Genomic DNA, 215,235 nt, shown 5'->3' with positions numbered 1-215,235 from the left:
CCTGCCGCTAGCAGCGTCGCCGCCCTCGTTGTGGCGCTATATAGGCCCCGCACACCAAAACTGTCAACACAGCTTTCGATAAAAATGCGATTTTCTTTTCCACAGGGATAACGAACGAAATTTACTCCTTATTCACCAATTTGAACAGGCGATTCTGATGCGGAAGCCCACCCCATTCGCTCCGCGACATCATCCGCGAGCGCCCGCATCCGTTTGCCAATCTGCTCGATCACTTCAGGACGGGCCTCTGCAGCCATCATGGAAAGAGCAATCCCCGCGCTCGGTCGGTTTGGCTGTTCGTAGATTGCCGCGCCGATGCAGAACATGCCTTCGCGCAACTGGCCGTCATCAAGGGAATAGCCCTTCTCTCTTATGCCGGACATCTCGCCTTCGAGCGCCTTCAGCGAAGCGACGCTCGCTGGTGTAGCGAGTTCCGGCCAATGTTCGGGAAGATGACGTGCGCGCTCGTCATTCGGCATTGCCGCGAGCATGGCCTTGCCCGTTGCCGTAAAGACTGCGGGGACGCGCATGCCGATGCGGAACGTTATCCCAAGCGGCGCGGACGAATTGCGGCAGGACAGATAAATGACATCCGGTCCCTCCAGATGGGAAAGCGTCAGCGTGTAGGCGCCAAGCCCCTCTGCCTGCGCCACCGCCTCATGAAACACTTCGACAATATCGCTGCCCGCCAGAAAGATATTGGCCCAGCGCACCGATTGTGGCCCCATGGAAAAGCTGCCGTCGCTATTGAACTTCAGAAGCTTCAGATAAACCAGCGTCTGGCAAAGCCCGTGCACGCTGCTTTTGGGCAGCCCGGCCTGACGCGCAATATCGGATAGTTTCAGTGCCCCGCCCATGCCGGCACCGGCCTTGGCGATAAGATCCAGTATCTGTGCGGCGCGCATGACCGCCGGAACCAGTTTGAGGGAACCTGCCTCTTCGGTCATCGTTTCATTCCTATGCTGACACGCCACCTGCCCGACAGATCATCGGCTTCCCGATTGACTTTGGCTGCCATGATCTGTTTAATTCAATATATCGAAGCGTGTTCAATATACTGAACAAACAATCAAATGCAAGACTGGGACGGAACATCAGACATGATCACCTTGAAAGACCCTTCGCTGCTTCAATCGAAATGCCTGGTCGACGGTCGCTGGATCGACGCCGCTGATGGCAAGACCATTAATGTCACCAACCCGGCTGATGGCTCGGTGGTCGGCACGGTTCCGTCGCTGTCGGTAGACACGATCAAGGAAGTCATCGACGCTTCCGCCAAGGCGCTTCCCGCCTGGGCCGCGAAAACCGCCAAGGAACGCGCGGGCATCATGCGCAAGTGGTTCGACCTCATTGTCGCCAATGCCGATGACATTGCGCTGATCATGACATCGGAACAGGGCAAGCCTTTGGCCGAAGCGCGCGGTGAAGTGCTTTATGCCGCGTCTTTCATTGAATGGTTTGCAGAAGAAGCAAAGCGCGTCTATGGCGACACCATCCCTGCCCCGCAGGCCGGTCAGCGCCTGACGGTGATCCGCCAGCCGGTTGGCGTCACCGCCGCGATCACGCCGTGGAATTTCCCTGCCGCCATGATCACCCGCAAGGCTGCACCGGCACTCGCCGCTGGCTGCACGATGATCGTGCGTCCTGCCGATCTGACCCCGCTGACGGCTCTGGCGCTTGGCGTGCTGGCTGAAAAGGCTGGCGTCCCTGCCGGTGTCTTGCAGATCGTGACCGGCAAGGCGCGCGAAATAGGCGCTGAACTCACCAGCAATGACACTGTACGCAAGCTCTCCTTCACCGGCTCCACGGAAGTGGGCCGCCTGCTGATGGCCCAGTGCGCACCAACGATCAAAAGAGTGTCGCTGGAACTCGGCGGCAATGCGCCATTCATCGTCTTTGACGACGCCGATCTCGACGCCGCTGTCGAAGGCGCGATGATTTCCAAATATCGCAATGCTGGTCAGACCTGCGTTTGCGCCAACCGCATTTATGTTCAGCGCGGCGTTTACGACAAATTTGCTGAAAAACTCGCGGAGAAGGTCAAGGCGCTGAAGGTCGGCAACGGCACCGAACCGGGTGTGGTCATCGGCCCGATGATCGAGGAAAAGGCGATCACCAAGGTCAAGGCGCATATTGAAGACGCGGTTTCGAAGGGTGCAAAGCTCATCACCGGCGGCAAGGAACTGGGCGGCTTGTTCTTCGAACCGGCCGTTCTCACCGGCGTGACCTCGGACATGGCCGTTGCGCGGGAAGAAACTTTTGGCCCGCTGGCGCCGCTCTTTGCCTTCGACACGGAAGAAGAAGTGCTGGCCATGGCCAACGATACGATCTTCGGTCTCGCGGCTTACTTCTATACGGAGAACTTCAGCCGTGCGATCCGCGTCAGCGAAGGGCTCGAATACGGCATGGTCGGCCACAATACCGGTCTGATCTCCAATGAAGTCGCGCCGTTCGGCGGTGTCAAGCAGTCCGGCCTCGGTCGCGAAGGCTCCAAATACGGCATCGAGGAATATCTCGAAACCAAATATATCTGCAGCGCCTATAAGCGCTGATTGATATAAGCCAATGAAGAGACGGTGCGGATTGTTCGCGCCGTCTTTTTTATTTATAGACGGTGCAACCGCAACGACGGCTATCCGCCGCACATTATCCGGACAATCCATGCTGCGCCGCCTTTACGACTGGACTATTTCGCTTGCCGCAAGAAAATCAGCCGAATGGTGGCTGGCGATCATCGCTTTCGTGGAGAGTTCGGTTTTCCTTGTCCCGGCAGACGTTCTGTTCCTGCCGATGGCGCTGGCTCGTCCGGAACGCGCCTGGCGCTATGCCTTCATCGCAACCGTTGCATCGGTGCTGGGCGGCATCGCAGGCTGGTATCTCGGCTATCATGCCTATGAACAGATCGCCAAGCCGGTGCTGGAAATGTATGGCAAGCTGGACACGTTCGAGCAACTGCGCGGCACGACCAGCGCCGACACCATTTTGCTGATGCTGATCACATCGGGCCTCGCCCATCTCCCGCCGATCAAGGTTGTGACAATCCTGTCGGGGGCGGCTGGCGTCAATATCTGGCTGTTCATCGCATCGGCCATTGTTGCGCGCGGCGCGCGCTTCTATTTCCTGGCCTGGCTGCTGCGCCGTTATGGCGAGCCGATCCGCCATTTTATCGAAAAGCGCCTTGGCCTGATCGCCAGCGCCGTGGCGGTCTTGCTGATCGCCCTGTTTTTTGCTGTGAAATATCTTCACGCATGAGCCGGCTGCCTCACGCCGGTCAAAATAAATTGCTTGGAAACAAGTCTCTATCTTAGTTTAGCTGCACATAAAGAGCCGCGTCAGGAATTTTCATATGGCATTTGCACTCAATAACCCGGTTGGCAAAACACAGGCATGGACCGCAGGCATCATGACCTTCGGACTGGCCGCAACTGTCGGCACCGCGCTCGGTTTCGAGCATATTGCCGGTTTCATGCCGTGCAAACTCTGCCTTGAACAGCGCACGCCTTATTATATCGGCGTTCCGGTTCTGGCTGCGGCCTGGCTTTCCTACGGCTTGAAATGGCCGCCGATCCTGACGCGCGGCCTCATCCTGATCGGCGCGCTTTTGATGACCTATGGTCTGGCGCTGGCGGTCTATCATACGGGTGTTGAGCTGAAGTACTGGCCGGGCCCGGCCGATTGCAGCGCGGCGACGATGAAAGTCACGCTGGACGCGGGCAATCTTCTGGGCGATCTCAATACGCGCCCGCCCGCATGCGACAGCGCACCCGGCTTTTTCCTTGGTCTGTCCTTTGCCGGATGGAATATCGTCGCAAGCCTGTTCTTTGCAGCCATCGGCTACTACGGCGCTTTTGCGAAGAGTGGCAAGTAAGGGAAGATTCTGAGGGGCTTAGGTCTTCTTTTTTCGCATGATGTTGTCGCAGGATTGCTACGCAGTTTTGCGCAACATGCGTCAAGGCTCCAGTTCGACATCCCAATAGAGAAAATCGAGCCAGCTATCATGCAGATGGTTGGGCGGGAAAAGACGACCGTTGTTGTGCAGATCCTGCACGGTCGGCATGACCGGCTTCTGGCGCGGCCACATATGCGCAGCCGCAGGCATGAGACCGCCCTTGCGCAGATTGCATGGTGAACAGGCGGCGACCACATTTTCCCACGTCGTCTCGCCGCCATGGCAACGCGGGGTGACGTGATCGAAGGTCAGATCATGCGGCGAGCCGCAATACTGGCACTCGAAACGATCACGCAGGAAAAGATTGAAGCGCGTAAACGCCGGATAGCGCGGCGGCTTCACATAATCCTTCAGGCAGATCACGCTCGGAACACGCATGGAGAAAGACGGCGAGGAAACGATCTGGTCGTATTCCGCGACGATATTCACGCGTTCGAGAAAGACCGCCTTGATCGCATCCTGCCATGACCAGAGCGACAAGGGGTAATAGCTGAGCGGACGATAATCCGCGTTGAGGACCAGAGCGGGCAAGCCACTCGTCGAGACGGTCCGGGGTGAGACTGCAATGGTCAAGGACGCACCTCCTTCAGAGCAACTCCGAGAAAGGGCGAAACGACGACTTTCCAAGCGGAATTGCGCTCTTCATCGGAGCGCCGCGCGTCCATTGTGGGCGCAACAACGACGCTCCAACCTCGCGAGGACGGGACTGCAATCAGCAGAAAATCAAGCTTCTGCGAATCGAAATACCGTCATCAGCTGATGGCGATAATGTAAGCCCGACGTGACAGGATTGTGAAGCGGAAACGCATTTGTGCCACCGGAAACACGCAACATTTACAGATGCATCTACAAAAGTGGGGCCGCCTCGCGGCCCTTGATTGCCGCGTAATAGGCCCAGAATAATCGCGCCGCCACGCCGCGCCACGGCGCCCAGTCTTCCGCAAGCTTGCGCAGCGCCACAGCATCCGGGCGCGTTTCATGGGCAAAGGCATGACCGACGGCAGCTTGCAGCGCCACGTCACCCGCCGGAAACACGTCCGGGTGACCGGCTGCAAACAGCAGATAGACTTCCGCCGTCCACGGCCCGATGCCCTTGATAGCGGTGAGCGCAGCTATCGCCTCCTCCGCAGGCAGATCGCAAAGCCCGTGCAGATCGATCCCGTCATCCACCAGCGCCTGCGAGACAGCCAGAAGCGTCCTCTGCTTGGGCCGAGACAGCCCGGCAAAGCGCCACGCCTCTTCGCCGCCAGCAATATAGGCCTGCGGCGTCAGCGGATCGATCACCTGTTTCAACCGCCCCCAGATGGCCGCAGCGCTTGCAGTTGAAACCTGCTGCGCCACGATGATGGAAGCCAGACTTTCGAACCCTGGTGGTGAGCGACGCAGCGGAACCGCATGAGCGCGGCTGCGAATATCGGCCAGGCGCATATCGGCCAAAACCAGCGCTTCAAGGCCAGCCTCTATATCCTCCAATGTATCGATGCGCTGCATGCTGTGGCCTTTCATTTCAATCGCCGACAAAGTACCAATGTGCTCAGATGACAATCAACTGACAGGATCATGACCAGACCCGTCTTTCGCTTTGCCCCCAGCCCCAATGGCCAATTGCACCTCGGCCATGCCTATTCAGCTCTTCTCAATGCACGCATGGCGAACGAAAGCGACGGTCGTTTTCTATTACGCATGGAAGACATCGACACGGCGCGCTGCACGCCTGCGCTGGAACAGGGCATTTACGACGACCTGCACTGGCTCGGCCTGTCATGGGAAAGGCCTGTACGCCGCCAGTCGGAACATTTTGGCGAATATCGCAATGCGCTGACAAAGCTTGCCGACAAGGGCCTTGTCTATCCGGCCTTTCTCAGTCGTGGCGAAGTGCGCGAGCGGATTGGCGAAGCCCACGCCAGGGGCAAGGTCTGGCCGTCGGACCCGGACGGCACGCCGCTTTATCCAAAGGGCGAACGCAACCTCAATGAAGCGCACCGGCTGGAACGGATCGTATCCGGCATCCCTTATGCCTGGCGTCTCGACATGGAAAAGGCGCTGGCCACCGTGGGTGAAACGTTGTTCTGGGAAGAAAACGGCGCCGGACCGGATGGCGAGACCGGGCGCATTGCCGCCGATCCCGCCCGATGGGGTGATGTGATCATCGCACGCAAGGACACGCCGACCAGCTATCATCTTTCTGTGGTGGTGGACGACGCCCTGCAAGGCGTCACCCATGTCGTGCGTGGCCGCGATCTCTTCCACGCGACCGCTGTGCACCGCCTCCTGCAAAAGCTTCTCGGTCTGCCGGAGCCGCATTATCACCATCATGACCTCGTGCTGGGCGACGATGGGCTGAAACTGTCGAAAAGCCGCAAGGATACCGCTCTTGCATCGCTGCGTGAACAGGGATGGACGCCGGACCAAATAAGACACACCTTAAAGTTGTGATTTATTTTCTCCCCAGCGTCACAGATGATGTGCCGCCGCGTCGATTGACGAAAGCGCGCCAAAGCGGTTCAAAGGCAGCATGGTAGCTGACGCCTGAAAAGCGCTGGCGGTAGTTGTATTTATTCTGAAGGAGGCCAAGCCATGAGCAATTACGTCGAAATTGAAGGTTTGCGTGTTGCCCCTGAACTCGTGGAGTTTCTGGCCAAGGAGGCCGCGCCCAGCACCGGCGTAGACCCGGACAAGTTCTGGAAAGGTTTTGCCGCAATCGTTCGCGATCTTGCCCCGAAGAACCGCGCGCTTTTGAAAAAGCGTGACGACATGCAGGCGAAGATCGACAGCTGGTACAAGGAAAACCGCGACAAAGGCTATAGCCAGGCGGAATACCAGCAGTTCCTGAAGGACATCGGCTATCTCCTGCCGGAAGGCGGGGAGTTCACCGTTTCGACCGCCAATGTCGATCCGGAAATCACCCATATTGCCGGTCCGCAGCTTGTCGTCCCGGTCATGAACGCCCGCTACGCCCTCAACGCTGCCAATGCGCGTTGGGGTTCGCTTTATGATGCGCTTTACGGCACCGACGCGATTTCCGATGCCGATGGCGCGGAAAAGGGCAAGGGCTACAATCCGAAGCGCGGCGAGAAAGTCATCGCCTGGGCGAAGAATTTCCTCGATGAAAGCGCGCCGCTCGCCTCCGGCAAATGGGCCGACGTCGCTGGCCTTGCCGTCAAGGATGGCAAGCTCGACATCAAGCTGACGAACGGTTCCGCAACGGTTCTGAAAGATGCCAGCCAGTTCAAGGGCTATAATGGCGACGCCGCCAACCCGACCAATGTGCTGCTGGCCAAGAACAACATGCATGTCGATATCGTCGTCAATGCCGACCATCCGATCGGCAAGACCGATCCGGCGCATATTGCAGACATGGTTCTGGAATCGGCCATCAGCACGATTCAGGATTGCGAGGATTCGATTGCCGCCGTCGATGCCGAGGACAAGGTTGCAGTCTATCGCAACTGGCTCGGCCTGATGAACGGCAAGCTGGAAGACACGTTCGAAAAGAACGGCAAGCAGATGACGCGCCGTCTCAATGGCGACCGCAGCTATCGCGCCGCCGATGGCTCCGACCTGACGCTCAAGGGCCGCTCGCTGATGCTGGTTCGCAATGTCGGGCACCTGATGACCAATCCGGCCATTCTCGACACTGACGGCAATGAAGTGCCGGAAGGCATCATGGATGCCGCCTTTACCAGCCTGATCGCCTTGCACGATATCGGCCCGAATGGCCGTCACATGAACTCACGCGAAGGCTCGGTCTATATCGTCAAGCCGAAGATGCATGGCCCGGAAGAAGTGGCTTTCGCCAATGAAATCTTCACCCGGACGGAAGAACTGCTCGGCATGCAGCCCAACACGCTCAAAATGGGCGTAATGGACGAGGAACGCCGCACGACGATCAACCTCAAGGAAGCCATTCGCGCCGCCAAGGATCGCGTCGTGTTCATCAATACCGGCTTCCTCGACCGCACCGGCGACGAGATTCATACCTCGATGGAAGCTGGCCCGATGATCCGCAAGGGCGACATGAAGCAGGCCGCGTGGATCGGTGCTTATGAGCAGTGGAATGTCGATATCGGTCTCGAATGCGGCCTTTCCGGCCACGCGCAGATCGGCAAGGGCATGTGGGCCATGCCCGACCTGATGGCGGCAATGCTGGAGCAGAAGATCGCTCATCCGAAGGCAGGCGCGAACACCGCATGGGTACCGTCACCGACCGCTGCCACGCTGCACGCCACCCACTATCACCAAGTGGACGTTGCGGCCGTTCAGGCAAAGCTCAAGAGCCGTCCGCGCGCCAAGCTCGACGACATTCTGTCGGTGCCGGTCGCCAGCCGTCCAAACTGGACGCCGGAAGACATCCAGAAAGAGATCGACAACAACGCGCAAGGGATTCTCGGCTATGTTGTGCGCTGGGTCGATCAGGGCGTCGGCTGCTCGAAGGTGCCGGACATCAACAATGTCGGCCTGATGGAAGACCGTGCGACACTGCGCATTTCCGCCCAGCACATTGCGAACTGGCTCTACCATGGCGTTGTCACGGAAGCGCAGGTCATGGAAACCATGAAGCGCATGGCCGCTGTCGTCGACAAGCAGAATGAAGGCGATGCGCTGTATCGCCCGATGGCTGCCAATTTCGACAAGTCCATCGCCTTCCAGGCCGCCTGCGATCTCGTCTTCAAAGGCCGCGAACAGCCGAACGGCTATACCGAGCCGGTCCTGCATCGCCGCCGCTTGGAACTGAAGGCGCAAGGCTGATCGGTTTAATGCACCGACGTCCCCTTCCCTCATCCTGAGGAGCCGTTGAAAACGGCGTCTCGAAGGACGAGGGAAAGCGAACCCAGCGCCTGCCCTCGCCCTTCGACACGGTGCTTCGCACCGGCTCAGGATGAGGGAGCGAGGTCACTGCCTGAGCCTCGGGCTTTGATCGTAGAAACAGATTGAATGCGGCGGGAGAAATCCCGCCGTTTTCATATGCGAAATCGCTTGACTCCATTATAATAGATATTATTTCTAACATAATGGAAAACGCAATCGAACAACTCGACAGTGCCATCGGTGAGAACCTGCGCCGCCTGCGTCTGGCGCAAGGCATGACGCTGGATGCGTTGGGCGATGCTTCCGGTGTCAGCCGCGCCATGATCTCGCGGATCGAGCGCGGCGAGACAAGCCCCACCGCACAACTGCTGGCGCGCATTTGCGCCGCCCTTGGCACGTCGCTATCAGCATTTTTTGGCGATGCGGAAGCCCCGCCCTCGCCCTACCTCCCCCACGATCGTCAACCCGTCTGGCGCGATCCCGACACCGGCTATGTGCGCCGGTCCGTATCCCCGCCCGGCACCGGTTCGAATGTCGATCTGATCGAGGTCGAGTTTCCGGCGGGCGGCAAGGTCACTTTCGCACCCCAGACCGCCAATGCCGGTATCACCCAGCATATGTGGCTCTTTGCCGGTGCAATGGAAATGACCGTCGGCGACACGCATTATAGCCTCAAGCCCGGCGACTGCCTTTATATGCCGATCATGGCGGGCATCACTTTTCACAATCCCGGTTCGACCCCTGCACGCTATGCCATTGTGCTCGAACGCCGCAGCAACCTCTGAAAGACCGTCCGATGATCCACGTTCTCAATGCGGAAGAAGCGAAACGAGCCATTCCGGCGCTCGCCGAAATTCTTGCCGACTGCGTCATGGGTGGCGCATCGGTCGGGTTCATGGCACCCTGTGAGCCGCAGGATTTTACGCCTTACTGGACCCGCATCGCCCGCGAGACGGAGAACGGCGAGACGCTGCTCATCGTCGCTGAGCATGACGGCGCGATCGTCGGCACGGTGCAGCTTGGTCTCTCCCAAATGCCCAATCAGCCGCATCGCGCCGATCTGAAAAAGCTGCTGATCCACCGCAAGGCGCGCGGCCTCGGCCTTGCCCGCAAGCTGATGGACGCGGCGGAAGCCCAAGCACGTCTGCATGGCAGAACGCTGATCTGTCTCGACACCGCCACCGGCAGTCCCGCCGAAGCGATCTATACGCATCTGAACTGGCAGCCTGTCGGCGTGATCCCGAATTACGCGCTCTTTCCCGATGGCAGCCCCTGCGCCACCACGCTCTTTTACAAAGGCATCTGAAATGACCCTCTCCATCCGCCATGCGACGGAAGCAGATCTTCCCGCGCTGCTCGCCATCTATAATGATGCGGTCGACAACACGCTTGCCATCTGGAACGAAACGCTCGTCGATCTGGAAAACCGGCGCCAATGGCTGGAAGGCCGCAATCGCGACGGCTTCCCGGTGCTGGCAGCCGAGCGCGAAGGCCAGGTTGTCGGCTATGCGAGCTATGGTCCTTTCCGGCCCTTCGAAGGCTTCCGACATTCCTCCGAACTGTCGGTCTATGTGGCAAGCGATGCGCGCGGCGGCGGCATCGGTCGCGCCTTGCTGGCCGAACTGGTGGAAGAAGCGCGCCGCCGCAAGGTGCATGTGCTGGTGGCTGGTATCGAGGCGGGCAATGCCGCGTCCATCGCGCTGCATAAATCGCAGGGCTTTGAAGATTGTGGCACCTTGAAACAAGTCGGCCAGAAATTCGGACGCTGGCTCGATCTGACGTTCATGCAGAAGATTCTCTGATCTATTCAATAGTGCCCAATAGAAAACGCAGCGGGTTATTGCCCTGCTGCGTTCTTTTTGTTTATACACGTGTATTCGCAAGGACCCGGTGAAAGCCCGGGTGGCTCTTCTGGCCGCCTATCCGCCAGACAACGCAACAACATCTCCCATTTTTACAATCGGCCATGTTGAATCGGACGGCTCTCAACGCCCGTCTTCTATTTGCGGAAAATTCAATGACACGTCTTGCTGCCTACCGCCGCGAGTGGTTCTCCAACATTCGCGGCGATATTCTCTCCGGCATCGTCGTAGCACTTGCCCTTATTCCCGAAGCCATCGGCTTTTCGGTCATCGCCGGGGTCGATCCCAAAGTGGGCCTTTTTGCTTCCTTCGCCATTGCCTGCGTCTCCGCCTTTACCGGCGGTCGCCCCGGCATGATTTCTGCCGCCACGGCTGCAACCGCCGTGGTGATGGTCTCGCTCGTCAAGGAACACGGGCTGCAATATCTGTTTGCCGCCACAATCCTGATGGGCATAATACAAATCCTTGCCGGTTTCCTGAAGCTCGGACGCCTGATGCGTTTCGTATCGCGCTCGGTCATCACCGGCTTCGTCAATGCGCTGGCGATCCTCATTTTCATGGCACAACTACCAGAGCTGATCCATGTGCCAGTCCAGACCTATTGGATGATCGCGGGCGGCCTTGCCATCATCTATCTATTCCCGCGACTGACCAAGGCGATCCCCTCGCCACTGGTCGCCATCGCGGTTCTCACCGCACTGGCCTGGTGGAGCGGGATGGATCTTCGCACCGTGGGCGATCTCGGCGAATTGCCATCCGCATTGCCGGTCTTCGCATTGCCGCAAGTGCCGGTAACGCTCGAAACCTTGCAGATCATCCTGCCCTATTCGATCACGCTCGCGGCGGTCGGGCTCCTCGAATCGCTGATGACCGCCCAGATTGTTGACGACATGACCGACACGCCCAGCAACAAAAGCCAGGAATGTATCGGTCAGGGCACGAGCAATATCGCCTCGGCGCTGATCGGCGGCATGGGCGGCTGCGCCATGATCGGGCAGTCGGTGATCAATGTTTCGTCCGGCGGACGCGGCAGGCTTTCGACCTTCGTGGCGGGCGCCTTCCTGCTGTTCCTGATTCTGGTGCTCGACGATCTTGTGCGCATCATTCCGATGGCGGCACTAGTGGCGGTGATGATCATGGTATCCATCGGCACATTCTCGTGGCGATCTATCCTCGATCTGCGTCGTAACCCGCCATCCTCGTCCTTCGTCATGCTGGCAACGGTGGTCACCGTCGTCTCAACGCATGATCTGGCCAAAGGCGTTCTGGTCGGCGTTCTGCTTTCCGGCGTGTACTTTGCGGGCAAGGTCGCCAAGATGTTCCGCGTCTCCGAGGCCGAAAACAGCGACGGCAGCGAACGCATCTATACTGTTCAGGGCCAGATTTTCTTCGCTTCGGCGCAGAATTTTATCGCCGCGTTTGATTTCTCCAAGCCTGCGAAGAAGGTCACCATCGACGTCAGCCATGCACATCTGTGGGACATTACCGCAGTCGGCGCGCTCGACAAGGTGGTGATGAAATATCGTACCGGCGGCACCAACGTGTCGGTGACAGGCTTCAACGAAGCCAGCGCCGACATGATCGATCGCTTCGCCGTTCACGACAAGAACTTGAGCACTGCCAAACTGGCGGCGCATTAAACACGAAAAGAAAAGGGCCGCTGATGCGGCCCTTTTTGTTAGCTCCTGTGTGGAACAGCGTTTGCAACCGACAGATCATCAAGGCCGATAGCACCTTCCACCCGGTCGCTGCGCGCCATGAGGTAGAAACCGAGCCCGGAGGTCAGCACCGCGATAAACACCAGATACCAGGCGTGGGCCATCGGGTTGACCGCCAGCATCGTCGTCACGATCACCGGCGTCAAGCCACCGAACACCGCATAGGAAATGTTATAGGAGAAAGACAGGCCGGAGAACCGCACCGGGGCCGGGAATGCGCGCACCATGACATAGGGCACCGCGCCAACCATACCGACGGAAAGTCCCATCACCGCATAAAGCGCAAACAGCACCGGCAGCGACGTACCGGCAAAGCTGTAGAAAACGAAGGTGGCAATGCCGAAGAAAACACCGGCCACCGCGAAGAAACGTCCGCTGCCGATACGGTCAACGATAGAACCGGCAGTCACAGTTCCGAACATCAGGAAAAGCGTGCCGAAGCTGGTCGCGGCAAGCGACTGCAAAGGCGTATAACCATAGAGCTTTTGCAGGAAGGTCGCCGTCATCAACGTGGTCACAACGATACCGGCTGACAAGATCCAGGTCAGAAGCACGGAGATGATGACACCGTGCATATGCTCGCGCAGAACGGTCTTCAGCGGCAGCTTGTCTTTCAGCAAATGGCTGTTCTTCATCGCGGTGAAGATCGGGGTTTCTGCCAGCCAGCGCCGCAGATAAACCGCAAGCAGACCAAAAATACCGCCGATGAAGAACGGAATGCGCCATGCGTAGGCGGAGAGTTCTTCCGGGGTGAAAATCCAGTTGATGGCTGTAGCGATCAGCGAACCAATCATGATGCCGAGTGTCAGGCCGGAACAGAGAAAGCCGCAGGCCATGCCGACCCGATTGGCAGGCACATGTTCCGCCACAAAGGTCCACGCGCCGGGAACCTCGCCGCCAATGGCCGCGCCCTGCAACATGCGAAACACGATGAGCAGGATCGGCGCGCCGACACCCAGCGTCGCATAAGTGGGCAGGCAGGCCATGGCCAATGTCGAGATCGACATCAGGAACACCGAGAAAGCGAAAACCCGCTTGCGCCCAAACTTGTCGCCGAAATGCGCCAGCACGATGCCGCCGACCGGGCGCACCAGATAACCGGCTGCGAAAATGCCGAAAGTCTGGATCATGACCAGCCAGTCCGGCATATCCGGCGGAAAGAACAGATGCCCGATGACGCTGGCAAAGAACACGAAGATGATGAAATCATAAAACTCCAGCGCGCCGCCAAGGGCCGAAAGGCCAAGGGTGCGGAAATCCTGTCCATTCAGCGGACGGGGGCTAGTGCCTTGCGCTTGCGTGTTCATCGATGCCATCGATCCTGTTCTTTTCTGGCTTTTTCGTCAGGTCATTGCTTTACAAAACCCCGTTTTACCGGGGCCGAAATGTAATGCGCCAAACAGGCCCGCACCGCAAGACTTGACTTTCAGCTGACTCATTATAACTTTAGAATAATTCTAAAATGATGGATTTGATTATGCTGAGTCGCTTTTTCCGCAACGGTCGTCGCCCGTTCGATTCGCTTTCCGAACAGGAAATCCTGGCGCTTGCCATCTCGTCTGAAGAGGACGATGCGCGCATCTATCTCGCTTATGCCGATGGCTTGCGCGAAGAATTCCCACAATCGGCGAAGATTTTCGAGCAGATGGCGGCGGAGGAACACGGGCACCGCGATGCGCTGATCGAGCGGCACCGCGCGCGTTTCGGCGACCATATTCCGCTGATCCGCCGCGAGCATGTCAGCGGCTATTACGACCGCAAGCCCGACTGGCTGGTGCGTCCGCTGGGCATCGACAAGGTGCGCGACGCGGCTTCCGAGATGGAAGATCAGGCCTATCGCTTCTATATCGAGGCCGCAAAGCGCGTCACAGATGCGGCCACGCGCAAGCTTTTGGGCGATCTGGCGCTTCAGGAAAAGCAGCACGAGGTTAAAGCCGAATCGCTGGAACATGAGCTGACGCCCGAAACCGTACAGAACGAGGAGCGTGCGCTGGAGCGCAAGCAGTTCATCCTCACCTATGTGCAGCCCGGCCTTGCGGGTCTGATGGACGGCTCGGTCTCCACCCTTGCGCCGATCTTTGCTGCCGCCTTTGCTACGCAGGACACCTGGCAGACTTTTCTGGTCGGCCTGTCTGCCTCGGTCGGCGCGGGTATCTCAATGGGTTTCACGGAAGCCATTCATGATGACGGCAAACTGTCTGGCCGTGGTTCGCCGATCAAACGCGGCCTGTCCTGCGGTATCATGACGGCGCTGGGCGGCCTCGGCCACGCTTTGCCCTATCTGATTACGGATTTCTGGACGGCTACATCTCTCGCGGTAGTCATCGTGTTCTTTGAACTCTGGGCGATTGCCTTTATCCAGAACCGCTTCATGGAAACGCCTTTCTTCCGCTCGGTCCTGCAAGTGGTGCTGGGCGGCGCATTGGTTCTGGCGGCGGGTATTCTGATCGGCAACGCCTAAACTGTTGCCACACCCTGAGGAGACGCCATCGTCCCCTCAAAACCGTCGATGGCGATGCGCCCCTGCCGGGAGACGGTGACAAAGCTGTTTGCCGGCACGGCCATCCAGTTGGCGGCTTCGCCATCCAGCGGCTCCGACACCACACAGATGCCGGACGATGCGCCAAGCGTTGCCGTATAAAGCGTCGGCGCAAAGGCGTCGGTGGCATAGCGGATGGCATAGAGCTGATTGCCGTCCGAAAAGGCGGCGGTCAGCCGCAGAAACGGCGGCACATTGGCCTTTCCGGCTTCATCCACGATCGTCGCCACCACGCGCTTCATGGCCTGAACCGGATCGCTGTCGAGGCCGAATTCCAGCATCAGCAGAAAGATCAGCTCGGAATCGGTTGCGCCGTGCTTCTGCGCGTAGACATGATCGCTCAAATGCGCTTCTAGCCTGCGGCGCAGCCGGTCGAAACTGCCGATCTGCCCGTTATGCATGAAGCTCCAGCGCCCGGAAACAAAGGGGTGGCAGTTGGAACGGCTGGTCAGCCCGCCCGTCGAGGCGCGCACATGCGCAAGAAAAAGGCGCGACCTGATTTGTCGCGCCAGACTACCAAGATTCTGATCGGACCAGGCTGGCAGAATATCCCGATAAAGGCCCGGTTCGGTGCGATGCCCATACCAGGCGACGCCGAAACCATCGCCATTGGTGCGTGTTTTGGCTTCATGCGCATCGTGGCTTTGCGCCACGAGCGAATGACAGGGAGACGAAATAATGTCTTCCAGATAGGTCTCAGGTCCGAGATAGGCGGCCCAACGGCACATGTGCGATCCGATATAAACGTGTCGCCCGAAAGCGGAAACCGCGTAACTTAGCGACCTCTGTTATGCGTCCGCTCATAAAGCTGACGGACGATGGTGCTTGCAGTCTTTTCGAACAAAAATGGCAAAAATGCATGAATCAAAGCAGCAAAGGCTGCCCCGAACAGTTTGAATGAAAACCGCGATGCAAATGCCATATGCTCGAAATAGGTCTCATCAACCGATGCGGGATGCTCGGTGAAAATGCGGGTAATACGCGTCGTCATTGCAAATGCTCCCGTTTGATTGAGAAATTCATTCTCTTATGCCCTGCGCTGAAGCGCCTTTCTGGAAAATCATTTTAGCAAGAAAGAGGAAGATGAAATCTCAAAATATCCTTGAAATCTGTAAAAAATTGGGACAATCATCCCACCATGATAGCATCTATGGACGAGATAGACCGCAAAATATTGGGAGAACTGCAAATTGACGGCACATTGTCCGTTGATTCTCTGTCGGAGCGCGTGAACCTGTCGCGCAATGCGTGCTGGCGGCGGGTCAAGCGCATGGAAGAGGAAGGCATCATCAAGGCGCGCGTCGCGCTGGTGGACGCCGAGCTGGCGGGTTGCGGCCTGTCCGTGTTCATTCTGGTGCGCACATCCAGCCATGATCCGGAATGGCTGGCCAAATTCCGCAACGCCACGGCGCGTTTCCCGGAAATCGTCGGTGTCTACCGCATGACCGGCGATCTCGATTACGTGCTGAAAGCGCGGGTCACCGACGTTAAGGCGTATGACCGGCTCTATCAGCAGCTGATCGCCAGCGTTCCGCTGTCGGATGTTTCGGCTTCCTTTGTGATGGAAGAAATCAAGGAAACCACCGTCGTCCCGCTCGACCTGCGCTGACGGCAGCGTCAGATCGGCTATACACGAAAAAAAGCATGATCCTGTGCCGTACTATCATTGCAAAACGCCAAATAGGCGGTACACCTTTGATCTGTTTTCACGTATGAGCGTCGCCAATTTGAATTCCCGCAGGAAAGGCTCCCTCATGACCGCAGCATCCGCTCAAGCACCAACGCTCGGCATTATTCGCCTCGAACATGCGAAAGGCCTTGAACTTCCCGCCTATGAGACCTCCGGTTCTGCAGGTATGGACCTGCGCGCAGCCGTTGCCGAAGACCGCCAGATCGTGCTGTTGCCCGGACGCCGGACGCTGGTGCCGACGGGTCTGATCTTCGAAATCCCGGAAGGGTTTGAAGTGCAGATTCGTCCGCGCTCCGGCCTCGCCTTCAAAAACGACATTACCTGCCTCAACACACCGGGAACCATCGATTCCGATTATCGCGGCGAGGTGAAGGTGCTGCTGGTCAATCTGGGTGACGATGATTTCCGCATTGAACGCGGCATGCGCATCGCACAGGCAGTCTTTGCACCCGTGGTACAGCCGAAGATCGAGGAACGCACTGAGGTGACCGAAACCACGCGCGGCGCTGGCGGCTTCGGCTCGACCGGCACGGCCTGACCAAGCGAAATAGATTGAATGAGAAGCCGGGCGAAATGCCCGGTTTTTTCCATCAGTTCCCGCGTGGTCCTATTCAGACGACAGCGCGACGGCTGGAAGTAGGCGCGACGCCTTGCGGGCGGGCAGGAAGCCGAAGACCAGCCCTGTTGCGAAGGCGCAGGCGAAAGCCAGCAGAACCGGCCCGATGCTGTAACCGACCGAAAGTCCGGCCCAACCGGCGATGGCGGCGGCCCCAAGGCCGATGACCACGCCGAAGGCGCCGCCAATGGCCGAGACAGTGAGCGCTTCCGTGATGAATTGCAGGAGGATATCCCGCCGCCTTGCGCCGGTGGCCATGCGCACGCCGATTTCGCGTGTGCGCTCCGTCACGCTGACCAGCATGATATTCATGACTCCGATACCGCCGACCAGAAGCGAGATGGCGGCAACAGAACCGAGAAACAGCGTCATGGTGCTGCCCATGGCCGCCGCATCGTCGCGAATCGACGACATATTGGTGATCATCGTGTCACGCTGCTTGTGGCGCTCGTCGAGCAGGCCCTGAATCTGCTCCTGTGTCGTGTTGATGAGATCCGCATCCTTCACCTGCACTGTGATGGTGCGCACATATTTCTGGCCGAACAGGCGCAGATTGCCGGTCGAAAGCGGAACGACCACCACATCATCCTGATCCGTACCCCCGAAGCCAGCCCCTTTCAGCGCAAGCGTTCCGATGACCTGAAACGGGATTTTCTGGATCAGAATATATTGGCCGATCGGATTGCTGCCATCCGGAAACAGCGTCTTGACCACGGTGGCTCCGAGCACGGCAACCGGCGCATAGGAGGTTATATCGTTCTGCGTGATGAAATCGCCCGTCGCGAGCTTCCAGGATTTGGCCTCCGAAAAAGCCGGAACGGTGCCGTTGGCCTGTGACTGGTAATCGACATTGCCGCGCCTGAGCGTGACTGTGCCTGTGACTTCCGGCACGGCGGATTTGATGTTCGGCAGTTCGAGGATCGCGTCCGCATCGGCTGGCACAAGCGTTGCGATACTGCCCGAGCCGCGAAAACCCGTCATGGACGGGCGCACCAGCACCAGGTCGGTGCCCATGGCGTTGATGCGGTCGAGGATCGAATTTTGCGCGCCGGTGCCGATGGCGAGCATCGTCACCACCGAACTGACGCCGATGATGATGCCGAGAAGCGTCAGCACTGTGCGGAAAATATTGGCCCGCAAGGCGCGCATGGCCATTTTTACGGCTTCCGAAATATCGGCAATGCGCGCGGCATGTCCATCGCCCGTCCGCTGCAAGCGCTGCGGCGCCTGCCGGTCTGGAATGCCCCGCTTGGTCGTATCGGACAGGATTTCGCCATCCTTGATCTCGATCAGCCGGTCTGCGCGCTCCGCCACTTCGCGGGCGTGGGTGATGACGATGATGGTGTGGCCCTGCTGGTGCATGTTGCGCAGCAGTTCCATCACATCCTCGCCGCTCTGGCTGTCGAGCGCGCCCGTTGGCTCGTCCGCGAGAATGATGCGTCCGCCATTCATCAAAGCGCGCGCGATGGAAACGCGCTGCTGCTGACCGCCCGACAGCTGGTTGGGGCGGTGGTCGATACGGTCGCCGAGCTTCAGCGAGTTCAACAGTTCGGCTGCGCGTTCATGACGCTCGGCAGCGGGCATGCCTGCATAGATCGCCGGAACCTCGACATTTTCCTGCGCGGTCGATGTCGAGATCAGATTGTAGCTCTGAAAGACGAAGCCGAATGTGCGGCGGCGCAGGGCGGCCAGCGCATCGGCATCGAGGGTGGAAACATCTTCACCGTCGATCCGATATTGCCCGCTAGTCGGGCTGTCGAGGCAGCCCAGAATATTCATGAGGGTGGATTTGCCTGAACCCGAAGCACCCATGATGGCGACGAACTCGCCCGCACGGATGTCGAGGCTGATGCCATGCAGAACCTCAACGGCGAGGTCGCCATTGTGATACGTCTTGCTGATCTCTTCAAGCCGGATGAGGGGCGCGTCTTGCATGGGGGACGTCCTCAGAAGAAGGACATGCCGCCGGGGCGACGACCGCCACGGGCATTGGCATTTCCAGCGGACGAAGTTCCCGAAGCGCTGGTGACGACGACCTTGTCGCCTTCCTCCAGTCCGCTTTTGATTTCGGCCTGCACGCGGTTGCGCACGCCGACTTCGACTGTGCGCTCGGCGATAGCGCCATTTGTGTCAACGACCTTGACGATAATCTGCGGTTTTCCGCGATGCTGGCCATCACGCGGGCTGCCGCCATTGCGGGTGCCGTTGCGCTGCCCTTGCGGGCGTTCGGCTTGCTGACCTCCCGCCTCACCGGAAGGGTCGCGGCGTTTGAAGCTCAGCGCAGAGGTTGGAACGAGCAGCACATCCTTGGCCGAATCGATCACGAAATAGACCTGCGCGCTCATATTGATCATGAGTTCGCCGGTCGGGTTCGGCACATCGAACAGCGCATAATAAAGCACGACGTTATTTTCGGTGGCAGGTGTCGGCTTGATCTGGCGCAGCGTGCCCGTGAAACGTTTTTCCGGTTGGCCGAGCAGGGTGAAATAAACCTCCATTCCGGGCTTTAATTTGGCGATATCCGCTTCGGAAACCTGCGCTTCGACGGTCATGACCTTGAGGTCGGCGACCGTCACGACGGTCGGCGCGGTTTGCGATGCGTTCAGCGTCTCGCCTTCCTTGGCGGATTGATCGACGACGGTGCCCGCCATGGGGCTGTTGATCTTGGTATAGCCGAGATCGACCGTGTCGCTCGCCAATTGCGACTGCTGCTGGCGGATTTGCGCGCCAAGCGCCTTCACATCCGCATCGGCCATGGCGAGATCGGCTTCGGCCTGATCGACCGTCGATTGAGAAACGCCGCGCGTGGCAAGCAGGGACTTCTGCCGCGTTGCGTTGAGCTTCTTGAGCGTCAGTTGCGCTTCCTTGCTGAGAAGCTGGGCTTTCAGATTGTCGAGCTGCGCGCTAGCGATCTCAACCCTCTTCTCGAAGGGAGAGGGATCGATCTCGGCGATAAACTGGCCTTCCGTGACCTGGTCGCCAACTTCCACCTGCACGCTTTTGAGCTGTCCCGAGACCTGCGCACCGACATTGATGCTGCGCAGGGCGCTGAGTGTACCCACCGCGGTGATCGCGTTTTCAATATCGCCACGCACAACCGTTTCAGCGAGATAGCTGCTCTTTTCGTTTCCGGCTGCGCGCGCATCGAAGAAATACCAGCCAGCGCAGACAGCAATGACCGCAGCGGGCAGCCACAGCCACCAGCGACGGCGTTTGCCGAAGGCGCGCTTTTGCGACAATGTCGCCTTCTGGCCCGAACCGGATGAAGCGGAAGATGTGCCCAACGTTAAATCCCCTGAATTCTTGAATCCCCGCTCTCGCGGGAAAACCATGCCTTGTCCGTGAAAAGCACCCGTTCTGGCCGCAAGCCTGCACGCCCGATAACCGAAGCGTGCCCGTACTTCTCCCAATAAAGTGGTGCTTCGGGTTATCTAAACTTTCGCACTCAAGATTTCATCTTAATTATTTGTCATGCAACCAGCCATTGTCGACGCTTCGGGGACTGGTTGGCGGGTGGTCGCTTTCGCCGTAGACTTGCGCGGGTAAACAAGAGAACCTGCGTAACTGCCGTTATTTTGTGCAACTTGTAGTTATAATTTACTGCGAGTTCAATAAGGTTTTGCTGTTTCTATCTATTTAGCTTTTATTAAATTATTTTATGTTGATATGGCATCGACGGCGTTAATATGAAAAGTAATAAAAATAAAAATCGAACGCATTTCTTCTGTCAAACAGTTGAATGCGCGTGCATGAAGCATGTTCATTCGTGATGTATATACATAAAAGTTTATCTGCTCTTGGACGGGAGGGCATATGGACTGCGGGAACACAGTTAAAACGATTAATTCCCCATCGTTGAAGAGAAAAGCATGGTTTCAGGAGAGTTTAAGATCTGCTGTTCTTTTTCCACGTAATAAAGTGGGAACTGCGGCAGTAGAATTTGCGATACTGGCGCCTGTTTTTCTGCTGCTGCTAATGGGCGTGATCGCTTTTGGCATTTATCTTGGGGCGGCCAATGCCGTGCAGCAGCTTGCTGCGGATGCGACGCGCACGGCGCTTGCGGGCATCGATGCGGCGGAGCGGCAGACCCTTGCCACGACCTATATCCAGAAAAATGCGGCCAAATACACGCTGATCAACCCGGCGCAGATCGAGACCGCAATCGACAATGCTGCGTCGGATCCAAGCCAGTTCACAGTCACGATCAGCTATAACGCGGCCAATCTGCCGATCTGGAATCTGTTCACGGGATTGCCTTTGCCGGGCAAGACGATCACGCGCGCTTCGACAATCCGGCTCGGAGGGACATGACATGCGGGCGGGGGGCTTACGGTTTCTCAAGGCGCGCGAAGGCAATCTGGCCACGATGGCGGCCCTTGTCGCGCCGCTCTTTCTGGCAATCGCCGCACTCACCATCGATTCAAGCTCGCTCTATCTGGAGCGACGGCAATTGCAGAACATGGCCGATCTGGCGGCTATCAGTGGCGCAAGCACAATAGGCACTGCTAGCGACGCGGTGAAAAAGCAATTGCAGGCCAACGGGCTTGATCCGGTCATGATGACGGGCGCTTACGATCCGTCCATCGTGAAAGGCAAGACGGATAATCTCACGCGTGTCTGGGTGGAGACCGGCAAATATACCGCCGATAAATCGGTGGCTGTCGGGTCACGCTTCGTGGCAGGTGGAACAAGTCCCGATGCCGTGCGGGTGACGCTCGCAAAACCTGGCAATCTCTATTTCGGTCAGGCGCTGATGGATCGCCCTGCGGTCAGCGCGAGCGGCATGGCCGCCTCCCATGCGGAAGCGGCCTTTTCCATCGGCTCCCGATTGGCCAGTCTGAACACGAATGAAAGCGCGTTGAACGGACTTCTCGGCGGTTTGTTGGGTACAACCCTCAATCTCAAGCTGTTGGATTATAACGCGCTTGCCGCCACCGATATCAATCTGCTTGGCTTTCTCGACAAACTGGCGCCGCAGGTTGGGCTGACCGCCGGGACTTACGACCAGCTGTTGAACACGGATGTGTCAGTCGGCGTTCTGGCAAAGGTGATGGCGGATGTCGTGACCAACAACGCAACAGCCAAGGCGGCGCTCAATGTTCTTGGAAAAAATGCTGCAGCACTTTCCACCAAACTGCCAGTCGGAAAACTGCTTGGGCTTGGTTCTCTGGCGAATGCCAGTATAGGGTCTGCTGGCAATTACAACATCACCGCCAATGTCTTGCAGCTTGTGACCGCATCCGCAATCTTGGGTGGCAAGCACCAGATCGACGTTGGAACAGGGCTCGACCTTGGCGGGCTTGCAACCGTTACGGTCAGTGTCGCTATCGGCGAACCAGCCCAATCGACTCCATATTTCAGGGTTGGCGCTGTCGGTTCGCTCGTTCGCACCGCTCAAATCAGAATATCGCTCTATGTGGGGCTGTTAAACAGCTCGGTTCTAGGGCTCATTACGCTCGGAGATTTGAAATTACCCATCTATGTCGATGTTGCTTCGGCGGAAGGGGAACTGAAAAGCGTAAGCTGCCCGGCGGGGCCGCAAAGTGCGAAAGTCGGCATTGGTGTGACGACCGGAATTGCTGGGGTTTACCTTGGAAATCTAAGCGATCCCGACTTTAAAAATCTCAACAAGAAGCCGGTGGTCACCAGCAAGAAGATTGCGCAAATAAAGGTTTTGGGTATTGGACCCGATGTATATGCGAAGGCAGAAATTCCGTTGGGAGATGATGTCCAAAGAATTCTCAACTTCAGTTATAGCGACATACAGAATAAAAAAATCCAAACTGCCTCGTCGACCAAGCTCCTGGGGGGACTCACATCCGCCCTGCTTTCGAAGATGGAAGTGAACGTAGATCTGGGTTTGATTTCTCTGGATTTAAGCGGCGTTTTCAGTCTTCTCGGTGCTCTTCTCACGCCTATCTCAGCACTGCTTGACAATCTGCTCTTTGCTCTTCTGGATTTGCTCGGTGTCAAACTAGGCCAAGCCGATGTGCAAGTTACCGGGGTGATCTGCCAACAGGCGGCGCTGACACAGTAAAGCCCAAACGAAAAAACCGGGCATTTCGCCCGGCTTTTTTTCGATTACAAGCTCGAGAACTTACTTGAACAGCAGAGGCAACGTGATCGGCATCCGTGCTCTGGCCATAGCTGCCGGAGGTGCCGGCACAGGAGAGGCGCGACGTGCGGCTTCCAGCGCTAGCTGGTCAACCGCCGGATCGCCGGACGAACCGGCCAGACGCGCCGAGATAACATTCCCGGATGGATCAATCACAAATGTTACCTGTACCAGACCCTTGGCATTGCGCGCCTTGCGTTGCAAGAAGCGTACGTTGCGGGCCATGTGAGCCTGCAGTTTCGATGTCCACTTGGCCGAGCTTACACCAGCCGAGGCTGAGTTTTCGCCGCGACGGTTAGCGGCGGCCCGCTCACCATTATCAGCGTCCATGCGGGGCGCACTGGCCTGACGGGTCTCAGGTGCCTTTTCCGCCTTCTTGGGCTTCGGCTTCTCAACCTTTTGCGGCTTGGGCTTTTCAGGCTTCGGCTTTTCAACCTTCTTGGGTTCTGGCTTCGGCTCGGGCTTTGGTTCCGGCTTTTCAACCGGCATGGGTACGGCCACTTCCGGCTTTTCAGCCTCGACCACATCTGGAATAATCTCTTCCGGCTTCTCCTGAACTTCCGGCTCAGGTTGCGGCTCGGGTTCCGGTGGTGTTACCTGCTCGGGCTCTGGCGGCGTTGGCTCTTCAGGTTGCGGTTCCGGCTGAACGACCGGCTCAGGCTCGACTTCCTGCGGCGCTTCCGCCGTTTCCGGCTGTGCCTCATCAGCAACCTGCTCTTCCATCGGAGCCATCGGCTCCGGCGCAAGCTCAACCACCATGGCTGCGACCTGTCCGCCATCCGGCTGGTCTTCTTCCCGCATCTGGTGGATTGCATAAGCACCAGCCGCATGCACAGTCAGCACAAGAATTCCCGCGCCGATCCAGCGTCCCGCATCATGCCAGAAGGAATGGTGATGGGCGTCGGCAGAAGCCACCTTCACGGGAGGATGATCGGGCGGAAGTGCGTTCATTGTGCCGCTCCGGGCGCAGCAGACGCCGGTGCGGGGGACGCAGGAGCAGCAGGAGCAGCCGCGCCGACAGTTTCGAGGCCGACCAGTGCGATCTTGAGATAGCCCGCTTCACGCAGCGAATTCATGATGCGCATCAGCTCTTCATAAGGGACGGTTTTGTCGGCGCGCAGGAAAACGCGCGTTTCCTTGTTCTTCTCCGAAAGACCATCCAGTGCCGCCCCCAGACGATCGCGCGCCACGACATCATTGCCGACGCTGACGCTCAGGTCTTCCTTCAGCGTCACATAAAGCGGCTTGTCGGGACGCGGCGCGGCGGCAGCGGTCGATGCAGGCAGATCAACCTTCACGTCCACGGTCGCAAGCGGTGCTGCCACCATGAAGATAATGAGCAGAACCAGCATCACGTCGATGAAGGGCGTTACGTTGATCTCGTGATTGAGCTCGAGATCGTCACCACCGCCTTCGCGGACTTTACTCGCCATGATGCCTACTCCGCTGCGTGCAGCGTGCCTTCACGCACGCCTGCTGCCCTGAAATCCAGATCTCGGCTGACCAGACGTTCAACGCCTGCCGATGCATCGGCCAGAAGCGAACGGTAGCCGGTGATCGCACGGGCAAAGACGTTGTAGATCACAACCGCCGGAATAGCGGCGACAAGCCCGATGGCCGTGGCGAGCAGCGCTTCGGCGATACCCGGAGCCACCACGGCCAGATTGGTCGTCTGCGCTTCACTGATGTTGATGAAGGAATTCATGATGCCCCAGACGGTGCCGAACAGACCGACAAATGGTCCAATCGAGCCGATGGTGGCGAGAATGCCGGTGCCCTTGGACAGGCGACGGCCAGCCTTGGCTTCAATGCGGGACAGGCGCGACGAAACGCGTTCCTTCAGGCCCTCGCCGCCAGCCCGCGCCAGTGCGGGGCTGGAGAGACGAACCTCGTCTTCCGCGGCGCGCACCATGATGGCGCCCGGACCCTTGACGCCGTCAAGCGCGCGGACAGCTTCGGAAAGCGTGGCGGAATGACCGATGGTCTTCAGCGCCTTGTTGGCGCGGCGACGTGCGCCAGCCAGTTCGAGCGACTTGGCGACCCAGATGGTCCATGTTGCGAGCGAGGCAAGACCGAGACCGATCATCACCGCCTTCACGATCCAGTCGGCAGCCATGAACATGCCCCAGGGCGACAGATCATGCGGAAGGCTGGCATCGCGCTCTTCGGCGGCAGGCTGGCCAGCGATTACGGGCTGTGGCTCGGCTTGCGGGGCCGAAGGCGCAGTCGAGGTGGGCGCTGCCGGAGCAGGCTGTGCTGCTGGAGCCGACGGCGCAGGTGCGGCAGGCGCGGCAGGCGCAGGATGGGTGGCTGGTTGAGTGGCTGCGGGCGCAGTTGAAGGATTGGGCTGTGTCACCTCTTGAGCCAATGCCGGACCAACGCCCAGCAAGACAATGCCCATCGCCGCAGCCATGAAGCCTTTCCGACAGAAACCAGTCATCTTGATCGCCTTTTGATTGTTCAACTCGGGCGCCAAGGACGACCCATCACGCACGCCGCAGCGCTGCTTGTCGAACTCTTTTTAAACCCCAATAATATGATGATGCAAGTCATGTTTTGTTTTAACTGCCTTTTTCTGCCAGCTTTTTGGGAGGTGAGGGCTATCAAACCCCTGAGAAATAGCTGTTGCATAATGCGGACAAATCAGACCTGATAACCATGTCGGAAGTGTCCGTCTCCCTGATCAACAATATTGGGGCGTGCGGTCCGGCAGGAGGAGCATGCACATGATGCACAAAGACATTCAGGCACTCGAACATGCGGCAAGAACCGCCATGGCGGGCAATGATGATCCGCTGCCAGCTCCACAGCGCGCGCTGAAACCGGCCCATGTCGGCCTTGCCTTCCTGATGATTGCAGGCGCAGCCTATCTGTTCCTCGTCTGACATGGTCTGACCACGCCTTGTTCTGACGAGCACCTGCGACGGCTGTGCCCGTTTACCATGACGCACGAGAAGTGACGCGCAGCGTTGCTGCAATTGGCTAATGCGTGCAACCATTGGTGACGAAAAGCGTTGTTACAACGATAATCCGTTATGACAGGAGGCCAGATATGGCGCGTGCATCCGCGAAGACGAGCAAGATCGAAGAAAAGATCGAGGAAGCGTTGACCGATTCGACAACGGAAGACTTGCAGGCGCAGGTCGAGCAGTTGAAGGAAGACATCGCAGCCATCGCCGCGACGCTCGCCAATCTCGGCAACCAGACCGTCCGCGACGCCAAGCGCACCGCGAAGGAAACCTATCAGAGCGCCTATCTGCAAGGCGGCGATGTTGTTGATGAATTGTGCGGAAAGGCGCAGGACCTCGAAGCGCAATTGACGGCAACCGTTCGTGAACGTCCGATTACATCGCTCGCTACCGCGCTCGGCATCGGCTATCTGCTCGCCCTTCTTTCCCGCCGCTGAGGCGTCCCATGCTTAAAGCTCTGGTCCCTATCCTGTCCGCTCTGGCTGGCGAAGAAGTGAGATTCACCGTCAGCCAAACGCGACGCGCAGCGATTTACGGCGTGGCGATTGGCATTTTCGGCATCATCACGGTCACGTTTCTCTGTGTCGCGGCCTTTCTGGCTTTGGCGCAGACCTATGGCGGTCCGCTTGCAGCACTGATTCTTGCCGCCATTTCGCTGATACTTGCGCTGCTGGTTCTCGCTGTTCTGAAGATACAGGCCGCAGCAGAGGCGAAAAAGCGCAAAGAGCGGATCGCAGCCGACAAATCGGCAATGATGGCGACAGCCGCTCTTGCGACGATCCCATCAATCCTCAAGCGGCCGATACTGGCAGCCGCCCTGCCGCTTGCAGGCATTGCTCTGGTTTCGCTCCTCTCAGACAAGAAGAAGCGACCGCCCAAAGCCTGACAAAAGCCCTATAAAAATAAAAACACCGGAACCGTTCCGGTGTTTTTTCATGGGTCATCGGGAGGCGCTTCGCTTTACTGCGCAGCCGCGTCGGTGCTATCGACCAGCGATGCAAGACGCACAGAAACGCGTGTGCCAGCGCGATCCACGGCTTCACCATAGACCGGCTTTTCGCCGAACTGCATGCAAAGCTGTTCCACCACCAGCGTGCCAAGTCCGTTCTTGTCGCCCGGCTTCGCGCCTTCCGTCCCCCAACCGACGCCATTATCTTCCACCGCCAGAACGGGCACACCATCGGCATCCGCCTGAAAACTGACGGAAATCTGTCCGCCTGGTCGCCCCTTGAAAGCATGTTTGATGGCGTTGGTCACAAGTTCGCCGACGATGATGCCAATGGTCGTCACATCCCGGGCTTTCAGGTCAAGTTGCTCGAAATTCGTCACGATCTCGATCTGGCGGTCCTGACCGATGGCATTGCGGATATCGTTGATAACCGTGGTCAGAAACTCGTCGACGCGGGCGGTTTCCATGTCTTCGCCCAGCCGCAAACGCCGATGGGCTGTCGAAACCGTCTGCACCCGGTCGCGCGCCGCCGAAAGGGCAGCGCGTGCATCCTCGCTACGCGCCTGTCGCATCTGCAAACCCAGCAGGGAGGAGACGGTCGCCAGAGAATTACCGATACGGTGATTGGTGTCCTGTAGCAGAAGCTCGACGCGATAACGCTCACGCTCCGCAATGCGGCGCTCCTCCTCCAGTTCGGCTGTGCGTTCGCGCACCCGCTGTTCAAGAATCTCGTTTTCAGAGCGCAGCGCCGACTGCCCTTCGAACATGGTGCGCGCATAACGCTGCACGCGGCTGAAAAGCAGCAAGCCCAGCATCGCCGCCGAAGCCAGCGCCACGATGGAGGTGGCCGTCATCCAGTAGCGCATCCGGTTGATGCGCTCGTTCCGTTCGGCAAGCTGCTTTTCTTCCACATCGATGAAGTCCGACACGGTGGTGGACAGCTGGTCCATCAACGCCTTGCCTTCGTCGCTGCGCACCCGCTGCATCGCTGCTGCGACATTGCCCGACGATGCAAGCTCCACCGTTTGGCGCACATCCGCTTCTTCCCGCTCGATCAGAGCGCGAATCTGCTTTACCCGCGTATCCTGCAACGGATTGGGGACCGACAGGGCCTCCAGATCGGTCAATGTCTGCTCAACAGAGAGGATCGAATTGCGATAGAGATCGAGATGCGCCTCGTCGAGCGTCAGAAGATAGCCGCGACGGCTCATCTCGATATTGTTGGCGAGCCGGGCAACCTTGTCCACCTGCTGGCGCAAGGCATAATTGCGGGAAATATCGACAATCTGATGCGTAACGCTCGAGGACAGAAACAGCGTCATCACGGCAGAAAGAAGCACAAGTCCGAGCGAGACGATAACCGCAATCGGTTTCGGTGAAGACTGAAGCAGTTTCTGCAACAAGACTGATGGCAAAACGCGCCCCAATACAAATTGAACACCCACTTCAGATAGCAAATATCAGTGGCGGCTAACCTTCAAGTGTCTGGGGCAAAAAACTGTCATGACCAGCGAAAATAAATGCCGCCGGGCGACGGCACCGGATCATTTAAGCCAAAATGGCACACAAACTGCTTAAGCTTGTGGTGAATGCCGCCGGATCAAAGAATCCGGCGGCATGAAGCCTCATGCAAAACTTCTCAAGGTGACGCGGGACGAATCGGCATCGGGGCCGTAATCGCCCTCGCCTTCGATCTTCAGGATTTCCTGAAGCCGGGTCCGCGCACGGCTGACACGGCTTTTGATCGTGCCGACCGCACAGCCGCAAATCTCCGCCGCTTCTTCATAAGCAAAGCCGGAAGCGCCGATCAAAATGATCGCTTCGCGCTGATCGTCAGGCAGTTGCTCAAGCGCCGAGCGAAAATCCTGCAGATCCAGCATGCCATATTGCGAAGGATGCACGGCGAGCTGTTCGCTGAACAGGCCATCCGTATCCTGCACCTCACGCCCACGCTTGCGCATCTGAGTGTAGAATTCATTGCGCAGGATGGTGAAAAGCCAGGCCTTCATATTGGTGCCCATCTCGAAGGTTTCCTGCTTGGCCCAGGCCTTCATGATGGTGTCCTGTACCAAATCGTCTGCCTTGTCATGCTGGCCGATAAGTGACACGGCAAATGCGCGTAAGCTTGGCAGCGACGCCAGCAGCTCTCGCTTGAACTGCGCGCCTTGCGGGCCCTCCTGAGGGGCATTTCCATCAACCGACGGAACGGGTGCTCTGTCCACGCATACTCTCCTGTTCAGCCTGATCGAGTTTTTCGAGAAGATCGAGAAAACGGTCCGGGATCGTCTCATCTTGAATCGAGGCGTACAACGCCTTGAGTTTCAATCCGACTTCACAATTGGGTCCTAATATGTCCTTCGGGACGCGCCGCGACGCCGCGACGCCATTCGTATGAAGGTTATCTTTATCTGTCATATTGTATCGTTCTAGGCGATGAGCCCTGTCCTATTTGTTACAAAGCTTCTGTTGGACGGGGAATGCACCAGCCCCAAAAAAGTTCCAGAAATTATGCCGCCAGTTCGGAACTTTTTTCAAGTCGCATCGTTTCCATCCGTAATGCCGCGCCCGATTGCGGATGATCGCGCTTGGCCAGAAGCTGGTTCGAGCCGATTGTTCAAACCGGATTCATGCGAATGTAAAACAAAGCGGCAGATGAGGAGTTCCATTACCATGACGTTATCGACGCGTATCGCGCCGCATCTTCCCTATCTTCGCCGTTTTTCGCGTGCCCTCACCGGTTCTCAGACATCCGGCGATGCTTACGTGGCGGCCGTGCTAGAAGCTCTGATCGCCGATCTGAGCATTTTCCCGGATACATCGTCGGACCGCATCGGCGTCTATCGCCTGTTCTGCGACCTCTACAAGACCGCATCGATCCGGGTGCCGGAACAATCTTCGGAGATCGGCTGGGAACAGCGGGCAAACCGCAATCTGGCGCATATTGCGCCGCTGCCCCGTCAGGCCTTCTTGCTGGTGGCCGTCGAAGGCTTCAGCGACAAGGAAGCCGCCGAGGTTCTCAATGTCGACGATGGCGAGCTGGGACGTCTGCTTTCCGCCGCATCGACGGAAATCTCGCGTCAGGTCGCAACCCGCCTGATGATCATCGAAGACGAACCGCTGATCGCCATGGATATCGAGCAGATGGTCGAAAGCCTCGGACATGAGGTCGTCGGCATCGCCCGCACCAAGGATGAGGCCCTCGCACTCTATGAAAAAGAGAAGCCGCGGATGGTTCTGGCTGATATCCAGCTTGCCGATGGCAGCTCGGGCATCGACGCCGTGAATGAAATCCTGAAAGACGACACGATCCCTGTCATCTTCATCACGGCCTTTCCGGAACGCCTGCTGACCGGCGAACGCCCCGAGCCAACCTTCCTCGTGACCAAGCCGTTCAATCCCGACATGGTGAAAGCCCTGATCAGTCAGGCGCTGTTTTTCGAAGAGGCTTCCCAAGTCGCGGCCTGAGTTCGGCCACTACAGCCACGTTTGGCGGTTGTAATCGCCTCCGGGAGAGGGAAAACCCTCTTCCCGGAGCGGCGTGCATTCCCGCTTTGCAACCCGACACAAGCCCCGCCTCAACCTTGAATAACTCATTTTTACGCGCTGGCAGGAACCGAATGCATAGCAAAGTAGTTTATTCCTCATATACAAAAGAGGAGATCGGATATGCTTTACTACGCGCTCGTATTTCTCGTCGTGGCTCTTGTCGCCGGTGCGCTGGGCTTTGGCGGCATTGCCGGAGCATCGGCGGGTATCGCCCAGATTCTGTTCTTCGTGTTCCTAGCCTTGCTGGTCATTTCGCTTATAGCCTCGGCGATCCGCAAGGCCTGATAGAGCGGAGAAAAACCCAGTTCAGAACTGGTCTGTTTTTGGCCGTAAACCGGCCCTACCGATATGAACAACACCATACCGTCGCGCGAGATTGCGCGGCGGTTTGCTTTCTGGAGAAAAATAGGGTCCACCGTCCCGACCTTCAGTCAGCGCACGCCATCCGGCCCAATCGACCGTTATCGAGACTATAATGAGCGCATCAGACCTGCCATTACGCGAAGCCGAACCGGATGCAGCCCGTCTGCGCGCGCTCCTTCGGGCAGTCCGTAACAGCAATGTCTGCGTGCTCTATCAGCGTCCCGATCTGACCTATGCCTGGGGGGAAAATCTACCCGTCTACTGGCAAAATAACTGGAAAGCCGGCGGCACCGACGAGGATTTCATCGTTTCCACATCGCTCGCCAAGCTGAAATCGGCCAAAGAGACGGCGCTTCAAACCATGACGGCGCAGAATGTCGAGCTTTCCATCATGGACGGCAACAAGCTCCACTGGGTCGAACTGCATATCGATTGCGACCGCGATACCAGCGGCAATCTCCTCGGACTGGTGACGACAGCACTGGAAATCAGCGAGCTGAAACGCCGTGAGCAGGTATTGAAAACGCTTTTGCGCGAAGTCAGTCACCGGTCAAAGAACATGCTGGCCATCGTGCAGAGCATCGCCAGCCAGACAGCGCGCTTCACCGACACGATCGATGATTTTCTCCTGAAATTCCGCGGGCGTATCCAGTCGCTGTCCTATTCACAGGATCTGGTGACTGATTCCAACTGGCGCGGCGCGCTTTTCCGCGACCTTGTCCATTCTCAGGTGGAAAAATATATCGACGTCACCGATGAGCGACTCAGTCTCGAAGGAGACAACCCCTATCTATTCCCGGGCGCCGCCTTGCATGTCGGTTTGGCGCTGCATGAGCTGGTGGTCAATGCGACCTCATTCGGTGGCCTTTCGATCCCTTATGGCCGTGTGGCGATTTCGGCAGAAGTCGTCCGCACCGAAAACGAAGGCGAAAAGCTGGTCTTCCGCTGGGAAGAAACCAATCCGGCCATGCCGGAGGTCTATCAGCACGATCCCCGTTTCGGCAGCGCTGTGCTTCAGCGCATAGTCCCCGCCTCGGTCAATGGCCAGGCGCAATACCGCATCGATGGCACCGGCGCTGTCTATTCGCTGACCATACCGGACGAACAGTTCGATTCCTGATTTCCAGACAACACTCCGGCCCAAATAAAAGCCGTCATGGACGAACCATGACGGCTTATTAAAAAAGAGCGAAACGCCTGCTGGCACAACGGTTAACCGTCTGCGCGGCGTTCACGCCGTCCACCCTTGTTGGGGGAGTTGGGGCGAACTGTGAAGACCGTGTTGGGGGGCGGGGTCACGGGCTTCATGGACCAAAAACGCAGGCCCTGGAATTTGGTTCCGTCAGGATTTTATTTTTTTGCAATAAAGTTCGAGACGGTGATGAACGATCTCATAGCCGAGCGAGCGGGCGATTTCTTCCTGCAATTTTTCGATCTTGTCGGAGCGGAATTCAACGACCTCGCCGGAATCCATATCGATGATATGGTCGTGATGGGCGCCGCTTGCCTGTTCGAACCGCGACGGACCGCCGGCAAAGGCATGACGATGGATGGCGCCGCGCTCTTCCAAAAGCTTCATGGTGCGGTAAACGGTCGAAAGCGAAATGCTGCTGTCGATCTCGACCGCCCTGCGAAAAATCTCCAAAGCATCCGGATGATCTTCCGTTTCAGTCAGAATATTCAGGATGATGCGGCGCGGGCGCGTGATGCGCAACCCGGCCTGTCGCAATTCCTGTTCGTAATCGGGCTTTTTGTAACGTTCGCTCATAAGCTGATTATGCACCCTCCCGCCGCCAGTTGCAAATTTTCGCAACTGGAATGAGGCAATCTCCCCAACGATTTAAATGAGGCTCTCAAGCGCCATATTTATTGCCAAAGGTTTTTGGCGGAAAACCTATTGCGATTGTGAGGAATGCCTACCGAAAATATCTTCAAAATCATTCAAAAGTTTATTTGGAGGGTCTTGTCATGAAAAACTTGGTCGGCCTCGTATTGTATTCAACATTTCTGGTCGCTGCCTCAATGTCCGGTGCCGCCGCAGAGCAAAAATACAACTCTTGTCATTGTATAGAGGGCACTGATCAATGTTTGACCGTTGATCCGTCTGAGGGCGTTAAAACTGTAAAAGCGTCTCAATGCCCAAAATAAGCACAATCACGATAATCTCTTATGATCTCTCCCCGCTTAAGGCGGGGTTTTTATTTGGTCGAAAAGGCACGCTCTCCCATCGCAAAATGTCTGCCCTCTGCGCGGCAAGGAATAACCGGAGTTTATGAGCCATCGAAAAAATGTGCTGGAAATCAATGGTACGCCCAAGGGGAATCGAACCCCTGTTTGCGCCGTGAGAGGGCGCCGTCCTGACCGCTAGACGATGGGCGCATAGGGTCTGCTGCTGGCTGATATAATCGCCCTTACAGAAAAGAGCAATCCGGGAATATAAAAAGGCGGCTCCAGCCGCCCTTTTTGCATTGATAGACAGCCCCGATCTTACTCGACGCTGCGGAGCTTGATGCGCCCGACCACGCGGGATTCGCGATAATCATAGATGATGAGTTCGGTGCCGCCATCGGGCAGCAGCGTTTCCAGCGAAAGCTGATTGCCGGACAGGCTTTGCGACAGAAGGCGGGTGCCGGGCACGAGGTTGATCTGCGACTCGATCAGCTTCGGCGGTTCCGGTTTTACAGGCTGCGCTGCGGTCTGGCCCGGAATATCCGAACGGGCTTCCTGCGTGGCAGGGGTTTCGGGCGCGCGATTGATCTTGTAGACAACAGCGGCGAGCACGGCCATAAGACCGATCAGCATAACGCCGATGGAAACGGCCAGAAGCCGGATCATCTTGCGGCGCACACGTTCCATTGCCGGATCAAGCACAGGCTCGGACGGTTGTTCGTCCTGATAATAGCCCTGCTGATAGTCCTGATATCCTGAATCCTGCTGATTCTGGTATCGCGGATAGTGTGGATCCTGCATTAAATGACTCCGGTTCATGCACCCGTGGCGCGTGATAACGAAGGGAAGAGACAATTGAAAGAACTAATTGCCGACACTGATGCTGCGGGCAAAAGATTGGACCAGTGGCTGGCCGCAGCATTAGGGCCGGAACTCTCCCGCAGTCGCGTTCAGTCCCTGATTGCCGACGGTCATGTGACCATCGACGGCGAACCTGCTCGTGAAACCAAGCAGAAGCTACGCGAAGGCATGAAGATTGCCATCGTGCTGCCCGAGCCTGAACCTGCCGAACCGCAAGGCGAGAACATTCCCCTCGATATTCTTTACGAGGACGATGATCTCATCGTGATCAACAAGCCTGCTGGCCTTGTCGTTCACCCTGGCAACGGCAACTGGACGGGAACGCTTGTCAATGCCCTTATATATCATTGTGGCGATAGCTTGTCCGGCATAGGCGGAATCCGCCGTCCGGGCATTGTTCATCGTCTCGACAAGGATACGAGCGGCGTCATGGTGGTGGCCAAGAACGACCGTTCGCACCGGCATTTGAGCGAACAATTTGCCGACCATGGCCGCACCGGCGATCTGGAGCGCGCTTATCTCGCCCTCGTCTGGGGCATGACCGAGCGCCCGCAGGGTTTCATCGATGCGCATCTCGGGCGCTCGCATCGCGACCGCACGAAGCAGGCCGTGGTGAACGAGGAGCGCGAAGATGCGCGCCACGCTGTCACCCATTATGCGACGGTGGAAAAATTCGGCCCCCGCGAGGATGCCACAGCTTTGGCGTCTCTGGTGGAATGCCGTCTTGAAACCGGTCGCACACACCAGATTCGCGTGCATATGGCCCATATCGGTCATCCGCTGGTCGGCGACATGGATTATGGCAGCGCCTATAAAACCAAAGCGAACAAGCTGCCGGAACCGCTGAAGGAAGCTGTAAACGGCTTTCACAGACAGGCGCTCCACGCCTGGCTTCTGGCCTTCACGCATCCCGCAACCGATGACTTGATGCGTTTTGAAGCGCCCGTGCCCGAAGATATGGAGCACCTACTGGAAAATTTCCGCGCGCACTCCATATAATACTGTCAGGTCTTCCGGTTCTCCCCTGCCTCGCGTCGCATGTAAACATAGCTTTTGAAGCGCATGGGTAGGACCGAACCATTGTCGTTCCGGGTGCAGTTACTTCGAAAACTGCGCCTGGATCATCGGGAACAGTCCGATCCGCTGTGCTTTACAAACGCTTTCTGCAACTTTTCACGCAGATCAGCGTTCACATTGCAGTGACAGATTGTTTCATGAGTTAAAGGATCGTGTTTTCGCCAAAATCATGCCTATATATGGAGGCTCGCGTGAGGGAAGTGCAGGAGGCAGCCCCCGCGACAGGTTCGCCAAATGGGAACCTGAAATTATAAAGGAGGGTGCTCTATGGCCCAAATGAATCTTCCGAGCATTACGTCCGGTGACGGTGGCCTTACCCGTTATCTGGAAGAAATCCGCCGTTTTCCGATGCTTGAGCCGCAGGAAGAATATATGCTGGCCAAGCGTTATCATGAACATACGGATCCGAAAGCCGCTCACAAGCTGGTGACGAGCCATCTGCGTCTCGTGGCGAAGATTGCCATGGGCTATCGCGGTTATGGCCTGCCGATCGGCGAAGTCATTTCCGAAGGCAATGTCGGCCTGATGCAGGCCGTCAAGCGTTTCGAGCCGGAACGCGGGTTCCGTCTTGCCACCTATGCCATGTGGTGGATCAAGGCTTCGATCCAGGAATATATCCTGCGTTCGTGGAGCCTTGTGAAGATGGGCACGACCGCCAACCAGAAGCGTCTGTTCTTCAATCTGCGCAAGATGAAGAGCAAGATTCAGGCGCTCGACGATGGCGATCTCCGCCCGGATCAGGTCAAGCAAATCGCGACCAAGCTGAATGTCAGTGAAGACGAAGTGGTTTCCATGAACCGCCGTCTGTCGGGTGACGCCTCGCTCAATGCGCCGCTGCGTGCAAGCGAAGGTGAATCCGGCGAATGGCAGGACTGGCTGGTCGATGACAGCAACAGCCAGGAACAGGTTCTGATCGAACAGGACGAGTTGGAAAACCGCCGCTCGATGCTTGAACAGGCCATGGACACGCTGAATGATCGCGAGCGTCGTATCTTCGAAGCCCGCCGTCTTTCCGACGATCCGATGACGCTGGAAGACCTGTCCAGCGAGTTCGGTATCAGCCGCGAGCGCGTGCGCCAGATCGAAGTGCGCGCCTTTGAAAAGGTGCAGGCTGCCGTCAAGGCTGCCGCATTCAAGCAGCAAAAGGCGCTGAACCACGTCGAGGAAGCGCACGCATAAAGGCTTAAACCTTAAGCACTTTTTTCTGCCGCAGGATGCGTGAAGCGCCCTGCGGCAGATTTATTTAGGGGCACGGCTATTCTGTCGCCTCCCCGGTTTCCAGCTCAAAACCCTCATCGATCCAGCCGGTTATCCCGCCAGCCATGAGCTTGACCGGCCTGCCGAGATCGGCGAGCCGCAAGGCGCCACGCGCCGCACCATTGCAATGCGGTCCCGCGCAATAGGTGACAAACACTGTCTCTTCCGGCCATTTTGCCATTTTCGAGCCGATGATCTTGCCGTGCGGCAGATTGATCGCGCCCGGCACATGCCCTTTTGCAAACTGGCTTGGGCTGCGCACATCGAGAAGCACAAAATCGGCCCCCTTCGAAAGCGCATCATGCACATCCCAGCAATCCGTCTCGAAAGCGAATTGCGCTGCAAAATGGTCGCGCGCCAAAGCGCTTGGCGCGGCTTCAATGGCTGTCACGGCGGATTTGGCCGGGGTCTTCAACGCAATGGTCATGGCGATCTCCTGTTGTAATGTTCGCCATTCTTTTCGCCTGAACATCATCGCGCTTGCAATTGGCGCGATTGACAATATACGTAAAGATCATGACAAAACAGACGCCACAAACCGCCGGCCCGCTGGTCGTCGCCCTTCTCTACGATGGACTCTGCACGTTCGAATTCGGCATCGTGGCAGAAATCTTCGGTCTGCCCCGCCCGGAAATGGGGCCGGACTGGTATCGCTTTGCCAGCTGCCCGATTGAGGATGGCCCATTGCGCGCGCATGGCGGTTTCGTCATCACCCCGGACCATGGGCCGGAACTGATCGATGAGGCTGACATCATCATCGTGCCGGGCTGGAAAGGCGCCGATATTCCCGTGCCCGAAGCGATCTGCGAAAGACTGCGGCGCGCGCACCGGCGCGGCGCACGGCTGGCTTCGATCTGTTCCGGCGCATTTGTTCTGGCAGCGACAGGTCTGCTTGATGGAGGTGAGGCCACGACCCATTGGCGCTATGCGGAGGCCCTGCGCGCCAGACACCCTGACATTGCGGTCGATGACGCATCGCTCTATCGCGAGCATGATCGTATTTTGACCTCTGCGGGTAGTGCTGCGGGAATGGACTTGCTGATCGAAATCGTGCGGCAGGACTTTGGGCCGGTGGCGGCCAATTCCGTCGCCCGCCGTCTGGTCATGCCAGCGCACCGCACCGGCGGACAGGCGCAGTTTCTCGAAAGGCCGGTCGCCAAACGCGAAGGCGCCGAAATCAGCCCCCTCCTCGATCGGATCAGAAGCAATCTCGGCTCGGAATGGACCATCGAACGAATGGCCAGCGAGAGCCGCATGAGCGCCCGCACTTTTCTGCGGCGTTTTGCGGAAGCGACCGCGACCACGCCCGGCGAATGGCTGGTTGCCGAACGGGTGACGACCGCCAAGCAACTGCTCTGCCAGACCCCGGCCAGTGTGGACGATATCGCCGCTTCCGTGGGCTTTGGCAGCGCCTACACGCTGCGCCACCATTTCCGACAGAAGATCGGCATCAGCCCGGCGGAATATCGCAGACGCTTTCTCGCGGAACCGTCATCCAACCGCAATAAAAGCTTCAAATAACTGCAATGGTAGGCCTTTAGGCACAAAGCGTGTTTCACCGATGCCTAAAGGACATCCCATGAAAAAGCTCCTGCTCGCCGCAGCTCTTGCGCTGACCGCTGCCACTGCCGCATCTGCTTCCGACTATGTTTCCTATCTCGACTATCCGCAGAAGGAACAGGATGGGAAGGAATTCTTCACGGCCATCGAAATTCCGCAGGGCAGCTTCACCAAATACGAAATCGACGACAAGACCGGTCATATCGTTGTTGATCGCTACCAGTCGATGCCGGTCATCTATCCGGCCAATTATGGCTCGATCACCAGCACACTGGCCGGCGACGGCGATCCGCTCGATGCGCTTGTCTACACGCGCGAGCCGATCGTACCGGGCGCCATCATCAAGGTTCGCCCGATCGGCGTCCTGAAGATGATCGATGGCGGCGAAAAGGACGACAAGATCGTCGCCGTTCCGGCTTCCGATATCGATCCGACCTACGACAACATCAAGGAAGTCGCCGACCTGCCGAAGATTGAGCAGCAGCGTCTGGAAGCCTTCTTCCGCGTCTACAAGCAGCTGCCGGAAGGCCGCAAGGTCGTGGAACTGGGTGGCTTTGATACCGCTGAAACAGCACAGAACGAAGTTGCCGCAGCCATCGAGGCTTTCACGGAAAAGAACAAGAAATAACGCAGAGATTTCTGCAACCAAAAAGGCCGCTCGCGCGGCCTTTTTTCATTGCAATAACGGTGCTTTAGTTAGCGCCCAGAACGTCGGTGAAGGCTTTCTCGCCCGGAACGCCCTTTTCAAGGCTGATCAGCGCACGGCGACCGTTGCGATAGGAAACCGGAATATCGATCCATTGCAGACGGCGCATCAGCGACAGGTTGGTATCCTGTGCCGTGCGGGCATCATTGAGCCAGATGATAAAGAAATTATCCGCAATCTTGGACGGAACCGCGATCAGCGGGTTACCCGCTGCCTGCTCTGTATCCTTGAAGGTGATGCGCTGAACATTGTCGATCACGCCGCCGGTGAAGCCATCGGGAACGGTGAACACCATCTCGATCAAATGGCTGGCGGGGATGGACTGATCCGTATTCTTGCGGATCGTCATTTTCAGCTGAAGATTGCTCGTCGGCATCGTCACCGTGCCACGGACCGCCGGTTCTTCCGGCTGACCGTCACCCGGACTTTCCTGAATGACCGACCAGACGACATTGCCCTTTTCCACAGAACCGGATTCGGTGCCGCCACGCTCTTCATAAAGCAGCGCCTGCTGACCGACGGCCACAGCCTGCTGCGAGGCCGGTGGCTGCTCGCCCGGTGTCGCCTGCGAGCCAGACGGCGTTGATGCTGCCGTGGATTTGCCTTCGCCGAGACCCGGCGCGCCGCCAGCGGGACCTTCATCGGTTTCGCTGCCATCCGGCATCAAACGCTGGGTGAGCTTCTGCTCGCCAGCCGGTGGTTGAGCCTGATGTTCCGGCGGTAGCGTGGTTTGTTGATCTGCCGTGTGGTTCTCGGCGGGAGGCGGCGTCGTCGTGCCCGCGTCGCCGCTGGCAGGCGTGGACGGCGCATCGTTGCGACCGAGGCTCGATGCGAGTTCCTGAATCTTGTCTTTGTTGGCCCAGACGCCGTAACCCGCGCCGCCCAGAACGAGCAGAGCGACGAGACCGGCAATCAGTCCCTTATAGGAGCGCTTTTCCTTGACGGCGCTGCGCTCGATATATTCGCTGCGGCGCGCCTGCGCTTTTTCCTTGGCGCGGTCGATCTTCCAATCGCCGCTGCGGTCCGCGCTGAACGACGTATCTTCGTCCTGTCCCGCCACGCGATCATGACGCTCCGCAGCCGGTGCGGCAGAAAAAGCGGCGTCGTCATGGTGAGCGCGTGTGGCGCTTACGCCCTGATTCGCTTCCTGCAGAAAATCTTCGAGCGCATCATTGACCGGATCGGGTGACGCCGCAGCTGCCGGCGGCGCATAAAAGGCTTCGACTTCGGCAATCGCATCTTCAAGAATATTGCGCTGGCGTACCGCCACAGCCTGCGAGGCATTTGCCGTCACAAGCTTCTGCTCGATCGTCGCGCGCGCCTTCGCGTAAACGCGCTGGCGTAATTCAGGCGATTTGTCCGCCTGCGCATCGATCGTCTTTTTCAGTACAGCTACAAAATCCGCCATTCCGTCATACCCGGTTTATCGCCCGTTCAGATACCACAAGCACTGGATGCAATTAAATGTCCCAATAATCACAATAATCAAGGGAAAGCAAAGTGTCTGGCAGTAATTAAGCGAAGCTTTTCAAAACGATGAGGCGAAATAGCGGCAGATTTGACGAAGCTTCGGGCATTTTCTGGCCAATCTGAACCACCGGACACCACTGCAATGCTCAAAAACTGAAAACCCGAAGCAGTTTATGCAAAACTGCTTCGGGTTGATCAATACGCCACCTTGAAATGATCAATCCTGGAAAGGATCGGTGACGAGGATGGTGTCTTCGCGTTCCGGGCTGGTGGACAGCATGGCCACCGGAGCGCCGATCAGTTCTTCGATATGGCGAACATATTTGACGGCCTGCGCCGGAAGATCGTTCCAGGAACGGGCGCCTGCGGTCGTTTCCGACCAGCCCGGCAGCGTTTCATAGATCGGCTTGACGCGAGCCTGCGCGCCCATCGAGGACGGCAGATAGTCGATGCGCTTGCCGTCGAGTTCGTAGGCAACGCAGATCTTGATTTCGTCCAGACCGTCAAGAACGTCGAGCTTGGTCAGCGCGATGCCGGTAATGCCGGACGTGCGAACCGTCTGACGCACGATCACGGCATCGAACCAACCGCAGCGGCGCTTGCGGCCCGTCACCACGCCGAATTCATGGCCCTTGGTGCCAAGGAATTCGCCGATTTCGTCGTGGAGTTCCGTCGGGAACGGACCTTCGCCAACGCGGGTCGTGTAAGCCTTGGTGATGCCCAGCACATAGCCGATAGCCGTCGGGCCAAGGCCCGAACCGGCAGCAGCCTGACCGGCAACGGTGTTCGACGAGGTCACGAACGGATAGGTGCCGTGGTCGTTGTCGAGCAGAGCGCCCTGCGCACCTTCGAACAGGATACGGTCACCAGCCTTGCGACGCTCGTCGAGCACACGCCACACCTGATCGATATAAGGCAGGATTTCATCGGCAACCGAGGTCAGTTCCTTGAGGATCGTCTCAACGGCGATTTCCTCAAGGCCCATACCGCGACGCAGCAGATTGTGGTGCGACAGCAGGCGCTCGACCTTGGGCTCCAGCGTTTCCGGTTCGGCCAGATCGATGACACGGATGGCGCGACGGCCGACCTTGTCTTCGTAGGCAGGGCCGATACCGCGCTTGGTGGTGCCGATCTTGAGACCCGAATTGGAGCCTTCGCGCATGGCGTCGAGGTCGCGGTGGATCGACAGAATGAGCGGCGCGTTTTCGGCAATGCGCAGAACGTCGGGAGAAATCTCGATGCCCTGTGCGCGCAGCTTCGCGACTTCAGAGACGAAATGGTGCGGATCGACGACGACGCCGTTGCCGATGACGCTGAGCTTGCCGCGCACCAGACCCGATGGCAGCAGCGAAAGCTTGTAGCTGACGCCATCGATAACAAGCGTATGACCGGCATTGTGACCGCCCTGATAGCGCACGATGACGTCGGCGCGTTCGGACAGCCAGTCCACGATCTTACCCTTGCCCTCGTCGCCCCATTGCGACCCGACGACAACCACATTTGCCATTTAAGAAAACTCCTCGGTCGGCATGAAGCATTTCCAGCAAAAGTGTGAAGCGGTTTTGCGTTCGGAAATGCGTAAAACTAACTATTGGCCTTTAACAACCCAAGGATCGCAAGCTTCCCCGAAAGGTTCACGGGGTGCTGATCCCTCGTCTCTATACAGACTGAATCCCGCTTGCGCGACTCTTTCGTGCAAAAAAATCACGATTTTTGCGAGCACGGTGGACAGAAGAGGCGCTTAGGTCGCTTGAGATTCCGTTTATGACGAGGCGAAAATGGTGGGATTGGAGAAGCGGAGCGGAATGTACTTTTGGGTACATGAGCACCGGAAGCGAAAAATCACGCCATTTGCAGACCGTCAGAAGCGGAATATCTGCGAGCTAGCCTGCGCGAACCATATAGACGGCATCATCAGAGTAGCTTTTCAGCTTTTCTTCCAGTGCTGGCAGGTCGCGGGAGACGAAGCCCTTCTTTTCCCAGAAACCTTCGGAGTTATTCACGGCCACCAATGACATGGTGAAAAAGCCGTCTGTTTCGGCCTGGGCGGCCATCAGTTCCAGCACGCGCGTGGCGGCACCCGCGGAGCGGGCGGCGGGCAAAAGCGCAATATCGTGGATATAGTAGGTGCTGGTGTCTTCCGGCAGTTCGCCGAGAACCGAATTCAGCGCGGGCACCGTATCGAGTTTCCATGGATGGCTGATGCCATAACCCAGTATGTCATTGTCACGGGCATAGACGAAGCAACCCGCCGGATAGAGCTTGAAGCGGTCCCGGAAGACCGCTTCATCCTCGAAAAAGTCGAGATGGACCACATTGGCTACCACAGTCACGCGCTCGATATCCTGCTCGTGCATGCGCCGCCATTCCGGCTGTGCCATCTCTTCAGTCATGTTTTCAAACTTCTCCGACGTTGAACTCAAGCGGTGTTGCCGCTCTGATTGCCTCCTGAGCTATCAGTTCGTCAAGTGCTGCCTGCGGAATCTGTTCATCCACATAGAGCATGGCAATGGCGTCGCCACCGGGATGATCGCGTCCAAGCGAGAAATTTGCGATATTGATATTGTGCTTGCCGCAGATCGTGCCGAGCAGGCCGATCATGCCCGGAACGTCCTTGTTGGTGACGTAGAGCATGTGCGGACCGACCTCGGCATCGAGGTTGATTCCCTTGATCTGGATAAAGCGCGGCTTGCCATCCGAGAAGCAGGTTCCGGCGATGGAGCGCTCGCGCAGCGTCGTGCGGACGGTCAGCTTGATATAGCCGTCGAAAATGCCGGACTTGTCGCGCTTCACTTCCGAAACGATGATGCCGCGCTCCTTCACCATGATCGGCGCCGAAACCATGTTGACATCGGCGACCTGCGGGCGAATGAGACCGGCCAGAGCCGCACTCAGCAAAGCGCGGGTGTTCATGGCGGAGGTGGAACCGTCGAACAGCACTTCCACTTCCTCGATCGGTTCATCCGTCACCTGACCGACAAAAGCACCGAGAACTTCCGCCAGCTTGACGAAAGGCCGTAGGCGCGGCGCTTCTTCCGCCGTGATCGACGGCATGTTGATGGCGTTGGAAACCGCACCCTTGGTGAGATAGTCCGACATTTGTTCGGCCACCTGAAGCGCGACATTTTCCTGCGCTTCCGAGGTCGAAGCCCCCAGATGCGGCGTGCAGACGACATTCGGCAGGGTGAAAAGCTCATTCTCCGTCGCAGGCTCGGTTTCGTAAACATCGATACCGGCACCGGCCACGTGACCGGACTTCAATGCGGCAATGAGGTCCTTTTCAACGATCAGACCACCGCGCGCGCAATTGATGATACGGACGCCCGGCTTGGTTTTGGCAAGGCTTTCCGCATTGATGAGATTGCGGGTCTTGTCGGTGAGTGGCGTGTGCAGCGTGATGAAATCGGCGCGGGCGAGCAATTCGTCCAGCTCGACCTTTTCGACGCCCAGTTCCTGCGCACGGGCTTCCGACAAAAACGGATCGAAAGCCACCACATGCATCTTGAGGCCAATGCCGCGCGTGGCGACAATCGAACCGATATTGCCGCAACCGACGACACCGAGCGTCTTGCCGGTGATTTCCACGCCCATGAAGCGGTTCTTTTCCCACTTGCCGGCGCGGGTGGAAGTGTCGGCTTCCGGCAACTGACGCGCCACGGCGAACATCAGCGCAATGGCATGTTCCGCTGTGGTGATCGAATTGCCGAAAGGCGTATTCATCACGATGATACCGCGACGCGAAGCAGCCGGGATATCAACATTGTCCACGCCGATACCGGCGCGACCGACAACCTTGAGATTTTTAGCAGCGGCGATCAGCTTTTCCGTGACCTTCGTGGCCGAACGAATTGCCAGACCGTCATACTGACCGATAACTTCGAGGAGCTTTTCCTTATCCTTGCCGAGATCGGGCAAGTAATCGACTTCAACACCGCGATCCTTGAAAATCTGGACGGCAGTGGGCGAAAGCTTATCGGATACGAGAACGCGAGGTGCCATTGGGGCCTCCTTCAAACAATTCCTGACCAAGCATTTCAAACCGTGAGCTTGCAGATAGGCACCGCATTGGGCTCATGCGAAATGCTGCAAATATTTTGGGAATGCGAGCCGTGGCCCAACGACTGGCCACGGCTTAACAGGAACGCGCCTCAGACAGCAGCCTTGAGTGCAGCTTTCTGCGCTTCAAAAGCCCAGTCGAGCCAATGGGTCAGCGCTTCCAGATCGGACGTCTCAACCGTCGCACCGGCCCAGATACGCAGGCCCGAAGGCGCATCGCGATAAGCACCGATGTCATAGGCGACGCCTTCCTTTTCCAGCGACGTAACCATGCCCTTGGCGAAAGCAGCCTGAGCTTCGGCAGAAAGTGCGGTCACTTCCGGATCGACGATGGTCAGACAAACGGAGGTGTTGGAACGGTTTTCCGGCTTCGCGGCCAGATTGGCGATCCATGGCGTTTTGGCCACGAAAGCATCCAGAACGGCAAAATTGCTGTCGGCTCGTCCGACCAGACCATCAAGGCCGCCAATCGACTTCGCCCAGTTAAGCGCGTCGAGATAGTCTTCCACGCAGAGCATGGACGGCGTGTTGATGGTTTCGCCGACGAAGATGCCTTCGATCAGCTTGCCGCCGGAAGTCATGCGGAAAATCTTGGGCAGCGGCCATGCAGGCTTGTAGCTTTCCAAACGTTCCACGGCGCGGGGGCTGAGGATCAGCATGCCATGTGCGCCCTCGCCGCCCAGAACCTTCTGCCAGGAGAAGGTCACGACGTCGAGCTTCGCGAAATCCAGACGCTGCGCGAAAGCCGCAGAGGTGGCATCACAGAAGGTCAGACCCTTGCGATCGGCCGGGATGAAATCGGCGTTCGGTACGCGCGCGCCCGACGTTGTGCCGTTCCAGGTGAAGACGACATCGCGGTCGAAATCGACCTGCGAAAAATCGACAATCTCGCCGTAAGGCGCCACAAAAGTGCGCACATCTTCGAGCTTGAGCTGCTTGGTCACATCCGTAACCCAGCCCGCGCCGAAGCTTTCCCACGCGACCATATCGACGCCACGCGCGCCGAGCATGGACCACAGCGCCATTTCCACAGCGCCGGTATCGGATGCCGGAACGATGCCGATACGGTAATCGGCAGGCACCTGCAGGATTTCGCGGGTAAGGTCGATGGCGTCCTTCAGCTTGGTCTTGCCGATTTTCGCGCGATGCGAACGGCCAAGAGCGGCATCGACCAGCGCATCAAGCGACCAGCCGGGACGTTTTGCACAGGGACCGGATGAAAAATTAGGGTTAGCCGGGCGAACTACCGGCTTCGCAATCGTCGTCATGTTGTTTCTATCCTCTCAGATAGCACGCGTCTCGGTGGGGAGACGTGGCCCGTTGATGGGAATAGCGGAAAGCGCATTTTTCCACAACGGGGCTTTTCAGGAATATTTTGCTCTTAACTGCCGCACGATATCAAAATTCGTAGAACGGTGTGGCCGCGACAAAAAAGGGCCCGCAAGGGCCCTGTTTTCAGCCTGCTTTCAATCGCACTGACTACCAGGTCGTGAAACGGATACCGGCGCGCAGCTGATGCGACTTGATATCCTGATCGCTGATTGTGATGCCATTGCCACTGACGACATCGCCGCTGCTGATGACGCCGTAACGATAGCCGAGATCGAGCTTGATGTTCGAGGCAACATCGATGCCGACACCAGCCATCAGCGCCCAGGCGAACCGATAGTCATCGTCGGACTTCAGATCGCCAACACCGGTATCGAATGTATAGCGCACATTGGCGAAGCCAAGTCCCCCGCCGAGATAGGGCGTGAAGCCTGCGAAATTGCCGAGGTCCACATAGGCGTTGGCCATCATGTCCCAGATACGGGCTTCGGCGGGAAAATCTTCCATATCCTGCTTGGAATAGCTGCCCGTCACATCGGCGCGCAGATAATCAGTGAACTGATAACCGATACCGACCGAAGGCACGAAATTCTTATCCAGATCGAAGCTTTCGGAAATGCTGTTCCCGAACTGATCGCGGGCCGAAAGGCCGGTTTTGGAAGAGATATTGTAACCGAGATCGCCGCGCAAATACCAGCCGGAGCCGACTTCAACCGGCTGCGCTTCGACAATTGGCTCATAGCCGACGGCATCGAGATCGGCCGCCGAGGCAACGGATACAACGCTGAAACCCGCCAGAACAATGGCCGACAGATCGAGAGCACGCCACTTCGCAAACATGATGAGAACCCCGCTCATAAGAATTATCTCAATTATGAACACCTATGGTTAACGCCCGATAAAAATTGGGGGGTCATTCAAGCGAAGCCGCAAAGAAAAAGGCCCGGTTTCCCGGGCCCTCAACAATCAGATATCTCTGTATTCGCTTACTTGTAGACGGGGCCGTCCACAATGGTCGAAACCTGCTGTGGAGCATAAGGCGCATTCGTTCCGCCGAACATGTAGCGCAGGCCGACACGGAAGTCATGAATGTCCATGCCCTTGTCGTAACCGTCGCCAATATACTGGTTGCCTTCAAACATCTTGCCGCCATTGATATGGCGATAGCGATAACCGGCATCGAGCTTGAGGTTCTGCGTCAGATCAACCGAAGCACCGGCCATGAGGGCGTAGGTGAAGCGCCAGTTGGCCGTGCCTTCCATGGAGCCGCCATAGCGCACATCGTCCAGATCGCTCCATCTGACGCGCGTTCCACCGATACCGGCGCCGACATAAGGCGTGAAGCCGCTGAAGTTGCCGAGATCGACATAGGCATTAGCCAGGATCGACAGCGCCGAGAAATGGGCGCGTTCATCGGAAGCGCAATTCAGATCGCCGTTGCAGGCTTCACCGAATGTATTGCCCTCGAACTTTGCGCGGGTCATGTAATCGATCGTCAGATCGGTACGGAAGTAATCCGTCAGCTGGTAGCCGACGCCGCCGCCGATCAGGAAAGAGCCTTTCAAGTCGCCATAAAGCGTGTTGCTGCCGAATGTCGACGGACCGCAATCGCAATTGTCGATCGTTGAGTAATCCGCATCCTTGAATTTCGGCTTGGAATAGCCGAGATCGCCGCGCAGATACCAGCCGCCAACGGCAGGCGGCGCTACAACAACTTCCGGAACCACCGGCGGTTCGATCATATCGGCCGCCAAAGCGCCCGTAGCCATCATGGCGACAGATGCAGCCAAGCCGCCGAAAAGAGTTTTCACAAGACCGTTCATCATCTGCCCCATTGAAATATCATGACGCCAGAGCGTCATCCTCGCTTTCTGTAGGGAACATAATTTTGAAAGGTTAATTACAACTTAACCTTGTTTTTTAACGATCCTTTTTAATAAATCTTAGACGTAGCTAAAATAAAAACGGCGCGTAGAGACGCGCCGTTTCAATCATTCGAATTTTTATTATTAAGTTAAGCCGCGTTGCCCACCGACGAGATGACATCGACAATATCGTTGACCACTTTCTCAACCAGAACGCGATCATCGCCCTCGGCCATCACGCGGATCAGTGGTTCGGTCCCCGATGGGCGGATCACGAGGCGGCCCTGCACGCCAAGACGCTCGCGCGCTTCATCGATGGCGTGTTTTACATTCTTATTTTCCAGCGGCTTGCCACCGGCAGTGCGCACATTCTTGAGCAATTGCGGCACGGGTTCAAACTTGCGGCAGATGTCGCTGAGCGGCTTTTCCGCTTCCTGCATGACAGCCAATATCTGCAAGGCGGAGATCAGTCCGTCCCCGGTCGTCGCGAAATCTGACAGGACGATGTGGCCGGACTGTTCGCCACCCACATTGAAGCCATGTTCGCGCATATGCTCGACCACATAGCGGTCGCCCACCTTGGTGCGGGCGAGCGTCAGATTGTGATCGGTCAGGAAACGCTCCAGTCCGAGATTGGACATGATGGTCGCGACAATGCCGCCGCCGGTCAGCCGGTCGCTATTGGCCCATGATTCGGCAATCACCGCCATCAGCTGGTCACCGTCGATTACCGATCCGGTTTCATCGACGAGCAGCACGCGATCCGCGTCGCCATCCAGCGCAATGCCGACATCGGCGCGCAGTTCCTGCACCTTCTTCATCAGGCCGATCGGATGGGTCGAACCGCAATCCTCGTTAATATTGATGCCGTTCGGCTCGTCATTGATAGTGATGACTTCCGCGCCAAGCTCCCAGAGCGCTGCCGGAGCCACCTTATAGCCAGCACCGTTGGCGCAATCGATCACCACACGCAGACCGTTGAGCGCGATGTTGCGCGGCATGGTGCGCTTGGCAAATTCGATATAGCGATAGATGTCGCCGTCGACGCGCTTGGCCTTGCCGATGGCCCCATGGCTTGCCAGCAGTGAGGACAGATCGCCCTCGATCAGCGTTTCGATCTGAAGCTCGATCTCGTCTGACAGCTTGAAGCCATCGGGACCGAACAGCTTGATGCCGTTGTCGTAATAGGGATTGTGCGAAGCCGAAATCATCACGCCGATATCTGCGCGCAGCGAACGGCAGAGCATGGCGACAGCCGGTGTCGGGATCGGCCCCAGCAGGAACACATCCATGCCCGCCGCCGTGAAACCGGCAACCAGTGCGTTTTCCAGCATATAGCCCGAACGGCGCGTATCCTTGCCAATCACCACCCGCGAAACCTGACCCGAACGGCGGAAAATATGGCCCACCGCCATGCCGACCTTCATGGCCACATCAGGCGTCATGGGGAAACTGTTCGCCTGTCCGCGAATGCCGTCAGTTCCGAAGTATTTCCGTGTCATATGTTTAGCCTTGCGTTGAGCCACTTCGCCATCCCGGCGCCGTCGATATATGCCGCTCCTTTCAACCGGAGCGCAATAGTCGCGCAGGCCCGCAACTCTGACGGCGAATTTCTGGGTTAATATCCTAAAATGCCTGTTCTATGCAATTTCGTCTTTGGCAGCGTCCAAAGCGATGCCGGTCGCTAAAGTTGTATCCCTCAAAAGATGATGCACCGAAATCGTTAACCGAGCCTTTGCAGGGCTTGGCAGCTGTCTTGGAGATATAATCAAAAAGAAAGCCGGGCGAAACCCGGCTTTCTTCGTCTGTTTGCCATAAGCAACTTATTGCGGCTGCGGCTCCATGCCGGGTTCATTCCCCGGTTCGCCGCTGCTCTTGCGCTTGCGCGGGCTACCCGCCTTCGGAACACCGGAACCGCGCGACGGCGTATCATTGCCCTGATCGCGCGACGGCTTGTTGCCCGCGATCAGTTCCTTGATCTCGTCGCCCGACAGCGTTTCATATTCCAGAAGACCCTCGGCGAGCGCGATCCAGTCCTTCTTCTTCTTGGTCAGGATGCGGGTCGCTTCGGCATAGGCCTCGTCGATCAGGCGACGCACTTCGGCATCAATGATCTGCGCGGTTTCTTCCGAAATATTCTGCGTGCGCGAGACCGAGTGACCGAGGAAGACTTCTTCCTGATTGTCACCGTAAGCCACACGACCGAGCTTGTCGGAGTAACCCCACTGGGTGACCATGGACCGGGCGAGCTTGGTTGCCTGCTGGATGTCCGACGATGCACCAGACGTGATATTTTCCTTGCCGAATTTCAGCTCTTCTGCCACGCGACCGCCCATCATGATGGCAAGACGCGACACCATCCAGGTATAGGTGGCCGAATAACGGTCGCCTTCCGGAAGCTGCATGACCATGCCCAGCGCACGACCGCGCGGAATGATGGTCGCCTTATGGACAGGATCAGCGGCAGGCACGTTGAGCGCCACGATGGCGTGACCTGCCTCGTGATAGGCCGTGTTGGCCTTTTCTTCCGGCGTCATGGCGGAGCGGCGTTCCGCACCCATCATGATCTTGTCCTTGGCGTCTTCGAATTCCTGCATGGTGACGAGACGCTTGTTGCGGCGCGCTGCCATCAGGGCGGCTTCGTTGACGAGGTTCATCAGATCCGCGCCGGAGAAGCCCGGCGTACCGCGTGCGACGACCTTGAGATCGACATTGGGTGCCAGCGGCACGTTGCGCACGTGCACCTTGAGGATCTGTTCGCGGCCGACGATATCCGGGTTCGGCACCACGACCTGACGGTCGAAACGGCCCGGACGCAGCAATGCCGGGTCAAGAACGTCCGGACGGTTGGTCGCGGCAATCAGAATGATCGATTCGTTGGCTTCGAAACCGTCCATCTCGACCAGCAACTGGTTGAGGGTCTGTTCGCGTTCGTCATTACCGCCGCCGAGACCGGCGCCACGATGACGACCGACAGCGTCGATTTCGTCGATGAAGATGATGCAAGGCGCATTCTTCTTGGCCTGTTCGAACATGTCGCGGACGCGGCTTGCGCCAACACCGACGAACATTTCAACGAAATCCGAACCGGAAATGGTGAAGAACGGCACATTGGCTTCGCCCGCAACCGAGCGCGCCAGAAGGGTCTTACCGGTTCCGGGAGGGCCAACGAGCAGCACGCCGCGCGGAATCTTGCCGCCGAGACGCTGGAACTTCTGCGGATCGCGCAGGAATTCGACGATTTCTTCAAGGTCCTGCTTGGCTTCGTCGACGCCAGCCACATCCTGGAAGGTGACGCGACCATGCGCTTCGGTCAAAAGCTTCGCCTTCGACTTGCCGAAGCCCATCGCACCGCGCGAGCCACCCTGCATCTGGCGCATGAAGAAAATCCACACGCCAAGGATCAGGATCATCGGCAGCCACGACAGGAGAATGCCAATCAGCGAACTGGAGCCGTCGCTTTCGGGACGGGCAGTGATCGCAACATCCTTGCTTTCAAGCCGCGCGACGAGGCCCGTATCGCCAGGCGAATAGGTCTGGAACGTCGAGCCATTGTCGGCAAAGGTGCCGGTAATGCGCTCGCCGGTAATCGTGACCGATTTCACCCGACCATTGGATACGTCGTCAATAAATTGCGAATAGGAAACTTCACGGGAATTCGTGCGCTGACCAGGGCTCTGGAACAGGTTGAACAGCGCGATCAAAAGAAGAGCAATGATCGCCCAGAGGGCGAAGTTGCGATAGTTCGGATTCATATCGGGTCCAATCGATACCACGGCCGTTCCGCAACCGCGGAACGATGTTTCGATCTAACATAGGATCGAAGGAAGGCGTTGCCAAGGCGCGTATCACGCCGCATGGGAGATTCTTCCCACTCTGGTTTATAAAAATTAGGAGTTTAGCGAAGTTTGACGGCCAATCCGCTTTTCGATCGCCTGGGCAAGTGCAAAATCATATCCCGGCAACACATGATCGAACAAAGCGAAATGCCGCTCCATACGAACTTCCGCCGGGAGATTCTGCCCCGGAAGGAACGGAAGAGAGACAATCTTTCCGTCCGCATAGACCGCGGGCAGCACCAGAAGCGCTTCGCGCCATCGCGTATTTGTTTCTGAAGGATTTTCCGGGAGGGACACTGGAGAATCGGTCAGAAAATCGATCAGCGCCTGTCGTCCCGGCGCGGCGAATTCAAAATCGCGGTCGCCTGTATTGAAAAAGCGGAAGCGCCCATCCCAGATGCAACTACCCCCGGCGGGCAACGGCACGGACGGCAAATTGCGCCGCTCGCGGCGAAAGCGATGCGGCTGCCCTTTGGCTCCCCGCTCGATCAACGCGCCAAAAATGGTCAATCTTTCGTGTTTTTGGCTTTCGTGTTCGCCCAACAGGATGCGTTCAATACGCACCCGCTCGGCGTCGCCCGGCAGGAAACGCCGCCCGCCAGCCAGGGAAGCCACGAGGCCGGAAAAGAGCCGCCGCACGGTTTCGGGCAAGGCGGCATAAATGGCCGGGTTGATTTCCATCCGGTCGCAAACATCCACATGCAAACTCGCCGGATCAGCCAAGGCCGCAACGAGAGCGGCGTTGTCGCGCTTGCGCGCCGCGCTGGCCAAAGCCACTTGCGCCAGAACAATCTGCGGATCGGCATCGGCAGCAGCGCCCTGGCGAACACGCGGGCGCTCGTAATCCGTATTGGTATTGCTCGGATCATCGACCCAGCGGAGACCTTTCGCTGTCAGTTCGTCCCGCAATGCCTGCCGCGAAACGGAAAGCAACGGTCGGATCAGTTCGACAGACCCTTCCAGCCACGATTGAGCGGCCATGGCGGCAAGCCCCCTCGCCTCCGCATGGTGGCTGCGCTCCTTGCGCATCAGGAAAGTCTCGATCTGGTCATCCTGCGTATGGCCGGTCACGATCACACTCGCGCCCGCTTCATGCGCCGCCTGCACCAGAAGCCGGTAGCGCGCGCTGCGCGCGGCTGCGGCCAGCCCCTGCGTCGGCTTGGGATCGTCCCATGCCAGAATGCGGTGCGCGATACCGTGTTCACGGCACAGCACCCCGACATTTTCAGCCTCTTCGGCTGATTCGGGACGCAAGCGATGATCAACAGTCACCGCCAGCAATGCCGGGCAGTGAACCAGTGTCGCCAAATAATCCTTAAGCAGGAACAGCATTGCCAGCGAATCGCTGCCACCGGAAACGGCCGCAATAACAGTCTTTGCCTGATCCAGATGAAAAGATTTAAAAATATCAGTCGGGGAAAGCCCCACGAAACAACTCCGCAATCAGCACTTTACGCGTGTGCGTTCTTCGGCAACGCGCTTCAAAATGGCGGGAGCCGCTTTGGGATAACGTTGCGGAATCTGCTCGAAAGTCGCACAGGCAACGTCGTGATTGTCCATTTTCTCAAGCGTCATGCCGAGCTTGAACATGTTTTCCGGCGCACGGCGGGAATCGGGATAGTCGCGCTGCGTGTCGATGAACACGGTCGCGGCTTCCGGATAACGCCCCTGACCGTAAAGCGATTCTCCCAGCCAGAAGCGCGCTTCCGCCGTCTGTGGATCAGCCGGATAGCGCTTCACATGCTGGCGGAAACCCGATTCGGCAGCTTTGTAGTCACCCGACATCAGATACTGATACGACGCCTGATAGAGCGTGTTCGGATTATCGCCCATTGGCAGCGAAGCAACCGCCGTGCCGTCCTGCGCGCCGCCATTCCCAGCGGAACCCTGGCCAGCAGGCAGACCGCCCTGTTCGACGGGGCGTGGTGTAGCACTCAACGAATCGCCGATTACATTGCCACTCGAATCGAACCGGATAGACCCCAATGTCTGCGGCGGCTCGCCGCGCTGGGGGCCGCCCTGCGCCATCGCGCCCGAACCGGTTGTACCAGTAGCAAGAGAATCGGCGCCGACTGCGCCCGATTGTGCGGTCTGCGGTGCATCCAGAGCTGGTGTCCGGTCCGAAATCGAACCGTCCTGACCGGCACTTGCGGAAACCCCGGCATCAGGGTTTCCGGCGGCACCGCTGCTGGCGAGAGCGCTACCATCGCTGGAACCGCCGCCATTGCCCAACCGCTCACCGGTTTCGGCGCGCTTGCCCGTTTCAAGAAACTGGAAGCGCTGCTCATATTCTTCCTGCATTTTCTGCATCTGATCCTGCATTTCGAGGATCTGGAAGTTCATGGCCTCAGCGCGCATGCCCAGCGTATCGGCCATGCTGACCGCATCGCCTCCGCCCTGCGCACAAAGATCGGCGCCCGGGGCCGGTGCGGCTGCAGCCGACTGACCCGCCACACTCGAAGCCGGTGAGGTGATGCCGTTCTTCTTTTCGAGTTCCTCGAACCGGAATTCGTTGTCTTCCTGCGTTTTTTGCAGCTGATTGTCGGTGAAGGCGATCTGCGCGTCCACATCCTCGATCTTGCCTGTCAGGTTACGCACCAGTTCCTGTAACATGCCGGGGCTCTGGTAGCCGCCATTCTGTGCGGATGCACCGCCGCCACGCATGGCGTCATCGAGAATAGCGGTCGAGCCAACGCTGACGCTATTCTGTCCGCCGCCCTTGCCCTTTTCGAGCGCCTGAAAACGGGCTTCGTTATCGCGATGGATTTTCACGATTCTGTCGCGGAGCTGCAGGATCTTGCTGTAGGATTGCGCGTTCTGATGCGCGAGATTGCACACCTGCTGCGAATACTGGTTTGCACCCGGATCGCCAGTCTGCGCCAAAACCGGAGCACTCGCCAAAAGCGGCAGCATGGCGATTGCCAGTGTCACTTTCCTCATTGTTGTCCTCATTCCCTATTGCCCCTGCGAGTTTACAATGAACAGGATGATCGAGTGCCGCGCCTGAATGCTTGCTGAACACGCCATACCGCACGGCCAGTTCCGCTTTTAGAGCAAATCCGCGAAAAGCAAAGATGCTTTCCCTAACACCACAGCTGCAAATTCGTCAGGCCGTGGCGAAACGAGTGATTTTAGAGCACCGGAGCGGAGCGTACTTAAAAGTACGTGAGCACCGGAGCACAGAAAATTGCTCGTTGCAGACCGGCATCACGAAGAATACAGCTGTAGTGCTAATCGCGGTTCACTATGACAGGAGTAACTTCGGCCAAAGTTTGTCGAAATGCCTGATCAATTGGCATGAAAACAAAAAAAGCGGCCCGAAGGCCGCTTTTCCTGCAACGCTGTTGTGCGTTTGCAAATTTTAGCTGCCGGCACCGTTGAGAACGGTGACTGCGCGGCGGTTCTGCGACCAGCACGAGTCGGCATCGCAAACTGCGACCGGACGTTCGTTACCATAAGAGATGGTGCGCATACGGTTGGTCGGCACGCCACGCGAAGCGAGGAAGTCGCGGGTGGCGGCAGCGCGACGCTGGCCGAGAGCGAGGTTGTATTCGCGCGTGCCGCGTTCGTCAGCATGACCTTCGACGGTGATCGAATATTGCGGGTAACGCTGCAGCCACTGGGCCTGCTTCGAAAGCGTCTGCTGTGCGTCTCCGCGGATCAGCGACGAGTCGAGATCGAAGAAGATGCGGTCGCCGACATTGACCGTGAAGTCCTGCGCCGAGCCGGGCGTTGCCGCGCCTGCACCGCCGAGGCCGAGATCACCGGCATTGTTCGGGAGATTCTTCTTGGATGCGCAACCGGCGACGGCGAGCGACATGAATAGGGCAATAGCGATCGGGCTACGTGCAATCGACTGGATGCGGCGCATGGGCCGAGGCTCCTTAAGATTTGATGTTCCTGCGTAACCAACCAATAATCATATCGAGGTTAATGCAGGCTCAAGAAGTATGGTTAATATTGTCTTGAGACCAAATGCAACCGGCGTTTCCGACTGCAATTCTGCTTTTAGGCCTTGATGGCAAAATGCGGCAGAAACAGGGCTTTTGGGGCGGATTATGGCAATCGCCTTAAATGTAGGCCAAAAACATCGCATATCGCGCGATAAGGACCAATGAAAAAGGCGCGGAACCAAAATCCCGCGCCTTAATCTTTTTATGATTCTCCGACCGTCAGCCTATTCGAGCAGCGGCGACCAGGCCGGATCGGACGCGAAATTCGGCGTCTGGATCTGACGTTCGTTACGACCTGTCAGATCGATGGTGAACAGTTTTGGACCGCCCGCGCCTGCCGCCTTGCGGAAGAACATCAGCACGCGACCGTTCGGTGCCCAGGTCGGACCTTCATTGTGGAAGCCCGATGTCAGAAGGCGTTCGCCCGAACCGTCGGTCTTCATCACGCCAATCGAGAACTGACCCTGCGACTGCTTGGTGAAGGCGATGAGATCGCCACGCGGCGACCAGACCGGTGTGGAATAACTGCCGTCGCCCATCGACAGGCGGCGCGGATTGGAGCCATCGGCACCGGCGATATAGAGCTGCGGGCGACCGCCGCGGTCGGATGCGAACACAACCTGAGAACCATCCGGCGAATAGGAAGCGCTGGTATCGATCGCCTGGCTGTTGGTCAGACGGGTCGTGGTGCGCGAGCGCAGATCCATTGCATAGACATTGGCGCTGCCGTCGTCCTGAAGCAGGCTCATGACGACCTTCTGGCCATCCGGCGAGAAGCGCGGCGCGATGGTCATGCCGGGGAAATTGCCGACCAGTTCACGCTGGCCCGTTTCGAGCTGCAGCAGGTAAACCTTTGGCTGACCGCCAGCGAACGACATATAGGTGACTTCCTGACGGTTCGGCGAGAAGCGCGGGGTCAGCGCCATGTCGCGACCATCGGATAGATAACGGATATTCGCGCCGTCCTGATCCATGATGGCGAGGCGCTTGATGCGCTTCTGGGCCGGGCCGGATTCATCGACGAAAACGATGCGCGTATCGAAATAGCCCTTTTCACCCGTCAGGCGCTCATAGATGGCGTCGGCGATGATATGGGCGACACGACGCCAGTTATCCGGCGAGGTGAAGAACTGCTGGCCGATCATCTGCTGACCGCCAAACGTATCCCAGAGACGGAATTCCGCCTTCAGCCTGCCATCCGGCTGCTTGGTGATGCGACCGGTGACCAGTGCCTGCGCATTGATGACCTTCCAGTCCTCGAAGCGCGGCGCGGCATCGGGATTGGAAATCTTTTCAATGAAGGCACCCTTGTCGATGGGCGCAAATAGGCCGGACCGCTCAAGATCGGCAGCGATGACCGACGTGATGTTCGGACCAAGCTGGTCCGCGGACAGGAAATCCGTGATGGCGATCGGCAGAGGCTCGATCACACCCTTGTTGATGTTGATTTCCACCACGGCGCGCGCAGGCATGGTGCAGACAAGACTTGCGGCAATCATGCAGGCGAAAGCCGAGAGGACTGTCCGGATCTTTGTTTTCATGATGCCGGTTTTCATATCTTCTGGGACCTCTTTTGTCCTTTGCCCCTATTGGGCTTCATTTAGTCTGGCGACCGGGAAATCCCGATCAGAACATTTCGCTCGGGTCGAAGTTGACGATCACTTCCGACCATGAATCATATTTGTCGACGGGCAGATTATACGGGGCGCAGCGTGCAACCGCGCGCTTGGCGCTTTCCGCCGCCGCGCGACCAACGCCGTCGCCGCCACCGCCCGATGTCACTTCCGGGACGCCCTGAATGGAGCCGTCCTGATTCAGCTTCATCTTCACGGTCACAACCAGTCCCGGCGCATCGGCCACACCAGCTGGCACGTTCCAGCACTTGGAAATCGCACCGCGCAGCGCATCCATTTCACTCTGGCTCAGCTTCGAGCCGCCGGTATTCTTCTTGCCGCCGAGCGAAGCCTGATCGGTCGAACGTTTCGCGCCACCACCGGAAGCCTTCTGCTTGTTGAGAAGGGCTGCAACCTCATCGGCAATCGCATCCTTCTTCGACTGCGAGGTCTGCGATGCGGACTGCGTCGGCTTCTTTTCTTCCGTCGGCTTGCGATCCGGCGTCTTGGCGGTCTGCGCCTGGGGCGGCTTCGGCTTGGACTGCGGCGCGGGAACATTGTCCGGCAGCTTCGGCGTGTTCGCATCCGGCGTTTCGGCCTGCTTTTCGATGGCTTCCGCCACCGGGTCAGGCTTTACTTCCTGCTTCGGTTCAGGCTTGGCCTGCATTTCTGTTGCGGGAACCGGCGTCGGCTTTTCTTCCGGCTTTGGTTCGGGTTTTGGCTCCGGCTTCGGTTCCGGCTTTTTCACCGGTTCCGGCTGGGCTTTGGGCTCTTCCGCCGCCTCGATAGGCTTTGCCTTGGTATCGGGCTTCGGCGGGGTCGTGGTGTCTACGTCCTGATCGCCGACATTCTGGGCATCGGGAACGGTCTGCGGCTTGGTGGTCGGGATCGGCGCAGACTTCTCCTTCATGGGTGCCGTCTTTTCGCCCTGCTGAATTTGCGTGATGGATTCAATCGGCACGATGTCGACCGGGAACGATTCCGAATCCTGCACGTCGAAAGCCTTCGGCGAGGAAAAGGAAAAGAGCCCCAGCGCAATGACGATGGTATGGAGCGCTACAGAAGATGTCAGGCCAGCCTTCATGATGGCGTCAGCTATCCTGCTCCTGGAGAGTCACAAGGCCGATATTCTTGAAACCGGCGGCGGAAATGCGGGCCATGACCTTCATGACGGTGCCGTAATCGGCAGCCTTGTCACCGCGCACGAAAATGCGCTCGTCATACCCCGTCTTGGAAATGGCCTGAAGCTTCGGCACAACCTCTTCGATCGGAATTTCGGTTTCCTGCAAGTAGATCTTGCCCTCATTGCTGACCGAAACGGTAATCGGTTGCGTATCGGCGTTCATCGCCTTGGCCTGCGTATCCGGCAGGTCAATCGGCACGCCAACCGTCAAAAGCGGCGCAGAGACCATGAAGATGATGAGCAGCACCAGCATTACGTCGACGAACGGCGTAACGTTGATTTCACTCATCAATGCTTGTCTGCGACCGCGCCTGCGGCGTCCGCCCGACTGCATTCCATTTCCGACCGACATGCCCATTGCAAAATTCCCGAAAGCTCGATTTGCCGTATTCGCTGGAAGGCGCTTAGCTGCGCGGCGTCAGCTTCTCATCAATTTGGCGCGACAGTATGGCGGAGAACTCATCCGCAAAACCCTCAAGTCGTCCGCCGATCTTGCCCGCATCGGACGAGAGCTTGTTGTAGGCGATAACGGCCGGGATAGCGGCAAGAAGACCGATGGCCGTCGCGAGAAGGGCTTCGGCGATACCCGGCGCCACAACCGCAAGGCTGGTATTCTTGGAGGCCGCGATGGCCTGGAACGAGGTCATGATGCCGACAACCGTACCGAACAGACCGATAAACGGCGCCGCGGAACCGATGGTGGCAAGGAAGCCGAGGCGCGATTCCATCTTTTCGCTTTCACGCGCCAGCGCGACATCCATCGCCTTGTCGATACGCATCTGAAGGCCGATGGGGGAACGCGCGCCCTTTTCGAAGGATTTCTTCCATTCGCGCATGGCGGCCATGAAGATCGACGCCATGCCGGTGGTGCGGCGTTCGCCGAGATTGCGATAGAGTTCTTCCAGAGACTGGCCCGACCAGAAAGCCTGTTCGAAGCGGTCGATGGCGCGGCGTGCGCGGCTATATGCGATCACCTTGTCCACGACGATAGCCCAGGTCCAGACCGAAGCGCCAAGCAAGCCCAGCATGACCAGCTTGACCACCCAGTTTGCCTGCATGAACAGGCCCCAGAGGGTAACATCGGCGGCGGGGGCCGCTAACGCAACATTTTCCATCGATCCACCGTTTCGAGGTTCTTGCCGGTCCGACACCCGGACCGCAGACCCCAACCTTCTCTGTCTTTAGGCATTTCCATCCGCAGAGCTGTTTCGTACTTCTGCTGGAAATATCCTGTTTTTGAATCCAAACGCCCGGCACGGGACCGGGCGGCATCGCAAATCGTCACGGATCGCCCTTTGATGCGGGTGATCCAAATCTGCGCAGCTTTACGTCTTGTTCGATGCAGTTGGATCAGGAAAAACGCTCGGCACTTTTCCCGAAACTGCTTCAAGCGCTGTTCGCACATCCAGGCAGGACATGCAGACATTCGCATCGCAACCGCCCCAAAGCACACATGCCGGATTTACAACTTTAAATCCCTACGGCGCTTGTTACGGTTAATTTTGGTGAAAGGAAGGCGCTGCGCTTGCCGCCTGCCCTTCAACCGATTCCGTCAGGATGATTAATCGGAGATTATGGTTAAAGATGCGTTAGCATTTGCACCAATAACGGCCCAGGATGCCAAATTCGGTCATCAAATGAGCCAGCGCTTTAAAAATAAACGCGATAGGCGCACCCTCAATTCTTGGGAGGGCGGCAGAAAATCAGCGTCCCTTGGTAAACGCTTCGCGCCACTCGTCCGGTATCCGGCGCGGGTGGCCTTCCTTGGTGATCATCACCGCTTCCACTTTCGCTTCCGAAAGCAGGCGCCCTTCGCAGGTGATTGTCTGCGCCATGATGACCCGCGCGCCGCGTATTTCGCTGACACGCGTTTCAATCAGGATCAGATCGTCCATCCGGGCCGGAGACTTGTAATCGATCTCCATGCGCCGCACGACCCAGACCATTTCTTCACCAAGCGCACCTTCGGCAAGCTCGATATGGTGCACGTCCTGCAAGCGCAAGAAGTCGGTGCGTCCGCGCTCGTAAAATTCCAGATAGCGCCCGTGATAGACAAAACCTGAAAAATCCGTGTCGGCATAATAGATGCGCGCATAAAGGTGATGCGCCCCGTCTTTCAGCGCACCCGATACGCCTTCAAGCGCCGCATGGTCGTTTCGATCAGTCCCGGTTGTCTTAGTCATTGTCTTCCATGAAGAGGCCGAATTGCGCCTGCTGGATGATTTCGGCGGGCGCAGGCAATCCCAGATGCTGCCACGCAATCGCCGTCAGAACGCGACCGCGCGGCGTACGCTGCAGAAAGCCCTGCTGGATGAGATAGGGTTCAATAATGTCTTCAATCGCATCGCGCGGTTCGGAAAGCCCCGCCGCGATGGTTTCGATCCCGACTGGACCACCGCCGAAATTGCGCGCGATGATATTGAGGTAACGCCGGTCGAGCTGGTCGAGGCCGCGATTATCCACTTCAAGCCGCGACAGCGCTTCATCGGCAATCTTGCGGTCGATGACGTCGCTACCGGCGACCAGCGCGAAATCGCGCACACGGCGCAGCAGGCGTCCGGCGATGCGCGGCGTGCCTCGCGAGCGGCGCGCGACTTCCAGCGCACCATCCGGCGAAATGCCCATCTGCATGATGCGCGCGCCACGGCGCACGATATATTCGAGTTCCTCGACGGTATAGAAATTGAGCCGCACCGGAATGCCGAAGCGGTCACGCAACGGCGTGGTCAGGAGACCAAGACGCGTCGTCGCCGCAACCAGCGTGAATTTGGCAAGATCGATCTTTACCGAGCGCGCTGCCGGGCCTTCACCAATGATCAGATCGAGCTGGAAATCTTCCATCGCCGGATAGAGAATTTCTTCCACAGCGGGGCTCAGACGATGAATTTCATCGATGAAGAGCACGTCGCGCTCTTCGAGATTGGTCAGCAGAGCCGCCAAGTCGCCAGCCTTGGCGATGACCGGGCCGGAGGTGGAGCGGAAATTGACGCCCAGCTCCTTGGCCATGATCTGCGCCATCGTCGTCTTGCCGAGACCGGGAGGTCCGACGAACAGCACATGATCCAGCGCTTCGCCGCGCACCTTGGCCGCTTCGATGAAGACCTTGAGATTGGCGCGCGCCGTTGCCTGCCCCACGAAATCGTCAAGCGTCTGCGGGCGCAGCGTATTGTCTTCGTCCACGCGTTTGTCGGCATCGATGAGAGGGTTGCGGTCGCTCATGCCTTCCTCCTCGCACGAACATATCGCCGACACAAGCTAATCACCGCGACAATTCCTTCAAACCAAGCCGGATGAGCTTTGCCGAATCGGCATCCTCGCCCGCTTCTTTCAGCGCAGCCGCGACGGCATTCGCCGCCTGATCGCGCGAATAACCGAGATTGGAAAGCGCCGACACGGCATCCGCGACGGGGGCCGGGGCCGCACCGGCTCCAAGCTCCTGCTTGAGCCCGATGGTGCCGCTCGCCTCACCAGCGAAAGCCGGGGCCTTGTTCTTCAATTCGGTGACGATGCGCTCCGCCACTTTCTTGCCGACGCCCGGCGCACGCGACACCATGGCGATGTCTCGCAGCGCAATCGCATTGGCGAGTTCCGACGGCGACAATGTGCCAAGCACGGCCAGAGCCACCTTGGCGCCGACGCCCTGCACATTTTGCAGCAGGCGGAACCACTCACGCTCAAGCTGATTGGCGAAACCGTAAAGGCGGATCATGTCCTCGCGGACATAGGTTTCGATGAACAAAATGGCCGCCTCGCCCGCTCCGCCGAGATTGCCCAGCGTGCGCGCCGAACAAAACGCCACATAGCCGACGCCATGCACGTCGATGACGGCATGATCCTCGGCAATTTCATCGATCACGCCCTTAAGCTTGCCGATCATTCCGGTTCTACCCCGCTAACAACGCCTGCATCCGGCGGGCGCTTACAATGCTCTGACGATGATGGGCATGGCAAATCGCAATAGCCAACGCATCGGCGGCATCGCTCGTATCGAACGACGCACGCGGCATCAGCACTTTGACCATCATGTGAATCTGTTGCTTTTCGCCGTGACCGACGCCGATCACCGCTTTTTTGACCGCATTCGGCGCATATTCCGCCACCGGTAGACCTGCCTGGGCCGGTGCCAGCAGCGCGATGCCGCGCGCCTGGCCAAGCTTGAGCGTTGCGGTCGCATCCTTGTTGACGAAAGTATGTTCGACCGCAGCTTCATGCGGCATGAATTCATGCAAGACTTTGGAAAGCCCCTCATGCAACTGGCAAAGACGCGAGGCGAGATCCATCTCGGCATTCGACGTCACCGTGCCCGAGCCGATGAAGTGCAGCGAATTGCCAAGCGATTCGACAATGCCCCACCCCGTGCGGCGCAGGCCCGGATCGATGCCAATAATGCGAATCGTTTCTTTCATAAGCGAACCCTATCCTCAGACGGATTCACTTGACAGCAGAAAAGTGAACAAAAGAGAAACATGCGCCGAGAGCACGGTCGGGGCAGCGCAGATTTCGGTTATGACGACCCGAAAATGGTGGGCTTTGAGAACCGGAGCGCAGCGTACATAAGGTACGTGAGCACCGGAAGCGGAAAACAACGCCATTAGCAGGCCGTCAAAGCCGAAATACCAGCTGTCCCTTAAGACGCGCCGAAAGCCGTCTTCAGCAACACAATCTGTTCGGAAACCGGGTTGTCGTGCGGATTGGCCTGCAAGGAAACCACATCGCCATAGACTTCGCGGTCCATGCGGCGCACGCGCGCCTGCAAACGCATCGAGCGTTCCACGAGTTCGCCAAAGGCAGCAGGCAACTCGTTCCAGCCCGGCGCGCCTTCTCCCGCCGATGGCGTGTCGAGACGCACCTTGGCCTTTTCGGCAGACACCTGCTGGCGGTTCATTTCACCGTTGCGGGCGGCGCGCTGGAGCAGCAGCCAGGAAGCGATCTGCATGAGACGGGTGGTGAGGCGCATTGATTCGGCGGCATAAAGGGTTGCGGCAATCCGTGACAGGTTGCGCGCTTCTTCACGGCCTTCACCGTCGAGATAGCTTGCCGCTTCCTCGACCATATCCATGCCCTGGCTGTAGATCGGCTTGAACGAATCCGAGAAGACCATGCGCTCCGCGAGGCTGATCATATTGCTCGGCATCTGTCTCTGTTCGCTAATCACTGCTCTGCCACCTTGCGTGACCGCCTGCATCGGCGGCCCATTCCGTTGCCCGCATCCATCCGAACAATGGACGCGACTGAAAATTGCTGAACCGTCTTTCGATCACGCAGGACGTTCGGACGGAACTGTCATGACAAACAAGTCCACGATAAACTGCACCTTCATGCACGGTCGCGCAAGATTATGTTTAACGTTCGGTTAACATTTTCAAGGGGTAGTTAACTATCCCTGCAAGCAGAACGGGTCGAACCGGTTTCCGGTTCCCCTCATGCGTTTAAACGCTGGCGGCTAGAGCCTTGCAGGCACAAAAAAAGAGCCGCAATGGCGGCTCTCAGGAGTTTAACAGGGAGGCGTCAAACAGAGTGGCAAAACCACTCGGTAAGAATCCAGCCGAACTGGATGTAAATGATTAAACCCTCTTAAGATTAATGAATGGTTAATTTTGAGTTGGACCTGTGGAAAATGCCAGCGGGACGGCCGCGCAGAAAGAAAAAGCCGCCCGAAGGCGGCTTTTTATCAATAGCGCTGCAGCGCTGGCTGCGGCTTCGGTCCTGACTGCATCTTCACCGGCTCGGCGGCAGGCACAACAGGCTTGCCAGATTTGGCAGCCGCACCGTTCTTGCCCCAGCCAATTGTCGGCAGCCACTCCAGATAATAGGCCAGCGCGAACTGCATCACGATACCGGTTGCGATCAGCAGCGTGTCGTAAGGCAGACCACCCGGGTTCACGAGCTTCATCACCTGCGCCACCATGGCAAGCAGCGTGCCTGCGATGAACACCGGCAGCGAATGCTTGCCGAGGATGGCGAGCGGATTATCCGGCGCGGTGCGGGCAATATTGTTCAGCGTCGGCACAACGGCAATGAGATAAGCCATCGCCAGAATGTGCAGCAGACGGGGGCCCGACAGGAAAGTCTTGTCGAAACCGGTGATGACCATCGGCAGGCCCATCGAGGCATCGATCCCCCAAAGCGGAATGCGGACCCAGGCCAGCGCCAGCACCAGATAGCCAACGGCAAGGGCGATCAGCGCCGGATGGTTGGGCAACTGGCCGCCGCGGCGCACATGCATCACGCCTGCAATGCCGATGGCAAACAGGAACTGCCAGGAAAGCGGATTCAAGAACCAGACGCCTTCCGTCGGATAATTGATCGGCGCGACGTTATAAAGTCCCGACAGGAACCACACTACGCCCGAGACACCCAGCATCAGGGGCAGGCTGATGCGCGCCAGCAGTAGCAGGATCGGCGTCAGGACCAGCATGACGGCATACATCGACAGGATGTTGTTGTAGCCCAGCTGATGGCCCAGCGTTACGAGACCGAACAGCGATTCCACCGGGTGCTTGAGCAACGGCTCGATATTGATTTCCTTGAGCAGCTCGGCGCGCTTCAGGAAAATCGCAGCGGAAGCAAAGATGGCGATCGTCGCCATGGTCGTCATGATGTGGGCCGTATAAAGCACACCCGCACGACGCCACATCTTCAATGTCAGCAGAAGGCGGCTACCGGGGCCGAACTTGCCGCCATAGGCCAGCGCCACGGCCATGCCGGAAATCAGCACAAAGGCTTCCGCAGAATCGGAGAAGCCGAGATTCTTGTGCGTGAAATGCTCGTAGATGGTGCCCGGCACGTGGTTGATGAAAATGGTCAGCAGGGCAAGTGCACGAAACACGTCAATGCGCGTGTCGCGCACCTTCGCGGTCGGCGCGGGCATCGCTTCTCTAGCGGTCGCAATCGTCATTTACCAGCCTGTCTGTCTCTGCTGGAAAGCACCGGCGCTTGGGACCGCGACGCTCTCCAATATCTCAAGTTGCAGCTCTCCGAATGGGAGATCGGATGAAAGCCACATGCTTCATCGGGGCGTTTATTGCCCGACGTTTGATGGGCCTTATATACCCATTAATCCCGGCAGAACGGGGTTGGTTCCGATCAACTTTCGTTCCAGTGGATAACATAATGCTAAGCGGCTATCGGATTTCTCCGGCAGGGCTGCCACGACGCGCGCGCAGCGCTTGCTCTTGGCCCGTTGGATCGCATACACGCATCAGGACAATTAGCCAGGCGCCTATTTGCGCCAAAACAAATAGATAGAGCGCTGCATCCGTTTCGGATAAACAGAACTTCACTCTTGCCCGAATTCCATCATGTTTTTCTCGTTAGGCTTCGCCCCATGAACAAGTCCGCTCCCAAGACAGAACCCGAACGCTGCCGCATCGTGCTGGTCGCCCCGCCGACTGCCGATAGCGCGGTTTTGGCCAGACTTTTGACGGAAGCGCTTTCCGGCGGCGATGTCGCAAGTGTGATTCTCGACACCGGCGATCTGGATGAAGCAACCTTTCAGGCCGTCGCCGCAAAGGCAGTGCCGATCATCCAGGAAAAGGGTGCAGCCGCCCTCATCTTGAACGATACGCGCATTGCTGGCCGTGTCGGCGCCGATGGCGTGCATATTGAAGGCAAAGCGGCTGAGCTTGCAGACGCCATCGAAAAGCACACGCCGAAAATGATCGTGGGCACCGGCAATCTGCGCGACCGTCATGGCGCGATGGAAATCGGCGAATTGCAGCCGGACTATATTTTCTTCGGCAAGATCGGCGCGGACAACAAGCCGGACGCACATCCGCGTAATCTTGCGCTAGCCGAATGGTGGGCGCAAATGGTCGAAATCCCCTCCATTGCGCAGGCTGGCAACACGCTTGAAAGCATCATCCCGGCAGCCGAGACTGGCGCGGATTTCGTGGCGCTCGGTCGCGCCGTGTTCGAGGCGGAAGATCCGGCGAAAGCGGTTGCGGAAGCAAACCGCCTTCTCGATGAACACGCGCCGCGTTTTGAAAACTAAGCCAACGCATTCCATTCCCAAGGTCTTGTTGATGCCCACGAAGAGCAAACTTCTTCTCGCTGCCGCTTTGACATTCGCGCTGCCTGCCCTGCCGGCTGCCGCTGCAGGCGAGCCTGCGAAAAGCCAGAGCGATAGTGCCAAGGGTACTCACAAGGACAAGAAAAGCGACAAGCCCGCGAAGCAGCCGGTGATGCTGCCACAGCCCGCGACGACGGACCCGATGCCCGCCATCGATCTGAGCCGCTTCGGCGACAAGCCTGCCGACGAGGCCTTCGGCGCTTTTCAGCGCGGGCTTTATCTGACCGCCTTCAATCTGGCGAAACCGCAGGCCGAAAAAGGCGATCCGGCTTCGCAGACGCTGATTGCCGAAATGTATGCGCGCGGCATGGGCATCCCTGCCGACCAGAAGCTCGCAGCCGAATGGTATGGCAAAGCCGCCGAAAAGGGCATCACCGAGGCGCAGTTCCGCTATGCGGCGCTGCTGCTACAGGGCACTTACGTCAAGAAGGATCAGGCCAAGGCCGAAGCCCTGATGCAGAAGGCAGCCGAAGGCGGCAATGCCATGGCCCAGTTCAACTGGGGCCAGATGCTGATGGTGAAACATCCAGGCAAACCCGGCCTCGATCTTGCTTTCCCATGGTTCGAGAAAGCGGCGGAGGCAAAGCTTGCCGACGGCGAATATGCGATGAGCCAGATCTATGCCAATGGCACCGAAAAGATCGCCCGTGACGACAACAAGGCCCGCACATATCTGATCCGCGCGGCGCGCAAAGGTTATGACACGGCCCAGTTCGATCTTGGGCGCTGGCTGGTGGAGGGCCGTGGCGGCGACAAGGACTATGAACAGGGCTTCCGCTGGATTCAGATTGCCGCCGGGCGCGGCATGGTGATGGCGCAAGTCTGGCTTGCCCGGCTTTATCGCGACGGGATCGGCACCGATGGCGATTCCGTGAAGGCAGCGGCATGGTATATCATTGCGCAGCGCGCCGGTTTTCGTTCTCCCGACCTCAACGATCTGATGGACGGATTGGCCGATGATCAGATCAAACAGGCTATCGAGACGGCTAACGATCTCAGAGTTCGCTAGCAATTCTGACGATTCTACGTCTCCAAAAGATTCTCTTTTCGTGCTCAGGCTTGCACAAAGCGCCGTTTTGTGGTCTTGGAGACGCGATTATCGCGGTTCGAGTATAGACGCCTGCGCAATCTCTCGACAAAGCGGGCGATTGCCCGTTCGCTGTCATGTGACGAACCGCAATTGGTTTCAATTCATTCCGGATCAAGCTCATGAAGATCAATGGTAACGAAATCCGTCCCGGCAACGTCATCGAACATGACGGCGGGCTCTGGGTTGCCGTCAAGACCAACGCCGTCAAGCCCGGCAAGGGCGGCGCCTACAATCAGGTCGAACTGAAGAACCTCATCACCGGCACCAAGCTCAACGAGCGTTTCCGTGCCGCTGAAACCGTCGAGCGCGTGCGCCTCGAGCAGAAGGACTTTTCGTTCCTCTATGAACAGGGCGAAGCGCTGATTTTCATGGATACGGAATCCTACGAACAGCTCGAACTCCAGAAGGATTTCGTGGGCGACCGCGCTGCCTTCCTTCAGGACGGCATGATGGTCACCGTCGAACTCTACGAAGAAAAGCCGATCGGCATTCGTCTGCCGGATCAGGTCACGCTGGCAATCACCGAAGCCGATCCAGTCGTCAAGGGCCAGACCGCAGCCTCGTCCTACAAGCCCGCCGTGCTTGAAAACGGCATCCGTATCCTCGTTCCGCCCTTCATCGCTTCCGGTGAGCGCGTGATCGTCGACACCAATGAACTGACCTACGTCAGCCGCGCTTAATCCAGCGCCCGTCTTTTGCGATGCCCCAACGGGCATCGCAGCTTGTCGCGATTGTACCGCGACTGTTCTTTCTCAGATTGCTCAATTCCTCGAAAGCCTGTGTGCGTGCACGCGCCTCGGATTTTCAAGGATCTGTTTAACTGCACGATCCACGCCCATATCCACGCCTTTTCGATGGCCGTGGGATCTTGCCAAAAAGGATAAAGAAATGGCCCGCTCAGCCCTTCTTAACGTTATGGTACAGGCCGCTATGAAAGCTGGCCGTAACCTTGCCCGCGACTTCGGCGAAGTCCAGAATCTTCAGGTATCCCTCAAGGGCCCCGGCGACTATGTCAGCCAGGCGGACCGCAAGGCGGAACAGATCATCTATACGGAATTGAGCCGCGCCCGCCCGGATTTCGGCTTCCTGATGGAAGAATCCGGCGAGGTGGAAGCCAAGGACGGACAGCATCGCTGGTTGATCGATCCGCTCGACGGCACAACGAATTTCCTGCACGGTATCCCGGTTTTCGCAGTCTCCATCGCTCTTGAGCGTCAGGGACAGATCGTAGCTGGCGTCATCTATAATCCGGCCATGGACGAGCTTTACACTGCCGAACGCGGTGGTGGCGCTTTCCTCAATGATCGTCGTCTGCGCGTTGCAGCCCGCACCAAGCTGGTCGATACGGTGATCGGCACCGGCATCCCGCATCTTGGTCGCGGCCATCATGGCCATTATCTGGTCGAACTGCGCAATGTTATGGCCGAAACAGCCGGTGTCCGCCGCCTGGGCGCTGCCGCACTCGACCTTGCTTATGTCGCCGCCGGTCGCCTCGATGGTTTCTGGGAAGAAGGCGTCAATCCATGGGATATCGGCGCAGGCATGCTGATGATCCGGGAAGCTGGCGGTTTCGTCTCCGATAAGGACGGCGGACAGAACATGTTCGAAAAGAAGAACATTGTTGCTGGGAACGAAGCCGTTCAAGCAGCACTTCTCAAGACGATCAAGAAGCCGATCTGATCCAGACCAAACTCCATCTGATGAAACCTTATTCAGCGCGCCACCGGCGCGCTGAAGTTTTTTACAGCTCATTTTTTCCTGCTCAGGCGATTCCGCTTCCCCAATTTATGAAGTAGGCTCTCCCTCAAACAGCCGACGATGGAGCGGAACGCATGAGTGACTTTAGGGAACCGAGAACACGTCTGGATGAGGGACGCGATTATGACCCCTATCGCCTGAGCAGCCCGCGTATCGTTATATTATCCATGGTGATCTTCCTCATCATCGTTGCCTTTCTGGCAGCGGTGCTGATGCGGCAGATCCATACTTTCTTCGTTACCAATCCCGGCCTAAACGGCCTCATTCTCGGCGTCCTGCTGGTCGGCATATTGCTGGCTTTCGGGCAGGTTCTGCGCCTTTTGCCCGAAATTCGTTGGGTCAATTCCTTCCGCGATGGCGACCGCGACGGCACCACCCGCCCGCCGGTCCTGCTTGCGCCGATGCGCGCGCTGATCGGACGTCGGCAATCGATGGCGCTGACGACCACGTCAATGCGCTCGATCCTCGATTCCATCGCGACACGCCTTGATGAAAGCCGCGACATCTCGCGTTATCTCATCGGGCTTCTGGTTTTCCTCGGCCTGCTCGGCACGTTCTGGGGCTTGCTAGAAACGGTTGGCTCCATCGGGCGCACCATCCAGACGCTGGACCCAAGCTCTGGCAGTACCGGCGATGTGCTAGATGCGCTGAAGGCCGGTTTGCAGGCGCCGCTGTCCGGCATGGGCACCGCTTTCTCGTCGTCGCTGTTCGGTCTGTCGGGTTCGCTCATTCTGGGCTTCCTCGACCTGCAGGCGGGCCGCGCCCAGAACCGTTTCTATACCGAGCTCGAAAACTGGCTTTCCTCCGTGACCGATCTTGGTTCCGACCTCAACGCCGAAAATGGTCAGGCAGGCGAACTGCATGCATTGGCCGAGCGGCTGAAGACGCAGGGCGGCGATTCCACCCAGCGCACGACGGCTGCGCTCGCCAATCTGGCCGAGGGTATTCAGGGTCTGGTGAAAAGCATGCGTAGCGAACAGCAGATCATGCGTGACTGGGTGGAAAAGCAGGCTGACGAGCAAAAGGCTATCCGCCAGACGCTCGACCGGCTGTCCAAGGCCATTGGCGCGACGTCGCACGAACGCAAGTCTGATCGCAACGATACACATCAAAGCGATAAGGCGGAGTAAGGCTCATGGCTCTTGCCCGCAACCGCCGCCAGCAAAGACATGTCGATTACTGGCCGGGCTTCGTCGATGCGCTGACGACGCTGCTTCTCGCCATCATGTTTCTGCTCACAGTCTTCGTGCTGGCGCAGTTTCTGCTCAGCCGCGAGGTCAATAATAAGGACAGTGTGCTGGCCCGCCTCAACAGCCAGATTCAGGAACTGACCCAGCTACTATCGCTGGAGAAGAGCAATTCGCAGGACATGCAGGACACCATCGCCAATCTGCAAGCCTCGCTCTCCTCTGCCGAAAGCGAGCGTTCGCGCCTGCAAACGCTGCTGAACGAGGGCAGCGGCGCGGGTGCTGCTGCAGAAAAGCGCGCCGGTGAACTGTCGGAAAGCCTTGACGCCGAAAAACAGGTCAGCGCCCGCGCGCTCAGTCAGGTGGAATTGCTGAACCAGCAGATTTCCGCCTTGCGCCGCCAGATTGCGGCACTGGAAGACGCGCTCAACGCATCAGAAAGCCGCGACCGCGAATCGAACGCCAAGATTGCCGACCTTGGCAAGCGCCTCAATGTGGCGCTGGCCCAGCGCGTGCAGGAACTGAACCGCTATCGCTCCGACTTCTTCGGGCGCTTGCGTGAAATTCTCTCCGACAAGGACAATATCCGCATTGTCGGCGACCGTTTCGTCTTCCAGTCGGAAGTGCTGTTCCCGACGGGATCGTCGGACATCAACCCGGCTGGCGAAGTGGAGATGAAGAAGCTCGCCGACGCGGTAATCGAGCTGAACAAGGAAATCCCGGACGATATCAATTGGGTGCTGCGCGTGGATGGCCACACCGACAATGTGCCGCTCGCCGGTACGGGACGTTTCCGAGACAATTGGGAGCTGTCTTCGGCCCGCGCGACGGCGGTCGTCAAATTCCTGATCGCCAATGGCGTTCCGGCCAACCGCCTCGTGGCGGCAGGCTTTGGCGAGTATCAGCCGCTGGAAGCCTCGGATTCACCTGATGCCCGCGCCCGAAACCGCCGCATCGAGTTGAAACTGACCGAGAGGTAAACAAAAGGGACGTAAAAGCATTTCCAGCAAAAGTGCGAAGCGCCTAAGCAGGGAAATCAGTCCCCCGGACTGATTTCTGTTCCTGCTTCGATGCGTTCGGAAATGCGTATGGATAAAGCGCCCCTTTCTTTCGAGCCCCGCTTAGTACACCCCTGCCCCGACTTCGAATTGCAGCTTGGCCAGACGCGCATAGATGCCGCCGCGCTCCACAAGGCTCTGATGGGTGCCTTCTTCGACGATCCGGCCTTTATCGAGCACAAGAATGCGATCCGCCTTCAGCACCGTTGCAAGACGGTGCGCGACCACCAGCGTCGTGCGTCCCTGCATCAGCCCGTCGAGAGCCTTCTGCACCAGCATTTCGCTTTCTGCATCGAGCGCCGAGGTGGCTTCATCCAGCAACAGGATCGGCGCGGCGCGCAGGATGGCGCGAGCAATGGCAATACGCTGGCGCTGTCCGCCAGACAATGTTACCCCGCGCTCACCGACTTCCGTGTCATAGCCATTGGCGAGCGCCATGATGAAATCATGCGCCAGTGCAGCCTTGGCTGCAGCCTCGATTTCCGCATCGCTCGCACCCGGCCTGCCGAAGCCGATATTGTCGCGGATCGAGGTCGCAAAGATCGCCACATCCTGCGGCACCATGGCCACGCGCCCGCGCACGGCTGCCGGATCGGCCTCCGGCAAGGCAACGCCATCCATCAGCACCTTGCCGGACTGCGGATCATAATAACGCATCACCAGCGAAAACACCGTGCTCTTCCCCGCACCGGACGGGCCGACAATGGCAACCGTTTCGCCGGGTTTGACCGCAAAGCTCACGCCATTCAGCGATGGCGCATCAGGGCGCGTCGGATAGGAGAAATAAACGTCATCGAAGACGATCTCACCACGCGCCGGCTCCCGCAAGGAAACCGGATTGCGAGGCGCTGAAATGTCCGGGTCTTCATCCAGAATTTCAGCCAGACGCTCTGTTGCACCGGCCGCCTGCGCCAGTTCACCGCCGACTTCCGAGAGGGCGCCGAAGGCGCTGGCCGCGAAAACCGCATAGAGCACGAACTGACCGAGCGTGCCCGGCGACATGGTGCCGGACAAAACATCGCGCGAGCCGAACCACAGCACCGCAACCACGCTGGAAAAAATCAGAAAGATGGCGAAGGCCGTCAGCACCGCCCGCGCCTTGATGGACGAGCGCGCCGCCTGATAGGCGTTTTCCACGGCATGGGCAAACCGCCCGACCACCATGTTTTCATTGGTGAAGGCCTGCAAGGTGCGCATCGCGCCAATCTGCTCGCTGGCATAGGCATTGGCATTGGCGAGCATATCCTGCGTCAAACGCGAGCGGCGGCGCACGGAACGCCCGAAAGCGATCAGCGGTACGACGATCACCGGAATGGCTGCAATCACCAGCACGGAGAGTTTCGGGCTTGTGACAACCATCATGGCCAGTGCGCCGACACCCAAAATGACATTGCGCAGCGCGACCGACGCGGTGGCACCCACCACCGATTTGATCTGTGTCGTATCGGCGGAAAGCCGCGACACGATTTCGCCAGACTGCGACCGGTCGAAGAATTCCGGCGAAAGCGCTGTCACATGCGCGAAGACCGCATTGCGCAAATCGGCCACGACCCGTTCACCCAGAGAGATCACGAAGAAGTAACGCAGCCCCGACGCAACCGCCAGAACCAGCGCCAGCAGCACCAGCATCCCGAAATAATTGTTTACGAAAATGGCGTTGGCGCCGGTGAAGCCGTGATCGATCATGCGGCGCAGCGCGACCGGCACTGCGAGCGTCGTGACGGCGGCCAGAACCAGCGAAAAGAGAGCGCCGATAACCAGCAGCTTATAGCGGGCGACGAACGGAACCATGCGCCGCAGAGGCTTGAGGGAGCGGCGCTTGCGCGCCTCGTCTGCATTCGATTCCGGATTCACACCAGTTGGATTATTATGATCGGCCATTCTTGAGATTGTGCCCTTGTTATTGCCGTGCGCCTGATGTATAGGCTCGGCAACCCTTTTGGAAGCCGTCACCTGCGGGTGATGGGTCTTCGTAAATGCCATTGGGCGAAAGTGCCGCAGTTTTGACATTCAGGCTGCGCTTTTCTTCCAGACTTTCAGGCCAGACTATCAGGATTGAGAAGATGAAAGCCAATATCCATCCCGACTACCACACCATCAAGGTCGTGATGACCGATGGCACCGAATACCAGACCCGTTCGACCTGGGGCAAAGAAGGCGATACGATGAACCTCGATATCGACCCGACCACCCATCCGGCCTGGACTGGCGGTTCGCAGACCCTGCTCGATCGCGGCGGTCGCGTTACGAAGTTCAAGAACCGTTTCGGCAACCTCGGCATCTAATACCAGGTTACCTATTCGGAAAACCCCGCTTCGGCGGGGTTTTTTATTGCCTGCACTTTGCCAGAAGCAGGCAATAAAAAACTCCCGGACAAACTTGTGTTTTGACCGGGAGCTTCGATAGTGCATGAGCGGCTATAATCAGGCGCTGAGCTTTTCCATCACTTCGTCGCTGACTTCGAAGTTGGTGTAGACGTTCTGCACGTCGTCATCGTCTTCCAGCGTGTTGAGAAGCTTGAGAACGGAGCGGGCCTTTTCTTCGTCCAGCTCGGTATTGGTCTGTGGCTTCCAGATCGTCTTGATCGATTCGGCCTCGCCAAGAGCAGCTTCAAGCGCCTTCGACACTTCGCCGATATCTTCGAATGCGCAGATGATGACGTGTTCTTCTTCGCCGGATTGCACATCCTCGGCACCAGCTTCGATAGCCGCTTCCATGACCTTGTCGGCATCGCCGACAGAGGACTTGTAGACGATTTCGCCAACGCGATCGAACATGAAGGAAACCGAACCGGTTTCGCCCAGCGCGCCACCAGACTTGGTGAAGGCTGCGCGGACGTTGGACGCGGTGCGGTTGCGATTGTCGGTCAGCGCTTCAACGATAACCGAAACGCCACCGGGGCCGCGGCCCTCATAGCGCACTTCATCATAGTTTTCGCCGTCATTGCCGGCGGCCTTCTTGATGGCGCGCTCAATGTTATCTTTCGGCATCGACTGCGCTTTGGCGTTCTGAATCGCCAGACGCAGGCGCGGATTCATCGTCGGGTCAGGCAGACCCTGCTTGGCGGCGACGGTAATCTCGCGTCCGAGCTTGGAAAACATTTTCGACCGCACGGCGTCCTGACGGCCCTTGCGGTGCATGATGTTCTTAAACTGTGAATGGCCAGCCATGGCACCCCTGTTCTGTTCTAATCGTCGCGCACGGAAAAGCGTTACGCATGAACAAACAATCTCACGCAGAGAGTATCACACAAGCGGGGCCGCAAGTCCGGCCACAATGCTTTCCGTGCAGAATGGCGGCGTTATAAGGAATTGAGCCTCATTCGTCCAGCAAAAGCGCGGATCGAGGCCCTCACCTGTCAAAAAATTCAATAAGGCTCGACCCGGGCGACAAAGCAGCTTATCGATAAAATCATGAATCAACGCCCGCAAGCCCCATCCCCGAAGGCCCCGAACGAGACCATCGCTGCCCGTATCAGCCGGGTTCTGGCTGACCGTATCATCGAAGGGGAAATCGAGCCGGGCACCAAATTGCGGCAGGATCACATCGCCGAAGAGTTCCAGACCAGCCATGTGCCGGTGCGTGAGGCGTTTCGGCGGCTGGAAGCGCAGGGGCTGGCCGTTTCGGAGCCGCGCCGGGGTGTGCGCGTCGCCTCCTTCGACATTGGCGAGATTCGCGAAGTGGCGGAAATGCGCGCAGCGCTCGAAGTGCTGGCTTTACGGCATGCGGCGGCGCACATCACCCGCGCCACGCTTGATGCTGCCGAACGCGCCACGCTCGACGGCGACAAATCACGGGACGTGCGAAGCTGGGAAGACGCCAACCGGCGCTTTCACCGGCTCATTCTGGAACCATGCCGGATGCCACGCCTGCTTGCCGCCATTGACGATCTGCATGCGGCCAGCGCGCGGTTTCTGTTTGCGACCTGGCGGTCGGAGTGGGAAGCACGCACCGATCACGATCACCGGGCGATTCTCGATGCCCTGCGCAAGAACGACATCGACCACGCCGCCGCCATTCTCGCCCGTCATGTGCAATGGATTGGCCACCGCCCGGTCAGAACGGCCTCCGGCAAGATGCGCGATTCCTTTGCGATTGTCGGTTAAAGCACATCCCGAAAAGTGCAAAGCGGTTTTCGGATAAGATGTGCGCCGAAAACAATTAGCTAGCGCGGTTGCGACGACTCAATCGTCGCTGGAACCGCTCTAGCGCCAGAATTCCGGGATAGTTTCTTCCAGACGCGCGCCGATGCGCAAAGGTGCTGCCTTTTCGGCAAGGCCGGTGCGGTCGGAGATTTCAATACCGACACCGCAAATGGTCGCCGGACCATTGGCTGCTTCAAAACGCCCCTTCGGCACCTTGGACAGAAAGCGGTTGAGCGGCTCTTCCTTGTCCATACCAAGTGACGAATCGTAATCGCCGCACATGCCCGCATCCGACATATAGGCCGTGCCATTGCGCAAGATCTGGCAATCGGCGGTCGGCACATGCGTGTGCGTGCCGACGACAGCACTCGCACGGCCATCGACGAAATGGCCGAAGCACTGCTTTTCGCTGGTTGCTTCCGCATGGAAATCGAAGAACACGGCATCGGCCTGCTCGCCCAGCGGACAGGCTTCAAGGATCTTCTCCGCCGCGATAAACGGATCATCCAGATCGGGATGCATGAAGACGCGCCCCATGACATTGGACACGAGCACGCGCGCGCCGTTCCTGGCGATGTAAAGTCCCTCGCCCTTGCCTGCCGTTCCTTTCGGAAAATTGGCCGGGCGTAGGAAGCGGTCCTCGCGCTTGGAGAAATCGAGCGCCTCGCGCTGATCCCAGACGTGATTGCCGGTGGTCACGACATCCGCGCCAGCGCGGATCGTTTCATGAAAAATCTCTTCGGTAATGCCAAAACCGCCCGCGGCGTTCTCGCCGTTGACGATCACGAAGTCCAGCTTCAGATCGGAAATCAGCCCCGGCAGCTTTTCATAAACTGCCGTGCGCCCCGACCGGCCCACCATGTCACCAAGAAAAAGCAATCTCATGAGATGAGCCTTATAAGCCTGCGCCCAGCGAACGCAAGCCGCTCTCCGTCAGTATCTGGTTGAGCGCGATATCGTGCGGCTCGTCGGGCACATGCTCCACTTGCTGACAATCATAGGCCATGCCAATGAGCAAGGGCTGCAAACCACGTTCGGCAAACCGTGCCAGCGCGCGATCATAATGTCCCGCACCATAGCCCAGACGATGCCCGCGCGGGTCGAAACCGGCAAGTGGCATCAGCATGATGGTCGGGTCCACCAGCGGCGCTCGTGCATCGGGACCCATCGTGCCGAACCCTGTCTGCACAAGCTGCGCATCGGGCAGAAACTCGCGGAAGGCAATGGTTTCCTTGTCCAGCACCACCGGCAGGCAGAGCCTTGCGCCCTTGCCGCGCAGGACGGACAGAAGCGGACGCGGATCAATTTCAGAGCGGATCGGCCAATAGCCCGCCACGAGCGTTCCCTTGGGAATGACCAGCGCCTCTTCGCCGTGTTTCGCAGCCGCGAGCGAGGCTTCATACTGGTAACGGGGTTCCAGCGCATCGCGGCGGGCAAGCACGGCACGCCTGAGCGCCTGTTTTTCCTGACTGCCATCCGGAGCCGCTGCTGCCATCCCCAAAACCTCTCCATTTGCATAATCCGACTGTAACAGTGGAACCGCAATGAGACGATCCGTCAAGTGATGGATCAGACAGCGTCGGCAATCCGCTCCGACCGGTCACGGATCACCTTCAGCACGACGCCATGAAAATCATTGAGAAACACCTTGCCCCACAGGTCGCAATAGAAGTCGATCGGCGTTGCGATGCGATAATGCGTGGTCAGCGTCAGGCGGGTGCGGCCATCGGGCAGAGGCTCCAGCCGGTAGTCGCCATTGGCCAGTTGAAGATAGCTGCTGTTCACCTTGATATGGGCTTCGACGGCTGCGGGAATGGAGCCCGGGCCGAAGCGGAAATCCCAGGCCAGCAGGCGGTTTTCCTCCCACTGCGTCACGATCTCCTGAAAAGTCACCCCGCGCGTCCATTGCAACTGGCGCACGGCGCCCACGCCCTCCCCTTCGATGCGCGCATCGACCGGCTGCGGCACGCCCACAATACCATGGCTGAATGTCCAGGACAGTTCATCGGCGCGCACATTGCGGATTTCGACGGTCTGCTTCCACACCACTTCCGGCGGTGCGGCAATATCGATCACCGTCGTCACCGACCCGTCATGCGGGGCATAGGAAAACTGAAGCTCTGCCGGAAAGACGGCCAGCGGCAGGGCGACCACCAGCATTGTCGAACGGCGCGAGCGGAGCTTGCGGATGATCCACAGCGTCAATGTCGAGCCGAGTGTCGAGAACACCACGAAGAAGGGCGCAGCGATCACCACGCAGATGCCCGCTTCGTGGAACAGCACCATGCTGACAACGACCAGCCCGCCTATGATGGCCCAGCCCATGCGGACATGCCGCCACAGGTCTTTTTCGGCACGCGGGTCGGCCAGACTGGATGCGAGGCTTGCCACCGCCATCGGCAGCAGCATAAGCCCGGCAAAGAACGGCATCTCATCGTCAGCCGCACCGGACCAGATCAGCATGTATAAAATCAGGCCATAGGCGAAAGCCACCGGCACGGCGACCGACAGTCTTTCAAATGGGCGCGGCTTTTGGGGCGGTGCAACTTGGGGAGATTCCATCGGAACATGCGAATAATTAAGGTTTATCGCATGTTTACGGGCAATGCGTAGCACAGATCAAGTCTTGAGGACTGGATTTTCATACGCATTGCAAGATGAAAGGAAAGCGGCGACCACGACAACCGATGGTAGTGATTGATCCCGGGAACCTACAAAGTAGGTGGGCACCATATGCGAAAGCCCGCAAGCCTTCACAGGGACAGTTCCCTTAGAGATCAATAAGGCCCCGGGGATGCTGTTACACCTGTCGGGAAGCGCAGTACGCCGCTGATGAATATAGTCGCTCGCAACGGGCTGCGCCAGAGGCTGCGAGGCTTTCACCGCGAAATCTTTTCAGAAAATTCAGAAAGCGCTTAGCTTATGAACTGGCGCGTGGCGCAATGCGGGACGCCACCTGTTCCAGACGCGACGCGACATCCGACAGTATGCCGGTTAGCGCCGCATCGTTGCTGTCGGCGCGCCCGAGCGCTTCATCACGCGCGCGGCGCAGCGTCTCGACTTCGCTTTCCAGACCATTGATGCGCTTCTGCATCTCGGCCATCTCGTCCATCACCATGATCCCGGCCATGACGGTCAGGCGCAAATCGCCGATCTCTCCGAACGACGATTTGAGATGCGTGACATATTGATCGAAACGGTCGGCAAGTCCGCTGAGGTGCTCTTCCTGCCCCTCATCGCACGCCATGCGATAAGCCTTGCCATCGATGGTTACGGTAACGGTCGCTATGATAGCCTCCTATCGATCCAGAACGGCGCGAATGGTTTCCATCGCCGTGACAAGGCGCCGCGACACTTCGCGGTTGGCAGCTTCAAGCCGCTCTGCACGGGCTTCGGACTGGTCGAGTTCCTGAGCGAGACGGCTGCGGTCAGCATTCATGCGCTGCACCTCTTCCTCGGCTTCGGCGAAATCGCCTTCCTTGTCCAGCCGCAGATCAACCGCGCCTTCGAGCGTGTTGAGTGCTTTTTCCAGCCGTTCCAAAACTTGCCTGAGGGTCGCTTCGGGTGCCATCCATGTCCTTTCTGATGCCATTCAACGGCATCGAATCGCGTCTGCCGGACAGGCCTCTTTGAAAAGATTGTAATAATCGACCGCCGGATAAGCAACAAATGAGGTGTCCATATGAGCTTTCATGCACCGTTAATCGGTGCAAAAATGGCTTTTGAGCGATTATCGGGCTGCTTTCCACAGAACTCAATCGATTAGTCGCAGACAGTTTATTGCCCAAAAGCCACGCATTTATTGACTCCTCATGCGCAGGTGCTATGTGTCCCGGTGCCTTCTGGAGTACGGACCCGAAAAACGGAGGACGGTTTTCGGCGCCATTCGTGCTCAGCCAAAAGGCATCGCCGCAACCCCGTTAAACCCTCCCATGGAAAGACGGCTGAGACCATGAGCAATTCCGACAAACAAAATCAGTTGGCCAACGCAATTCGCTTCCTCTCGATGGACGCGGTTGAGAAAGCCAATTCCGGCCACCCCGGCCTGCCGATGGGCGCAGCTGACATAGCGACGACGCTTTATACCCGTTTCCTTTCGCACGACCCGCAGAACCCGCATTGGCCGGATCGCGACCGTTTCGTGCTGTCAGCCGGTCACGGCTCGATGCTGCTTTATTCGCTGCTCTATCTTTCGGGCTACGAAGACATCACCATCGATGAAATCAAGAATTTCCGCCAGCTCGGCTCGCGTACCGCCGGTCACCCGGAATACGGCCATGCTGCCGGCATCGAAACGACGACCGGCCCGCTCGGCCAGGGCATTGCCAATGCCGTTGGCATGGCGCTCTCCGAACGCATCCTGAACGCACAGTTCGGCGATAGCCTCGTCAACCACTACACCTATGTGCTTGTCGGCGACGGCTGCCTCATGGAAGGCATCAGCCAGGAAGCCATCTCGCTGGCCGGTCACCTGAAGCTCAACAAGCTGATCGCCTTCTGGGACGACAACAACATTTCCATCGACGGCCCGATCTCGATGGCCGACAACACCAACCAGCCAGCCCGTTTCGCTGCTTCCGGCTGGAACACCTTGGCTGTTGACGGTCACGATCAGGAAGCCATCGCCAAGGCCATCGAACTGGCCAAGGTTTCCGACAAGCCGACCCTGATCGCCTGCAAGACGACCATTGGTTTTGGCGCACCGAACAAGGCCGGCACCAACAAGGTGCATGGCTCGCCGCTCGGCGCGGAAGAAATCGCAGCCACCCGCAAGGCGCTCGGCTGGTCGGCAGAACCTTTCGTCGTTCCGGCTGAAGTTCTGGACGCATGGCGCGTGGCTGGCCTCAACGCCGCCAAGAAGCGCCAGGAATGGGAAAAGCGCTTCGCCGCTGCCGACGCGGAAACCCGCGCAGAATTCGAACGCCGCATGCGTGGCGATCTGCCTGCCGGTTTCGATGCGGCCATCGTCGAATACAAGAAGAAGCTTTCTGCTGAAAAGCCGAAGGTCGCCACCCGCAAGTCTTCGGAAATGGCGCTGGAAGTCATCAACGGCGTCGTACCGGAAACCATCGGCGGCTCTGCCGATCTCACCGGTTCGAACAACACCAAGACCAGCCAGACCAAGGCAGTGACGCCGGAAAACTACGGCGGCCGTTATGTCCATTACGGCATCCGCGAACTCGGCATGTCGGCAGCCATGAACGGTATCACGCTGCATGGCGGCCTGATCCCTTATTCCGGCACCTTCCTGACCTTCTCGGATTATGCGCGTCCGGCCATGCGTCTGTCGTCGCTGATGGGCATCCGCGTCATCTATGTCATGACGCATGATTCCATCGGTCTGGGCGAAGACGGCCCGACCCACCAGCCGGTCGAACATCTGGCAGCACTGCGCGCCATTCCGAACCACAATGTCTTCCGTCCGGCTGACGCTGTGGAAACGGCGGAATGCTGGCAGATCGCCCTGCAGTCGACCAAAACCCCGTCGACGCTGGCCCTGACCCGTCAGAACCTGCCGGTCGTGCGCACCGAGCATCGCGAAGAAAACCTCTCCGCTTACGGCGCTTACGAACTGGCGACCGCCAGCGACGACGCCAAGGTGACGATCTTCGCCACGGGCTCGGAAGTGGAAATCGCGCTCAAGGCCCGCGACCTTCTCGAAGGCAAGGGTATTGCCACACGCGTGGTCTCGGTGCCGTGCTTCGAACTGTTCGAAGGCCAGAGCGACGCCTACAAGCAGGCAACCATCGGCAATGCGCCGGTCAAGCTTGCCATCGAAGCGGCAATCTCGCTCGGCTGGGAGCGCTTCATCGGCGAAGACGGCATTTTCATCGGCATGAAGGGCTTCGGCGCTTCGGGTGAGATCAACGATCTCTACAAGCACTTCGGCATCACGGCAGAACACGCCGTTGCAGCCGCGGAAAAGAAGCTCAACGCCGCAGCATGATTTTTTGAACGCCGGCGTCTCAAAAACGCCGGCGTTTAAGTTTCCGGTCAGTGCCGCGCGGGATTTGTCCGAATGCCCGGCACTGACTGAATTATGAAGCACTGCAAGTGCAGTATCCTATCGGGAGATTTACAGAAAATGGCAGTTCGCGTCGCAATCAACGGTTTTGGCCGCATTGGCCGCAATGTTCTCCGCGCCATCGTGGAATCGGGCCGCACCGACATTCAGGTCGTCGCGATCAACGATCTCGGCCCGGTGGAAACCAATGCGCATCTTCTGCGCTATGACAGCGTCCACGGCCGTTTCCCCAAGGAAGTGAAGGTCGCTGGCGACAGCATCGACGTCGGCTATGGTCCGATCAAGGTGCACGCCGTTCGCAACCCGACCGAACTGCCGTGGAAGGAAGAAGGCGTCGACATCGCGCTGGAATGCACCGGCATTTTCACCGCGCGTGACAAGGCGGCAATGCATCTGGAAGCTGGCGCCAAGCGCGTCATCGTTTCGGCTCCTGCCGACGGCGCTGACCTGACAGTCGTTTATGGCGTCAATCACGACAAGCTCACCAAAGAGCATCAGGTCATCTCCAACGCGTCGTGCACCACCAACTGCCTTGCGCCGGTGGCACAGGTCCTCAATGATGCCATCGGCATCGAAAAGGGCTTCATGACCACGATCCACTCCTATACGGGCGACCAGCCGACGCTGGACACCATGCACAAGGATCTCTACCGCGCCCGCGCGGCAGCGCTCTCCATGATCCCGACCTCGACGGGTGCAGCCAAGGCTGTTGGTCTCGTGCTGCCGGAACTGAAGGGCAAGCTGGACGGCGTCGCTATCCGCGTCCCGACCCCGAATGTCTCGGTCGTTGACCTGACCTTCATTGCCAAGCGTTCGACCACCGTGCAGGAAATCAACGACGCGATCCGAGCAGCCGCCAATGGCCGCCTCAAGGGCATCCTCGGCTACACGGACGAGCCGCTTGTCTCGCACGACTTCAACCACGATCCGCATTCCTCGGTCTTCCACATGGACCAGACCAAGGTCATGGACGGCACCATGGTTCGTATCCTGTCGTGGTACGACAATGAATGGGGCTTCTCCAACCGTATGGGCGACACCGCCGTCGCTCTCGGCAAGCTGATCTAAGCCCCGTGGCCTGACTATGTTTCGCGCCCTTCTCCCCACTGTCGCCCGCTGGCGTCCGCTGGAAGGAGAAGGGCTCGAACATTTGAATCTTGCGCCCGCGGGCCGCAATATTCATGCCGAAAGCGTGGTGATCGGCAATCGCGGCGGCGATGCTTACGGTGTCCGCTACAGCATCGACTGCGACAGCACCTGGCGCGTTCTTCATTTCCTTATCGAAACCACATCCGGCCAGAAGCTGGAATTCTCCTCCGATGGCGAGGGCCATTGGCAGTCGATGACTGGCGAGCCTTTGCCGGAATTCGACGGCTGCATCGACATCGATCTGGCAGGAACGCCCTTCACCAACACACTGCCAATACGCAGGCTTGGCCTGACACCGGAAAGCGGCACCGTTCAGCTGGACATGCTTTATGTGCCGTTCGACAGTTTTCAGCCCCTCCGCGACAGCCAGCGTTACCGCTGTCTGGAAGAAGGCAGGCTCTATCGTTACGCGGCGGCGGACCGCTCTTTCACCGCCGATCTACCCGTCGATGAAGACGGGCTTGTTACCGATTATCCAACCCTGTTCCAGCGTCTGCCTGGTTAAGCCAAACTGTCAGAGCGATAAGGCTTCACCACGCGCCGGAACAAGCCAGGGAGAAAACTTATGGGTTTCCGCACTCTCGACGACGCCGACGTCAAATCCAAACGCGTTCTGGTCCGCGTTGACCTCAACGTGCCAATGGCCGACGGACAGGTGACCGACCTCACCCGCATCGAGCGCATCGTTCCAACGATTGCCGAACTGTCGAAGAAGGGCGCAAAGGTCATTCTGCTCGCCCATTTCGGTCGCCCGAAAGGCGTTGCCTCCGACGAAAATTCGCTGAAGCATGTCGTGAAGCCGCTCGCCAAGGTGCTCGGGCCCCATATTTCTGGTCGGGGCGTCCATTTCGCGGAAGACAGCATCGGTGACAAGGCCAAGGCCGCTGTCGATGCGCTGAAGGACGGTGACGTTCTGCTTCTGGAAAACACCCGTTTCCACAAGGGCGAGGAAAAGAACGATCCAGAATTCGTCAAGGCGCTGGCCGCCAATGGCGATCTCTACGTCAATGACGCGTTTTCGGCTGCCCACCGCGCCCATGCCTCGACCGAAGGTCTGGCCCATGTCCTGCCTGCTTTTGCCGGTCGCGCCATGCAGGCCGAGTTGGAAGCGCTGGAAAAGGGCCTCGGTAATCCGGCCCGTCCGGTTGTCGCCATTGTCGGCGGCGCCAAGGTCTCGACCAAGCTCGACCTTCTTTCGAACCTTATCGAAAAAGTCGATGCGCTGGTGATCGGTGGCGGCATGGCCAATACGTTCCTCGCGGCACAGGGCCACGATGTCGGCAAGTCGCTTTGCGAACATGACCTCGCCCATACGGCGCGTGAAATCATGGCCAAGGCCGAAACCACCAAATGCGCCATCATCCTGCCGGTCGATGCGGTTGTGGGCTGGCACTTTGCCGCCGATACGCCGAACAAGACCTATGGCGTCGACGCTGTACCAAGCGATGGCATGATCCTCGACGCAGGTGCGTTGTCCACCGATCTGATCGCCTCGGCCATCGACGATGCGGCAACGCTGGTCTGGAACGGCCCGCTCGGCGCATTCGAACTGCGCCCGTTCGACACCGCGACGGTCAAGACCGCCAAGCATGTCGCGGCCCGCACCAAGGCTGGCAAGCTCGTTTCGGTCGGCGGCGGCGGTGATACGGTCGCGGCGCTGAACCATGCCGGTGTGGCCGACGACTTCACCTATATCTCGACCGCAGGCGGCGCTTTCCTGGAATGGATGGAAGGCAAGCCGCTTCCGGGCGTCGATGTGTTGAAGAAATAAAGCATTTCCAGCAAAAGTGCGAAGCGCCTACGCGGGGAAATCAGTCCACTAGACTGATTTCTGATCCCGCTTCGATGCGCAGGACAATGCGGAAGAACAAATCAAAGGCCCCGGAAACGGGGCCTTTTTCAGTTCAAGATTTCGGCGTCAGTTTTAATAGGCGTCCGGGATCATCATCCTCGATCAGCCAGATCGCGCCGTCTGGACCAACGGCCACGTCGCGGATGCGATTGCCCATATCGAAGCGCTCGGCTTCGTCCGGCTGGCCCTTGCTGTCGAAAGCGACACGCACCAGCGCCATCGAAGAAAGACCGGCGATCAGGGCGGAACCGTCCCACGCCTTGAACAAATTACCCTTGTAGAAGGTCAGACCGCCCGGCGAAATCACCGGATTCCAGTAGACCCGCGGCGCTTCGAATTCCGGGCGCGTGCTGTGGCGCGGGATCGGCCTGCCGCTGTAATTGTCGCCATTGGAAACCACCGGCCAGCCATAATTGAGGCCGGGTTTGATCAGATTGAACTCGTCGCCGCCGCGCGGCCCCATCTCGTGTTCCCACAGCGTGCCATCGGGCGCGAAGGCCAGCCCATAAGGATTGCGGTGACCGGTCGTCCAGGTCAGGCCGCGAATGCCACCCTCCCCCGCATTGGGATTATCTTGCGGCACGGACCCGTCCAGATTCATGCGGAGAATCTTGCCCATCGGGGCCTTGTCATCCTGCGCTGTGGCAGGCTGCATACGGTCCCCGACCGTGAGAAACAAATGCTTGCCGTCCGGTGCGAAGGCGATCTTTCCGCCCGGCTGACCGCCCTTGGCGACCACATCCTGCTTCCACAGCGTGGTCAGGTCTTCAAGCGTGGCCTTGTCGCCGCTCTCTGCCAGTCTCGCCCGCGCCAGCACCACGCTGCTGCCGCCGTCCGCAGGTTCGTTATAGGTGAAATAAAGCGCCTTGCTCTTCGCGAAATCCGGCGCAGCCTCTATGTCGAGCAAACCGTTCTGCCCGCCAAAGGCAACCTTGGGCACGCCCGCAACTTCGGACTTTCTACCCATCTCTGTGACAATGAAAATCTTTCCGGGTTTTTCCGTCACGACCAGACGGCCATCGGGCAGGAACGCAATTGCCCACGGCGTGTTGAACTCCGCAACACTTGTGACGGTGAATGGCGCTTCGGCCTTGGTTTCGCGGTCGCCCGCATTGATGCTGGCGGACCAGGCGGATTGCATCGGAATAGATGTAACCGATGCGGCGAGAGCAAATAACAGGCTAAGATGAGCGGCGCGCATGTCTTCTCCTCGGAGGCGTTGGGCGATGAGAACGGCAGGTTATCGTTACATGGGGTCTTGTCGCCCAGATGAAACCCCTCACCGTAAAAACCTTGAACCGGCCTCGTTCGACTGGCGACAAGAAAACATGTCCAGTCTAAATCGTTTAAAAAATTTTCAATCGTTTCAATCAGTTGCGCATGCCATCTTTTTACCGGACACTTCTGCCATCGGCGATAAGTCATCAATTTCCGATGCCGACCGAGGCGAACTCCAGTCGGCCGGTTCTGAAGAGGAGCTTACGAATGACCGAACGTCTTGAAGATATTGCGATTGCCCTGGTCGCTTCCGGAAAGGGCATTCTGGCTGCTGACGAGAGCTCCGGAACCATCAAGAAGCGCTTCGATTCCATCAATCTGGCATCCACGGAAGAGACGCGCCGCGACTACCGCGAGATGCTGTTCCGCGCCGACGATGCGATGAAGAACTATATTTCCGGCGTCATTCTTTACGATGAGACCATCCACCAGAAAGCCAAGGACGGCACGCCGCTCAACGACATCATCCGCAATGCGGGCTCGATTCCGGGCATCAAGGTCGATGCGGGCGCGAAGCCTCTGGCTGGTTTCCCCGGGGAGACTATCACCGAAGGTCTGGATGGCCTGCGCGAACGCCTGAACGAATATCACGGCCTGGGGGCGCGTTTCGCCAAATGGCGCGGCGTCATATCAATTTCCGACGCTTTGCCGACATGGGGCGCGGTCAGGCAGAATGCACAGGCGCTGGCGCGCTATGCTGCGCTTTGTCAGGAAGCTGGAATTGTGCCGATTGTCGAGCCGGAAGTCCTGATGGATGGCAAGCCGGGCGATCACAGCATCGACCGCTGCTATGAAGTGACCGAGCTGGTTCTAAAGACGGTTTTTGCCGAGCTTTATGACGCCCGCGTCAAGCTGGAAGGCATGATCCTGAAGCCGAACATGGTTCTCGATGGCAAGAATGCGCGCAAGGCGTCGGTCGAGGAAGTGGCTGAAAAGACCGTGCGTTGCTTCCTCAACACCGTTCCCGCCGCAGTTCCGGGCATCGCCTTCCTGTCCGGCGGTCAGACGGGCGAAGAGGCGACAGCGCATCTCTCGGCCATGAATGAAGCTTACGACATGCCGTGGAAAATGACATTTTCTTACGGACGCGCCTTGCAGGCGGCAGCCCTCGAAGCGTGGGGTGGCAAGCCGGAGAACGTCGCCGCCGGTCAGCGTGCCTTCACCCACCGCGCCCGCATGAACGGCCTTGCCGCAACCGGCGGCTGGAAAAAAGAACTAGAACAGGCAGCCTGATTTTTTTCAGGGCAGCGATAGAAAGGATAAGCCCGGTTTTGGGCCGGGCTTTTTCATGATTCGTGGAAATGAAAACCGACAGCCAGCGCCATGACGAATATGGCGATGACGGCAATTTTCCAGAAATCGCCGCGACGCTTCAATCCCGGCAGGCCGAGCGGTTTGATGATGTGCATTCCCATCAAAAGGACAAGCAGCACAGGCAAAACTTTGGTCACGGGCGACACCTCTCCCCTCCTTGTGACGCAGGCGCTTGCGAGCTGCAAGTCTTCTTGTTCTATTCCAATCTTCATCTTAAGTCCCATGGACGAAGCTTCACGGCTCGGCGTAAATTAAGGATGGAGGAGATGAAAGCGCACGGAGAAATCCGGGAGGATGCCGGTCTGAGGAGGCCGCGCTCGCGCTGACATCGGATGAAAAATCGCACCTTGGAACGTCCGTCATGCGGGCGGTGCGCGGTGCGTGTTTCTGGGAGGAACAGCATGACTTCGAAATATGCCGAGACCTATGCCGCATGGCAGGCCGATCCTGAACGGTTCTGGGCGGAAGCCGCAGAGGCGATCGACTGGTTCAAGCCCTGGGATCAGGTTTTTGCAGGCGACGAAGGCGTCTATGGCCGCTGGTTCACCGGTGCGGAATGCAACACCTGTTACAATGCGCTCGACCGCCATGTCGCCAATGGGCGCGGCAATCAACTGGCGCTGATCTATGAAAGCCCCGTCACCGGCAAGGTGCGCAAGTTCACCTATAGCGAATTGCTGGAGGAAGTGGAGGCGCTCTCCGCCGTCATGCTGGACAATGGCGTGAAGAAGGGCGACCGCGTTCTGATCTATATGCCGATGGTGCCGGAAGCGGCAGTTGCCATGCTTGCATCGGCGCGCATAGGCGCTGTGCATTCCGTCGTTTTCGGCGGTTTCGCCGCCAATGAACTTGCAACGCGCATCGACGATGCCAAGCCGGTGATGATCATTGCCGGTTCCTGCGGCATCGAGCCGACGCGCGTGGTGCCTTATCAGGACATGCTCGACAAAGCCATTGCATCCGCCCACCACAAGGTCGGCCATTGCATCATTCTGCAGCGCGAGCAGCATGCCCATACCCCGGTTGAAGGGCGCGACATCGATTACACGGCTGCTGTGGACGCCGCGCGGGGCCGACACGTGCCCTGCACGCCAGTCGCCGCGACCGATCCGCTTTATGTGCTCTATACATCCGGCACCACCGGCGAGCCAAAGGGCGTGGTGCGCGACAATGGCGGGCACATGGTGGCGCTGGCCTGGTCGCTCAAACACGTCTTCGGCGTGGAGCCGGGGCAGGTCTTCTGGGCCGCTTCGGATGTTGGTTGGGTGGTTGGCCACTCCTATATCGTCTATGCGCCGCTGCTCGCAGGCGCCACGACGATCCTGTTCGAAGGCAAGCCCATTGGCACGCCGGATGCGGGCACCTATTGGCGCATCATCGCCGAACATGGCGTGGAGGTGATGTTCACCGCGCCGACGGCGCTGCGCGCCATCAAGAAGGAAGATGCCGACGGGAATTTCGTCCGCAACTATGACCTGTCGAAATTCCGTGCGCTGTTTCTGGCAGGCGAACGCGCCGATCCGGACACAATCCACTGGGCGGAGAACCTGATCGGACGCCCGGTGCTTGACCATTGGTGGCAGACCGAAAGCGGCTGGCCGATGGTAGCCAATCCGCTTGGTCTCGGCCTTCTGGAAACGAAATACGGATCGCCTGCGGTCTGCCTTCCGGGCTACGATATCCGCGTGCTGGATGATGAAGGCCATGAGGTGGAACGCGGCCAGCTCGGCAATATCCTGATCAAGCTGCCACTGCCGCCCGGCTGCCTGCCGACGCTGTGGAATGCCGATGAACGCTTCAGGAAAGCCTATCTCGCGGAGTTCCCCGGCTATTATAAAACCGCCGATGCCGGATATATGGATAGCGACGGCTATCTCTATATCATGAGCCGGACCGACGACATCATCAATGTCGCGGGCCATCGCCTGTCCACCGGCGCGATGGAAGAGGTCCTTTCCGGTCATCCCGATGTGGCGGAATGCGCGGTGCTGGGCATTTCCGATCCCGTAAAGGGGCAAGCGCCTTGCGGTTTTCTGGTGCTGAAATCTAATATCGACCGCGATCCGCACGAAGTCGAAAAGGAATGCGTGGCCATGGTTCGCGACGCCATCGGCCCGGTCGCCGCCTTCCGGCTGGCCCTGACCGTGAAGCGCCTGCCCAAGACCCGCTCGGGCAAAATCCTGCGCTCAACCATCCAGAAGATCGCCGATGGCGAGACATGGAAAATGCCCGCCACCATCGAAGACCCGGCGGTTCTCGATGAAATCAGCACTCTTTTGCGGGAGCGCCATATCGGAATGGCCTTCGCCTGAGCTTTATAGCGGCATCAGCCAAACTATTGACCGGCGGTTTTCGCCGGTCCACTCTCCGCGCGAAACGGAGAACAGACCATGCAGCTTGAAGGCAAGGTAGCCATCGTCACCGGCGCTGCCCGCGGTATTGGCTATGCCATCGCAAAACGCTTCCTCATGGACGGCGCCAGCGTCGTTCTGTCGGATATCGACAACACGGCCACCTTGCAGGCGGTCAAAGACCTCGAACAATTCGGCGATGCGCGCGCCATGGCGGCGGATGTCGGCGACAAGCTCGATATCCATAATCTGATGACCTATACCGTCACCAATCTTGGCGAGATCGATATTCTCGTCAACAATGCCGGTATCGTTCACAAGACGGATTTTCTTGACCTCAAGGAAGAGGATTTCGACCGCGTCATGCGCGTCAATCTGAAGGGCGCATTTCTGTGCGGGCAAGCCGTCGCCAAACGCATGGTCGCGCGTGTGGAAGCTGGCGGCGAAGCGGGCACGATTATCAATATGTCATCGATCAACGCGATTTTCGGACTGCCGGACCAGCTTGCCTATTCCGTCTCCAAGGGCGGGCTCAGTCAGCTGACACGCACCATGGCCGTGGCGCTGGCGAAATGGGGCATTCGCGTCAACGCCATCGGCCCCGGCTCGATCCAGACCGATATGCTGTCAGCAGTGAATGCGGACGCCGAGGCGCGAAAGACGATCCTGTCGCGAACGCCACTTGGCCGCATTGGCGATCCGGCGGAAATCGCATCCATCGCTTCCTTCCTCGCATCGCGGGACGCAAGCTACATCACCGGCCAGACGATCTATGCCGATGGCGGTCGCCTGCCGCTCAGCTATCTGGCTGAACCGCCCTTCAAACCATAAGCAGACCCCGCGCCCTTGTTGCAGTGGGCATATATTAGCGACATAATAATATCGCTTTGCTCCTGACAGAAAGCTGTCAGGAGGGGTGTGCGATAGTGTTTCCCTAAGGATGAGGGAGATGAACTATGGCACTCGCAATCGCACCGCTGATCGCAATCTTGAAGGAATACCGGCGCAAGCATGATGAGCGCCGCCGTTTTGTCCGCACCCAGCGGGCACTGGACGGTTTACCGAAAGATCTGCGCAAGGATTTGGGCTGGCCGGATCGCTATCTGGAACAGCGCAAGACAAAATATTGCAACGGAGAGTGAACCGGAATGCGCAGAGCAGACCGTCTTTTCCAGATCGTTCAGCACCTGCGCGGTGGCAGGCTTGTCACCGCGCGCCAGCTTGCCGAACGGCTGGAAGTCTCCGAACGAACGATCTATCGCGACATATCCGACCTGCAATCAACCGGCGTTCCGATCGATGGCGAGGCCGGTGTCGGCTATATATTGCGGCAGGGTTTCGAGCTGCCGCCCCTGATGTTCACGCGGGATGAAATCGTCGCGCTGGTGGCAGGAGCGCGCCTCATCCGCGCCTGGGGTGGCGTATCCATGGCGCGCGGCGCCGAGGAAGCGCTGGTCAAGATCGAAGCCGTTCTGCCCAAGGAAGAACGTGCGCGGATCACCGGCACGCAGATCCACGCCCCTACTGCCAGAATCAGCATTGACGAGCGCCGCATCATCGATGCTGTCGAGCGCGCCGTGGATGAAAGCAGTGTGCTCAATATCCGCTACCGCGACCTCGAAGCGCGCGAGAGCGAACGCGACATTCGCCCGCTCGGCCTGTGGTTCTGGGGCAAGGTGTGGACCGTCATCGGCTGGTGCGAGTTGCGCAATGCGTTCCGCACCTTCCGCACCGACCGTATTGTCGAAGCAAGCGAAGCGGGCCGCCGGTTTCGCGCCGAGCGCGGCAAAACGCTGGCCGATTTCTACCGCCTGATGGAAATGAGCGAGTACAACGCATTCAAGGATTGAAATCACCCAAGAAGACTGCAGCCTCTGCTCCGTCGAATGTTCTGCATTCGACGGAGTTTTTTCTTCATTGCTCCGTCAGAATCGCACTGAGTTGTGCCACGATATATCGAAGCGCCTGATCCTCCTGTCGGCGCTTGTGCCAGGCAATATGCAACGGAAAGCCGCTGACTGTGATAGGCGGCGGGAAGGCAACAAGGTCGCTATCCGCATCCAGAACGCAATGCGAAGGCAGCATGGCGATCATATCCGTGCTTTTCAGCAGATCCGGCACCATGCCAAAATTGGGCACCACGAGACCGATGCGCCGCTTCAAACCCTTTTCAGCGAGAATCTTGTCTGCCGGGCTGTTGGTGTCGCCGCGTCCCGACACCAGTATGTGCGGATAAGCCAGCCAGTGATCGAGCGTAAACCCTCTGGCCGCTGGATGATCACGGCGCATGACGACACGGTACGTCTCGTCCAGCAGATGCTTGCGCTGAAGATCGTCGTCCGCATCTGGAAACACCGATAGTGCAAGGTCACTTGCGCCGCTCACCAGCGCTTCTTTTGCGGCCGCCGCGCCATGCCACGGCTGCACCACGATATCGATGCCCGGCGCATCCGCAGCAAGGACCTGCAACAACGGCTTGATCACAAAGATGGCCGGATAATCGGCCATGCAGATTTTGATTGTCTGTCGGATCGAAGCCAATGGCACATGCGGCGGGTCGACCAGCGCCATGACATCGGAAAGCAAGGTCTTCAACGGCGCGCGCAAGGCTTCGGCGCGCGCCGTGCGCCGCATCGAACCGCGCCCGCGTTCGAGCAACTCATCGGCGAAGACGGCTCGACAGCGTTGCAAGGCGTTGGACACAGCTGGCTGTGTCAGATGCAGACGATCCGCCGCGCGACTGACATGCGCCTCGTCGAGAAGTGCATCCAGAATGACCAGAAGATTGAGATCGAGCGCCCTTAAATTCATAAAATCAATAATAACATATATAAATAATAGATTGGAATAATTACCGCATCGATTTCATCATCCTTCCAACATAAGGAGCCGTTGAAAGGAACAGATGATGTCCAGAACTTTGATTTTGCTTTTTCATCCCGATTTGTCGCAATCAAAAGCCAATGCCACGCTGGCAGGTGCAGCCGCCCAACTGCCGGAAGTGGACATTGTCGATATGCAGACTGCCTATCCCACCGGGATCGACTTTTACAAAGATGGCGAGCGTGAAGCGCAACGCCTTCTCGCGGCGGATCGCATCGTGCTGCAATTTCCGCTCCAGTGGTATTCAACGCCGCCGCTTTTAAAAGCCTGGCAGGATGCCGTGCTGACCCGCATGTTTTACGTGACTTATGAACAGGAAGGCCGGGCACTGGAAGGAACGCCCATCATGATCGCCGCGACCGCTGGCAACGTGCCCGAGGCCTATACGCCCGGCGGACGCAACCTGTTTCCAATGAATGATCTTATGGCTCCGTTGCGTGCCACAGCCAATCGGTGCGGGCTGGAATGGGCAGAGCCGTTCTTCGTCTATGTAGCAGACAAACTGGCACCGGATGCGCTCGAAAGCGCGGCAAGCCGCTACGTTCAGGTTCTGGAGCGCTGGATAGACGCAACACCCGTGGACAAAACCGAACACAAGGCGGCCTGAACGAAAACGCCCGGCATAAAGCCGGGCGCCAACTGACAGATATCGAGAGGCGGATGCCTGACGATTATTCTTCGTCTTCGTCGGTGTTCGTGCCCTTGAGGGACGAAAGCTTCGCGAAAACCTTGTCCGCGTCGAGTTCTTCTTCCGCAGCTGGTTCGTCGCGATAATCGAAGTTTTCCGTTGCCGAAGCCGGCAGCAGCGTGCTGTCGGATTCCGGTGCAGCCGGACGGTTGCGGGCTGCGCGTTCGACTTCGATGTCGAGATCGATCTGCGAGCAGAGGCCGAGCGTGACCGGGTCCATCGCCGTCAGATTGGCCGAGTTCCAATGCGAACGATTGCGAATCTGTTCGATGGTCGACTTGGTCGTGCCGATCAGGCGCGAAATCTGCGCATCCTTCAGCTCGGGATGATTGCGCACCAGCCAGAGAATCGCGTTCGGACGGTCCTGACGCTTTGACAGCGGCGTATAGCGCGGGCCCTTGCGCTTGGCTTCAGGAACGCGAACCTTCGGGTCAGCAAGCTTCAGACGGTAATACTGGTCTTTTTCGCCCTTCGCGATTTCCTCGCGCGAAAGCTGTCCTGTAATGACCGGATCGAGACCCTTGATACCCTGAGAGGCTTCGCCATCGGCAATCGCCTTCACTTCCAGCGGATGCAGCTTGCAGAAAGCTGCAATCTGGTCAAACGACAGAGCCGTATTATCGACAAGCCAGACGGCCGTTGCCTTCGGCATAAGAAGCTGAGTGGCCATTAGATATAATCCTTCTGTTCGTCCGCTCCGGTGGCGCGGGACGTGGAAAAAACCACAATTTCCGGGAAATCACGGCCTATATATAGGTTTTTTGGCAGCAGGGCAAGAATGCGCTGAAGCCCGCACAACAATCTGTGCGTGATTTCTCGATTGCGGCTATGACGAGCCGAAACTCTCAGGCGATATCGAGCACGATCTTGCCGATATGCCGCCCCTCTTCCATGCGCTCATGGGCACGCCAGGCATCCTTCAGGGAAAAGATCATATCCATGACCGGCGCGACACGACGCTCCGCCAGAAGCGGCCAGACTTTTGCTTCCAGCTCGCGTGCGAGTTCTGCCTTGAATTCAACCGGGCGGGCGCGCAGGGTCGATCCGGTATGGGTCAGACGCTTGGTCATCAGCAGCGCGAAATTGGCGGTCGCCTTGGCGCCGTTCAAAAACGCGATCTGCACAATGCGGCCATCTTCGGCGGCAACCTTATAATTGCGGTCGACATAATCGCCACCCACCATGTCGAGAATGACATCGGCACCCTTCCCGCCAGTCAGCTCCTTCACGGCAGTAACGAAATCCTCGTCACGATAATTGATCGCGTGATCGGCGCCGAGCTTCACGCAGGCATCGCATTTACCCTTGGACCCGGCGGTCACGATCACCGTCGCTCCGAACGCCTTGCCCAATTGGATAGCAGTCGTGCCGATGCCCGACGAACCGCCATGGATCAGCAGGGTCTCGCCTTCCTTCAGGCCCCCACGTTGAAAAACATTGTGCCAGACGGTGAAAAAAGTCTCAGGGATGGCCGCAGCCTCGATATAGCCATAGCCCGAGGGCAGCGGCAGCGCATTGGTTTCATGCACCACAGCATATTCGGCATAGCCGCCGCCGGGCAGCAGCGCCACGACCTGATCGCCCTTCTTGAAGCGCTGCACGCCCGCACCAACCGCCACGATATCGCCTGCGATTTCCAAACCCGGAATATCGGATGCACCCGTCGGCGGCGCATAATTTCCCTGCCTTTGCAGCACGTCGGGCCGATTGACGCCCGCAGCCCGCACACGCACCAGCACCTGTCCCTCCCCCGGCTCCGGCATGGACCGCTGCACGGGGCGCAGCATATGCGCGCCACCCGGTTCGGAAATCTCGATTGCAGTCATCCGTGAAGGTAAATCGGCCATCATCATCAAAACTCCTGTTCCAACGCAGCCGGAAGCGCATGCGTCATACACAGTTTCGCACCGTCGCAGAAATACCTCACAAAAGGTCTGATCTGGGTTCGATCCTGGCCACACGCAATTCCGTTAGAGAAATCGTAATCGATTTTCCCAAATGTATATGCGAAGATTCAAGGTGTTAAATCTTTTCTCGGTAACTATGGCATCATTGACCACGGAGGAAGGCCATGAGCGGTTTCGAAGAAGATGCGATAAAACCACGCGACAGCGCTGTGCTCAGCGAAGATGAATTGTCGCTGCTTTCAGTCGCGGAGATCGATCAGCGCATTGTCTTGTTGCAATCGGAAATCGAGCGTCTGAAAACCCAGAGACTGAAGAAAGGCGACAGTCGCGCCGCGGCAGAAGCTTTGTTTCGCTAAAAATGCCAGTGGAAGCCACGCCAGCGGCTTCCATAAATCCCCGGCATCAATGCGGGGCAATCACATAGGAATGTCGTTGTGCGCGTTTACATTCAGGTCCTGTCCCTTCTCTGTGGAACAGCCTTTCTCCTGATGGCATCGGGTCTGCATGGGTTGCTTTTGCCCCTGCGCGGCGGTGCCGAAGGTTTCTCGGTCACCTCGCTCGGTATGCTGGGCACCACCTGGGCAGGCGGTTTCGTGGCGGGCTGTCTTTTCGCTCCGCGCCTTGTGCGCCGTGTCGGGCATGTGCGCGCCTTCGGCTGCTTTGCCGCATCGGCGGCGGTCATCGCACTTCTCTCCGGCATATTCGTCGATGCGACCATATGGGTGATCCTGCGCGCATTTACCGGCTTTTCGATGGCCGGCGCCTTCATGGTCATTGAAAGCTGGCTGAATGAGCGCGCCACCAACGAATCGCGCGGCAAGATTTTCGGCCTCTATATGATGGTCAATTACGGGGCGACCATGACCGGCCAGATGCTGGTCGCGGGCGGCGACGTGCGCTCCGATCATCTGTTCATGATTTGCGGCATTCTCTTCTGTCTGGCGCTCATTCCGACCGCCATTTCAACAGCCGTCAGCCCAAGACCGCTGACCGAAGTGCAACTCGACCTAAAGGCGCTCTACCGCAACTCGCCCGCTGCCTTCGTCGGCTGCATATTGATCGGCATCGCCAATGGCGCATGGGGCACGCTTGGCGCTGTCTTCGGCGCAAAATCCGGCATATCGACCACAGAAATCGCCCTCATGGTCAGCGTGACCATTGCGGCAGGCGCATTGATGCAGATCCCTATCGGGCGCATTTCCGATCTGGTGGATCGCCGTTTTGTACTTGCGGGCGTTGCCGCACTGGCCGCGCTTGTCGGCCTCGTCGCATTCATCATCGGGCCGTCGAACGGCTCGGTCATCATCGTTATGACAGGCTGTTACGGCGCACTTGCGTATGCGCTTTATCCGGTCGCCGTGGCGCACGCCAACGACCATGCAACGGCGGAAAGCTTTGTGAAAGTCTCCAGCGGCCTGCTGTTGCTCTACGGTTTCGGCACCATGCTCGGCCCGCTTCTGGCCGCTGCGGCCATGGATATATTCTGGCCGTCCGGGCTCTTTGCCATAACCATGCTGGCGCATATTTCGATTACCGGCTACGCGCTGTTCCGCTCGCGCCAACGCGCCGCTGTGCCCAAGGAAGAGAAGGATCAGTTCAAGAGCATGCCATCTGAACGTGGTGCGACACCGGAAGCGATGAACCTCGATCCGAGAGCCGAAACGGAAAGCTGATCTGATCGTCTATTGAAAGAAGCGGGATAGCGCTGAAACCGCGCCGATAGAAAAAACATGAATCAAAATGTTCGGCGGCTGTGGCACAGCCGCCAATATTAAACTCAGGTCGGGCAAGGTGCAGCCGTGAGAGCGAGGTTCGATCTGATTCATCACATCGGCGCTCTAACTGTCTATTTCAACGCACATCTTTTCTGAAAACCGTTTTTCGGTTTTCAAGATGCGCTCTCAAAGGCGCTGCCGCCATCGACCGTTCTGGCCGAGATGCTTATCGCTATATCAGGCTGCAGCAACACCCGGCTTAAGCCGGTCTGTTCCACGTCCGATATGAAATGGCTTGAAGCGCCTTTGCGGCTTCCCTGTCCATGCCCCTTGGGTTTGCGTCAGTGACGCGTTACCTGAGATCTAAGCTTCTCTATCTGGTCCTTCAGCATAAGCTTCTTGCGCTTGAGAGACGCAACGTGAAGATCATCCATTGCCGGTGACGCCAAAGCATCGGAAATTTCCTGCTCCAGAGCGCCGTGCTTCTTTTCAAGCGTGGCAAGATGGGACTCGATAGCCATCATCAGTTCTCCTTTGGTTGATTTCCACACGATAACGGAACAGCCAGACCGACCCCAGATCAACCATTGCGGCAGGTGCTGTTGTTCCATCTGCTTAACTGCATGAACGCCCGGCACACCTCCTGTTTATCCGGGCCAACACGCAGTCCCGGCTGCCATGCATGCGGTTTTGATTTGTCGCCTTCGACAGCCGCCATCCATGACAGAACCATGACAGTTTGGCATGAGTTTGGTGCAAAGTCGAATTTGTCGTGGTAGCATTTTCCAATCGCGAAAAATGTGATAAGGGCTTCGCCCGAAACGGGCTTGCGCAGCGCCTTGAACGAGGTTCGGCGCAGCCCGTAAAACTATTCAACAGAATGGGGTTCGCATGTCCGATCAGGAACAGGCCGAGATCAGGTTGGCCGTCGCACGTCTGAAACAGGAGCACGCGGATTTCGATGCGGCAATTAATGCGATGATTGCCGTCGGCTGCGACCAGTTGCGCGTCCAGCGCATGAAGAAGAAAAAACTCGCGATCAAGGACAAGCTTCAGGAAATGGAAGATCAGGTCATTCCTGACATCATCGCCTGATCGCGCCTCATATCGAAAGCAAAGCCGGGGTCCGCCCGGCTTTATCATTTTTACCCACACAATATCTCATCCGCGAAAGCATGAAACGGAGCAGGAAAGACCAATGAGCGTTACCGCCGACGTCGCCATTATCATGGGCAGCCAGTCTGATTGGGAAACCATGCGCCATGCCGCAGATACGCTGGAGGCGCTCGGTATCGGCTTTGACGCCCGTATCGTTTCCGCGCACCGCACGCCCGACCGGCTGGTCGCCTTTGCCAAGGGTGCGAAGGCCGACGGCTTCAAGGTTGTGATCGCTGGCGCAGGCGGTGCCGCACATCTTCCCGGCATGGCCGCCGCCATGACCCCACTGCCGGTGTTTGGTGTGCCGGTTCAGTCAAAAGCTCTTTCCGGCCAGGATTCGCTCCTGTCCATCGTGCAGATGCCGGCTGGCATTCCCGTCGGCACGCTGGCCATTGGACGCGCCGGCGCTGTCAACGCCGCCCTGCTCGCTGCCGCCGTTCTGGCGCTGCACGACGATGCTCTTGCTGCCCGTCTCGATGAGTGGCGGAGCGCCCAGACCGAGAGCGTGGCTGAACGTCCTACCAATGAGGTCTGATATGGAAAAATCCGCACTCACATCCGGCGCAACGATCGGCATCATCGGCGGCGGACAATTGGGCCGCATGCTGGCCATGGCCGCAGCGCGGCTCGGCTTCCAGACGGTCATTCTGGAGCCACAGGCAGATTGCCCGGCGGCGCAGGTTGCCAACCGCCAGATCGTCGCCGCCTATGACGATCCGAAAGCGCTGGCCGAACTGGCCGCAGCGTCCGACGTCATTACCTATGAATTCGAAAACGTGCCGGTCAGCGCCGCAGACAAGCTTGCCGAGACCGCAATCGTCCTGCCGCCGCCAGCGGCGCTGGAAATTTCGCAGGATCGCTTCAACGAAAAGCAGTTCCTCAATGAAAGCGGCATCGAAACCGCCCCCTGGCGTCTGGTCGATGACGAAGAAACGTTGATCGCAGCACTTGGTGCGCTTGGCGAACGCGGTATCCTGAAAACCCGCCGCCTCGGCTATGACGGCAAGGGACAGGTGCGCCTGACTTCGCTGGACGAAACAGCTGCCCATGACGCGCTGACCGCCATCAACAAGGCCCCGGCGATCCTCGAAGGGTTTGTCGATTTCGATCGTGAAGTCTCGGTCATCGCCGCGCGCGACCGCAGCGGCAATGTTGCCATTTTCGACATCGCCGAAAACGTCCATAAGGACGGCATTCTCTCGACATCGACCGTTCCTGCCCGCATTTCCGCACAGACGGCGGATGCTGCGCGGCAGGCGGCAGAGAAGCTTTTGCATGCGCTGGATTATGTCGGTGTTCTGGGGCTCGAATTCTTCGTCCTCAAGGACGGTTCGCTGCTCGCCAATGAATTTGCGCCACGTGTGCACAATTCCGGCCACTGGACGGAAGCCGCCTGCGCGATCTCGCAGTTTGAACAGCATATCCGCGCCGTTGCCGGGCTGTCGCTTGGCAATACGGACCGGCATTCCGATTGCCTGATGGAAAACCTGATCGGCAACGATATTGATCGCGTGCCAGCGATTCTATCGGAACCCAATGCCGTGCTGCATCTCTATGGCAAAAAGGAAGCTCGCGAAGGCCGGAAAATGGGCCATGTGACCCATATCAAGCCCCGCGCGCGCTAGGCTTTGTCGGGAATCTGGACGATTCCCGATGACTCCGCCCGCTGCGACAAGATTTTCAGGCTCCCGCCCGTGAATCTGCCGCGCAGGAGTTGACATTTACCCGAAACCTTGTGTATTTCGGCCAACCCTTCAGGCACATATACCGTGTCTGTAATCAATTGGCGCCTTGGGCGCTGTTTTTATGAAGCCCGGCGGCGTGTTCATGTCGATGGGCCAACCAGACCGGTGATTGACATGAAGATCAAGAACTCGCTTAAAGCGCTTAAGGGCCGTCATCGCGACTGCCAGCTGGTCCGCCGCAAGGGCCGCGTTTACATCATCAATAAGACTGCTCCGCGCTACAAGGCTCGTCAGGGCTAATCTTATTTTTGATTTTGCATTTGACGTTCCGCCGTGCATAGGGAAATCTATGCATATGCGGAACGTTTTTGCATGTCTGAAGATTTTTGCGACGGTTGCCGCATTCAGCGCGGCGACTTTGACCATTCACGGCGCACGCGCCGAGATGGCACCCGATAAGGCGCCGTTGAACGCCCAGCTGACTGCTCCGCTCACGCCTGTACAGATCGGCGCAGACAGCGAGCAGAAGCCCTCCTCCTCGCAAACAGCCCCCGCCAAAGCGGCAGCGCCCCAGACGCCGGAAGAGCGTCTCGACAAGCTGTTTGCCGAGCTTCGCAAAACAACGGACGAAGCCAAGGCACGACGCATCGCATCACAGATCAATACGCTCTGGTCGCAATCCGGCAGCGCCACCATCGACCTTCTGGTCCAATGGGCGAACGCCGCCATGCTGGAACATCGCTATACGTCAGCGCTCGATTTCCTGAACGAAGCCATCGCTCTCAATCCGGATTATGCGGAAGCATGGAACCGCCGCGCGACGGTTTATTTCCTGCAAAAAGATTATGCTCACGCCATGTATGACATCAATCGTACGTTGGAGCTGGAGCCGCGCCATTACGGCGCCCTGACGGGCATGGCGGCCATTCTGCGCGTCCGTGGCCTCAAGGAGCAGGCCATGAAGGCTTATGAGCAGGCGCTGATTGTTTATCCGATGATGCGGGACGCCCAGAAAAATTTCAGCGATCTAGCCGATGAGCTGGCCGACACGCGCACCTAACACTACAGTTGCATTCTTTGTGATGCCGGTCTGCAAACAGACCTATCCCATAAAACAAAACGCGCCCCGGAAGGAGCGCGTTTTTTACTTATACGCAAGAGCACCGAAACTGGATGAGATTCGGGATGATGGTGTGCCGAAAATGATGGGGCTTTGAGACCCGGAGCGGAGCGTACATAAAGTACGTGAGCACCGGAAGCTCAAAGACGTGCCATTTGCAGGCCACCAGAGCCCGAATATCGCCAGTTTAGACGCCGGACTTTCCGTCGGCGCCTATATAGGCGATGCGGAGCATGTTGGTCGCACCCGGCGTACCGAAAGGCACACCGGCGGTGATGATGATGCGCGAACCGGCTTTACCGAAGTCTTCTTCGAAGACGATCTGGCAAGCGTGATCGACCATATCTTCCAGATCGTGGGCATCGGCGGTTACGACGCAATGCAGGCCCCAGACGAGCGACAGCTTGCGGGCGGTGTCGACGACCGGCGACAGCGCGATGATCGGTGTGCGCGGACGCTCACGGGCGGCACGCAGGCCGGTGGTGCCGGAAGCCGTGTAGGTCACGATGGCCGAGAGCTTCAGCGTTTCGGCAATCTGGCGGGCCGCAAGCGAAATCGCATCGGCACCGGTTGGTTCAGGTGCTGCGCGCTGCGCATCGATGATGGTCGAATAGGTCTGTTCCTGCTCAACCTGTTCGGCAATGCGGTTCATCGTGGCGACCGCTTCGACCGGGTATTGGCCCGATGCCGATTCAGCCGAAAGCATGATGGCGTCCGCACCTTCGAACACAGCCGTTGCAACGTCCGACACTTCGGCGCGCGTTGGCACCGGCGCGGTGATCATGGATTCGAGCATCTGCGTGGCCACCACAACCGGCTTGCCGGCGCGGCGCGCGCGGCGGGTGATCTGCTTTTGAATGCCCGGAACGCTTTCAAGCGGCATTTCCACACCGAGATCGCCACGGGCGACCATCAGGGCATCGGAAAGCTCGATGATCTCGTCAAGGCGTGTTACCGCCTGCGGCTTTTCGATCTTCGACATGATGCCGACCTTGCCGCGCGAAACCTTGCGCACTTCGGCCAGATCTTCCGGGCGCTGGATGAAGGACAGCGCAACCCAGTCGATTTCTTCCTTCAACACGGCATCAAGGTCCTTGCGGTCCTTTTCAGTCAGTGCGCCGACACCGAGCGTGGTGTCCGGCAGGCTGACGCCCTTACGGTCGGAGATGCGGGTGCCGGAAACGACCTTACAGCGGATGGACTTGCCGTCGGTGGCTTCAGCCACGAGATGCAGCTTGCCGTCATCGATGAGCAGGCGGTGGCCCGGCTCGACCGCTTCCAGAATTTCTGGATGCGGGAGAAAGACGCGGGTTTCGTCGCCGGGCGCTTCGTTATTGTCGAGCGTGAAGGTCTGGCCGGGAACGAGATCGACCTTTCCGTCCTTGAATTTGCCGACGCGCAGCTTTGGCCCCTGAAGGTCGGCGAGAATGCCGATCGGGCGGCCAATGGCCTTTTCCACATTGCGGATGCGCTTCACGAGGGTGCGCATCAGGTCATGGTCGGCATGGCTCATATTGATGCGGAAAACATCGGCACCGGCTTCAAAGAGCTTGCGGATGACGGCTTCCTCGCCAGACGCCGGACCCAGCGTTGCGAGAATCTTGACCTTGCGGTTGCGCTTCATTGACTATTCGTTCCTGTAACAGTGGGGGTTTCCGGCGGTGTTTCGTCTGCAAGCTGAACCATCCAGCTCGACTGTTCCCCGGTATCATATTCCTGGAAGCCGTTGCGCTGGAAGCCGCGCGCGTAGCAATCCTGCACGCCCGAGATGCGGAATTCCTTTTCCGCGACGCACATATTCACATTGCCCTGCCAGCGGCCGTCGCCTTGGGCATCCTCGGCATAGAGATAATAATAGCGCGACGTCAGCGGGCCTTCGATCAGCGTTTTGCAGGTCGAGCCTTCGATATGCCACCAGCCTTCCGTTACCCAGCCGGTCTTGGCCCGGTAACCGATGGAGACGCCGACAAGATTCTGCGTCGAATTACAGACGCGGAAATCGGCCCGCGCCTCCACAGAGGTCATGCCGAGCGCACCAAGCAACACGGCGGAAAATACAGCCAGGAAGTGTGGAAGTCGCATCCGCCGAACCCCTTCAGCCCGCAATCGCTTTTGTTTCACGTCTGGAAATCCCATTTCGGTCGCTCTCTTTTCGGCAGTTTCGCCGGTGATGTCAACGCAGTCCCGCCGAGAAGAAAGCACATGACGAAAGAATGATCGTTGCAATCCCGGCTTTCTCATGACAGACCTGAAACAGCTTCCCGCGCCCGATGAAAATCAATCCCGAATTGTTCCTGGGAATTCAATCCGTGTCGTTCGCAAAACCGTCAGCCACTTCGTTCTCGCCCGTTTACAGGATTGAAGGCGATTTTCGCCTCGGCCTGCTTCTGACCGCCGACCACGCACGGCGCGACGTGCCTGCCGAATACGGTAGTTTGGGTCTGGAAGAAAGCGAATTCGACCGTCATATCGCTTATGACATCGGTGTCGAAGCCCTGACGCGGGCATTGGCTGGCCGCCTTCAGGCGCCCGCAGTGCTTGGCGGCTTTTCCCGTCTGCTGATCGATCCCAATCGCGGCGAGGATGACCCGACGCTCATCATGCAGCTATCGGATGGCGCGGTTATTTCCGGCAATTATCCGATGTCGGCGGGTGAGCGGGAAGATCGGCTGACCCGTTTTTACCGTCCCTATCATGAGGCTGTGACGGAAATGAGTGCCCGCGTGGAACGCGAAAGCGGACATGCGCCCTTCATCGTATCCATCCATTCATTCACACCGCGCTGGAAAGACAGGGCCCGCCCCTGGCAGATCGGCCTACTGTGGGACAAGGACAACCGCGCCGTCGCGCCGCTTCTGTCGCTGTTGCGCGCCGAGCCCGGTCTGGTGGTCGGCGACAACGAGCCCTATGACGGCGCATTGCGCAACGACGCCATGTATCGCCACGCCACGGCCAAGGGCTTTGCCCATGTGCTGATCGAGGTGCGGCAGGATCTGATCGCAGACGAGGCCGGAGCGGTGGAATGGGCGGAACGGCTTGCTCCGATGCTGCGGCAGATCAACACGCTCGACGGCATGCACGAGGTCCGGCATTTCGGCTCGCGCACCGGCACGGTGGCGTGAACCACCGCTTTTCCACAGTGTTCCACACTCTTCCACAAGGTTTGGCCCCATAAATCGTGCCGGGCATCGAAAAGGCTCTTAATTTTGCCCGCGACTCGCGGGAAAACCGGTGCAGAATTTCAGACATGCGAAATCGTGCCTCCGCGCTGTTCGCACCCATCAAGACAAGAATTGGAGAAGCCGCGTGAGCGACGACATTACCAGCGAAGCCCAAACCATTGCCGTCGGCCAATTGCGTGCCTTCATCGAGCGCATTGAGCGCCTCGAGGAAGAAAAAAAGACCATCGCCGACGATATCAAGGAAGTTTACGCGGAATTGAAGGGTTCGGGGTTTGACAGCAAGGTCGTGAGGACCATTATTCGTCTGCGTAAAAAAGAAGACCATGAACGTCAGGAAGAAGAAGCGATGCTCCAGCTCTATATGGACGCGCTTGGCATGGGCTGACCCAAAGCTCTACCCGGAGCTTTTACCCCTTCTTCCTGAAATCGGAACCCGGCGGATCACGCCTGATTCGCATTCAGAGGAAGGGGATTGGGTCCATGGAATATAAGAAGCTCGGACGTACCGAACTGAAAGTTTCGCCGCTCTGTTTCGGCGGCAATGTCTTTGGATGGACGGTCGATGAAGCGACGTCGTTTTCGCTGCTCGACCGTTTTGTCGATGCAGGACTGAATTTCATCGATACGGCGGACGTCTATTCCGCCTGGGCAAATGGCAATGTCGGCGGCGAATCCGAAACCATCATCGGCAACTGGCTGAAATCCCGCGGCTTGCGCGACAGGGTCGTCATCGCCACCAAGGTCGGCTCGGAAATGGGGCCGGACGAAAAGGGGCTTTCACCCGCTTATATTCGCAAAGCCGTGGACGCCTCCCTAAAACGGCTGCAGACCGACTATATCGATCTTTACCAGTCCCATTGGGACGATCCTGAAACACCGTTCGAGGATACGCTCGGAACTTATAAAGAGCTGATCGATGCGGGCAAAGTGCGCGCCATCGGCGCGTCCAACCTGACGCCGGAGCGGCTAACGGAAGCGCTGGACGTTGCAAAACAGCACAACCTGCCGCGCTACGAAACCTTGCAGCCGCTCTATAATCTTTATGACCGGTCGGGGTTCGAGGATGGGCTGGAAGCCATCTGCCGCGACAATGAAATTGGCGTCATTCCCTATTACGCGCTGGCCGCCGGTTTTCTGACCGGCAAATACCGCTCTGCCGACGATCTTGGCCAGAGCGCTCGCGGCAAGTCGGTTGAGAAATATCTGACGGATCGCGGATCGCGGATCATCGCCGCGCTGGACCAGGTGGCCCGCAGTGTCGACGCCACGCAGGCGCAGGTGGCCATCGCCTGGCTGGTTGCTCACCCGTCGATCACTGCGCCGATTGCCAGCGCCACGCGCCTGACCCAATTAGGAGAACTGATCAGCGCCGCCGAGCTGAAGCTCAGCAAAAACGATCTGGCCCTGCTCAACAAGGCAAGCGCTTAAAAGTCCTATCCAGTTGGCATATATGTCGGCCAGGATGAGGCGAAAATGGTGATTTCCGAGACCCGGAGCGCAGCGTACTCAATGTACGTGAGCACCGGAAGCGTCGCAAATTGCCATTTGCAGACCATCCTCGTCGACATATCGGCAGGTTCGATTAACCTTCAATCTCCTCGCGCAGCATTTCGAGTTCCAGCCACTCTTCTTCCATGGCCGCGTTCTCACTGCGCTTCTTTTCCAAAAGATCGGCGGTCTTGGCGAAAAGCGTCGGGTCCTTGGCGTAAAGCTGCGGATCGGCAAGCTTGCCTTCGAGCACGGTGATTTCCTTGCCCAAGGCGTCCATCTTGCCCGGCAGCGTTTCCAGCGCGAATTTCTGCTTGTAGGAAAGCTTGCGCTTTTCCTCACGCTTCGGCTGCGAAGCCTCGTCACCGCTGTCGTCGCTCTTATCGCGGGCAGTCGCTGTCTTCACGTTGCGACGCTCCAGCGCCTGTTCCTTGCGCTGCGCCATCATGTCGGCATAGCCGCCCGCATATTCCAGCCAACGGCCATCGCCTTCCGGCGCAATCACCGATGTCACGGTGCGGTCGAGGAAATCGCGATCATGGCTGACCAGAATGACCGTGCCCGGAAAACCCGCCACCAGTTCCTGCAACAGATCCAGTGTTTCCATGTCGAGATCGTTGGTCGGTTCGTCGAGGATCAGCAGATTGGCCGGACGGGCCAGCACACGGGCCAGCATCAGACGCGCTCTTTCGCCACCGGAAAGTTCGCGGATCGGCGTGCGCGCCTGTTCCGGCTGGAACAGAAAATCCTTCATGTAGGAAACGACATGGCGCTGCTCGCCATTGATGACGAGGTTCTCCCCACGCCCATCGGTCAGATAATGCGACAGCGTCTCATCCAGATTGAGACTGTCACGCTTCTGGTCAAGCTCGGCCATTTCCAGATTGACGCCCAGCCGAAGCGTACCGGAATCCGGCGCAAGTTTGTCAGTCAGAAGCGAAAGCAGCGTGGTTTTTCCGGCACCATTCGGTCCAACCAGACCGATCCGGTCGCCGCGCTGTACGCGGGTCGAGAAATCCTTGACCAGCACGCGGTCGCCATAGGCCTTGTTCAGCCCCTTGGCTTCGATCACCAGCTTGCCGGATTCCTTGGAATCGCTGGCGGTCAGAACCGCCGTGCCTTGCGCCTTGCGGTGGTTGCGGAAATCGGCGCGCATGGAATGCAGTTCGCCAAGGCGGCGCATATTGCGCTTGCGGCGCGCCGTCACGCCATAGCGCAGCCAGTGCTCTTCACGGGCAATCTGGCGGCCAAGCTTGTGATGATCGCGCTCTTCCTCTTCCAGAACCTTGTCGCGCCATTCCTCGAAATGACCGAATCCCTGCTCCAGACGGCGTGTGATACCACGGTCAAGCCAGACGGTCGCGCGGCTGACATTTTCCAGAAAGCGACGGTCATGCGAGATCAGCACGATAGCCGAACGGATCTGGCGCAACTCGCCTTCCAGCCATTCGATCGTCGTCAGATCGAGATGGTTGGTCGGCTCGTCCAGCAAAAGCACATCAGGCTGCGGCGCGATCACACGCGCCAGCGCTGCGCGGCGCGCTTCGCCACCTGAAAGATGATCCGGATTTTCTTCGCCGGTCAGGCCCAGATGCTCCAGAAGATAGGTCACGCGATGCGGATCGTCGGTCGGTCCGAGTCCCGCTTCGACATAGGCGCGCACGCTGGCAAAACCGTCCATGTCCGGCACCTGCGGCAGATAGCGAATCGTCGCGCCCGGATGCTTGAACACTTCGCCCGAGGTCGGCTCGACCATGCCTGCGGCGATCTTCAACAACGTGGATTTGCCAGAACCATTGCGCCCGACCAGCGCGATGCGGTCGCCCTCGCTCACCGAAAGGCTCGCATCCTCCAGAAGCGGCGTGCCGCCGAAGGTGAGCTTGATCTGGTCTAGACGAAGGAGCGGTGGTGCCATGGTTCTTCTGAGGCTTTCTGGGCGGTTCGCGCGATGGGCTTTGAAATTCCGCCCTGCTTGTCCGCGACAAAAGCCGTTCTGTCAAATGGATCGATAGGAAAGAGGCATGAAAAACAAACAGGCCGGGTTTCCCCGGCCTGCCGTGATTGGTTTTCAAGCCTAAGCTGGCTCAAGCTCTGCGAGCTTGCCGAGCTTAGTAGCGCGAACTTATTGGCAACGCGCTTCGTAGATGCGGCCGTAATTGTCACGATAGCGGCAGTACTGCACGCCATTGCGCGACTGGGCAGCGCCCACCAGCGTACCGGCGACAGCGCCGATCGCTGCACCCGTGAGAGCGCCACGGCCATTGCCGCCAATTGCACCACCGGCGAGAGCGCCGATTGCTGCACCGCCAACGCCGTAACCAGCCGTACGCTGTTCGTTGGTCGTGCAGGCTGCTGTTGACAAAGCGAGCACCCCGGCAACCGCAATCATGGAAAGACGTGATTTCATCAAACAATCTCCTGTCAAAGTTGACATTTCAGGTGCCGATTTTGCGTCCCCAATTTCGGCGTTAGCGAATTTACCCGCTTGCTGCATTTGAAATACGTTTCGCTATCGAGCGTCAAGCCTTTTCAATCGGTAAGGTTAGCGGCACACTGTTGGCGTGTTCAGAACTTAAGTTTGCGACAAGTATCGCTAAGCCAGAACGCACAGTAATACGAAGTGTTCCACGCACTATATTGGAAACAGTCCACGAAGAACCAAAAGGCAAGGTCACGTTGTCTAACGGCCACTCGGCATTTGTGATTGAAAGTCCGTCCAAAGCCGAGAAACTGATGACGCTGAACAGCGTACCATCTGGAAAATCATAGGCAAATTCGCCGGATGTCACCGGCCAGGCTTCTTCCGCACCGCTGGAAAGAAAGACGTTCCGCCCCTTTTCCGCCTGCGCCGTCGCCATGGTGAGATGCAGAAGCGTGTGATCGGTGCGCTGTCCGCCGAAAGCGCCGCACAAAATGGCGCGCGTTGCGCCACGGGCAAACGCTTCCTCGAAAGCCAGTTCACCGTCCGTCATGTCCTTGGCGCGGGGAAATGTCTTTTGCGGCACATGCGCATATTGTTCAACGAGCGCTTGTGGCGTCGAATCGAAATCGCCAAGCCAAAGTTCTGGCTCGACGCCCAATGCCGCCGCATGACGAATGCCGCCGTCGGCGGCAAGAATGCGCGCGCCAGCTATCTGCTGCCGCAGCCGTTCGGTTACGACGAGATCGCCGCCGAGAAGGATGACGAATGTGCTCATAAGTCGCTCATATCATGGGCGAATCGCAGCCGGAAGTCCGTTGTGCCCGACTTGTCGATGGTTTTGCCTCTCTTGCCCTTCACGGCCTGACATATTAATGTCGCAACGCTCTAACGGGGTGCCATCGGCGCAAGCAGATGGCTGAGAGGCTTTTCAAAAAGCCAACCCGCCGAACCTGATCCGGTTTGCACCGGCGGAGGGATTAGATGCTGCTCTGCGGCACGATCCCGAAAAGTTGCAGCTTCAAGTTCCAACCTTTCGGTGATGATTGTGTTCCTGAACCCAAGCGGCGCTATATCCTTTTAACTTGATGAAAGGACGTGCCGTTATGCGGCTGTTATCTTTGCTGGCCTTCTCTTTCGCGGCAGCGGTAAGCCTTACGCCCGCAGCGCAGGCGAAAGATAAGCTCACCATCTACACCTATGACAGTTTCATTTCCGAATGGGGCCCCGGTCCCAAGGTGAAGGAAAGCTTCGAGAAGGAATGCGACTGCGAGATCAACTGGGTTGCTTCCGCCGATGGCGTGGCGCTGCTCAACCGGCTGAAGCTCGAAGGCGGCAACACCAAGGCCGATATCGTGCTGGGTCTCGACACCAATCTGACCACGGAAGCGCGCGCCAGCGGCTACTTTGCGCCAAGCGGCATCGATCTTGGCAATGTCAGCGTGCCGGGCGGCTTCAAGGACGATATTTTCGTACCCTATGACTATGGCTATTTCGCCATCGTCTATGATTCGGAAAAGTTGCCCAATCCGCCCAAGAGCCTGAAAGAACTGGTCGAAGGCGACCCGTCGCAGAAGCTCGTGCTTCAGGACCCGCGCACCTCGACGCCCGGCCTCGGCATGCTGTTGTGGATGAAGTCCGTCTATGGCGATCAGGCGGACGACGCCTGGCAGAAGCTGCAAAAGCGCATTCTCACCGTCACGCCGGGCTGGTCGGAAGCCTATGGTCTCTTCACCAAGGGTGAAGCGCCGATGGTGCTCTCTTATACCAGTTCGCCCGCCTATCATGTCATCGCGGAGAAGACGGATCGCTACAAGGCGTTGGCCTTTCCGGAAGGCAATTATCTGCAGATCGAACTGGCCGCCCAGACGACGACCGGCGCCAAGAACCCGCTGGCGCAGAAATTCCTCTCCTTCATGACCGGCCCCGGCTTTCAGGATGTGATTCCCGAAACCAACTGGATGTTCCCGGCAGGCAAGACCTCGACGCCGTTGCCCGCCGCATTCGACGCTTTGCCGAAGCCGGAAAAGACCCTGCTCATTCCATCCGACGAGGTTGCGAAGAACCGCAAGGCCTGGGTCGATGAATGGCTGGCAGCCACCAGCAAATGATAAACGCTCCGGCAAGCAAAGCTACGCACCCCACCCCCGCGATGAAACCCATCGCGGGGGCTTTGGCGTTGGCTTTCCTTGCCGTGCTGGCCGGTGGTGCGCTCGTCGCACTTGCCTTTGAGGCCAGCGGCGGCTTCGATGCCGCCGCAAATTTCGATGCCTATCTCTGGCGAACCGCCCGTTTCACCATCACACAAGCCATCGCATCCAGCCTGCTTTCGGTCGCCTTCGCGATCCCCGTTGCCCGCGCCCTCCATTCGGAAGCGCATTTTCCCGGACGCGGCCTTATCCTGCGGCTTTTCGCTCTGCCGCTCGCACTGCCTGCCCTCGTCGCTGTGCTGGGTGTGACCAGTATCTATGGCCGCAACGGCCTCATCGCTCATATGTCGGACGCCGTGGGATACCCTTTCCAGCCGGATATCTATGGCATTACCGGCATTTTGATCGCGCATGTGTTCTTCAACATGCCGCTGGCAGTGCGGCTCATCCTCGCCGCCTATGAATCGATACCCGCCGATTACTGGAAACTCGCGGCCCAGCTTGGCATGGGCAACCGCGCCCGTTTCCGGCTGATCGAGTGGCCGGTTATCCGCCGCAGCCTGCCCGGCATGGCGGGGCTGATCTTCATGCTCTGCGTGACGAGTTTTACCACCGTGCTGACGCTCGGCGGTGGCCCGCGCGCCACAACGCTGGAAGTGGCGATCTATCAAAGCCTGCATTTCGATTTCGACCCGGCGCGTGCGGTTGCGCTCACCGCCACCCAGCTCGGCCTGACCTTGTTGATCCTGCTGGCCTTGCGTCTGACCGGTCGTCCTTCCGAAGAAGGCTTTACCCACACGGCAACACCACGCCGCTACGGCAAGCCTTCCGGGGGCGAATGCCTGTTCAACATCGTCGCCATTCTCATCGGCTTTCTTTATGTCGCCTTGCCGATTGCCGGCGTGGTCGTGTCTGGCCTCGCTGCCGACCTCGCCCGCCTGCTCAGCGAAAGGACCGTCTGGCGGGCCATCGTCACGAGCCTTGCGCTCGGTTTTTCTGCCGCCACTTTGTCGGTCATCCTTTCATTGGCGCTGGTTTCAGCGCGGGAAGCGGTCAGGAGCAACCGGATAGCCAGCCTGTTCGATACCGGCGCGAGCCTCATTCTCGTCATGCCGCCCATCGTGATCGGTGCAGGATGGTTCATCTTGCTTCGCCACATCACCGATCCCTTCACAATTGCGCCGGTGATGGTGGTGACGGTCAACGCGGCCATGGCCATGCCTTTTGCCGTTCGCCTGCTGCGCCCGGCCTGGGATACGGCAGCAGCGCGCCACAACCGGCTTTGCGCCCAGCTTGGTATTCAGGGCTTCAACCGGCTGCGGCTCATCGACTGGCCGTCGATCCGCAAGCCTTTCGGCATGGCCTTCGCTTTCGCCATGGCGCTTTCCATCGGCGATCTTGGCACAATCGCACTGTTCGGCAGCGATGCGCTGATGACCCTGCCCTATCTTCTCTTGCAGCGCATGGGCAGTTACCGCACATTCGATGCCGCCGGTCTGGCGCTCATTCTGGGGCTTCTCTGCCTTGGTCTGATGATGCTTGCCGACCGTGCTGCCATATCCCGGAAAGTGAATTTCAACGCATGACTGCATCCGCCGACATCCGCCTTACCGACGTGCGCTTCAGCTATGGCGAAACCGCAATGCGCTTCGACCTGACGATCGCGGGCGGCGCCATTGCGGCCATTGTGGGCCCAAGCGGCTCGGGAAAATCCACGCTCCTGAACCTCATTGCCGGTTTTGAGACGCCCTCATCCGGCACCATTGCCATCGGCGGTGTCGATGTGACCCGACTGCCGCCGCCGGAGCGGCCAGTTTCGATGGTGTTTCAGGAAAACAACCTGTTTGCCCATCTCACCGTCGCGCAAAATATCGGCCTTGGTCGCGCACCAAACCTGAAACTGACGGATAGCGACCGCGCAGCCATCGCCGAAGCGCTGACCCGCGTCGGCCTCAAGGACAAGGAGCAGCGCAAGCCCGAAGCCCTGTCCGGTGGCGAACGCCAGCGTGTGGCGATTGCCCGCGCACTTGTTCGCGAACGCCCGGTGCTGCTGCTGGACGAAGCCTTTGCATCGCTTGGGCCAGCATTGCGCCATCAGATGCTCGATCTCGTCAATGAATTGCGCCGCGAAACCGGCATGACTGTGTTGATGGTTACGCACACGCCGGAAGATGCGCTCTATCTCGATGCGCAATTGCTGTTTATCGAAAATGGTGCGGTTGCGGCGCAAGGCCACGCTCGCGACCTCCTGTCGGAGACTGGACCTGAAGCGCTGCGGCGCTATATCGGTGACAAGCGCGGGTAAATCTCAAATAGAGTTACGGTAGCGGACATATTTTGTTCGCAATCCGCCCGGAAGAACCGTATTCAACTCTATTGGGCCGCTTGTACGTCTGCTGGTCTGTGACTAGATTTGCGGACGACCTGATGATCTATGAATCGCGAGGATAAAATACTGTTCCGTCACAAGACCCGTATCCGGGCCTCCCTGTGTCTTCCAGTCTCCCTGCCAGAACGGGCACAGCGCAATTGGCGGAAAGCAGCCATTGGCTTTGGCTTGTTTGCTGTCGCCTTGATTTCCGGCTGCCAGTCGATCAATTCCAGCAAGGATCTCGGCTTGCAGCCATCGGACAATCCGGTGACGGTCGATAATGTGACGCGCAACGACAAGCTGGCGCAGATCGGCGCGCAACAGCATCCGCGCATCCTCGCCACCTATGGCGGCGAATATAAGGACCAGCGGCTGGAGCGCATGGTCGCGAAGATCGTGGGCAAGCTCACGACCGTTTCCGACAAGCCGGAGCAGACCTACCGCATCACCATTCTCGATTCGCCCAACATCAACGCCTTTGCCCTGCCCGGCGGCTATCTTTATGTGACGCGCGGCCTGCTGGCGCTCGCCAATGATTCCTCGGAAGTCGCAGCCGTAATCGCCCATGAAATGGGCCACGTCGTCGCCAATCACGGCATTCTGCGGCAGGAAAAGGAAGCGGAAACCGAGATCGCCGGTCGCGTGGCCAGCGAAGTGCTGCATAATGAATCGGCCAGCCGTGAAGCGCTCATTCGCGGCAAGCTGCGGCTTGCCCAGTTCTCGCGCAATCAGGAACTGCAAGCCGATGCCATCGGCATCAAGATGATCGGCGAAGCGGGGTATGATCCATTCGCCTCGGCACGTTTCCTGCAGTCGATGGAAGCCTATACCGGTTTCCGTTCCGTATCGGGCGCGACCGATGCCAGCCTCGACTTCCTCGCGAGCCATCCGGCAACGCCGCAACGCATCGAACTGGCGCTCGGCCATGCCCGCCGTATCGGCGCGCCGGGCGTCGGCACAACCGACCGTGATTCGTTCCTCAATGGCATTGACGGGCTGCTTTACGGCGACTCGCCCAATGAGGGTTATATTCGCGAACAGACCTTCATCCATCCGAAGCTCGGCGTAACGTTCCGCGCGCCTGACGGCTTCACCATCGACAATTCCGCCACCGCGGTCATGGCGAGCGGTCCCGGCGAAGTGGCGATCCGGTTTGACGGCGCATCCCTGCCATCCGGTTCCAGCCTCACCGATTATATCAAATCGGGCTGGGTCACGGGGCTGGATGAAAGCTCCATTCAGTCAACCACCGTCAATGGATTGCCAGCCGCAACTGCACGTGCCGCTGCCGACCGCTGGCAGTTCGACATCGTGGTGATTGGCGCAAACGACAAGGTCTATCGTTTCCTCACCGCCGCGCCAAAGGGCAGCACCGCGCTGCTTCCGGCCTCGCAGACGGTGACGCAGTCCTTCCGTCTTCTGACACCTGCCGAGCAGAACGCCATCAAGCCGCTGCGCATCCGCGTTGTGACGGTGAAACCGGGTGACACCATGGCGAGCCTTTCGTCACGGGTTCAGGGCACCACGCGCAAGCTGGAACTGTTCCGCCTGCTCAACGCCATGCCAGCCGGCGCCACCGTCTCGGTCGGCGACCGCGTGAAAATCATCAGTGAGTAACATGGAAACCCGCATCGACGCCCTGCTTGCAGGCCAGATCGCTCCGCTCGGTCCCCGCAACGCGCCAAGCGCCATCGACAAGCGCCCCGTCACCGGCAAGGTCCGTGTCACATCGGTCGGGCTGGATTGCGATAAGCAAGGCGACCGCAAGGTGCATGGCGGGCCGGAGAAGGCGCTGCATCATTATCCTCGCGATCATTACGCCCTGTGGCGCAAGGATATCGGCGACAATCACCGCCTCGGCGCAGCAGGCGCTTTTGGCGAGAATATTTCCACCACCGGCCTCGACGAACACAACGTCGCTGTCGGCGACCGTTTCCGTTTCGGAACCGCGCTAGTCGAAGTGTCGCAAGGACGTCAGCCCTGCTGGAAGCTTAATGCGCGTTTCGAAACGCCGGACATGGCAATCCGCGTCCAGAAGACCGGACGTACCGGCTGGTATTATCGCGTGCTGGAAGAAGGGGAAGCGGAGACTGGCGACAGCATAGTGCTGGTCGACCGTCTTTCACCGGAATGGTCGCTGCACCGCGTCTGGCATCTGCTTTATGTTGATATGCTGAATTACGACGAGCTGGCGCTCATGGCCAATATCCCGCATCTGGCTGATAGCTGGAAGCGCTATGCGGTGCGCCGTCTGGAAAACCGCAAGGTCGAAGATTGGACAAACCGCCTCGAAGGCGACAAGTCCTGACCCCAAAAGAAAGGGCGGTCGAACCGCCCCTTTTCTTGCGTTGCCTGATTTATCCGCTTCTCAAGCCTGATAGGCTGCCAGTTCATGCTGGCTGAGCAGAGCAATCTTGAGCTTTTCCAGCGCGCGGCTTTCGATCTGGCGCACACGTTCCTTTGAAATACCGAGCTTTTCGCCCAGCGCCTCCAGTGTCACGCCATCATCGTCCAGACGCCGCTCGCGGATGATGTGCAGCTCGCGCTCATTGAGCGAGTGCAGCGCCACATGCAGCCACTGGTTCCGGCGTTCCATATCGATGGAGCTTTCGGCAACTTCATCCTGAAGCGGATGATCGTCGACCAGAAAGTCCATGCGCCGCGAAGCCCCGGACTCATCATTGTTGACCGGAGCGGACAGTGAGCTGTCAGGCCCGGACAGGCGACTGTCCATGAACTCCACATCGGTGGCCGAAACGCCAAGCTGATCCGAAATCTCGCGATAGATTTCGGCCTTGGTCATGCTGTCGTCAGCTTGGGCAAGTCTCGAGCGCAGACGGCGAAGGTTGAAGAACAAGGCTTTCTGCGCCGAGCTCGTGCCACCGCGAACGATGGACCAGTTGCGCAGAATATAGTCCTGCATGGATGCGCGGATCCACCAGGAAGCATAGGTCGAGAAGCGCACCTCCCGGTCCGGGTCGAAACGGGCGGCGGCCTCCAGAAGACCGACGTAGCCTTCCTGAATGAGATCATTCATCGGCAGCTTGAACTTGCGAAAACGCCCGGCCATGGAAATCACAAGGCGCATATGCGCGGATGTGATGCGATGCAGGGCATCCTGGTCTTTCAATTCTTTCCAGCGAATGGCGAGAGCCCGCTCCTCTTCGCGCTCCAGATAAGGAGCCGACATTGCGCTGCGGATCATGGATTGGGAGGATGAGGCTGGCGTTGGGAGATTACGCGCAGCCGGAAGCATGCGAGGTGCGGGAACTGCGGAAGAACTGCTTATTGATGACGGCTTCATCTGGTTCTCCTGTTCTGAACTGGCACCCTTCTGGACGCCAGGCTGAAGGATATGCCAGTTACACGAAGAACAATTGAACACTTACATAAGTCGTTCAGAACGCCCTCTCGGAACAGTCTTGAGGCACACGTTCAAACGCCGCAAAACAGACCCATTACGAACTGGTATCTTTTCACAACGCGCGAAAAGCGATCTGGTTCCCTTCGAAAAGTATAAATATCTGACAACGCTGACAAAAGCCGGCTGGGGTAAACAATCGCTTGAGAAAACAATTCCACTTTGAAGCAAATATTCGCCACCGCCCAACATAATCAGACCAGCGTGAAACGAGGCGCTTTGAACAGCACAAATAAAAAACCCGGCTTTCGCCGGGCTTTTTAAACATCAAGAAAAGCAAAACTTATGCAGCTTCGACTTCATCGTCTTCAAGGTCGGCTTCAGCATCGGCCTTGCCGCGCTTCGGACCCTTGGCCAGATTGGCTTCGATCAGACGGACAGCTTCGGTATCCGACAGCTTGTTGACGGCTGCGATTTCGCGAGCCATGCGGTCGAGCGCAGCTTCATAAAGCTGGCGTTCCGAATAGGACTGCTCCGGCTGGTTTTCGGCACGGAAAAGATCGCGCACGACTTCCGAAATCGAGATCAGATCGCCGGAATTGATCTTCGCATCATATTCCTGCGCGCGGCGCGACCACATGGTACGCTTCACACGAGCACGACCTTGCACCACCTTCAGAGCACGCTCCACATAATCCGTTTCCGACAGCTTGCGCATACCGATGGTTGCGGCCTTGGCGACCGGAACCTTCAGACGCATCTTGTCTTTTTCGAAATCGATCACGAAAAGTTCAAGCTTGTGACCAGCCACTTCCTGCTCTTCGATCGCTACGATCTGACCAACGCCATGAGCCGGATACACAATCGACTCACCGGTCTTGAAACCACCACGGATTGCGGATTTTTTCTGCTGGGATGACATACGCTTCAATACTCCCTGTTGTGCCCGGCGCGACCCGCCGGTTGACACATGATACCCGACCGCACTTCTGAGAAGCGCGGAAGCTGTTGTCGGCGCCAGAGCAAGTCGATCTCATAAGCAGATCGGCACTCTGAGCCGCTGTTAGGCGCATTTATGCGGCGTCAGATGCTTTTCATCTGACTGCAACATGCGATGAACCGGAAACGCCTCTAACGGCAGATTTTCTCTAACGGGCAAGAAAAGGAGCAGGAACGGAATGGTGTTGCGGCGCATAAAACCGCCCTGAGAAGCCAACAACTTTTCAGGACCTTGCGTTTGATCGCAATCATCCACCCCGGTGCCAATTTTAGCCCGGTAAAAAACATCAGCCTTTCTGAGAAAAACGCTTTTGCGCCACGAATTGACGTCCAGTCACCGAAATTATTGGTGCAGGCTAACACAATTTCGCGAAAGAATCAACAAATTGCCAGATATGTCTCGTCTGGCAACTCAATACACCTGTTTTGCCGGTGCTTTCCCGTGATTTTATTCGTCTTTTGCCGCCTTCGTGTAGAAAAAGCAAGTGAAAGGCAAAGCTAATCTACATGCGATGACAAGACGATAGACGGGCCTTTGGGCCTAGTCGCCGCTGCCGGGCTCCGGGGAGAAATGGTTTTCGAGCTTGCCCGTGACGCCGTCCATTTCCTTGGCTTCCGGCATGGCATCTTTCTTGACGGTGATATTGGGCCACTTCGCCGCATATTCCGTATTCAGCTCCAGCCACTTGTCGAGGCCAGGCTCAGTATCCGGGCTGATCGCTTCGGCAGGGCATTCAGGCTCGCACACGCCGCAGTCGATGCATTCATCAGGATTGATGACGAGCATGTTCTCGCCTTCATAGAAGCAATCGACCGGACAGACCTCGACGCAGTCCGTATATTTGCAGCGAATGCAATTATCGGTCACGACATAAGTCATCGTCGAACTCCTGTTACCGCCCCTCTTCCCGAGTGGAGGCTTGTCTATCCTGTTTATTTGCGCCGATATTTCGACAGGTCCATGGGAATGGCTGCGTCACGGAATATCTCGCCACGACATCACGACCCATGGAGCAATCCCGGATCATCCGACCCTTTTCATCGCCATGTTCTTCGTGACACAGCGTGAGGTAGCGATTTTATCTCTCTCTGACAAGGGTGCAATCGCCGCATTGTAAGCATAGGCCACACAGCAGAAACGGCTTTTCGTCTCAATCCCTAAGCGTAGAAAACACTTTCGTCAAAACACTTTACGGCGCAATTTCCATCGCAGCTGTCTTCAACGCTGCGGCAACGCGTCCAGATCAAATCCCGCGCAGACGGTCCGTATCGCGGCGTTCTTTCTTGGTGGGGCGTCCCGCGCCGCTTTCGCGCTGCGGCAGGGCAGCCGCCGTCATCTCGGACGAAGAGGCTGGCGCTGGCGACAAATCTTCATAGAGAAGCTGGGCTTCCGGAGCAGGACCACGCCGCTCGCCGGGCAGAAGCACTTTGTAAACGAGGATGCGGCGATCAAGCGTGATGGTCAGCACATCGCCGATTTTCACCTGATGAGCGGCCTGCTCGATCTTATCCCGGTTGACCCGGACCTTGCCGCCGACGGCGAGTTTCGCCGCCAGCGATCTTGATTTGACCACGCGCGCGAAAAACAGCCACTTGTCGATACGCTGTCTTCCGCTGTGTTCGCCGGTCATCTTACTTCTTCATCTGCTCCTTGAGAGCCAGCAGCTTGGCAAACGGCGAGTCGGGATCGATCCGTGCCGGACGTTCCTGTTCGAAACGCTTGTTGCCATTAGACGCGCCATAGGGGGCAGCGTGATCGCGCTTCGGCTGGCGATCACGACCGCCACCGTCACGCGGCTTGCCCTTGAAGCCTTCGCGCTTGCCCTGACCTTCGCCGTCATGGTTGTGGCGCTTGTTCTTGTCGAAACGCTTGCCGCCACGCGCATTTTGCTCGTCGCCGCCTTCGGACTTGCGCGCCTCGTTTTGCTGGCCGCGATTGTGCTGGCCACCATGACGCTGACGGTTGTTCTGGTCCTGATTGCGGCTACGACCTTCGAAACGGCCCTGACGCCACAGGAGAACCGGCTTCGGCTCTTCCGCAACCGCGTCACCGGCAGGTGCAGCGGCTTCAGCAGCAGGCGCTTCCGCCACAGGTGCGGTCTCTTCGGCCTTCACTTCAACAGCGACAACCGGCGCAGGCACCGGTTCCGCCGCAGGCACGGCAGGCTTTTCCGCTTCCGCTGCAACAGCAGAAACGGCAGCGCCTGCATCCTTGGCGGCAGCTTCGGCAGCGAACGCATCCAGTTCCGCAAGCTTGGCGGCAACATCGCCAGCTTCCATCGCCTCATGGCGATAGCCCAGGCTTTTCAGGATTTCTTCCATGTCTTCGGTGGTCGCACCGAGGATCGACATCATGGCAGGCGTGACGATGAAACGTCCGCCGTCATAAGCGCCATCCGGACGCGTACCCGAACCCGGACGCCAGGCCAGAGCCGGACGGATGAGATCGGCAAGACGCTCCAGAATATCGATGCGAACCGCACGACGGCCCAGCACACGATAGCCTGCCAGACGATAGAACATCGGATCGAAAGCCGGATCGACCACAACTGAGGTACGACCAGCGGCCAGAACATTGACCACATCGCCGTAACCGGCACGCTCGCGGCCATCGTTCTTCAAGGCCCAGAGCAGCGTGATGAGACCGGCGGGAGCCGGCTTCAGCAGCATGGGCATGAACACGTGATAGGCGCCGAAGCGCACGCCGAGGCGACGCAGTGCCGCACGCGAATCCTGATCGAGACCGCGCACTTCCTCCACCACCTCACGGCGCTGGAGAATGCCGAGATTCTCAACGATCTGGAAAGCGAGACCGCGCGTCATGCCGGTCAGCGCATCGGCGCCGGCCAGATCGGTCAGAGGCTTCAGAACGGTTTCGATGTGGTGAGCCACGAAACGATCGATGCGCGCAGCAACCTTGTCCCGTGCCGGACCGGTGAGCTGTTCGTCGGCAAGGATCACCGTGCGCGGCTTCATAATGTCGTCACCGGCGACCAAAGTTGCAACGGTTGCACCGACCCAGCGCAACACACCGTCCGAACCAAGTGCGAAGTCTCCGTTGGGAGCAGCCGCAAAGCGCTCCGCACGGCGATCGAACTCGGCGGCCAGCGCCTTTTGCGCAGCCGTCTTCACCGCCTTCGCGTCTGGCCCCTCGGCCTGGACGTCGGCGGTGAAACGGAATCCTTCCAGTTGCCCAACATTGTGGCCTTCGACACTCACGTCTCCGGCCGGGCTGATTTCTGCTTCAAGCATGGCATTCTCTCTCAGGCGCCTCATAAGCACGCTTGTCCTGCGGTCTACAAAGCGTTTCGTCAACCTTTCATGAAGCGCGTCGGACAATCTGTCCTCTATTTCGCGCGTCTTTTCCTGCCAGTGTGTCGGATCGGCAAGCCATCCGGGCCTGTGCGACACAAAAGTCCAGGTTCGAATTTGCGCCACGCGGTGCGACAGAGTGTCGATTTCCCCCTCTGTACTGTCGGCGCGGCGCACCTGTTCGCTCATATAATCTTCATCGACGCTCCCTCGGCGCACTAGATCCTGATAGATAGACGCAATGATATCGGCATGTTGTGCCGGTGCGATCTTACGATAATCCGGGAGTGCACAGGCATCCCACAAAAGTTCAATCCGCGCCGGTGTTGTCGCGAGGCGCACAATCTCTCCGTCTTTCGACAGATTTTCAAGCGCCTGCTGGTCGACAGCCGGCAAAGCCTTGGCCAGCCCCTCGACTGGTGCCGGTGTTTCCAGTGATCGGCGCAAGGCTTCAATCGACGAAAAGTCGAAACGCTCCGTGCGCCATTGCAGCACTTTCACCGGATCGAAATTATGCGCTTCCACCCGTTCGACCATCTCGTCGTCGAAGGGCTGCACCTGCCCCGTCACGCCAAATGTGCCATCGCGAAGATGACGACCGGCACGACCGGCAATCTGCCCCACTTCGGCTGGCGTCAGATCACGGAACTGATAGCCGTCGAATTTGCGGTTCTGCGCGAAGGCCACATGATCGACATCGAGATTGAGCCCCATGCCGATGGCATCGGTCGCGACCAGAAAGTCCACATCGCCGGACTGATAAAGCTCGACCTGCGCATTGCGTGTGCGCGGCGACAAAGCCCCCATGACCACCGCAGCCCCGCCGCGCTGGCGACGGATCAGCTCGGCAATGGCGTAAACCTCGTCGGCGGAAAAAGCGACGATGGCCGAACGGTTCGGCAAGCGCGTGATCTTTTTGGAACCGGCATAGGCCAGATGCGACAGGCGCGGACGCGTCACCACATTGATGCCGCGCAGGAGCTTTTCCAGAATGGCGCGCATGGTGGCGGCACCGAGCAGGAGTGTTTCCTGCCGTCCGCGCAGATGCAAAATGCGATCTGTGAAAATATGCCCGCGTTCCAGATCGCCCGCGAGTTGCACCTCGTCGATGGCGACGAATGCCACATCGGTGCGGCGCGGCATGGCTTCGACGGTGCAGACGGAATAACGCGCAGTGGGCGGGACGATCTTTTCCTCGCCCGTGACCAGCGCGACATTGGCGACGCCCACCCGCTCCACGACACGATTATAGACCTCACGCGCCAGAAGGCGCAGCGGCAGGCCAATCATGCCGCTGCCGTGCGACAGCATGCGCTCGATGGCGAGATGGGTTTTGCCTGTATTGGTCGGCCCCAGCACCGCAGTCACGTCGCGACCGCTCAAGCTCAGCGGCAAATCATGGGCAGGGCGTTGGTTCATGCCAATAATTGATTCCCGGTACAAGCACCCCAACATGCAACTGGGGTGCCGATTGTCGTGTGTTGCGATAGCACTATACGACCTTGGCCGAAAGCGCTCCTGTTAAGTTTAAGCCGCCCGAGTTTTTACAGAGGCAGCCTGACAGTTTTACCAAACGCCCGATTTTAACAAAGGGTCCAATTTAACGAATAGAACGACTCTGGAACGAATCGGCTACGAATCGCTGACTCTGATTCCTTCGCCTTTTGTTCACGGCAACATATGGTAACCGGATTGTCGATAGGCACCATATGCTGAGTCTCCCATGCGCAACGTCCTGACATAAACAGAACAAAACACCATCGCCGTTAACTTTTGACCAAAGCGCGTCAAGAGTGAGCGATGACAGTTTGAGCAGCTTAAAGAAAACTTAACAATTCCTAATAGTTGGTTATCGAAAATCAAGCCGCCAAAGCCGTTTTCATTAACCTTCAGGCCAAAGCCGGAACGAATCGGCGACGAATCGGTGATCGATCAATTTTCCCTCTTTGTTCTCACCGCATCTGGTAGGCTTTTGCCAAACCGCACCATATTGAAACATCAGCTGACGCAACGATACACCCTAAAACGAACAGAGAAGGCGTTTGGCGTTAACCTTTGAGCGGGTAATCCAAAACAGCCCTATCCCTCATTCGCTATCAAACCTGTGTTTGCGGACATAAAAAGGCAGGCTGCGGAAACCCACAGCCTGCCCCTAAGATAAAGCCTGATCGGTAAGTTGATCAGTCGCGCTCGACACACATGGCAACGCCCATGCCACCACCGATGCAGAGTGTCGCGAGACCGCGCTTGGCATCGCGGCGTTTCATTTCATAAAGCAGCGTGGTCAGCACCCGCGCGCCGGAAGCGCCAATTGGATGACCGATAGCAATTGCGCCGCCATTCACGTTGACGATTTCCGGGTTGAGACCCAGATCACGAACCACGGCGCAGGATTGCGCGGCGAAAGCTTCATTGGCTTCCACCAGTTCCAGATCGGCCACCGTCCAGCCAGCCTTTTCCAGCGCCTTGCGCGTGGCTGGGATCGGACCCGTACCCATGATCGAAGGATCGACGCCAGCCGTTGCCCAGGAAACGATGCGCGCCAGCGGCTTGACGCCACGCTTGCTTGCCTCCTCGGCTTCCATCAGCACGACTGCCGCAGCGCCGTCATTGAGGCCAGATGCATTGCCCGCCGTCACCGTGCCTTCCTTGTCGAAAGCTGGCTTCAGCTTGGTCAGCGCTTCGAGGGTCGCGCCCGGACGAATATATTCGTCGGATGAAACGACAACATCGCCCTTGCGCGTCTTGACGGTGAACGGGACGATTTCATCCTCGAACTTTCCGGCCTTCTGCGCCGCTTCCGCCTTCTGTTGGGACGCGAGCGCGAATTCATCCTGATCGGCGCGGGTCAGTTGCCACTGGCGCGCAATGTTTTCTGCGGTGATCCCCATGTGATAGCCATGAAACGCATCGGTCAGTCCGTCCTTGATCATGGTGTCGATCATTTTGAAATCGCCCATCTTCACGCCGCCGCGCAGATGCGCGCAATGCGGCGCCATGGACATCGATTCCTGACCGCCAGCGACGATAACTTTCGCATCGCCCGACTGAATCTGCTGCATGCCGAGCGCAACGGCGCGCAGGCCCGAGCCGCAAAGCTGGTTGATCGCAAAGCCCGTTGCTTCTTTCGGGCAGCCAGCCGCCATAGCAGCCTGACGCGCCGGGTTCTGCCCCTCGCCTGCCGTCAACACCTGTCCGAGAATGACTTCATCGACATCGTCAGCAGCAACGCCCGCCCGTTCGAGAGCCGCCTTGATGACCGTTGCGCCCAGCTCATGGGCGGGAACAGTGGCGAAAGCACCGTTGAAGGAGCCCACCGCCGTACGCGCGGCGCTGGCGATAACGATAGCTTTCGGATCGGTTGCGGCAGTCATGCTATTCCTCCGTGACAAACTGTTGCGACAGAGAAAAACCAAAAAGCGCGCCTTGGCAAGGACTACATCAAACCTTCAGCAAAGCGAAAAGCTGTTTCTCCGAAAAGGAGGTACTTTAGCGGATGCGGATCATCCGACAGGCGCTAAACTAGCTGCATTGAAACAGGAGAGTTCCCCATGGTCCAACTCACGCTCGATCAGGCCAATTCCATCATCGCGACGGCCTTTGCCAAGGCCGCCGAACTGAAGCTCAAGCCGCTGGCGGTCTCGGTTTTCGATGCTGGCGGCAATCTCAAGGCCTTTCAGCGTCAGGACGGCACGTCGATCCTGCGCTTCGAAATCGCATCCGGTAAGGCTTTCGGCGCTCTGGCGGTCGGAAGTGGTTCGCGCTGGCTGCACAATCAGGCCAAGGACCGCCCGCATTTTCTGGAAGGTCTTTCGGGCGTCTCCGGCGGCAGAATCGTGCCTGTGCCGGGCGGTGTCATCATCAAGAATAGCGATGGAGAAATTATCGGCGCTGTCGGTGTTTCAGGAGATACGTCCGACAATGACGAAGCTGTCGCGATCGCGGGTATAGAAAAGGCAGGCTTTGCTGCGGATGCAGGCTGAGCACAAAATGAGAAAGGCCGCGAAATACTCGCGGCCTTCACATCGCATCAGTTATCCCAGATTATTGAGCGCGAAATGCGTAATGGCCGTGGCGCCATCTTCGTCCAAATGCCCATTCAAACTGGGTGTATCTGACATATTCGTTGAATGAAATTCATTATAGCTCGCATTGTCGATTACATCGAACAGTGAAACGACGCAGCTGAATGAAATTCCAGAGTTTAAAATTGCAGATTTGAAATATTCTTCCATTTTCATAACCGATAAATTTATTAAATAAACAACATACAATTGATAATATTGACCGTAAATGCGGCTTAATTTTGTTTTTTTATCAAAAGGTAAAAGTAAATATTAACTATATTACGAACCTCAACAATTTTTCAAAAAAATCATAAAAGAAAACGCCGCTCCCGGTTTCCCGGAAACGGCGTTTTTGAAACCTGTCTGCTAGCCGCGGTAACCGCAGCGTCAGACCTATTCCTTAGCTTCGAGGACCTGACGGCCGCGATACATACCGCTCTTCAGATCGATATGATGCGGACGACGAAGTTCGCCCGAGTTCTTGTCCTCGACATAGGTCGGGGCCTTCAGAGCGTCAGCCGAACGGCGCATGCCGCGCTTCGACGGAGACGTTTTTCTTTTAGGTACTGCCATGGATCCAGCTCCACTGATCGGTCAATAAACGTCCGGCACGGCCCCGGTGGAGCCTGTCACAGCGGACAAAATTCCGGAAAGTCAGGTGCCTATACACGCTCTTGCGGGCTTTGACCAGCCGGAGTCTGATCTTTTTTTCATGACCGGCATTTATTGTACGCAGGTCACATAGGGGCCGGAGCGCACCGCGCGACCGGCAACGACCCGTGCGAGGCGCTGCATGTTGCGGGTCGGCTTGGCCGGATTGCGCAGCGCCGGATTGGGCAGCGTCACCGCGAGAAGGGCTGCCTGCTGCGCATTGAGCTTTGCCGCCGGTCGCTTGAAATAATGCTGGGCGGCGGCTTCGATGCCATAAATGCCCGGTCCCCATTCGGCGATATTCAGGTAAATCTCCATGATGCGCCGCTTCGACAGGATTGCATCGGCGGCCAGCGCCAGCGGAAATTCCAGCCCCTTGCGAATGAAGGAGCGTCCATTCCACAGGAAGAGGTTCTTCACCGTCTGCATGGTGATGGTGGAAGCACCCCGGCTTGGGCCGCCCTCATCATCCAGCACGATGCTCAGTTGATGCCAGTCCACGCCGCCATGGCTGCAAAACTGACCGTCTTCCGCCATCATGACCGAATTGATCAAATGCGGGGAAATATCGTCGATGCTCACCCATCGCCGGTCCACATCCTGCAACAGGACATAGTCCTTCACCATCAGCATCGAGACCGGGCGCACGAAGGGAACCGAATAGACAAGCAGGAGAAACAGGGGCAACACCGCCAGCACCACCAGAAAGCGGAAGGCGAGAACAATCCGGCGCCCCCACACGGGATCAGCCAGGTAATTGCGCCCGTTTTTGCTCTTGATGATGATTTTGGCCACGTCCACCGCCTGATGTACTCCCCCAGCGACATAAACCATTCTTTAATAATATAGAACCCGATTCCATAATCCTGCGTTGGAAACAAGCTGGAAACACAACGTTTGATGACCGTCTGATGAAAAAGCCTGTGCTGATCGATATGCCCAGTTGACCAAATTAGCGCTTTCGTCCATGCCGATCATCATGGAAAATGTGACTGTCGAATTCACCGATGCCCTCAACCGTCGCGCCCACGAAGTAGAGACGACGCTGATCGGGCTTCTTGACGAGCGCCTGCGCACCGGCGAGATCGCCCGACCGGAACGGCTGATCGCGGCCATGCGTCACGGTGTGCTGAATGGCGGCAAAAGACTGCGTCCGTTCCTCGTTGTGGAAAGTGCGGCCTTGTTCGGCAAGAGCGGCGATGCCGTCTTGCGGGTCGCGGCTGCACTGGAATGCATCCACTGCTATTCGCTTGTCCACGATGATCTTCCGGCCATGGACGACGATGATCTGCGCCGCGGCCAGCCGACAGTGCATAAGGCGTTTGATGAAGCGGCTGCGATTCTCGCGGGCGACAGCCTCCTCACCTACGCCTTCGACATTATTGCCGCTGACGAGACCGATCTCGATTCCTCCGTGCGCGTAAAACTGGTTTCCGCCCTTGCCCGCGCTTCCGGCCTTGGCGGAATGGCGGGCGGGCAGGCCCTCGATCTGATGGCCGAGACAAAAAAGCCAGACGAAGCCGGTATCATCACGCTTCAGGCGATGAAGACCGGCGCGCTGATCCGCTTTGCCTGCGAAGCAGGAGCCATCATCGCCGACGCCTCCTGCGAAGATCGCGAACGCATGGCGGAATTCGGTTCGGCCATTGGTCTCGCCTTCCAGCTTGCCGACGACCTTCTGGACGTGACGGCAGACGCCGCTGCAATGGGCAAGGCAACGGGCAAGGATGCGGCTGCTGGCAAGGCCACGCTTGTGGCGTTGCATGGCATCGACTGGACGCGCAAGCAATTGTCCGGCCTCGTCGCCCAGGCGGAAAGCCTGCTCGCGCCGTTCGGCAAGGATGCCGACATTCTCAAGCAGGCCGCGCGCTTCATCGCCGAACGCCAGAGCTGATACTCAGAGATCGTCCTCTCGAACCTTGATCAGAACGACATCATCGACGGAAAGTACGCGTCCATCCTGTGCGCGCACGTCGAGCTTTGCGATGTCGTGACCGGACACGCTGTCCACCAGCCGTGAATGCGGCTCCTCCGGCGTAAACAGATGCTTCTCGCCCCATTGCCGTAACGCGACGACCACTGGCAGAAGATCGCGCCCTTTCGCAGTCAACCGATATTCCTGATGCGCGCCGCCATTGGGATCAGGCACGCTTTCCAGAATGCCCTCGCCCGTCAGCTTGCGCAGACGCTCGGCCAGAATATTGCGCGCAATGCCCAGATTCTTCTGAAAGGCACTGAAGCGCGTCACATCGTCAAAGGCCTCGCGCACGATCAGCAGCGACCACCAGTCGCCGATCACATCCAGCGCCCGCGCACTGGGGCAATAGTCGCCCTTCAGGCTCTTCTTGCGAACCATCTCACTCCATCCATTCAATTTGGTTGCAATATAAAACTTATTTCGCTACAAGCAAAATGGTTTCATAATAAAACCAAAATTGCTGGAGCTCATCATGCAGATCTCTCCCGACGCGGCAGCGCAAACTGCCGCGAACAGTGACGCGCGCCCATCGCTATCCACCCCAACGCTTCTTCTATTTGCCATTGCGAGCGGTCTTGCCGTTGCCAATGTCTATTTTGCGCATCCGCTTCTGGATGTGATGGCGGACGATATAGGGCTAGACCGCTCCACGGCAGGACTGATCGTCGGTGCCAGCCAGATCGGCTACGGGCTGGGCCTGATCTTTCTGGTGCCGCTCGGCGATCTCTTCGACCGGCGCAAACTGATCGTCGCGCATTTTCTCCTGTCCTCGCTGACACTTGCCGCCGTAGGCATTGCCGGACAACCATCCTTGCTCTTTCTCGCGATGGCAGCGACCGGCCTTCTTGCCGTGGTGACACAGGCCCTCGTCGCCTATGCCGCAAGCCTTGCCGAACCGGCGCGGCGCGGCCATGTCGTGGGGATTGTGACCAGCGGTATCGTGCTTGGCATCTTGCTCGCCCGCGCGGTTGCAGGCGCGCTAACCGACCTTGGCGGCTGGCGCAGCGTCTATCTCAGTTCAGCGGTGATTACCTTGCTGATCGGCCTCATGCTCTGGTGCAGCCTGCCGCGCCAGACCCGACAAGCCGCAAGCGTTTCCTATCCGGCGCTGATCCTCTCGCTCGCAACCCTTTTCAAAGAGGAGCCCGTGCTGCGCATCCGCGCTATCATCGCCATGCTGATCTTTGCCGATATCACCACCCTGCTCGCACCGCTGGTAATGCCGCTGAGTGCACCGCCCTTTGAATTGAGCCATGCGGAGATCGGCCTCTTTGGCCTTGCGGGCGCCGCCGGAGCGCTGGCCGCCTCACGGGCCGGGAGTGCTGCGGATCGCGGCCATGCACAGCGCATGACCGGCGTAGCACTCACATTGATGCTGGTGGCGTGGGCGCCCATCGCCCTGCTCGGACAGTCTTTGCTGTGGCTGGTCGCGGGTGTGCTGATCATCGATTTCGGCCTGCAGGCGGTCCATGTGACCAATCAGGCCATGATCTATCGCGTGCGCCCGGATGCGCAGAACCGGCTGACCGCTGCCTATATGGTTTTCTATTCCATCGGCAGTGCGAGTGGCTCAGCGGTTTCAACCTGGGTCTATGCCCGTGCGGGCTGGAATGGCGTGTGCCTGCTTGGCGCAGGCATCAGCCTTGCCACGCTCGTCTTCTGGGCGGCAACACTAAAAACAACACCAGAAGCTGCGACGCGCGCAGTAACCTGCTCGGCTTAGCACTACAGTTGCAAATTCGTCAGGCCGTGGCGAAACGAGTGATTTTTGAGCACCGGAGCGGAGCGTACTTCAATGTACGTGAGCACCGGAGCGCAGGAAATTGCGCGTTGCAGACCGGCATCACGAAGAATGCAACTGTAGTGTTAATTCTGTCCGGCAGCCATCTTCTGCCCAAGGCCGAAACGGTTCTCGATATAATCGGCAACCATCTTCTGGAACTCTTCGGCAATGGCAGGGCCGCGCAAAGTGGTGACCTTCTTGCCATCGACAAACACCGGCGCGGACGGCGTTTCGCCCGTGCCGGGAAGAGAAATACCGATATCGGCATGTTTCGATTCGCCCGGGCCGTTGACGATACAGCCCATCACCGCGACCGATAGCGCTTCCACGCCTGGATATTTTTCACGCCAGACCGGCATGTTGCGGCGGATATCGTCCTGAATGGTCTGCGCCAGTTCCTGAAACACTGTCGATGTCGTGCGTCCGCAACCGGGACAGGCTGCGACAATCGGGATGAACTGGCGGAAGCCCATGGTCTGCAGAAGCTCCTGCGACACCTGCACTTCGCGGGTGCGGTCGCCGCCGGGTTCCGGCGTCAGCGAAATACGGATCGTGTCGCCGATGCCCTGCTGCAACAGGATGCCCATGGCAGCCGACGAGGCGACGATGCCCTTGGTGCCCATGCCAGCCTCGGTGAGCCCCAAATGCAGCGCATGATTGGAACGCTGCGCCAGCATCGTATAGACGGCGATCAGGTCCTGCACCTGACTGACCTTGGCCGACAGAATGATCTTGTCGCGACTGAGACCGATCTCTTCGGCCAGATTGGCGGAAATCAGCGCCGACTGCACGATGGCCTCGCGCATGACTTCCTGTGCGCTCAACGGCGCGCCCGCATCCTGATTGCGATCCATCAAGGTGGTCAGCAATTCCTGATCAAGCGAACCCCAGTTGACGCCGATACGCACCGGCTTGTCGTAGCGGATCGCCATTTCGACGATATCGGCGAACTGCTTGTCCTTCTTGTCCTTGAAACCGACATTACCCGGATTGATGCGATATTTCGCCAGCGCTTCCGCACAGGCCGGATGATCGGCAAGCAGCTTGTGGCCGATATAATGGAAATCGCCGACCAGCGGGACATTATGGCCGAGACGCTCCAGCCTTTCGCGGATTTTCGGCACGGCGGCAGCAGATTCGTCACGATCCACCGTAATGCGCACGATCTCGGAACCCGCGCGATGCAAGGCTGCGACCTGCGCGACGGTGGCGTCCACATCCGCCGTATCCGTATTGGTCATCGACTGCACGACAACCGGCGCGCTGCCGCCGACGACAACGCCGCCGACACTGACGCCCACCGATTGGCGACGAGGGAAAGGATGCGAGAAATAGCTGACGGTCTCGGAAGACATTTTGCTCTGTTCTTAACTGGGTCTGCACTTATGAGGATTTCGATCTATATAATCACTTGCCGACGCATTGTCGCCCTCTCATTATGCGCGCCATCATAAACGAGGATGCCAGACCATGACCGACGCAACTGCCCGCAAAACCGCTATTGTCACCGGCTCCAATTCAGGGATCGGCCTTGGCATCGCCCACGCATTGGCGGCTGCGGGACACAACGTTGTGATCAATTCCTTCACCGACCGCGACGAAGATCATGCGCTTGCCCGCATGCTGGGCGAGGAACATGGCGCAAGCGTGGTCTATATCGCAGCCGATATGTCGAAGGGCGACGACTGCCGCAAGCTGATCGCCGATAGCGTCAAGGCTTTCGGCAGCGCCGATATTCTGGTCAACAATGCGGGCATCCAGCATGTCGCCCCGGTGGAAGAATTCCCGACCGAGCAGTGGGACCGCATCATCGCGATCAACCTGACCTCCGCCTTCCATACATCCGCCGCCGCCATTCCGCATATGCGCGCGAGCGGCTGGGGACGCATCATCAATATTGCATCCGCCCACGGGCTGGTCGCCTCGCCGTTCAAGTCGGCCTATGTTGCGGCCAAGCATGGCATTGTCGGCTTTACCAAGACACTGGCGCTGGAACTGGCGACCGCGAAGATCACCGCCAATTCCATCTGTCCCGGCTATGTGCTGACGCCGCTTGTGGAGGCGCAGATTCCCGATCAGATGAAAGCGCACAACATGGATCGTGAAACGGTGATCCGCGAAGTGATGCTCGATAAACAGCCGACGAAGGAATTCGTCACCACCGCGCAGATCGGCGCGCTTGCCGCCTTTCTCGCCACCGATGCCGCTGCGCAGATCAATGGCGCGGCCCTGCCGGTCGAAGGCGGCTGGACCGCGGAATAAAAAGCATTTCCAGCAAAAGTGCGAAGCGGTTTTGCGCTGGATAATGCGTAAAAATAGAGACTAATGCTTCTGGTCGGCGTAGCGGGCGAGGCTGGAAAAGGCCAGCACAACAAGAAGCAGGACTGGCAGCGCGATAAACACCACGCCGAAACCGCTATGTTTGGCAACAAAGCCGATCAGCGACGGGGCCACCAGCATGCCGGAATAGCCAAGCGTGGTGGCAATCGACAGGCCGACGCTCGGATTCACGCCCGGCATGTTGCCGGCCATCGAAAAGGCTATCGGCACCATGTTGGAAATGCCGATGCCGCAGATGGCGAAACCGACCAGCGACACATAGGGATCGGTGGAAAAGCCGACGATCAGCATGCCGATAATAGCAATTGTCGTGCAGGCGCGCAGCGTCCGCACCGCACCGAAACGGTCGCGCACCAGATCGCCCGCAAAGCGCATCACCGCCATGGAAAAGGAGAAGGCCGCAAAGCCGAAACCCGCGAGCGTGACCGACGCGCCCAGATCCTGGCGCATGTGATAAGCGCTCCAGTCGATGATCGCGCCTTCCGGCACCATCGAGAACAGGGCCATCACACCCACCAGCCAGGGCAGCGGATTGCGCGGCAGGGTGAGCTTCTGCTTTTCGCCGCTTGAATGGTGGAACTTGTCGGCAATGATCGATGGCCACGCGACAGCAATCATTATCGCTGCAGCGATGGTCGCGACCAGCGCATGAACAGTCGAGCCGAACTGCGTGATGAGAAAGCCGCCTGTCGCTGCGCCGATAAGCCCGCCGAGGCTCCAGAATGCATGACAGGACGACATGATGGCGCGGCGCATGGATTTTTCCACGGCGACCGCATTGGCATTCATCGCCACATCCATCGCAGCCATGGTGCCACCGAAATAAAACATCACGATGACCGCTGTGACCACATTGGGCACCAGAGCGATGATCAGTAGCGCCGGAATAAAGGCCAGTGCGAAAATACGCACCACCGCGCCGGAACCGCGCTGCGCCGACAAGGCGCCTGCCACCGGCATCATGGCCAGCGAGCCGACGCCGAAGACGAGGATCATCAGCCCCATGCCTGCGCTATCCAGCCCAAGGCGTGCGGCGAATTCTGGAATTTTCGGAGCCCAGCCGCCAAAAATATAGCCGTTAGCCAGAAAGAGCAGCGCGACAGCGACACGCTCTTTGGTGATCATCGGCGCGCGCGACGGCGCGGTATCTTCCCGTCCGGAAACCTGTTCCATATGTCCCTCAGCCACGGCCTGTTGCCGCGCGTAATATATTCACGCCCGCCGCCACAAAAGGCGCGAGCAATTTCTCATCGGCATCCTGTTCAACAGCCATGACACCAATATCATCCAGCGAGACGACATCATGCGCTGCAACAGTGCCAAGCTTGTCATTGGTGATTGCCAGTACGACAGACCGGCTGCGGCTGGCAATGGTGCGCTTGAACTCGGCATCGTCCAGAAAAAGAGCCGTAACGCCGATTTCCGCCGCAACGCCGCAGGCACCCAGCACGCACAGATCAGGACGCACTGTTTCCGCATCGCGCAAGGCCCGCGCGCCCACCGCCGCACTGACACGGCGATCAATCGGCCCGCCGATCGTGATCACCTCTATTTTCGACGACTGAAGCAAAATAGCCGCAATCGACGGCGTATTGGTAACAACTGTGAGCGCCTCGCCGCGTTCCACCAGAAGCCGCGACAATGCCGTGTTGACCGAGGACGCGTCCAGAAACACCGTCATGCCCGGCTCAATCAGACCAAGCAGCACACCCGCCAGCGCCGCCTTGGCCGCCGTGCGTTCCCCGTCGCGCTCGGCCAGCGACAGCGATGACGGTGCAGCTTTCAGAGCGCCGCCGTAAACACGCTTGCAGAGACCGGCAGCCGCCATATCACGCAGATCGCGGCGTATCGTGTCTTCCGACACGCCAAAGCTCTCAGCCAACTCCGTCGCCAGCACGCGACCCGACTGCTGCAACAGGTCCTGAATACGCGCCTGTCTTTCGTGAAGCAAAAGCTCCGTCGCCACTTAATTCTCCCAACAAGCATAAACATGCATAAACCGGCACAAACATGCATATCAGAATTTGCACATACTGCAAGCGCAAACAAATGCCGCGCCTTTTGACAGGCGCGGCATGGGATTTCCGATGGTTTCACTGCTGCGAAAGCGACCGTTCGGTCTGACGGGCGCTACGCCTCCCCCTCATCCTGAGCCTGTCGAAGGACGAGGGCAGGCGCCGTGCATTTCCCTCGCCCTTCGAGACGCCGTTTTCAACGGCTCCTCAGGATGAGGGAAACGGAGGCGTCGGGTACTGCGACCCCAAATCGCCCCGCTTCCGTTGAACCAAGAATTACTCCGAATAGACGACCAGGAGATCCTTGGCATCGATCTGCTCGCCGGGGCGCACCAGCACTTCGGCAATGACGCCATCGCGCTCGGCATGAATTGCCGTTTCCATCTTCATCGCTTCGATGGAAAGCAGCACATCACCCTGCGAAACCTTCTGACCGTTGGTAACGGCGACCGTCGAGATGACACCCGGCATTGGCGCGCCGACCTGTTTGTCATTGCCGGTTTCCACCTTGCGACGGACACCGCCGGAGGCACCCTTGGCGCGGTTCGGCACCTTGATGCGGCGCGGCTGGCCGTTCAGTTCGAAGAACACGGTGACCATGCCCTTCTCGTCGGTTTCGCTCATCGCCTGATTCACGATCACCAGCGTCTTGCCACGCTCCAGATCGACGAAAACTTCTTCTTCCGGCTTGAGGCCGTAGAAATAAACCGGCGTAGGCAGAACACTTGTCGGGCCGTAGGTTTCCTGCGCGGCTGCGAAATCCGTGAACACTTTCGGATACATCAGTGCCGAAGCGAACTCCTGATCGGTGATCTTGCGGCCCACGGTTTCTTCGAACCCGTTGCGCTCCGCATCGAGATCGGCAGCGGCCAGCAGCGAGCCGGGACGCACGGTGAACGGTTTTTCGCCCTTCAGTACTTTCTTCTGAAGTGCTGCCGGCCAGCCCGAAGGCGGCTGCCCCAGTTCACCGCGCATCATCGAAACCACCGAATCCGGGAAGGCGATATCCTTGTACGGGTTCTCGACATCGCTGACGTCCAGATCCTGGCTGACCATCATCAACGCCATATCGCCCACCACTTTGGAGGACGGCGTGACCTTGACGATATCACCGAACATCCGGTTCACATCGGCATAGGCCTGCGCCACTTCATGCCAGCGGGTTTCGAGGCCCAGCGAACGCGCCTGTTCTTTCAGATTGGTGAACTGCCCGCCCGGCATTTCGTGCAGATAGACTTCCGAAGCCGGCCCCTTGAGATCGCTTTCGAAGCCCGCATATTGATTGCGCACCGCTTCCCAATAAAACGAGATGCGGCGGATCGATTCAGGATCAAGCCCCGGATCGCGCTCGGCACCATGCAGCGCCTCCACGATGGAGCCGAGGCAAGGCTGCGAAGTGTTGCCGGACAAGGCATCCATCGCCGCATCAACCACATCAACGCCCGCGTCCACCGCAGCCAGCACTGTCGCGGCGGAAATGCCGGACGTGTCATGGGTGTGGAAATGGATCGGCAGATCGGTTTCCTCACGCAGCGCCTTGAACAGGACGCGTGCAGCGGCGGGCTTCAAAAGACCGGCCATATCCTTGACCGCGATGATATGCGCGCCTGCCTTTTCGACCTCTTTCGCCAGATTGACGTAATATTTCAGGTCGTATTTGGCCCGGTCCGGGTTCAGAATATCGCCCGTATAGCAGATGGCTGCTTCGCAGAGCTTGTTTTCCTCCAGCACCGCATCCATCGAAACGCGCATGTTCTCAACCCAGTTGAGGCTGTCGAACACGCGGAACAGATCGATGCCGCCGCGCGCGGCTTCGCGCACGAAATACTTCACCACATTGTCGGGATAGGACTTGTAGCCAACGCCATTGGCGCCGCGCAGCAGCATTTGCAGGAGAAGGTTCGGCGCGCCCTCGCGCACCTGCGCCAAACGTTCCCACGGATCTTCCGTCAGGAAGCGCATTGAAACGTCGAAGGTCGCGCCGCCCCAGCATTCCAGCGAGAAAAGGTTCGGCAAAGCCTGCGCATAGGTATTGGCGATGCGCGCAATGTCATAGGTGCGCACGCGGGTGGCCAGCAGCGACTGGTGACCGTCGCGCATGGTCGTATCGGTGACCAGAACGCGCTTTTCATTGCGTACCCATTCGGCAAACTTCTTCGGTCCGAGACTGTCCAGAAGTTGCTTGGTGCCGTCCGCAACCGGCGTATCGCCGAACCATGGCACGCGTGGTTTTGCAGCATCCTTAGCCGGCTTAGCGCGACCTTTGGTTTCAGGATGGCCGTTGACCGTCACATCGGCAATATAGGTCAGAAGCTTGGTGGCACGGTCCTGCCGCTTCACCTGCTCGAACAGTTCCGGCGTGGTGTCGATAAACCGCGTCGTATAGTCGTTCGACTGGAATTTCGGATGATTGATGATCGCTTCGAGGAAGGTGAGGTTCGTCGCCACGCCGCGAATACGGAATTCACGCAGCGCGCGGTCCATACGGCGGATGGCTTCCAGCGGCGTCGCGCCCGAAGCCGTGACCTTCACCAAAAGCGGATCGTAATAGCGGGTGATGAATGCGCCCGAATAGGCCGTGCCGCCATCAAGGCGAATGCCGAAGCCCGAGGCCGAACGGTAAGCCTGAATGCGCCCGTAATCGGGGATGAAGTTCTGTTCCGGGTCTTCCGTCGTGATACGGCACTGCAGCGCATGGCCGTTGAGGCGAATGTCTTGCTGGCGCGGCACACCCGATTCCGGCGTACCGATGGCGGCACCTTCCAGAATATGAATCTGCGCCTTGACGATATCGATGCCCGTCACCTGCTCTGTGACGGTATGCTCAACCTGAATGCGCGGATTGACCTCGATGAAATAGAACTTGCCGCTATCGGCATCCATCAGGAATTCGACCGTACCCGCGCCGATATAATCGGTGGCATGGGCGATCTTCAGGCCGTAATTGGCTAGTTCCTGACGCTGCGCATCGTTGAGATAAGGCGCAGGCGCCCGCTCCACGACCTTCTGGTTGCGGCGCTGGATGGAGCAGTCGCGCTCGAACAGATGCACCGCGTTGCCATGGGTATCGCCCAGAATCTGCACTTCGACATGGCGCGCGCGCTCGATGAGCTTTTCAAGATAGACCTCGTCCTTGCCGAAGGCTGCCTTGGCTTCACGCTTGGCTTCCGTGACCTCGCGGGCGATATCGGCTTCGGAACGAATGGCGCGCATGCCGCGACCGCCGCCACCCCAGCTGGCTTTCAGCATGACGGGATAGCCTACCTGTGCCGCAAGCTTCTTCACCTCTTCCATATCGTCCGGCAGCGGATCGGTGGCTGGCACCACCGGCACGCCGATTTCGATGGCCAGATTGCGCGCTGCAACCTTGTTGCCGAGACGGCGCATGGTTTCCGGCTTCGGACCGATGAAGATGATGCCGTTTTCGGCACAGGCCTCGGCGAATTCCGGGCTTTCCGACAACAGGCCGTAGCCCGGATGAATGGCGTCGGCACCGGAAAGCTTGGCGACGCGGATGATCTCGTCGATCGACAGGTAGCTTTCGATCGGCCCCAGATCGCGCGCCAGATGCGGTCCACGACCGACCTGATAGCTCTCGTCCGCTTTAAAGCGATGCAGGGAAAGTTTGTCCTCCTCGGCCCATATGGCCACCGTTTTGAGCCCCAGCTCATTGGCGGCGCGGAATACGCGAATTGCGATTTCAGATCGATTGGCGACCAGAATTTTCCTGATAGGCAAGGCAGATCTCCCTAACTGCAAAGACGAAGGCGCCATTGCTTACCTTGCAATATGATCAAGCGCAAACAAACTGTGCAACCACCAATTAAAAACAAAATGCCCGGCTAAAAGCCGGGCATTCTGATTAATTTTATAGCAATTTATGCCAATATATCAGGCAGAATTACTTCTGGAAGTAATTATACTTGCCGTCTTCACCCTTCCGCCATTCGAACATGACGTAAGGCGACAGGCTTGGATCACCCTTCTTGTCGAAGGAGATTTCACCCAGCACGGTCTTGAACGGCCCCTTGTCCTTCATCGCCGTTGCAACTTCCTGCGGATCGTTGCTGCCTGCTGCATTGGCGGCGCTGACCAGCGACTGCACACCGGCATAGGCATAGAAAGTATAAGCTTCCGGCTCAAAACCCTTGTCGCGGAAAGCTTTGATCAGGTCTGCATTCGCCTTGTCGTCGCGCGGGTCCGGGCCAAAAGTGTTCATGACGCCAGCCACCGCATCGCCCGCAATCGAAGCCAGTTCGTTGGAAACGATACCGTCACCCGAAATGAACTGCGCCTTGAGGCCCTGATCGGCCATCTGGCGGATCAGAAGACCAGCTTCCGGGTGCATGCCGCCCCAATAGACAGCCGTGATGCCTGCGGCCTTCATCTTGGAAATCAGCGCCGAGAAATCCTTGTCGCCCTGATTCACGCCTTCATAAAGCGTTTCCTTCATGCCGTTCTCGTTGAGCGACTTCTTGGTCTCGTCGGCAAGGCCCTGACCGTAAGGCGTCTTGTCGTGCAGGATCGCAACCTTGCCATCCTTGTAATGGTCGGCCATGTATTTTCCGGCGACGATGCCTTGCTGGTCGTCACGACGGCAGGTGCGGAAGGTGTTCCACAGTTCACGCTCGGTAAAGGTCGGGTTGGTGGTGCCCGGTGCGATCATCAGCACGCCGTTTTCGGCATAGATATCCGATGTCGGAATGCTGACGCCGGAATTGAAGTGGCCGATGACAAACTGAACGCCATCGCCAACGAACTTGTTTGCAACCGAAATGCCCTGCTTCGGATCGGCGGCATCATCACCATAAACGATGCTGATCTTTTCGCCATTCATGCCACCCTTGGCATTGGCTTCCGCGACAGCAGCTTCAACACCACGCTTGATCTGCTCGCCAAATGCGGCCTGACTGCCGGTCAAAGGCGCGCCAACACCGAGCATGACATCGGCAAAGGCTGCGCCGCCAAAAGCGACCAGAGCCGAAAGGCAAACGCCGCAGAACAAAGACTTCTTCATTTCGATTACTCCCACTTCGAGCATTGCCAACTGAACCGGCACTGCCCTGTCTCTTTATGTCGAAAGAAACCGGCTATTCCGCATTCCCGTTTCGGGTGCAGTTTGGGGGAAAATGAAGCACCTCCGCCCGCATGACCGGCCTCCTCCCCAGAAGGCGAGATTAAACGTAGAGAATCACACTACGCAAAATCACCTTGCTAGGTAAAATCGCAGAGACGTAAAAGTAAAGCGTAGAAATCCTCAACTTTCGGCGTTTTTCGCATGAGGTCATGCGACGGAGGTCATTCAACAATAGGTCGAGTATCGGAAATGTTATAATACACTGTTTTTAAATACATTTTTTACAGAAAATTGCGCGCGCATTGCCCCCCTCAAGATCAACGCGCTCAATCAGACCATTCTGTTTTTTAAGATTTTATATTAGCAAACAAAAGAAAAATGCCCGGCACGATGACCGGGCATTCTCCATTGACGCAATAATAATGCGTTTTTACTTCTGCTGAATGTAGGTGTATTTCCCGTCAGCGCCCTTTTCCCACTTGTACATGACGTAGCCCGGGAGCTTCGGATCGCCCTTTTCGTCATAGGAAATATCGCCGAGCACGGTCTTGAACGGGCCCTTTTCCTTCAGCGCCTTGGCAACTTCCTGCGGGTCGTTGCTGCCCGCGGCCTTGGCGGCCTGAGCGAGCGACTGAACAGCCGCATAGGAATAAAGCGTGTAGGCTTCCGGCTCGAAACCAGCGTCGCGGAACTTCTTGACGAGGTCGGCGTTGTCCGGGTTGTTGCGCGGATCCGGGCCGAAGGTGTTCAACGTACCGGCAACAGCGTCGCCAGCAATCGAAGCCAGTTCGTTCGACACGATACCGTCGCCCGAGATGAACTGGGCCTTGAGGCCCTGGTCAGCCATCTGACGGATGATCAGACCAGCTTCCGGATGCAGGCCACCCCAATAGACAACCGTCACGCCAGCCTGCTTGAGCTTGGCGATCAGCGCCGAGAAGTCCTTTTCGCCGACGTTCACGCCTTCATAAAGGGCTTCCTTGGTGCCGAGTTCATTGAGCTTCTTCTTGGTTTCATCGGCAAGACCCTGACCATAGGGGGTCTTGTCGTGAATGACGGCGATCTTCGCATCCTTGAAGTTGTCGAAGATGTACTGACCGGCAACGATACCCTGCTGGTCGTCACGACCGCAGGTACGGAACGTGTTCCACAGTTGGCGCTCGGTATAGACCGGGTTGGTTGCAGCAGGCGAAATTTCGAGAATGCCGTTTTCGGCATAAACTTCCGAAGCCGGAATCGAAACGCCCGAGTTGAAGTGACCGACAACATATTTCACGCCATCGGCAGCGAATTTGTTAGCCACCGAAATGCCCTGCTTCGGATCCGAAACGTCGTCGCCGAGTGTGATTGCGATCTTCTCGCCGTTGATGCCGCCGGCATCGTTGATTTCCTTGATAGCAGCTTCGGCGCCTTTCTGGATCTGCGCACCGTAAACGGCATTCGGGCCGGTCAGCGGCGCGCCGATACCCAGAAGTACATCAGCCCATGCAGAGCCACCAAAAGCCATCACAGCAGCAAGAGCCACGCCCGAAAAAAGATATTTCTTCATTTTTGGAACTCCCATCCTTGTATTTACCCCGATACGATGTTTTAGCATCGCATTATTATCTTGCTGAATACTCAGCAATATCTACGCTGAATCATGATACTGTCAACGTGATCTTGTAAAAAAAGCTCCGCCGCGAATGGCGAAGCTTCGAATTATTTTGCTTTCCAGCTCAGCGGCGAAGCTTTTTCATAAAGCCAGCCATACTGCCGCACCATTTGTTTGGTGCGCGTGTATTGGAACCCGATCGCACCGATGATCATCAGCACGATCGTGTCCACCAGATAATAGTGGAGCGAGAGCAGCGTGCCTTCAAACAGCGCGAAGTGGATGAAACGCACCGCAGCGCCCAGCGGGATCAGATAGACCAGCAGCTGCGGCAGGCTGCGCCAGGTCTGCGCGCAGGCGCGGCCTGTCATCCAGGCAGCCCAGCCGCCGAGAAGACACGTAATGAGGAAAAACAGCCAGAAAGACGGTTCTTCGTAGAGAATACCCTGCATGATTTCCTCCTTAATGCCTTCCGCCTTCGAGATAGGCGGCGCGCACTTCCGGATCAGCCAGAAGATCGCGGCCCGAACCGCTCATCGTGATCGACCCGTTGACCATCACATAACCGCGGTCGGCGAGCTTGAGCGCGCCGAATGCGTTCTGCTCGACGAGAAACACCGTCAGGCCCTGTGTGCGGTTCAGTTCCTTGATTGCCTCGAAGATCTGCTTGACGATCAGCGGCGCAAGGCCCAGCGACGGCTCATCGAGAAGCAGAAGCTTCGGACGCGCCATCAGAGCACGGGCAATAGCCAGCATCTGCTGCTCACCACCCGACAGCGTACCGCCGCGCTGGCTGATACGCTCCTTGAGACGCGGGAACAGGTCGAACATCAGCTTCACGTCTTCTTCGAAGTATTGCTGATTGTCGAGGCTCGCGCCCATCTGGAGATTTTCCAGAACCGTCATGCGCGGGAAGATGCGACGCCCTTCCGGCGACTGCGCGATACGCAGCTTCGCAATCTCATGCGGCGGCATGGACGTGATGTCCTTGCCGTTGAAGAGAATGCGACCGGTGCGCGCTTTCGGCGAACCGAAAATCGTCATCATCAGCGTGGACTTGCCAGCACCATTGGCGCCGATCAGGGCGACGATTTCACCTTCGTCCACCGTCAGGTCGATGCCCTTCAGCGCACAGATGTTACCGTAATAGGTCTCGACTTTTTCAACGGCCAGAAGCGGTTGCTTTTTCTGCATGGTTTCAGCCTGCATCATTCGCCTCCCTTCTTCGGCTTGGCCGGAGCTTTGCGGCTGCGCGGCGCCTTTGCGGGAGTGGTCTTGTGGCTCGTCGGAACATCACCGGCTTCGACGCGGCTCGAGAATTCGGTCGCCTGACCGGCGGCCAATTGCGCCGCCTGCCCCACCCAGTCTTCCCGGGCGATGCGGCCATCGAATTCCAGATAGGTTTCGGCCTGCTTGATGTCGGCCTCGGACCACGCGGCGATCTGATCGAAATGATAGATGCCGTGCTCGTTCAGCTTCTTCTCGTTGACCGCACCGATGCCCTTGACGAGCGTCAGGTTGTCGGCCTTGCCATCGCGTGGCGCGGCCAGTCCACCGGCGAACTGCACGACTTCCGCCGATTTTTCCTGCTCGATCGCTTCTTCGGCAAGCTGGGTCGCGATGAAATCCGCCGGATCGCCCGTACCGGGCTTGTCGGCCTCATCGATCAGCTCGGCGATTTCCTCGTCATCCACACCGAGATAAGCGGCGATGACGCGCGGATCGTTGCGGACTTCTTCCGGCGATCCATCGGAAATCTTGGTGCCATATTCCAGCACGATCACGTGGTCGGAAATTTCCATCACCACCGACATATCGTGCTCGATCAGCAGGAGCGAGGTTCCCGTTTCCTTACGGATATCGAGCAAAAGCTTGTTCAGCTCCGCCGACTCGCGCGGATTGAGACCTGCTGCCGGTTCGTCGAGGCAGAGGATTTCCGGCTCGGTGCACATGGCGCGGGCGATTTCCAGACGGCGCTGATCGCCGTAGGGCAGATCGCCAGCCGGATCATCCGCACGTGCGGTGAGGTTGATCTTTTCCAGCCAGTAACGCGCCTTTTCGATAGCCTCCTTGGCGGCCTTCTTGTAACCCGGCAGGCCGAGAAGCCCAAGGACCGTGTAACCCGACGAGCGCATGAGCGTGTTGTGCTGCGCGACCAGTAGATTTTCCAGAACGGTCAGGCCCGAAAACAGGCGAATATTCTGGAAGGTGCGCGCCACCTTGGCCTGCTTGGTGATCTGGAAATCAGGAAGACGCTCCAGAAGGAAAGTCTCGCCCGTATTGCGATGCATGGTCAACATGCCACCAGTCGGCTTGTAGAAGCCGGTGATGCAGTTGAAGACCGTGGTTTTACCGGCACCATTCGGGCCGATCAGCGCGGTAATATCACCACGCTTCACGTCGAAGCTCAGATCGTTGATGGCGACAAGGCCACCGAAGCGCATCGACAGATGCTCAACCTGAAGAACAGTGTCTTTCTGAACATTGTCAGGCATTCTCGCTGTCTCCGCCATCAGCCGTGCCCTTCCTTGGTAAAGGCACCCGACACCATCTTCTTCTCATGCAGGAACGCACTTGGTTCTCGGCTTCCGACAAAACCGCGCGGCTTCCAGACCATGACAACCACCATGGCGAGCCCGAAGATGAGCATACGATAGAGTTCAGGCGTGAAATCGGGACCGAAGATCGCTTTCAGGAAGCCCATTTCACGCAGGATTTCTGTGCCGCCGATCATGACGATTGCAGCAATGGCGATACCGACGAGCGATCCCATGCCGCCAAGAACCACGATGGCGAGAATAACCGCCGATTCGAGAAACACGAAGGATTCCGGGCTCACGAAGCCCTGACGCGCCGCGAAGAACGAGCCTGCAAAACCGCCGAACATGGCGCCCGTGGCAAAAGCCGTGAGCTTGGTGGTCGTGGTGTTGATGCCGAGCGAACGACAGGCGATTTCGTCTTCACGCAGCGCTTCCCACGCACGGCCAACCGGCATGCGGCGCAGACGTATCGTGACCCAGGCGGTCAGAAGTGCCAGCAGCAGAATGACGTAATAGAGGAAGAACTTGTAATGCGCCGGTGAGAAGGCAATTCCCATATGGGCGGCAAAACCATCCGGGCCGGCCTTGAAAGGCAAACCGAAGAAGGTGGCCTTGGCGATACCCGAAATACCGAAGGTGCCCTTGGTGAGATCGGTCCAGTTGATTAGCACCAGACGGATGATTTCACCGAAAGCGAGCGTCACGATGGCCAGATAATCACCGCGCAATCGCAGGACCGGGAAGCCTAGAATGATGCCCCAGGTTGCGGCCAGAATGCCTGCCATGGGCAGTAGCATCCAGAAGGACAGGCCAAAATAGCTGGACAGGATCGCATAGGAATAGGCGCCGACCGCGTAGAAAGCCACATAGCCGAGATCAAGAAGACCGGCGAGACCGACGACGATGTTGAGCCCCCAGGCCAGCATCACATAGATGAGGATCTGGACGCCGAAATTATCGACCCATTTGAGCGAGCCCTGCCAGCCCAGCGCCAGAACGATCAGGATCGGATAGGCAAAGAGGAAGGCAACGCCGAGCTTGGAGAAATGGGTGCGGAAGAATGACTGGCCATCGGTGGCGGCAACCGTCCGGCTGCTCTTGGCGAGCTTGCGCGCCTCCAGCTGCGGCTGCAGGAAGGCGACGAACAGGAAGCGTCCCACCGCCGCCAGCGCAACCATGACGGCCAGTGCACCCCAGCGCTGCACCAGCACCAGTTCATTGTTGATGTTCTGCTCGGTCTTGAAACCGATGATCAGGATAAAGAGGCCCAGCGCCAGAAGACCGGCGACGATACCCTCGCGAATGGCCCGGCCAAAAAGGGAATCCGGGCGTGAACTCGACTGTACAGCCATGATTACACCTTTTCGACTTCAGGACGGCCAAGAATACCCGACGGCATGAAGATCAGCACGATGGCCAGGATCGAAAACGCCGCGACATCCTTGTAGTCGATCGAGAAATAAGCCGACCAGAGCGCTTCGATCAGACCGATCAGCAGGCCGCCGACAACAGCGCCCGGAAGCGAACCGATACCGCCCAGAACCGCGGCCGTGAACGCCTTAACGCCGGGGATGAACCCGTCGGCGAAGGAAATCACACCGTAGAAGGACAGATAAAGCGTACCGGCGACGGCTGCGAGCATGGCGCCCATCACGAAGGTCAGCGAAATCACACGGTCGACATTGATGCCGAGAAGTGCGGCCATCTTGCGGTCCTGCTCACAGGCGCGCTGGGCGCGGCCAAGCGACGTGCGATTGACGATGTACCAGAAGATCGTCAGCAGCACGGCGGTGACCACGATCACGACGATCTGCTTCAGCGAAATCGTGACGTCGGTGCCGAACAGGCTGTAGGAGCCGTTCAGAAGCTGTGGAACCGGCTTGTTGCGCGGGCCCTGCGTTACCTGGACGAAATTGGACAATGCGATCGACATGCCGATTGCCGTGATCAGCGGCGCAAGGCGGAACGAACCGCGCAGCGGCCGGTAGGCCACGCGCTCAATCGTCCAGCTCCACAAGCCGGTCATGAGCATAGCGACCACCATCATCAGAAGCAGCAGCAACGCAATCGGCAGCGCCCCGATGAAAGTTGTGATGATGAGAAAAACAATCAGCGCCATAAAGGCGCCGAGCATGAAGACATCGCCATGAGCAAAGTTGATCATGCCGATGATACCATAGACCATCGTGTAGCCGATGGCGATCAGGCCATAGATCGAACCGAGCGCGAGCCCGTTGATCACCTGCTGGAGGAAATATTCCATCGAAAAGCCACCCATTTTACAAGCCGGAATCTTATTGGCGCATTATTATTTCGTGCACCCTCATTTTTTTCCCGGTCGATTACACCTAACGGCTGCATCACGGAATGCAAGCCCTTTCGTCTAAAACAAAAGACTAATTGCTTCATCTCTCCGCAAACCGGTTATGTCCCCTATGAAAAGCCCCTTTATGCGTCCTTTTCTACCGAAACGGGCGCGTTATTCCATATTTTCCCCGAAGCCTCAAAAGGCAAGAAATAGGGTGGCTGGTCATTTTTGACCAGCCGTACCCGTTTTTATGCAACTGTGAAACCGTGAGCAAAAGGGTCCCGGTCATCGATGAAGATCGTATTATAACCGGTCATGCGTGCCCAGCCCGCAATTGACGGAATAATACCCGGCAACACGGTTTCCTGGCCCGTTTCAGGCCCCGTGACTTCCACCGCCCGCTCCACGCGACCGTGGAACAGCGAACCGATGATAGATTCATGCACGAATTCGTCGCCCGGCTTCAGCTTGCCCTTGGCGGCCAGCTGCGCCATGCGAGCCGATGTGCCGGTGCCGCAAGGCGAACGGTCGATGGCCTTGTCGCCATAGAACACGGCATTGCGGGCATGTGCTTCCGGCTTGGTCGGCTTGCCGGTCCACAGAATATGCGTCAGGCGATTGATATCGGCGAGCAGCGGGTGCTGGAACTTGTATTTCTCATTCAGGCGCTGACGCAGAACAGGGCTCCAGGCGATCAGCTGCAAGGCGCTGTAATCGGCCATGTCGGTGTAATTGTCCTGCGGCTCGACGATAGCGTAGAAATTGCCGCCATAGGCCACATCGACCTTGAGCGTGCCAAGATCGGGGCATTCCACTTCCAAGCCTTCCGCATAAAGGAAAGCCGGAACATTGGTGAGGCGCACGCGCTCCACATACTGGCCGTTCTGCTCATATTCGATGGCAACGAGACCCGCTGGCGTGTCGAGATTGAGCTTGCCAGGCGTCTTCGGTGTCACGAGGCCCTGCTCGATCGCCATGGTCACCGTACCGATGGTGCCGTGACCGCACATGGGCAGGCAACCCGAGGTCTCGATGAACAGCACCGCCACATCGCAGTCCGGGCGCGTCGGCGGATAGAGGATCGAGCCAGACATCATGTCGTGGCCGCGCGGTTCGAACATCAGGCCGGTACGGATCCAGTCAAACTCGCGCAGAAAATGCGCGCGTTTCTCCATCATGGTCGAACCTTCGAGGTTCGGGCCGCCGCCAGCCACCAGGCGCACTGGGTTGCCGCAGGTATGTCCGTCGACGCAGAAAAAAGAATGTCTTGCCATGATGGTCAGTTCCGAAAACGTTGAGGCTTGAATGGTTCGATATCGATTGCAGGCTTCGCGCCGGTGATCAGATCGCGGATGAGGCGTGCCGTCGCTGCAGATTGCGTGAGCCCCAGATGGCCGTGGCCGAAGCCGTAGAAAACATTGCCGCCAGATGAGGCCCGTCCGATGACCGGCAGAGAGTCCGGAATGGACGGACGATAGCCCATCCACTCGCGTCCGCCTTCGGTCTTGAGACCCGGCAGGAAGCGGGAGGCCTTGGTCAACATAGCTTTGGAGCGCGCATAATTTGGCGGCAGATCAAGCCCGCCGAATTCAACCGCGCCGCCGACGCGTAAGCCTGTCGCCATCGGCGTGATGACAAAACCATGGCTTGGGAAGGTGAGCTGCCGCTTCACATCGAAAGCACCGACCGGCAGCGTGGTGTTGTAACCGCGCTCGGTATCAAGCGGCACGACATCGCCAAAGCCCTTGGCGAATTCCCGCGAAAAGGCGCCCGTCATCACGATGAGGTTCTTCGCGCTGATTTCCGTGCCGTCTTCAAGACGCACGCGCGCGCCGCCATCAGCCGGTTGCGCGCTCGTCACCTTCGCTTTCAAGAAGCGCGCACCGAGGCGCTCCGCATGGGCCCAGATGGCCTGTCCGAACAGTTTCGGATCGCTGACATTCTTCCAGCCGGGCACGAAAGTTCCCGCCACAATGCGCGGGCTCAGGCCCGGCTGCAATTCGGCCAGTCGCGCGCCATGGACATGATCGTGCGCAATGCCAGCCTTCTCGCGAATTTCCCAGCTTGGCAACGCGGCAGTCAGTTCCGCTTCGGATTCATAAAGCTCCAGATTGCCGTCTTCCCGCAAGCGGTCGCGCAGACCGGCCCGGTCGATCAGGGCCAGCATCTCGCTTTCCGCAAGCCGCATGATATTTGCCTGTGTGACAGCGGTTTTCTCGAGCGCCCCGGCGCTGCTGGCACGCCAGAAACGATAAAGCCACGGCACCATTTTCGGGAAGTAGGACGGACGGATCGAAAACGGCCCCAGCGGGTCCATCAGCCAGCCCGGCACCTTGCGCATGACGCCCTTGGACGCCATCGGCAGAATATCCGAAAAAGCAAGCGCCGCCGCGTTGCCCGAACTGGTTTCCTCGCAGATGCCCGTGCGATCGATGACGAGGACATTTCGTCCGGCCTCGGCAAGCAAGGCTGCCGTCGCAGAACCGACAATGCCGCCGCCGATGATAACAATATCCTGCTGACCCATTTTCTGTTGATTTTTGGGATCAGATTTCATTCTTTTTGCGGCTCCCCACCGATGCAGATCGAGGCGTCATCACGAATGGAGCCCCTGCCTTTGTCAATACCGGGTTCCCGGTAACTGATTTCGTATTCGCTATCGATCCCTGCCCGGCACGACGCTGGTTCGAAATCAGGCTAACTTTGAAATTGGGAAAATCCCCCGTCCAACAAATTTTCGGAATAACACTATGCTCAAACCCGGTAGTGCGAGGACGGGTGCGGCAAGGCTATTACCTTGGTCGATATTGATATATCAGAGATATATTTGTAGGATCGTTTCCTGTCAATTGCCATCATAGAAGACACTGGACCACATGACACAGACGAGCCTCCGCGAACGGTCGATCAAGAGCGCCACCGGCAAATCGATCCCCGCCATTGATAGCCTGGGCGGCGAAAGCCTTGCCGAGCAAGCCTATCAGACGCTGGAACGCATGGTCGTCACGCTTGAGCTGGAGCCGGGAGCTGTGGTCAATGAACGCACGCTCATTGAGCTGACGGGCATGGGCCGCACGCCGCTGCGTGAAGCCATTCAGCGGCTTGCCTGGGAAGGGCTGATGGAGGTTCGCCCCCGTTCCGGCATTGCGATCACGCCCATCGACCCCAAGGATTTCGCCAAGGTTCTCGATGCCCGCGAAGGCGTCGAGCGTGTGCTGGCGCGCGATGCCGCCCGTTTCGGCAGCCCGCGTGACTATCAGCGGCTGGAAGCGGCAGCGGCCGCCATGCGGCAGGCAATTCCCAATGAAGATGTGCAATCATTTCTTGATGCCGACAAGGCTTTCGACATCGTGCTTGGCTCGGCGGCCAATAATCCTTATGCGACCCGTCTCGCGGCCCCGCTTCAGACGCATAGCCGCCGGTTCTGGTTCCGTTTGCGACCCTCGGCCAGCATCACCGGTTCAGCGAATGCCCATGCGGCGCTCATTGAGGCCATCGTGTCACGCGAACCGGAACGCGCCAGCAATACGGCAAGTGAACTGATGGAATATCTGCGCACGCTTGCCCCCTGACCTAGTGGTCTGATTCCAACATTTGCATCCCTCGGTTCACGCGCTGAGCAAATGTTGGAATCAAAAAGACCACTAGCAAGTATATGTATCTAGTGGATTTTTCGAATTTGACGTTTGAAACAGCATCTATGTCAGCCGGGATTCAAACGTCAAATTCAATCCACTAGAGCGGTTCCGGTTAAGACGGAATCGTGGAACCGCTCTATTTATTTGTTTTTAAGCATTATCCTACGTATCGAAGCGGGAGCAGAAATCAGTCCAGTGGACTGATTTCCCCGCGTAGGCGCTACGCACTTTTGCTGGAAATGCTCTGGCGGCTCAACGCAAAACAACATTTCTTCGCGTGCGCTCGGTCGCCACGTCGAACGAAGTCGATGCATTGGTGTCGAAAACCATGCCGTCATCCGTATTCACATCGTTGAGCGCCAGCGCATAGGAATGGCGGGTACCGTGGCGCATATCTTTGGCCTGCACCGAAACGATGGAAAGAATAGCCATGAGGCCCACAAGGGTCTGAGTCGAATAACGCATTTCCGGCGCTCCCGGCAGCCAACCTGAAAATTGTGGGTGCAGTGAACGCTGCACTGGCGACCGAAAAATGGCACAAGTAGACCAGCTTAAGGGCAGGTTTACACAAAACCGTGAGCAAACGAAAAAGCCGGAACGCTAGCCCCGGCTGGTTGTCGTGCGAAGAGAGCGACGCTCAATGTGTCTTGTTCATTGATTCCGACATTTTGCGCAACACATTCAGCGCCACGCTCAATTCCTCGTCGGTCACGCCTTCAAGCAGGTCTTCACGCACATCACCGGCAAGCTTTTCGACCTGCTCGGCCAGAATCTTGCCCTCTTCGGTCATCACCACCCGCTTGGCGCGGCGATCACCTTCGACCGTCTGGCGCTCGATGAATGACTGGCGTTCCAGGCCATCGAGAAGACGAACCATGGTCGCATTCTCGATCTCCAGCGTTTCGGCCAGTTCCTTTTGATAAAGACCTTCCTGCTCGATCAATGCCAGTAGCGTGCGCGCGCGCGCCAGTGTCAGGCCCCGCTCTTTTACCCTGGCGTCAAAAACGGTGCGAAGCCTGCGGTTGACCTTCGCCATGGCATCAATCATTTCTGCTCTGAGATCTGCGGTGCTCATATCCGATGCCTTATATATTAGTAAACTAACGATTGTGTTTCTGGATAAATGGCCCACGGTTCATTTTCAATGGCCGCACGCAAAACTCACGCAAGCGTGAAGTTTAAACCCGCTGAAGGTAGGTTGTGCGAGAATAAGATCTTCGCGAACGACTGAATTAAAGAACCGAAGTAACGGGTAGTATGAATAAATTTTAAATAAGAAAAATATACACTGATAATAAAACCAAAAAGAAAAGCGGACCAGAGTCCGCTTTCCCAAATATATGTGAATTTTCTACCGTATCAGCCCGGTATAACCGCGCCCTGCAGCGTCATCAGCTGGTGCAGGAAGATTTCGGCCTTGGTGCGATGCTCCGGCGAAGTCGCATCATCGAGCGCCTTACGGGCTTCATCGATGCGGCGCGTAATGTCCGACGGCTCAATGGCGTCGACATGCGTTGCGGATTCGGCCAGCACGGTGCAGCTCTGCGGGGTAATATCGGCAAAACCGCCGAAAACCACATAAGAGTCAGACTTGCCGTCGGCAAGCTTCACCGAAACGACTCCCGGCATGATCGTCGACATCAGCGGCGAATGACCGGCGAGAGCCGTCAGATAGCCTTCGCTACCCGGAATGACGACTTCCGTCACCTGCGCGGAAAGCAGGAGGCGTTCAGGCGACACGAGTTCGAATTGGAAAGCTTGAGCCATGGTTCTCACTTAAATTTCCTGAGCGTGATCTCGAAACTGGAAACCGGTTTGCGAAAAGATCGTGCTCAAACAAATGAACAGGTCGTCTCGGTGGGCCTTTCGGCCCACCGGGAAACTCAATTCATCAAGCGGCTTCAGCAGCCAGCTTCTTCGCCTTTTCGATCGCTTCTTCAATCGAGCCGACCATGTAGAAGGCCGGTTCTGGAAGATGATCGTATTCACCTGCGCAAAGGCCCTTGAAGCCCTTGATGGTGTCTTCGAGCGCGACAAGCTTGCCTGGCGAACCGGTGAAGACTTCAGCAACGAAGAACGGCTGCGACAGGAAGCGTTCGATCTTACGAGCGCGCGCAACGGTCAGCTTGTCGTCTTCCGACAGTTCGTCCATGCCGAGGATGGCGATGATGTCCTGAAGAGCCTTGTAGCGCTGCAGAATCGCCTGCACCTGACGGGCAACGGCGTAGTGTTCTTCACCAACGATCATCGGGTCGAGCATACGCGACGTGGATTCCAGCGGATCCACAGCCGGGTAAATACCCTTTTCAGCGATCGAACGGTTCAGCGTGGTGGTCGCGTCCAAGTGAGCGAACGACGTAGCCGGTGCAGGATCGGTCAAATCGTCGGCAGGAACGTAAATTGCCTGAACCGAGGTAATCGAACCCTTGGTCGTCGTGGTGATGCGTTCCTGCATCGCGCCCATGTCGGTTGCCAGCGTCGGCTGATAACCCACAGCGGAAGGAATACGGCCGAGAAGAGCCGAAAGTTCCGAACCAGCCTGCGTGAAGCGGAAGATGTTGTCCACGAAGAACAGAACGTCCTGGCCCTTGTCACGGAAGTTTTCAGCAACCGTCAGACCCGAAAGGGCAACGCGAGCGCGCGCACCCGGAGGCTCGTTCATCTGACCGTAAACGAGTGCGGCCTTGGAGCCTTCACCGCCACCGAGCTTGTTGACGCCCGATTCGATCATTTCGTGGTAAAGATCGTTACCTTCACGGGTACGTTCACCAACGCCCGCGAATACCGAGTAACCACCGTGCGCCTTGGCGACGTTGTTGATCAATTCCATGATGAGAACGGTCTTGCCGACGCCGGCGCCGCCGAACAGACCAATCTTACCACCCTTGGCGTAAGGAGCGAGAAGGTCGACGACCTTGATGCCCGTTACCAGGATTTCAGCTTCGGTCGACTGTTCAATATACTCAGGAGCCTCCTGGTGAATCGCGCGGCGCGCAGTGGTCTTGATCGGACCAGCTTCGTCAACCGGCTCGCCGATGACGTTCATGATGCGGCCAAGCGTTTCTTCACCAACCGGAACCATGATCGGGTTGCCGGTGTCGCGCACTTCGTGACCGCGAACCAGACCTTCGGTCGAGTCCATGGCGATGGTGCGAACGGTGTTTTCGCCCAGATGCTGCGCAACTTCGAGAACCAGGCGGTTGCCCAGATTGTCGGTTTCCAGAGCGTTGAGGATCAGCGGCAGCTGACCGTCTTCGAACTGTACGTCGACAACAGCGCCGATGACCTGAGTGATCTTGCCAACTGCACCGGTCGCTGCAGCCTTGGGAGCTGCTGGCGTCTTGGCGGCAGCCGCCTTAGCTGGTGTAGCCTTGGCTGGAGCCTTCTTCGCCGCTGCCGGCTTTGCTTCGGCCGCGGCGGTAGTTTTCGGGGTCGCTGCTTTTGCCATCGATCCTTACCTTCCGTTAGCATGGTCCCGAAAAGTTGCAGACTTCCCGGATAGACCATGCGGTAAACCCTAGAGCGCTTCCGCGCCCGAAATGATTTCGATCAGTTCCTTGGTGATCTGAGCCTGACGCTGACGGTTATACGTGATCGACAATTTGTTGATCATGTCACCGGCATTACGCGTCGCATTGTCCATGGCGCTCATCTTCGCGCCCATTTCGCCCGCCACATTTTCCAACAGTGCGCGGAAAATCTGGACCGAAATGTTGCGTGGGATCAGCGTGCTCAGGATCGCCGCAGGATCAGGTTCGTACTCATAAATCGCATCGCCTGCAGCGTCCGCCTGCGCAACATCGCCAGCCGAAGCCGGAATGATCTGCTGCGCAGTCGGGATCTGTGCAATCACCGACTTGAATTCGGAATAGAACAGGGTGCAGACATCAAATGCGCCTTGTTCAAACAGCTCGATCACCTTGTGGCCGATCTGGTCGGCATGCACAAAAGCGAGCTGCTTGACTTCGCGCAAATTGACGTGGTCGATGATCAGAGAGGCAAATTCACGACGCAGAATATCTGCGCCCTTCTTGCCGACCGTGATGATCTTGACCGTCTTGCCTTCAGCGAGGAGCTTGCGGGTATGATCGCGCGCCAGGCGTGCGATTTGGCTGTTGAAACCGCCGCAAAGGCCACGTTCTGCAGTGCAGACGACGAGCAGATGCACGTCGTCCTTACCTGTACCGGCCATCAATGCCGGTGCATCTTCGCCGCTGACATTCTGCGCGATATTAGCGAGAACGGCGCCCATGCGCTGCGAGTAAGGCCGAGCGGCCTCCGCAGCTTCCTGGGCACGGCGCAGCTTCGCCGCGGCGACCATCTGCATCGCCTTGGTGATTTTCTGCGTCGCCTTGACCGAGGCGATACGGTTTCTCAGATCCTTTAGTGAAGGCATCCGTTCATCCCGTCACAAAATTCAAGCGAAAGACTTGGCGAACGCGTCGACCGCTGCCTTGAGCTTTGCTTTGATGTCGTCGGTGAGTGCCTTCTGATCGCGGATCGCATCCAGCACATCCTTGTGCTCGGTGCGCAACGAAGAAAGAAGACCTGCTTCGAACTTGCCAACCTGGTTGACGGCGATCTTGTCGAGATAGCCATTCACACCGGCATAAATCACAGCAACCTGTTCTTCCGTCTTGAGCGGCGAGAACTGCGGCTGCTTGAGAAGCTCGGTCAGACGCGCGCCACGGTTCAGCAAACGCTGGGTCGAGGCATCGAGATCCGAACCGAACTGTGCGAAGGCGGCCATTTCACGATACTGGGCGAGCTCGCCCTTGATCGAACCGGCAACCTGCTTCATGGCCTTGACCTGAGCCGAAGAACCAACGCGCGAAACCGACAGACCGACGTTAACAGCCGGACGGATACCCTGATAGAACAGGTTGGTTTCGAGGAAGATCTGGCCGTCGGTGATGGAGATCACGTTGGTCGGAATGAAGGCCGAAACGTCGTTGCCCTGCGTTTCGATGACCGGCAGAGCCGTCAGCGAGCCAGCGCCGTTTTCGTCGTTGAGCTTTGCAGCGCGTTCGAGAAGACGGGAGTGCAGATAGAAAACGTCGCCCGGATAAGCTTCACGGCCCGGAGGACGACGAAGCAGAAGGGACATCTGACGGTAAGCAACGGCCTGCTTGGACAGATCGTCGTAACCGATGAGAGCGTGCTGACCGTTGTCACGGAAGTATTCGCCCATTGCGCAACCTGCGAACGGAGCGAGGTACTGCATCGGAGCCGGATCGGAAGCGGTAGCAGCGATAACGATCGAATATTCGAGTGCGCCGCGCTCTTCGAGAACCTTGACGAACTGAGCAACAGTCGAACGCTTCTGGCCGATAGCAACGTAAACGCAATAAAGCTTTTCGCTGTCCGGGCCGTTGTCGTGGATCGGCTTCTGGTTCAGGAAGGTGTCGAGAATGATGGCGGTCTTGCCGGTCTGACGGTCACCGATGACCAGCTCGCGCTGACCACGACCAACCGGGATCAGAGCGTCAACAGCCTTGAGGCCGGTCGACATTGGCTCATGAACCGACTTGCGCGGGATGATGCCCGGTGCCTTGACGTCGACGCGGCGACGCTCGGTAGCAACGATTGGGCCCTTGCCGTCGATCGGATTGCCGAGAGCGTCGACAACGCGGCCGAGCAGACCCGGACCAACAGGCACGTCAACGATGGCGCCGGTACGCTTGACGACGTCGCCTTCCTTGATGTCACGGTCGGCACCGAAGATAACGACACCAACATTGTCGTTTTCAAGGTTGAGCGCCATGCCGCGAATGCCGCCGGGGAATTCGACCATTTCACCAGCCTGAACATTGTCCAGACCATAGACGCGAGCAATACCGTCGCCGACGGACAGAACCTGACCGACTTCGGAGACCTCAGCCTCCTTGCCGAAGTTCTTGATTTGCTCTTTCAGGATAGCGGAAATTTCCGCAGCGCGGATGTCCATCAGCCGACCTCTTTCAGTGCAAGCTTGAGAGAAGATAGTTTGGTGCGAAGGGACGTGTCGATCTGACGCGAACCCATCTTGACGATAAGACCGCCGAGGATCGACGGATCGACGGTGACGTTAATCGTCACGTCCTTGCCGGCCACGCTCTTCAGCGTTGCCTTCAATTCGTTTTCCTGCGCAGCGGTCAGCGCATGCGCGGAAGTGACATCGGCGGAAACTTCTCCGCGATGTTCAGCAGCAATCTTGTGGAATGCGGCGATGATGCCCGGCAGGGCGAAAAGGCGGCGGTTCGCTGCGACGACGCGCAGGAGATTTCCTACCAGACCCTTGATGCCCGCCTTGTCGGCAATGGCGCCGATCGCATGGAGCTGGTCTTCCGAAGAAAATACCGGACTGGAGATCAGACGCTTGAGGTCCTCGCTTCCGCTCAGAAGCGCCTCGAAACGAACAAGATCTTTCTCCACAGCAGCAACGGACTTGGCTTCGAGCGCCAGCTCGAAAAGCGATCCGGCGTAACGCTGTGCCACACCTGAAATGAGCGAAGACGTTTCAGCCACGAACAACCTGCTCTCTACGTTGAAACCATCCTTTTGGGGCCCAATGTTGCTCAGGACGCCAAGCCGATGATTTTATTGAATGTTTCCGGAAAACCACTGACGCGCGAGCACGTCAACACCGAAATGTGATTGCCGTCTAGCATAGACGAACCGGACTCGCAACACGCGAATCCCGCACTTTTGTGTAAGTTTTGTCGCGTTTTCCGATCAAAAAAGTCGCAGGGTTAACCGATGAAGCCAAAAGCGTAGAGCAATGGCCCGGCGGCCAGAAGGAATTCTACAATTCCTGCCAACCAGTTATAGATCGTGCCGCCGCCGCGTCCGACATTATCGGACATCATCGAGATGAAGCGCCCGAACAGGGCGAAGCCCCACGCCGCCCCCAGAACAACCCACAAGAAGGGTTGTGCAAAAATGAGGCAGCCAAGCCCCAGACCGAGATATGGACCGGCCAGCACGGCGCGGATGGAACTGAACGCTTCCGGTCGCGCATTGACCGGCTGCAACCGCAACAGCTTCATGGTGATGCCGGGCGCAAACAGCATGACGATGCCCGCAAAGGCCGTCACGGCTGCCGAGCTCCAGGCGAGCCATTCGCCGGTCGTGGTGGGAAGATAGAATTCCATCGCGATCACCCCTCAATTTGAACAGCACGGCTATAAACCAGTTTTGCCCAAACGAAAACCGATCGCACGGCATGAACGCACATCAATGGAGCCAGTCCTCAGCGCGACAGCGAACCGCGCATCCCGATGATACGCGCCAGAATCGACCGGATGAAGAGGATGGCCACGGCACCGATCACCCAGATGATCGCAAGTGCGGGCGCAAGCAAACTCTGCAGCAATTCAATACCTGAACCGGCTATCTGGTCCAGTTTGGTCGTATCCAGCAGCGCTGTTACTTCCGAGCCGATCAGGCTTTTTCCGGTCTCGGCCAGAACCGCTCCGTTGCCGCTGATCCAGACGATCACAGCATCCGAGATGGAATAGGCAAACCACATTAACAATGTCCAGACCACCAGCCCAAAAAGGGCGACCAGCCAGAATCCGGGACCATTCTTCGCTGATGATTGCGCGGGTTGGGAAGGGGTATATTTCATTGGTCTCAAGCCTCATTGGAACCTTGAAAGCCAGTCTGCATCCTCTAGCGACTAGAGAAGCAAGCCCCTATTTCTTGCATGAACGTCGATAGTTGCCCAACCTTACAAAAAGCTTTGCGGGTCGATGTCAACCTGCACCCGGATTGAGCCTCGCTCCTTGGGTGATGCAGCCAGCAAAGCACGGATAAAGGATTGAATATCCGCGCGTTTTGTCCCGTGGATCAATATTCGGAAGCGGTGCCTGCCGCGCACCAGCGCCAGCGGCGCTTCAGCGGGACCGAGTACGGAAACCTCCGAAGAGGACGGCGCGGCGCGGCGAAGCGCGCGCGCATGGTTTTCCGCATCCGGGCGGTTATCGGCCGAGATGATCAGCGCAGCAAGCCGTCCGAATGGTGGCAGAGCGCTGCGCTCCCGCTCCTCGATTTCGCGGGCATAAAAGGCTTCCGCATCGCCGCTGACAATGGCGCGCATCACCGGATGATCCGGCTGATAGGTCTGGATCAAACCGAGGCTCTTGCGACCCGTACGGCCCGCACGGCCCGTCACCTGATTGAGAAGCTGGAACGTGCGTTCGGCGGCGCGCGGGTCGCCATTGGCCAGCCCCAGATCGCCATCCACCACACCTACCAGCGTCATATTGGGAAAATTGTGCCCCTTCGCGACGAGCTGCGTGCCGATGACGATATCCGCCTCGCCCTTCGCAATGGCGTCGAGTTCCAGACGCAGCCGCTTCACGCCGCCCGCCATATCAGACGAAAGCACTATGATTCGCGCTTCGTTGAACGTCGCGGCAACTTCCTCCGCGATCCGTTCCACGCCGGGGCCACAGGCGACCAGATGATCGAGCGTGCCGCATTCGGGACAGGCTTCCGGCGTCGGCTCATGATAACCGCACTGATGGCACATCAGCTGGCCGCGAAAGCGATGCTCGACCAGCCAGCTTGAACATTGCGGGCACTGAAAGCGGTGACCGCACACCCGGCACAATGTCAGCGGCGCATAGCCGCGACGGTTGAGGAACAGCAGGGCCTGTTCGCCGCGCGCGACGGTCTTGCCGACCGCTTCGGTGAGTGCGGGCGACAGAAAGCGTCCCGGCGGCGGCGGTGACCGCCGCATGTCGATGGTTTTAAGATCGGGGAGTGCGGCTTCCGCATAGCGCCCGTAAAGCTTGATTCGCTTGTAGCGGCCCTGATCCGCATTGACCTGACTTTCAATGGAGGGTGTCGCCGAAGCCAGCACCACCGGGAAACCGCCAATATGGCCGCGCACGACGGCCATATCGCGGGCATTGTAGAAAACCCGGTCTTCCTGTTTGTAAGCCGGATCATGTTCTTCATCGACCACGATCAGCCCCAGTTCCTTGAAGGGCAGAAACAGCGCCGAACGGGCGCCCGCAACCACCCGTACCGTGCCTTCCGTGACCTGACGCCAGACGCGCTCGCGGGTGCGGGGCGCAAGGTCTGAATGCCATTCGGCGGGCTTGGCACCGAAACGATCATGAAAGCGGTCGAGAAACTGCTGTGTCAGCGCGATTTCGGGCAGGAGAATCAGCACCTGCTTGCCCTGATCGAGCGCCTTGGCGACAGCTTCGAAATAAACTTCGGTCTTGCCTGATCCCGTCACGCCATCGAGGAGGGAAACGGAAAAACAATCCGCCGCGACGGAATCAGAAAGCATTTCGGCAGCTGCCTGCTGGTCTTCCGAGAGCGTGGCGCGGGCATAATCCGTGTCGGGCTTCGCCACTACGGCGGGCGGTGGCAGCATCACTTCATCAAAGACGCCCTGCGCCTTCAATCCCTCTACGACCGTTGCCGAAACGCCCGCCGCATGGGCGAGACCCGACCGGGTCCAGGCAAGCCCGTCGCGGGCAAGCTCCATCACGCGGGCGCGCGCGTCGGTCATGCGCTCCGGTTCACCGCCGGAATAACGCAGGCCCGGCACAGACGGCTCGGGGTCGAAGGCGGCAGGCACGCGCAAAACCATACGCGCCACCATGCCGGGCGGCGAAAGCGTGTAATCCGCAGCCCAGCGCATGAAGCGGAGCATCTCGCCATCCACCGGCGGACAATCGAACACTTCGGAAATCGCTCTGAGCTTTTTGGCGTCGACCGCATCGGTTTCGCCCTCACAGACGATGCCCGCGACTTCACGCGGTCCGAGCGGGACGCGCACGATCGACCCGGGCTGGACGTTCATGCCCTCCGGGACCATATAAGAATAAGGCCGTTCTGCTGGCATAGGCACCAGCACGGGAACCACGCGCGGCGTGAAGCCCGGCAGCGCGTCCGAAAACAGGCCCAGAACAGGGTTAGCAATATCGTGCGAATCTTTCGACATGATCGCGTGACCTTGGCGCGGCTTTGCGCTAAAGAAAAGCCACCTTCCGGGACTTAAACGGATTTAGCTCCCAAAACCACCCGCGCTCACTATGGAGGAACGCTGTTATGAAGTTTTTCGTGGACACTGCGGACGTCAAGGAAATCCGCGAACTGAACGACCTTGGACTGGTCGATGGCGTGACCACCAACCCATCCCTCATCCTGAAGTCGGGTCGCAATATCGAGGAAGTTACCAAGGAAATCTGCTCCTTCGTCAAGGGTCCGGTTTCTGCCGAAGTTGCCGCGACCGAATATGAGCAGATGATGAAGGAAGCTGCCCACATCGCCAAATATGCAGATAATATCTGCATCAAGCTGCCCGTAACCTTCGACGGACTGAAGGCCTGTAAGGCTCTGTCTTCCGATGGCCACAAGGTCAATATGACGCTCTGCTTCTCGGCCAATCAGGCGCTTCTTGCAGCCAAGGCTGGCGCGACCTTCATTTCGCCGTTCATCGGTCGTCTCGACGATATGGCTATCAACGGCATGGAACTGATTGCGGAAATCCGCACGATCTATGACAATTACGATTTCCGCACCGAAATTCTTGCCGCTTCGGTTCGCACCGTCAATCACGTCAAGGAAGCAGCGCTGATCGGTGCCGATGTCGTGACCGCGCCTGCGGCAACGCTCAAGGCGCTCGTCAAGCATCCGCTGACCGACAAGGGCCTCGAAACCTTCCTCGCCGATTGGGCGAAGACCGGTCAGAAGATCGCTTAATCAGCGATTTTTGCGAAACAAATGAAAGGCGGGCTTCGGCCCGCTTTTTTATTCCAGAACCGTTTCACCATCCTGCTTGCTGACCCGAATCGGCCTGCTGCCGCAATGCTCGGCTATAGCGCTGGCAAGAGCGCTGGAATGGGTTACAACCCAGATCTGGCTGCGCTCGGATGCCTGCGCGATCATTCTCGCAAGTGACGGGATCATGTCCGGGTGCAGGCTTGCTTCCGGTTCGTTCAGCGCGATCAATGGCGGCAGGCGGTAGGCTAAAAGCGCGCCCGCCAGCGCCAATAGGCGAATCTGTCCGTCGGACAATTCGCCGGGTCGAAAGATGCGGGGCGGGAAAGCTGGAAAATTCAGGCCGAAACTGGCGGTTTCTTCCGGATAAGGAACGACCAGTTTCGCACCATCCAGCGCCTCTTCTATAAAGCGATCCAGATCGACCGTATCCTGACGGATATGCGCAAGCGTGGCAAAGACTGAGGCAAGATTGCCGCCATCCTCGTCCAGCATGGCTGCGGTGGCCGCAATGGAAGGCTGGCGTGCAGGAGCGTCGCGGTCGCTTCGGAAGCCGTGATAAAATCGCCAGCCACGCAGTTGCGCCGCGAGGTCGCCGATCTCGGGATAATGGCCCGACTGACCAAGCACGGCCAGCCCGCTTTCCGATGTCAGAAGCCGCGTCGGATGCTCCATGCGCCGCCCTTCCCCATCGCGGGCAAAGACCGCCGGACCGCGCCGGTCCATGAGATCGACCGGGCGACGACCCGTATCGAGATTAAGCTGTTCTTCCTTGATCTGCGGCTCGAAAGGAAATGCCCCGGAAACAGGTGGCGGCAAACCCGCCTCCACCCGATAGGAAAGGCGCGACGCCAGCCTTTCGTCCTCGAAATCCGCTTCCAGAATGATCCGCGCCGATTCGTGCTTGCGACGACCGCCGCTCCACATGGCCGACTGCATGCCGCCTTCCCGCACGATCTCCGTGGAGAAATTGCCTTCCGCAGCCGCCTTGATCAGTTGCAAAGCCCGATAGAGATTGGATTTGCCCGCCCCGTTTTCACCGACGAACACCGTCACCTGTCCAAGATCGAACCGGACAGAACGCAGCGAACGATAGCCTTTGGCCGAAAAGGAAGCGAGGCGCATGATCTCCACAACAGGCTGACACAACAAGGGCGGCACATGCCGCGCCGCCCTTTATATCCGTCTCGATGCGAACCACAAATTCCAATCAACCGGCCAAGGCCGTCACAGGCTCGAACCGGCGATTGTCTCTTGGCCGCGCATTATTCCCATTTCATCTCGCCCTTGATGACCTTGGCGCCCAGTTCCAGGCTGCTTTCGCCGCCCAGATCCGGATAGCGCTTCTTCATCGCAGCGATAAGCGTGGCACTATCCTTGGCCTTGTCGGCCTCCTCATCGAATGCAGCGATATAATCGCGGGTGAATTTGACCGCCGAAACATCCGTCGCAGAACCGGCCATCATATGGGCCGGGACAACCACTTCAGGATTGCGCGCCGCAATCGCATCGAGGTTCTTGATCCATGCCTCGCGCTGCGCCTTGTCAGCCGTATCGGCCAGCCAGATATGCTCGCCTGCGCCAATCAACACGCCGCCGAACACCGCCTTCAGCGATGGCACCCAAAGATAGCGGCGGTTCTTCATGCCTTCAGCCGGGACGATCTCAATCTCGTTGCCTTCCAGCGTGAGCGTCTTCACATCCGAGGCCTGCGGCAGGACCAGATCGGAGAGGTTCTGCGGGCCATTATCCTTCAGCTGCGGTCCCCAGACCTTAAGCTTCGTCTCGACATTGCCATTGATGGCGGCAACGGTTTCAGGAGCAGCGATGATTTTGACATCCGGGAAAGCCGACTTGATCTCGCGCAGGTTGAAATAATAGTCGGGGTCGCTCTGGCTGACATAGACCGTGGTGAGCTTCTTGCCGGTTTCCCTGATCTTTTCGGCAACTGCCTTGCCATCGGAGAAGGTAAAACCGCCATCGAGCAGAATGGCTTCCTTTTCCCCCGTCAACAGAACCGGCGTCCGGTTGAAGCCATTCTCATCGGCCTGGAAAAACTGCCACTGCAACGGCGCTGCCTTTTCCTGTGCCGCTGCCGGACCCGCAACGGCCAGTCCCGCCACGCCTAGTGCCGCAAAGGCCATGCCTTTCATGAGGTCTGAAAATCGCATCATCTGAATACTCCTGAAATAATGATTGAACCGACGGACACACCGCGCGGCTTTCACGCATGACGCATGGGGAAGTCGCTTCCCATTTTTCGCGTCACGCCTCGGGCAATATGCAAATTGTAAATTAGTTCATTTAAAACAAGGAGTTATAAAAATGTTTGCAGGGAACAGCAATGTTACCTTGCTGAATTCCTTGAGCCTTTTTGTGGTTAGCGAAACAAAAAAAACGGCGCCCGGAAGCGCCGCTTTTGTGATTTCAGATCAGAGGAACGATCAGAGCTTCGACAGCTTCTGCGCCAATGCGAGGAAAACCTGTTCGGCCAGTTCTTCCGCGGCGCGCTTGCGCGCATCGCGTTCTGCACGAAGGTTTGCGAATTCCTGACGCGGACGATCAAAGGAAGCGCCCGTCGTTCGTGTGCCCGTGGCAAGCGGCTTGCCGTCCTTGTCACGCAGCACGAAATTCGACGTCGCCTTGACGATACCAGCCGATGGACGGCCCGTGCGGTCGGTCTGATCGCCGATATCCACGCTCACGGCGGAAATCGTGCTCGTGCTGAGGCCGAGGCTCAGACGATACATCGGGTTGGCTGGTTCGCCAGCGCCACCGCCGAGCAGGAAGATCAGGCGATTGCGCACCTGCTGGCCATAGACATCGCCAGCCGGATCGATGGACACGGAAGCAAGCTTGGTGCGCATATCCGGCGTCACACTGCCGCCGATCGAACCACCGGCGCCGCCGCCCGACGAATAAAGCGGCTGCACCGTGCAGCCAGCAAGGAGAACCGCAGCTCCCACAGCCACAAAAGCGACGCGGAAAGTCTTGATTGCGGAGAGGAAACGATCAGGCAACGACATTGACGATCCTTTGCGGCACCACGATAATCTTCTTCGGCGAGCCCCCGTTGAGCGCAGCCTTGACGAAGTCAAGTTCGAGCACCGCCTGCTGGATGCTAGCTTGATCAGCGTCGCGGGCGATTGTCAAATCCCCACGCTTCTTGCCGTTGATCTGCACCGGCATCACGATCTCGTTTTCCACCACCAATGCGGCGTCGAAGAGCGGCCATGGCGCGCGGGCGACCAACGTTTCCTGTCCGGCGATCTTGCCGCCCAGTTCCGTCAGGCACTGTTCAGCAAGATGCGGCATCATCGGTGCGAGCATCTGGATAAGCTTTTCCGTGGCGTCACGAACAGCGCCCTTCAGCTCATCATCGGCCTTGTCCGAAGCGACAAGCTGCAACGGTGCTGCAAGCGCATTCACCAGCTCATAAAGTCGCGCAACGCCGCGATTGAAAGCGAGCTTTTCGATATCGTCGCCAACAGCGTTGACCGTCTTATGCACGGCCTTGGAAACGGCAAGCGCTTCGCCCTGCGAACCGGTCTTCGGCGCGACATCCTTCAGATGTTCGGCTGCTTCCGACACCAGACGCCAGACGCGCTGCACGAAACGATGTGCGCCTTCGGCGCCTGCTTCCGTCCAGATAACGTCACGTTCCGGCGGCGAATCGGACAGCATGAACCAGCGCGCAGTATCTGCACCATAAGAAGAGATGATATCGTCAGGATCAACGACATTCTTCTTCGACTTCGACATCTTCTCGATGGAACCGATTTCAACCGGCGCACCGCTGTCCAGCATGGTTGCGGTGCGCTTGCCGTCAATGTCCTCAATGCGGATATCGGCAGGAGCAACCCACTGACCATCGGCCTTGTAGGTTTCGTGCACAACCATGCCCTGCGTGAACAGGCCCTTGAAGGGCTCATCCAGACCGACATGGCCCGTAACCTTCATGGCGCGGGTGAAAAAGCGCGAATAGAGCAGATGCAGGATCGCGTGTTCGACACCACCGATATACTGGTCGACCGGCAGCCAGCGGTCTGCAATCGCACGATCGGTCGGCTCGTTTTCCCACGGCGCCGTGAAGCGCGCATAGTACCAGGACGAATCGACAAACGTATCCATCGTGTCGGTCTCGCGCCGGGCTTCGCCACCGCATTTCGGGCACTTCACATGACGCCACGTGGCATGACGATCCAGCGGATTGCCCGGACGGTCGAAATCCACATCGTCCGGCAGCTTGACCGGCAGGTCGGCGCGCGGCACCGGATTGACGCCACAGCTCTCGCAATGGATCATCGGGATCGGGCAGCCCCAATAGCGCTGGCGCGAAATGCCCCAGTCGCGCAGACGGAACTGCACCTTGCGGGCCGCTTGCGGACGATTGCCAAGCGTGGTCTGTTCCAGACGGTTTGCAACCTCGTTGAAGGCTGCTTCCGGCGCCAGACCATCGAGGAAACGCGAATTGATCATCACGCCGTCATCGGTATAGGCCGAGTCGGTGATGGCAAAAGTGGCAGCGTCCTCGCCCTTCGGCAGCACGACCGGCGTTACCTTCAGCGCATATTTATTGGCGAAATCCAGATCGCGCTGGTCATGCGCCGGACAGCCGAAAACAGCGCCCGTGCCATATTCCATCAGCACGAAATTGGCGACATAGACCGGCAGCTCCCAGTTCTCGTCGAACGGGTGCTTGACCTTGACGCCGGTATCAAAGCCCTTCTTTTCAGCGGTTTCAAGCGCTGCAAGCGAGGTGCCGTGCTGGTGGCATTCTTCGATGAAGCCGGTCAGCGCAGCATTACCTTCGGCAAGCTTTTTGGCCAGCGGATGATCGGCGGAAATCGCGACAAAAGCCGCGCCGAACAGTGTGTCGGGACGCGTCGTGTAAACCTCGATTTCCGAGAAGCCTTCCGGTGCCGTCTTGCCGTCGAGCGCGAAACGAACCTGCAAGCCTTCCGACTTGCCGATCCAGTTGCGCTGCATCAGGCGAACTTTTTCCGGCCACTGGTCGAGCGTGTCGAGACCGGCCAGCAATTCCTCGCTGAAATCAGTGATCTTGAAGAACCACTGCGTCAGTTCGCGCTGTTCGACCAGCGCGCCTGAGCGCCAGCCGCGACCGTCCACCACCTGCTCATTGGCGAGCACGGTGTTGTCCACCGGGTCCCAGTTGACCTTGGAGGTTTTGCGCGTCACCAGACCTTTTTCGAACAGGTCGATGAACAGCATCTGCTGACGATGGTAATATTCCACATCGCAGGTCGCGAATTCACGCGACCAATCAAGCGACAGGCCCATGGACTTGAGCTGGCGCTTCATCGTTTCGATGTTCTGGTAGGTCCATTCCTTCGGATGCACCTTGTTCTGCATCGCGGCATTTTCCGCAGGCATGCCGAACGCGTCCCAACCCATCGGGTGGAGCACATTGAAACCCTTGGCACGCTTGTAGCGGGCAACGACATCGCCCATCGCATAGTTGCGCACATGGCCCATATGGATGCGCCCCGATGGATAGGGGAACATCTCAAGCACATAATACTTCTCGCGCGGATCGCTGTTGTCCGTTTCGAAAGTCCGGTTTTCTTCCCAGACTTTCTGCCAGTGAGCTTCCGCCACGCGCGGATTATAACGTTCGGCTGCCATGTCCGTATTTACTCGTACGAAGGTGATGCAATAAGGAGAGTCGATATTTAATGGCGACCTTCACCACGTATTGGCGAAAGCGTCAACCTTTTGCGGATGAAAAGCCTGAAAGCGAGAGTTTCATGTCAGATATCGTCACGAACCTGAACACGGTCAAGGCCGCAATCGCCAATGCCGAAAAGGAAGCGCATCGCAACGAAGGTTCGGTCACGCTCGTCGCCGTGTCGAAAACCTTCGATGCGGATGCGATCCGCCCGACGCTCGACGCCGGACAGCGCGTCTTCGGGGAAAACCGTGTGCAGGAAGCACAAGCCAAATGGCCTGAACTGCGCGACCATTATTCCGGCATCGAACTGCATCTGATCGGCCCGTTGCAATCCAACAAGGCAGCCGATGCCGTCGCCCTGTTCGACGTCATCGAAACGGTGGACCGCGAGAAGATCGCAGCCGCGCTTGCCGACGAGATCGCCAAGCAGGGCAAGAGCCCGAAACTTTATGTGCAGGTCAATACGGGTCTGGAAGAACAAAAGGCCGGCATCGCACCGAAGGACGCCGTCGCCTTTGTCGCCCGCTGTCGTGATGAACATGGCCTCGCCATCGAAGGGCTGATGTGCATCCCGCCTGCCGATGAAAACCCGGGACCACATTTTGCCCTGCTGGAAAAGCTCGCCCGCGAAGCTGGCGTCGAGAAGCTCTCCATGGGCATGTCAGGCGATTATGAGACCGCTATCGGCTTCGGCGCGACCTCGGTTCGGGTCGGCTCAGCGATTTTCGGCGGTCGGTCCTATACGTCTCCGGCCTGATTTTTTTCAGTCGTGCAGGAAGTTAGTGCAGAACGATCTCCCCCTGCACATTTTTCCAGTCCGATGGGCCGAGCAAGCGGCAATGGGTATATGTCACCGAATGCAGCGGCCCGTCGATCTCCCGTTTCCAGAACTCGATGAAATGATGCAGCACCGGAAATTCCGGCGCGACATCATATTCCTGCCAGACAAACAGCTGCAGCAGATGCGGGTGATCCGGCATGTGATAGAAAAGTTTTGCCGTCGTCAGACCGTAACCGGCGAGTTGCAGTTCGAAGGCCGATCTCGCGTGAAAAGCGGACGTCGTCATGGCGATTTCCCCTTTTTTTGAAGAGCCATATATTTGGCTCCCGTATTTGAGATAATCGCTCCAAATAGTTTTTAAAGTGTAAAAACAATATGTTAGCACCATAGAGGCATGAGTGCTGCCAATGCAGAGATTTAACCTGCGTCATTGTGGACGGCAGACGGTCCTATCGTCTAATTTACCTTCACCGCTTAGGAAGCTAGATAAGACCCAACAGTGGTTACGAACCACGCACCGACGAGAGGACGTTGGTGAAACTTGGAGGAAATGATGTCGGAAAAGCTTTACCCCGTGCTGCCGGAGGCAAAGAAGAACACGCTCATTGACAATGAGACCTACCTCGAATGGTACAAGGAAAGCGTGAGCGATCCGGATGGCTTCTGGGCCAAGCACGGTCGCCGCATCGACTGGTTCAAGCCTTTCACCAAGGTCAAGAACACCGATTTCAACGGCGACGTCTCCATCAAGTGGTATGAAGACGGCGTCACCAACGTTTCCTATAATTGTATTGATCGCCACCTGAAGAGCCGTGGCGACAAGGTCGCCATCATCTGGGAAGGCGACAACCCCTATATCGACAAGAAGATTACCTATCGCGAGCTCTATGAGAACGTTTGCCGCATGGCGAATGTGCTCAAGAAGCATGGCGTCAAGAAGGGCGACCGCGTCACGATCTATCTGCCGATGATTCCGGAAGCCGCCTATGCCATGCTCGCCTGCGCGCGCATCGGCGCGGTGCATTCCGTGGTTTTCGCAGGCTTCTCACCCGAAGCGCTGGCCGGTCGTATCGTCGATTGTGAATCCACATTTGTCATCACCGCCGATGAAGGCGTGCGTGGCGGCAAGCCGGTTCCGCTGAAGGAAAACACCGACACCGCCATCGATATTGCCGCCAAGCAATATGTCATGGTCAACAAGGTGCTGGTCGTGCGCCGCACCGGCGGCAAGGTCAGCTGGGGCCGTGGCCGCGATCTGTGGTATCATCAGGAAGTCGCCAGCGTCGAGCCGCATTGCGAACCGGAACCGATGAATGCGGAAGATCCGCTCTTCATCCTCTACACGTCCGGCTCCACCGGCAAGCCGAAGGGTGTGCTGCACACCACCGGCGGCTATCTCGTCTATGCTTCGATGACGCACCAATATGTCTTCGACTATCACGACGGCGACACCTACTGGTGCACGGCGGATGTGGGTTGGGTCACGGGCCATTCCTATATCGTCTATGGACCGCTGGCCAATGGCGCCACGACGCTCATGTTTGAAGGCGTGCCGAATTTCCCCGATCAGGGCCGGTTCTGGGAAGTCATCGACAAGCACCATGTCAACATCTTCTATACCGCGCCAACGGCGATCCGCGCGCTGATGGGCGCTGGCGATGAATTTGTGACGCGTTCTTCCCGCTCATCGCTGCGCCTGCTTGGCTCGGTCGGCGAGCCGATCAATCCGGAAGCCTGGGAATGGTATTATCATGTGGTCGGCGAGGAAAAGTCGCCCATCGTCGATACCTGGTGGCAGACGGAAACCGGCGGCATTCTGATCACGCCGCTGCCCGGCGCGACCGACCTCAAGCCCGGCTCCGCCACGCGCCCGTTCTTCGGCGTCAAGCCGGAGCTCGTGGATAATGAAGGCAATGTGGTCGATGGTGCGACCGATGGCAATCTCTGCATCACCGACAGCTGGCCCGGCCAGATGCGCACGCTTTACGGCGATCACAAGCGCTTCATCGAGGCTTACTTCTCCACCTACAAGGGCAAGTATTTCACCGGTGACGGCTGCCGCCGCGATGAAGACGGTTATTACTGGATCACCGGTCGCGTCGATGACGTGCTGAATATTTCCGGCCATCGCCTCGGCACGGCGGAAATCGAATCGGCGCTTGTCTCACATCATTCGGTTTCCGAAGCTGCCGTTGTTGGTTATCCGCACGGGATCAAGGGACAGGGCATTTATTGCTACGTCACCTTGATGACCGGCGCAGAAACACAGGACGCCGACGAACTGCGCAAGGAGCTGACCCAGCACGTGCGCAAGGAAATCGGCCCCATCGCCACACCGGACAAGATCCAGTTCGCGCCCGGCCTGCCGAAAACCCGTTCGGGCAAGATCATGCGCCGTATCCTGCGCAAGATCGCCGAAGACGATTTCGGTTCACTGGGCGACACGTCAACCCTCGCCGATCCGGGCGTGGTGGACGACCTGATCGAAAACCGTCAAAACAAGAAGTAAAACAGAAGGGCCGGGATTTTCCCGGCCTTTTCATTTTTGGATGCGCCCTCCTCATCCTGAGGAAGCGTCCTGAGCTTGTCGAAGGCCGCTGTCTCGAAGGATCAGGAGGGAAGCACAGCCTCGTCCTTCGACACGGTGCTACGCACCGGCTCAGGATGAGGGGCGCGCGCAGGCCGCGGTAGCTGAAATATCCGAAGCTTAGAAGTCGATTGTCCTACCCTTAATCTCCCAATCGCCGAAACGCGCCGGGTCCTTGCCACCGCGCCCGCCGATTTCACGCGGGGCCTTGGCACTGGTTTCGGTAGCGCGGCGTTCTTCCGCTTCCTTGAGGGCGCGCTGGGCAGCCGGAGGCAGATCGTCAAACTTGCGCGGCGCAGCGTTCTCGTCGATGTCGGTTTCGTCGCGTTTATCGGTCATCCGCTGAAGTCCTATTATTGAAGCGCAGGCTTTTGATACCCATCATATAGGCAGGAATAGGTGGGACGCAAAACCCTGTTTGAGATAAACTCTCGCTGAATTGGAGATCACGACGCATGAATATGACGAAAACTGCCATGCTGATTGCTCTCATGACAGTCATGTTCATGAGCATCGGCTATTTGCTGGGCGGCGGCGGCGGCATGATGATCGCGCTGGTGTTTGCTGTCGGCATGAACCTGTTCGGTTACTGGAACTCCGACAAGATGGTGCTGCGGATGTACAATGCGCAGCAGGTCGATGAGCGCACGGCGCCGGATTATTACCGCATGGTGCGCGGACTTGCCGCCAATGCCGGCTTGCCGATGCCAAAGGTGTTCATCATCCACGAGGACCAGCCCAACGCCTTTGCCACCGGGCGCAATCCCGAAAATGCGGCTGTCGCCGCCACCACGGGTCTTCTCCAGCGCTTAACGCCGGAAGAAGTCGCGGGCGTGATGGCGCATGAGCTGGCGCATGTGCAAAACCGCGATACGCTCACCATGACCATCGTGGCGACGCTGGCCGGTGCCATTTCGATGCTCGGCAATTTCGCCTTTTTCCTCGGCGGCAACCGCGAAAACGGCAATGGTGTCATTGGTGTTATCGGCACCATTCTGGCGATGATCGTCGCGCCCTTTGCCGCGATGATCGTTCAGATGGCCGTGAGCCGTACCCGCGAATATGCCGCCGACAAACGTGGCGCAGAAATCTGCGGCAACCCGCTATGGCTGTCTTCGGCGCTTAACAAGATCGCCCGCAGCGCCAAGGCGACCGTCAATGAAAATGCCGAACACAACCCGGCAACGGCGCATATGTTCATCATCAATCCGCTGAGCGGACGGGGTGCCGACAATCTTTTCTCAACCCATCCGGACACCGACAATCGCATCGCGGCGCTTGAACAATTGGCCGGAGAAATGGGCATTCGCTCAACCGGAATGGCTCCCCGCGCTGCTGCCCCGTCACAAAACAGTGGTCCCTGGGGCCAAAGAAGTGGTAATGCAGGCGATAACAACAGTGGCGGTTCCGGTTATCGGGGGCCATGGTCCTGAAAATCATCTCATAAAAGCAGAATAGCGTGAACGATAAGAAGCCCGCGCCAAAGCGCGGAAACAACAAGCCATCGGTGCAGAACAACGCGGTGGAACGCCCCGGCTTGAGCGCGCGTCAATGTGCGGCGCGCCTGCTGGGTGCGGTGATCGAAAAGAACACCTCGCTGGACGGTCTCACCGACAACAGCCATGGCCATCCGCAATATCTGGCGCTGGAGCCGCGTGATCGCGCGCTGGTACGTGCGATTCTGGGTGCAAGCCTGCGCAATCGCGGCGCCATTGAACGGGCCATTTCCAAACGTCTCGACCGCCCGCTGCCGGAAAATGCCGTTGCGCTGAAGCATTTGCTGCATGTCGCCGTGGCGCAGATTTTCTATCTCAACCTTCCCGACCATTCGGCGGTGGATCTGGCGGTGGAAGCCGCCAATGCCGATCCGCGCAATCGCAAATATGCCGGTCTGGTCAACGCATTGCTGCGTCGCCTGTCGCGCAACAAGGAACGCGCGCTGGCACACACGTTGCTACCGGAAGGCAACGTGCCCGAATGGTTCGCCAAGAGCATCGTCGATGCTTACGGCGCGGAAAAGGCTGCGGCCATCTTCGCCATGCATGCCTATGAGCCGCCAATCGATTTCACCGTGAAGAGCGACCCGGAGCTATGGGCCGAAAAACTGGGCGGCATTGCGCTGCCGAACGGTTCTGTCCGTGTGCAGACGGTGGAGGGTGCGCTGACCGACCTTCCGGGCTTCGCCGAGGGGGACTGGTGGGTGCAAGACGTGGCGGCAAGCCTGCCTGCACGCCTGATGGGCGATATCAAGGGCAAACGCGTCGCCGATCTCTGCGCCGCGCCCGGCGGCAAGACGGCCCAGCTCGTGCAACAGGGTGCCGATGTCACCGCGCTCGACCTGTCGGAAAACCGGTTGAAGCGCCTGCGCGGCAATCTGGAGCGTCTCGGTTTCGAGGCGAAGACCGTTGCGACCAATCTGATGGATTTTGCGCCGGAAGAGCTTTTCGACGCGGTTCTGCTCGATGCGCCCTGCTCTTCCACCGGTACGGTGCGCCGTCATCCCGACGTTCCGTGGACCAAGACGCCACAGGATATCACCAAGCTTGCCGATCTTCAGGGCAAGCTGCTGGCCCATGCTGCAACCTTGGTAAAGCCCGGCGGCGTCATCGTCTTTTCCAACTGCTCGCTGCATCCGCTTGAGGGCGAGGAAATGGCCCGCAAGGCGGCAGAAAATCCGCTGCTGGAGCCTTTCCCGATCACCGTGGACGATTGCGCCGGTCTGGAAGGTCTGATCACCAGCGAAGGCTATCTTCGTTCCACGCCAGCCGATCTTCCGCCCGAGCGTTTCAACGGCGATCCGCATAGGGCGGGCATGGACGGTTTCTTCGCAGCACGCTTCAAGCGGCGCGCGTAAGCCAAACTAAATCGTAAAAATTGTCATAACGGGGTGCGATACCCGTTATGGTTAACGCTCGATTCATCATTCTATAGAATTGTAAAGAAGGCTGGAATTCTGATCCGGCCTAAAGGATTTGAGCATTTCCAGCAAAAGTGCGAAGCGGTTTTGCGTTGGATAATGCGTAGGCACAATGACAAAAGATACGGAGAAAGACCGGGTGGCAGTCGCGCTGAGCGAAACCCCTCACCTTTGGGGACTGGCCGTTGCACAGGCGTGGCGCAAGTTCAGCCGCCGCCTGCGTATGGGGCCGCTTTACAGCTGGCGCTTCACCGGCTTTACGCCCGACCGTATCCTGATTGCACCGCCCGATCTGCGCGTCGCCGACCCGCAGCTGGCGCAGGAATTCTATCACGGGCGCTTCGCGCTGGCAGGTCGCCTTGTCGAAACCGGCGGGCTTTCGCCATTTGCCGTTGAGCCGCCGACCCCCGAATGGGAAGCAGCGCTTCAGAGCTTCGGCTGGCTGCGCCATTTAAAAAGCGCCAACAGCGAACTGGCGACCGCCAATGCGCGGGCGCTGGTCGATGACTGGATGCGCATGTTCGGCAAGCGCATCGGCGGTCTCGCATGGGCGCCAGAAGTGACAGCACAGCGCATCATCGCCTGGTTGCAGCATTCCAACCTGATCCTCTCCGGCGCAGAAATGCCGGCCTATCGCAAATTCATGCGGTCTCTCGCCATGCAGGTCCGCTACTTGCGCACCGTTGCGGGCGCGATGGACGACGGCGAAGAGCGTCTGCGCGCGCGTATCGCGCTCGCTTTCGCCGCCCTTGCATTGCCGGTCTCACCGCCGACTGCCCGCGCCGCCCGACGCAATCTCGAATATGAACTGAAGCGCCAGATTTTGCCCGATGGCGGGCATATTTCGCGCAATCCGGTAACCGTTCTGGAGCTGCTGGCCGATCTTCTGCCGCTGCGCCAGACCTATGCCAATGGCACGGAATCGCCACCCAAGGCCCTGATCGAGGCGGTTGAGCGTATGCTGCCCGCATTGCGCTTCTTCCGCCATCAGGATGGCAGCCTTGCACTGTTCAACGGCGTGGGCCCGACCATGCCGGAACGGATCATTTCCGTGCTGCGTCATGACGAAACCGCCGGCTCACCGCTGACCCATGCGCCCTATTCCGGCTATGAACGTCTTTCCATGGGATCGACGACCATCATCGCCGATACCGGCCTGCCGCCGCCGGTCACTGCCTCGCGGGATGCCCATGCGGGCTGCCTTGCCTTTGAAATGTCCTCCGGACGCCAGCGCTATATCGTCAATTCCGGCATCGACCGTTTCGGCCCGCCGGAATTTCGTCCATTGGGACGCTCCACGGCTGCCCATTCGACAGCGACTATCAACGACACATCGTCGTGCCGGTTCAGCCTCAATGCTGGCCTCTCCAACATGATCGGTACGCCGATCATTGCCGGACCGACGCGCGTACAGCGTGACCGCATCGAAGAAATGGGGCGACAAGGTTTTGTGGCGAGCCATGACGGCTATGCGCGCCTGTTCGGCATTTATCACGAGCGCCGTCTCGTGCTGTCGCACAATGGCAGCGTCATTCAGGGGGCAGATCGCTTTTACCGTGGCGACGGACGACCGCTGAAAGCCAATGGACGCGACAATATTGCGGTGCGGTTCCACCTGCACCCGTCGGTCGACATTTCCTATGACGAGAACGGCCTGATCGTCCTGTCTGCCGATCGGGACGACACCTGGGTTTTCTCCTGTTTCGAAGTCGCGCCGCAACTGGAAGACACGATCTTCTTCGCTGGGTTCCGCGGACCTGTCACATCCAAGCAGATCGTGCTGTCCTTCCCGGCCTCCGAATTGCCGGAGGTCAACTGGCAGTTCAGCCGCGTGGCGCTCGGAAGCTACGTCTAACGCTTTTACACGTTCACGGATGCGGCGTTGGGAAACCGTGCCGCTCTGTCAGCGCGGCCAGAATTTTGTGTGGATCGGCAATCAGCGAACGCCCCAGATAGGTGCCCGTTTCCAGCGGCGAGCGGTCGCCGTCCTTCAAGATCAGCAATGGCAGTGACTGGTTTTCCTCACCCGCAAGCTGGATCACCTTCTCACGTGGCCGGGAAAATGCGACGCGCTCGATCTTCAGATCTCCACCGAGCGACGGAAACGACACCAGAACACCCTCAATCAGCGCGCAGTGCCAGCAATAGAATTCCTGTCCGGGATAGGCCGGATCTTTGAAACCCGGGGTCAGAAGAAACAACGTATCTTGGGTCATTTTGCTTTGGCCTCAAAGCGAATGGATTTACAAATCACTGTTACATCATTCCATAGCAGTTCTTCACCAAGCCGTCTTCAAAAGTGAGTAACCGTCGCGGAACCGGATGCATCGCATGCCGTTCCGGTTTAAGGCGGTCCTCAACAACAGGAGTTTATCCCATGGGCGAAAAGATCAATCAGCGCATCGTGCTTGCATCGCGTCCAGACGGACGCCCCACGGCGGAAAACTTCCGGCTGGAAGAAGCGGCAGTTCCGAGCGCTGGCGAAGGCGAAGTGCTTCTGAAGCTGCGCTATCTTTCGCTCGACCCCTATATGCGCGGTCGCATGAGCGCTGCCAAATCCTATGCCGCCCCGGTGGAAATCGGTTCCGTCATGGAAGGCGGCACGGTGGGCGAAGTGGTGGAAAGCCGCAGCGCGGGCTTCGCGCCCGGTGACTTCGTCTTGTCTCATTCCGGCTGGCAAAGCTATGCGGTGGCCAATGCCTCCACCTTGCGCAAACTTGACCCTGAACAGGCACCGCTCACCACCGCCCTTGGCGTTCTCGGCATGCCGGGCTTCACCGCCTATTCCGGCCTCTTGACCATCGGCCAGCCCAAGGAAGGCGAAACGGTGGTCGTTGCGGCAGCGACAGGTCCTGTCGGTTCTGCGGTCGGTCAGATCGCCAAACTGAAAGGCGCGCGGGCCATCGGCATTGCCGGCGGCGCAGATAAATGCAAGGCGCTGATTGACGGATTCGGTTTTGATGTTGCGGTTGACCATCGCAGCCCGAATTTCGCACAGGAATTGGCGCTGGCCTGCCCGGACGGCATCGACGTCTATTTCGAAAATGTCGGTGGCAAGGTCTTTGCAGCAGTTTTCCCACTTCTCAACCAGTTTGCCCGTGTGCCGGTTTGCGGGCTTATCGCGCAGTATAACCAGAGCGGCCCATTCGACGGTCCCGACCGCCTGCCGCTTGTGATGCGTGATATCCTGTCCAAGAGCCTGACCATTCGCGGTTTCATCCAGCGCGACTTTGGCGATCAACGCCCCGCATTTTATCACGATATGGCGAAATGGATCGCTGACGGACAAATCCGCTATCGAGAAGACATTGTGGAGGGGCTCGAAAACGCGCCAAAGGCCTTCATTTCGATGCTCGACGGCGGCAATTTTGGCAAGCTTGTCGTTAAGCTCACATAGAATGCAACTATTCCGCTTGCAGAACATCATTTCGGGCACGATGCTATGCCGGGTTTCGGATGTGAGTCACTTCGGCAAGGCAGGCAGATCATGGGTGAACGCCAGCAGGCTGGCATAGGCGAGGACGCCGGCGGTCCGGGACGCGAGCGCCAGGAAGAAGCGCGCCGTATTCTGGAGCGGCTGGAACGCGAGCAAACCGGCGCGGAAGGTATCGTCCGCCGTGGTTTTGCCCGCACCGCCACACACCTTGCCGCCGGGGACACACCTGAAAACGACCGCATCGAACTCTGGGCCACCCGCATCGGGCGGACGCTGGGCCTTCTCATCACGCTGACGATCATCGTCTGGCTCGTCTTTTATCTCATGCAAAGCTAGGTCTAACATGACGCTTTCTGCGCCTTCGGACGCGACAACCGTTATTGTCATTTCAAGCCATGTCGTGCGCGGTTCGGTGGGTAACCGGGCAGCCGTCTTCGCATTGGAAACGCTGGGCTTTCCGGTCTGGGCTGTGCCAACGGTTGTCCTGCCCTGGCATCCCGGCCATGGTCCTGCCGGACGCATCGTGCCACCGCCCGAAGAGTTTTCCCGCCTGATGCAGGATCTCCAGCGCGCCCCGTGGCTGGGCGAAGTCGGCGCAATCCTGACCGGCTATCTGGGTCACCCGGAACAGGCGGCAGCTGTCGCTGAGCTGGTCAAAGGCGTCAAGGCGCGCAACCCGAACGCCGTCTATCTCTGCGATCCGGTCATCGGCGATGAAAAGGGCCTCTATGTGCCCGAGGCAACCGCCATCGGCATTCGCGACAAACTTATGCCGCTTGCGGATATCGCCACCCCCAACCGGTTTGAACTGTCCTGGCTGACCGGCGTGCCGCTCGAAGACAACAAATCACTGATGGAAGCTGCCCTGGACGCTGGCCCGGCAACCATGCTGGTCACCTCCGCCTTCCCGCTGATGGCGGGCAGCATCGGCAATATATTGCTGACGCCGACCATGGCGCTGATGGCAGAACATCGCAAGGTAGACGGCCCCACCAACGGACTCGGCGACCTGACATCGGCGGTGTTTCTTGCGCGCCGCCTTTCAGGATTGTCGGAAGAAAAGACTCTGCAAAGCACCACCGCTGCCGTGTTCGAAATCATGGCGCGGTCGGCAAAACGCGGCGCCGACGAACTGATGCTGGAAGCCGATGCCTCCAGCCTCGCCTCGCCGATGGCCATGGTGCAGACGCGCCGTCTTGTGCACCCGACCAAGGGATTGCGCGCCTGACGCCTCAGCGACCTTTCTGCGGCATGATCATTTTGATTGATCTCGGTTTTCGTTAGGGATATTGGAACGTTATGGCTGATCTTCCGGACACACTCCTCTCAGGTTACAGAACCTTCATGACGGAGCATTTCGCACGGGAAACCGCGCGCTATCGCGAACTGGCGGAAAAAGGACAATCACCGGAAACTCTGGTTATTGCCTGCTGCGATTCCCGCGCTGCTCCCGAAACAATCTTCAACTCTGCGCCGGGCGAAATGTTTGTCCTGCGCAATGTTGCCAATCTCATTCCCCCTTACGAGCCTGACGGCGAGTTTCATGCGGCATCGGCTGCGCTGGAATTTGCGGTGCAAAGCCTCAAGGTCAAGCACATCGTCGTCATGGGCCATGGGCGCTGCGGCGGCATCAAGGCTGCGCTCGATACGGAAAGCGCGCCCCTGTCGCCCGGTGATTTCATCGGCAAGTGGATGAGCCTGATTGCACCTGCGGCTGAAGCCGTCAGCGGCAACAGCCTGATGACGCCGACCGAGCGTCAGACAGCGCTGGAGCGCATTTCCATCCGCTACTCTATCAATAATCTGCGCACCTTCCCCTGCGTCGATATTCTGGAGAAGAAGGGCAAGCTCACCTTGCACGGCGCATGGTTCGATATTTCGACCGGCGAGCTCTGGGTCATGGATCAGCAGAGCGGCGACTTCAAACGCCCCGAAGCCGGTGAGCCTATTCTGTAATTCCTGCCAGACGGCAATAAAAAGCCCCGGTTCGACCGGGGCTTTTTTGTTTCCAGGCAGAGCGGAGCGCTTTGGCAGCGCTCCGTGGTTTCTGTTAATTCCCGTCGATGGCCTTGCCCATGACGGCAATGGCGCGCTGGTAAACCTGCGCGGCGTTCCAGCCCTGGATCGCGCCGTAATTCGGCTCACCCGGCTGATAGCCTGCACCACGGCTCCAACCGTGACCGACCAGGAAGTTGGCAGTCGAGTGGAGAGCATCCGCCTTGTTCTTCAGGTCGAAATGGGCGCTGCCCGAACCGCTGACGCCGTATTTCAGGACGTTTGCCGGCATGAACTGCGTCTGGCCGATTTCACCATGCATGGCGCCAACTGCCTGCGGGCTGAGATCGCCCTGATCGACCAGCTTGAGAGCCGCATAAAGCTGACCGGTGAAATATTCGGTGCGGCGGCAATCATAGGCCAGCGTTGCAACGGCTGAAATCGTGTGCTGCTTGCCAAGATAGTTGCCGAAGCCGGTTTCCATGCCCCAGATCGCGATCAACGGACCGGCAGGAACGCCATAACGCTTTTCGATATTGGCGAAGAGAGCCGCGTTCTGCGCTTTCATGGCCTTGCCGCGCTTGATGATCGTATCCGCGCCGCGCTTCTTCATGAAGTCTTCAAAGGAGAGCTTGAAGCTCTTCTGGTTGCGGTCGGCATTGATGGTGGCCTGCGCATATTTGGTGTTGGCCAGCGCGCTGAGGCCCGCCTTGCCAACGCCGCGCGACGGCGCTTCCTTCAGGGTCTGCTGCAGCCACGCATTGTAGCCGGCAGCATTGTTGCCGCATTGTGCGGCTTCAGCCGCGCCTGCACCCGCAAACATGCCTGCTGCAAGAACTGTCGCCGCCCAAATCCGGCCCTTGGCAGTCAACGCCATTCTTCTCTCCTTGTGAAGTGATCAGCTGTGAACTGTTTAGCGAAATTGATTCGCCTTATGCGGGAATTTGCCATTACCACACTGTATTGTCATCGGCGGATATGCGCTAAATTGGGTGAAAGAACGGCAATTTGACCGAGTTTTGCTTGACATTCGGCTCTTCGACGCCTAATCCACCCCTCAATCTATCCGCGATCTTCAGAACGCGAGCCACCGACCGGGACCCATTATGGTATAAAACGATCCCGGAGGTCCACATCCGACAGCGCGATGCGCCCTCGGGTGCTGTATCGCTTTGGGTGCTTCTTGAACTGGCAGACACGCGGGACGATCTATCCCGGATGAAGCCTCCCGCCTATTCCCGGATATAAGGAAACGCGATGTTTGAATCACTTCAGGAGCGTCTTGGCTCCATTCTGAACGGCCTCACCGGACGCGGCGCTCTCTCCGAAAGCGACGTGACGGCGGCGCTGCGCGAAGTGCGTCGTGCGCTCATCGAAGCCGACGTTTCGCTGGAAGTGGTTCGCTCCTTCACCGACCGCGTTCGTGAGAAGGCCGTCGGCGCTGAAATCCTGAAGAGCATCAAGCCCGGTCAGATGGTCGTCAAGATCGTCCATGACGAGCTTATCGAGATGCTCGGCACCGAAGGCGTTTCCATCGATCTCAACGCACCGGCACCGGTCGTCATCATGATGGTCGGCTTGCAGGGTTCGGGTAAGACGACCACCACCGGCAAGATCGCCAAGCGCCTCACCGAACGCCAGCGCAAGAAGGTGCTGATGGCGTCGCTTGATACGCGCCGTCCCGCCGCGCAGGAGCAGCTTCGCCAGCTGGGCATCCAGACCAGCGTCGACACGCTGCCGATCATCGCCGGTCAGTCGCCGGTTGAAATCGCCAGGCGCGCCGTTCAGGCTGCAAAGCTCGGCGCCCATGACGTCGTCATTCTCGACACCGCAGGCCGCACGCATATCGACGAGCCGCTGATGGTGGAAATGGCGGATATCCGCAAGGCCGCCAATCCGCATGAAATTCTGCTTGTCGCCGACAGCCTGACCGGTCAGGACGCCGTGAATCTGGCGCGCAATTTCGATGAACGCGTCGGCATTACCGGTATCGTTCTGACCCGCATGGACGGCGATGGCCGTGGCGGCGCAGCGCTTTCGATGCGCGCCATCACCGGCAAGCCGATCAAGCTGATCGCCACCGGCGAAAAAATGGATGCGCTTGAGGAATTCTATCCGAAGCGCATCGCCGACCGCATTCTGGGTATGGGCGACATTGTTTCGCTCGTCGAAAAAGCTGCTGAAAACATCGACGCGGAAAAAGCCGCTGCGATGGCCAAGAAAATGCAGTCCGGCAAGTTCGATCTCAACGATCTCGCCGACCAGTTGGGCCAGATGAAGAAGCTCGGCGGCATGGGCGGCATCATGGGCATGATGCCCGGCATGGGCAAGATGAAGGATCAGGTTGCTGCAGCCGGTCTCGACGACAAGGTGTTCGACCGCCAGCTTGCCATTATCGGTTCCATGACCAAGGCTGAGCGCGCCAATCCGGACCTCTTGAAGCACAGCCGCAAGCAGCGCATCGCCAAGGGTTCCGGCACCAACGCCGCCGATATCAACAAGCTTCTCAAGATGCACCGCCAGATGGCCGACATGATGAAAGTCATGGGCAAGGGCAAAGGCGGAATGATGAAGCAGATGATGGGCGGTCTTGCCAGCAAGATGGGCCTTGGCGGTCTGGGTGGCGGCATGGGCGGCCTCGGCGGCATGCCGGATCTGTCGAAGATGGACCCGAAGCAGCTTGAGGCGCTTGCCAAGCAGGCGGAAGCAGCCGGTCTGACGAAAGGCGGCGGTTTGCCTGGGCTTTCGGGCGGCGGTCTTCCCGGTTTGGGCGGACCCAAGCTTCCGGGTCTCGGTGGCGGCCTTCCGGGTCTGCCGAAGAAAAAGTGAGCATTATGAGCGACGAACAGAACACTGCACCCGCCGAACTTCTGTCACTGCGCGCCTCTATCGACAATATCGATGCGGCGCTGATCCATATGCTGGCTGAACGCTTCCGCTGCACAAAGGCAGTGGGCGTGCTGAAGGCCGAACGGGGCCTCGCCCCGGCTGACCCGGCTCGCGAAAAGCGTCAGGTCGAGCGTCTTCGCGCTTTGGCTGTCGATGCCCATCTCGACCCCGATTTCGCCGAAAAATTCCTGAACTTCATCGTGAAGGAAGTCATTCGGCATCATGAGCATGCCGCTGCCAACCACAGCGGAAAATAAATAGCCGATAACGGCTCGATCCATTGCCCAGATGGGCAGAACAACCGATAGCCCGTCAGGGCCGAACAATTTGTTTAAAGGAAAGAAAAAATGTCCCTCAAGATTCGTCTCGCCCGCGCTGGCTCCAAGAAGCGTCCTTACTACCACGTCGTTGTTGCCGACGTCCGCAGCCCGCGTGACGGCCGTTTCATCGAAACCGTTGGCGCATGGAACCCGATGCTGGCCAAGGACGCTGAACGCGTAAAGCTCGACGCCGACCGCATCCAGCATTGGATCGCCCAGGGCGCACAGCCGACCGACCGCGTTCTGCGCTTCCTCGACCAGGCTGGCATTGCCAAGCGTCCGGCCCGCAGCAACCCGACCAAGGGTGAGCCGGGCAAGAAGGCTCAGGAGCGTATTGCTCTGGCCAAGCAGGCTGAAGAAGAAGCTGCTGCCAAGGCTGCAGAAGCCGCTGCTGCTGCCGCTGAAGCTGCAGCCGCTCCGGCTGAAGAAGCTGCTGCAAGCGAATAATCTTTCGCGCAGTTTGCCTTTTAAGAAAGCGGCGGAGCAATCCGCCGCTTTTCTTTTATGCGCTGGCCTTCATTTGTCCTTGAAGACTTGCCGTAAGGTCCAGTTCCCATGTCTGGCCGCTCAGATCGACACCGAAGGAATGGTGTGGCGCTTCTTCGACAAGCTTAAATCCGGCGCGCTCGTAAAGACGCCGAGCGGCAGTCAGCACACTGTTCGTCCAGAGCGTGAGATGCTCATCACCGACAGCCCGCGCGCGCTCGATGCAGGCGTTGACGAGTTTTGCCCCCACACCTGCGCCCCGCGCATCCGGCTCGACATAGAGCAGGCGCAGCTTGCCAAGTCCGTGCTGACCGCCCTTGACCAGAAAGACTGAACCGACCACGCGACCGTCGATTTCCGCCACCCAGCCGGCATCGTGGGCAGGGTCGAAATTTTCCGTGAAATCAGCAAGAATGCGGGCGACAAGCGCCTCATACTCATTGTTCCAGCCATATTCGCCGGTATAGAGGATGGCCTGGCGATGGATGATCCAGCCGAGATCACCGGCTTTGAGATCACGCAATTGCACCGGCCCGTTTTGCCCCTCGTCGAAAGCGCGCATGATTACCCCGGCAGCCGTCAGCAGATCGCGGCGGCGGTCGGGCTGTAAGCCATCCAGAAGTTCGCCCACTGCATCACAGGTATTGCGTTCCAGAGCGTTGAACGTCTTGCGGCCAGCTTCGGTCAGCAGAATGGGGCGGCTGCGCCCGCCATCCGGGTGCTGTTCCGTCTCGATCAGTCCGCGCTCGGTGAAGCGCTTCAATGTTCTGCTGAGCTGGCCGCGATCAAGCCCCAGCGCCCGCATGATGTCCGCCGCCGTCGGCGCGGTGCGGTTTGCTATCTCGTAGAGAATGCGCGCTTCGGTCAGGGTGAACGGGCTTTTGTCGAGATGCGCGTTCAACAGGCCGAGACGACGCGTATAGGCTCGATTGAAGGCGCGCAATGCGCCGATGTCAGCCTGATTGGTCGGTTCCGTCATTGCTGCATACGCCGTGGTTCGGCGCCTCCCCTATGTTGACTCTATCAATATTGAAGATGTTGATAGAGTCAACATAGAATTGCGCCATTGCAGGCACGAAGCCTGTTCTGGCCCACCCGCCCTCTGCGCCCGGACAGCGGTGGAACAGTGTTGCAAACGGGCTGGACGCTGCGCAAAATTACGCTATCTTGTTGATTTGACGGCTCGCATTTTCGTGAATGCGAATATTCGGGCCACGACATCCGTATTCGGGCGCTTGGCAAAGCGTCTTTTTTCAGGAGAAACCCATGTCGGCTGCGACGGTTGCCTCTTCTTTCTCTTTCCGCCGTATTCTCATCGCCCTTGGTCTCACCCTTCTGGTTCCACTGCTTTCGGCATGCGGTTTCAACACGATTCCGACCAATGAGGAAAAGGCCAAGGCCGCCTGGAGCGAGGTGCAGAACCAGTACCAGCGCCGCGCCGATCTCGTGCCCAATCTGGTCGAGACCGTGAAGGGCTATGCCGCCCACGAAAAGGAAACGCTGCAAGCGGTGATCGATGCGCGCGCCAAGGCGACGCAGGTGCAGATCACGCCGGAAACGCTCAACAATCCTGAACTTTTCAAGCAGTTTCAGGACAATCAGGCCAACCTCACCAGTGCCCTGTCGCGCCTGATGGTGGTGGTCGAGCGCTATCCGGACCTCAAGGCCAACCAGAATTTCCTTGCGCTGCAATCGCAGCTTGAAGGCACGGAAAACCGCATTGCCGTGGCACGCCGCGACTATATAGAGGCGGTTCGCGTCTACAACACCACGCTGCGGACCATGCCGACCATGATCTGGACCTGGATCTGGTATCGCGACGCGCAACCGATGCAGACCTTCAGCGCCGACGCCGGCAGCCAGGCAGCACCGCAAGTCAAGTTTAACTGACGGTCGCTTCCGTGGCGACGGGCGCAGCATTCCGGCATCGGCATCGCGGCCTTCACTGGCCGCGATACCTGTTTGCATGCCTGCTTCTGCTGTTTTCCGCTGTCCTGACCCTGCAACCAACCTCGGCTGCATGGGCGCAGGATACGGCACAGAAGGCCACACCGGCGCTGACCGGCCGTGTGGTGGACAATGCAGGCATCATCGATCCGGCTGAACGGCAGCAACTGACCCAGAAACTGGCGGATTTCGAGGCTAAATCCTCCGATCAGGTGGTGGTGGTGACGGTGCCGAGCCTCAATGGCGAGGACATCGAATCCTATTCAAACCGCCTTTTCCGCAGCTGGGCTCTCGGCCAGAGGCAGGAAAATAACGGCATACTGCTCGTTGTCGCCCCGAACGACCGCAAAGTCCGCATCGAGGTCGGCTACGGGCTTGAAGGCACCATGACCGACGCGCTGTCGAGCGTCATCATCAACGGCGCCATCATTCCAGCCTTCCGCACCGGCGACTATAGTGGCGGCATCGTGCAGGGCGTGGACGGCATTCTCTCCGTTCTCTCCGGCGACGCCGCCGAACTGGAAGCGCGCGCCAAGCGTAATGCGCAAACCAGTAGTGACGATGTGGACTGGGTTGCGGTCATCTTCATCACCTTTTGGTGTCTGATTTTCTTCGGCGGGTTCGGCTTCGCAGTGCTTGCCCCGATCTTCGGACGCAAGCTCGGCCCCGGACGCTATGAATGGCTGGGTATGACGCTGAACACCAATTCAAGCGGCAGCTCCGGCGGTCGCGGCGGCGGCTGGGGTGGTGGCGGTGGTTGGTCATCCGGCGGCGGCGGTGGCGGCTTTGGCGGGGGCGGCGGCTCATCGGGGGGCGGCGGCGCCTCTGGAAGCTGGTAGGGAGAGGTAGCGATGAAGCACCATACGCTGATCGGCGCCGAAGACCATGCTCGCATCGCTGACGCCATCCGGGACGCGGAAGCAGGCACCAGTGGCGAAATCTATGCGGTGCTGGCGCGCAGCAGCGACGACTATTTCTTTGCAGCTGGCTTTGTCGCAACCTGCGGCATCCTGCTTGCTTCGGTGATCGCAGCCTGCCTCGCCCATTGGTATTGGTTTGATATCAGCCTGCCGATGTTCGGCCTGTCCATTCTCGCCGCTTTCATTTCGGCCATGCTGGTTCTCTGGCTGCTACCATCGATCCGCATGTTGCTGGTGCCTCGCCGCATCCGCTACAAGCGCGCCCATCTCAATGCGCTGCAACAGTTTCTGGCGCGCAATGTCCACATCACCGAAAACCGCACCGGCATTCTGCTGTTTGTTTCCATGGCCGAGCATTATGCCGAAGTGATTGCCGATGCAGGCATCCATGCCCGTGTTGAGCAAGACGAATGGAACGCCATTGTCGCGACGCTGATCCATCACGCATCGCGGTCACAAATGGCGGAGGGCTTCGTCACGGCGATTGATCAGGCTGGCACGTTGCTGGAAAAGCACTTCCCCGCAGGCGCCGATAATATGAACGAATTGGACGATCATCTGATCGAGCTCTGACAGCGCCAGCATCTCAGAATCATCTACGACTTTGGTCTGAATTGTGGCAATTCCGCCGTCGGCTGACGCCAATTTTTAGCGCGCCGGGAATTTCCCCGGTATTTTTAGAAAAATCGCCCAAAGTTTTCGATATTTTATTCCAAATTAAATGGATTAGATGCCATTTTTCTGACTTTTCAGGATTTTTTTCGATAGTCGCAGCAATTTGTCATCGAAAGAAATGTCTGATCTGCTAGTTTGGCGCGCATTGCCATCATGACAGGAGTATCCGACGTGACTGCAAAGCAGGATCGGTCGAGCAAAGTTAAGAATTCCAAGGCAAGCAAAGAGGACAAAAAGGGGGGGAAGCCCAAGGCGCTGGCAGCCTTCTCGCAGCTTCTCTTCGAGTGGGCACCGCCAGAAGATCTGGCAGCTTACGACGCCGAAGCGCTCGACAGTTCAGCCCGTCATGGCTATGCGGCTCTTGAATCCTACCGCAAGGGCAAAAGCATCATCAGCGTCGATAACGGTATCGAACGCCATGGTCGCCCGGTGAGCGTAATCACCATCGTCAACGACAATATGCCGTTCCTGCTCGATTCCATTCTGGGCGAGCTGAACAATCACGTCGGCCAGATTTTCATGGTCGTGCACCCGGTTCTCGATGTTACCCGGGAAAAGGATGGGCTGGTTATTCTCGGCGAAGCATCGCAGCTCGCACCTGCCAAGGGCGTTGAGCGCGTCAGCCTTGTACAGATTCATCTGCCAGCGCTCGGCAAGCAGGCCAAGGCCGACCTGACGGACGGGCTCAAGCGCGTTCTCGGACAGGTGCGTTTTGCCGTCGGCGACTGGAAGCCGATGCTGAAGCGTCTCGATGACGCCATCGCAGATTACCAGCGCGCTTACGAGCTGAACGGCAATGCCGCCATGCCGGAAGCCATCGCCTTCCTCGAATGGCTGCGCGACGATCATTTCATCTTCCTCGGCATGCGTGAGCTTGCTTTTGAAGGTTCGGGCAAGAAGCGCAGCCTCGTCGCCGTCAAGGAGCCGCTGGGCGTCCTTGGCGACAATGAAGTGCGCGTGCTGCGCAAGGATGACGACGATACCGTCACGCCGCGCGAGGTTACCGAATTCCTCGACAGCAACGAGCCGCTGATCGTCACCAAAGCGAATACGCTGTCACTGGTGCATCGCCGCTCCTATCTCGACTATATCGGCGTGAAGATTTTCGGACCGAAGGGCGAAGCCATTGGCGAACTGCGCCTCGTCGGCCTGTTCACCTCGGTCGCCTATATAAGCTCGGTGTCCAGCATCCCGTTCATTCGCTCGAAGGCCGATGCGGTGATCAAGCACCTGGGCTTCAACCGGGAAGACCATTCTGGCAAGGCGCTGATCAACGTGCTGGAAGAATATCCGCGCGACGAGCTTTTCCAGATCGACACGGAAAGCCTGACGGCCAATGCCGAACTCATCCTCGCGCTGGGCGAGCGTCCGCGTGTGCGCGCCATTCCGCGCCTCGACCGTTTTGGCCGTTTCGCGACCGTGCTGGTCTATATACCGCGCGACCGTTACGACTCGGTCGTACGTGAAAAGATCGGTCGCTATCTCGTCGACGTCTATGGCGGCGACAGCTTTGAATTCCATCCGGTCTTCCTTCAAAACGGCCTGACGCGCGTTCAGTTCGTCATTCGCCGTCACGAACGCTCCACGCCGCATGTGGATCGCGAAGCGCTGGAGGCGGAAGTGCGTTCCATCGTCCGCACCTGGGAAGATGCGGTGCGTGAAAGCGTGGAAAACGCCGATGCTGGTGTCGTGGCGCTGGCCGCGAGCTTCCCGCCATCCTATCGCGAAATCTTCACCGCACCGGAAGCGCTGGTCGATGCGGAGCGCATTGCGGGTCTCAGCCCGGAAGCACCGCTTTTCGTGGATTTCTACCGTTATCGCACCGATGGACCGGATGCGGTTTCGCTAAAACTTTATCATCACGGCGCGCCGGTGGTGCTGTCGCAGCGCGTTCCGCTTCTGGAAAATATGGGCTTCCGCGTCGTCAGCGAACAGACCATTGATCTGCCCCATGCCGGTCAAGATGGTGCGCCGGTCTATGTGCACGACATGCAGCTTGTGAACGCCTATGGCGCACCGGTTGATCTTTCCGATGACGGCGAAATGCTGGAAGACGTGTTCCGCACTGTCTGGGACGGCTTTGCCGACAATGACGGCTATAACGCGCTGGTGCAGACGGCCCGCCTCACCGCACGCCAGATCATGATTCTGCGCTCCTATGGCCGTTATCTGCAGCAGGCGGGTATCGCCTATTCGCAGGGCTTCATCGCCGCCGCCCTCAACCGGTATCCGGAAATCGCCAGCGATCTCTATTCGCTGTTCGATTTGCGCTTCAACCCAACGGCCAAGCGCCGTGACGCAGCGGAAAAGAAGCTGATCGACGCCATCGAAACCGCCCTTCTCGGTGTGCCGAGCATCGACGACGACCAGATCCTGCGCCGGTTCCGCAACCTGATCGAAGCGACGCTGCGCACCAACGCCTATACGCTGGATGCCGAAGGCAAGCCGCGTGTCACCTTCGCCTTCAAGCTCAATCCGCGGCTGGTCGATGGACTGCCCGATCCGCGCCCGTATCGCGAAATTTTCGTCTACGGCCCGGAAGTCGAAGGCGTGCATTTGCGTTTCGGAGCGGTCGCCCGTGGCGGTCTGCGCTGGTCGGACCGCGCGCAGGATTACCGCACCGAAGTGCTGGGGCTCGTCAAGGCGCAGCAGGTCAAGAATGCGGTGATCGTGCCGGTCGGCGCCAAGGGCGGCTTCTATCCGAAGCGCCTGCCGGTGGGCGGCGACCGCAATGCCGTCTTCGAAGCGGGACGCGACGCCTATAAGGTGTTCATCTCGACGCTTCTGTCGGTCACCGACAATATCCATGACAGCGCTGTGGTGCCGCCGCAAAATGTCGTGCGCCACGACAATGACGATCCTTATTTCGTCGTCGCCGCCGACAAGGGCACGGCCACCTTCTCCGATACGGCCAATGCCATCAGTCAGGCGCATGATTTCTGGCTGGACGATGCTTTCGCGTCGGGCGGCTCTGCCGGTTACGACCACAAAGGCATGGGCATCACCGCCCGTGGCGGCTGGGAAGCCGTGAAGCGGCATTTCCGTGAATTCGACATGGATATACAGACCGAGCCGTTCACGGTTGTCGGCGTGGGCGACATGTCGGGCGATGTGTTCGGCAATGGCATGCTGCTTTCCGAGCAGATCAGGCTCATTGCCGCCTTCGACCATCGCGATATCTTCATCGATCCGAACCCGGTTCCGGCGGACGGCTTTGCCGAGCGCAAGCGCCTGTTCGAACTGCCGCGCTCAAGCTGGCAGGACTATGATCGCTCGAAGCTTTCGTCGGGCGGCGGTGTCTATAGCCGCAGCCAAAAGACCATCACCCTGTCTGCCGAGGCAGCGGCTGCCATCGGCCTTGCCAAGACCACGGCGACGCCGCAGGAAATCATGACGACCATCCTGAAAGCGCAGGTTGATCTCTTATGGTTCGGCGGCATCGGCACCTATATCCGCGCGTCCAGCGAAACGGATGCGCAGGTGGGCGACCGCGCCAATGACGCCATTCGCATCACCGGTTCGGATGTTCGCGCCCGTGTGATCGGCGAAGGCGCCAATCTCGGCATGACCCAGCGCGGGCGCATCGAATATGCGCTTGCAGGCGGTCGCAGCAACACCGACGCCATCGACAATTCGGCTGGCGTCAACTGCTCGGACGTCGAGGTCAATATCAAGATCGCATTGGCCGCTGCTATGCGTTCGGGCAAGCTCAAGCGCCCTGCCCGCAACAAGCTTCTGGTCAGCATGACCGACGATGTTTCGGAGCTCGTGCTGCGCAACAACTATCTGCAGCCGCTGGCGCTTTCGCTGAGCGAACGTCAGGGACTTGCCGAACTCCCCTACCAGGCCCGCTTCATGGCGGAACTGGAACACCGCAAACTGCTGGATCGCAAGGTCGAGTATCTGCCGTCCGACACCGTACTGGCTGATCGCCAGAAGGCAGGCCATCCACTGACCCGCCCGGAACTGGCGGTCCTACTGGCCTATGCCAAGCTGTCGCTCAGTGACGATCTGGTGGCAAGTGCGCTTCCAGACGAGCCTTACTTCCAGTCACTGCTGTTCGGCTATTTCCCGAAACGTATGGCCAAGACTTACGCAGAGGAAATCTCGGGCCACCGCCTGAAGCGGGAAATCGTTGCAACCTTGCTGGCAAATGATGTCATCAATCGCGGCGGTATCACCTTCATCAGCCGTCTGGCCGACACGACCGGCAAGTCGCCTTCGGATATTGTTCGCGCCTATATCGCGGTGCGTGACGGTTTCGAGATCGACGCAGTCTATGACGCCATCGATGCGCTCGACAATCGCGTGCCGGGCGATGTGCAGAACCAGTTCTACCATCTCGTCGGCGAAATGTTGCAGGCGACGACGGCATGGGTGCTGCGCAATGATACGACCCGCGCAAACCTCACCGAACTGGTCGGCACCATCGTCAAGGCGCGTGCCGAACTGGAACCGCGTTTCGAAGGCCTGATGCCTGAATTCCTGCGCAACACGGTGCGTGCCGACAAGGCTGCCTTCGTGGAAAAGGGCGCACCGGAAAAGCTGGCCCAGCGTCTCGCCAATCTCCAGCTTGCGGGCATCATGCCGGATATCGCGCTGATCGCGCATCTGGCGAACGCCGATCTGGTGGCAACCGCCAAGGCCTATTTTGGCGTGTCGGAAGCCTTCCGCATCGGACGCATCGAAGATGCGGCACGGTCCATCCCCGTCACCGACTATTATGACGGACTGGCCCTGTCGCGTGCGAGCGAGACCATCACGCAGGCGGCACGCGGGATCACCATCGCGGCGTTGAAGCGCTTCGCCAAGGAGAAAGACCCGGCAGCGGCGTGGCTCGATGCGGACGGCGTCCGGATCGAGCAGGTCAGAAATCGCATGGTCGCGCTCACCGAAGGCGGCGACCTCACCGTCTCGCGGCTGGCTGTCGCCGCTGGCCTGATGTCCGATCTGGCGCAGTAATCCGCGCCCGGCAATAAAAATGAAAGGGCGGCTTAAGGCCGCCCTTTTCATTTGTGAGGTTGTCGCTCGCCGTATAAGCTCCGGCCACATTCGCAAGGGAGTGGCATTTGAGCGATCTGACAGTCAGCGAACGCAGCTATGCGTCACGGCGCGGCATATGGGGCTGGATGTTGTTCGACTGGGCGGCGCAACCGTTTTTTACCGTCGTCACGACCTTTGTTTTCGGCCCCTATTTTATCTCCCGCATGGCGGCAAGCCCGGAAGCCGGGCAAGTTGCATGGGGCTATGGCATCGCGGCGGCGGGCTTTATCATCGCCATTCTGTCGCCTGTGCTCGGCGCTGTTTCCGACCGCACCGGCGCGCGCAAACCGTGGATCGGCTTCTTCGCCGTTCTGAAGATCGTCAGCCTGTCGCTCCTCTGGTTCGCGGCGCCGGGAGCAAGCCTGTTCTGGGTGCTGCTGGCCTTTGCGATCGCCTCGGTGGCAGCTGAATTTTCCATCGTCTTCAATGATTCCATGATGCCGCGTCTTGTGCCACGTGCAGATATCGGACGCATTTCCAATATCGCATGGGGGCTTGGTTATCTAGGCGGCATGATCGTGCTGGTCTTCGTGGTGCTGTTTCTGGCCGGGTCACCGCAAACCGGCAAAACGATCATCGGCGTTGATCCTCTTTTTGGCCTTGATCCGACCACCGGTGAAGACGCCCGCATCACCGGCCCGCTTGCAGCGCTCTGGTATCTGATCTTTGTGCTGCCGATGTTCCTGTTCACCCCGGATTCGGCGCGCGGCGAACCTCTGCGCAAGGCGCTACGCCATGGCCTTTCTGAGCTGAAAGCCACGCTGCGCGAGGTGCGCCAGCGCTCCGGCATATTGCGCTTTCTCATTGCCCGCATGGTCTATCAGGACGGCGTCAACGCTTTGCTGGCGCTGGGCGGCGGCTATGCTGCCGCCATGTTTCACTGGTCGATTACCGAGATCGGCCTGTTCGGCATGATCCTTAATGTGATGGCGATCTTCAGCTGCCTTGTCGCCAGCCGCGTCGATTCACGTTTCGGCTCAAAAGCCGTGGTCATCGCATCGCTGATCCTGTTGCTGCTCGCCACGCTCGGCATTGTATCGACAGGGCGCGATTATACGTTCTTCGGGCTGCTACCCTTTGCGGAAAGCACCGCGCAGGGGCTTTTTTCGACGCCTGCCGAACATGCCTATCTCATCTATGGCCTGATGATCGGCGCGGCCTTCGGCCCTGTGCAGGCCTCGTCGCGCTCATGGTTTGCCCGCAGCATCGAGCCGGAAGAGTCGGGACGCTATTTCGGCATCTACGCGCTGGCGGGCCGCGCCACCAGTTTCCTCGCGCCATTTCTTGTCGCCACCGTCACCGCCATCAGCGGGTCGGCAGCCATTGGAATGGCGGTGCTGGTGATCTTCTTCGCCGCTGGTCTCTGTCTGACGAAAGCGACGCCCTATCCTGCCGACAAGGCGGCCTTATAGAGCGCCGAATTGGCCTTAATCCACCCAGTTCAGGGAGCGCTGAACCGCCTTTTCCCATGAGGCGAACAGGCGTTCACGCTCCTTCTTCGGCATCTTCGGGTGCCAGCGATGGCCGACCTGCCAGTTTTCGACAACATCTTCCATGGATTTCCAGTAGCCGACGGCAAGCCCAGCCGAGTAAGCCGCCCCCAGCGCCGTGGTTTCCACGATCTTGGGGCGGACCACCGGGACATCCAGAATGTCGGCCTGAAACTGCATGACGAATTCGTTGACAGTCATGCCGCCATCGGCGCGCAGTTCACCGATCTCCACGCCGGAATCCTTTACCATGGCTTCCAGCACCTCGCGCACCTGATAGCAGCTTGCCTCCAGTGCAGCGCGGGCAATATGACCCTTATTGGCAAAGCGCGTCAGCCCGGCAATGACGCCGCGCGCAGACGATTCCCAATGCGGCGCATAAAGACCGGAAAATGCCGGGACGAAATAGACATCGCCATTATCATCGACAGTACGGGCGAGCGTTTCGATATCGCTGCTGTTGCGGATGATACCGAGATTGTCGCGCAGCCATTGCACCAGCGCGCCGGTAATGGCGATGGAGCCTTCCAGCGCATAAGACGGCGGGGCATCGCCGATCTTATAGGCAACGGTGGTCAGCAGGCCGTAATCGGACGAAACGAGCTTGTCACCCGTATTCATCAGCATGAAGCAGCCCGTGCCATAAGTGTTCTTGGCCGCGCCCGGCTCAAGACAGGCCTGACCGAACAAAGCTGCCTGCTGGTCACCCAGAATTCCCGCAAGCTGGACGCCGCGCAGGGACCGAACCGAAATCTCGCCATAAACCTCGCTCGATGAGCGGATTTCCGGCAGACAAGCGCGCGGAATATGGAAGAGGTCCAGAATTTCCGCATCCCATTGCAGGCTTGCAATATCCATCAACTGCGTGCGCGAGGCATTGGTGACATCGGTAATGTGAATGCCGCCATCCGGTCCGCCGGTAAGGTTCCAGGCCAGCCATGTATCGATGGTGCCAAATAGCGCCTCACCTGCTTCGGCCTTTTGGCGCGCGCCCGGAACATTGTCGAGAATCCAGCGCAGCTTCAGTCCGGCGAAATAGGTGGTGATCGGCAGCCCCGTCCGGGCGCGAAGACGATCCGCACCGCCATTCTTCGTATATTGCGCCACCAGATCGGCGGTGCGCGTATCCATCCAGACAAGCGCATTATAAAGCGGCTGGCCGGTCGCCTTGTCCCAGAGCAGCGTCGTCTCGCGCTGGTTGGTAATGCCGATCGCGGCGATATCCGCTGCCGTCAGTTTGGCCTTCTTCAACGCTTCCGCGACGACGTGCTGCGTGTTGCGCCAGATTTCAAGCGGGCTATGCTCCACCCAGCCGGCCTTGGGGTAAATCTGCTCATGCTCGCGCTGATCCATCGCGATGACATCGCCCAGTTGATCGAAAATGATGCAGCGCGTGCTGGTGGTTCCCTGATCGATGGAGCCGATAAATTGCTTGGTACTCACAGTATCCTCCCGTTCGAATATGTTTGTGTAAAATGCTTTTAGTTTACATCAGGTATGAAAAAGCTTGCTATGCCTCCGCGTCCTCCCCCTGATGCAAAGCAGCTCCCGTATTTACGTGAGCGCTCATAAACGAATTTAAAACGAAATAATTCGAAACTCAATGAAAACAAAAAGCCCCGAAAATTTTCGTTTCGGGGCTCGTTTTCAGATTTCTAAGTCGATGAATTAATGACGGAAATGGCGCATTCCGGTCATGACCATGGCAATGCCATGCTCGTCGGCAGCAGCGATCACTTCTTCGTCACGCATGGAGCCGCCCGGCTGAATAACCGCCGTAGCGCCTGCCTGAACGGCAGAAAGCAGGCCGTCCGCAAACGGGAAGAATGCGTCAGAGGCAACCACGCAACCCTTGGTCAGCGGCTCTGCCAGACCGGCGGCTTCGGCTGCATCTTCCGCCTTGCGGGCAGCGATACGCGCCGAGTCGACGCGGCTCATCTGGCCAGCTCCGATACCAACCGTTGCGCCGTCCTTCACATAGACGATGGCGTTCGACTTGACGTGCTTGGCAATGCGGAAGGCGAACTTCATATCGTTCAGCTCGGCTTCGCTCGGGCTACGCTTGGTCACGACTTTGAGGTCGAGATCATCGACGACGCCATTGTCGCGCGACTGAACCAGCAAGCCACCGGCAACCGTTTTCGCAGCGATACCTTTGGCGCGCGGGTCAGGAAGACCGCCCGTCACCAGAAGACGCAGGTTCTTCTTGGCGGCGACGATGGCCTGCGCGCCCGGCGTTGCATCGGGAGCGATGATGACTTCCGTGAAAATCTTGACGATTTCCTCGGCGGCTTCTTCATCCAGCGTCTTGTTGAGCGCAACAATGCCGCCGAACGCCGAAACCGGATCGCACGCCAGCGCCTTCAGATAGGCTTGCTTGATCGATGCGCCTTCCGCCACACCGCACGGATTGGCGTGCTTGATGATGGCGACGGCAGCCGTGCGCGCCGGATCGAACTCGGCGACGAGCTCGAAAGCCGCATCGGTGTCGTTGATGTTGTTGTAGGAAAGCTGCTTGCCCTGAAGCTGGGTTGCGGTCGCAACGCCCGGGCGCTTTTCGCCGGAGAGATAGAAGCCTGCAGTCTGGTGCGGGTTTTCACCATAGCGCATGACCGAATGCAGCTTGCCCGCAACCGAGCGCCAGATTGGCGTTTCTTCTTCGATGGCTTCGGCGAACCAGTTGGAAATCGCCGCGTCATAAGCTGCGGTGCGCGAGAAAGCCTTGGCGGCCAGCTTCTTGCGGAAAGCGAGCGGCAGCGAACCGGCATGCTTTTCAAGCTCGGTGACCACTTCGGCATAATCGGCCGGATCGACAACGGTGGCGACATAGGCGTGGTTCTTGGCCGAAGCGCGGATCATGGCCGGGCCGCCGATGTCGATGTTTTCGACGGTCGTGTCGTAATCGCCGCCCTGGAAGCGCACTTCCTCGAACGGATAGAGATTGATCACGGCAAGATCGATACCACCGATCTTGTGCTCTTCCATTGCGGCAACGTGTTCCGGGTCGTTGCGCACGGCGAGCAGGCCGCCATGGACTGCCGGATGCAGCGTCTTCACGCGCCCGTCCATGATTTCAGGAAAGCCGGTGATTTCGGAAACGTCGCGCACCGGAATGCCTTCCGCCGCAATGGACTTGGCAGTGCCGCCGGTCGAGAGGATTTCGACGCCATGCGCATGGAGCGCCTTGGCGAATTCAATCAGGCCGGTTTTGTCGGAAACGGAAAGGAGGGCGCGGCGCACCCGATGAAGATCGGGAGCGGGAATATGCTTGGAGCTGACAGCCATAGGAAACGGTCTCTTCGTTGCTGAAGCGTTTTGCATTCAGGAAAGGGGACAGCGTCGCCGTAGCACAGTCGGACGAGGAATCCTACCGCAAAACACTGGAAAACAAAAACCCCACCGCTTGGGTGGGGTTTTACGGGGGACAAGGTGCCCACAGCCACCTGCCAAATCCTTCGACAAGCTCAGGATGAGGCAGGAGTAGCGCCTAATTACTTCATCGTCGGGATGACGAATTCTGCCCCGTCCTTCACGCCAGACGGCCAGCGCGAGGTGACGGTCTTGGTCTTGGTGTAGAAGCGGAATGCATCCGGACCGTGCTGGTTGAGATCGCCGAAACCGGAAGCCTTCCAGCCACCAAAGGTGTAGTAAGCGATCGGAACCGGGATCGGCACATTGATACCGACCATTCCGACCTGCACGCGGCTTGCGAAATCGCGGGCCGCATCGCCGTCGCGGGTGAAGATGGCGACGCCGTTGCCATATTCATGATCGTTCGGCAATGCGAGCGCTTCCTCGTAATTCTTGGCGCGGACAACGGAGAGAACCGGGCCGAAAATCTCTTCCTTGTAAATGCGCATGTCGCGCGTCACATTGTCGAACAGGCAGCCGCCCATGTAGAAGCCATTTTCATAGCCCTGCATCTTGAAGTTACGGCCATCGACAACCAGCTTCGCGCCTTCTTCGACACCGAGATCGACATAGCCGCGAATGCGGTCAAGGGCAGCCTGCGTGACGACCGGGCCGTAATCGGCAGAATTGTCGGTGGACGGGCCGATCTTGAGCGATTCAACCCGCGGGATGAGCTTTTCCATCAGGCGGTTGGCGGTATCTTCACCGACTGGCACAGCAACCGAAATTGCCATGCAGCGTTCGCCTGCCGAGCCGTAACCAGCGCCGATAAGCGCATCGACGGTCTGGTCCATATCGGCATCGGGCATGATGAGCATGTGGTTCTTGGCGCCGCCGAAGCACTGAACGCGCTTGCCGTTCGAGCAGCCGCGACCGTAGATGTACTGGGCAATCGGCGTGGAGCCGACGAAGCCGATGGCCTGCACATCCGGATCGTCGAGCAGCGCATCGACGGCATCCTTGTCGCCATTGACGACGTTAAAGATGCCGGCAGGCAGACCCGCTTCCATGAACAGTTCAGCCAGACGCATCGGGACGCCCGGATCGCGTTCGGATGGCTTCAGAACAAAGGCATTGCCGCAGGCAATCGCTGGACCAGCCTTCCAGAGCGGGATCATGGCCGGGAAGTTGAACGGGGTGATACCGGCAACAACGCCGAGCGGCTGACGCATGGAATAGGTGTCGATGCCCGTACCGGCATTGTCGGTGAACTCGCCCTTCAGCATATGCGCAGAGCCGAGGCAGACTTCCACAACTTCAAGACCGCGCTGAATGTCGCCCTTGGCATCGGCAATCGTCTTGCCATGCTCGCGCGCCAGAAGTTCGGCCAGGCTGTCATATTCAGCTTCGACGAGTTCGAGGAACTTGCGCAGGATGCGGACGCGGCGCTGCGGGTTCGTCGCGGCCCATGCAGGCTGGGCAGCCTTGGCGTTTTCAACGGCAGCGCGCACTTCATCCTTGGTCGCAAGCGCCACCTTGGCCTGAACCGTGCCGTCGAGCGGCTGGAAAACGTCGGCGGTGCGACCGCTATTACCGGCAACATGCTTGCCGCCGATAAAATGTCCGATATTGCGCATCGAGAAACCTCCCTGATTACCGTTTATGAGGACTCGCATCGTCCCCATCGTTATCCCTATCCTGACTCTGCAAATTCGTGATTGCAAGACGCTGAAAAGCGTATCCGTTGTGCATTTTTTATAGTACTCCTACATCATGAACTGGGATGACATTCGAATATTCCTCGCGGTGGCGCGTTCGGGCCAGATTTTGGGCGCAGCCAAGCGGCTTGGTCTGAACCACACCACCGTGGCGCGACGGCTGACGGCGCTCGAAACCGCGCTCTCCACCACACTTTTGACGCGGCGCACCAATGGCTCGACGCTAACACAAGCAGGCGAGGAGTTTTTGCTCGCCGCCGAGCGCATGGAAGCGGAAATGCTCTCCGCCCGCGCGCAGGTCGGCAATGCCGATGTCGCGGTTTCGGGCACGGTGCGCATCGGCGCGCCGGATGGTTTCGGCGTGACCTTTCTGGCGCCACGCCTTGCCCGCCTGACACAGCAATATCCAGACCTCACCATCCAGCTGGTGCCGGTGCCGCGGTCCTTCTCGCTGTCCCGGCGCGAGGCCGATATCGCCATCACCGTAGAACGCCCGGATCAGGGGCGGCTTATCGCGCGCAGGCTGGTCGATTATACGCTCGGCCTCTATGCCCATCGCAGCTATCTGGAAGCCAATGGCACGCCGGAAACTGCCGAGGACCTTAGCCACCATCGCATGATCAGCTATGTGGAAGATCTGGTCATCAACCCGTCGCTCGCCTATGCGCCGGAAATCAGTCGCGACTGGAAACCGGCTTTTGAAGTGTCGAGCGCGCTGGGCCAGGTGGAAGCGGTGCGCGCAGGTGCGGGCATCGGCATATTGCATGCCTTCATCGCGCGCGCCGATCCCGATCTGGTGCCGGTTCTGCCGGACCGGGTCATCCGCCGCGCCTATTGGCTGGCCTATCATGAATCCGCCCGAACGCTGCGCCGTGTGACGGCGGTATCGGCCTTGATCTCGGAACTGGTCGAAAGCGAAAAATCGCTATTCACTTGAGTTTGACATAAGCAACCATCACACCGACAATCATCACGACCGGCACGAACAAGGCGTCGAGGCCGATATAGTAATGGCCCAACCCGCCTCCCACCGCGCCCAGCATCAGCGCCAGCCACACGGCGGCGTGCTGCGCCCAGCGCCATTTCGGCACTTCGCCGCGAAATGCACCGGCGAGGTCTGCGGCAGCATTGAATAGCGTTCCCGTGACATAAGTAACGCCAAGACGCGCCGCGCCGATCGGCTGCACGGCGGCATTCTGCGCGCCCATGGCGGCGGCAAGCAGCAGCACCGGCTGGACGAGCATGGCCCCATCGCGCCGCAGGATACTGACCAGCACGAGCATCACTACCACGCTTGCCATGACATAAAGGCTGCCCCAGCGACCATAGGCTCGCACGGCAAGCGTGCCCAGAAACGCGCCGCTGAAGAACAGGACGATCAGCACGGCGGGAAACCAGACCAACACCGTCCCCTGCACGCCGGGTTGACCGGCAAGCGCGACACCGAGCTGCGTGGTGTTGCCGCTCATGAAGGAAGCGAAGAACCCGCCCAGTTGCAGGAAGGCTATTGCATCAACGAAACCAGCCGATGCGGTGAGAACCAGACCGAGCGACAGTTTGGAATTCGGTGTCATGTCACGTGACTTCGGGAATGGAACGACCCGGCTTCAACAAGCCGGGCCTTGCAGAACATGCTGACACTCTAGACGCGTTTGACGATGCGCAGAATGATCAGAAGTATCGCCGCGCCGATGAATGCATTGATGATCGAGGCAATGATACCGCCGCCGACCGAAAAGCCGAGGCGCGGCAAAAGCCAGCCCGCGAAGAACGCGCCAATCACGCCGACAATGATATTGCCGATCATGCCGAAACCGCCGCCCTGCACAACCTTACCGGCCAGCCAGCCCGCGACGAGGCCGACAAAAAGAAATACGATTAGACTTCCAACATCCATGCGCTTTTCTCCCTCCAGAGCACATCCCGAAAAGTGTGAAACGGTTTTCGGGCGAGATGTGCGTCAAAACAATCAGTTGGAGCGCCGTCACCCGGCGCAACTGGAGTGAGTTGACAATATGTTGGTCCAACGCACAAGAGGGGTGCGCAAATTTGAGCACACTCTGAAATTACGACAGAATGCGCCCAAAAATCACGGCGCCAGATGCCGGAAAGCGGCGACAACTTCCTCGTAGACCTTCCGCTTGAACGGCACGATCAGCTCCGGCAGTTGCTGCATCGGCTTCCAGTCCCAGCGGTCGAACTCAGCCGTATGACCGCCGGGCGGCGGGTTGATGGCGATCTCGCTCTCGTCACCCTCGAAACGATAGGCGAACCATTTCTGCGTCTGGCCGCGATATTTGCCCTTAAGCGCCTGACCGACCAGATGCCGTGGCAGATCATAATTGATCCAGTCCGGCGCTTCGGCAAGCAGCGAGACCGACTTCATGCCGGTTTCTTCATAAAGCTCGCGCAATGCGGCTTCGACCGGGTCCTCGCCCTTGTCGATCCCGCCCTGCGGCATCTGCCAGAGCTGCGTCGCGCCATCCATCTCATCGCCCGGAATGACGATGCGATGACCTGCCCAGACCAGACCGGCCTTGTTCAACACCATCAGCCCGACACAGGGGCGATATGGCAAGCTTTCAGGATCGACCGGACCTTTATGCTTCGACATGACATTCTCCGTGATATGTAAGTTTTACTGACGTTCCGGGTCACGGACCAGCGCCGAAACCGGAACGATTTCGATGCCGCGTTTCTTGACCTCGTTGGCCCAATCCCGCACCGCATCGACGGTCACGCCAAAAGCGGAGCCGGTGCCAATCGCGCTGCCATTGGCGCGTGCAATGCGTTCCAGCTCTTCGAGACGGTCAAGCACCGCCGAGCGGTCCTGTGACGCGTCGATCAGCACATCGGCAGCAGCAAATGGTACGGCGTCCTTTTGTGCGATCCGGTCGGCCTGACTACGCGCTGACGTGCCGTCATCCAGATAATAAAGCCCGCGCCTGCCGATCTCGCCCAGCACCGGCGCGAATGCTTCCGCCTCGCCGGTAAAGCGCGCGCCCATATAGTTCATCACCCCGGCATAATTGGTCATGCGCGACAAGGCCCACAAAAGCGACGTCTGGTTTTTGGCGACCCCGTCATCCACCGTCAGCGTATTGCGCCCCGGGTTGATGCGCGGGTAATCGAATGGCTCCATCGGCAATTGCAGCAACAGCTCGTGGCCGTTCTGGCGCGCCGCCTGCATCCACCGCTGCAGACTGTTGCCCTGCGGCGCAAAGGCCAGCGTCACTTCCGATGGCAGCTTGTCTACAGCTTCCATGCTACCGGTCTGTGACAGGCCAAGCCCGCCAATAACCAGCGCAATCCTTGCGCCCCGCGCACCCGACCAGCCCACCGCATAGGCATCCATCGGGCGCAAACCATCTGCCCCGCGCACCGGCAATGGTCCGGTCGGGCTTTTCTCGACCAGCGCCTTTTCCGGCAGATGCGCGACCCGCTGGTCCTGCCCTGCCTTGTGCTGGTTCTGAACAACGACGACATTGCCATCTGCCGTCCCGGCAGTGACATTGGGCATATCAGGCGTGACCTTGATGATTGCCGGGCCGGTTTGCTGCCCCCCGGTTCCGCGCAGCGCGGTGCCCGGCGCGGGTGTGTTACCGGTCGCAGTCGATGCCTGCTGCCCAGTTTTGACCGCGGCGTCGGGCGGCGTTTGCGCCTCGGCAATTGCCGCCTTTTCAGGTTTGCGAAAAGCATCGCGGTTGGTCTGCCAGACGGTGAACATCATACCGCCCGCGATACCCAGTACGACTGCCGCGCCCAAGCCAAGCAAAGACCAACGAAAAGCGCGGGAGCGTTCGCCCCCGCGCTTTCGCGGTTTCTTGTCCAGTCCGAGCGGGCTGTTCAGATCCAGCATGGAACGATCAGTTCAGCACGCCCTTCTTCGGATCCGGCGGGAATGCGGCATTCGCCACTTCACCACGCAGAAGCTTCAGAGCTTCGTTGAGCTGGATGTCATCCTTCGGATCGGCAGGAACATAGGCCGACGAACCGGAGCCATTGTCATCTTCGGCATTACCCTTGATGTGGCCCTTGAGTTCGGATTCGCCGCGAACGACGTCCTCACCCTTTAGTTCCGGCGGCAATGGCTGTTCCACCTTGATGTCCGGCGTGATGCCCTTGCCCTGGATCGACTTGCCCGATGGCGTGTAATAAAGCGCCGTGGTCAGACGCAGCGATCCGTTTTCGCCAAGCGGGATGATGGTCTGCACCGAGCCTTTGCCGAAGGACTGTGTGCCAAGCACCGTCGCGCGGCGGTGGTCCTGAAGAGCGCCCGCAACGATTTCCGAAGCGCTGGCCGAACCGCCATTGATCAGCACGATCACTGGCTTGCCGTCGGTCAGATCACCCTTGCGGGCGTCAAAGCGCGTCACGTCCTGCGGATCGCGGCCACGAGTCGAAACCACTTCGCCCTTGTCGAGGAAAGCGTCGGAAACAGCCACGGCCTGATCGAGCAGACCACCCGGATTGAGGCGCAGATCAAGCACGAAGCCCTTCAGCTTGTCGCCCGGGATCTTGCTCTGGATATCCTTGATCGCCTTGCCGAGATCTTCAGCGGTCTGTTCGGTGAACGAAATCACGCGCACATAACCGACATCGTTTTCGACACGGTAACGAACGGCCTTCACCTTGATGACGGCGCGCGCAATCTTGAGCGTGATCGGCTTGTCGACGCCCTGACGCATGAGCGTCAGCTCAATCGAGGACCCGATTTCACCGCGCATCTTGTCGACCGCATCGCTGAGGCTGAGGCCCCGCACTTCCTGACCATCGATCTTGGTGATGAGATCGCCCGCGAGAACACCGGCCTTCGAGGCGGGCGTATCGTCGATCGGCGCAATCACCTTCACCAGATCATTGTCCATGGTGACTTCAATGCCGAGGCCGCCGAATTCACCCTTGGTCTGCACGCGCATATCCTGCGCGGCTTCCGGATTGAGATAGGACGAATGCGGATCGAGCGAGGTCAGCATGCCGTTGATGGCGCTTTCCGTCAGCTTCTTGTCATCTGGCGGCGTCACATATTGCGCGCGCACACGTTCGAAAATATCGCCGAAGAGCGCCAGGTCTTTGTAGACGTCAGCATCCTTGGCGGCTGCGAAAGCCGTCGAAGCTGGAGCGCCCTGCACCATCACCATGGCGGAAGCTCCCATCAGGGCTCCGGCGAACAGCAGCGACAGTTTACGTATCATTTTTACGTCCTTCCAGAAAGCCGCTCGGTCCACCATGGGGCCGGATCGACGGGTTTTCCATCTTTTCGAAACTCAATGTAAAGCAACGGCGCACCATTGCCCACCTCTATCGGCGCAACACTCGCGAGAAGTTTATCGCCCATCGCCGCGACCGGCTCGCCCGCCAGTACAAACTGGCCTTGCGCCACATCGATTCGCCCCATGCCTGCCATCACGATATGATATCCATTGCCAGCATCGAGGATCAAGAGTTGCCCGTAAGATCTGAACGGTCCCGCATAAAGTACAACGCCATCGGAAGGTGACGTAATCGTGGCAGAAGGCAAGGTTTCCAGCACCTGCCCCATCATCGCGCCGCCAGCACCGTCCTTGTCGCCGAAGCGGCGTGCAGTTTTGCCCGCCGCCGGGAGTACCAGTTTTCCCTGTAGGGAAGCGAAATTCGTCTGCGCACGCAGATGATTGTCATCGGGCGTTGCCTCGCCTGCGCGCTCCCGCGCCGACGCCAGACGCTCGGCTTCCGCCTTGCGCGCCGCATCGGCGGCGTCACGCACGCCCGCCATCTGCTTGTCAAGCGTATCGATCAGTTCCTTGAGGCTGCCCGCCTTCGCCGCCAGTTCTGCCGAGCGCTTGCGCTGCGCTTCCATTTCCTGTTCCGACTGCGCCTGCAGCTTTTTCTTTTCTTCAAGCAAAAGCGACTGGCGCTTCTGCTCCTCGGCCTGCGTGGTGCGGGTCTGTTGCAGCTTTTCGCGCTCCTGCGTGATGGAAGCGGTGACCGTCTGCATATCCTTCAAATCGCCGGTCAGCTCTTCCACCTGCCCGCGCATTTCCGGCACGACCGCGCCAAGCAGCACGGCGCTGCGCACCGATGCAAGCGCATCGTCGGGCCGGACGAGAATGGCAGGCGGCGGATTGAGCCCCATACGCTGCAAGGCTGCCAGCACTTCGGCCAGCACCCCGCGCCGCGCCCGCAACGATGTGCGAATACCGGCCTCCTGCTCGTGCAGGGAGACCAGCTTTTCGGCAATATCGGCAATGTCCTGCTGTAATTTCTTGTCGGTCTTGGCCGACTGGATCAGGGCGGCGGTGATCGTGTCCTGATCCTTCTTGAGGCTCGCAACCTCGCTTTCCAGCTGCTTGAGCTTGTCTCCGGTCACAGTCAGTTCACTGGTCAGCTGCTCATATTCGCCTGCCGCCTGATCGCGCTGCTGCTGCAAGGCATCCTGCGCAATGCCGGACAGAGGATACCCAATCATGCCAATAACAGTGAAGGTCGTAAACAAGCCCACCCGCGTTAGAGCGAGCAGCCGGAGCTTGCTGGGAAGAAGTACAGGACTCATGCGTGTTCTATCGGGACGAAACAAGGCCAAATTCAGAGCCGAAAACGGTATCGGGACCAACCTATCCCGATACCGTTAACGAAACATCAACCATAAGCCCGATGATCGCAAACCCTGATTACCAAAAAAGAGTTCGTTTCCAGAACGACATCAAGCAGCCATCAATCCCAGCTCGACTTTTCTGCGCCGCATCATTTCGCGCATGGAAGCCGTGCGATGGCTCGCCTTTTCGTCAACCATTTCGGTTTTTTGCCAGATGCCGTATTGCTGCCGGAAATAATCGATCACCAGCAGGTCCGCATCCACGCGATCCTGTCCGTCTTCGACATGGTTCAGCAGCGCGCTCACGCCGCTTCCCTTACCCTCGGCGCGGCGGCTGTTTTCACCGATCATCCAGATGGGAATGCCGCGTCTTTCCAGATGGCCGGAAATCCAGGGATCATCCACGGTCCACATGATGTCGGGAATATCGTAGAACAATTCATCGAACCAATCGGGATGAACGAGAACGCCAGCGAAGCCGGAAATCTGATCGACATAGCCCGGCGTGCTCAGGTCCGGCTTGTGCAAAAACAGCGAAGCAATGCGCTTCATTCTGTATTTGCCGTCCTTGACCCTCCAGCGACTGCGCGGAAGCCGGTCGGCAGGCCTGCCTGCATCGGCAATATCGGGAAATGTTTCACCGACTTCAACAATGCAATGACCCGGCTTGCGCTCAGCTTCCGTCTTGAAGCGCCGGTGCCAGTCGGCATCGTAAATCTTGTCGTCGTCGCAGAACAGAATATCCACGTCCCGCCCCTTGAGATCACGGGCAGCCGGTAAAACCTTGGTCGCAGGGCCGAGATCTTCGTCACAGCGGACGATCGTTATGCCCGCAGGCACTTCCGGCAACCGCCCATCCCAATCGGGAAAGCGCCTGTATGTGTGCGGTATATAAAGCCGAACTTCAGCCGCCTTCAGCCTTTGTGACAGAAGCGACAGCAGCGTTGGCTTTAAAAGGTGAAACCGGGGCGGAATGGTCGAGAGCGTGATGACGGTAGGCTTACTCATTTCCTCGTGCATTTCAGAATATTCTAATAAAAACAATAGAGTAAGACCATTAAACGCTTCTGTTTGCAGAGTGCAATCCCAAGAAGAAACGCTTTAGCAAAGAAACAAAGATTTTCACGACCGATGATAAGGATGGCCAGCCAGAATGGTTGCAGCGCGATAAAGCTGTTCGGCAATCAGAATGCGGGCAATCTGGTGCGGCCAGGTCAATTCGCCCAGCGCCAGAACCAGATCGGCGCGCGACCGTAATGCCGGGTCGTGCCCATCTGGACCGCCGATGGCGACGATCAGCTGCCGCTTGCCATCATCACGCATGCGCCCGATGCGCTCGGCAAAGGCTTCGGAACCCAGCGCCTTGCCGCGTTCGTCGAGAAGAATAAGAGCCGCGCCATTATCCAGCGCTTCATGGATGCGTTGCGCTTCCTCGGCCTTGCGCAAATCAACGGTCTGGCCACGACTTTCCGGGATTTCGCTCACACCGGCGAATTCCAGCCCCAAAGGCGGGCCAGCTTTGGAAAAACGGTCGAAATAGCGCTCGACCAACTCCCGTTCGGGGCCGGCTTTCATCCGGCCCACGGCATAAACACTCACACGCATCGCGCCCTCAATATGGCAGGAGTTAAAGCCTGCCGGGTCGCAGCAGACGACAGGTCAATGGACGGTTCCCAACGCGCGTTCGTCGTCGAAATCGTCATCGAGCCATATCTTCTCGATATTGTAGAAGTCACGGACTTCCGGTCGGAAGATGTGCACGATGATATCGCCCGTGTCGATCAGGACCCAATCGCCACTTTCTAGCCCTTCGACCCGCAGGTTCTTGCAGCCCGCTTGATGCAGCGCCTGCAAAAGATGGTCGGCCACAGCCGTCACATGACGGTGCGAACGGCCCGACGCGACGATCATATAATCGCCGATCGTTGATCTTCCGCGAATGTCGATGGGGATGATGGATTCTGCCTTGGAGTTTTCGAGACTGGCCAAGGCCGCGTCGAAGGTCTGGGACACGAGATCTGTCTCGTTCATCCTGACCGGTGAAGGCGCGTGGTGAGCCTTCTTCTCAAGTGCTGTTCTCAGTGTATTGCCTTTCTAACAAGAACAAGCTGCTACGGCAGTTAAAAGCACCGTACATAGCTAAGATAGGCAGAGTCCCTGTTTTGTTTCAAGAGTCAGGACCTTACAGGGCCGTTCACTTTTTCAATATTTTGTTCTTTTTTGCGCATATCTTGTTGAGACAGCCACGAAACCATCAAGATCGTGTACCCGACTTGCGAATGGCGCTTGATGAAAGCGAAGAACGCGGCCCATGGATGAAGGTCCAGGCCGGTGGTGTGCGGCGCGCCAGCGTCGGCGCATATTGCTCGTCCAGACGGCTATGCGAAAAAGTCTGCGCCATGCGCGACGACAGGTAAGCCAGCGTCGAGCCGGGACGGTCGATCACCGCAATCGGGAAATTATTGGCGATCTCGCGCCAGCGCTGCCAGCGATGGAAGGAAGCCAGATTATCGGCGCCCATCACCCAGACGAAATGCACACCCGGGTTGGCGTCGCGGATCAGGGCCAGCGTATCGGCGGTATAGCGCACGTTGAAGGCAGCTTCGAGCGCCGTCACCTTGATGCGCGGATCGCTGGCGATTTCCTCGCTCCACCGCAACCTTTCCGCCAATGGCGCCAATTCGCGACGGTCTTTCAACGGATTACCGGGCGTTACCATCCACCAGAGCTGGTCGAGCTTCAGCCGCCGGATGGCGATCTCCGCGACCAGCGCGTGACCCCCATGCGGGGGATTGAACGAACCGCCAAACAGGCCGACCGCCATGCCTTTTTCGGCATGCGGCATGCGCAGATAATGCGCACCCACATCGGGATATTGTTCCTTCAATGCGGAAAGACCGAAGCCAAAGCGCATCAGCTTCGAATCTGCCCGTTGCCGCGAACGCGATATTTGAACGAGGTGAGCTGCTCGACACCCACCGGGCCACGCGCATGCATCTTGCCCGTGGCGATGCCGATTTCCGCACCCATGCCGAACTCACCGCCATCCGCAAATTGCGTCGAGGCATTGTGCAGCAAAATGGCGGAGTCTATTTCGTTGAAGAAACGCGCAACGGCTTCCGCATCCTCGGCGACGATGGCTTCGGTGTGATGCGAGGAATACCGGTTGATATGCCGGATTGCGCCATCGACACCATCCACAAGCGCCACGGAAATGATCGCGTCCAGATATTCGGTGGCCCAGTCTTCCTCCGTCGCCACTATCGCTGCCGAATAGAGCGCCCTCACCTCTTCGCTGCCACGAATTTCGCAGCCCTTGGCGGCCAGATCCTCAAGGATCGGCACCAGATGCGTCGAAGCGACGGCGCGATCCACCAGCAACGTTTCCGCTGATCCACAAATGCCCGTGCGCCGCATCTTGGCATTGACCGCGATCTTGCGCGCCATGTCGAGTTGGGCGGTTTTGTCGACATAAAGATGGCAGATGCCTTCCAGATGCGCAAAAACCGGCACCCGCGCTTCCGACTGAACGCGCGCGACGAGGCTTTTGCCGCCGCGTGGGACGATCACATCGATAGCGCCGTCGAGGCCCTTCAGCATTTCACCGACCGCCGCGCGATCCGTCACCGGCACGATCTGGATGGCATCGGCAGGCAGGCCGCCCGCTTCAAGTCCCGCCACCAGGGCTTTGTGAATAGCCGCTGACGAATGGGCCGAATCCGAACCACCGCGCAGGATCACCGCATTGCCAGCCTTGAGGCAGAGCGCGCCCGCATCCGCCGTCACATTGGGGCGGCTTTCATAAATGACGCCGATAACGCCGAGCGGTGTGCGCACGCGCTCGATATGCAGACCGTTGGGACGATCCCATTCGGCGATAACCGCGCCAACCGGGTCAGGCAATGCTGCAATGGCGCGGATGCCCTCTGCAATCGCCTCAATGCGCTTGTCGTCCAGCGTCAGGCGATCCACGAAGGAAGCGGCCATCCCACTCTCGGCGGCATTGGCCAGATCAAGCTTGTTGGCGTCGAGAATGGCGTCGCGGCTTTGGAGAATGGCGTCGGCTGCGGCCAGAAGCGCCTTGTTCTTCTGTTCCGCACCCGCAATCGCCAGTGGTGCTGCGGCGGCTTTCGCCTTGCGGCCCACTTCGGCCATGATCGCGGCTATGTCGCTTCCAGCTTCCACTTTATTCAGCATCCTCTCCCCGCCTTTCAGTGTTCAGGCATTTTCGGTCTCGGCAGCCACGGCTGCGCCGCGCACCACGAGATCATTGCGATGGATCATAGCCGCCCGGGCATCATAGCCAAGAATGGTGCTGATCTCATCGCTTTTATGTCCGGCAATCTTGCGCGCATCATCGGCATCGTAAGCAATCAGCCCACGCGCAATCTCGCGACCGTCCTCGTTTAGCACGGCAACCGTGTCACCACGTTCGAACTGGCCGCTCACTTCCTTCACACCCGCTGGCAAAAGCGACTTGCCCGATTTCAGCGCCTTCGCGGCACCTGCATCCACGGACAGACGGCCTGCCGGTTCCAGATTGCCGGAAATCCAGGTCTTCCAGGCGTTGACCGGCGCGCGGGCAGCTTCAAACAAAGTCGCACGCTCACCGCGATCAATCGCCGAAAGCGGCCCCATGCGGATACCCGAGGTGATGATCATCGCCGTTCCAGCGGCATTGGCGATCTTGCCCGCGTCAAGCTTGGTCTTCATGCCGCCGCGCGACAGTTCGGAAGCAGCTGCACCAGCCATCGCCTCGATCTGCGGCGTGATGGTTTCCACCAGCGGCAAAAACGCGGCATCCGGGTTCTTGTGCGGCGGCGCCGTATAAAGCCCGTCAATGTCAGAAAGCAGGATCAGAAGATCAGCGCCCATCATGGTCGCCACGCGGGCGGCCAGACGGTCATTGTCGCCATAGCGAATTTCTGTCGTCGCCACCGTGTCGTTCTCATTGATGACCGGCACGGCCTTCAGCTTCAAAAGCGTCTCGATGGTCGCGCGCGCATTGAGATAGCGGCGACGCTCTTCAGTATCGGAAAGCGTCACCAGAATCTGGCCCGACTTGATGCCATGGCCGCCGAGCACGTCGGCATAGGCCTTGGCGAGCGCGATCTGACCGGCAGCGGCTGCGGCCTGACTTTCCTCAAGCTTCAGCGCTTTCTTCGGCAGACCAAGCACGGTGCGCCCCAGCGCGATCGCGCCCGACGACACCACCAGCACCTCGACGCCTGCGTGATGGAGGGCGGCAATGTCCTGTCCCAGGCTTTCCAGCCAGTCGCGCTTCAGCCCCTTGGCGCGATCCACCAGAAGGGCGGAACCAATTTTTACAACAATGCGGCGATAGTCTTTCAATTGCTTCAGCATGCTCTCATTCCTCTCGCCGCATTCAGTCTTATTCTTCGACTTGCGCCGTTCCGGCTTCCTGTGCGCGACTTGCATCGATAACAGCCCCAAGCTGGCGGAGCGCATCGTTCATGCCTTCATGGCTGACAGCGGAAAGCAGCAGCGGATCGCGCCCGCAGGCTTTCTTCAGCGCCTTGGCCTTGGCCTTGCGCGCATCGGAATCGAGCGTATCGATCTGCGACAGCGCGACGATTTCCGTCTTGTCAGCGAGACCATGTTCATAGGCTTCAAGCTCGCCGCGAATGACCTTATAGGCCTTCGCCACGTCTTCTTCCTGCGCCGACACCAGATGCAACAGAACCCGCGTGCGCTCGACATGGCCGAGGAAACGGTCGCCAAGGCCCACGCCTTCGCTGGCGCCTTCGATCAGACCCGGAATATCCGCGATCACGAATTCACGTGCATCCACGCGCGCAACACCAAGATTTGGGTGAAGCGTGGTAAATGGATAGTCCGCAATCTTCGGCTTGGCTGCTGTCACACTGGCCAGGAAGGTGGATTTGCCTGCATTGGGCAGACCGACCAGACCGGCATCGGCGATCAGCTTCAGACGCAGCCAGATGGTGCGCTCGATGCCTTCCTGTCCGGGATTGGCGCGGCGCGGCGCGCGATTGGTCGAGGTCGTGAAATGCAGATTGCCGAAACCGCCATTACCGCCCTTGGCCAGACGATAGCGCTGGCCGACTTCGGTGATATCGCAGATCAGCGTTTCATCATCTTCTTCAAAAACCTGCGTTCCGACCGGGACTTTGAGAACGACATCGTCACCCTTGCCGCCGGTCATGTTGCGGCCCATGCCATGCATGCCGGTCTTGGCCCGAAAATGCTGCTGATAGCGATAATCGATCAGCGTGTTGAGACCATCCACGCCTTCAACCCAGACATTACCGCCCCGGCCGCCGTCGCCGCCATCGGGACCGCCGAATTCAAGAAATTTCTCGCGGCGAAACGATACGGCCCCTGCCCCGCCGTCGCCGGAGCGGATATAGATCTTGGCCTGATCGAGAAATTTCATTGAACCTTACCTCTTGCGGCGCATTCACGCCTTAAACCCGGGCCCGCGCAACCTATTGCGCGAGCCAAATTGCAATTACAGCAAAACCCGTTTCCTGCAAACAGTTGCAGTAGCCGGATTTCATCCGATTTTGTCTTTCCAGACCGCATCGCTGAAGTCGATATAGAGCAGTTCCTGATCCAGATACTGCCCCTGCACAAAAAGCGACTTCGGCTCAGTCCCATAGGTCTTGAAGCCGAGCGCCTCATAAATCCGCTTTGCCGGTTCGTTCGTCGCCACCACCTTGGCGTCGAGAACGATGACATGCGCCGCAGCATGTTCGATAACTTTTTGAACCAGAGCCTTGCCCAGTTCCAGTCCACGCGCTTCCGGCGCCACATAGACGCCCCAGAGCGTTCCGCGATGACGTTCGGACTTGCGTTCATGACGAAACACGCCTGCCGTTCCCAGCAGATTTTCACCGTCGAAAGCACCGAAGATGATATTGCCATTCACCTGTTCCAGACGGCGCGCAAACACGCTGTCGGAATAGGCATTTTCTTCCTCAAAACTCGAACCAAAGGCCAGTGGCGCGCGGCTCAGTGCGCTCAGTCTGATGGCGCGATAGCGATGCAGATCGCCCTTATCCAGGGCGCGCAGCACGATCTTTTCTGGCGCGCTTCCATGTTTATCATTCATTTCGCTCTCCGATAATTGCGGACCCTGCGGACAAGGCCGCAGGGCCTCATTATCTTATGACTGCCAGCTTCTCAGGCCGATCCAGGTGCGCCGGTCGAGAACATAGCGTTCGACCGGAACGTTTCCGGCGGCAAGCGTATCCGACATGCCCATGCTGCTGAACTGGAAGCCGCACTTGTGAATCACACGGCGCGATCCGTTGTTGGTCGCCCGGCAGGAAATATGCAGCCGGTTGACCGCCGTTGCCCGGAACACCAGATCGATCAGCGAATGAGCGGCCTCAGTTGCAAAGCCGTGCCCCCAATAGGGTTCGCCCAGCCAGTAGCCGATCTCCAGCCCGTCGCCATGTTTATTCGCATGGATGCCGCAACAACCCATAAAGATGCCGGTCTCAGCTTGTGTAATGGCGTAGATGCAATTGCCCATCTCGCCTTTTCGCACGCGATCAACAAAATCGACGGCATTCTCACGCGTATATGGATGCGGCATGCGAGTGAGCATGCCCGAAACACGGAGATTGTTGGCAAGATAGGAAATGGCATCTACGTCTTCGACATGCGGCGGGCGCAGAACCAGCCTTTCGGTGACCAAGACGGGGCAATCTAAAACGGGAGCCAACTCAGGCTCCAGATCAGCCGCCAGACCGGGGGAGAGATCGGCAAAACCCTCATCCCGGCTCATACAGCTTTCTGCGTAACAATCTTCTTCTAAAACGTCGACAACCATTTTTCTGTCCTCCAGATGCAAAAAGGGAAGATGGTGGTCCCATCTTCCCTTCGATCTTTTGGCTAGGCTGCCATATACACCGGGTCCGATGGGACGCCGGTGGTTTTAAGAGGCCCGGCTTACTCTGCTGCTTCCGCGATCGGGTTTACCGATACGTACGTGCGGCCGTTGGCTTTCGTACGGAAAGATACGGAACCGTTCGTGGTTGCAAAAATAGTGTGGTCCTTGCCGAGGCCAACATTGGCGCCCGGATGCCACTTCGTGCCGCGTTGACGCACGATGATGTTGCCAGCGAGCACAGCTTCGCCGCCAAACTTCTTCACGCCAAGGCGTTTGGATTCTGAATCGCGACCGTTACGCGAGGAACCGCCAGCTTTTTTGTGTGCCATTGGTGTTCTCCTTTAATCTCTCTACTTACTCAGCCGTTTCGGCCTTGGCTGCAGCCTTCTTAGGCGCTGCCTTCTTCGGCTTTGCGGCTTCGCCTTCAGCGGCTTCTGCCTTCGGAGCCTTCTTCTCAGCGGCCTTCTTGGAAGGCTTTGCGCCGTCGGTGAGGATCTCCGAGATACGGATCGTCGTCAGTTCCTGACGATGACCGCGGGTGCGCTTCGAATTCTGACGGCGACGCTTCTTGAACGCGATGACCTTGCGGGCACGGCCCTGTTCGACGACTTCGGCGGTCACGAGAGCGCCTGCGACGACTGGTGCGCCAATGGTCGAGCCGACCATCAGAACTTCTGCGAATTCTACGATGTCACCGGCTTCGCCAGCAACTTTTTCGACCTTGATCAGATCGTTTGCGGCAACGCGGTACTGCTTGCCACCGGTCTTGATGACTGCGAACATTTGTTGTCCTTTCGGTTGTTCGGTCCGGCTCTCATTTCCACGACATTAGCGCCGAATTGATGGGCCGTCTTTTTATCAGTCGGTTAAGTGAAGGGCTTGCGCCCCTTGATTGCCGCCCCGGAAAACCCGGAAATCATCAATCAAAACAATAGGCGCGGATTGCCCCACGCCTAAGGTCTGGTGCTTATAGGTTCGGAACGTGGGAAAAGTCAAGAATTTTCACGAGAGAATGCAAATTAGGTCTTGTCTAATTGCAATCAGCCCGCTATTGAGCCGCTACACACTTAGCATTCGCTTTTGATGCTGTTTGACGGTGCGATTATATAGATCGCTTTACCGGATTGCACAATGCGGAGAGGTGGCTGAGTGGTCGAAAGTACCGCACTCGAAATGCGGCGTGGGGGTAACTCCACCGTGGGTTCGAATCCCACCCTCTCCGCCATTTTCTTCATCGAAATCCATAACCTAGCATCGCAGCAATACTTCTCTGTGCCCAATGAACCATGCTAGAAGGCAGCATGAGTGTGTTGTCATCCGTTGCCCCCATTTATAATCCGCCGCTGGAGCCTTATATCTCCATAGTTCATCGCGATGCGGATCTTCTGGTGCTGGACAAGCCAAGCGGGCTTTTGTCTGTCCCCGGTCGGCATCCCACCCTCTCCGACAGCCTTGCCACGCGGGTGCAAAAGCAGTTTCCCCGCGCGCTGATGATCAACCGTCTGGACAAGGACACGTCCGGTCTGGTCCTGATGTCGCTGAACAAAAAAGCCCATGCTTATGTGGCCGCGCAGTTCGAGGCCCGGACCACCGAAAAATCCTATATTGCCGAAGTCTGGGGACATATGGACAGCGACGAAGGTTTCATCGATCTGCCGCTGGCTATCGATCCCGACAACAAGCCGCGCCATCGGGTCGACCACGAGCATGGCAAACCGGCCCAGACACGCTGGCAGGTCTTGAGCCGCGGTGAAAACAGCACGCGCTTGCGTCTCTTTCCTCTGACTGGCCGCACGCATCAATTACGCGTCCATATGCTGGCAATCGGTCATGTCATTCTGGGCGACGAGTTTTATGCGGACGGCGCGGCACTGGCAGCAGCCGACCGCTTGCTTCTGCATGCGGAACAGCTAGCCTTCCGCCATCCCGACGGGCGCGACGTGACATTCACCGCGCCTTGCCCGTTCTGATCCTGTGTCGAGATCATAGATGTCGCAGAAAATAGATACATCGGAGCTGGTTGTCGATTTCGTCGGCGGTGCTGTCGGTCACCGGTTTCGCTCCGGTGAAGGACGCGGACAGGCGCCTGCCAAAGCCGTTGGCTTTACCGGCAGCGTCACACCCGAGATTGTCGATGCGACGGCGGGTCTAGGACGCGACGCATTTTTGCTCGCTTCGCTTGGCGCTCGCGTCACCTTGATCGAGCGCTCGGAAAAAATGCATGCATTGCTGGCGGAGGGTCTAGCGCGCGCCGCGGCAGAAGGCGGCCAATATGCTGAAACCGTGGCGCGGATGACCTTGCTGCACGGCGATTCCTGCGAGCTGTTGCCAGCGTTGCGGCCACAGGTGGTGATGGTCGATCCGATGCACCCGCCACGCGGCAACACGGCGCTCGTCAAAAAGGAAATGCGACAGATCCGCGAGATCGTTGGCACTGATCCCGATGCGGAAAAGCTGATGCAGGTGGCGCTCGAAGCAGCGGTCAATCGGGTGGTGCTGAAGTGGCCGTTGCGTGCCGAACCGATGGCGGGCTTGCGCAAGCCCTCACATCAAATCTTGGGCAAAAGCACCCGTTACGATGTATTCGTCAAAGCTAAACTTACATAAAATCTTGCCGTAAAGCCGCCAGATTTGTGGCCCCGACAATGCGGAACAATAAAGCTGTAGCAGTTTTGATAATTCGGTTTAATTTGGAAACGCTGCATTTCGTAAAACGTAATTCATAATATTATTGAGGGCGTATGAAGACACAGATGGATCTGACGACAGCGCCGATCAATCAAGCCCTGTTGCTCTTCGCCTTACCGACGCTTGGATCGTCGATCCTGCAATCGGCAAACGGTTCCATCGATACGATCTGGATCGGCCATTTGCTCGGAACGGATGCGCTGGCGGCCACGACCAACGGCAATCTCGTCATGTTTCTGCTCACGGCCTTTGTCTTCGGTTTCGGCATGGCCTCGACCATTCTGATCGGGCAGTCTTTCGGGCGCCGCGACCTCGAAACCGCGCGCGCCATCACGGGCACCACGCTTGGCGCTTTCGTGCCGATCAGCATACTCGTTTCCATTGCTGGCTGGTTTCTGGCGCCGCATGTCCTGACGCTGTTGGGTACGCCGGACATAATCGCGCCTCTGGCCCGCGCCTTCCTGCAAGTCACCTTCGTGGCCATGCCTGCCATCCTTATGCAGACAATCCTGATGATGGCCCTGCGCGGCAGCGGCGACTCCATCACGCCTTTGATCTTCATGGGCCTGGCGGTCATCCTGGATATCGTCCTCAATCCCCTGCTCATCCTCGGGATCGGTCCGATCCCGGCCTTGGGCATATCCGGCTCGGCGCTCGCCACTGCGGTTGCAAATTACATCAGCCTCGCAGCCATGCTGTTCTACATCTATCGCAAGGATCTCCCCTTGCGTTTGAAAGGTGAGGAACTGCGGTTTCTCATACCAGACCTCAAAGTGCTGAAACTGATCTTCAGCAAGGGGCTGCCGATGGGAATCCAGATGATCGTGGTTTCGAGCGCTATGCTGACTATGATGCGGCTGGTCAATCAGGAAGGCGTCGATACGACAGCTGCCTTCGGCGCAACCCAGCAGCTATGGACCTATGTGCAGATGCCAGCCATGGCGCTTGGCGCGGCGGTCAGCGCCATGGCCGCCCAGAATATCGGCGCCGGCAACTGGGACCGTGTCAGCAACATCACCCGCACCGGTGTGCTCTATGCGATCCTGATGACCGGTGTTCTCGTGGTTGTCCTGCTCATGGCCGACCGGCAGGCGATGGAGATATTTCTCGGCGCTGACAGTTCTGCGATCCCGATCGGCCAGCATATCGGCAAAATGGCGACCTGGGGGTTCATCGCCTTTGGTGTCTCCATGGTCCTGTTCGGAACGGTCCGCGCCAATGGACAGGTGATCTGGCCACTTATCATTCTGTTCGTATCAATGTATCCGGTTCGGCTCGGCGTTGCGGTTGGCTTGCGCGATTGGCTCGGTGTCGATGCACTTTGGCTCAGTTTTCCGGTCGCCATGCTATCCACCATGCTGATGGCGGGCGTTCTTTATCTTCGCGGCAACTGGCGCGAAAACAAGTCGATGAAGGTCGACAAATATGAACAGGAAAACGTTGTCGCTTCGACATCGCAGACAGCTGAAGCAGCTCCGTCCTGCAATGTGCTGGCGCCCAATGCACCGGCTGTGATGGAGGGAAGTGCATCCAGCGTGCGGTAAATTCGCCTGCAATCTGTTAACTGCATGATCAGTCGGATGCGTTGAAAACAATGCAAAATTAGCAGTGCCGACCTGTTGCAATCTCTCTTTGCTTGGTTCATATAGCGCGGGCCTGACAGAATCGGTTCTTGATAGAATCGGCTGGCGCGAGCGGGTGTAGCTCAGGGGTAGAGCACAACCTTGCCAAGGTTGGGGTCGAGGGTTCGAATCCCTTCGCCCGCTCCAGTTTTCTGATCAGTCTAGCTTTCAAAATCCCGGCTTCGTCCGGGATTTTTGCTTATAAGCGGTCTGAGTCCGCCTCGAACCGCAACCACTGTCTCAGTTGTTTTTCAGGAATTTAAACGGAACGCCGGAGATGAGCGCCTTCACATAGCGCTTCTTCTGATAATAGCCGTTCAGCGACACACGCGGCAGTCTCATAAGGGATTGAACGCGGTCACAGCTCAACACGCCCGGCTGGGTGGTCACCCCAACGGCAAACCCTGCATCTGCAACTGCGGACGTCTCTCGTTCACCAACGGCAGTCGGCCAGCCATAGGGATAAGAGAAAGAGCGCGGGCGCTGCCCGACATAGCGTTCTATAGCAGCAGCAGACTGCTCTATCTCCTGATGCAGCCTATCATCCTTCACACGACGCAGATTGACGTGGTTGATCGTATGCGCGCCAAAATGAACCAACGGGTCTTTCGCCAGTAAGCGTAACTCGCCTTCATCCATCACCAGATTTTCGACAATCGCCATTGGTGCCACGCCATGGAGCTGCGCTGCCGCATCGATCCGGCGCACAGCTTCATCTTCATCGATAGCCTGAACAAAGTCTGTGAACCGATCAAAAGCTGCTAGCTTTGCACTGAGTGTCTCGCAGCGAACATTGACCATCCCTCTGCCAAAATCGAACGCGAAGCACGACGCCTTACGCGTCAATGCTTCGGCAGTTTCCCACCATGCGCTGCGCTGCCGTTCCACAAACCCGGGATTGATGAAGATTGTGTAGGGGACAGAAAATTTTGCGAATATCGGCGCCGCGAACGTGGCGTTGTTGCGATAGCCATCATCAAGGGTGAACGCCACAAATTTGCGCCTGTCGCCCTTATCAGCAAGCAAAGCGGGCAGGTCATGCAAATGAACGGGTGTTAGCCCTTCACCGATTGCCGCGCTGATCGCTTCTTCCAGAAATTCCGGTGTGACCGACAGATGTGCATTAGGGGAAAATGGTTCAGCGACCGCAGGGCGAACATGATGCAAGGTAAAAATCACGCCACGTCCGGCGGCATTTGGGAAGATCGAGCGAACAAAGGGGACAGCAGCTACGTCAAGCCCGGCCCTGATCATGCCGTAGCGTAGAGAGGCGCACATCCCCTGAAACGATCGCATTGCACCGCGCGCATCCGAGCGCGCCCCCTATTAAGTAAAAATCAAAAAGGTCATTACACTATGGTTCGTCAACAAGTCATTGATGTACGTTGATAGGTACTGATTCAGGTCAGTACGAGCGCCTTATAGAGCTCTGCGAGGCACTCACCGCGTCCGGCATTGCACAATCTGAAATCTCGTTAGCGACTGACCTTGTTATCGTATAGCTATCTCGGCATCAAACTCTTTAGATGCACTTAATAAAACGCCACGCACTGCGTTCTCCGGCGCTTTTGAGTACCATGGTGGGGCTCAGGCTTTGGTCTTTTTGACACCAAAAGAGCCCTCCGCCTTTTTCTCGCCCTTAGAACGCGGAAAGCCCCGCATTGTTTATGCGGGGCTTTTGGTGTGATGATTTGGTTGCGGAGTCAGGCTAGCGCCGTTCGTCGTGG

At 58.4% G+C, this 215,235-nt stretch carries 205 protein-coding genes, 3 tRNA genes, 1 other RNA gene, 1 riboswitch and 1 other annotated feature; of the genes, 88 read left to right on the top strand and 121 right to left on the bottom strand.

Annotated elements, in window-relative coordinates:
- Positions 1-128: 128 nt before the first annotated feature.
- The gene (locus HWD97_RS08140) at positions 129-947 is read right to left on the bottom strand and encodes an IclR family transcriptional regulator (protein WP_109369703.1); all 819 of its coding nucleotides are present in this window, start codon (positions 945-947) and stop codon (positions 129-131) included.
- 153 nt (positions 948-1,100) lie between these two features.
- On the opposite strand from HWD97_RS08140, the gene HWD97_RS08135 reads away from it, so the two are divergent.
- The 3 genes from HWD97_RS08135 (at position 1,101) to HWD97_RS08125 (ending at position 3,868) form a co-directional block, all read left to right on the top strand.
- Positions 1,101-2,552: an NAD-dependent succinate-semialdehyde dehydrogenase gene (locus HWD97_RS08135; protein WP_109369704.1), complete on the top strand. Its 1,452-nt coding sequence runs from the start codon at positions 1,101-1,103 to the stop codon at positions 2,550-2,552.
- Between the two features lie 109 nt (positions 2,553-2,661).
- Positions 2,662-3,252, top strand: a complete 591-nt coding sequence (locus tag HWD97_RS08130; RefSeq protein ID WP_109369705.1) for a YqaA family protein — start codon at positions 2,662-2,664, stop codon at positions 3,250-3,252.
- Positions 3,253-3,346: 94 nt separating this feature from the next.
- Complete coding sequence (locus tag HWD97_RS08125; protein ID WP_109369706.1) at positions 3,347-3,868, top strand: disulfide bond formation protein B; 522 nt, start codon at positions 3,347-3,349, stop codon at positions 3,866-3,868.
- A gap of 81 nt (positions 3,869-3,949) precedes the next feature.
- Here the strand turns inward: HWD97_RS08125 and HWD97_RS08120 are convergent, their stop codons facing one another.
- Together HWD97_RS08120 and HWD97_RS08115 are read right to left on the bottom strand one after the other, a co-directional pair.
- Positions 3,950-4,522 (bottom strand): HNH endonuclease, encoded by a 573-nt coding sequence (locus tag HWD97_RS08120; RefSeq protein ID WP_078339434.1) that lies wholly within the window; start codon positions 4,520-4,522, stop codon positions 3,950-3,952.
- A gap of 273 nt (positions 4,523-4,795) precedes the next feature.
- On the bottom strand, positions 4,796-5,440 hold the full coding sequence (locus tag HWD97_RS08115; RefSeq protein ID WP_109370304.1) for a DNA-3-methyladenine glycosylase: 645 nt from the start codon (positions 5,438-5,440) through the stop codon (positions 4,796-4,798).
- Between the two features lie 69 nt (positions 5,441-5,509).
- Between HWD97_RS08115 and gluQRS the strand changes: the two genes are divergently transcribed.
- The 6 genes from gluQRS to HWD97_RS08085 all read left to right on the top strand — a co-directional run bounded on the left by gluQRS (position 5,510) and on the right by HWD97_RS08085 (position 12,260).
- Complete coding sequence (gene gluQRS / locus HWD97_RS08110; RefSeq protein WP_109369707.1) at positions 5,510-6,385, top strand: tRNA glutamyl-Q(34) synthetase GluQRS; 876 nt, start codon at positions 5,510-5,512, stop codon at positions 6,383-6,385.
- Between the two features lie 141 nt (positions 6,386-6,526).
- On the top strand, positions 6,527-8,698 hold the full coding sequence (locus HWD97_RS08105; RefSeq protein ID WP_109369708.1) for a malate synthase G: 2,172 nt from the start codon (positions 6,527-6,529) through the stop codon (positions 8,696-8,698).
- A gap of 263 nt (positions 8,699-8,961) precedes the next feature.
- The gene (locus tag HWD97_RS08100) at positions 8,962-9,543 is read left to right on the top strand and encodes a helix-turn-helix domain-containing protein (protein WP_124915879.1); all 582 of its coding nucleotides are present in this window, start codon (positions 8,962-8,964) and stop codon (positions 9,541-9,543) included.
- Positions 9,544-9,554: 11 nt separating this feature from the next.
- The gene (locus HWD97_RS08095) at positions 9,555-10,064 is read left to right on the top strand and encodes a GNAT family N-acetyltransferase (RefSeq protein ID WP_109369710.1); all 510 of its coding nucleotides are present in this window, start codon (positions 9,555-9,557) and stop codon (positions 10,062-10,064) included.
- Between the two features lies 1 nt (position 10,065).
- Entirely contained in the window at positions 10,066-10,560 is a 495-nt protein-coding gene (locus HWD97_RS08090; protein WP_109369711.1) for a GNAT family N-acetyltransferase, read from the top strand.
- Between the two features lie 78 nt (positions 10,561-10,638).
- Positions 10,639-10,694 (top strand) — a sequence feature (sul1 is cis-regulatory element that is thought to sense ions involved in sulfur or methionine metabolism; They are found in Alphaproteobacteria).
- Between the two features lie 81 nt (positions 10,695-10,775).
- A complete protein-coding gene (locus HWD97_RS08085; protein ID WP_109369712.1) occupies positions 10,776-12,260 on the top strand; it encodes a SulP family inorganic anion transporter in 1,485 nt (494 codons plus the stop codon).
- Positions 12,261-12,298: 38 nt separating this feature from the next.
- Here the strand turns inward: HWD97_RS08085 and HWD97_RS08080 are convergent, their stop codons facing one another.
- Positions 12,299-13,645, bottom strand: a complete 1,347-nt coding sequence (locus tag HWD97_RS08080; protein ID WP_109370305.1) for an MFS transporter — start codon at positions 13,643-13,645, stop codon at positions 12,299-12,301.
- Between the two features lie 170 nt (positions 13,646-13,815).
- Here HWD97_RS08080 and mbfA point away from each other — a divergent pair, with 170 nt between their 5' ends.
- Positions 13,816-14,799 carry an iron exporter MbfA gene (gene mbfA / locus HWD97_RS08075; RefSeq protein WP_109370306.1) on the top strand — a complete coding sequence of 328 codons (984 nt, stop codon included), beginning with the start codon at positions 13,816-13,818 and terminating at the stop codon, positions 14,797-14,799.
- Here mbfA and HWD97_RS08070 read toward each other — a convergent pair.
- The gene (locus tag HWD97_RS08070) at positions 14,796-15,605 is read right to left on the bottom strand and encodes a class II glutamine amidotransferase (protein ID WP_109369713.1); all 810 of its coding nucleotides are present in this window, start codon (positions 15,603-15,605) and stop codon (positions 14,796-14,798) included. The genes mbfA and HWD97_RS08070 overlap by 4 nt on opposite strands.
- A 47-nt stretch (positions 15,606-15,652) precedes the next feature.
- The gene (locus tag HWD97_RS08065; protein WP_109369714.1) at positions 15,653-15,868 is read right to left on the bottom strand and encodes a DUF6356 family protein; all 216 of its coding nucleotides are present in this window, start codon (positions 15,866-15,868) and stop codon (positions 15,653-15,655) included.
- 147 nt (positions 15,869-16,015) lie between these two features.
- Between HWD97_RS08065 and HWD97_RS08060 the strand changes: the two genes are divergently transcribed.
- Entirely contained in the window at positions 16,016-16,486 is a 471-nt protein-coding gene (locus HWD97_RS08060) for an Lrp/AsnC family transcriptional regulator (RefSeq protein WP_109369715.1), read from the top strand.
- Positions 16,487-16,631: 145 nt separating this feature from the next.
- Positions 16,632-17,105 carry a dUTP diphosphatase gene (dut, locus tag HWD97_RS08055; protein WP_371834931.1) on the top strand — a complete coding sequence of 158 codons (474 nt, stop codon included), beginning with the start codon at positions 16,632-16,634 and terminating at the stop codon, positions 17,103-17,105.
- 69 nt (positions 17,106-17,174) lie between these two features.
- Here the strand turns inward: dut and HWD97_RS08050 are convergent, their stop codons facing one another.
- Together HWD97_RS08050 and HWD97_RS08045 are read right to left on the bottom strand one after the other, a co-directional pair.
- Positions 17,175-19,118, bottom strand: a complete 1,944-nt coding sequence (locus HWD97_RS08050; protein ID WP_109369717.1) for a MacB family efflux pump subunit — start codon at positions 19,116-19,118, stop codon at positions 17,175-17,177.
- Positions 19,119-19,129: 11 nt separating this feature from the next.
- Positions 19,130-20,515 carry an efflux RND transporter periplasmic adaptor subunit gene (locus HWD97_RS08045; RefSeq protein WP_371834930.1) on the bottom strand — a complete coding sequence of 462 codons (1,386 nt, stop codon included), beginning with the start codon at positions 20,513-20,515 and terminating at the stop codon, positions 19,130-19,132.
- A gap of 586 nt (positions 20,516-21,101) precedes the next feature.
- Between HWD97_RS08045 and HWD97_RS08040 the strand changes: the two genes are divergently transcribed.
- Together HWD97_RS08040 and HWD97_RS08035 are read left to right on the top strand one after the other, a co-directional pair.
- Positions 21,102-21,494, top strand: coding sequence for a TadE family protein (locus HWD97_RS08040; protein WP_235858975.1), 393 nt, complete (start codon positions 21,102-21,104; stop codon positions 21,492-21,494).
- A gap of 1 nt (position 21,495) precedes the next feature.
- Entirely contained in the window at positions 21,496-23,220 is a 1,725-nt protein-coding gene (locus HWD97_RS08035; RefSeq protein ID WP_371834929.1) for a pilus assembly protein TadG-related protein, read from the top strand.
- 60 nt (positions 23,221-23,280) lie between these two features.
- Here the strand turns inward: HWD97_RS08035 and HWD97_RS08030 are convergent, their stop codons facing one another.
- Genes HWD97_RS08030 through exbB form a run of 3 tightly spaced genes read right to left on the bottom strand, consistent with a single transcriptional unit; the run spans position 23,281 to position 25,774 of the window.
- Positions 23,281-24,249 carry an energy transducer TonB gene (locus tag HWD97_RS08030; protein ID WP_109369721.1) on the bottom strand — a complete coding sequence of 323 codons (969 nt, stop codon included), beginning with the start codon at positions 24,247-24,249 and terminating at the stop codon, positions 23,281-23,283.
- A complete protein-coding gene (gene exbD, locus HWD97_RS08025; protein ID WP_109369722.1) occupies positions 24,246-24,731 on the bottom strand; it encodes a TonB system transport protein ExbD in 486 nt (161 codons plus the stop codon). Before exbD ends, HWD97_RS08030 begins: the two co-directional genes overlap by 4 nt.
- Before the next feature lie 5 nt (positions 24,732-24,736).
- The gene (exbB, locus tag HWD97_RS08020) at positions 24,737-25,774 is read right to left on the bottom strand and encodes a tonB-system energizer ExbB (RefSeq protein WP_371834928.1); all 1,038 of its coding nucleotides are present in this window, start codon (positions 25,772-25,774) and stop codon (positions 24,737-24,739) included.
- Positions 25,775-26,024: 250 nt separating this feature from the next.
- Between exbB and HWD97_RS08015 the strand changes: the two genes are divergently transcribed.
- The 3 genes from HWD97_RS08015 (at position 26,025) to HWD97_RS08005 (ending at position 27,153) form a co-directional block, all read left to right on the top strand.
- Positions 26,025-26,183 (top strand): hypothetical protein, encoded by a 159-nt coding sequence (locus tag HWD97_RS08015; RefSeq protein WP_167836095.1) that lies wholly within the window; start codon positions 26,025-26,027, stop codon positions 26,181-26,183.
- 167 nt (positions 26,184-26,350) lie between these two features.
- Positions 26,351-26,704, top strand: coding sequence for a YqjD family protein (locus HWD97_RS08010; RefSeq protein ID WP_371834927.1), 354 nt, complete (start codon positions 26,351-26,353; stop codon positions 26,702-26,704).
- A gap of 8 nt (positions 26,705-26,712) precedes the next feature.
- Positions 26,713-27,153, top strand: coding sequence for a phage holin family protein (locus tag HWD97_RS08005; protein ID WP_121538540.1), 441 nt, complete (start codon positions 26,713-26,715; stop codon positions 27,151-27,153).
- A gap of 74 nt (positions 27,154-27,227) precedes the next feature.
- Here the strand turns inward: HWD97_RS08005 and HWD97_RS08000 are convergent, their stop codons facing one another.
- The 3 genes from HWD97_RS08000 to HWD97_RS07990 form a co-directional block, all read right to left on the bottom strand.
- Positions 27,228-28,631 (bottom strand): sensor histidine kinase, encoded by a 1,404-nt coding sequence (locus HWD97_RS08000; protein WP_371834926.1) that lies wholly within the window; start codon positions 28,629-28,631, stop codon positions 27,228-27,230.
- Positions 28,632-28,841: 210 nt separating this feature from the next.
- Positions 28,842-29,438, bottom strand: coding sequence for an RNA polymerase sigma factor (locus HWD97_RS07995; RefSeq protein WP_109369726.1), 597 nt, complete (start codon positions 29,436-29,438; stop codon positions 28,842-28,844).
- Positions 29,410-29,631 carry a NepR family anti-sigma factor gene (locus HWD97_RS07990; protein WP_109369727.1) on the bottom strand — a complete coding sequence of 74 codons (222 nt, stop codon included), beginning with the start codon at positions 29,629-29,631 and terminating at the stop codon, positions 29,410-29,412. The genes HWD97_RS07995 and HWD97_RS07990 overlap by 29 nt, the downstream gene beginning before the upstream one ends.
- Before the next feature lie 255 nt (positions 29,632-29,886).
- On the opposite strand from HWD97_RS07990, the gene HWD97_RS07985 reads away from it, so the two are divergent.
- The 3 genes from HWD97_RS07985 (at position 29,887) to HWD97_RS07975 (ending at position 32,245) form a co-directional block, all read left to right on the top strand.
- On the top strand, positions 29,887-30,681 hold the full coding sequence (locus tag HWD97_RS07985) for a response regulator (RefSeq protein WP_109369728.1): 795 nt from the start codon (positions 29,887-29,889) through the stop codon (positions 30,679-30,681).
- A gap of 201 nt (positions 30,682-30,882) precedes the next feature.
- A complete protein-coding gene (locus tag HWD97_RS07980) occupies positions 30,883-31,047 on the top strand; it encodes a DUF1328 domain-containing protein (RefSeq protein ID WP_006473348.1) in 165 nt (54 codons plus the stop codon).
- 190 nt (positions 31,048-31,237) lie between these two features.
- Positions 31,238-32,245, top strand: coding sequence for a sensor histidine kinase (locus HWD97_RS07975; protein WP_109369729.1), 1,008 nt, complete (start codon positions 31,238-31,240; stop codon positions 32,243-32,245).
- Between the two features lie 222 nt (positions 32,246-32,467).
- On the opposite strand, the gene HWD97_RS07970 is transcribed toward HWD97_RS07975, so the two are convergent.
- The 3 genes from HWD97_RS07970 to HWD97_RS07960 form a co-directional block, all read right to left on the bottom strand.
- Positions 32,468-32,893 carry a Fur family transcriptional regulator gene (locus HWD97_RS07970; protein WP_371834925.1) on the bottom strand — a complete coding sequence of 142 codons (426 nt, stop codon included), beginning with the start codon at positions 32,891-32,893 and terminating at the stop codon, positions 32,468-32,470.
- Between the two features lie 536 nt (positions 32,894-33,429).
- Positions 33,430-33,504 (bottom strand) — tRNA-Glu (locus HWD97_RS07965).
- 108 nt (positions 33,505-33,612) lie between these two features.
- Positions 33,613-34,095 (bottom strand): hypothetical protein, encoded by a 483-nt coding sequence (locus HWD97_RS07960; RefSeq protein WP_371834924.1) that lies wholly within the window; start codon positions 34,093-34,095, stop codon positions 33,613-33,615.
- Between the two features lie 3 nt (positions 34,096-34,098).
- On the opposite strand from HWD97_RS07960, the gene HWD97_RS07955 reads away from it, so the two are divergent.
- Positions 34,099-35,154: an RluA family pseudouridine synthase gene (locus tag HWD97_RS07955; RefSeq protein WP_181376102.1), complete on the top strand. Its 1,056-nt coding sequence runs from the start codon at positions 34,099-34,101 to the stop codon at positions 35,152-35,154.
- 345 nt (positions 35,155-35,499) lie between these two features.
- Positions 35,500-36,411 (top strand): RNA polymerase sigma factor RpoH, encoded by a 912-nt coding sequence (gene rpoH, locus HWD97_RS07950; RefSeq protein ID WP_109369733.1) that lies wholly within the window; start codon positions 35,500-35,502, stop codon positions 36,409-36,411.
- A 76-nt stretch (positions 36,412-36,487) separates the two neighbouring features.
- Here rpoH and HWD97_RS07945 read toward each other — a convergent pair whose 3' ends face one another.
- Positions 36,488-36,916: a rhodanese-like domain-containing protein gene (locus HWD97_RS07945; protein WP_109369734.1), complete on the bottom strand. Its 429-nt coding sequence runs from the start codon at positions 36,914-36,916 to the stop codon at positions 36,488-36,490.
- Positions 36,917-37,005: 89 nt separating this feature from the next.
- Here HWD97_RS07945 and ftrA point away from each other — a divergent pair, with 89 nt between their 5' ends.
- Both ftrA and HWD97_RS07935 read left to right on the top strand, forming a co-directional pair.
- Entirely contained in the window at positions 37,006-38,010 is a 1,005-nt protein-coding gene (gene ftrA / locus HWD97_RS07940) for a transcriptional regulator FtrA (RefSeq protein ID WP_124915882.1), read from the top strand.
- A gap of 58 nt (positions 38,011-38,068) precedes the next feature.
- Positions 38,069-38,677 carry an inorganic diphosphatase gene (locus HWD97_RS07935; protein ID WP_109369736.1) on the top strand — a complete coding sequence of 203 codons (609 nt, stop codon included), beginning with the start codon at positions 38,069-38,071 and terminating at the stop codon, positions 38,675-38,677.
- Between the two features lie 64 nt (positions 38,678-38,741).
- Here HWD97_RS07935 and HWD97_RS07930 read toward each other — a convergent pair whose 3' ends face one another.
- The 22 genes from HWD97_RS07930 to HWD97_RS07825 all read right to left on the bottom strand — a co-directional run bounded on the left by HWD97_RS07930 (position 38,742) and on the right by HWD97_RS07825 (position 64,934).
- Positions 38,742-40,163: a transcriptional regulator gene (locus HWD97_RS07930; RefSeq protein ID WP_109369737.1), complete on the bottom strand. Its 1,422-nt coding sequence runs from the start codon at positions 40,161-40,163 to the stop codon at positions 38,742-38,744.
- Positions 40,164-40,442: 279 nt separating this feature from the next.
- Positions 40,443-41,732: an adenylosuccinate synthase gene (locus HWD97_RS07925; protein ID WP_109369738.1), complete on the bottom strand. Its 1,290-nt coding sequence runs from the start codon at positions 41,730-41,732 to the stop codon at positions 40,443-40,445.
- A gap of 376 nt (positions 41,733-42,108) precedes the next feature.
- Positions 42,109-42,618, bottom strand: coding sequence for a GNAT family N-acetyltransferase (locus HWD97_RS07920; protein ID WP_121538552.1), 510 nt, complete (start codon positions 42,616-42,618; stop codon positions 42,109-42,111).
- Positions 42,619-42,622: 4 nt separating this feature from the next.
- Positions 42,623-44,224: a phosphoglycerate dehydrogenase gene (gene serA, locus HWD97_RS07915; protein ID WP_121538554.1), complete on the bottom strand. Its 1,602-nt coding sequence runs from the start codon at positions 44,222-44,224 to the stop codon at positions 42,623-42,625.
- A gap of 149 nt (positions 44,225-44,373) precedes the next feature.
- Entirely contained in the window at positions 44,374-45,549 is a 1,176-nt protein-coding gene (locus HWD97_RS07910) for a phosphoserine transaminase (protein ID WP_371834923.1), read from the bottom strand.
- 211 nt (positions 45,550-45,760) lie between these two features.
- The gene (locus tag HWD97_RS07905; RefSeq protein ID WP_235892027.1) at positions 45,761-46,468 is read right to left on the bottom strand and encodes an outer membrane protein; all 708 of its coding nucleotides are present in this window, start codon (positions 46,466-46,468) and stop codon (positions 45,761-45,763) included.
- A gap of 128 nt (positions 46,469-46,596) precedes the next feature.
- A complete protein-coding gene (locus tag HWD97_RS07900) occupies positions 46,597-47,433 on the bottom strand; it encodes an outer membrane protein (protein WP_109370309.1) in 837 nt (278 codons plus the stop codon).
- A gap of 191 nt (positions 47,434-47,624) precedes the next feature.
- A complete protein-coding gene (gene glmM / locus HWD97_RS07895) occupies positions 47,625-48,977 on the bottom strand; it encodes a phosphoglucosamine mutase (RefSeq protein ID WP_109369741.1) in 1,353 nt (450 codons plus the stop codon).
- 321 nt (positions 48,978-49,298) lie between these two features.
- On the bottom strand, positions 49,299-51,230 hold the full coding sequence (gene ftsH, locus HWD97_RS07890; RefSeq protein WP_109369742.1) for an ATP-dependent zinc metalloprotease FtsH: 1,932 nt from the start codon (positions 51,228-51,230) through the stop codon (positions 49,299-49,301).
- Positions 51,231-51,365: 135 nt separating this feature from the next.
- A complete protein-coding gene (tilS, locus tag HWD97_RS07885) occupies positions 51,366-52,742 on the bottom strand; it encodes a tRNA lysidine(34) synthetase TilS (RefSeq protein ID WP_109369743.1) in 1,377 nt (458 codons plus the stop codon).
- Positions 52,743-52,757: 15 nt separating this feature from the next.
- Positions 52,758-54,266, bottom strand: coding sequence for a tol-pal system protein YbgF (ybgF, locus tag HWD97_RS07880; RefSeq protein WP_109369744.1), 1,509 nt, complete (start codon positions 54,264-54,266; stop codon positions 52,758-52,760).
- 409 nt (positions 54,267-54,675) lie between these two features.
- A complete protein-coding gene (gene pal / locus HWD97_RS07875; RefSeq protein ID WP_078339475.1) occupies positions 54,676-55,185 on the bottom strand; it encodes a peptidoglycan-associated lipoprotein Pal in 510 nt (169 codons plus the stop codon).
- Between the two features lie 306 nt (positions 55,186-55,491).
- Positions 55,492-56,823 carry a Tol-Pal system beta propeller repeat protein TolB gene (gene tolB / locus HWD97_RS07870; RefSeq protein WP_109369746.1) on the bottom strand — a complete coding sequence of 444 codons (1,332 nt, stop codon included), beginning with the start codon at positions 56,821-56,823 and terminating at the stop codon, positions 55,492-55,494.
- 70 nt (positions 56,824-56,893) lie between these two features.
- Positions 56,894-57,964, bottom strand: a complete 1,071-nt coding sequence (locus HWD97_RS07865; protein ID WP_109369747.1) for a cell envelope integrity protein TolA — start codon at positions 57,962-57,964, stop codon at positions 56,894-56,896.
- 7 nt (positions 57,965-57,971) lie between these two features.
- Positions 57,972-58,421, bottom strand: a complete 450-nt coding sequence (gene tolR, locus HWD97_RS07860) for a protein TolR (protein WP_109369748.1) — start codon at positions 58,419-58,421, stop codon at positions 57,972-57,974.
- A gap of 46 nt (positions 58,422-58,467) precedes the next feature.
- Positions 58,468-59,178, bottom strand: coding sequence for a protein TolQ (tolQ, locus tag HWD97_RS07855; protein ID WP_078339480.1), 711 nt, complete (start codon positions 59,176-59,178; stop codon positions 58,468-58,470).
- 588 nt (positions 59,179-59,766) lie between these two features.
- The gene (locus HWD97_RS07850) at positions 59,767-60,246 is read right to left on the bottom strand and encodes a YbgC/FadM family acyl-CoA thioesterase (protein ID WP_109369749.1); all 480 of its coding nucleotides are present in this window, start codon (positions 60,244-60,246) and stop codon (positions 59,767-59,769) included.
- A complete protein-coding gene (gene ruvB / locus HWD97_RS07845) occupies positions 60,239-61,282 on the bottom strand; it encodes a Holliday junction branch migration DNA helicase RuvB (protein WP_371834922.1) in 1,044 nt (347 codons plus the stop codon). The genes HWD97_RS07850 and ruvB overlap by 8 nt, the downstream gene beginning before the upstream one ends.
- Before the next feature lie 40 nt (positions 61,283-61,322).
- Positions 61,323-61,940, bottom strand: coding sequence for a Holliday junction branch migration protein RuvA (ruvA, locus tag HWD97_RS07840; RefSeq protein ID WP_109369751.1), 618 nt, complete (start codon positions 61,938-61,940; stop codon positions 61,323-61,325).
- 7 nt (positions 61,941-61,947) lie between these two features.
- The gene (gene ruvC, locus HWD97_RS07835; protein WP_002964793.1) at positions 61,948-62,469 is read right to left on the bottom strand and encodes a crossover junction endodeoxyribonuclease RuvC; all 522 of its coding nucleotides are present in this window, start codon (positions 62,467-62,469) and stop codon (positions 61,948-61,950) included.
- 221 nt (positions 62,470-62,690) lie between these two features.
- Complete coding sequence (locus HWD97_RS07830; RefSeq protein WP_109370310.1) at positions 62,691-63,197, bottom strand: DUF1465 family protein; 507 nt, start codon at positions 63,195-63,197, stop codon at positions 62,691-62,693.
- 537 nt (positions 63,198-63,734) lie between these two features.
- Positions 63,735-64,934 carry an OpgC family protein gene (locus HWD97_RS07825; RefSeq protein WP_109370311.1) on the bottom strand — a complete coding sequence of 400 codons (1,200 nt, stop codon included), beginning with the start codon at positions 64,932-64,934 and terminating at the stop codon, positions 63,735-63,737.
- A 456-nt stretch (positions 64,935-65,390) separates the two neighbouring features.
- On the opposite strand from HWD97_RS07825, the gene HWD97_RS07820 reads away from it, so the two are divergent.
- From HWD97_RS07820 to HWD97_RS07795, 6 genes are all read left to right on the top strand, one after another.
- A complete protein-coding gene (locus tag HWD97_RS07820) occupies positions 65,391-66,056 on the top strand; it encodes a thiamine phosphate synthase (RefSeq protein WP_109369752.1) in 666 nt (221 codons plus the stop codon).
- 31 nt (positions 66,057-66,087) lie between these two features.
- Complete coding sequence (locus HWD97_RS07815; RefSeq protein WP_109370312.1) at positions 66,088-67,143, top strand: tetratricopeptide repeat protein; 1,056 nt, start codon at positions 66,088-66,090, stop codon at positions 67,141-67,143.
- 200 nt (positions 67,144-67,343) lie between these two features.
- Positions 67,344-67,904 (top strand): elongation factor P, encoded by a 561-nt coding sequence (efp, locus tag HWD97_RS07810; protein ID WP_109369753.1) that lies wholly within the window; start codon positions 67,344-67,346, stop codon positions 67,902-67,904.
- 208 nt (positions 67,905-68,112) lie between these two features.
- Positions 68,113-68,904 carry an inositol monophosphatase family protein gene (locus tag HWD97_RS07805; protein WP_109369754.1) on the top strand — a complete coding sequence of 264 codons (792 nt, stop codon included), beginning with the start codon at positions 68,113-68,115 and terminating at the stop codon, positions 68,902-68,904.
- 152 nt (positions 68,905-69,056) lie between these two features.
- Entirely contained in the window at positions 69,057-70,112 is a 1,056-nt protein-coding gene (locus tag HWD97_RS07800) for a MotA/TolQ/ExbB proton channel family protein (RefSeq protein ID WP_109369755.1), read from the top strand.
- Positions 70,113-70,117: 5 nt separating this feature from the next.
- On the top strand, positions 70,118-71,149 hold the full coding sequence (locus HWD97_RS07795) for a peptidoglycan -binding protein (RefSeq protein WP_109369756.1): 1,032 nt from the start codon (positions 70,118-70,120) through the stop codon (positions 71,147-71,149).
- A 141-nt stretch (positions 71,150-71,290) separates the two neighbouring features.
- Here HWD97_RS07795 and HWD97_RS07790 read toward each other — a convergent pair whose 3' ends face one another.
- Complete coding sequence (locus HWD97_RS07790; RefSeq protein WP_371834921.1) at positions 71,291-73,210, bottom strand: ABC transporter transmembrane domain-containing protein; 1,920 nt, start codon at positions 73,208-73,210, stop codon at positions 71,291-71,293.
- Between the two features lie 80 nt (positions 73,211-73,290).
- Here HWD97_RS07790 and rpmE point away from each other — a divergent pair, with 80 nt between their 5' ends.
- Positions 73,291-73,512: a 50S ribosomal protein L31 gene (rpmE, locus tag HWD97_RS07785; protein WP_078339491.1), complete on the top strand. Its 222-nt coding sequence runs from the start codon at positions 73,291-73,293 to the stop codon at positions 73,510-73,512.
- Positions 73,513-73,650: 138 nt separating this feature from the next.
- Here rpmE and HWD97_RS07780 read toward each other — a convergent pair whose 3' ends face one another.
- A complete protein-coding gene (locus tag HWD97_RS07780) occupies positions 73,651-74,397 on the bottom strand; it encodes a YebC/PmpR family DNA-binding transcriptional regulator (RefSeq protein ID WP_078339492.1) in 747 nt (248 codons plus the stop codon).
- 243 nt (positions 74,398-74,640) lie between these two features.
- Here HWD97_RS07780 and HWD97_RS07775 point away from each other — a divergent pair, with 243 nt between their 5' ends.
- Positions 74,641-75,333 (top strand): GntR family transcriptional regulator, encoded by a 693-nt coding sequence (locus HWD97_RS07775; protein WP_109369758.1) that lies wholly within the window; start codon positions 74,641-74,643, stop codon positions 75,331-75,333.
- Positions 75,334-75,432: 99 nt separating this feature from the next.
- Here the strand turns inward: HWD97_RS07775 and HWD97_RS07770 are convergent, their stop codons facing one another.
- The 6 genes from HWD97_RS07770 to HWD97_RS07745 all read right to left on the bottom strand — a co-directional run bounded on the left by HWD97_RS07770 (position 75,433) and on the right by HWD97_RS07745 (position 78,943).
- A complete protein-coding gene (locus tag HWD97_RS07770) occupies positions 75,433-76,257 on the bottom strand; it encodes a TIGR00282 family metallophosphoesterase (RefSeq protein ID WP_109369759.1) in 825 nt (274 codons plus the stop codon).
- Between the two features lie 10 nt (positions 76,258-76,267).
- On the bottom strand, positions 76,268-76,867 hold the full coding sequence (locus tag HWD97_RS07765; RefSeq protein ID WP_109369760.1) for a 5-formyltetrahydrofolate cyclo-ligase: 600 nt from the start codon (positions 76,865-76,867) through the stop codon (positions 76,268-76,270).
- 74 nt (positions 76,868-76,941) lie between these two features.
- Entirely contained in the window at positions 76,942-77,934 is a 993-nt protein-coding gene (locus tag HWD97_RS07760) for an SRPBCC family protein (protein ID WP_109369761.1), read from the bottom strand.
- A 107-nt stretch (positions 77,935-78,041) separates the two neighbouring features.
- A non-coding RNA gene (ssrS, locus tag HWD97_RS07755) (6S RNA) lies at positions 78,042-78,200 on the bottom strand.
- Between the two features lie 92 nt (positions 78,201-78,292).
- Positions 78,293-78,661 carry a cell division protein ZapA gene (locus HWD97_RS07750; RefSeq protein WP_109369762.1) on the bottom strand — a complete coding sequence of 123 codons (369 nt, stop codon included), beginning with the start codon at positions 78,659-78,661 and terminating at the stop codon, positions 78,293-78,295.
- Positions 78,662-78,670: 9 nt separating this feature from the next.
- A complete protein-coding gene (locus HWD97_RS07745; protein WP_109369763.1) occupies positions 78,671-78,943 on the bottom strand; it encodes a DUF4164 domain-containing protein in 273 nt (90 codons plus the stop codon).
- A gap of 381 nt (positions 78,944-79,324) precedes the next feature.
- Between HWD97_RS07745 and tkt the strand changes: the two genes are divergently transcribed.
- The 4 genes from tkt (at position 79,325) to pgk (ending at position 84,317) form a co-directional block, all read left to right on the top strand.
- On the top strand, positions 79,325-81,319 hold the full coding sequence (tkt, locus tag HWD97_RS07740; RefSeq protein WP_109369764.1) for a transketolase: 1,995 nt from the start codon (positions 79,325-79,327) through the stop codon (positions 81,317-81,319).
- A 138-nt stretch (positions 81,320-81,457) separates the two neighbouring features.
- Positions 81,458-82,465: a type I glyceraldehyde-3-phosphate dehydrogenase gene (gap, locus tag HWD97_RS07735; RefSeq protein WP_109369765.1), complete on the top strand. Its 1,008-nt coding sequence runs from the start codon at positions 81,458-81,460 to the stop codon at positions 82,463-82,465.
- A gap of 16 nt (positions 82,466-82,481) precedes the next feature.
- On the top strand, positions 82,482-83,051 hold the full coding sequence (locus tag HWD97_RS07730; protein ID WP_371834920.1) for a putative glycolipid-binding domain-containing protein: 570 nt from the start codon (positions 82,482-82,484) through the stop codon (positions 83,049-83,051).
- A 60-nt stretch (positions 83,052-83,111) separates the two neighbouring features.
- Positions 83,112-84,317 (top strand): phosphoglycerate kinase, encoded by a 1,206-nt coding sequence (gene pgk / locus HWD97_RS07725; RefSeq protein ID WP_109369767.1) that lies wholly within the window; start codon positions 83,112-83,114, stop codon positions 84,315-84,317.
- A gap of 133 nt (positions 84,318-84,450) precedes the next feature.
- Here the strand turns inward: pgk and HWD97_RS07720 are convergent, their stop codons facing one another.
- On the bottom strand, positions 84,451-85,599 hold the full coding sequence (locus HWD97_RS07720) for a PQQ-dependent sugar dehydrogenase (protein ID WP_124915884.1): 1,149 nt from the start codon (positions 85,597-85,599) through the stop codon (positions 84,451-84,453).
- A gap of 25 nt (positions 85,600-85,624) precedes the next feature.
- On the opposite strand from HWD97_RS07720, the gene HWD97_RS07715 reads away from it, so the two are divergent.
- Entirely contained in the window at positions 85,625-85,900 is a 276-nt protein-coding gene (locus HWD97_RS07715; protein WP_124915885.1) for a hypothetical protein, read from the top strand.
- Positions 85,884-86,909: a class I fructose-bisphosphate aldolase gene (locus HWD97_RS07710; RefSeq protein WP_124915886.1), complete on the top strand. Its 1,026-nt coding sequence runs from the start codon at positions 85,884-85,886 to the stop codon at positions 86,907-86,909. Before HWD97_RS07715 ends, HWD97_RS07710 begins: the two co-directional genes overlap by 17 nt.
- Before the next feature lie 53 nt (positions 86,910-86,962).
- On the opposite strand, the gene HWD97_RS07705 is transcribed toward HWD97_RS07710, so the two are convergent.
- Positions 86,963-87,127: a hypothetical protein gene (locus tag HWD97_RS07705; RefSeq protein ID WP_167836096.1), complete on the bottom strand. Its 165-nt coding sequence runs from the start codon at positions 87,125-87,127 to the stop codon at positions 86,963-86,965.
- Between the two features lie 264 nt (positions 87,128-87,391).
- Here HWD97_RS07705 and HWD97_RS07700 point away from each other — a divergent pair, with 264 nt between their 5' ends.
- The 4 genes from HWD97_RS07700 (at position 87,392) to HWD97_RS07685 (ending at position 91,191) form a co-directional block, all read left to right on the top strand.
- Positions 87,392-89,302: a propionyl-CoA synthetase gene (locus tag HWD97_RS07700; RefSeq protein WP_124915887.1), complete on the top strand. Its 1,911-nt coding sequence runs from the start codon at positions 87,392-87,394 to the stop codon at positions 89,300-89,302.
- 78 nt (positions 89,303-89,380) lie between these two features.
- Complete coding sequence (locus HWD97_RS07695; RefSeq protein WP_109369771.1) at positions 89,381-90,172, top strand: SDR family NAD(P)-dependent oxidoreductase; 792 nt, start codon at positions 89,381-89,383, stop codon at positions 90,170-90,172.
- A 125-nt stretch (positions 90,173-90,297) separates the two neighbouring features.
- Positions 90,298-90,483 (top strand): hypothetical protein, encoded by a 186-nt coding sequence (locus HWD97_RS07690; RefSeq protein ID WP_109369772.1) that lies wholly within the window; start codon positions 90,298-90,300, stop codon positions 90,481-90,483.
- 6 nt (positions 90,484-90,489) lie between these two features.
- Positions 90,490-91,191 carry a YafY family protein gene (locus HWD97_RS07685; protein ID WP_078339507.1) on the top strand — a complete coding sequence of 234 codons (702 nt, stop codon included), beginning with the start codon at positions 90,490-90,492 and terminating at the stop codon, positions 91,189-91,191.
- A gap of 64 nt (positions 91,192-91,255) precedes the next feature.
- Here the strand turns inward: HWD97_RS07685 and HWD97_RS07680 are convergent, their stop codons facing one another.
- Positions 91,256-92,152, bottom strand: a complete 897-nt coding sequence (locus tag HWD97_RS07680) for a LysR family transcriptional regulator (protein ID WP_109369773.1) — start codon at positions 92,150-92,152, stop codon at positions 91,256-91,258.
- Positions 92,153-92,249: 97 nt separating this feature from the next.
- Between HWD97_RS07680 and HWD97_RS07675 the strand changes: the two genes are divergently transcribed.
- On the top strand, positions 92,250-92,831 hold the full coding sequence (locus HWD97_RS07675; RefSeq protein ID WP_109370313.1) for an NAD(P)H-dependent oxidoreductase: 582 nt from the start codon (positions 92,250-92,252) through the stop codon (positions 92,829-92,831).
- Positions 92,832-92,895: 64 nt separating this feature from the next.
- On the opposite strand, the gene HWD97_RS07670 is transcribed toward HWD97_RS07675, so the two are convergent.
- Positions 92,896-93,582 (bottom strand): DUF1013 domain-containing protein, encoded by a 687-nt coding sequence (locus tag HWD97_RS07670; protein ID WP_078339508.1) that lies wholly within the window; start codon positions 93,580-93,582, stop codon positions 92,896-92,898.
- Between the two features lie 175 nt (positions 93,583-93,757).
- Positions 93,758-94,762: an NAD(P)H-quinone oxidoreductase gene (locus HWD97_RS07665; RefSeq protein WP_109370314.1), complete on the bottom strand. Its 1,005-nt coding sequence runs from the start codon at positions 94,760-94,762 to the stop codon at positions 93,758-93,760.
- A gap of 221 nt (positions 94,763-94,983) precedes the next feature.
- Here HWD97_RS07665 and HWD97_RS07660 point away from each other — a divergent pair, with 221 nt between their 5' ends.
- Both HWD97_RS07660 and HWD97_RS07655 read left to right on the top strand, forming a co-directional pair.
- Positions 94,984-95,175, top strand: a complete 192-nt coding sequence (locus tag HWD97_RS07660) for a DUF1192 domain-containing protein (protein WP_078339509.1) — start codon at positions 94,984-94,986, stop codon at positions 95,173-95,175.
- A 78-nt stretch (positions 95,176-95,253) separates the two neighbouring features.
- On the top strand, positions 95,254-96,492 hold the full coding sequence (locus HWD97_RS07655; protein ID WP_109369774.1) for an MFS transporter: 1,239 nt from the start codon (positions 95,254-95,256) through the stop codon (positions 96,490-96,492).
- A 383-nt stretch (positions 96,493-96,875) separates the two neighbouring features.
- On the opposite strand, the gene HWD97_RS07650 is transcribed toward HWD97_RS07655, so the two are convergent.
- Positions 96,876-97,058: a YdcH family protein gene (locus tag HWD97_RS07650; RefSeq protein ID WP_171058804.1), complete on the bottom strand. Its 183-nt coding sequence runs from the start codon at positions 97,056-97,058 to the stop codon at positions 96,876-96,878.
- Between the two features lie 367 nt (positions 97,059-97,425).
- Here HWD97_RS07650 and HWD97_RS07645 point away from each other — a divergent pair, with 367 nt between their 5' ends.
- From HWD97_RS07645 to HWD97_RS07625, 5 genes are all read left to right on the top strand, one after another.
- On the top strand, positions 97,426-97,629 hold the full coding sequence (locus HWD97_RS07645; protein ID WP_078339590.1) for a YdcH family protein: 204 nt from the start codon (positions 97,426-97,428) through the stop codon (positions 97,627-97,629).
- Between the two features lie 103 nt (positions 97,630-97,732).
- On the top strand, positions 97,733-98,227 hold the full coding sequence (purE, locus tag HWD97_RS07640; protein ID WP_109369775.1) for a 5-(carboxyamino)imidazole ribonucleotide mutase: 495 nt from the start codon (positions 97,733-97,735) through the stop codon (positions 98,225-98,227).
- 1 nt (position 98,228) lies between these two features.
- A complete protein-coding gene (locus HWD97_RS07635) occupies positions 98,229-99,317 on the top strand; it encodes a 5-(carboxyamino)imidazole ribonucleotide synthase (protein ID WP_109369776.1) in 1,089 nt (362 codons plus the stop codon).
- Between the two features lie 234 nt (positions 99,318-99,551).
- Positions 99,552-99,677, top strand: coding sequence for a type B 50S ribosomal protein L36 (gene ykgO, locus HWD97_RS07630; RefSeq protein WP_010661422.1), 126 nt, complete (start codon positions 99,552-99,554; stop codon positions 99,675-99,677).
- A 37-nt stretch (positions 99,678-99,714) separates the two neighbouring features.
- The gene (locus HWD97_RS07625; protein ID WP_109369777.1) at positions 99,715-100,437 is read left to right on the top strand and encodes a tetratricopeptide repeat protein; all 723 of its coding nucleotides are present in this window, start codon (positions 99,715-99,717) and stop codon (positions 100,435-100,437) included.
- A gap of 247 nt (positions 100,438-100,684) precedes the next feature.
- On the opposite strand, the gene pyk is transcribed toward HWD97_RS07625, so the two are convergent.
- Both pyk and HWD97_RS07615 read right to left on the bottom strand, forming a co-directional pair.
- On the bottom strand, positions 100,685-102,121 hold the full coding sequence (pyk, locus tag HWD97_RS07620; RefSeq protein ID WP_109369778.1) for a pyruvate kinase: 1,437 nt from the start codon (positions 102,119-102,121) through the stop codon (positions 100,685-100,687).
- Positions 102,118-102,579 (bottom strand): DUF1036 domain-containing protein, encoded by a 462-nt coding sequence (locus HWD97_RS07615; protein WP_109369779.1) that lies wholly within the window; start codon positions 102,577-102,579, stop codon positions 102,118-102,120. The genes pyk and HWD97_RS07615 overlap by 4 nt, the downstream gene beginning before the upstream one ends.
- A gap of 188 nt (positions 102,580-102,767) precedes the next feature.
- On the opposite strand from HWD97_RS07615, the gene HWD97_RS07610 reads away from it, so the two are divergent.
- The 3 genes from HWD97_RS07610 (at position 102,768) to HWD97_RS07600 (ending at position 105,107) form a co-directional block, all read left to right on the top strand.
- Positions 102,768-103,619: an N-formylglutamate amidohydrolase gene (locus HWD97_RS07610; protein WP_371834919.1), complete on the top strand. Its 852-nt coding sequence runs from the start codon at positions 102,768-102,770 to the stop codon at positions 103,617-103,619.
- Positions 103,620-103,803: 184 nt separating this feature from the next.
- Positions 103,804-104,064 (top strand): DUF2312 domain-containing protein, encoded by a 261-nt coding sequence (locus tag HWD97_RS07605; RefSeq protein WP_061348000.1) that lies wholly within the window; start codon positions 103,804-103,806, stop codon positions 104,062-104,064.
- A gap of 95 nt (positions 104,065-104,159) precedes the next feature.
- Positions 104,160-105,107 carry an aldo/keto reductase gene (locus tag HWD97_RS07600; protein WP_109369781.1) on the top strand — a complete coding sequence of 316 codons (948 nt, stop codon included), beginning with the start codon at positions 104,160-104,162 and terminating at the stop codon, positions 105,105-105,107.
- Positions 105,108-105,261: 154 nt separating this feature from the next.
- Here HWD97_RS07600 and HWD97_RS07595 read toward each other — a convergent pair whose 3' ends face one another.
- The 3 genes from HWD97_RS07595 to HWD97_RS07585 form a co-directional block, all read right to left on the bottom strand.
- Entirely contained in the window at positions 105,262-107,082 is a 1,821-nt protein-coding gene (locus tag HWD97_RS07595; RefSeq protein ID WP_109369782.1) for an ABC-F family ATP-binding cassette domain-containing protein, read from the bottom strand.
- Positions 107,083-107,289: 207 nt separating this feature from the next.
- Positions 107,290-107,574 carry a glycine zipper domain-containing protein gene (locus HWD97_RS07590; protein WP_109369783.1) on the bottom strand — a complete coding sequence of 95 codons (285 nt, stop codon included), beginning with the start codon at positions 107,572-107,574 and terminating at the stop codon, positions 107,290-107,292.
- 112 nt (positions 107,575-107,686) lie between these two features.
- Positions 107,687-108,364, bottom strand: coding sequence for a thiamine diphosphokinase (locus tag HWD97_RS07585; RefSeq protein WP_109369784.1), 678 nt, complete (start codon positions 108,362-108,364; stop codon positions 107,687-107,689).
- A 104-nt stretch (positions 108,365-108,468) separates the two neighbouring features.
- Positions 108,469-108,583: riboswitch (TPP riboswitch) on the top strand.
- A gap of 109 nt (positions 108,584-108,692) precedes the next feature.
- On the opposite strand from HWD97_RS07585, the gene thiB reads away from it, so the two are divergent.
- The 5 genes from thiB to HWD97_RS07560 all read left to right on the top strand — a co-directional run bounded on the left by thiB (position 108,693) and on the right by HWD97_RS07560 (position 114,415).
- The gene (gene thiB / locus HWD97_RS07580; RefSeq protein WP_109369785.1) at positions 108,693-109,697 is read left to right on the top strand and encodes a thiamine ABC transporter substrate binding subunit; all 1,005 of its coding nucleotides are present in this window, start codon (positions 108,693-108,695) and stop codon (positions 109,695-109,697) included.
- Positions 109,673-111,322 (top strand): thiamine/thiamine pyrophosphate ABC transporter permease ThiP, encoded by a 1,650-nt coding sequence (gene thiP / locus HWD97_RS07575; protein ID WP_371830923.1) that lies wholly within the window; start codon positions 109,673-109,675, stop codon positions 111,320-111,322. Before thiB ends, thiP begins: the two co-directional genes overlap by 25 nt.
- Positions 111,319-112,041 carry a thiamine ABC transporter ATP-binding protein gene (gene thiQ, locus HWD97_RS07570; protein WP_109369787.1) on the top strand — a complete coding sequence of 241 codons (723 nt, stop codon included), beginning with the start codon at positions 111,319-111,321 and terminating at the stop codon, positions 112,039-112,041. Before thiP ends, thiQ begins: the two co-directional genes overlap by 4 nt.
- Before the next feature lie 252 nt (positions 112,042-112,293).
- Positions 112,294-113,724: a cell division protease CdlP gene (cdlP, locus tag HWD97_RS07565; protein ID WP_109370315.1), complete on the top strand. Its 1,431-nt coding sequence runs from the start codon at positions 112,294-112,296 to the stop codon at positions 113,722-113,724.
- Between the two features lies 1 nt (position 113,725).
- Positions 113,726-114,415, top strand: a complete 690-nt coding sequence (locus HWD97_RS07560; protein WP_109369788.1) for an MOSC domain-containing protein — start codon at positions 113,726-113,728, stop codon at positions 114,413-114,415.
- A 60-nt stretch (positions 114,416-114,475) separates the two neighbouring features.
- Here HWD97_RS07560 and HWD97_RS07555 read toward each other — a convergent pair whose 3' ends face one another.
- The 3 genes from HWD97_RS07555 to fdxA all read right to left on the bottom strand — a co-directional run bounded on the left by HWD97_RS07555 (position 114,476) and on the right by fdxA (position 117,347).
- On the bottom strand, positions 114,476-115,411 hold the full coding sequence (locus HWD97_RS07555; protein ID WP_109369789.1) for an RNA polymerase factor sigma-32: 936 nt from the start codon (positions 115,409-115,411) through the stop codon (positions 114,476-114,478).
- A gap of 400 nt (positions 115,412-115,811) precedes the next feature.
- Entirely contained in the window at positions 115,812-116,390 is a 579-nt protein-coding gene (locus HWD97_RS07550; RefSeq protein WP_109369790.1) for a CarD family transcriptional regulator, read from the bottom strand.
- 618 nt (positions 116,391-117,008) lie between these two features.
- Positions 117,009-117,347: a ferredoxin FdxA gene (fdxA, locus tag HWD97_RS07545; RefSeq protein WP_109369791.1), complete on the bottom strand. Its 339-nt coding sequence runs from the start codon at positions 117,345-117,347 to the stop codon at positions 117,009-117,011.
- Between the two features lie 40 nt (positions 117,348-117,387).
- Here fdxA and HWD97_RS07540 point away from each other — a divergent pair, with 40 nt between their 5' ends.
- Positions 117,388-117,585 carry a hypothetical protein gene (locus HWD97_RS07540; RefSeq protein WP_124915889.1) on the top strand — a complete coding sequence of 66 codons (198 nt, stop codon included), beginning with the start codon at positions 117,388-117,390 and terminating at the stop codon, positions 117,583-117,585.
- A 126-nt stretch (positions 117,586-117,711) separates the two neighbouring features.
- Here HWD97_RS07540 and HWD97_RS07535 read toward each other — a convergent pair whose 3' ends face one another.
- The 3 genes from HWD97_RS07535 to HWD97_RS07525 form a co-directional block, all read right to left on the bottom strand.
- A complete protein-coding gene (locus HWD97_RS07535; protein WP_109369792.1) occupies positions 117,712-118,098 on the bottom strand; it encodes an RNA-binding S4 domain-containing protein in 387 nt (128 codons plus the stop codon).
- 1 nt (position 118,099) lies between these two features.
- A complete protein-coding gene (locus HWD97_RS07530) occupies positions 118,100-121,198 on the bottom strand; it encodes a helicase-related protein (protein ID WP_371834918.1) in 3,099 nt (1,032 codons plus the stop codon).
- A gap of 761 nt (positions 121,199-121,959) precedes the next feature.
- Positions 121,960-123,153 (bottom strand): acetyl-CoA C-acetyltransferase, encoded by a 1,194-nt coding sequence (locus tag HWD97_RS07525; protein ID WP_109369794.1) that lies wholly within the window; start codon positions 123,151-123,153, stop codon positions 121,960-121,962.
- A 177-nt stretch (positions 123,154-123,330) separates the two neighbouring features.
- On the opposite strand from HWD97_RS07525, the gene HWD97_RS07520 reads away from it, so the two are divergent.
- Positions 123,331-123,762 (top strand): heme-binding protein, encoded by a 432-nt coding sequence (locus HWD97_RS07520; protein ID WP_109369795.1) that lies wholly within the window; start codon positions 123,331-123,333, stop codon positions 123,760-123,762.
- A 477-nt stretch (positions 123,763-124,239) separates the two neighbouring features.
- On the opposite strand, the gene rpmF is transcribed toward HWD97_RS07520, so the two are convergent.
- Positions 124,240-124,419, bottom strand: a complete 180-nt coding sequence (gene rpmF, locus HWD97_RS07515) for a 50S ribosomal protein L32 (protein WP_006467787.1) — start codon at positions 124,417-124,419, stop codon at positions 124,240-124,242.
- A gap of 150 nt (positions 124,420-124,569) precedes the next feature.
- Positions 124,570-125,292 carry a monofunctional biosynthetic peptidoglycan transglycosylase gene (gene mtgA / locus HWD97_RS07510; RefSeq protein ID WP_171318714.1) on the bottom strand — a complete coding sequence of 241 codons (723 nt, stop codon included), beginning with the start codon at positions 125,290-125,292 and terminating at the stop codon, positions 124,570-124,572.
- Positions 125,293-125,476: 184 nt separating this feature from the next.
- Between mtgA and HWD97_RS07505 the strand changes: the two genes are divergently transcribed.
- Positions 125,477-126,391, top strand: a complete 915-nt coding sequence (locus HWD97_RS07505) for a polyprenyl synthetase family protein (protein ID WP_109370316.1) — start codon at positions 125,477-125,479, stop codon at positions 126,389-126,391.
- Positions 126,392-126,394: 3 nt separating this feature from the next.
- On the opposite strand, the gene HWD97_RS07500 is transcribed toward HWD97_RS07505, so the two are convergent.
- Positions 126,395-126,853, bottom strand: coding sequence for a helix-turn-helix domain-containing protein (locus tag HWD97_RS07500; protein WP_121538609.1), 459 nt, complete (start codon positions 126,851-126,853; stop codon positions 126,395-126,397).
- Between the two features lie 94 nt (positions 126,854-126,947).
- Here HWD97_RS07500 and HWD97_RS07495 point away from each other — a divergent pair, with 94 nt between their 5' ends.
- Complete coding sequence (locus HWD97_RS07495) at positions 126,948-128,198, top strand: MFS transporter (RefSeq protein ID WP_109370317.1); 1,251 nt, start codon at positions 126,948-126,950, stop codon at positions 128,196-128,198.
- A 143-nt stretch (positions 128,199-128,341) separates the two neighbouring features.
- On the opposite strand, the gene ispG is transcribed toward HWD97_RS07495, so the two are convergent.
- Complete coding sequence (gene ispG, locus HWD97_RS07490) at positions 128,342-129,613, bottom strand: flavodoxin-dependent (E)-4-hydroxy-3-methylbut-2-enyl-diphosphate synthase (RefSeq protein ID WP_283735952.1); 1,272 nt, start codon at positions 129,611-129,613, stop codon at positions 128,342-128,344.
- Between the two features lie 115 nt (positions 129,614-129,728).
- Between ispG and HWD97_RS07485 the strand changes: the two genes are divergently transcribed.
- Entirely contained in the window at positions 129,729-130,520 is a 792-nt protein-coding gene (locus tag HWD97_RS07485) for a 3-hydroxybutyrate dehydrogenase (protein ID WP_109369800.1), read from the top strand.
- 60 nt (positions 130,521-130,580) lie between these two features.
- Here the strand turns inward: HWD97_RS07485 and HWD97_RS07480 are convergent, their stop codons facing one another.
- The 12 genes from HWD97_RS07480 to HWD97_RS07425 form a co-directional block, all read right to left on the bottom strand.
- Entirely contained in the window at positions 130,581-131,771 is a 1,191-nt protein-coding gene (locus tag HWD97_RS07480; protein ID WP_371834932.1) for an MFS transporter, read from the bottom strand.
- Between the two features lie 7 nt (positions 131,772-131,778).
- Positions 131,779-132,564, bottom strand: a complete 786-nt coding sequence (locus HWD97_RS07475) for a DeoR/GlpR family DNA-binding transcription regulator (RefSeq protein ID WP_109369802.1) — start codon at positions 132,562-132,564, stop codon at positions 131,779-131,781.
- Between the two features lie 325 nt (positions 132,565-132,889).
- Positions 132,890-136,387, bottom strand: a complete 3,498-nt coding sequence (pyc, locus tag HWD97_RS07470; RefSeq protein WP_109369803.1) for a pyruvate carboxylase — start codon at positions 136,385-136,387, stop codon at positions 132,890-132,892.
- Positions 136,388-136,514: 127 nt separating this feature from the next.
- Positions 136,515-137,630, bottom strand: coding sequence for a branched-chain amino acid ABC transporter substrate-binding protein (locus HWD97_RS07465; protein ID WP_109369804.1), 1,116 nt, complete (start codon positions 137,628-137,630; stop codon positions 136,515-136,517).
- A gap of 490 nt (positions 137,631-138,120) precedes the next feature.
- On the bottom strand, positions 138,121-139,239 hold the full coding sequence (locus tag HWD97_RS07460) for a branched-chain amino acid ABC transporter substrate-binding protein (RefSeq protein WP_109369805.1): 1,119 nt from the start codon (positions 139,237-139,239) through the stop codon (positions 138,121-138,123).
- Positions 139,240-139,391: 152 nt separating this feature from the next.
- Positions 139,392-139,736: a DUF6867 family protein gene (locus tag HWD97_RS07455; protein ID WP_109369806.1), complete on the bottom strand. Its 345-nt coding sequence runs from the start codon at positions 139,734-139,736 to the stop codon at positions 139,392-139,394.
- Between the two features lie 10 nt (positions 139,737-139,746).
- The gene (locus HWD97_RS07450; RefSeq protein WP_109369807.1) at positions 139,747-140,493 is read right to left on the bottom strand and encodes an ABC transporter ATP-binding protein; all 747 of its coding nucleotides are present in this window, start codon (positions 140,491-140,493) and stop codon (positions 139,747-139,749) included.
- Positions 140,493-141,779, bottom strand: a complete 1,287-nt coding sequence (locus HWD97_RS07445) for an ATP-binding cassette domain-containing protein (RefSeq protein ID WP_371831116.1) — start codon at positions 141,777-141,779, stop codon at positions 140,493-140,495. The genes HWD97_RS07450 and HWD97_RS07445 overlap by 1 nt, the downstream gene beginning before the upstream one ends.
- 17 nt (positions 141,780-141,796) lie before the next feature.
- Positions 141,797-143,176, bottom strand: coding sequence for a high-affinity branched-chain amino acid ABC transporter permease LivM (gene livM, locus HWD97_RS07440; RefSeq protein WP_109369809.1), 1,380 nt, complete (start codon positions 143,174-143,176; stop codon positions 141,797-141,799).
- 2 nt (positions 143,177-143,178) lie between these two features.
- Positions 143,179-144,087 (bottom strand): branched-chain amino acid ABC transporter permease, encoded by a 909-nt coding sequence (locus tag HWD97_RS07435; protein WP_109370318.1) that lies wholly within the window; start codon positions 144,085-144,087, stop codon positions 143,179-143,181.
- Between the two features lie 293 nt (positions 144,088-144,380).
- Positions 144,381-145,406, bottom strand: a complete 1,026-nt coding sequence (locus tag HWD97_RS07430; protein ID WP_109369810.1) for a 4-hydroxyproline epimerase — start codon at positions 145,404-145,406, stop codon at positions 144,381-144,383.
- 5 nt (positions 145,407-145,411) lie between these two features.
- Complete coding sequence (locus HWD97_RS07425; protein WP_371834917.1) at positions 145,412-146,689, bottom strand: NAD(P)/FAD-dependent oxidoreductase; 1,278 nt, start codon at positions 146,687-146,689, stop codon at positions 145,412-145,414.
- Between the two features lie 319 nt (positions 146,690-147,008).
- Here HWD97_RS07425 and HWD97_RS07420 point away from each other — a divergent pair, with 319 nt between their 5' ends.
- Positions 147,009-147,704, top strand: coding sequence for a GntR family transcriptional regulator (locus tag HWD97_RS07420; protein ID WP_109369812.1), 696 nt, complete (start codon positions 147,009-147,011; stop codon positions 147,702-147,704).
- 318 nt (positions 147,705-148,022) lie between these two features.
- Here the strand turns inward: HWD97_RS07420 and HWD97_RS07415 are convergent, their stop codons facing one another.
- From HWD97_RS07415 to HWD97_RS07370, 10 genes are all read right to left on the bottom strand, one after another.
- Positions 148,023-148,235 (bottom strand): hypothetical protein, encoded by a 213-nt coding sequence (locus tag HWD97_RS07415; protein WP_109369814.1) that lies wholly within the window; start codon positions 148,233-148,235, stop codon positions 148,023-148,025.
- A gap of 172 nt (positions 148,236-148,407) precedes the next feature.
- Positions 148,408-148,845, bottom strand: a complete 438-nt coding sequence (locus HWD97_RS07410) for a MarR family winged helix-turn-helix transcriptional regulator (protein ID WP_109369815.1) — start codon at positions 148,843-148,845, stop codon at positions 148,408-148,410.
- A 284-nt stretch (positions 148,846-149,129) separates the two neighbouring features.
- A complete protein-coding gene (locus HWD97_RS07405) occupies positions 149,130-149,537 on the bottom strand; it encodes a F0F1 ATP synthase subunit epsilon (protein ID WP_078339547.1) in 408 nt (135 codons plus the stop codon).
- A gap of 124 nt (positions 149,538-149,661) precedes the next feature.
- Positions 149,662-151,218: a F0F1 ATP synthase subunit beta gene (gene atpD, locus HWD97_RS07400; protein WP_109369816.1), complete on the bottom strand. Its 1,557-nt coding sequence runs from the start codon at positions 151,216-151,218 to the stop codon at positions 149,662-149,664.
- A gap of 69 nt (positions 151,219-151,287) precedes the next feature.
- Positions 151,288-152,166: a F0F1 ATP synthase subunit gamma gene (locus HWD97_RS07395; protein ID WP_109369817.1), complete on the bottom strand. Its 879-nt coding sequence runs from the start codon at positions 152,164-152,166 to the stop codon at positions 151,288-151,290.
- A gap of 21 nt (positions 152,167-152,187) precedes the next feature.
- Entirely contained in the window at positions 152,188-153,717 is a 1,530-nt protein-coding gene (atpA, locus tag HWD97_RS07390; protein ID WP_124915895.1) for a F0F1 ATP synthase subunit alpha, read from the bottom strand.
- Positions 153,717-154,277: a F0F1 ATP synthase subunit delta gene (locus tag HWD97_RS07385; RefSeq protein ID WP_109370319.1), complete on the bottom strand. Its 561-nt coding sequence runs from the start codon at positions 154,275-154,277 to the stop codon at positions 153,717-153,719. Before HWD97_RS07385 ends, atpA begins: the two co-directional genes overlap by 1 nt.
- A 224-nt stretch (positions 154,278-154,501) precedes the next feature.
- Entirely contained in the window at positions 154,502-154,903 is a 402-nt protein-coding gene (locus tag HWD97_RS07380; protein WP_109369818.1) for a DUF4345 domain-containing protein, read from the bottom strand.
- 98 nt (positions 154,904-155,001) lie between these two features.
- Positions 155,002-155,379, bottom strand: a complete 378-nt coding sequence (locus HWD97_RS07375) for a hypothetical protein (RefSeq protein WP_124915896.1) — start codon at positions 155,377-155,379, stop codon at positions 155,002-155,004.
- Positions 155,380-155,481: 102 nt separating this feature from the next.
- The gene (locus tag HWD97_RS07370; RefSeq protein WP_109369820.1) at positions 155,482-157,716 is read right to left on the bottom strand and encodes a primosomal protein N'; all 2,235 of its coding nucleotides are present in this window, start codon (positions 157,714-157,716) and stop codon (positions 155,482-155,484) included.
- Positions 157,717-157,823: 107 nt separating this feature from the next.
- Between HWD97_RS07370 and fsa the strand changes: the two genes are divergently transcribed.
- Complete coding sequence (gene fsa / locus HWD97_RS07365) at positions 157,824-158,477, top strand: fructose-6-phosphate aldolase (protein ID WP_109369821.1); 654 nt, start codon at positions 157,824-157,826, stop codon at positions 158,475-158,477.
- Between the two features lie 48 nt (positions 158,478-158,525).
- Here fsa and HWD97_RS07360 read toward each other — a convergent pair whose 3' ends face one another.
- The 4 genes from HWD97_RS07360 to leuS all read right to left on the bottom strand — a co-directional run bounded on the left by HWD97_RS07360 (position 158,526) and on the right by leuS (position 164,141).
- Entirely contained in the window at positions 158,526-159,620 is a 1,095-nt protein-coding gene (locus HWD97_RS07360) for an AAA family ATPase (RefSeq protein WP_109369822.1), read from the bottom strand.
- Between the two features lie 140 nt (positions 159,621-159,760).
- A complete protein-coding gene (locus HWD97_RS07355; protein ID WP_244597179.1) occupies positions 159,761-160,669 on the bottom strand; it encodes an MBL fold metallo-hydrolase in 909 nt (302 codons plus the stop codon).
- A gap of 270 nt (positions 160,670-160,939) precedes the next feature.
- Entirely contained in the window at positions 160,940-161,521 is a 582-nt protein-coding gene (lptE, locus tag HWD97_RS07350) for an LPS assembly lipoprotein LptE (RefSeq protein ID WP_109369823.1), read from the bottom strand.
- On the bottom strand, positions 161,508-164,141 hold the full coding sequence (leuS, locus tag HWD97_RS07345) for a leucine--tRNA ligase (RefSeq protein WP_124915897.1): 2,634 nt from the start codon (positions 164,139-164,141) through the stop codon (positions 161,508-161,510). Before leuS ends, lptE begins: the two co-directional genes overlap by 14 nt.
- A gap of 122 nt (positions 164,142-164,263) precedes the next feature.
- On the opposite strand from leuS, the gene HWD97_RS07340 reads away from it, so the two are divergent.
- Positions 164,264-164,944: a YggS family pyridoxal phosphate-dependent enzyme gene (locus HWD97_RS07340; protein WP_109370321.1), complete on the top strand. Its 681-nt coding sequence runs from the start codon at positions 164,264-164,266 to the stop codon at positions 164,942-164,944.
- A gap of 22 nt (positions 164,945-164,966) precedes the next feature.
- Here the strand turns inward: HWD97_RS07340 and HWD97_RS07335 are convergent, their stop codons facing one another.
- A complete protein-coding gene (locus tag HWD97_RS07335) occupies positions 164,967-165,254 on the bottom strand; it encodes an usg protein (RefSeq protein ID WP_109369825.1) in 288 nt (95 codons plus the stop codon).
- Positions 165,255-165,521: 267 nt separating this feature from the next.
- Between HWD97_RS07335 and acs the strand changes: the two genes are divergently transcribed.
- Positions 165,522-167,477 carry an acetate--CoA ligase gene (gene acs, locus HWD97_RS07330; RefSeq protein WP_109369826.1) on the top strand — a complete coding sequence of 652 codons (1,956 nt, stop codon included), beginning with the start codon at positions 165,522-165,524 and terminating at the stop codon, positions 167,475-167,477.
- A 198-nt stretch (positions 167,478-167,675) separates the two neighbouring features.
- On the opposite strand, the gene HWD97_RS07325 is transcribed toward acs, so the two are convergent.
- Entirely contained in the window at positions 167,676-167,894 is a 219-nt protein-coding gene (locus tag HWD97_RS07325) for a DUF1674 domain-containing protein (protein ID WP_109369827.1), read from the bottom strand.
- A 116-nt stretch (positions 167,895-168,010) separates the two neighbouring features.
- Here HWD97_RS07325 and htpX point away from each other — a divergent pair, with 116 nt between their 5' ends.
- From htpX to HWD97_RS07310, 3 genes are all read left to right on the top strand, one after another.
- A complete protein-coding gene (gene htpX, locus HWD97_RS07320) occupies positions 168,011-168,988 on the top strand; it encodes a zinc metalloprotease HtpX (protein WP_109369828.1) in 978 nt (325 codons plus the stop codon).
- Between the two features lie 26 nt (positions 168,989-169,014).
- Positions 169,015-170,409 (top strand): RsmB/NOP family class I SAM-dependent RNA methyltransferase, encoded by a 1,395-nt coding sequence (locus tag HWD97_RS07315; protein WP_109369829.1) that lies wholly within the window; start codon positions 169,015-169,017, stop codon positions 170,407-170,409.
- 175 nt (positions 170,410-170,584) lie between these two features.
- Positions 170,585-172,327 carry a heparinase II/III family protein gene (locus HWD97_RS07310; protein WP_140026197.1) on the top strand — a complete coding sequence of 581 codons (1,743 nt, stop codon included), beginning with the start codon at positions 170,585-170,587 and terminating at the stop codon, positions 172,325-172,327.
- A gap of 13 nt (positions 172,328-172,340) precedes the next feature.
- Here the strand turns inward: HWD97_RS07310 and HWD97_RS07305 are convergent, their stop codons facing one another.
- Positions 172,341-172,688 carry a DUF3088 domain-containing protein gene (locus HWD97_RS07305; RefSeq protein ID WP_109369831.1) on the bottom strand — a complete coding sequence of 116 codons (348 nt, stop codon included), beginning with the start codon at positions 172,686-172,688 and terminating at the stop codon, positions 172,341-172,343.
- Positions 172,689-172,849: 161 nt separating this feature from the next.
- Between HWD97_RS07305 and HWD97_RS07300 the strand changes: the two genes are divergently transcribed.
- The 4 genes from HWD97_RS07300 (at position 172,850) to HWD97_RS07285 (ending at position 175,864) form a co-directional block, all read left to right on the top strand.
- Positions 172,850-173,869 (top strand): NADP-dependent oxidoreductase, encoded by a 1,020-nt coding sequence (locus tag HWD97_RS07300; protein ID WP_371834916.1) that lies wholly within the window; start codon positions 172,850-172,852, stop codon positions 173,867-173,869.
- A gap of 90 nt (positions 173,870-173,959) precedes the next feature.
- A complete protein-coding gene (locus HWD97_RS07295) occupies positions 173,960-174,244 on the top strand; it encodes a hypothetical protein (protein WP_109369833.1) in 285 nt (94 codons plus the stop codon).
- A gap of 7 nt (positions 174,245-174,251) precedes the next feature.
- Positions 174,252-175,136 carry a pyridoxal kinase PdxY gene (gene pdxY / locus HWD97_RS07290; RefSeq protein WP_109369834.1) on the top strand — a complete coding sequence of 295 codons (885 nt, stop codon included), beginning with the start codon at positions 174,252-174,254 and terminating at the stop codon, positions 175,134-175,136.
- Positions 175,137-175,207: 71 nt separating this feature from the next.
- A complete protein-coding gene (locus HWD97_RS07285; protein ID WP_109369835.1) occupies positions 175,208-175,864 on the top strand; it encodes a carbonic anhydrase in 657 nt (218 codons plus the stop codon).
- A 94-nt stretch (positions 175,865-175,958) separates the two neighbouring features.
- On the opposite strand, the gene HWD97_RS07280 is transcribed toward HWD97_RS07285, so the two are convergent.
- The gene (locus HWD97_RS07280) at positions 175,959-176,780 is read right to left on the bottom strand and encodes a lytic murein transglycosylase (RefSeq protein WP_109369836.1); all 822 of its coding nucleotides are present in this window, start codon (positions 176,778-176,780) and stop codon (positions 175,959-175,961) included.
- A 380-nt stretch (positions 176,781-177,160) separates the two neighbouring features.
- On the opposite strand from HWD97_RS07280, the gene ffh reads away from it, so the two are divergent.
- From ffh to rpsP, 3 genes are all read left to right on the top strand, one after another.
- A complete protein-coding gene (gene ffh, locus HWD97_RS07275; protein WP_078339572.1) occupies positions 177,161-178,732 on the top strand; it encodes a signal recognition particle protein in 1,572 nt (523 codons plus the stop codon).
- Positions 178,733-178,737: 5 nt separating this feature from the next.
- Positions 178,738-179,049 (top strand): chorismate mutase, encoded by a 312-nt coding sequence (locus HWD97_RS07270; RefSeq protein WP_078339573.1) that lies wholly within the window; start codon positions 178,738-178,740, stop codon positions 179,047-179,049.
- Positions 179,050-179,139: 90 nt separating this feature from the next.
- Positions 179,140-179,559: a 30S ribosomal protein S16 gene (gene rpsP / locus HWD97_RS07265; RefSeq protein WP_109369837.1), complete on the top strand. Its 420-nt coding sequence runs from the start codon at positions 179,140-179,142 to the stop codon at positions 179,557-179,559.
- A 55-nt stretch (positions 179,560-179,614) separates the two neighbouring features.
- Here rpsP and HWD97_RS07260 read toward each other — a convergent pair whose 3' ends face one another.
- Complete coding sequence (locus tag HWD97_RS07260) at positions 179,615-180,577, bottom strand: GNAT family N-acetyltransferase (protein WP_371834915.1); 963 nt, start codon at positions 180,575-180,577, stop codon at positions 179,615-179,617.
- A 287-nt stretch (positions 180,578-180,864) separates the two neighbouring features.
- Here HWD97_RS07260 and HWD97_RS07255 point away from each other — a divergent pair, with 287 nt between their 5' ends.
- The 5 genes from HWD97_RS07255 (at position 180,865) to HWD97_RS07235 (ending at position 189,595) form a co-directional block, all read left to right on the top strand.
- Positions 180,865-181,488, top strand: a complete 624-nt coding sequence (locus tag HWD97_RS07255) for a LemA family protein (RefSeq protein ID WP_109369839.1) — start codon at positions 180,865-180,867, stop codon at positions 181,486-181,488.
- An 80-nt stretch (positions 181,489-181,568) separates the two neighbouring features.
- A complete protein-coding gene (locus HWD97_RS07250) occupies positions 181,569-182,384 on the top strand; it encodes a YgcG family protein (RefSeq protein WP_109370323.1) in 816 nt (271 codons plus the stop codon).
- Positions 182,385-182,396: 12 nt separating this feature from the next.
- The gene (locus tag HWD97_RS07245) at positions 182,397-183,038 is read left to right on the top strand and encodes a TPM domain-containing protein (RefSeq protein WP_109369840.1); all 642 of its coding nucleotides are present in this window, start codon (positions 182,397-182,399) and stop codon (positions 183,036-183,038) included.
- Positions 183,039-183,311: 273 nt separating this feature from the next.
- The gene (locus HWD97_RS07240; RefSeq protein WP_109370324.1) at positions 183,312-188,102 is read left to right on the top strand and encodes an NAD-glutamate dehydrogenase; all 4,791 of its coding nucleotides are present in this window, start codon (positions 183,312-183,314) and stop codon (positions 188,100-188,102) included.
- A gap of 167 nt (positions 188,103-188,269) precedes the next feature.
- Positions 188,270-189,595 carry an MFS transporter gene (locus tag HWD97_RS07235; protein WP_371831121.1) on the top strand — a complete coding sequence of 442 codons (1,326 nt, stop codon included), beginning with the start codon at positions 188,270-188,272 and terminating at the stop codon, positions 189,593-189,595.
- A gap of 15 nt (positions 189,596-189,610) precedes the next feature.
- Here HWD97_RS07235 and glpK read toward each other — a convergent pair whose 3' ends face one another.
- The 3 genes from glpK to HWD97_RS07220 form a co-directional block, all read right to left on the bottom strand.
- Entirely contained in the window at positions 189,611-191,116 is a 1,506-nt protein-coding gene (glpK, locus tag HWD97_RS07230; RefSeq protein WP_109369842.1) for a glycerol kinase GlpK, read from the bottom strand.
- 225 nt (positions 191,117-191,341) lie between these two features.
- On the bottom strand, positions 191,342-192,958 hold the full coding sequence (purH, locus tag HWD97_RS07225) for a bifunctional phosphoribosylaminoimidazolecarboxamide formyltransferase/IMP cyclohydrolase (protein WP_121538673.1): 1,617 nt from the start codon (positions 192,956-192,958) through the stop codon (positions 191,342-191,344).
- Positions 192,959-193,164: 206 nt separating this feature from the next.
- Positions 193,165-194,661, bottom strand: coding sequence for a CoA-acylating methylmalonate-semialdehyde dehydrogenase (locus tag HWD97_RS07220; RefSeq protein WP_109369844.1), 1,497 nt, complete (start codon positions 194,659-194,661; stop codon positions 193,165-193,167).
- A 136-nt stretch (positions 194,662-194,797) separates the two neighbouring features.
- Here HWD97_RS07220 and HWD97_RS07215 point away from each other — a divergent pair, with 136 nt between their 5' ends.
- The gene (locus HWD97_RS07215; protein WP_109369845.1) at positions 194,798-195,679 is read left to right on the top strand and encodes a LysR family transcriptional regulator; all 882 of its coding nucleotides are present in this window, start codon (positions 194,798-194,800) and stop codon (positions 195,677-195,679) included.
- On the opposite strand, the gene HWD97_RS07210 is transcribed toward HWD97_RS07215, so the two are convergent.
- The 17 genes from HWD97_RS07210 to rplU form a co-directional block, all read right to left on the bottom strand.
- The gene (locus tag HWD97_RS07210) at positions 195,672-196,316 is read right to left on the bottom strand and encodes a YoaK family protein (RefSeq protein WP_109369846.1); all 645 of its coding nucleotides are present in this window, start codon (positions 196,314-196,316) and stop codon (positions 195,672-195,674) included. The genes HWD97_RS07215 and HWD97_RS07210 overlap by 8 nt on opposite strands.
- 68 nt (positions 196,317-196,384) lie before the next feature.
- Entirely contained in the window at positions 196,385-196,639 is a 255-nt protein-coding gene (locus HWD97_RS07205) for a GlsB/YeaQ/YmgE family stress response membrane protein (RefSeq protein ID WP_078340905.1), read from the bottom strand.
- A gap of 192 nt (positions 196,640-196,831) precedes the next feature.
- Positions 196,832-197,356, bottom strand: a complete 525-nt coding sequence (locus HWD97_RS07200) for an RNA pyrophosphohydrolase (protein WP_109369847.1) — start codon at positions 197,354-197,356, stop codon at positions 196,832-196,834.
- A gap of 24 nt (positions 197,357-197,380) precedes the next feature.
- Positions 197,381-198,601, bottom strand: coding sequence for a divergent polysaccharide deacetylase family protein (locus tag HWD97_RS07195; RefSeq protein WP_109369848.1), 1,221 nt, complete (start codon positions 198,599-198,601; stop codon positions 197,381-197,383).
- 7 nt (positions 198,602-198,608) lie between these two features.
- Complete coding sequence (locus HWD97_RS07190) at positions 198,609-199,937, bottom strand: S41 family peptidase (RefSeq protein ID WP_121538681.1); 1,329 nt, start codon at positions 199,935-199,937, stop codon at positions 198,609-198,611.
- A gap of 2 nt (positions 199,938-199,939) precedes the next feature.
- On the bottom strand, positions 199,940-201,190 hold the full coding sequence (locus tag HWD97_RS07185) for a murein hydrolase activator EnvC (RefSeq protein ID WP_244597180.1): 1,251 nt from the start codon (positions 201,188-201,190) through the stop codon (positions 199,940-199,942).
- Between the two features lie 234 nt (positions 201,191-201,424).
- A complete protein-coding gene (locus tag HWD97_RS07180; RefSeq protein WP_339440522.1) occupies positions 201,425-202,324 on the bottom strand; it encodes a glycosyltransferase family 2 protein in 900 nt (299 codons plus the stop codon).
- A gap of 114 nt (positions 202,325-202,438) precedes the next feature.
- The gene (gene rlmH / locus HWD97_RS07175; protein WP_109369852.1) at positions 202,439-202,921 is read right to left on the bottom strand and encodes a 23S rRNA (pseudouridine(1915)-N(3))-methyltransferase RlmH; all 483 of its coding nucleotides are present in this window, start codon (positions 202,919-202,921) and stop codon (positions 202,439-202,441) included.
- A gap of 54 nt (positions 202,922-202,975) precedes the next feature.
- Positions 202,976-203,347 (bottom strand): ribosome silencing factor, encoded by a 372-nt coding sequence (gene rsfS / locus HWD97_RS07170; protein WP_109369853.1) that lies wholly within the window; start codon positions 203,345-203,347, stop codon positions 202,976-202,978.
- Positions 203,348-203,570: 223 nt separating this feature from the next.
- On the bottom strand, positions 203,571-204,230 hold the full coding sequence (locus HWD97_RS07165; RefSeq protein WP_109369854.1) for a nicotinate-nucleotide adenylyltransferase: 660 nt from the start codon (positions 204,228-204,230) through the stop codon (positions 203,571-203,573).
- On the bottom strand, positions 204,230-205,513 hold the full coding sequence (locus HWD97_RS07160) for a glutamate-5-semialdehyde dehydrogenase (RefSeq protein WP_109369855.1): 1,284 nt from the start codon (positions 205,511-205,513) through the stop codon (positions 204,230-204,232). Before HWD97_RS07160 ends, HWD97_RS07165 begins: the two co-directional genes overlap by 1 nt.
- 21 nt (positions 205,514-205,534) lie before the next feature.
- Positions 205,535-206,680 carry a glutamate 5-kinase gene (gene proB, locus HWD97_RS07155; RefSeq protein WP_171318683.1) on the bottom strand — a complete coding sequence of 382 codons (1,146 nt, stop codon included), beginning with the start codon at positions 206,678-206,680 and terminating at the stop codon, positions 205,535-205,537.
- A 28-nt stretch (positions 206,681-206,708) separates the two neighbouring features.
- On the bottom strand, positions 206,709-207,734 hold the full coding sequence (obgE, locus tag HWD97_RS07150) for a GTPase ObgE (RefSeq protein ID WP_109369857.1): 1,026 nt from the start codon (positions 207,732-207,734) through the stop codon (positions 206,709-206,711).
- Positions 207,735-207,854: 120 nt separating this feature from the next.
- On the bottom strand, positions 207,855-208,412 hold the full coding sequence (locus HWD97_RS07145; protein ID WP_109369858.1) for a GNAT family N-acetyltransferase: 558 nt from the start codon (positions 208,410-208,412) through the stop codon (positions 207,855-207,857).
- A 54-nt stretch (positions 208,413-208,466) separates the two neighbouring features.
- Positions 208,467-209,138, bottom strand: a complete 672-nt coding sequence (locus HWD97_RS07140) for a GNAT family N-acetyltransferase (RefSeq protein ID WP_109369859.1) — start codon at positions 209,136-209,138, stop codon at positions 208,467-208,469.
- Between the two features lie 119 nt (positions 209,139-209,257).
- Complete coding sequence (gene rpmA / locus HWD97_RS07135; protein ID WP_109369860.1) at positions 209,258-209,527, bottom strand: 50S ribosomal protein L27; 270 nt, start codon at positions 209,525-209,527, stop codon at positions 209,258-209,260.
- Between the two features lie 25 nt (positions 209,528-209,552).
- Positions 209,553-209,981: a 50S ribosomal protein L21 gene (rplU, locus tag HWD97_RS07130; protein ID WP_109369861.1), complete on the bottom strand. Its 429-nt coding sequence runs from the start codon at positions 209,979-209,981 to the stop codon at positions 209,553-209,555.
- Positions 209,982-210,333: 352 nt separating this feature from the next.
- On the opposite strand from rplU, the gene HWD97_RS07125 reads away from it, so the two are divergent.
- From HWD97_RS07125 to HWD97_RS07105, 5 genes are all read left to right on the top strand, one after another.
- A tRNA-Ser gene (locus tag HWD97_RS07125) sits at positions 210,334-210,423 on the top strand.
- A 76-nt stretch (positions 210,424-210,499) separates the two neighbouring features.
- A complete protein-coding gene (locus tag HWD97_RS07120) occupies positions 210,500-211,168 on the top strand; it encodes a pseudouridine synthase (protein WP_109370325.1) in 669 nt (222 codons plus the stop codon).
- A 19-nt stretch (positions 211,169-211,187) separates the two neighbouring features.
- Complete coding sequence (locus HWD97_RS07115; protein ID WP_371834914.1) at positions 211,188-211,805, top strand: class I SAM-dependent methyltransferase; 618 nt, start codon at positions 211,188-211,190, stop codon at positions 211,803-211,805.
- A 134-nt stretch (positions 211,806-211,939) separates the two neighbouring features.
- The gene (locus HWD97_RS07110; RefSeq protein WP_109369863.1) at positions 211,940-213,430 is read left to right on the top strand and encodes an MATE family efflux transporter; all 1,491 of its coding nucleotides are present in this window, start codon (positions 211,940-211,942) and stop codon (positions 213,428-213,430) included.
- 150 nt (positions 213,431-213,580) lie between these two features.
- Positions 213,581-213,655: transfer RNA gene (locus tag HWD97_RS07105), tRNA-Gly, on the top strand.
- 93 nt (positions 213,656-213,748) lie between these two features.
- On the opposite strand, the gene HWD97_RS07100 is transcribed toward HWD97_RS07105, so the two are convergent.
- Positions 213,749-214,804: a polysaccharide deacetylase family protein gene (locus HWD97_RS07100; protein ID WP_109369864.1), complete on the bottom strand. Its 1,056-nt coding sequence runs from the start codon at positions 214,802-214,804 to the stop codon at positions 213,749-213,751.
- Positions 214,805-215,235: the final 431 nt, after the last annotated feature.

Origin of the sequence: Ochrobactrum sp. C6C9 (genome assembly GCF_022627935.1) — a bacterium.
In the GTDB taxonomy this organism is placed as follows: Bacteria; Pseudomonadota; Alphaproteobacteria; order Rhizobiales; family Rhizobiaceae; genus Brucella; species Brucella teleogrylli.
This window is presented reverse-complemented; position numbering and strand designations above follow the sequence as displayed.

Bases quoted from the DNA above. Each gene is read 5' to 3' on its own strand.
- HWD97_RS08140 (WP_109369703.1), bottom strand. From the start codon at position 947: ATGACCGAAGAGGCAGGTTCCCTCAAACTGGTTCCGGCGGTCATGCGC.
- HWD97_RS08135 (WP_109369704.1), top strand. From the start codon at position 1,101: ATGATCACCTTGAAAGACCCTTCGCTGCTTCAATCGAAATGCCTGGTC.
- HWD97_RS08130 (WP_109369705.1), top strand. From the start codon at position 2,662: ATGCTGCGCCGCCTTTACGACTGGACTATTTCGCTTGCCGCAAGAAAA.
- HWD97_RS08125 (WP_109369706.1), top strand. From the start codon at position 3,347: ATGGCATTTGCACTCAATAACCCGGTTGGCAAAACACAGGCATGGACC.
- HWD97_RS08115 (WP_109370304.1), bottom strand. From the start codon at position 5,440: ATGCAGCGCATCGATACATTGGAGGATATAGAGGCTGGCCTTGAAGCG.
- gluQRS (WP_109369707.1), top strand. From the start codon at position 5,510: ATGACCAGACCCGTCTTTCGCTTTGCCCCCAGCCCCAATGGCCAATTG.
- HWD97_RS08105 (WP_109369708.1), top strand. From the start codon at position 6,527: ATGAGCAATTACGTCGAAATTGAAGGTTTGCGTGTTGCCCCTGAACTC.
- HWD97_RS08100 (WP_124915879.1), top strand. From the start codon at position 8,962: ATGGAAAACGCAATCGAACAACTCGACAGTGCCATCGGTGAGAACCTG.
- HWD97_RS08095 (WP_109369710.1), top strand. From the start codon at position 9,555: ATGATCCACGTTCTCAATGCGGAAGAAGCGAAACGAGCCATTCCGGCG.
- HWD97_RS08090 (WP_109369711.1), top strand. From the start codon at position 10,066: ATGACCCTCTCCATCCGCCATGCGACGGAAGCAGATCTTCCCGCGCTG.
- HWD97_RS08085 (WP_109369712.1), top strand. From the start codon at position 10,776: ATGACACGTCTTGCTGCCTACCGCCGCGAGTGGTTCTCCAACATTCGC.
- HWD97_RS08080 (WP_109370305.1), bottom strand. From the start codon at position 13,645: ATGAACACGCAAGCGCAAGGCACTAGCCCCCGTCCGCTGAATGGACAG.
- mbfA (WP_109370306.1), top strand. From the start codon at position 13,816: ATGCTGAGTCGCTTTTTCCGCAACGGTCGTCGCCCGTTCGATTCGCTT.
- HWD97_RS08070 (WP_109369713.1), bottom strand. From the start codon at position 15,605: ATGTGCCGTTGGGCCGCCTATCTCGGACCTGAGACCTATCTGGAAGAC.
- HWD97_RS08065 (WP_109369714.1), bottom strand. From the start codon at position 15,868: ATGACGACGCGTATTACCCGCATTTTCACCGAGCATCCCGCATCGGTT.
- HWD97_RS08060 (WP_109369715.1), top strand. From the start codon at position 16,016: ATGATAGCATCTATGGACGAGATAGACCGCAAAATATTGGGAGAACTG.
- dut (WP_371834931.1), top strand. From the start codon at position 16,632: ATGACCGCAGCATCCGCTCAAGCACCAACGCTCGGCATTATTCGCCTC.
- HWD97_RS08050 (WP_109369717.1), bottom strand. From the start codon at position 19,118: ATGCAAGACGCGCCCCTCATCCGGCTTGAAGAGATCAGCAAGACGTAT.
- HWD97_RS08045 (WP_371834930.1), bottom strand. From the start codon at position 20,515: ATGGTTTTCCCGCGAGAGCGGGGATTCAAGAATTCAGGGGATTTAACG.
- HWD97_RS08035 (WP_371834929.1), top strand. From the start codon at position 21,496: ATGCGGGCGGGGGGCTTACGGTTTCTCAAGGCGCGCGAAGGCAATCTG.
- HWD97_RS08030 (WP_109369721.1), bottom strand. From the start codon at position 24,249: ATGAACGCACTTCCGCCCGATCATCCTCCCGTGAAGGTGGCTTCTGCC.
- exbD (WP_109369722.1), bottom strand. From the start codon at position 24,731: ATGGCGAGTAAAGTCCGCGAAGGCGGTGGTGACGATCTCGAGCTCAAT.
- HWD97_RS08015 (WP_167836095.1), top strand. From the start codon at position 26,025: ATGATGCACAAAGACATTCAGGCACTCGAACATGCGGCAAGAACCGCC.
- HWD97_RS08010 (WP_371834927.1), top strand. From the start codon at position 26,351: ATGGCGCGTGCATCCGCGAAGACGAGCAAGATCGAAGAAAAGATCGAG.
- HWD97_RS08005 (WP_121538540.1), top strand. From the start codon at position 26,713: ATGCTTAAAGCTCTGGTCCCTATCCTGTCCGCTCTGGCTGGCGAAGAA.
- HWD97_RS07990 (WP_109369727.1), bottom strand. From the start codon at position 29,631: ATGACAGATAAAGATAACCTTCATACGAATGGCGTCGCGGCGTCGCGG.
- HWD97_RS07985 (WP_109369728.1), top strand. From the start codon at position 29,887: ATGACGTTATCGACGCGTATCGCGCCGCATCTTCCCTATCTTCGCCGT.
- HWD97_RS07980 (WP_006473348.1), top strand. From the start codon at position 30,883: ATGCTTTACTACGCGCTCGTATTTCTCGTCGTGGCTCTTGTCGCCGGT.
- HWD97_RS07975 (WP_109369729.1), top strand. From the start codon at position 31,238: ATGAGCGCATCAGACCTGCCATTACGCGAAGCCGAACCGGATGCAGCC.
- HWD97_RS07970 (WP_371834925.1), bottom strand. From the start codon at position 32,893: ATGAGCGAACGTTACAAAAAGCCCGATTACGAACAGGAATTGCGACAG.
- HWD97_RS07960 (WP_371834924.1), bottom strand. From the start codon at position 34,095: ATGCAGGATCCACACTATCCGCGATACCAGAATCAGCAGGATTCAGGA.
- HWD97_RS07955 (WP_181376102.1), top strand. From the start codon at position 34,099: ATGACTCCGGTTCATGCACCCGTGGCGCGTGATAACGAAGGGAAGAGA.
- rpoH (WP_109369733.1), top strand. From the start codon at position 35,500: ATGGCCCAAATGAATCTTCCGAGCATTACGTCCGGTGACGGTGGCCTT.
- HWD97_RS07945 (WP_109369734.1), bottom strand. From the start codon at position 36,916: ATGACCATTGCGTTGAAGACCCCGGCCAAATCCGCCGTGACAGCCATT.
- ftrA (WP_124915882.1), top strand. From the start codon at position 37,006: ATGACAAAACAGACGCCACAAACCGCCGGCCCGCTGGTCGTCGCCCTT.
- HWD97_RS07935 (WP_109369736.1), top strand. From the start codon at position 38,069: ATGAAAAAGCTCCTGCTCGCCGCAGCTCTTGCGCTGACCGCTGCCACT.
- HWD97_RS07930 (WP_109369737.1), bottom strand. From the start codon at position 40,163: ATGGCGGATTTTGTAGCTGTACTGAAAAAGACGATCGATGCGCAGGCG.
- HWD97_RS07925 (WP_109369738.1), bottom strand. From the start codon at position 41,732: ATGGCAAATGTGGTTGTCGTCGGGTCGCAATGGGGCGACGAGGGCAAG.
- HWD97_RS07920 (WP_121538552.1), bottom strand. From the start codon at position 42,618: ATGACTGAAGAGATGGCACAGCCGGAATGGCGGCGCATGCACGAGCAG.
- serA (WP_121538554.1), bottom strand. From the start codon at position 44,224: ATGGCACCTCGCGTTCTCGTATCCGATAAGCTTTCGCCCACTGCCGTC.
- HWD97_RS07910 (WP_371834923.1), bottom strand. From the start codon at position 45,549: ATGACGACGATTGCGAAGCCGGTAGTTCGCCCGGCTAACCCTAATTTT.
- HWD97_RS07905 (WP_235892027.1), bottom strand. From the start codon at position 46,468: ATGAGCGGGGTTCTCATCATGTTTGCGAAGTGGCGTGCTCTCGATCTG.
- HWD97_RS07900 (WP_109370309.1), bottom strand. From the start codon at position 47,433: ATGAACGGTCTTGTGAAAACTCTTTTCGGCGGCTTGGCTGCATCTGTC.
- glmM (WP_109369741.1), bottom strand. From the start codon at position 48,977: ATGACACGGAAATACTTCGGAACTGACGGCATTCGCGGACAGGCGAAC.
- ftsH (WP_109369742.1), bottom strand. From the start codon at position 51,230: ATGAATCCGAACTATCGCAACTTCGCCCTCTGGGCGATCATTGCTCTT.
- ybgF (WP_109369744.1), bottom strand. From the start codon at position 54,266: ATGAGGACAACAATGAGGAAAGTGACACTGGCAATCGCCATGCTGCCG.
- pal (WP_078339475.1), bottom strand. From the start codon at position 55,185: ATGCGCCGCATCCAGTCGATTGCACGTAGCCCGATCGCTATTGCCCTA.
- tolB (WP_109369746.1), bottom strand. From the start codon at position 56,823: ATGAAAACCGGCATCATGAAAACAAAGATCCGGACAGTCCTCTCGGCT.
- HWD97_RS07865 (WP_109369747.1), bottom strand. From the start codon at position 57,964: ATGAAGGCTGGCCTGACATCTTCTGTAGCGCTCCATACCATCGTCATT.
- tolR (WP_109369748.1), bottom strand. From the start codon at position 58,421: ATGGGCATGTCGGTCGGAAATGGAATGCAGTCGGGCGGACGCCGCAGG.
- tolQ (WP_078339480.1), bottom strand. From the start codon at position 59,178: ATGGAAAATGTTGCGTTAGCGGCCCCCGCCGCCGATGTTACCCTCTGG.
- HWD97_RS07850 (WP_109369749.1), bottom strand. From the start codon at position 60,246: ATGACTAAGACAACCGGGACTGATCGAAACGACCATGCGGCGCTTGAA.
- ruvB (WP_371834922.1), bottom strand. From the start codon at position 61,282: ATGAGCGACCGCAACCCTCTCATCGATGCCGACAAACGCGTGGACGAA.
- ruvA (WP_109369751.1), bottom strand. From the start codon at position 61,940: ATGATCGGCAAGCTTAAGGGCGTGATCGATGAAATTGCCGAGGATCAT.
- ruvC (WP_002964793.1), bottom strand. From the start codon at position 62,469: ATGAAAGAAACGATTCGCATTATTGGCATCGATCCGGGCCTGCGCCGC.
- HWD97_RS07830 (WP_109370310.1), bottom strand. From the start codon at position 63,197: ATGCCGAGCAATATGATCAGCCTCGCGGAGCGCATGGTCTTCTCGGAT.
- HWD97_RS07825 (WP_109370311.1), bottom strand. From the start codon at position 64,934: ATGCCCGCGCCGACCGCGAAGGTGCGCGACACGCGCATTGACGTGTTT.
- HWD97_RS07820 (WP_109369752.1), top strand. From the start codon at position 65,391: ATGAACAAGTCCGCTCCCAAGACAGAACCCGAACGCTGCCGCATCGTG.
- HWD97_RS07815 (WP_109370312.1), top strand. From the start codon at position 66,088: ATGCCCACGAAGAGCAAACTTCTTCTCGCTGCCGCTTTGACATTCGCG.
- efp (WP_109369753.1), top strand. From the start codon at position 67,344: ATGAAGATCAATGGTAACGAAATCCGTCCCGGCAACGTCATCGAACAT.
- HWD97_RS07805 (WP_109369754.1), top strand. From the start codon at position 68,113: ATGGCCCGCTCAGCCCTTCTTAACGTTATGGTACAGGCCGCTATGAAA.
- HWD97_RS07800 (WP_109369755.1), top strand. From the start codon at position 69,057: ATGAGTGACTTTAGGGAACCGAGAACACGTCTGGATGAGGGACGCGAT.
- HWD97_RS07795 (WP_109369756.1), top strand. From the start codon at position 70,118: ATGGCTCTTGCCCGCAACCGCCGCCAGCAAAGACATGTCGATTACTGG.
- HWD97_RS07790 (WP_371834921.1), bottom strand. From the start codon at position 73,210: ATGGCATTTACGAAGACCCATCACCCGCAGGTGACGGCTTCCAAAAGG.
- rpmE (WP_078339491.1), top strand. From the start codon at position 73,291: ATGAAAGCCAATATCCATCCCGACTACCACACCATCAAGGTCGTGATG.
- HWD97_RS07780 (WP_078339492.1), bottom strand. From the start codon at position 74,397: ATGGCTGGCCATTCACAGTTTAAGAACATCATGCACCGCAAGGGCCGT.
- HWD97_RS07775 (WP_109369758.1), top strand. From the start codon at position 74,641: ATGAATCAACGCCCGCAAGCCCCATCCCCGAAGGCCCCGAACGAGACC.
- HWD97_RS07770 (WP_109369759.1), bottom strand. From the start codon at position 76,257: ATGAGATTGCTTTTTCTTGGTGACATGGTGGGCCGGTCGGGGCGCACG.
- HWD97_RS07765 (WP_109369760.1), bottom strand. From the start codon at position 76,867: ATGGCAGCAGCGGCTCCGGATGGCAGTCAGGAAAAACAGGCGCTCAGG.
- HWD97_RS07760 (WP_109369761.1), bottom strand. From the start codon at position 77,934: ATGGAATCTCCCCAAGTTGCACCGCCCCAAAAGCCGCGCCCATTTGAA.
- HWD97_RS07745 (WP_109369763.1), bottom strand. From the start codon at position 78,943: ATGGCACCCGAAGCGACCCTCAGGCAAGTTTTGGAACGGCTGGAAAAA.
- tkt (WP_109369764.1), top strand. From the start codon at position 79,325: ATGAGCAATTCCGACAAACAAAATCAGTTGGCCAACGCAATTCGCTTC.
- gap (WP_109369765.1), top strand. From the start codon at position 81,458: ATGGCAGTTCGCGTCGCAATCAACGGTTTTGGCCGCATTGGCCGCAAT.
- HWD97_RS07730 (WP_371834920.1), top strand. From the start codon at position 82,482: ATGTTTCGCGCCCTTCTCCCCACTGTCGCCCGCTGGCGTCCGCTGGAA.
- pgk (WP_109369767.1), top strand. From the start codon at position 83,112: ATGGGTTTCCGCACTCTCGACGACGCCGACGTCAAATCCAAACGCGTT.
- HWD97_RS07720 (WP_124915884.1), bottom strand. From the start codon at position 85,599: ATGCGCGCCGCTCATCTTAGCCTGTTATTTGCTCTCGCCGCATCGGTT.
- HWD97_RS07715 (WP_124915885.1), top strand. From the start codon at position 85,625: ATGAGAACGGCAGGTTATCGTTACATGGGGTCTTGTCGCCCAGATGAA.
- HWD97_RS07710 (WP_124915886.1), top strand. From the start codon at position 85,884: ATGACCGAACGTCTTGAAGATATTGCGATTGCCCTGGTCGCTTCCGGA.
- HWD97_RS07700 (WP_124915887.1), top strand. From the start codon at position 87,392: ATGACTTCGAAATATGCCGAGACCTATGCCGCATGGCAGGCCGATCCT.
- HWD97_RS07695 (WP_109369771.1), top strand. From the start codon at position 89,381: ATGCAGCTTGAAGGCAAGGTAGCCATCGTCACCGGCGCTGCCCGCGGT.
- HWD97_RS07690 (WP_109369772.1), top strand. From the start codon at position 90,298: ATGGCACTCGCAATCGCACCGCTGATCGCAATCTTGAAGGAATACCGG.
- HWD97_RS07685 (WP_078339507.1), top strand. From the start codon at position 90,490: ATGCGCAGAGCAGACCGTCTTTTCCAGATCGTTCAGCACCTGCGCGGT.
- HWD97_RS07680 (WP_109369773.1), bottom strand. From the start codon at position 92,152: ATGAATTTAAGGGCGCTCGATCTCAATCTTCTGGTCATTCTGGATGCA.
- HWD97_RS07675 (WP_109370313.1), top strand. From the start codon at position 92,250: ATGTCCAGAACTTTGATTTTGCTTTTTCATCCCGATTTGTCGCAATCA.
- HWD97_RS07670 (WP_078339508.1), bottom strand. From the start codon at position 93,582: ATGGCCACTCAGCTTCTTATGCCGAAGGCAACGGCCGTCTGGCTTGTC.
- HWD97_RS07665 (WP_109370314.1), bottom strand. From the start codon at position 94,762: ATGATGGCCGATTTACCTTCACGGATGACTGCAATCGAGATTTCCGAA.
- HWD97_RS07660 (WP_078339509.1), top strand. From the start codon at position 94,984: ATGAGCGGTTTCGAAGAAGATGCGATAAAACCACGCGACAGCGCTGTG.
- HWD97_RS07650 (WP_171058804.1), bottom strand. From the start codon at position 97,058: ATGATGGCTATCGAGTCCCATCTTGCCACGCTTGAAAAGAAGCACGGC.
- HWD97_RS07645 (WP_078339590.1), top strand. From the start codon at position 97,426: ATGTCCGATCAGGAACAGGCCGAGATCAGGTTGGCCGTCGCACGTCTG.
- purE (WP_109369775.1), top strand. From the start codon at position 97,733: ATGAGCGTTACCGCCGACGTCGCCATTATCATGGGCAGCCAGTCTGAT.
- HWD97_RS07635 (WP_109369776.1), top strand. From the start codon at position 98,229: ATGGAAAAATCCGCACTCACATCCGGCGCAACGATCGGCATCATCGGC.
- ykgO (WP_010661422.1), top strand. From the start codon at position 99,552: ATGAAGATCAAGAACTCGCTTAAAGCGCTTAAGGGCCGTCATCGCGAC.
- pyk (WP_109369778.1), bottom strand. From the start codon at position 102,121: ATGAAGCGCAACCGCAAGGTCAAGATTCTCGCAACGCTGGGTCCGGCG.
- HWD97_RS07615 (WP_109369779.1), bottom strand. From the start codon at position 102,579: ATGCGACTTCCACACTTCCTGGCTGTATTTTCCGCCGTGTTGCTTGGT.
- HWD97_RS07610 (WP_371834919.1), top strand. From the start codon at position 102,768: ATGAAAATCAATCCCGAATTGTTCCTGGGAATTCAATCCGTGTCGTTC.
- HWD97_RS07600 (WP_109369781.1), top strand. From the start codon at position 104,160: ATGGAATATAAGAAGCTCGGACGTACCGAACTGAAAGTTTCGCCGCTC.
- HWD97_RS07595 (WP_109369782.1), bottom strand. From the start codon at position 107,082: ATGGCACCACCGCTCCTTCGTCTAGACCAGATCAAGCTCACCTTCGGC.
- HWD97_RS07590 (WP_109369783.1), bottom strand. From the start codon at position 107,574: ATGAAATCACGTCTTTCCATGATTGCGGTTGCCGGGGTGCTCGCTTTG.
- HWD97_RS07585 (WP_109369784.1), bottom strand. From the start codon at position 108,364: ATGAGCACATTCGTCATCCTTCTCGGCGGCGATCTCGTCGTAACCGAA.
- thiB (WP_109369785.1), top strand. From the start codon at position 108,693: ATGCGGCTGTTATCTTTGCTGGCCTTCTCTTTCGCGGCAGCGGTAAGC.
- thiP (WP_371830923.1), top strand. From the start codon at position 109,673: ATGGCTGGCAGCCACCAGCAAATGATAAACGCTCCGGCAAGCAAAGCT.
- thiQ (WP_109369787.1), top strand. From the start codon at position 111,319: ATGACTGCATCCGCCGACATCCGCCTTACCGACGTGCGCTTCAGCTAT.
- HWD97_RS07560 (WP_109369788.1), top strand. From the start codon at position 113,726: ATGGAAACCCGCATCGACGCCCTGCTTGCAGGCCAGATCGCTCCGCTC.
- HWD97_RS07555 (WP_109369789.1), bottom strand. From the start codon at position 115,411: ATGAAGCCGTCATCAATAAGCAGTTCTTCCGCAGTTCCCGCACCTCGC.
- HWD97_RS07550 (WP_109369790.1), bottom strand. From the start codon at position 116,390: ATGTCATCCCAGCAGAAAAAATCCGCAATCCGTGGTGGTTTCAAGACC.
- fdxA (WP_109369791.1), bottom strand. From the start codon at position 117,347: ATGACTTATGTCGTGACCGATAATTGCATTCGCTGCAAATATACGGAC.
- HWD97_RS07535 (WP_109369792.1), bottom strand. From the start codon at position 118,098: ATGACCGGCGAACACAGCGGAAGACAGCGTATCGACAAGTGGCTGTTT.
- HWD97_RS07530 (WP_371834918.1), bottom strand. From the start codon at position 121,198: ATGAACCAACGCCCTGCCCATGATTTGCCGCTGAGCTTGAGCGGTCGC.
- HWD97_RS07525 (WP_109369794.1), bottom strand. From the start codon at position 123,153: ATGACTGCCGCAACCGATCCGAAAGCTATCGTTATCGCCAGCGCCGCG.
- HWD97_RS07520 (WP_109369795.1), top strand. From the start codon at position 123,331: ATGGTCCAACTCACGCTCGATCAGGCCAATTCCATCATCGCGACGGCC.
- rpmF (WP_006467787.1), bottom strand. From the start codon at position 124,419: ATGGCAGTACCTAAAAGAAAAACGTCTCCGTCGAAGCGCGGCATGCGC.
- HWD97_RS07505 (WP_109370316.1), top strand. From the start codon at position 125,477: ATGGAAAATGTGACTGTCGAATTCACCGATGCCCTCAACCGTCGCGCC.
- HWD97_RS07500 (WP_121538609.1), bottom strand. From the start codon at position 126,853: ATGGTTCGCAAGAAGAGCCTGAAGGGCGACTATTGCCCCAGTGCGCGG.
- HWD97_RS07495 (WP_109370317.1), top strand. From the start codon at position 126,948: ATGCAGATCTCTCCCGACGCGGCAGCGCAAACTGCCGCGAACAGTGAC.
- ispG (WP_283735952.1), bottom strand. From the start codon at position 129,613: ATGTCTTCCGAGACCGTCAGCTATTTCTCGCATCCTTTCCCTCGTCGC.
- HWD97_RS07485 (WP_109369800.1), top strand. From the start codon at position 129,729: ATGACCGACGCAACTGCCCGCAAAACCGCTATTGTCACCGGCTCCAAT.
- HWD97_RS07480 (WP_371834932.1), bottom strand. From the start codon at position 131,771: ATGGAACAGGTTTCCGGACGGGAAGATACCGCGCCGTCGCGCGCGCCG.
- pyc (WP_109369803.1), bottom strand. From the start codon at position 136,387: ATGGCGCCTTCGTCTTTGCAGTTAGGGAGATCTGCCTTGCCTATCAGG.
- HWD97_RS07465 (WP_109369804.1), bottom strand. From the start codon at position 137,630: ATGAAGAAGTCTTTGTTCTGCGGCGTTTGCCTTTCGGCTCTGGTCGCT.
- HWD97_RS07460 (WP_109369805.1), bottom strand. From the start codon at position 139,239: ATGAAGAAATATCTTTTTTCGGGCGTGGCTCTTGCTGCTGTGATGGCT.
- HWD97_RS07455 (WP_109369806.1), bottom strand. From the start codon at position 139,736: ATGCAGGGTATTCTCTACGAAGAACCGTCTTTCTGGCTGTTTTTCCTC.
- HWD97_RS07450 (WP_109369807.1), bottom strand. From the start codon at position 140,493: ATGCAGGCTGAAACCATGCAGAAAAAGCAACCGCTTCTGGCCGTTGAA.
- HWD97_RS07445 (WP_371831116.1), bottom strand. From the start codon at position 141,779: ATGCCTGACAATGTTCAGAAAGACACTGTTCTTCAGGTTGAGCATCTG.
- livM (WP_109369809.1), bottom strand. From the start codon at position 143,176: ATGGCTGTACAGTCGAGTTCACGCCCGGATTCCCTTTTTGGCCGGGCC.
- HWD97_RS07435 (WP_109370318.1), bottom strand. From the start codon at position 144,087: ATGGAATATTTCCTCCAGCAGGTGATCAACGGGCTCGCGCTCGGTTCG.
- HWD97_RS07430 (WP_109369810.1), bottom strand. From the start codon at position 145,406: ATGGCAAGACATTCTTTTTTCTGCGTCGACGGACATACCTGCGGCAAC.
- HWD97_RS07425 (WP_371834917.1), bottom strand. From the start codon at position 146,689: ATGAAATCTGATCCCAAAAATCAACAGAAAATGGGTCAGCAGGATATT.
- HWD97_RS07420 (WP_109369812.1), top strand. From the start codon at position 147,009: ATGACACAGACGAGCCTCCGCGAACGGTCGATCAAGAGCGCCACCGGC.
- HWD97_RS07415 (WP_109369814.1), bottom strand. From the start codon at position 148,235: ATGCGTTATTCGACTCAGACCCTTGTGGGCCTCATGGCTATTCTTTCC.
- HWD97_RS07410 (WP_109369815.1), bottom strand. From the start codon at position 148,845: ATGAGCACCGCAGATCTCAGAGCAGAAATGATTGATGCCATGGCGAAG.
- HWD97_RS07405 (WP_078339547.1), bottom strand. From the start codon at position 149,537: ATGGCTCAAGCTTTCCAATTCGAACTCGTGTCGCCTGAACGCCTCCTG.
- atpD (WP_109369816.1), bottom strand. From the start codon at position 151,218: ATGGCAAAAGCAGCGACCCCGAAAACTACCGCCGCGGCCGAAGCAAAG.
- HWD97_RS07395 (WP_109369817.1), bottom strand. From the start codon at position 152,166: ATGCCTTCACTAAAGGATCTGAGAAACCGTATCGCCTCGGTCAAGGCG.
- atpA (WP_124915895.1), bottom strand. From the start codon at position 153,717: ATGGACATCCGCGCTGCGGAAATTTCCGCTATCCTGAAAGAGCAAATC.
- HWD97_RS07380 (WP_109369818.1), bottom strand. From the start codon at position 154,903: ATGGAATTCTATCTTCCCACCACGACCGGCGAATGGCTCGCCTGGAGC.
- HWD97_RS07375 (WP_124915896.1), bottom strand. From the start codon at position 155,379: ATGAAATATACCCCTTCCCAACCCGCGCAATCATCAGCGAAGAATGGT.
- HWD97_RS07370 (WP_109369820.1), bottom strand. From the start codon at position 157,716: ATGTCGAAAGATTCGCACGATATTGCTAACCCTGTTCTGGGCCTGTTT.
- fsa (WP_109369821.1), top strand. From the start codon at position 157,824: ATGAAGTTTTTCGTGGACACTGCGGACGTCAAGGAAATCCGCGAACTG.
- HWD97_RS07360 (WP_109369822.1), bottom strand. From the start codon at position 159,620: ATGCGCCTCGCTTCCTTTTCGGCCAAAGGCTATCGTTCGCTGCGTTCT.
- HWD97_RS07355 (WP_244597179.1), bottom strand. From the start codon at position 160,669: ATGATGCGATTTTCAGACCTCATGAAAGGCATGGCCTTTGCGGCACTA.
- lptE (WP_109369823.1), bottom strand. From the start codon at position 161,521: ATGTCGTTGCCTGATCGTTTCCTCTCCGCAATCAAGACTTTCCGCGTC.
- leuS (WP_124915897.1), bottom strand. From the start codon at position 164,141: ATGGCAGCCGAACGTTATAATCCGCGCGTGGCGGAAGCTCACTGGCAG.
- HWD97_RS07340 (WP_109370321.1), top strand. From the start codon at position 164,264: ATGTCAGATATCGTCACGAACCTGAACACGGTCAAGGCCGCAATCGCC.
- HWD97_RS07335 (WP_109369825.1), bottom strand. From the start codon at position 165,254: ATGACGACGTCCGCTTTTCACGCGAGATCGGCCTTCGAACTGCAACTC.
- acs (WP_109369826.1), top strand. From the start codon at position 165,522: ATGTCGGAAAAGCTTTACCCCGTGCTGCCGGAGGCAAAGAAGAACACG.
- HWD97_RS07325 (WP_109369827.1), bottom strand. From the start codon at position 167,894: ATGACCGATAAACGCGACGAAACCGACATCGACGAGAACGCTGCGCCG.
- htpX (WP_109369828.1), top strand. From the start codon at position 168,011: ATGAATATGACGAAAACTGCCATGCTGATTGCTCTCATGACAGTCATG.
- HWD97_RS07310 (WP_140026197.1), top strand. From the start codon at position 170,585: ATGACAAAAGATACGGAGAAAGACCGGGTGGCAGTCGCGCTGAGCGAA.
- HWD97_RS07305 (WP_109369831.1), bottom strand. From the start codon at position 172,688: ATGACCCAAGATACGTTGTTTCTTCTGACCCCGGGTTTCAAAGATCCG.
- HWD97_RS07300 (WP_371834916.1), top strand. From the start codon at position 172,850: ATGGGCGAAAAGATCAATCAGCGCATCGTGCTTGCATCGCGTCCAGAC.
- HWD97_RS07295 (WP_109369833.1), top strand. From the start codon at position 173,960: ATGGGTGAACGCCAGCAGGCTGGCATAGGCGAGGACGCCGGCGGTCCG.
- pdxY (WP_109369834.1), top strand. From the start codon at position 174,252: ATGACGCTTTCTGCGCCTTCGGACGCGACAACCGTTATTGTCATTTCA.
- HWD97_RS07285 (WP_109369835.1), top strand. From the start codon at position 175,208: ATGGCTGATCTTCCGGACACACTCCTCTCAGGTTACAGAACCTTCATG.
- HWD97_RS07280 (WP_109369836.1), bottom strand. From the start codon at position 176,780: ATGGCGTTGACTGCCAAGGGCCGGATTTGGGCGGCGACAGTTCTTGCA.
- ffh (WP_078339572.1), top strand. From the start codon at position 177,161: ATGTTTGAATCACTTCAGGAGCGTCTTGGCTCCATTCTGAACGGCCTC.
- HWD97_RS07270 (WP_078339573.1), top strand. From the start codon at position 178,738: ATGAGCGACGAACAGAACACTGCACCCGCCGAACTTCTGTCACTGCGC.
- rpsP (WP_109369837.1), top strand. From the start codon at position 179,140: ATGTCCCTCAAGATTCGTCTCGCCCGCGCTGGCTCCAAGAAGCGTCCT.
- HWD97_RS07260 (WP_371834915.1), bottom strand. From the start codon at position 180,577: ATGACGGAACCGACCAATCAGGCTGACATCGGCGCATTGCGCGCCTTC.
- HWD97_RS07255 (WP_109369839.1), top strand. From the start codon at position 180,865: ATGTCGGCTGCGACGGTTGCCTCTTCTTTCTCTTTCCGCCGTATTCTC.
- HWD97_RS07245 (WP_109369840.1), top strand. From the start codon at position 182,397: ATGAAGCACCATACGCTGATCGGCGCCGAAGACCATGCTCGCATCGCT.
- HWD97_RS07235 (WP_371831121.1), top strand. From the start codon at position 188,270: ATGTTGTTCGACTGGGCGGCGCAACCGTTTTTTACCGTCGTCACGACC.
- purH (WP_121538673.1), bottom strand. From the start codon at position 192,958: ATGGCTGTCAGCTCCAAGCATATTCCCGCTCCCGATCTTCATCGGGTG.
- HWD97_RS07220 (WP_109369844.1), bottom strand. From the start codon at position 194,661: ATGCGCAATATCGGACATTTTATCGGCGGCAAGCATGTTGCCGGTAAT.
- HWD97_RS07215 (WP_109369845.1), top strand. From the start codon at position 194,798: ATGAACTGGGATGACATTCGAATATTCCTCGCGGTGGCGCGTTCGGGC.
- HWD97_RS07210 (WP_109369846.1), bottom strand. From the start codon at position 196,316: ATGACACCGAATTCCAAACTGTCGCTCGGTCTGGTTCTCACCGCATCG.
- HWD97_RS07205 (WP_078340905.1), bottom strand. From the start codon at position 196,639: ATGGATGTTGGAAGTCTAATCGTATTTCTTTTTGTCGGCCTCGTCGCG.
- HWD97_RS07200 (WP_109369847.1), bottom strand. From the start codon at position 197,356: ATGTCGAAGCATAAAGGTCCGGTCGATCCTGAAAGCTTGCCATATCGC.
- HWD97_RS07195 (WP_109369848.1), bottom strand. From the start codon at position 198,601: ATGCTGGATCTGAACAGCCCGCTCGGACTGGACAAGAAACCGCGAAAG.
- HWD97_RS07190 (WP_121538681.1), bottom strand. From the start codon at position 199,937: ATGATACGTAAACTGTCGCTGCTGTTCGCCGGAGCCCTGATGGGAGCT.
- HWD97_RS07185 (WP_244597180.1), bottom strand. From the start codon at position 201,190: ATGATTGGGTATCCTCTGTCCGGCATTGCGCAGGATGCCTTGCAGCAG.
- HWD97_RS07180 (WP_339440522.1), bottom strand. From the start codon at position 202,324: ATGAGTAAGCCTACCGTCATCACGCTCTCGACCATTCCGCCCCGGTTT.
- rlmH (WP_109369852.1), bottom strand. From the start codon at position 202,921: ATGCGTGTGAGTGTTTATGCCGTGGGCCGGATGAAAGCCGGCCCCGAA.
- rsfS (WP_109369853.1), bottom strand. From the start codon at position 203,347: ATGAACGAGACAGATCTCGTGTCCCAGACCTTCGACGCGGCCTTGGCC.
- HWD97_RS07165 (WP_109369854.1), bottom strand. From the start codon at position 204,230: ATGCGCTTTGGCTTCGGTCTTTCCGCATTGAAGGAACAATATCCCGAT.
- HWD97_RS07160 (WP_109369855.1), bottom strand. From the start codon at position 205,513: ATGCTGAATAAAGTGGAAGCTGGAAGCGACATAGCCGCGATCATGGCC.
- proB (WP_171318683.1), bottom strand. From the start codon at position 206,680: ATGCTGAAGCAATTGAAAGACTATCGCCGCATTGTTGTAAAAATTGGT.
- obgE (WP_109369857.1), bottom strand. From the start codon at position 207,734: ATGAAATTTCTCGATCAGGCCAAGATCTATATCCGCTCCGGCGACGGC.
- HWD97_RS07145 (WP_109369858.1), bottom strand. From the start codon at position 208,412: ATGAATGATAAACATGGAAGCGCGCCAGAAAAGATCGTGCTGCGCGCC.
- HWD97_RS07140 (WP_109369859.1), bottom strand. From the start codon at position 209,138: ATGGTTGTCGACGTTTTAGAAGAAGATTGTTACGCAGAAAGCTGTATG.
- rpmA (WP_109369860.1), bottom strand. From the start codon at position 209,527: ATGGCACACAAAAAAGCTGGCGGTTCCTCGCGTAACGGTCGCGATTCA.
- rplU (WP_109369861.1), bottom strand. From the start codon at position 209,981: ATGTTCGCAGTCATCAAGACCGGTGGCAAGCAGTACCGCGTTGCCGCA.
- HWD97_RS07120 (WP_109370325.1), top strand. From the start codon at position 210,500: ATGAGTGTGTTGTCATCCGTTGCCCCCATTTATAATCCGCCGCTGGAG.
- HWD97_RS07115 (WP_371834914.1), top strand. From the start codon at position 211,188: ATGTCGCAGAAAATAGATACATCGGAGCTGGTTGTCGATTTCGTCGGC.
- HWD97_RS07110 (WP_109369863.1), top strand. From the start codon at position 211,940: ATGAAGACACAGATGGATCTGACGACAGCGCCGATCAATCAAGCCCTG.
- HWD97_RS07100 (WP_109369864.1), bottom strand. From the start codon at position 214,804: ATGCGATCGTTTCAGGGGATGTGCGCCTCTCTACGCTACGGCATGATC.